General features: G+C 73.5%; 208 protein-coding genes and 1 pseudogene (1 of these 209 only partly in view). 121 read left to right on the top strand and 88 right to left on the bottom strand.

Annotation, left to right across the window (positions count from 1 at the left end):
- Together ACFZCF_RS09615 and coaA are read right to left on the bottom strand one after the other, a co-directional pair.
- Window positions 1–872 carry the 5' portion of a DUF389 domain-containing protein gene (locus ACFZCF_RS09615; protein ID WP_388437650.1) on the bottom strand. It extends 79 nt beyond the left edge of the window, so 872 of the gene's 951 nt are visible here — the first part of the coding sequence; it begins with the start codon at window positions 870–872; its stop codon lies beyond the left edge, outside the window.
- Between the two features lie 19 nt (window positions 873–891).
- On the bottom strand, window positions 892–1,902 hold the full coding sequence (gene coaA, locus ACFZCF_RS09610; RefSeq protein WP_388437647.1) for a type I pantothenate kinase: 1,011 nt from the start codon (window positions 1,900–1,902) through the stop codon (window positions 892–894).
- Between the two features lie 130 nt (window positions 1,903–2,032).
- Here coaA and glmS point away from each other — a divergent pair, with 130 nt between their 5' ends.
- The 8 genes from glmS to ACFZCF_RS09570 all read left to right on the top strand — a co-directional run bounded on the left by glmS (window position 2,033) and on the right by ACFZCF_RS09570 (window position 10,197).
- Window positions 2,033–3,880: a glutamine--fructose-6-phosphate transaminase (isomerizing) gene (gene glmS / locus ACFZCF_RS09605; RefSeq protein WP_391285728.1), complete on the top strand. Its 1,848-nt coding sequence runs from the start codon at window positions 2,033–2,035 to the stop codon at window positions 3,878–3,880.
- 9 nt (window positions 3,881–3,889) lie between these two features.
- The gene (locus ACFZCF_RS09600; RefSeq protein WP_388437641.1) at window positions 3,890–4,258 is read left to right on the top strand and encodes a holo-ACP synthase; all 369 of its coding nucleotides are present in this window, start codon (window positions 3,890–3,892) and stop codon (window positions 4,256–4,258) included.
- A 224-nt stretch (window positions 4,259–4,482) separates the two neighbouring features.
- Window positions 4,483–5,934 (top strand): NAD(P)H-hydrate dehydratase, encoded by a 1,452-nt coding sequence (locus ACFZCF_RS09595; protein WP_391285725.1) that lies wholly within the window; start codon window positions 4,483–4,485, stop codon window positions 5,932–5,934.
- A gap of 241 nt (window positions 5,935–6,175) precedes the next feature.
- Entirely contained in the window at window positions 6,176–7,042 is an 867-nt protein-coding gene (locus tag ACFZCF_RS09590; protein WP_391285724.1) for a L,D-transpeptidase family protein, read from the top strand.
- 21 nt (window positions 7,043–7,063) lie between these two features.
- Window positions 7,064–8,215: an alanine racemase gene (gene alr / locus ACFZCF_RS09585; protein ID WP_388437632.1), complete on the top strand. Its 1,152-nt coding sequence runs from the start codon at window positions 7,064–7,066 to the stop codon at window positions 8,213–8,215.
- 6 nt (window positions 8,216–8,221) lie between these two features.
- A complete protein-coding gene (locus ACFZCF_RS09580) occupies window positions 8,222–9,382 on the top strand; it encodes an alpha/beta fold hydrolase (protein WP_391285721.1) in 1,161 nt (386 codons plus the stop codon).
- Between the two features lie 10 nt (window positions 9,383–9,392).
- Entirely contained in the window at window positions 9,393–9,893 is a 501-nt protein-coding gene (gene tsaE / locus ACFZCF_RS09575) for a tRNA (adenosine(37)-N6)-threonylcarbamoyltransferase complex ATPase subunit type 1 TsaE (protein WP_388437626.1), read from the top strand.
- Window positions 9,894–10,026: 133 nt separating this feature from the next.
- Entirely contained in the window at window positions 10,027–10,197 is a 171-nt protein-coding gene (locus tag ACFZCF_RS09570; protein WP_388437622.1) for a hypothetical protein, read from the top strand.
- Between the two features lie 44 nt (window positions 10,198–10,241).
- Here the strand turns inward: ACFZCF_RS09570 and ACFZCF_RS09565 are convergent, their stop codons facing one another.
- Window positions 10,242–10,784 carry a hypothetical protein gene (locus tag ACFZCF_RS09565; protein ID WP_388438910.1) on the bottom strand — a complete coding sequence of 181 codons (543 nt, stop codon included), beginning with the start codon at window positions 10,782–10,784 and terminating at the stop codon, window positions 10,242–10,244.
- A 145-nt stretch (window positions 10,785–10,929) separates the two neighbouring features.
- Here ACFZCF_RS09565 and tsaB point away from each other — a divergent pair, with 145 nt between their 5' ends.
- The 8 genes from tsaB to ACFZCF_RS09525 all read left to right on the top strand — a co-directional run bounded on the left by tsaB (window position 10,930) and on the right by ACFZCF_RS09525 (window position 16,744).
- Window positions 10,930–11,589 (top strand): tRNA (adenosine(37)-N6)-threonylcarbamoyltransferase complex dimerization subunit type 1 TsaB, encoded by a 660-nt coding sequence (gene tsaB / locus ACFZCF_RS09560; RefSeq protein ID WP_388437619.1) that lies wholly within the window; start codon window positions 10,930–10,932, stop codon window positions 11,587–11,589.
- A gap of 38 nt (window positions 11,590–11,627) precedes the next feature.
- The gene (rimI, locus tag ACFZCF_RS09555) at window positions 11,628–12,089 is read left to right on the top strand and encodes a ribosomal protein S18-alanine N-acetyltransferase (protein ID WP_388438907.1); all 462 of its coding nucleotides are present in this window, start codon (window positions 11,628–11,630) and stop codon (window positions 12,087–12,089) included.
- A complete protein-coding gene (gene tsaD / locus ACFZCF_RS09550) occupies window positions 12,089–13,189 on the top strand; it encodes a tRNA (adenosine(37)-N6)-threonylcarbamoyltransferase complex transferase subunit TsaD (RefSeq protein ID WP_391285718.1) in 1,101 nt (366 codons plus the stop codon). The genes rimI and tsaD overlap by 1 nt, the downstream gene beginning before the upstream one ends.
- The gene (locus ACFZCF_RS09545; RefSeq protein WP_388437613.1) at window positions 13,186–13,440 is read left to right on the top strand and encodes a hypothetical protein; all 255 of its coding nucleotides are present in this window, start codon (window positions 13,186–13,188) and stop codon (window positions 13,438–13,440) included. Before tsaD ends, ACFZCF_RS09545 begins: the two co-directional genes overlap by 4 nt.
- A 55-nt stretch (window positions 13,441–13,495) precedes the next feature.
- The gene (locus ACFZCF_RS09540; protein ID WP_391285716.1) at window positions 13,496–14,344 is read left to right on the top strand and encodes a polysaccharide deacetylase family protein; all 849 of its coding nucleotides are present in this window, start codon (window positions 13,496–13,498) and stop codon (window positions 14,342–14,344) included.
- 97 nt (window positions 14,345–14,441) lie between these two features.
- Window positions 14,442–14,807: a YciI family protein gene (locus tag ACFZCF_RS09535; protein WP_388437607.1), complete on the top strand. Its 366-nt coding sequence runs from the start codon at window positions 14,442–14,444 to the stop codon at window positions 14,805–14,807.
- A 31-nt stretch (window positions 14,808–14,838) separates the two neighbouring features.
- Window positions 14,839–16,077 carry a sigma-70 family RNA polymerase sigma factor gene (locus ACFZCF_RS09530; protein WP_391285714.1) on the top strand — a complete coding sequence of 413 codons (1,239 nt, stop codon included), beginning with the start codon at window positions 14,839–14,841 and terminating at the stop codon, window positions 16,075–16,077.
- A 10-nt stretch (window positions 16,078–16,087) separates the two neighbouring features.
- Window positions 16,088–16,744, top strand: a complete 657-nt coding sequence (locus ACFZCF_RS09525; RefSeq protein WP_388437604.1) for a hypothetical protein — start codon at window positions 16,088–16,090, stop codon at window positions 16,742–16,744.
- On the opposite strand, the gene ACFZCF_RS09520 is transcribed toward ACFZCF_RS09525, so the two are convergent.
- Window positions 16,689–17,864: a methyltransferase domain-containing protein gene (locus tag ACFZCF_RS09520; protein ID WP_388437601.1), complete on the bottom strand. Its 1,176-nt coding sequence runs from the start codon at window positions 17,862–17,864 to the stop codon at window positions 16,689–16,691. The genes ACFZCF_RS09525 and ACFZCF_RS09520 overlap by 56 nt on opposite strands.
- Window positions 17,865–17,990: 126 nt before the next feature.
- Here ACFZCF_RS09520 and ACFZCF_RS09515 point away from each other — a divergent pair, with 126 nt between their 5' ends.
- The 4 genes from ACFZCF_RS09515 (at window position 17,991) to groL (ending at window position 21,328) form a co-directional block, all read left to right on the top strand.
- Window positions 17,991–18,929, top strand: coding sequence for a polysaccharide deacetylase family protein (locus tag ACFZCF_RS09515; protein WP_388437598.1), 939 nt, complete (start codon window positions 17,991–17,993; stop codon window positions 18,927–18,929).
- Complete coding sequence (locus ACFZCF_RS09510) at window positions 18,926–19,105, top strand: hypothetical protein (RefSeq protein ID WP_388437595.1); 180 nt, start codon at window positions 18,926–18,928, stop codon at window positions 19,103–19,105. Before ACFZCF_RS09515 ends, ACFZCF_RS09510 begins: the two co-directional genes overlap by 4 nt.
- Before the next feature lie 178 nt (window positions 19,106–19,283).
- The gene (groES, locus tag ACFZCF_RS09505) at window positions 19,284–19,592 is read left to right on the top strand and encodes a co-chaperone GroES (protein WP_004955293.1); all 309 of its coding nucleotides are present in this window, start codon (window positions 19,284–19,286) and stop codon (window positions 19,590–19,592) included.
- A gap of 107 nt (window positions 19,593–19,699) precedes the next feature.
- Entirely contained in the window at window positions 19,700–21,328 is a 1,629-nt protein-coding gene (gene groL, locus ACFZCF_RS09500) for a chaperonin GroEL (protein ID WP_388437591.1), read from the top strand.
- A 63-nt stretch (window positions 21,329–21,391) separates the two neighbouring features.
- Here groL and ACFZCF_RS09495 read toward each other — a convergent pair whose 3' ends face one another.
- The 4 genes from ACFZCF_RS09495 to ACFZCF_RS09480 form a co-directional block, all read right to left on the bottom strand.
- Window positions 21,392–22,090, bottom strand: a complete 699-nt coding sequence (locus ACFZCF_RS09495) for an ester cyclase (RefSeq protein ID WP_388437588.1) — start codon at window positions 22,088–22,090, stop codon at window positions 21,392–21,394.
- A gap of 196 nt (window positions 22,091–22,286) precedes the next feature.
- The gene (locus tag ACFZCF_RS09490) at window positions 22,287–22,715 is read right to left on the bottom strand and encodes a hypothetical protein (RefSeq protein ID WP_391285709.1); all 429 of its coding nucleotides are present in this window, start codon (window positions 22,713–22,715) and stop codon (window positions 22,287–22,289) included.
- An 89-nt stretch (window positions 22,716–22,804) separates the two neighbouring features.
- On the bottom strand, window positions 22,805–23,578 hold the full coding sequence (locus tag ACFZCF_RS09485; protein ID WP_388437582.1) for an SDR family NAD(P)-dependent oxidoreductase: 774 nt from the start codon (window positions 23,576–23,578) through the stop codon (window positions 22,805–22,807).
- A gap of 52 nt (window positions 23,579–23,630) precedes the next feature.
- Complete coding sequence (locus tag ACFZCF_RS09480; RefSeq protein WP_388437578.1) at window positions 23,631–24,317, bottom strand: MOSC domain-containing protein; 687 nt, start codon at window positions 24,315–24,317, stop codon at window positions 23,631–23,633.
- A gap of 90 nt (window positions 24,318–24,407) precedes the next feature.
- On the opposite strand from ACFZCF_RS09480, the gene ACFZCF_RS09475 reads away from it, so the two are divergent.
- Window positions 24,408–25,307, top strand: a complete 900-nt coding sequence (locus tag ACFZCF_RS09475; protein ID WP_388437575.1) for a LysR family transcriptional regulator — start codon at window positions 24,408–24,410, stop codon at window positions 25,305–25,307.
- Window positions 25,308–25,411: 104 nt separating this feature from the next.
- Here the strand turns inward: ACFZCF_RS09475 and ACFZCF_RS09470 are convergent, their stop codons facing one another.
- Entirely contained in the window at window positions 25,412–25,750 is a 339-nt protein-coding gene (locus tag ACFZCF_RS09470) for a WhiB family transcriptional regulator (protein WP_189948154.1), read from the bottom strand.
- Window positions 25,751–26,185: 435 nt separating this feature from the next.
- On the opposite strand from ACFZCF_RS09470, the gene ACFZCF_RS09465 reads away from it, so the two are divergent.
- The 4 genes from ACFZCF_RS09465 (at window position 26,186) to ACFZCF_RS09450 (ending at window position 30,515) form a co-directional block, all read left to right on the top strand.
- A complete protein-coding gene (locus tag ACFZCF_RS09465) occupies window positions 26,186–26,797 on the top strand; it encodes a response regulator transcription factor (RefSeq protein ID WP_003948568.1) in 612 nt (203 codons plus the stop codon).
- Between the two features lie 242 nt (window positions 26,798–27,039).
- Window positions 27,040–27,642, top strand: a complete 603-nt coding sequence (locus ACFZCF_RS09460; RefSeq protein ID WP_030750140.1) for a sigma-70 family RNA polymerase sigma factor — start codon at window positions 27,040–27,042, stop codon at window positions 27,640–27,642.
- Window positions 27,643–27,782: 140 nt separating this feature from the next.
- On the top strand, window positions 27,783–29,285 hold the full coding sequence (gene guaB, locus ACFZCF_RS09455; protein ID WP_391285704.1) for an IMP dehydrogenase: 1,503 nt from the start codon (window positions 27,783–27,785) through the stop codon (window positions 29,283–29,285).
- A gap of 105 nt (window positions 29,286–29,390) precedes the next feature.
- Window positions 29,391–30,515, top strand: coding sequence for a GuaB3 family IMP dehydrogenase-related protein (locus ACFZCF_RS09450; protein ID WP_150230835.1), 1,125 nt, complete (start codon window positions 29,391–29,393; stop codon window positions 30,513–30,515).
- Between the two features lie 69 nt (window positions 30,516–30,584).
- On the opposite strand, the gene ACFZCF_RS09445 is transcribed toward ACFZCF_RS09450, so the two are convergent.
- The gene (locus ACFZCF_RS09445; RefSeq protein WP_391285701.1) at window positions 30,585–31,181 is read right to left on the bottom strand and encodes a hypothetical protein; all 597 of its coding nucleotides are present in this window, start codon (window positions 31,179–31,181) and stop codon (window positions 30,585–30,587) included.
- 98 nt (window positions 31,182–31,279) lie between these two features.
- A complete protein-coding gene (locus tag ACFZCF_RS09440; RefSeq protein ID WP_391285699.1) occupies window positions 31,280–32,533 on the bottom strand; it encodes a nucleotide sugar dehydrogenase in 1,254 nt (417 codons plus the stop codon).
- 481 nt (window positions 32,534–33,014) lie between these two features.
- Between ACFZCF_RS09440 and ACFZCF_RS09435 the strand changes: the two genes are divergently transcribed.
- From ACFZCF_RS09435 to ACFZCF_RS09410, 6 genes are all read left to right on the top strand, one after another.
- On the top strand, window positions 33,015–34,721 hold the full coding sequence (locus ACFZCF_RS09435; protein ID WP_388437559.1) for a glycerol-3-phosphate dehydrogenase/oxidase: 1,707 nt from the start codon (window positions 33,015–33,017) through the stop codon (window positions 34,719–34,721).
- Window positions 34,722–34,918: 197 nt separating this feature from the next.
- Entirely contained in the window at window positions 34,919–37,234 is a 2,316-nt protein-coding gene (locus ACFZCF_RS09430; RefSeq protein WP_391285697.1) for a protein kinase, read from the top strand.
- Window positions 37,235–37,288: 54 nt separating this feature from the next.
- Window positions 37,289–40,861: a protein kinase gene (locus tag ACFZCF_RS09425; protein WP_391285695.1), complete on the top strand. Its 3,573-nt coding sequence runs from the start codon at window positions 37,289–37,291 to the stop codon at window positions 40,859–40,861.
- Window positions 40,862–41,103: 242 nt separating this feature from the next.
- A complete protein-coding gene (locus tag ACFZCF_RS09420; protein WP_391285692.1) occupies window positions 41,104–42,882 on the top strand; it encodes a protein kinase in 1,779 nt (592 codons plus the stop codon).
- A 151-nt stretch (window positions 42,883–43,033) separates the two neighbouring features.
- Window positions 43,034–44,698, top strand: a complete 1,665-nt coding sequence (locus tag ACFZCF_RS09415) for a succinic semialdehyde dehydrogenase (protein WP_391285690.1) — start codon at window positions 43,034–43,036, stop codon at window positions 44,696–44,698.
- 109 nt (window positions 44,699–44,807) lie between these two features.
- Entirely contained in the window at window positions 44,808–46,643 is a 1,836-nt protein-coding gene (locus ACFZCF_RS09410; protein WP_391285688.1) for a GMC oxidoreductase, read from the top strand.
- 948 nt (window positions 46,644–47,591) lie between these two features.
- Here the strand turns inward: ACFZCF_RS09410 and ACFZCF_RS09405 are convergent.
- On the bottom strand, window positions 47,592–47,897 hold the full coding sequence (locus ACFZCF_RS09405; protein ID WP_391285686.1) for a chorismate mutase: 306 nt from the start codon (window positions 47,895–47,897) through the stop codon (window positions 47,592–47,594).
- A gap of 370 nt (window positions 47,898–48,267) precedes the next feature.
- On the opposite strand from ACFZCF_RS09405, the gene guaA reads away from it, so the two are divergent.
- The 4 genes and pseudogenes from guaA (at window position 48,268) to ACFZCF_RS09385 (ending at window position 52,266) form a co-directional block, all read left to right on the top strand.
- On the top strand, window positions 48,268–49,860 hold the full coding sequence (guaA, locus tag ACFZCF_RS09400; RefSeq protein ID WP_388437537.1) for a glutamine-hydrolyzing GMP synthase: 1,593 nt from the start codon (window positions 48,268–48,270) through the stop codon (window positions 49,858–49,860).
- A 222-nt stretch (window positions 49,861–50,082) separates the two neighbouring features.
- A pseudogene (locus tag ACFZCF_RS09395) lies at window positions 50,083–50,238 on the top strand (class II aldolase/adducin family protein); the annotation flags it as partial.
- A gap of 158 nt (window positions 50,239–50,396) precedes the next feature.
- Complete coding sequence (locus ACFZCF_RS09390; RefSeq protein WP_391285684.1) at window positions 50,397–51,653, top strand: hypothetical protein; 1,257 nt, start codon at window positions 50,397–50,399, stop codon at window positions 51,651–51,653.
- A 145-nt stretch (window positions 51,654–51,798) separates the two neighbouring features.
- Window positions 51,799–52,266 carry a DoxX family membrane protein gene (locus tag ACFZCF_RS09385; protein ID WP_391286012.1) on the top strand — a complete coding sequence of 156 codons (468 nt, stop codon included), beginning with the start codon at window positions 51,799–51,801 and terminating at the stop codon, window positions 52,264–52,266.
- 156 nt (window positions 52,267–52,422) lie between these two features.
- Here ACFZCF_RS09385 and ACFZCF_RS09380 read toward each other — a convergent pair whose 3' ends face one another.
- Window positions 52,423–53,787 (bottom strand): PspC domain-containing protein, encoded by a 1,365-nt coding sequence (locus tag ACFZCF_RS09380; RefSeq protein WP_391285682.1) that lies wholly within the window; start codon window positions 53,785–53,787, stop codon window positions 52,423–52,425.
- 157 nt (window positions 53,788–53,944) lie between these two features.
- Between ACFZCF_RS09380 and ACFZCF_RS09375 the strand changes: the two genes are divergently transcribed.
- Entirely contained in the window at window positions 53,945–55,213 is a 1,269-nt protein-coding gene (locus ACFZCF_RS09375; protein ID WP_391285680.1) for a PspC domain-containing protein, read from the top strand.
- Entirely contained in the window at window positions 55,210–55,950 is a 741-nt protein-coding gene (locus ACFZCF_RS09370; protein ID WP_391285678.1) for a LuxR C-terminal-related transcriptional regulator, read from the top strand. Before ACFZCF_RS09375 ends, ACFZCF_RS09370 begins: the two co-directional genes overlap by 4 nt.
- Before the next feature lie 6 nt (window positions 55,951–55,956).
- Here ACFZCF_RS09370 and ACFZCF_RS09365 read toward each other — a convergent pair whose 3' ends face one another.
- The gene (locus ACFZCF_RS09365; RefSeq protein ID WP_388437521.1) at window positions 55,957–57,105 is read right to left on the bottom strand and encodes an NlpC/P60 family protein; all 1,149 of its coding nucleotides are present in this window, start codon (window positions 57,103–57,105) and stop codon (window positions 55,957–55,959) included.
- A gap of 343 nt (window positions 57,106–57,448) precedes the next feature.
- On the opposite strand from ACFZCF_RS09365, the gene ACFZCF_RS09360 reads away from it, so the two are divergent.
- The gene (locus ACFZCF_RS09360; RefSeq protein ID WP_169088611.1) at window positions 57,449–57,802 is read left to right on the top strand and encodes a hypothetical protein; all 354 of its coding nucleotides are present in this window, start codon (window positions 57,449–57,451) and stop codon (window positions 57,800–57,802) included.
- A gap of 90 nt (window positions 57,803–57,892) precedes the next feature.
- Window positions 57,893–60,358, top strand: a complete 2,466-nt coding sequence (pcrA, locus tag ACFZCF_RS09355) for a DNA helicase PcrA (RefSeq protein WP_388437516.1) — start codon at window positions 57,893–57,895, stop codon at window positions 60,356–60,358.
- A 62-nt stretch (window positions 60,359–60,420) separates the two neighbouring features.
- On the opposite strand, the gene ACFZCF_RS09350 is transcribed toward pcrA, so the two are convergent.
- The gene (locus ACFZCF_RS09350; protein ID WP_391285674.1) at window positions 60,421–61,962 is read right to left on the bottom strand and encodes a peptidoglycan DD-metalloendopeptidase family protein; all 1,542 of its coding nucleotides are present in this window, start codon (window positions 61,960–61,962) and stop codon (window positions 60,421–60,423) included.
- A 242-nt stretch (window positions 61,963–62,204) separates the two neighbouring features.
- Complete coding sequence (locus ACFZCF_RS09345) at window positions 62,205–63,035, bottom strand: alpha/beta fold hydrolase (RefSeq protein WP_391285671.1); 831 nt, start codon at window positions 63,033–63,035, stop codon at window positions 62,205–62,207.
- 299 nt (window positions 63,036–63,334) lie between these two features.
- On the opposite strand from ACFZCF_RS09345, the gene ACFZCF_RS09340 reads away from it, so the two are divergent.
- A complete protein-coding gene (locus ACFZCF_RS09340) occupies window positions 63,335–63,742 on the top strand; it encodes a cobalamin B12-binding domain-containing protein (protein WP_169088618.1) in 408 nt (135 codons plus the stop codon).
- 238 nt (window positions 63,743–63,980) lie between these two features.
- Here the strand turns inward: ACFZCF_RS09340 and ACFZCF_RS09335 are convergent, their stop codons facing one another.
- Window positions 63,981–65,582: a DUF5691 domain-containing protein gene (locus ACFZCF_RS09335; protein WP_391285669.1), complete on the bottom strand. Its 1,602-nt coding sequence runs from the start codon at window positions 65,580–65,582 to the stop codon at window positions 63,981–63,983.
- A gap of 107 nt (window positions 65,583–65,689) precedes the next feature.
- A complete protein-coding gene (locus tag ACFZCF_RS09330; RefSeq protein ID WP_391285667.1) occupies window positions 65,690–66,988 on the bottom strand; it encodes an SWIM zinc finger family protein in 1,299 nt (432 codons plus the stop codon).
- Window positions 66,989–67,157: 169 nt separating this feature from the next.
- Here ACFZCF_RS09330 and ACFZCF_RS09325 point away from each other — a divergent pair, with 169 nt between their 5' ends.
- The 6 genes from ACFZCF_RS09325 (at window position 67,158) to sucD (ending at window position 74,798) form a co-directional block, all read left to right on the top strand.
- Entirely contained in the window at window positions 67,158–67,571 is a 414-nt protein-coding gene (locus ACFZCF_RS09325; RefSeq protein ID WP_388437500.1) for an MmpS family transport accessory protein, read from the top strand.
- Between the two features lie 117 nt (window positions 67,572–67,688).
- On the top strand, window positions 67,689–68,846 hold the full coding sequence (locus tag ACFZCF_RS09320; protein WP_388437497.1) for an AAA family ATPase: 1,158 nt from the start codon (window positions 67,689–67,691) through the stop codon (window positions 68,844–68,846).
- Window positions 68,843–71,158, top strand: coding sequence for a DUF5682 family protein (locus tag ACFZCF_RS09315; protein ID WP_391285664.1), 2,316 nt, complete (start codon window positions 68,843–68,845; stop codon window positions 71,156–71,158). Before ACFZCF_RS09320 ends, ACFZCF_RS09315 begins: the two co-directional genes overlap by 4 nt.
- A complete protein-coding gene (locus ACFZCF_RS09310) occupies window positions 71,155–72,315 on the top strand; it encodes a VWA domain-containing protein (protein WP_391285662.1) in 1,161 nt (386 codons plus the stop codon). Before ACFZCF_RS09315 ends, ACFZCF_RS09310 begins: the two co-directional genes overlap by 4 nt.
- Before the next feature lie 399 nt (window positions 72,316–72,714).
- The gene (gene sucC, locus ACFZCF_RS09305; RefSeq protein WP_030750058.1) at window positions 72,715–73,893 is read left to right on the top strand and encodes an ADP-forming succinate--CoA ligase subunit beta; all 1,179 of its coding nucleotides are present in this window, start codon (window positions 72,715–72,717) and stop codon (window positions 73,891–73,893) included.
- A 20-nt stretch (window positions 73,894–73,913) separates the two neighbouring features.
- The gene (gene sucD, locus ACFZCF_RS09300) at window positions 73,914–74,798 is read left to right on the top strand and encodes a succinate--CoA ligase subunit alpha (protein WP_391285659.1); all 885 of its coding nucleotides are present in this window, start codon (window positions 73,914–73,916) and stop codon (window positions 74,796–74,798) included.
- A 91-nt stretch (window positions 74,799–74,889) separates the two neighbouring features.
- Here sucD and ACFZCF_RS09295 read toward each other — a convergent pair whose 3' ends face one another.
- The gene (locus ACFZCF_RS09295) at window positions 74,890–76,182 is read right to left on the bottom strand and encodes a helix-turn-helix domain-containing protein (RefSeq protein WP_391285657.1); all 1,293 of its coding nucleotides are present in this window, start codon (window positions 76,180–76,182) and stop codon (window positions 74,890–74,892) included.
- A 120-nt stretch (window positions 76,183–76,302) separates the two neighbouring features.
- On the opposite strand from ACFZCF_RS09295, the gene ACFZCF_RS09290 reads away from it, so the two are divergent.
- Complete coding sequence (locus ACFZCF_RS09290; RefSeq protein WP_391285655.1) at window positions 76,303–77,805, top strand: DUF6350 family protein; 1,503 nt, start codon at window positions 76,303–76,305, stop codon at window positions 77,803–77,805.
- A gap of 53 nt (window positions 77,806–77,858) precedes the next feature.
- Here the strand turns inward: ACFZCF_RS09290 and ACFZCF_RS09285 are convergent, their stop codons facing one another.
- The gene (locus ACFZCF_RS09285) at window positions 77,859–78,635 is read right to left on the bottom strand and encodes a hypothetical protein (protein ID WP_391285653.1); all 777 of its coding nucleotides are present in this window, start codon (window positions 78,633–78,635) and stop codon (window positions 77,859–77,861) included.
- A 218-nt stretch (window positions 78,636–78,853) separates the two neighbouring features.
- Between ACFZCF_RS09285 and purN the strand changes: the two genes are divergently transcribed.
- The 3 genes from purN to ACFZCF_RS09270 all read left to right on the top strand — a co-directional run bounded on the left by purN (window position 78,854) and on the right by ACFZCF_RS09270 (window position 82,561).
- Window positions 78,854–79,483, top strand: coding sequence for a phosphoribosylglycinamide formyltransferase (purN, locus tag ACFZCF_RS09280; protein WP_388437476.1), 630 nt, complete (start codon window positions 78,854–78,856; stop codon window positions 79,481–79,483).
- A complete protein-coding gene (purH, locus tag ACFZCF_RS09275) occupies window positions 79,464–81,023 on the top strand; it encodes a bifunctional phosphoribosylaminoimidazolecarboxamide formyltransferase/IMP cyclohydrolase (protein WP_391285650.1) in 1,560 nt (519 codons plus the stop codon). The genes purN and purH overlap by 20 nt, the downstream gene beginning before the upstream one ends.
- 98 nt (window positions 81,024–81,121) lie before the next feature.
- Window positions 81,122–82,561: a DUF2079 domain-containing protein gene (locus tag ACFZCF_RS09270; protein WP_391285648.1), complete on the top strand. Its 1,440-nt coding sequence runs from the start codon at window positions 81,122–81,124 to the stop codon at window positions 82,559–82,561.
- Window positions 82,562–82,620: 59 nt separating this feature from the next.
- Here ACFZCF_RS09270 and ACFZCF_RS09265 read toward each other — a convergent pair whose 3' ends face one another.
- Window positions 82,621–83,253, bottom strand: coding sequence for a hypothetical protein (locus tag ACFZCF_RS09265; RefSeq protein ID WP_388437467.1), 633 nt, complete (start codon window positions 83,251–83,253; stop codon window positions 82,621–82,623).
- Window positions 83,254–83,526: 273 nt separating this feature from the next.
- Between ACFZCF_RS09265 and ACFZCF_RS09260 the strand changes: the two genes are divergently transcribed.
- The 4 genes from ACFZCF_RS09260 (at window position 83,527) to ACFZCF_RS09245 (ending at window position 87,496) form a co-directional block, all read left to right on the top strand.
- Entirely contained in the window at window positions 83,527–84,387 is an 861-nt protein-coding gene (locus ACFZCF_RS09260) for a bifunctional methylenetetrahydrofolate dehydrogenase/methenyltetrahydrofolate cyclohydrolase (RefSeq protein WP_391285646.1), read from the top strand.
- A gap of 1 nt (window position 84,388) precedes the next feature.
- Window positions 84,389–84,874 carry a DUF3017 domain-containing protein gene (locus ACFZCF_RS09255; protein WP_382811761.1) on the top strand — a complete coding sequence of 162 codons (486 nt, stop codon included), beginning with the start codon at window positions 84,389–84,391 and terminating at the stop codon, window positions 84,872–84,874.
- A gap of 240 nt (window positions 84,875–85,114) precedes the next feature.
- Window positions 85,115–86,335, top strand: coding sequence for a DUF2690 domain-containing protein (locus tag ACFZCF_RS09250; protein ID WP_391285643.1), 1,221 nt, complete (start codon window positions 85,115–85,117; stop codon window positions 86,333–86,335).
- Window positions 86,336–86,506: 171 nt separating this feature from the next.
- Window positions 86,507–87,496 (top strand): malate dehydrogenase, encoded by a 990-nt coding sequence (locus tag ACFZCF_RS09245; protein ID WP_388437458.1) that lies wholly within the window; start codon window positions 86,507–86,509, stop codon window positions 87,494–87,496.
- 81 nt (window positions 87,497–87,577) lie between these two features.
- On the opposite strand, the gene ACFZCF_RS09240 is transcribed toward ACFZCF_RS09245, so the two are convergent.
- On the bottom strand, window positions 87,578–88,084 hold the full coding sequence (locus ACFZCF_RS09240; RefSeq protein WP_391285641.1) for a carboxymuconolactone decarboxylase family protein: 507 nt from the start codon (window positions 88,082–88,084) through the stop codon (window positions 87,578–87,580).
- A gap of 46 nt (window positions 88,085–88,130) precedes the next feature.
- Between ACFZCF_RS09240 and ACFZCF_RS09235 the strand changes: the two genes are divergently transcribed.
- A complete protein-coding gene (locus ACFZCF_RS09235) occupies window positions 88,131–89,690 on the top strand; it encodes an aminotransferase class I/II-fold pyridoxal phosphate-dependent enzyme (RefSeq protein WP_391285639.1) in 1,560 nt (519 codons plus the stop codon).
- A gap of 303 nt (window positions 89,691–89,993) precedes the next feature.
- Window positions 89,994–90,971, top strand: a complete 978-nt coding sequence (sigJ, locus tag ACFZCF_RS09230) for an RNA polymerase sigma factor SigJ (protein WP_391285637.1) — start codon at window positions 89,994–89,996, stop codon at window positions 90,969–90,971.
- 3 nt (window positions 90,972–90,974) lie between these two features.
- On the opposite strand, the gene ACFZCF_RS09225 is transcribed toward sigJ, so the two are convergent.
- Window positions 90,975–91,817, bottom strand: a complete 843-nt coding sequence (locus ACFZCF_RS09225; RefSeq protein WP_391286010.1) for a hypothetical protein — start codon at window positions 91,815–91,817, stop codon at window positions 90,975–90,977.
- A 147-nt stretch (window positions 91,818–91,964) separates the two neighbouring features.
- Between ACFZCF_RS09225 and ACFZCF_RS09220 the strand changes: the two genes are divergently transcribed.
- Both ACFZCF_RS09220 and ACFZCF_RS09215 read left to right on the top strand, forming a co-directional pair.
- Complete coding sequence (locus ACFZCF_RS09220; RefSeq protein ID WP_189948062.1) at window positions 91,965–92,270, top strand: hypothetical protein; 306 nt, start codon at window positions 91,965–91,967, stop codon at window positions 92,268–92,270.
- A gap of 29 nt (window positions 92,271–92,299) precedes the next feature.
- The gene (locus ACFZCF_RS09215) at window positions 92,300–93,481 is read left to right on the top strand and encodes a glutathionylspermidine synthase family protein (protein ID WP_388437439.1); all 1,182 of its coding nucleotides are present in this window, start codon (window positions 92,300–92,302) and stop codon (window positions 93,479–93,481) included.
- A gap of 319 nt (window positions 93,482–93,800) precedes the next feature.
- Here ACFZCF_RS09215 and rocD read toward each other — a convergent pair whose 3' ends face one another.
- Window positions 93,801–95,006 carry an ornithine--oxo-acid transaminase gene (gene rocD, locus ACFZCF_RS09210; RefSeq protein ID WP_391285634.1) on the bottom strand — a complete coding sequence of 402 codons (1,206 nt, stop codon included), beginning with the start codon at window positions 95,004–95,006 and terminating at the stop codon, window positions 93,801–93,803.
- A gap of 542 nt (window positions 95,007–95,548) precedes the next feature.
- Here rocD and trpS point away from each other — a divergent pair.
- Both trpS and ACFZCF_RS09200 read left to right on the top strand, forming a co-directional pair.
- On the top strand, window positions 95,549–96,565 hold the full coding sequence (gene trpS, locus ACFZCF_RS09205; protein ID WP_388437433.1) for a tryptophan--tRNA ligase: 1,017 nt from the start codon (window positions 95,549–95,551) through the stop codon (window positions 96,563–96,565).
- A 140-nt stretch (window positions 96,566–96,705) separates the two neighbouring features.
- Window positions 96,706–97,284, top strand: a complete 579-nt coding sequence (locus ACFZCF_RS09200; RefSeq protein WP_388437430.1) for a 2'-5' RNA ligase family protein — start codon at window positions 96,706–96,708, stop codon at window positions 97,282–97,284.
- Window positions 97,285–97,324: 40 nt separating this feature from the next.
- On the opposite strand, the gene ACFZCF_RS09195 is transcribed toward ACFZCF_RS09200, so the two are convergent.
- Together ACFZCF_RS09195 and ACFZCF_RS09190 are read right to left on the bottom strand one after the other, a co-directional pair.
- Window positions 97,325–98,089, bottom strand: a complete 765-nt coding sequence (locus tag ACFZCF_RS09195) for a decaprenylphospho-beta-D-erythro-pentofuranosid-2-ulose 2-reductase (RefSeq protein ID WP_391285631.1) — start codon at window positions 98,087–98,089, stop codon at window positions 97,325–97,327.
- A 21-nt stretch (window positions 98,090–98,110) separates the two neighbouring features.
- Window positions 98,111–99,352 carry an FAD-binding protein gene (locus tag ACFZCF_RS09190; RefSeq protein WP_391285629.1) on the bottom strand — a complete coding sequence of 414 codons (1,242 nt, stop codon included), beginning with the start codon at window positions 99,350–99,352 and terminating at the stop codon, window positions 98,111–98,113.
- 104 nt (window positions 99,353–99,456) lie between these two features.
- On the opposite strand from ACFZCF_RS09190, the gene ACFZCF_RS09185 reads away from it, so the two are divergent.
- Complete coding sequence (locus ACFZCF_RS09185) at window positions 99,457–100,398, top strand: YhjD/YihY/BrkB family envelope integrity protein (RefSeq protein ID WP_391285627.1); 942 nt, start codon at window positions 99,457–99,459, stop codon at window positions 100,396–100,398.
- On the opposite strand, the gene ACFZCF_RS09180 is transcribed toward ACFZCF_RS09185, so the two are convergent.
- On the bottom strand, window positions 100,301–101,659 hold the full coding sequence (locus ACFZCF_RS09180) for a D-alanyl-D-alanine carboxypeptidase family protein (RefSeq protein ID WP_391285625.1): 1,359 nt from the start codon (window positions 101,657–101,659) through the stop codon (window positions 100,301–100,303). The genes ACFZCF_RS09185 and ACFZCF_RS09180 overlap by 98 nt on opposite strands.
- Window positions 101,660–101,768: 109 nt before the next feature.
- Here ACFZCF_RS09180 and ACFZCF_RS09175 point away from each other — a divergent pair, with 109 nt between their 5' ends.
- From ACFZCF_RS09175 to ACFZCF_RS09165, 3 genes are all read left to right on the top strand, one after another.
- Entirely contained in the window at window positions 101,769–102,014 is a 246-nt protein-coding gene (locus tag ACFZCF_RS09175; protein WP_388437414.1) for an SCO4848 family membrane protein, read from the top strand.
- 19 nt (window positions 102,015–102,033) lie between these two features.
- Complete coding sequence (locus ACFZCF_RS09170) at window positions 102,034–103,377, top strand: metallophosphoesterase (RefSeq protein WP_391285622.1); 1,344 nt, start codon at window positions 102,034–102,036, stop codon at window positions 103,375–103,377.
- 195 nt (window positions 103,378–103,572) lie between these two features.
- A complete protein-coding gene (locus ACFZCF_RS09165; RefSeq protein WP_388437406.1) occupies window positions 103,573–105,126 on the top strand; it encodes an ABC transporter substrate-binding protein in 1,554 nt (517 codons plus the stop codon).
- Window positions 105,127–105,157: 31 nt separating this feature from the next.
- Here ACFZCF_RS09165 and ACFZCF_RS09160 read toward each other — a convergent pair whose 3' ends face one another.
- The 3 genes from ACFZCF_RS09160 to ACFZCF_RS09150 are packed head-to-tail and all read right to left on the bottom strand — an operon-like array spanning window position 105,158 to window position 106,869.
- Window positions 105,158–105,934, bottom strand: a complete 777-nt coding sequence (locus ACFZCF_RS09160; protein WP_388437403.1) for a TetR/AcrR family transcriptional regulator — start codon at window positions 105,932–105,934, stop codon at window positions 105,158–105,160.
- Window positions 105,935–105,944: 10 nt separating this feature from the next.
- Window positions 105,945–106,421 (bottom strand): DCC1-like thiol-disulfide oxidoreductase family protein, encoded by a 477-nt coding sequence (locus tag ACFZCF_RS09155; RefSeq protein WP_391285619.1) that lies wholly within the window; start codon window positions 106,419–106,421, stop codon window positions 105,945–105,947.
- A gap of 13 nt (window positions 106,422–106,434) precedes the next feature.
- Complete coding sequence (locus ACFZCF_RS09150; protein ID WP_391285617.1) at window positions 106,435–106,869, bottom strand: hypothetical protein; 435 nt, start codon at window positions 106,867–106,869, stop codon at window positions 106,435–106,437.
- Between the two features lie 124 nt (window positions 106,870–106,993).
- Here ACFZCF_RS09150 and ACFZCF_RS09145 point away from each other — a divergent pair, with 124 nt between their 5' ends.
- Window positions 106,994–107,782 (top strand): alpha/beta fold hydrolase, encoded by a 789-nt coding sequence (locus tag ACFZCF_RS09145; protein WP_391285615.1) that lies wholly within the window; start codon window positions 106,994–106,996, stop codon window positions 107,780–107,782.
- Between the two features lie 94 nt (window positions 107,783–107,876).
- Here ACFZCF_RS09145 and ACFZCF_RS09140 read toward each other — a convergent pair whose 3' ends face one another.
- Complete coding sequence (locus tag ACFZCF_RS09140) at window positions 107,877–109,091, bottom strand: MFS transporter (RefSeq protein WP_391285613.1); 1,215 nt, start codon at window positions 109,089–109,091, stop codon at window positions 107,877–107,879.
- Between the two features lie 86 nt (window positions 109,092–109,177).
- Here ACFZCF_RS09140 and ACFZCF_RS09135 point away from each other — a divergent pair, with 86 nt between their 5' ends.
- A complete protein-coding gene (locus ACFZCF_RS09135) occupies window positions 109,178–109,717 on the top strand; it encodes a MarR family winged helix-turn-helix transcriptional regulator (protein WP_388437386.1) in 540 nt (179 codons plus the stop codon).
- A gap of 106 nt (window positions 109,718–109,823) precedes the next feature.
- Here the strand turns inward: ACFZCF_RS09135 and ACFZCF_RS09130 are convergent, their stop codons facing one another.
- The 5 genes from ACFZCF_RS09130 to ACFZCF_RS09110 all read right to left on the bottom strand — a co-directional run bounded on the left by ACFZCF_RS09130 (window position 109,824) and on the right by ACFZCF_RS09110 (window position 114,032).
- Window positions 109,824–110,582 carry a succinate dehydrogenase iron-sulfur subunit gene (locus tag ACFZCF_RS09130; RefSeq protein WP_382799620.1) on the bottom strand — a complete coding sequence of 253 codons (759 nt, stop codon included), beginning with the start codon at window positions 110,580–110,582 and terminating at the stop codon, window positions 109,824–109,826.
- Entirely contained in the window at window positions 110,582–112,336 is a 1,755-nt protein-coding gene (gene sdhA, locus ACFZCF_RS09125) for a succinate dehydrogenase flavoprotein subunit (protein ID WP_391285610.1), read from the bottom strand. Before sdhA ends, ACFZCF_RS09130 begins: the two co-directional genes overlap by 1 nt.
- Window positions 112,337–112,361: 25 nt before the next feature.
- Window positions 112,362–112,835 (bottom strand): succinate dehydrogenase hydrophobic membrane anchor subunit, encoded by a 474-nt coding sequence (locus tag ACFZCF_RS09120; protein ID WP_388437378.1) that lies wholly within the window; start codon window positions 112,833–112,835, stop codon window positions 112,362–112,364.
- An 8-nt stretch (window positions 112,836–112,843) separates the two neighbouring features.
- Entirely contained in the window at window positions 112,844–113,224 is a 381-nt protein-coding gene (gene sdhC, locus ACFZCF_RS09115) for a succinate dehydrogenase, cytochrome b556 subunit (protein WP_078623754.1), read from the bottom strand.
- 193 nt (window positions 113,225–113,417) lie between these two features.
- Complete coding sequence (locus ACFZCF_RS09110; protein ID WP_391285607.1) at window positions 113,418–114,032, bottom strand: 2-oxo-4-hydroxy-4-carboxy-5-ureidoimidazoline decarboxylase; 615 nt, start codon at window positions 114,030–114,032, stop codon at window positions 113,418–113,420.
- A gap of 160 nt (window positions 114,033–114,192) precedes the next feature.
- Here ACFZCF_RS09110 and ACFZCF_RS09105 point away from each other — a divergent pair, with 160 nt between their 5' ends.
- Both ACFZCF_RS09105 and ACFZCF_RS09100 read left to right on the top strand, forming a co-directional pair.
- The gene (locus tag ACFZCF_RS09105; RefSeq protein WP_391285605.1) at window positions 114,193–115,821 is read left to right on the top strand and encodes a family 20 glycosylhydrolase; all 1,629 of its coding nucleotides are present in this window, start codon (window positions 114,193–114,195) and stop codon (window positions 115,819–115,821) included.
- 230 nt (window positions 115,822–116,051) lie between these two features.
- Window positions 116,052–116,582 (top strand): hypothetical protein, encoded by a 531-nt coding sequence (locus tag ACFZCF_RS09100; RefSeq protein WP_388437370.1) that lies wholly within the window; start codon window positions 116,052–116,054, stop codon window positions 116,580–116,582.
- Between the two features lie 3 nt (window positions 116,583–116,585).
- Here the strand turns inward: ACFZCF_RS09100 and ACFZCF_RS09095 are convergent, their stop codons facing one another.
- Complete coding sequence (locus tag ACFZCF_RS09095; RefSeq protein ID WP_388437367.1) at window positions 116,586–117,326, bottom strand: Clp protease N-terminal domain-containing protein; 741 nt, start codon at window positions 117,324–117,326, stop codon at window positions 116,586–116,588.
- A gap of 440 nt (window positions 117,327–117,766) precedes the next feature.
- Between ACFZCF_RS09095 and ACFZCF_RS09090 the strand changes: the two genes are divergently transcribed.
- Window positions 117,767–118,465: an RNA polymerase sigma factor gene (locus ACFZCF_RS09090; protein ID WP_388437364.1), complete on the top strand. Its 699-nt coding sequence runs from the start codon at window positions 117,767–117,769 to the stop codon at window positions 118,463–118,465.
- Window positions 118,465–119,556 (top strand): hypothetical protein, encoded by a 1,092-nt coding sequence (locus ACFZCF_RS09085; RefSeq protein WP_391285602.1) that lies wholly within the window; start codon window positions 118,465–118,467, stop codon window positions 119,554–119,556. Before ACFZCF_RS09090 ends, ACFZCF_RS09085 begins: the two co-directional genes overlap by 1 nt.
- Before the next feature lie 156 nt (window positions 119,557–119,712).
- Here the strand turns inward: ACFZCF_RS09085 and ACFZCF_RS09080 are convergent, their stop codons facing one another.
- Window positions 119,713–120,618, bottom strand: coding sequence for a L,D-transpeptidase family protein (locus ACFZCF_RS09080; protein WP_391285600.1), 906 nt, complete (start codon window positions 120,616–120,618; stop codon window positions 119,713–119,715).
- 201 nt (window positions 120,619–120,819) lie between these two features.
- Between ACFZCF_RS09080 and ACFZCF_RS09075 the strand changes: the two genes are divergently transcribed.
- From ACFZCF_RS09075 to ACFZCF_RS09065, 3 genes are all read left to right on the top strand, one after another.
- Window positions 120,820–122,400, top strand: a complete 1,581-nt coding sequence (locus ACFZCF_RS09075) for a methylmalonyl-CoA mutase (protein ID WP_388437355.1) — start codon at window positions 120,820–120,822, stop codon at window positions 122,398–122,400.
- 72 nt (window positions 122,401–122,472) lie between these two features.
- Window positions 122,473–123,129, top strand: coding sequence for a leucine efflux protein LeuE (leuE, locus tag ACFZCF_RS09070; RefSeq protein ID WP_391285598.1), 657 nt, complete (start codon window positions 122,473–122,475; stop codon window positions 123,127–123,129).
- A 47-nt stretch (window positions 123,130–123,176) separates the two neighbouring features.
- On the top strand, window positions 123,177–123,995 hold the full coding sequence (locus ACFZCF_RS09065; RefSeq protein ID WP_391285596.1) for a GyrI-like domain-containing protein: 819 nt from the start codon (window positions 123,177–123,179) through the stop codon (window positions 123,993–123,995).
- 51 nt (window positions 123,996–124,046) lie between these two features.
- On the opposite strand, the gene ACFZCF_RS09060 is transcribed toward ACFZCF_RS09065, so the two are convergent.
- Together ACFZCF_RS09060 and ACFZCF_RS09055 are read right to left on the bottom strand one after the other, a co-directional pair.
- A complete protein-coding gene (locus ACFZCF_RS09060; protein WP_391285594.1) occupies window positions 124,047–125,372 on the bottom strand; it encodes a polysialyltransferase family glycosyltransferase in 1,326 nt (441 codons plus the stop codon).
- The gene (locus ACFZCF_RS09055; RefSeq protein ID WP_391285592.1) at window positions 125,369–126,400 is read right to left on the bottom strand and encodes a glycosyltransferase; all 1,032 of its coding nucleotides are present in this window, start codon (window positions 126,398–126,400) and stop codon (window positions 125,369–125,371) included. The genes ACFZCF_RS09060 and ACFZCF_RS09055 overlap by 4 nt, the downstream gene beginning before the upstream one ends.
- A 219-nt stretch (window positions 126,401–126,619) precedes the next feature.
- Here ACFZCF_RS09055 and ACFZCF_RS09050 point away from each other — a divergent pair, with 219 nt between their 5' ends.
- The 11 genes from ACFZCF_RS09050 to ACFZCF_RS09000 all read left to right on the top strand — a co-directional run bounded on the left by ACFZCF_RS09050 (window position 126,620) and on the right by ACFZCF_RS09000 (window position 139,804).
- Window positions 126,620–127,909, top strand: a complete 1,290-nt coding sequence (locus ACFZCF_RS09050; protein WP_391285590.1) for a DUF6716 putative glycosyltransferase — start codon at window positions 126,620–126,622, stop codon at window positions 127,907–127,909.
- On the top strand, window positions 127,909–129,114 hold the full coding sequence (locus ACFZCF_RS09045) for a cytidylyltransferase domain-containing protein (protein ID WP_391285588.1): 1,206 nt from the start codon (window positions 127,909–127,911) through the stop codon (window positions 129,112–129,114). Before ACFZCF_RS09050 ends, ACFZCF_RS09045 begins: the two co-directional genes overlap by 1 nt.
- A gap of 13 nt (window positions 129,115–129,127) precedes the next feature.
- A complete protein-coding gene (locus ACFZCF_RS09040) occupies window positions 129,128–130,021 on the top strand; it encodes an N-acetylneuraminate synthase family protein (protein WP_388437333.1) in 894 nt (297 codons plus the stop codon).
- The gene (locus tag ACFZCF_RS09035) at window positions 130,018–131,181 is read left to right on the top strand and encodes a hypothetical protein (protein ID WP_391285585.1); all 1,164 of its coding nucleotides are present in this window, start codon (window positions 130,018–130,020) and stop codon (window positions 131,179–131,181) included. Before ACFZCF_RS09040 ends, ACFZCF_RS09035 begins: the two co-directional genes overlap by 4 nt.
- A 116-nt stretch (window positions 131,182–131,297) precedes the next feature.
- Window positions 131,298–132,518 (top strand): amidohydrolase, encoded by a 1,221-nt coding sequence (locus ACFZCF_RS09030; protein WP_391285583.1) that lies wholly within the window; start codon window positions 131,298–131,300, stop codon window positions 132,516–132,518.
- Between the two features lie 241 nt (window positions 132,519–132,759).
- Window positions 132,760–133,821 carry a BMP family protein gene (locus ACFZCF_RS09025; protein WP_388438899.1) on the top strand — a complete coding sequence of 354 codons (1,062 nt, stop codon included), beginning with the start codon at window positions 132,760–132,762 and terminating at the stop codon, window positions 133,819–133,821.
- Between the two features lie 217 nt (window positions 133,822–134,038).
- A complete protein-coding gene (locus tag ACFZCF_RS09020) occupies window positions 134,039–135,667 on the top strand; it encodes an ATP-binding cassette domain-containing protein (RefSeq protein WP_391285581.1) in 1,629 nt (542 codons plus the stop codon).
- Window positions 135,664–136,782, top strand: coding sequence for an ABC transporter permease (locus tag ACFZCF_RS09015; RefSeq protein ID WP_391285579.1), 1,119 nt, complete (start codon window positions 135,664–135,666; stop codon window positions 136,780–136,782). Before ACFZCF_RS09020 ends, ACFZCF_RS09015 begins: the two co-directional genes overlap by 4 nt.
- On the top strand, window positions 136,779–138,041 hold the full coding sequence (locus ACFZCF_RS09010; protein WP_391285577.1) for an ABC transporter permease: 1,263 nt from the start codon (window positions 136,779–136,781) through the stop codon (window positions 138,039–138,041). Before ACFZCF_RS09015 ends, ACFZCF_RS09010 begins: the two co-directional genes overlap by 4 nt.
- A complete protein-coding gene (locus ACFZCF_RS09005; protein ID WP_388437315.1) occupies window positions 138,038–138,442 on the top strand; it encodes a cytidine deaminase in 405 nt (134 codons plus the stop codon). The genes ACFZCF_RS09010 and ACFZCF_RS09005 overlap by 4 nt, the downstream gene beginning before the upstream one ends.
- Before the next feature lie 84 nt (window positions 138,443–138,526).
- The gene (locus ACFZCF_RS09000) at window positions 138,527–139,804 is read left to right on the top strand and encodes a thymidine phosphorylase (RefSeq protein WP_388437311.1); all 1,278 of its coding nucleotides are present in this window, start codon (window positions 138,527–138,529) and stop codon (window positions 139,802–139,804) included.
- Window positions 139,805–139,866: 62 nt separating this feature from the next.
- On the opposite strand, the gene ACFZCF_RS08995 is transcribed toward ACFZCF_RS09000, so the two are convergent.
- On the bottom strand, window positions 139,867–140,517 hold the full coding sequence (locus ACFZCF_RS08995) for an HAD-IA family hydrolase (RefSeq protein WP_391285574.1): 651 nt from the start codon (window positions 140,515–140,517) through the stop codon (window positions 139,867–139,869).
- 18 nt (window positions 140,518–140,535) lie between these two features.
- Here ACFZCF_RS08995 and ACFZCF_RS08990 point away from each other — a divergent pair, with 18 nt between their 5' ends.
- Window positions 140,536–140,835, top strand: a complete 300-nt coding sequence (locus tag ACFZCF_RS08990) for an STAS domain-containing protein (RefSeq protein WP_388437305.1) — start codon at window positions 140,536–140,538, stop codon at window positions 140,833–140,835.
- Window positions 140,836–140,847: 12 nt separating this feature from the next.
- On the opposite strand, the gene ACFZCF_RS08985 is transcribed toward ACFZCF_RS08990, so the two are convergent.
- The 3 genes from ACFZCF_RS08985 to ACFZCF_RS08975 form a co-directional block, all read right to left on the bottom strand.
- On the bottom strand, window positions 140,848–141,819 hold the full coding sequence (locus ACFZCF_RS08985; RefSeq protein WP_391285572.1) for an RNA polymerase subunit sigma-70: 972 nt from the start codon (window positions 141,817–141,819) through the stop codon (window positions 140,848–140,850).
- A gap of 81 nt (window positions 141,820–141,900) precedes the next feature.
- Window positions 141,901–142,608, bottom strand: a complete 708-nt coding sequence (locus ACFZCF_RS08980) for a L,D-transpeptidase family protein (RefSeq protein ID WP_388437299.1) — start codon at window positions 142,606–142,608, stop codon at window positions 141,901–141,903.
- A gap of 101 nt (window positions 142,609–142,709) precedes the next feature.
- Window positions 142,710–143,984 carry an MFS transporter gene (locus ACFZCF_RS08975; RefSeq protein ID WP_388437296.1) on the bottom strand — a complete coding sequence of 425 codons (1,275 nt, stop codon included), beginning with the start codon at window positions 143,982–143,984 and terminating at the stop codon, window positions 142,710–142,712.
- Window positions 143,985–144,046: 62 nt separating this feature from the next.
- Here ACFZCF_RS08975 and ACFZCF_RS08970 point away from each other — a divergent pair, with 62 nt between their 5' ends.
- Window positions 144,047–145,036: a LysR family transcriptional regulator gene (locus tag ACFZCF_RS08970; RefSeq protein ID WP_382838707.1), complete on the top strand. Its 990-nt coding sequence runs from the start codon at window positions 144,047–144,049 to the stop codon at window positions 145,034–145,036.
- Here the strand turns inward: ACFZCF_RS08970 and ACFZCF_RS08965 are convergent.
- Window positions 145,022–145,801 (bottom strand): alpha/beta hydrolase, encoded by a 780-nt coding sequence (locus ACFZCF_RS08965; protein WP_391285569.1) that lies wholly within the window; start codon window positions 145,799–145,801, stop codon window positions 145,022–145,024. The genes ACFZCF_RS08970 and ACFZCF_RS08965 overlap by 15 nt on opposite strands.
- An 88-nt stretch (window positions 145,802–145,889) precedes the next feature.
- Window positions 145,890–146,687 (bottom strand): GNAT family N-acetyltransferase, encoded by a 798-nt coding sequence (locus tag ACFZCF_RS08960; RefSeq protein WP_391285567.1) that lies wholly within the window; start codon window positions 146,685–146,687, stop codon window positions 145,890–145,892.
- Between the two features lie 105 nt (window positions 146,688–146,792).
- On the opposite strand from ACFZCF_RS08960, the gene ACFZCF_RS08955 reads away from it, so the two are divergent.
- Window positions 146,793–147,947 carry an adenosine deaminase gene (locus ACFZCF_RS08955; protein ID WP_388437284.1) on the top strand — a complete coding sequence of 385 codons (1,155 nt, stop codon included), beginning with the start codon at window positions 146,793–146,795 and terminating at the stop codon, window positions 147,945–147,947.
- Between the two features lie 184 nt (window positions 147,948–148,131).
- Window positions 148,132–148,506 carry a hypothetical protein gene (locus ACFZCF_RS08950; RefSeq protein WP_388437281.1) on the top strand — a complete coding sequence of 125 codons (375 nt, stop codon included), beginning with the start codon at window positions 148,132–148,134 and terminating at the stop codon, window positions 148,504–148,506.
- 71 nt (window positions 148,507–148,577) lie between these two features.
- Here the strand turns inward: ACFZCF_RS08950 and ACFZCF_RS08945 are convergent, their stop codons facing one another.
- From ACFZCF_RS08945 to afsQ1, 5 genes are all read right to left on the bottom strand, one after another.
- Window positions 148,578–148,781, bottom strand: a complete 204-nt coding sequence (locus tag ACFZCF_RS08945; RefSeq protein ID WP_388437278.1) for a PspC domain-containing protein — start codon at window positions 148,779–148,781, stop codon at window positions 148,578–148,580.
- Between the two features lie 90 nt (window positions 148,782–148,871).
- The gene (locus ACFZCF_RS08940; protein ID WP_391285564.1) at window positions 148,872–149,432 is read right to left on the bottom strand and encodes a VanZ family protein; all 561 of its coding nucleotides are present in this window, start codon (window positions 149,430–149,432) and stop codon (window positions 148,872–148,874) included.
- Window positions 149,433–149,471: 39 nt separating this feature from the next.
- Complete coding sequence (locus ACFZCF_RS08935) at window positions 149,472–150,071, bottom strand: hypothetical protein (RefSeq protein WP_388437273.1); 600 nt, start codon at window positions 150,069–150,071, stop codon at window positions 149,472–149,474.
- A complete protein-coding gene (locus tag ACFZCF_RS08930) occupies window positions 150,068–151,621 on the bottom strand; it encodes an ATP-binding protein (protein ID WP_388437270.1) in 1,554 nt (517 codons plus the stop codon). Before ACFZCF_RS08930 ends, ACFZCF_RS08935 begins: the two co-directional genes overlap by 4 nt.
- Window positions 151,618–152,295 carry a two-component system response regulator AfsQ1 gene (gene afsQ1 / locus ACFZCF_RS08925; RefSeq protein ID WP_388437267.1) on the bottom strand — a complete coding sequence of 226 codons (678 nt, stop codon included), beginning with the start codon at window positions 152,293–152,295 and terminating at the stop codon, window positions 151,618–151,620. Before afsQ1 ends, ACFZCF_RS08930 begins: the two co-directional genes overlap by 4 nt.
- Window positions 152,296–152,467: 172 nt before the next feature.
- Here afsQ1 and ACFZCF_RS08920 point away from each other — a divergent pair, with 172 nt between their 5' ends.
- Window positions 152,468–153,187 carry a SigE family RNA polymerase sigma factor gene (locus ACFZCF_RS08920; RefSeq protein ID WP_391285561.1) on the top strand — a complete coding sequence of 240 codons (720 nt, stop codon included), beginning with the start codon at window positions 152,468–152,470 and terminating at the stop codon, window positions 153,185–153,187.
- Window positions 153,188–153,304: 117 nt separating this feature from the next.
- Here ACFZCF_RS08920 and ACFZCF_RS08915 read toward each other — a convergent pair whose 3' ends face one another.
- Window positions 153,305–154,006 carry an ATP-binding protein gene (locus ACFZCF_RS08915; protein ID WP_388437261.1) on the bottom strand — a complete coding sequence of 234 codons (702 nt, stop codon included), beginning with the start codon at window positions 154,004–154,006 and terminating at the stop codon, window positions 153,305–153,307.
- Window positions 154,007–154,058: 52 nt separating this feature from the next.
- Between ACFZCF_RS08915 and ACFZCF_RS08910 the strand changes: the two genes are divergently transcribed.
- Window positions 154,059–154,463 carry a hypothetical protein gene (locus ACFZCF_RS08910; protein ID WP_388437258.1) on the top strand — a complete coding sequence of 135 codons (405 nt, stop codon included), beginning with the start codon at window positions 154,059–154,061 and terminating at the stop codon, window positions 154,461–154,463.
- Between the two features lie 226 nt (window positions 154,464–154,689).
- Here ACFZCF_RS08910 and ACFZCF_RS08905 read toward each other — a convergent pair whose 3' ends face one another.
- The 3 genes from ACFZCF_RS08905 to deoC are packed head-to-tail and all read right to left on the bottom strand — an operon-like array spanning window position 154,690 to window position 158,001.
- Window positions 154,690–155,607 carry an aldehyde dehydrogenase family protein gene (locus ACFZCF_RS08905; RefSeq protein ID WP_391285558.1) on the bottom strand — a complete coding sequence of 306 codons (918 nt, stop codon included), beginning with the start codon at window positions 155,605–155,607 and terminating at the stop codon, window positions 154,690–154,692.
- Window positions 155,597–157,036 carry an aldehyde dehydrogenase family protein gene (locus ACFZCF_RS08900; protein ID WP_388437252.1) on the bottom strand — a complete coding sequence of 480 codons (1,440 nt, stop codon included), beginning with the start codon at window positions 157,034–157,036 and terminating at the stop codon, window positions 155,597–155,599. The genes ACFZCF_RS08905 and ACFZCF_RS08900 overlap by 11 nt, the downstream gene beginning before the upstream one ends.
- A 5-nt stretch (window positions 157,037–157,041) precedes the next feature.
- A complete protein-coding gene (gene deoC, locus ACFZCF_RS08895; protein WP_391285556.1) occupies window positions 157,042–158,001 on the bottom strand; it encodes a deoxyribose-phosphate aldolase in 960 nt (319 codons plus the stop codon).
- A gap of 336 nt (window positions 158,002–158,337) precedes the next feature.
- On the opposite strand from deoC, the gene ACFZCF_RS08890 reads away from it, so the two are divergent.
- From ACFZCF_RS08890 to ACFZCF_RS08880, 3 genes are all read left to right on the top strand, one after another.
- A complete protein-coding gene (locus ACFZCF_RS08890) occupies window positions 158,338–159,894 on the top strand; it encodes a hypothetical protein (protein WP_391285554.1) in 1,557 nt (518 codons plus the stop codon).
- A gap of 148 nt (window positions 159,895–160,042) precedes the next feature.
- Window positions 160,043–160,660: a class F sortase gene (locus ACFZCF_RS08885; protein WP_391285552.1), complete on the top strand. Its 618-nt coding sequence runs from the start codon at window positions 160,043–160,045 to the stop codon at window positions 160,658–160,660.
- A 128-nt stretch (window positions 160,661–160,788) separates the two neighbouring features.
- A complete protein-coding gene (locus ACFZCF_RS08880) occupies window positions 160,789–161,445 on the top strand; it encodes a PH domain-containing protein (protein WP_388437238.1) in 657 nt (218 codons plus the stop codon).
- A 282-nt stretch (window positions 161,446–161,727) separates the two neighbouring features.
- On the opposite strand, the gene ACFZCF_RS08875 is transcribed toward ACFZCF_RS08880, so the two are convergent.
- From ACFZCF_RS08875 to ACFZCF_RS08865, 3 genes are all read right to left on the bottom strand, one after another.
- A complete protein-coding gene (locus ACFZCF_RS08875) occupies window positions 161,728–163,380 on the bottom strand; it encodes a phospho-sugar mutase (RefSeq protein ID WP_391285549.1) in 1,653 nt (550 codons plus the stop codon).
- 1,348 nt (window positions 163,381–164,728) lie between these two features.
- Entirely contained in the window at window positions 164,729–165,532 is an 804-nt protein-coding gene (locus ACFZCF_RS08870) for a purine-nucleoside phosphorylase (protein ID WP_388437231.1), read from the bottom strand.
- Between the two features lie 163 nt (window positions 165,533–165,695).
- On the bottom strand, window positions 165,696–166,133 hold the full coding sequence (locus ACFZCF_RS08865) for a gamma-glutamylcyclotransferase (protein ID WP_388437228.1): 438 nt from the start codon (window positions 166,131–166,133) through the stop codon (window positions 165,696–165,698).
- A gap of 251 nt (window positions 166,134–166,384) precedes the next feature.
- On the opposite strand from ACFZCF_RS08865, the gene ACFZCF_RS08860 reads away from it, so the two are divergent.
- Both ACFZCF_RS08860 and ACFZCF_RS08855 read left to right on the top strand, forming a co-directional pair.
- Window positions 166,385–167,824 (top strand): NAD(P)H-quinone dehydrogenase, encoded by a 1,440-nt coding sequence (locus ACFZCF_RS08860; protein WP_391285547.1) that lies wholly within the window; start codon window positions 166,385–166,387, stop codon window positions 167,822–167,824.
- A 225-nt stretch (window positions 167,825–168,049) separates the two neighbouring features.
- Window positions 168,050–168,979: a DeoR/GlpR family DNA-binding transcription regulator gene (locus tag ACFZCF_RS08855; protein ID WP_388437222.1), complete on the top strand. Its 930-nt coding sequence runs from the start codon at window positions 168,050–168,052 to the stop codon at window positions 168,977–168,979.
- 910 nt (window positions 168,980–169,889) lie between these two features.
- Here ACFZCF_RS08855 and ACFZCF_RS08850 read toward each other — a convergent pair.
- On the bottom strand, window positions 169,890–171,644 hold the full coding sequence (locus ACFZCF_RS08850; RefSeq protein WP_388437219.1) for an acetyl/propionyl/methylcrotonyl-CoA carboxylase subunit alpha: 1,755 nt from the start codon (window positions 171,642–171,644) through the stop codon (window positions 169,890–169,892).
- Between the two features lie 364 nt (window positions 171,645–172,008).
- Between ACFZCF_RS08850 and ACFZCF_RS08845 the strand changes: the two genes are divergently transcribed.
- Window positions 172,009–172,455, top strand: a complete 447-nt coding sequence (locus ACFZCF_RS08845) for a hypothetical protein (RefSeq protein WP_391285544.1) — start codon at window positions 172,009–172,011, stop codon at window positions 172,453–172,455.
- Between the two features lie 82 nt (window positions 172,456–172,537).
- Here ACFZCF_RS08845 and ACFZCF_RS08840 read toward each other — a convergent pair whose 3' ends face one another.
- The 4 genes from ACFZCF_RS08840 to ACFZCF_RS08825 form a co-directional block, all read right to left on the bottom strand.
- Entirely contained in the window at window positions 172,538–173,161 is a 624-nt protein-coding gene (locus ACFZCF_RS08840; protein ID WP_388437212.1) for a nucleoside triphosphate pyrophosphatase, read from the bottom strand.
- Between the two features lie 13 nt (window positions 173,162–173,174).
- A complete protein-coding gene (gene mmpB, locus ACFZCF_RS08835) occupies window positions 173,175–173,303 on the bottom strand; it encodes a morphogenic membrane protein MmpB (protein ID WP_268256536.1) in 129 nt (42 codons plus the stop codon).
- A gap of 187 nt (window positions 173,304–173,490) precedes the next feature.
- Window positions 173,491–173,703, bottom strand: coding sequence for an acyl-CoA carboxylase epsilon subunit (locus tag ACFZCF_RS08830; protein ID WP_381861190.1), 213 nt, complete (start codon window positions 173,701–173,703; stop codon window positions 173,491–173,493).
- A gap of 22 nt (window positions 173,704–173,725) precedes the next feature.
- Entirely contained in the window at window positions 173,726–175,330 is a 1,605-nt protein-coding gene (locus ACFZCF_RS08825) for a carboxyl transferase domain-containing protein (RefSeq protein WP_391285543.1), read from the bottom strand.
- Between the two features lie 134 nt (window positions 175,331–175,464).
- Between ACFZCF_RS08825 and ACFZCF_RS08820 the strand changes: the two genes are divergently transcribed.
- From ACFZCF_RS08820 to hutH, 5 genes are all read left to right on the top strand, one after another.
- Window positions 175,465–176,316 (top strand): biotin--[acetyl-CoA-carboxylase] ligase, encoded by an 852-nt coding sequence (locus ACFZCF_RS08820; protein WP_388437204.1) that lies wholly within the window; start codon window positions 175,465–175,467, stop codon window positions 176,314–176,316.
- Between the two features lie 122 nt (window positions 176,317–176,438).
- Complete coding sequence (locus ACFZCF_RS08815; protein WP_388437201.1) at window positions 176,439–177,734, top strand: adenylate/guanylate cyclase domain-containing protein; 1,296 nt, start codon at window positions 176,439–176,441, stop codon at window positions 177,732–177,734.
- 52 nt (window positions 177,735–177,786) lie between these two features.
- Window positions 177,787–178,575, top strand: coding sequence for an enoyl-CoA hydratase-related protein (locus ACFZCF_RS08810; protein ID WP_391285542.1), 789 nt, complete (start codon window positions 177,787–177,789; stop codon window positions 178,573–178,575).
- A 102-nt stretch (window positions 178,576–178,677) separates the two neighbouring features.
- Window positions 178,678–179,811, top strand: a complete 1,134-nt coding sequence (locus ACFZCF_RS08805) for a diguanylate cyclase domain-containing protein (RefSeq protein WP_388437194.1) — start codon at window positions 178,678–178,680, stop codon at window positions 179,809–179,811.
- Between the two features lie 79 nt (window positions 179,812–179,890).
- Window positions 179,891–181,432 carry a histidine ammonia-lyase gene (gene hutH / locus ACFZCF_RS08800; protein ID WP_391286008.1) on the top strand — a complete coding sequence of 514 codons (1,542 nt, stop codon included), beginning with the start codon at window positions 179,891–179,893 and terminating at the stop codon, window positions 181,430–181,432.
- A 117-nt stretch (window positions 181,433–181,549) separates the two neighbouring features.
- Here the strand turns inward: hutH and ACFZCF_RS08795 are convergent, their stop codons facing one another.
- Window positions 181,550–181,816, bottom strand: coding sequence for a hypothetical protein (locus ACFZCF_RS08795; RefSeq protein ID WP_388437191.1), 267 nt, complete (start codon window positions 181,814–181,816; stop codon window positions 181,550–181,552).
- 114 nt (window positions 181,817–181,930) lie between these two features.
- On the opposite strand from ACFZCF_RS08795, the gene ACFZCF_RS08790 reads away from it, so the two are divergent.
- Both ACFZCF_RS08790 and ACFZCF_RS08785 read left to right on the top strand, forming a co-directional pair.
- On the top strand, window positions 181,931–182,299 hold the full coding sequence (locus ACFZCF_RS08790; RefSeq protein ID WP_391285539.1) for a hypothetical protein: 369 nt from the start codon (window positions 181,931–181,933) through the stop codon (window positions 182,297–182,299).
- A gap of 208 nt (window positions 182,300–182,507) precedes the next feature.
- On the top strand, window positions 182,508–183,779 hold the full coding sequence (locus ACFZCF_RS08785; protein WP_388437184.1) for an Ig-like domain-containing protein: 1,272 nt from the start codon (window positions 182,508–182,510) through the stop codon (window positions 183,777–183,779).
- 64 nt (window positions 183,780–183,843) lie between these two features.
- Here the strand turns inward: ACFZCF_RS08785 and ACFZCF_RS08780 are convergent, their stop codons facing one another.
- The 3 genes from ACFZCF_RS08780 to ilvA all read right to left on the bottom strand — a co-directional run bounded on the left by ACFZCF_RS08780 (window position 183,844) and on the right by ilvA (window position 187,004).
- Complete coding sequence (locus ACFZCF_RS08780) at window positions 183,844–184,704, bottom strand: ABC transporter permease (protein ID WP_388437181.1); 861 nt, start codon at window positions 184,702–184,704, stop codon at window positions 183,844–183,846.
- Window positions 184,701–185,711, bottom strand: a complete 1,011-nt coding sequence (locus ACFZCF_RS08775; protein ID WP_391285537.1) for an ATP-binding cassette domain-containing protein — start codon at window positions 185,709–185,711, stop codon at window positions 184,701–184,703. The genes ACFZCF_RS08780 and ACFZCF_RS08775 overlap by 4 nt, the downstream gene beginning before the upstream one ends.
- A 63-nt stretch (window positions 185,712–185,774) precedes the next feature.
- Window positions 185,775–187,004 (bottom strand): threonine ammonia-lyase, encoded by a 1,230-nt coding sequence (ilvA, locus tag ACFZCF_RS08770; RefSeq protein WP_391285536.1) that lies wholly within the window; start codon window positions 187,002–187,004, stop codon window positions 185,775–185,777.
- Window positions 187,005–187,150: 146 nt separating this feature from the next.
- Between ilvA and ACFZCF_RS08765 the strand changes: the two genes are divergently transcribed.
- Genes ACFZCF_RS08765 through ACFZCF_RS08750 form a run of 4 tightly spaced genes read left to right on the top strand, consistent with a single transcriptional unit; the run spans window position 187,151 to window position 188,636 of the window.
- Window positions 187,151–187,663, top strand: a complete 513-nt coding sequence (locus ACFZCF_RS08765; RefSeq protein WP_388437171.1) for a MarR family winged helix-turn-helix transcriptional regulator — start codon at window positions 187,151–187,153, stop codon at window positions 187,661–187,663.
- A 33-nt stretch (window positions 187,664–187,696) separates the two neighbouring features.
- Window positions 187,697–188,143, top strand: a complete 447-nt coding sequence (locus ACFZCF_RS08760; protein WP_388437168.1) for a sigma factor-like helix-turn-helix DNA-binding protein — start codon at window positions 187,697–187,699, stop codon at window positions 188,141–188,143.
- On the top strand, window positions 188,140–188,388 hold the full coding sequence (locus ACFZCF_RS08755) for a hypothetical protein (protein WP_388437165.1): 249 nt from the start codon (window positions 188,140–188,142) through the stop codon (window positions 188,386–188,388). Before ACFZCF_RS08760 ends, ACFZCF_RS08755 begins: the two co-directional genes overlap by 4 nt.
- 56 nt (window positions 188,389–188,444) lie before the next feature.
- Window positions 188,445–188,636 (top strand): DUF1059 domain-containing protein, encoded by a 192-nt coding sequence (locus tag ACFZCF_RS08750; RefSeq protein ID WP_382805296.1) that lies wholly within the window; start codon window positions 188,445–188,447, stop codon window positions 188,634–188,636.
- Between the two features lie 71 nt (window positions 188,637–188,707).
- On the opposite strand, the gene ACFZCF_RS08745 is transcribed toward ACFZCF_RS08750, so the two are convergent.
- Complete coding sequence (locus tag ACFZCF_RS08745) at window positions 188,708–189,862, bottom strand: cystathionine gamma-synthase (protein WP_388437162.1); 1,155 nt, start codon at window positions 189,860–189,862, stop codon at window positions 188,708–188,710.
- 140 nt (window positions 189,863–190,002) lie between these two features.
- On the opposite strand from ACFZCF_RS08745, the gene ACFZCF_RS08740 reads away from it, so the two are divergent.
- Complete coding sequence (locus ACFZCF_RS08740; protein WP_388437159.1) at window positions 190,003–191,109, top strand: hypothetical protein; 1,107 nt, start codon at window positions 190,003–190,005, stop codon at window positions 191,107–191,109.
- A 268-nt stretch (window positions 191,110–191,377) separates the two neighbouring features.
- On the top strand, window positions 191,378–192,037 hold the full coding sequence (gene msrA / locus ACFZCF_RS08735) for a peptide-methionine (S)-S-oxide reductase MsrA (RefSeq protein WP_391285532.1): 660 nt from the start codon (window positions 191,378–191,380) through the stop codon (window positions 192,035–192,037).
- A gap of 85 nt (window positions 192,038–192,122) precedes the next feature.
- On the opposite strand, the gene greA is transcribed toward msrA, so the two are convergent.
- Window positions 192,123–192,620, bottom strand: coding sequence for a transcription elongation factor GreA (gene greA, locus ACFZCF_RS08730; protein WP_030497204.1), 498 nt, complete (start codon window positions 192,618–192,620; stop codon window positions 192,123–192,125).
- 189 nt (window positions 192,621–192,809) lie between these two features.
- A complete protein-coding gene (locus ACFZCF_RS08725; protein ID WP_388437152.1) occupies window positions 192,810–193,211 on the bottom strand; it encodes a DUF4307 domain-containing protein in 402 nt (133 codons plus the stop codon).
- 98 nt (window positions 193,212–193,309) lie between these two features.
- On the opposite strand from ACFZCF_RS08725, the gene mca reads away from it, so the two are divergent.
- The 4 genes from mca to ACFZCF_RS08705 all read left to right on the top strand — a co-directional run bounded on the left by mca (window position 193,310) and on the right by ACFZCF_RS08705 (window position 196,225).
- On the top strand, window positions 193,310–194,191 hold the full coding sequence (gene mca / locus ACFZCF_RS08720; RefSeq protein ID WP_388437149.1) for a mycothiol conjugate amidase Mca: 882 nt from the start codon (window positions 193,310–193,312) through the stop codon (window positions 194,189–194,191).
- A gap of 1 nt (window position 194,192) precedes the next feature.
- Window positions 194,193–194,426: a hypothetical protein gene (locus ACFZCF_RS08715; RefSeq protein WP_189946431.1), complete on the top strand. Its 234-nt coding sequence runs from the start codon at window positions 194,193–194,195 to the stop codon at window positions 194,424–194,426.
- Between the two features lie 237 nt (window positions 194,427–194,663).
- Window positions 194,664–195,542: a metallophosphoesterase gene (locus ACFZCF_RS08710; RefSeq protein WP_391285528.1), complete on the top strand. Its 879-nt coding sequence runs from the start codon at window positions 194,664–194,666 to the stop codon at window positions 195,540–195,542.
- Entirely contained in the window at window positions 195,539–196,225 is a 687-nt protein-coding gene (locus ACFZCF_RS08705; protein WP_391285526.1) for a 4'-phosphopantetheinyl transferase superfamily protein, read from the top strand. Before ACFZCF_RS08710 ends, ACFZCF_RS08705 begins: the two co-directional genes overlap by 4 nt.
- Before the next feature lie 377 nt (window positions 196,226–196,602).
- On the opposite strand, the gene ACFZCF_RS08700 is transcribed toward ACFZCF_RS08705, so the two are convergent.
- The 5 genes from ACFZCF_RS08700 to ACFZCF_RS08680 form a co-directional block, all read right to left on the bottom strand.
- Window positions 196,603–197,136: a hypothetical protein gene (locus ACFZCF_RS08700; RefSeq protein WP_391285524.1), complete on the bottom strand. Its 534-nt coding sequence runs from the start codon at window positions 197,134–197,136 to the stop codon at window positions 196,603–196,605.
- A 26-nt stretch (window positions 197,137–197,162) separates the two neighbouring features.
- On the bottom strand, window positions 197,163–199,145 hold the full coding sequence (locus tag ACFZCF_RS08695) for a hypothetical protein (protein WP_391285522.1): 1,983 nt from the start codon (window positions 199,143–199,145) through the stop codon (window positions 197,163–197,165).
- A complete protein-coding gene (locus tag ACFZCF_RS08690; RefSeq protein ID WP_391285520.1) occupies window positions 199,142–200,302 on the bottom strand; it encodes a purine phosphorylase in 1,161 nt (386 codons plus the stop codon). Before ACFZCF_RS08690 ends, ACFZCF_RS08695 begins: the two co-directional genes overlap by 4 nt.
- A complete protein-coding gene (locus tag ACFZCF_RS08685) occupies window positions 200,303–201,046 on the bottom strand; it encodes an NUDIX domain-containing protein (RefSeq protein ID WP_391285518.1) in 744 nt (247 codons plus the stop codon).
- Window positions 201,047–201,512: 466 nt separating this feature from the next.
- Window positions 201,513–202,079: a Uma2 family endonuclease gene (locus ACFZCF_RS08680; protein ID WP_391285517.1), complete on the bottom strand. Its 567-nt coding sequence runs from the start codon at window positions 202,077–202,079 to the stop codon at window positions 201,513–201,515.
- A 197-nt stretch (window positions 202,080–202,276) separates the two neighbouring features.
- Here ACFZCF_RS08680 and ACFZCF_RS08675 point away from each other — a divergent pair, with 197 nt between their 5' ends.
- Window positions 202,277–204,298, top strand: a complete 2,022-nt coding sequence (locus ACFZCF_RS08675) for a DUF255 domain-containing protein (RefSeq protein WP_391285515.1) — start codon at window positions 202,277–202,279, stop codon at window positions 204,296–204,298.
- A gap of 76 nt (window positions 204,299–204,374) precedes the next feature.
- Here ACFZCF_RS08675 and ACFZCF_RS08670 read toward each other — a convergent pair whose 3' ends face one another.
- Complete coding sequence (locus ACFZCF_RS08670; protein WP_388437137.1) at window positions 204,375–204,773, bottom strand: rodlin; 399 nt, start codon at window positions 204,771–204,773, stop codon at window positions 204,375–204,377.
- A gap of 96 nt (window positions 204,774–204,869) precedes the next feature.
- Complete coding sequence (locus ACFZCF_RS08665; RefSeq protein WP_391285512.1) at window positions 204,870–205,904, bottom strand: LCP family protein; 1,035 nt, start codon at window positions 205,902–205,904, stop codon at window positions 204,870–204,872.
- A gap of 187 nt (window positions 205,905–206,091) precedes the next feature.
- Between ACFZCF_RS08665 and ACFZCF_RS08660 the strand changes: the two genes are divergently transcribed.
- Complete coding sequence (locus ACFZCF_RS08660) at window positions 206,092–206,250, top strand: hypothetical protein (protein WP_388437131.1); 159 nt, start codon at window positions 206,092–206,094, stop codon at window positions 206,248–206,250.
- A 57-nt stretch (window positions 206,251–206,307) separates the two neighbouring features.
- Here the strand turns inward: ACFZCF_RS08660 and ACFZCF_RS08655 are convergent, their stop codons facing one another.
- Entirely contained in the window at window positions 206,308–206,718 is a 411-nt protein-coding gene (locus ACFZCF_RS08655) for a rodlin (RefSeq protein ID WP_388437128.1), read from the bottom strand.
- Between the two features lie 223 nt (window positions 206,719–206,941).
- Here ACFZCF_RS08655 and ACFZCF_RS08650 point away from each other — a divergent pair, with 223 nt between their 5' ends.
- Window positions 206,942–207,352: a rodlin gene (locus ACFZCF_RS08650; RefSeq protein ID WP_391286006.1), complete on the top strand. Its 411-nt coding sequence runs from the start codon at window positions 206,942–206,944 to the stop codon at window positions 207,350–207,352.
- A gap of 180 nt (window positions 207,353–207,532) precedes the next feature.
- Window positions 207,533–207,766, top strand: coding sequence for a chaplin (locus tag ACFZCF_RS08645; RefSeq protein ID WP_388437125.1), 234 nt, complete (start codon window positions 207,533–207,535; stop codon window positions 207,764–207,766).
- A 96-nt stretch (window positions 207,767–207,862) separates the two neighbouring features.
- Here ACFZCF_RS08645 and ACFZCF_RS08640 read toward each other — a convergent pair whose 3' ends face one another.
- Window positions 207,863–209,176, bottom strand: coding sequence for an ATP-grasp domain-containing protein (locus ACFZCF_RS08640; protein WP_391285509.1), 1,314 nt, complete (start codon window positions 209,174–209,176; stop codon window positions 207,863–207,865).
- Between the two features lie 158 nt (window positions 209,177–209,334).
- On the opposite strand from ACFZCF_RS08640, the gene ACFZCF_RS08635 reads away from it, so the two are divergent.
- Window positions 209,335–210,924, top strand: coding sequence for a glycosyl hydrolase (locus ACFZCF_RS08635; RefSeq protein WP_391285508.1), 1,590 nt, complete (start codon window positions 209,335–209,337; stop codon window positions 210,922–210,924).
- 3 nt (window positions 210,925–210,927) lie between these two features.
- Here ACFZCF_RS08635 and ACFZCF_RS08630 read toward each other — a convergent pair whose 3' ends face one another.
- The 9 genes from ACFZCF_RS08630 to ACFZCF_RS08590 all read right to left on the bottom strand — a co-directional run bounded on the left by ACFZCF_RS08630 (window position 210,928) and on the right by ACFZCF_RS08590 (window position 221,010).
- Window positions 210,928–212,070, bottom strand: coding sequence for a GNAT family N-acetyltransferase (locus tag ACFZCF_RS08630; RefSeq protein WP_391286004.1), 1,143 nt, complete (start codon window positions 212,068–212,070; stop codon window positions 210,928–210,930).
- Between the two features lie 2 nt (window positions 212,071–212,072).
- Entirely contained in the window at window positions 212,073–212,741 is a 669-nt protein-coding gene (locus ACFZCF_RS08625) for a lipopolysaccharide biosynthesis protein (protein WP_391285507.1), read from the bottom strand.
- 58 nt (window positions 212,742–212,799) lie between these two features.
- Complete coding sequence (locus ACFZCF_RS08620) at window positions 212,800–213,936, bottom strand: glycosyltransferase (protein WP_391286002.1); 1,137 nt, start codon at window positions 213,934–213,936, stop codon at window positions 212,800–212,802.
- 23 nt (window positions 213,937–213,959) lie between these two features.
- Complete coding sequence (locus ACFZCF_RS08615; protein ID WP_388437113.1) at window positions 213,960–214,757, bottom strand: polysaccharide deacetylase family protein; 798 nt, start codon at window positions 214,755–214,757, stop codon at window positions 213,960–213,962.
- On the bottom strand, window positions 214,654–216,426 hold the full coding sequence (gene murJ / locus ACFZCF_RS08610) for a murein biosynthesis integral membrane protein MurJ (RefSeq protein WP_388438885.1): 1,773 nt from the start codon (window positions 216,424–216,426) through the stop codon (window positions 214,654–214,656). Before murJ ends, ACFZCF_RS08615 begins: the two co-directional genes overlap by 104 nt.
- A gap of 262 nt (window positions 216,427–216,688) precedes the next feature.
- Window positions 216,689–218,023, bottom strand: a complete 1,335-nt coding sequence (locus ACFZCF_RS08605) for an O-antigen ligase family protein (RefSeq protein WP_391285504.1) — start codon at window positions 218,021–218,023, stop codon at window positions 216,689–216,691.
- 2 nt (window positions 218,024–218,025) lie between these two features.
- Complete coding sequence (locus tag ACFZCF_RS08600; protein WP_388437109.1) at window positions 218,026–219,492, bottom strand: exopolysaccharide biosynthesis polyprenyl glycosylphosphotransferase; 1,467 nt, start codon at window positions 219,490–219,492, stop codon at window positions 218,026–218,028.
- Window positions 219,489–220,625: a glycosyltransferase gene (locus ACFZCF_RS08595; RefSeq protein ID WP_388437106.1), complete on the bottom strand. Its 1,137-nt coding sequence runs from the start codon at window positions 220,623–220,625 to the stop codon at window positions 219,489–219,491. Before ACFZCF_RS08595 ends, ACFZCF_RS08600 begins: the two co-directional genes overlap by 4 nt.
- 1 nt (window position 220,626) lies before the next feature.
- On the bottom strand, window positions 220,627–221,010 hold the full coding sequence (locus ACFZCF_RS08590; RefSeq protein WP_391285501.1) for a hypothetical protein: 384 nt from the start codon (window positions 221,008–221,010) through the stop codon (window positions 220,627–220,629).
- A gap of 403 nt (window positions 221,011–221,413) precedes the next feature.
- Here ACFZCF_RS08590 and ACFZCF_RS08585 point away from each other — a divergent pair, with 403 nt between their 5' ends.
- The 3 genes from ACFZCF_RS08585 (at window position 221,414) to ACFZCF_RS08575 (ending at window position 222,998) form a co-directional block, all read left to right on the top strand.
- Window positions 221,414–221,653: a chaplin gene (locus tag ACFZCF_RS08585; protein WP_388437100.1), complete on the top strand. Its 240-nt coding sequence runs from the start codon at window positions 221,414–221,416 to the stop codon at window positions 221,651–221,653.
- Between the two features lie 275 nt (window positions 221,654–221,928).
- Window positions 221,929–222,483: a hypothetical protein gene (locus tag ACFZCF_RS08580; RefSeq protein WP_391285500.1), complete on the top strand. Its 555-nt coding sequence runs from the start codon at window positions 221,929–221,931 to the stop codon at window positions 222,481–222,483.
- A gap of 242 nt (window positions 222,484–222,725) precedes the next feature.
- Window positions 222,726–222,998 (top strand): hypothetical protein, encoded by a 273-nt coding sequence (locus tag ACFZCF_RS08575; RefSeq protein WP_388437095.1) that lies wholly within the window; start codon window positions 222,726–222,728, stop codon window positions 222,996–222,998.
- The last annotated feature ends 575 nt before the right edge of the window (window positions 222,999–223,573 follow it).

The following is a 223,573-nucleotide window of genomic DNA, read 5'->3' as shown; positions in this document are numbered from 1 at the left end:
CCCGCCAGCATGATCCCCAGCAGGTTCAGCAGCAGCTGCTCGACCGACCCCCAGGTCTGGCCGACCTCGCCGTAGCTGAGCGCCACCGCCGCGTTCGCCGCCGCCGGAACGGTCGTCACCGAGATCGCCACGCCCACCAGCGCGCCCGCCTTCGACGAGGTCAGCGACAGGGTGCCGGCCGCGCCCGCGAGGAGCGCCACCACGAAGGAGAACGGGTCCGGCTGCCAGATGAAGGAGGTCTGCGGCCGCTCGGCGTCCAGCCGCTCGACACTGAACAGGCCCAGCCGGTCCATCAGCAGGCTGAACAGCGTCGTCACGAGGATCGCCGCCAGGAAGCCGACGAGCAGCGCGATCAGCGAGCGGACCGCGAGCCGCGGGGCCCGCTTCACGATCGCCGTGCACACCCCCGCGAGCGGCCCGAACTCCGGGCCGACCGCCATCGCGCCCACGATCAGGATCGCGTTGTCCAGGACGACGCCGCAGGCCGCGATCATCGTCGCGAGCAGCATGAAGGCGAGATAGGTGAAGGAGAGCGTCGACTCCTCGTGCGTGGAGGTCGCCAGCTGCTCCCAGAGCACCGCGTCGGCGCCCTCGCCGGGGGCGTCCCGCTCGGCCGCGTCGGCCCGCTCCGACATCGACAGGTCGATGTCCTCGACGGCGATCGACCCGTCCTGATCGAGCTTCAGCCCGCGCAGCCCGTGCAGGAGTTCGTCGCCCGCCTCGCGGGCCACGTCGCACATCACGACGTCCCCGGCCGGGTCCCGGGCCGCCCCCGGCAGCACCACCAGATGGGTGGTGCCGACCGTCGACCGGATCAGCCCGACCGCGTCCTCGGTGCGGTCGGAGGGAACGATCATCCGCAGATGCAGCATGCTCCGAGCTTACGGAGACTCAGAGCTTCCGCAGGCTCAACCGCTGCACCTTGTGGTCCGGGCCCTTGCGGACGACGAGCGTCGCCCGGCCGCGCGTCGGCGCCACGTTCTCCAGCAGGTTCACCTTGTTGACGGTCCGCCACATCGTGCGCGCGTAGTCCAGGGCCTCCTCCTCGGAGACCTGCGTCCAGCGGCGGAAGTACGAGGACGGGTCCTGGAACGCGGTCTCGCGCAGCTTCCGGAAGCGGTTGAGGTACCAGCCCTCGATGTCCTCCGCGCGGGCGTCCACGTACACGGAGAAGTCGAAGTAGTCGGCGAGGCCGACCCGGGTCCGGCCGTCCTTGCCGGGCAGCGCCGGCTGGAGGACGTTCAGCCCCTCGACGATCAGGATGTCGGGCCGGCGCACGACGAGCTGCTCGCCGGGCACCCGGTCGTAGATGAGGTGCGAGTAGACCGGTGCCGTGACCTCGTCCTTCCCGGCCTTCACGTCGGCGACGAACTTGGTCAGCGCCCGCCGGTCGTACGACTCGGGGAAGCCCTTGCGCGACATCAGCCCGCGGGCCTTCAGCTCCTCCATCGGATAGAGGAACCCGTCGGTGGTGATCCGCTCCACCCGGGGGTGCTCCGGCCATCGGGCGAGCAGCGCCTCCAAGAGCCGGGCCACGGTCGACTTCCCGACCGCGACCGACCCGGCGACCCCTATGACGAACGGCGTCCCGCGCTGCTCCGCCTTCTCCCCGAGGAAGGTGTTCAGCGCCCCGCGCAGCCCGCTGGTGGCCTGCACGTACAGGTTGAGCAGCCGCGACAGCGGCAGGTACACGTCCCGCACCTCGTCGAGGTCGATGACGTCACCGAGCCCCTGCAGCCGCTCGACCTCGTCGGCGGTCAGCGGCAGCGGCGTCTTGTCGCGCAGGGCGCTCCACTCGGCGCGGGTGAGGTCGACGTACGGCGTCGGCTCGGGAGACCTGCGGGAGGTCCCACCGTTCCCGGCCCCGTTGCCGTTGGCGCTTCGTGGCGGCGAAGTGATCACCCACCCATTGTCCCGGGTCGACGGGGGGCGTGGGGGGTGGGGTGGGTCACGTGGCGCGCCGCCGGATGCGGCGGCTCCGACTCCGTGCGGGCTCCCGGCCGGGGACGGGATCCGGCCGTAGGCTGCCGTCATGTGCGGAATCGTGGGATACGTCGGTGGGCAGTCGGCGCTCGATGTCGTCGTCGCGGGGCTGAAGAGGCTGGAGTACCGGGGGTACGACTCGGCCGGGGTCGCCGTCCTGGCGGACGGGGGGCTGGCCGCGGCCAAGAAGGCCGGGAAGCTCGTCAACCTGGAGAAGGAGCTGGTCGAGCGGCCGCTGGCGGGCGGCTCCGTCGGCATCGGGCACACCCGGTGGGCGACGCACGGCGGGCCGACGGACGCCAACGCGCACCCGCACCTCGACAACGCGGGGCGGGTCGCCGTCGTGCACAACGGGATCATCGAGAACTTCGCGGCGCTGCGCGAGGAGCTGGCCGAGCGGGGGCACGAGCTGCTCTCCGAGACCGACACCGAGGTCGTCGCCCATCTGCTGGCCGAGGAGTTCTCCTCCGTCGGTGACCTGGCCGAGGCGATGCGGCTGGTCTGCCGGCGGCTCGACGGGGCCTTCACGCTGGTCGCCGTCCACGCCGACCAGCCCGACGTGGTCGTCGGCGCGCGCCGGAACTCGCCGCTGGTCGTCGGCGTGGGGGAGGGCGAGAACTTCCTCGCCTCCGACGTCTCCGCCTTCATCGCGCACACCCGGTCCGCCATCGAGCTCGGGCAGGACCAGGTCGTCGAACTGACCCGGGAGGGCGTCGTCGTCACCGACTTCGAAGGGGCGCCGGCCGACGTCCGGGCCTTCCACGTCGACTGGGGCGCCTCCGCCGCCGAGAAGGGCGGCTACGACCACTTCATGCTCAAGGAGATCGCCGAGCAGCCGAAGGCCGTCGCCGACACCCTCCTCGGGCGGATCGACGCGAGCGGGCGGCTGACCCTCGACGAGGTGCGGATCCCCGACGCGGTGCTCCGCGAGGCCGACAAGGTCGTCATCGTCGCCTGCGGCACCGCCTTCCACGCCGGGCTGATCGCCAAGTACGCCATCGAGCACTGGACCCGGATCCCCTGCGAGGTCGAGCTCGCCAGCGAGTTCCGCTACCGCGACCCGATCCTCGGGCAGCGGACCCTCGTCATCGCCATCTCGCAGTCCGGCGAGACCATGGACACCCTGATGGCGCTCCGGCACGCCCGCGAGCAGGGTGCCAAGGTCCTGGCCGTCTGCAACACCAACGGTTCGACCATCCCCCGCGAGTCCGACGCCGTGCTCTACACGCACGCCGGGCCCGAGGTCGCCGTGGCGTCCACGAAGGCCTTCCTCACCCAGCTCATCGCCTGCTACCTGCTCGCCCTCTACCTGGGGCAGGTGCGCGGCACCAAGTGGGGAGACGAGATCCGGGCCGTGGTCCGCGAGCTCGCGCGGATCGGCGAGGAGGTCGAGCGGGTCCTGGAGACCATGGAGCCCGTACGGGCCCTCGCCCGCTCCCTCGCCCACAAGGACACGATCCTCTTCCTCGGCCGGCACGTCGGCTACCCGGTGGCACTCGAAGGCGCGCTGAAGCTGAAGGAGCTGGCGTACATGCACGCCGAGGGCTTCGCGGCGGGCGAGCTGAAGCACGGGCCGATCGCCCTCATCGAGGAGGACCTGCCGGTCGTCGTCGTGGTGCCCTCGCCCAAGGGGCGCTCGGTCCTCCACGACAAGATCGTCTCCAACATCCAGGAGATCCGGGCCCGCGGTGCCCGGACGATCGTGATCGCGGAGGAGGGCGACGACGCCGTCGTGCCCTTCGCCGACCACCTCGTCCGCGTCCCCGCCACGCCCACGCTGCTCCAGCCGCTCGTCTCCACGGTGCCGCTCCAGGTCTTCGCCTGCGAGCTGGCCACCGCCCGGGGCAACGAGGTGGACCAGCCGCGCAACCTGGCCAAGTCCGTGACGGTGGAGTAGGGGAGAGAAATGATCATCGGGGTGGGGATCGACGTGGCGGAGATCGACCGCTTCGCCGCGTCGCTGGAACGGACGCCGGCGCTGCTGGAGCGGCTCTTCGTCCGCGAAGAACTGGTGCTGCCCAGCGGGGAGCGCCGGGGCCCGGCCTCCCTGGCGGCCCGCTTCGCCGCGAAGGAGGCCCTGGCCAAGGCGCTCGGCGCGCCCGGCGACCTCCACTGGACGGACGCCGAGGTGTACGCCGAGTCCACCGGCCAGCCCCGGCTGCGGGTGCGCGGCACGGTGGCGGCGCGCGCGGCCGAGCTGGGCGTGAAGCAGTGGCACATCTCGCTGAGCCACGACGCCGGGGTCGCCTCGGCGGTGGTGATCGCGGAGGGCTGAGCCGTAGGGGTACGGGGGCGATCACGGCGGGCTGAGACGTACGGGTACGGGGTGATCGCGGCGAGCTGAGTCATACGGGTACGGGGGTGATCGGCGCGCGCTGAGTCGTACGCGTACGGGGCGGGTCCTGCGGGGGTGTCGACCCGGGAGGGTCCGGCCCCGCTCGACGCTTTCCCGATCGTTCCTCCGGGCGGGCGCCCCGCACCTGGGGCAGACTGCTCCCCATGCGTACCGCTCACCACGTGGAGACCGTCCGGGCCGCCGAGGCCGCGCTGATGGCGCGGCTGCCGGAGGGCGCCCTGATGCAGCGGGCCGCCGCCGGACTCGCCGCGGCCTGCTGCTCGTTGCTCGGCAAGGGCCGGGTGTACGGGTCCCGGGTCGTCCTCCTCGTCGGCAGCGGCGACAACGGCGGCGACGCCCTCTACGCCGGCGCCCGGCTCGCCCGGCGCGGTGCGGGGGTCACCGCGGTGCTGCTCGGCGCCCGCGCCCACGGCGCCGGACTGGCCGCGCTGCGGGCCGCCGGCGGACGCGTCACCGAGGACCCGTACGAGGCGCTGGCCGCCGCCGACCTCGTCCTCGACGGCATCACCGGCATCGGCGGGCGCGGCGGACTGCGCCCCGAGGCCGTGCCGGTCGCCCGTGCCGCGCGCGGCTCCGACGCGGTCGTCGTCGCCGTCGACCTGCCCAGCGGCGTCGACGCCGACACCGGCGAGGTCGCGGGCGAGGCCCTGCGCGCCGACGTGACCGTCACCTTCGGCACGTACAAGCCGGGGCTGCTCGTCGACCCGGCGCGGGAGTACGCGGGCGCGCTGCGGCTCGTGGACATCGGGCTCGCCGCCACCCTCCCCTCCGTGCCCGACGCCGAGGCGCTCCAGCACCAGGACGTGGCCCGGCTGCTGCCCGCGCCCGGGGCGGAGAGCGACAAGTACCGGCGGGGCGTCCTCGGCGTCGTCGCCGGCTCCGCCCGCTACCCGGGCGCCGCCGTCCTCGCCGTCGCGGGCGCGCTGCGCGGCGGCGCCGGGGCCGTGCGGTACGTGGGCCCCGCCCGGGAGGCGGTGATCGCCGCCCACCCGGAGACCCTGGTGCACGCGGGGCCGCCGGAGAAGGCCGGCCGCGTCCAGGCGTGGGTCGTCGGCCCCGGCCTCGGCGACGGGCCCGGCGCGGAGGTCGCCGTCGCCGAGGTCCTCGCCTCCGCGGTGCCCGTCCTCGTCGACGCCGACGGGCTGCGCGCCCTCGACCCCGACGCCGTGCGGGAGCGGTCCGCGCCCACCCTGCTGACCCCGCACGCCGGCGAGGCGGCCGCCCTGCTCGGCACCGACCGGGCGGACGTGGAGGCCCGGCGGCTCTCCGCCGTCCGCGCGCTCGCCGAGCGGTACGGCGCCACCGTTCTCCTCAAGGGGTCCACGACCCTGATCGCCGGGCCCGGCGGCACCGGCCCCGTGCGGGTCAACCCGACCGGCACCCCGTGGCTCGCCACGGCCGGTTCCGGCGACATCCTCTCCGGCCTGGCCGGCTCCCTCCTCGCCGCCGGACTCCACCCCGTGGACGCCGCCTCCTGCGCCGCCTACCTGCACGGACTCGCCGCCCGGCGCGCCTCGGGCAAGGGCGGACCGATCACCGCCACCGAGGTGGCCGGCGCCCTCTCCGGCGCCTGGCAGGACGTGCGCGAACTGTAGGACCCACGGCGGTCCGTAGGAACCACGGCGGTCCGTAGGGCCCACGGCGGTCCGGCGGCGGGGAGGGCCTTCGGTCCCCGGCCCCCGGCCTCCGGCCTCCGGCCCCGTCCGGTCCTGGGACGCGCCGCCGGTTCCCGGTGCCCCGTCCGGTCGTGGGGCGCGCCGCCGGTCGGCCCAACGGCGTTGCTCCGGGCGGGGGTCAGCGCGTGCCGGGGCCGGTGCGGGCGGTTCGGATGGACGCGTGACCAGATGGAGAAGCCGCATCCTGCCGCCGTTGCTCGCCGCCGCCCTGCTGACCGGCGCCGCCCCCGCGCACGGGGACGGGCCCGCGCGCGGGGAGGAGCCCGGGCCGGCCGACGTCCTCGTCCCCGGCATCGCCGGCGCCGGACGACCCGAGTACCCCATGGACACCCCCGACCAGGTCCTCCCGCCGACCGCCCCGGACGGCGAGATCCCCGTCCCCGTCCCGGAGGAGGAGGTCGACGAACTCGTCGAGTACCTCCCCCGCGACGCCACCAAGGCCGCCTGCACCGCCAAGACCGGGATGTACCAGCGGCAGGTCGAACGGCTCCTGAAGCTCAAGGTCGACGGGAAGCAGTCCGCCGCCGACTGCCGGGCCATCCGCGCCTTCCAGACCCGGCAGAAGATCAAGCCCGCCAACGGCTACGCCGGTCCCGTCACCTGGGCCCGCGCCGAACTCCTCGCCGCCCGGAAGAACCCCAACGCCGCCAAGAAGTGCCCCGTCCGCTCCTACCCGGTCGCCTGCGTCGACCTGAACCGCGAGCTGATGTGGGTGCAGAAGGGCAAGAAGATCACCTACGCCGTGGTCAACATCCGCAGCGGCCGGGCCGGCTACCGCACCCGCACCGGCTGGCACTCGATCTACTGGCGTCACAAGGACCACTGGTCGACCATCTACGACACGCCGATGCCGTTCTCCCAGTTCTTCGACGGCGGCCAGGCCTTCCACGGCGTCTACGGGGCCGTCGCCACCCCCACCGGAAGCCGCGGCTGCGTGAACCTGACGTACAAGAACGCGGAGAAGCTGTGGTCGGTCCTCCGCAAGGGTGACCGGGTCTACATCTGGGGCAAGCGGCCGGGCCTGTGACCACCTGAGAGACTGGGCGCGATGACTGAGACAGCACCGCCGCCCCGCCGAGCCCGCGCCGAGATCGACCTCGGGGCGCTGCGCGCCAACGTCCGCGCGCTGCGCGCCCGGGTGGCCCCCCACGTCCGGCTCATGGCCGTGGTCAAGGCCGACGCGTACGGTCACGGCGCCGTCCGCTGCGCCCGCGCCGCCCTCGACGCGGGCGCCGCGTGGCTCGGCACGGCCACCCCGCAGGAGGCGCTCGCGCTGCGCGCCGCCGGGATCACCGACGTCCCGGTCCTGTGCTGGCTGTGGACGCCCGGTGACCCCTGGGACGCCGGCATCGAGGCCGGGCTCGACATGGCGGTGAGCGGCCGCTGGGCCCTCGACGAGGTCACCGCCGCCGCCCGCCGCACCGGCGGCACCGCCCGCATCCAGCTCAAGGCCGACACCGGCCTCGGCCGCAACGGCTGCCAGCCCGCCGACTGGCCGGCGCTCGTCGCCGAGGCCCTGCGGGCCGAGAAGGAGGGGCTGGTCAAGGTCACCGGCCTCTGGTCCCACTTCGCCTGCGCGGACGAGCCGGGGCACCCGTCGATCGCCGCCCAGCTCGACGTCTTCCGCTCGATGCTCGACCACGCGGAGAAGGCCGGCATCGAGCCCGAGGTCCGGCACATCGCCAACTCGCCGGCCACCCTCACCCTCCCCGAGACCCACTTCGACCTGGTCCGCCCCGGCATCGCGATGTACGGCGTCTCGCCCGCGCCCGAGCTGGGCACCTCCGCCGAGCTCGGCCTGCGCCCGGTGATGTCGCTGAAGGCGAGCGTCGCCCTGGTGAAGGAGGTGCCGCCCGGCCACGGCGTCTCCTACGGGCACCACTACGTCACCGGCGACGAGACCACCCTCGGCCTGGTCCCGGTCGGGTACGCCGACGGCGTCCCCCGGCACGCCTCCGGCCGCGGCCCGGTCCTCGTCGCCGGCAAGGTCAGGACGGTCGCCGGCCGGGTCGCCATGGACCAGTTCGTGGTCGACCTCGGCGGCGACCGGCCCGCGCCCGGCACCGAGGCCGTCCTCTTCGGCTCCGGCGAGCACGGCGAACCGACGGCCCAGGACTGGGCGGAGGCCGCCGACACCATCGCGTACGAGATCGTCACCCGGATCGGCGCGCGCGTGCCGCGCGTCTACGTGGGGGAGTAGACGGCCATGGGGGAGCCGGGCGGGAGCGGCGGCTGGCGGCGCGCCGGGATAGCGGGCGCGGCGATAGGCGTGCTGGCGGCCGGCGCGGCGGCGGGCGTCGCCGTCGAGCGGCTGACCGTGAGCCGCTCGGTCCGCCGCAAGGCCCGGCTCGCCCTCGACGCCACCGGCCCGTACGGCACCCTGCGCGGCACCCCCGGGCGGGCGCTCGCCGACGACGGCACGATCCTCGCCTACGAGACGGACGAGCCGGGGGAGCTGAACGGGGCGTACGAGCCGGCGGGGACGGACGAGCCGGACGGGGCCGATGGCGCCTCCACGACGGGCGGTCCCGCTCCGCTCACCGTCGTCTTCTCGCACGGCTTCTGCCTCGATCAGGACTCCTGGCACTACCAGCGGGCCGCGCTGCGCGGCCGGGTCAGGACGGTCTTCTGGGACCAGCGGGGCCACGGCCGCTCGGAGCGCGGTGAAGCGAAACCGGTCGGCATCGAACTGCTCGGCCGCGACCTCAAGGCCGTCGTCGACGCCGCCGCGCCCGAGGGGCCGCTCGTGCTCGTCGGCCACTCCATGGGCGGCATGACGGTGATGGCGCTCGCCGAGCAGTATCCCGAGCTGGTCCGCGACCGGGTCGTCGGCGTCGCCTTCGTCGGGACCTCCCCGGGCCGCCTGGAGGAGGTCTCGTACGGGCTCCCGCTGGCCGGCGTCAACGCGGTCCGCCGGTTCCTGCCGGGGATGCTGCGGGCCCTCGGCTCCCAGGCCGAACTGGTCGAGAAGGGCCGCCGCGCCACCGCCGACCTCTTCGCCGGGCTCGTGAAGAAGTACTCCTTCGCCTCGAAGGACGTGGACCCGGCCGTCGTCCGCTTCGCCGAGCGCATGATCGAATCCGTCCCGGTCGACGTGGTGGCGGAGTTCTACCCGGCCTTCGGCGCGCACGACAAGCTCGCCGCCCTCGCCGCCTTCCGCGGCCTGCCCGCGCTGGCCCTCGTCGGCGACCAGGACCTCGTCACCCCCGCCGCGCACACCGAGGCCATCGCCGAGGCGCTGCCGGGCGCGGAGCGGATCGTCGTCCCCGACGCGGGCCACCTGGTGATGCTGGAGCGGCCCGAGGTCGTCACCGAGGCGCTCGCCGCCCTGCTGGCCAGGATCGGGGAGGGTCCGGGCAACGGATAGGTTGGCGGGTATGGAAGCAGCGCACCCGCCCGTCTCCGGCGCCACCGTCTCCGTCGACTCCCCCGAGCGCATGCAGGAGCTCGGCCGCCGGCTCGCGAAACTCCTCCGGCCCGGCGACCTCGTCATGCTCACCGGCGAGCTGGGCGCCGGGAAGACCACCCTGACCCGCGGTCTCGGCGAGGGCCTGGGCGTCCGCGGCGCGGTCACCTCGCCGACCTTCGTCATCGCCCGCGTCCACCCCTCGCTGACCGGCGGTCCGGCCCTCGTCCACGTGGACGCGTACCGGCTCGGCGGCGGGCTCGACGAGATGGAGGACCTGGACCTCGACGTCTCGCTGCCCGAGTCCGTGGTGGTCGTGGAGTGGGGCGACGGCAAGGTCGAGGAGCTGACCGACGACCGGCTACACGTCCTCATCCACCGCGTCACCGGCGACACCGACGACGACCGGCGCACGGTCGAGCTGCGCGGGATCGGCGGCCGGTGGGCCGACGAGGACCTGTCCGCGCTGTGAACGGCGGCCGTCGGCGTCCGTCGGCGTCCGTAGGTTCCGACAGCATGTCGGGAAAATGTTGCGCCGCCGCTCCGTGCCGTGGTGACATGGATGCACGAGCTGGTTAGGTGAACCTAACCTACGGGAGGCATGCATGGCGACGCAGATGCCGGAGCGCGAGGACCGCCCCGCCGAGGAGCGCGTCTCGATGAGCGAGCTGCTGGCCTCCTGTGCCGCGGCCACCGCCGTCTCCACCCCGCCGGGGCGCGACCTCGCGCCCCCGCGGGAGCAGGCGGAACCGGACCTCAGGGACGAGGCCGCGTAACCCTTTCGGGCGTACCTCCGAAGGCCCGCGGGCCGCGGCGGGCCTCAGGAGACGACGACGACCCGCGCGCCGATCGACGCGAAGGTCCACATCGCGTCGCCGTCCGGCCGCGTCATGCGGATGCCGCCGGTCTTGCGGGCCGGGTCGGGCACGGGCGTCGAGCCGTCGACCGCGGCGCTGAAGCCGATCGTCACGCCCTCGACGCTCGCGAAGCGGACCACGTGCTCGATCTGCACGCCGTCGGAGCCGCGCACCGAGTTGGACCGGGAGGTCACCGCGTACGCACCCGGCGCCGGGCTCACCGAGCTCGGCGTCACCGTGAACGTGCGGACGGCCTTGTTCTTGTCGTCGACCAGCCACACCCGGCGATCCCCGAGCGCGTACACCACGCGCTCGCCCCTGCCGGAGGCCGCCGGCACCGCCAGCGGGTTCGCCGCGGGCTTCTTCGTCCCGGTCGTGGCCGAGGCCGACGGGGCGACCGCGCCCGGCGTCCGGGACGACTCCGCGAGGTCCGCCGGCACGCTCGCCGACGCCTGGTAGGCGAGGAAGGCGACCGCGGCGAGGGCCGCCGCGGTGAGCCCGGCCACGAATCCCGAGCTGCTCCTTGCCACCGTCTCCACCTCTTCGTACGCACGTGCCGACCCTGACGAGCTGTCGCGCCTGACGGTAGCAGCCGGGCCCCCCGAGGGCCGCGCGCCGCATCGCCCGCCCGCGGCGCCGTAGGCTGTTCGCGTGCTGTTGCTCGCCATGGATACCGCCACCCCCGCCGTCACCGTCGCCGTCCACGACGGCACGGCCGTCGTCGCCGAGTCGACCCGCGTCGACGCCCGCCGCCACGGGGAGCTGCTGCTCCCCGCCGTCGACCGGGTCCTCAAGGAGGCCGGGACCGCGCTCGACGCGGTGACCGGGATCGTGGTCGGGGTCGGCCCCGGCCCCTACACCGGCCTCCGGGTGGGGCTCGTCACGGCCGCCGCCTTCTCCTCCGCGCTCGGCGGGGTGCCGGTGCACGGCCTGTGCACCCTCGACGGCCTGGCGTACGCCTCCGGCGTCGAGGGCCCCTTCGCGGTGGCGACCGACGCCCGCCGCAAGGAGGTCTACTGGGCGCGGTACGACGACGCCCGCACCCGCGTCGGCGACGCCTCCGTCGACCGGCCCGCCGACATCGCCGAACGGCTCGCCGGGCTGCCGGTGGTCGGCGCGGGCGCCCTGCTCTACCCGGACGCCTTCCCCGACGCCCGCGGCCCCGAGCACCAGTCCGCCGGCGCGCTCGCCGCGCTCGCCGCGGAGAAGCTGGCGGCCGGCGGCGAGGGCTTCCTCGACCCGCTGCCGATGTACCTGCGGCGGCCCGACGCGCAGGTGCCGAAGAACTACAAGGTGGTCACCCCCCAGTGAGCGGGGACGTGGCGGGCGGAGAGGCCGTGCTGCGCGAGATGCGCTGGTGGGACCTGCCGCAGGTGCTGGAGCTGGAGGCCGAGCTCTTCCCCGAGGACGCCTGGTCGGAGGGGATGTTCTGGTCCGAGCTGGCGCACGCGCGCGGGCCCCGGGCCACCCGGCGGTACGTCGTCGCCGAGGACGCCTCCGGGCGGCTGGCCGGATACGCGGGGCTGGCGGCGGCCGGCGGGCTCGGGGACGTGCAGACCATCGCCGTCGCCCGCCCGCAGTGGGGCACCGGGCTCGGCGCCCGGCTCCTCACCGACCTGCTCCAGCACGCCACCGCCTTCGAGTGCGACGAGGTCCTGCTCGAAGTGCGGGTGGACAACACCCGGGCGCAGAAGCTGTACGAGCGCTTCGGATTCGAGCCCATCGGCTTCCGGCGCGGCTACTACCAGCCGGGCAACGTCGACGCGCTCGTGATGCGACTGACTGTTCAAGGAACTGGGACCGAAATCTGATGGCTGCTGACGAACCCCTCGTGCTCGGCATCGAGACCTCCTGCGACGAGACCGGCGTCGGCATCGTGCACGGCACCACCCTCCTCGCCGACGCCGTGGCCTCCAGCGTCGACACCCACGCCCGCTTCGGCGGCGTCGTGCCCGAGATCGCCTCCCGGGCCCACCTGGAGGCGATGGTCCCGACGATCGAGCGGGCCCTGAAGACCGCCGGCGTCTCCGCGAAGGACCTCGACGGCATCGCGGTCACCGCGGGCCCCGGCCTCGCGGGCGCCCTGCTCGTCGGCGTCTCCGCCGCCAAGGCGTACGCCTACGCGCTCGGCAAGCCGCTGTACGGCGTCAACCACCTGGCCTCGCACATCTGCGTCGACCAGCTGGAGCACGGCAGGCTGCCGGAGCCGACGATGGCGCTGCTCGTCTCCGGCGGGCACTCCTCGCTGCTGCTCTCCGCCGACATCACCGCCGACGTGCGGCCGCTGGGCGCCACCATCGACGACGCGGCGGGCGAGGCCTTCGACAAGATCGCCCGCGTCCTCGACCTGGGCTTCCCCGGCGGCCCGGTCATCGACCGGCTCGCCAAGGAGGGCGACCCGGCCGCCATCGCGTTCCCGCGCGGCCTGTCGGGTGCCAAGGACCCCGCGTACGACTTCTCCTTCTCCGGGCTCAAGACCGCCGTGGCCCGCTGGATCGAGGCGAAGCGGGCGGCCGGCGAGGAGGTGCCGGTGCGGGACGTGGCCGCCTCCTTCCAGGAGGCCGTCGTCGACGTCCTCACCCGCAAGGCCGTCCGGGCCTGCAAGGACGAGGGCGTCGACCACCTGATGATCGGCGGCGGCGTCGCCGCGAACTCGCGGCTCAGGGCGCTCGCCGAGGAGCGCTGCGAGCGGGCCGGGATCCGGCTCCGGGTGCCCCGGCCGGGCCTGTGCACCGACAACGGCGCGATGGTCGCCGCGCTCGGCTCGGAGATGGTCGCCCGGGGCAGGGCCGCCTCCGACCTGGAGCTCTCGGCGGACTCGTCCCTCCCGGTGACCGACCCGCACGTCCCCGGACACGCCCACGACCACGACCACGTGCACGAGATCAGCAAGGAGAACCTGTACTCGTGAGGGTCGCGCTGATGTGGGAGGCCCGGGCCGTGCAGGGCCGGGGCGCCGAGCTCCTGGAGTGGGCGCGCGCCCGAGTCCTGGCCCGTGAGCCGCTCCGCCGGGAGGTCATGCGCGCCCCCCAGGACCGGGTCCTGGTCCTCACCTGGTGGGAGGCGGACGCCCTCGACGCGGAGCTGCCCGAGCTGCCGGAGCCGGACGCGGAACTGATCACCCGTCCGGTGCACCGCTGGCGTTTCGAATCGGTCGAATAGGCGAACAGTCCGACGATCGGGCAACCTTTCGATCGGATCGGGCATCCCACAGCCCGTGAAGAAGAAGATCGCGGTGTGGGCGGCGCTGACCGCAGTGACGCTCCTGATGACGGGATGCACGACCGAGACCCCGGCGGCCCCGGTGGCGGCCCCCGCCCCGGCGACGCCCTCGAAGCCCGCTGCCGCCGCCCCGGAACCGGCGCCGGCCCCGGAGGCGGCCCGGGCGGCCGCGTACCGCAAGTGGGGGATCGAACCCCTGGCCGCGCCGCCCGCCCCGCCCGCCGTCAAGCCGGTGCGGCGGAAGCGGGGCGGGCCGGTCCCGGTGATCAGCGACGTCCCGACCACCGACAAGGTCGTCTTCCTCACCATCGACGACGGGGCCGAGAAGGACCCCGCGTTCGTGCGGATGATGGACGAGCTCGACGTCCCCTTCACGATGTTCCTCACCGACTCGGTGATCAGCGGCGACTACGGCTACTTCGAGCCGCTCGTCGCCCAGGGCCACGGCGTCGCCAACCACACCCTCACCCACCCGAACCTGCGCACCCTCTCCCCGGAGGCCCAGCGCCGCGAGATCTGCGGCCAGCAGGAGAGGCTGCGCGAGCGCTACGGCACCGCCCCGCGCCTCTTCCGCCCGCCGTTCGGCAACTGGAACGAGGCGACCCGCGCCGCCGCCGGCACCTGCGGCGTCGACGCGATCGTCCTCTGGCGCGAGTCCATGCAGATCAAGAACATGCAGTACCAGCGCGGCGACCGGAAGCTCCACCCCGGCGACATCGTCCTCGCCCACTTCCGCGGCCCCGGCGAGCTCAAGGGCCGCACGATGACCGAGATGACGGCGACGATGCTGCGCAAGATCCAGGAACAGGGCTTCACGGTGGCCCGCCTGGAGGACTACGTCTGAGAAAAAGGTCCGGCGCGGTGTCGATGCGCGCCGGGCCCGTTCGACGTATCTGTGGAAGGCGGGGAACGGCCCCGCCACCGCACCCCCAGGAGTCACCATGCCCCGCTTCCTCTCCCTCGTCCGCATCGAGGAGAACGCCATCGACATGGAGAGCGCCGACCCCGGCTTCGAGGAGCGGATGGGCGCCCTCTTCGAGGAGATCACCAAGGCCGGCGCCATGGTGGACACCGCGGGCCTGAAGCCGACCGCCGAGGCCACCCGGATCACCTGGTCGGACGGGAAGCTGTCCTTCACCGACGGCCCCTTCACCGAGACCAAGGAGGTCGTCGGCGGCTACGCGATGCTCCAGTGCAAGGACATGGCCGAGGCCGTCGAGTGGGGGAAGCGGTTCCTCGCCGTCCACCCGCCGCACTGGAAGGTCGGCCTGGAGGTCCGCGAGGTCGAGGAGATGCCGGAGGGCTGACCCCCGTTGTGCTGTCATGTGAGGCGTGACGGTGGAGAGCACGCTTGAGACGGTCTTCCGGATGGAGTCGGCGCGGATCATCGCCACGGTGACGCGGATCGTCCGGGACGTCGGCATCGCTGAGGAGATCGCCCAGGACGCCCTCGTCGCCGCGCTGGAGCAGTGGCGGCGCGACGGCGTCCCGGACCGGCCCGGAGCCTGGCTGACGGCCACCGCCAAGCACCGGGCCGTCGACCTCGTGCGGCGCCGCGAGACGTACGCGCGCAAGCTCGCCGAGGTCGGCCGGAGCCTGCCGGAGGAGGCGTACGACCCCGAGCCCTCCGGCCCCGGCGACATCGACGACGACGTGCTGCGGCTCGTCTTCACCACCTGCCACCCGGTGCTCCCCGCCGAGGCCCGGGCGGCGCTCACCCTGCGGCTCGTCGGCGGGCTGCGGACGGACGAGATCGCCCGCGCCTTCCTCGTCCCGGAGGCCACCGTCGCCGCCCGGATCACCCGTGCCAAGCGGGCGCTCGCGAAGGCGGGGGTGGCCTTCGAGGTGCCGTACGGGCAGGACCGGGCCGCCCGGCTCGGCTCCGTCCTGGAGGTCGTCTACCTGGTCTTCAACGAGGGGTACGCGGCCACCGCCGGCGACGACCTGCTGCGGCCCGGGCTCTGCGAGGACGCGCTCCGGCTCGCCCGCGGGCTCGCCGCCCTCATGCCCGGCGAGAGCGAGGTGCACGGCCTCGCCGCCCTCCTCGAACTCCAGGCCTCCCGCGTCCCCGCCCGCACCGGCCCCGACGGTCGCCCGGTGCTCCTCGCCGAGCAGGACCGGCGGCGCTGGAACCGGCTCCTGGTCCGCCGCGGTTACGCCGCCCTCGCCCGGGCCGGCGACGGCCGGGGCTACGGCCCGTACGCCCTCCAGGCGGCGATCGCCGCCTGCCACGCGCGGGCGGCCTCGTACGAGGAGACCGACTGGGCGACCATCGCCGGGCTCTACGGCCGGCTGATGGAGCTGGCCCCGTCGCCGGTGGTCGAGCTGAACCGGGCGGTCGCCGTCTCGATGGCCGAGGGCCCGGCCGCCGCGCTCCCCCTGGTCGACGCCCTCACCGCCGAACCCGCCCTGCGGCGCTACCACTTGCTGCCCAGCGTCCGCGGCGATCTGCTCGCCCGGCTGGGCCGGGCCGCGGAGGCGCGCGCCGAGTTCGCGCGGGCGGCGGAACTGACCCGCAACGAGCGGGAGCGGACGCTGCTGCGGGGCCGGGAAAGGGAGTTGGGGGAGACGCCCTAGGGTGCTGGGTATGTCACCGCGCATACCCCTGCCTCCGCCGCCCCCGCCCGTCGAGCTCCGCAGCTGGCCGGACCGGGAGGCGCTGCTCGCGGACCGGGCGCTGGCGGTGGGGGAGTTGACCCGGCGGCTGCTCGGCGGGGGGAGGTTCGCGCTGTTCGCCGGGGCGGTGCTGGTGCTCCAGCTCGGCTGGGGCATGGTCGGCGTGCTGCTCGTCGACCTTGGCCAGGGGGCGATCCTCGACCCGATCACCTTCCTCGTCGGGCTGATCGTCGCCGCCCTCGGCGTCGGGGTGATGGTCCCGGGCGTCTGGCTCGCGGTGCGCGGGGTGCGCCGGGACCGGGTGGTGCGGGTACGGCTGCTCGGCTGGGCCGCCCTGGACCGGCACGGGCCGACGGACGCGCGGCTGCGGGCTCCCGTGGCGAGCGCCTGCTGGATGGCGGTCTCCGCCGTCCTGTGCGGTCTGGGACTGTGGGTCGGCTTCGCCGTGCCCGCCGGGGCCGACCCGGCGGACGGCTACGGCCTGGTCGCGTACGGCATGGGCGTCGCGCTCATCTTCTGGATCAACGGTCTGATCGGGCTCTTCAAGGCCGTCGGGCACTACCGGACGGCGGTCAGGCTCGTGCCGGCCGGCCGATCAGCATCGTCGGGGCCCCCGCGACACGTGTGAGCAGGACCGTCGCCGCGTTCGGGCCCTTGGGCCGCACCTTGCGGCGGATCTCCTCGGGCTCGACGGCCGAGCCGCGCTTCTTCACCGTCAGGGTGCCGACCTCGCGCTCGCGCAGCAGGGCCTTCAGCTTCTTGAGGTTGAAGGGCAGTTCGTCGGTGATCTCGTAGGCGGAGGCGTACGGGGTGGGGCGCAGCTCGTCCGCGGTGACGTACGCGATCGTCGCGTCGATCAGGCCCCCGTCCAGCTCCTCGGCGACCTCGGCGACCAGGTGGGCGCGGATGACGGCGCCGTCGGGCTCGTACAGGTACCGGCCGACGGGGCGGACCGCCGGGTCGGGCAGGCCCCGGCCGGTGAGGCTCGCGCCGGAGGGCAGCAGGGTGGCGCGGCGCGCGCCCGGCTCGGTGCCGAACCAGAGGACCGCCTCCTTCACGTCCCCGCCGTCCGAGATCCACTCGGCCTCCGCCTCGTCGGGGACGGTCTCGTGCGGAATGCCGGGGGCGATCTTCAGCGCCGCCCGCGGGGCCTTGCGGGCGGCCTCCATCGCCCAGGACAGCGGCGGCGAGTACGCCTCCGGGTCGAAGATCCGGCCCCGGCCGCCGCGGCGCGCCGGGTCGACGAAGACGGCGTCGTACGGCGCCGTGTCGATCTCGGTGACGTCGGCGCAGCGCACCTCGATCAGGCCGTCGAGGCCCAGCGCGGCGGCGTTGGCGCGGGCCACCTCGGCGGTGAGCGGGTCGCGGTCGACGGCGAGGACGGAGATGCCGGCGCGGGCGAGCGCGAGGGCGTCGCCGCCGATGCCGGAGCAGAGGTCGGCGACCGAGCCGACGCCGAGGGCCTTGAGGCGGGCCGCCCGGTGGGCGCCGACGGTCGCGCGGGTGGACTGCTCGACGCCGTTCGGCGTGAAGTACATGCGGTACGCGTCCTCGGCGCCGAACTTCGCCACCGCGCGCTGCCGCAGCCGGGCCTGGCCGAGGGCGGCCGAGACCAGTTCGGCGGGGTGGTCGCGGCGCAGCCGGGAGGCGACCGCCAGCTCCCGGGCGGGGTCGTAGTCGCGCAGGGCGGCGAGGAGCGTCTGGCCCTCGGGGGCGAGCAGGGCGGCGAAGGCGGCGAGGTCGGTCACCGTCCCATTCTCCCTGTGGGCCGGGCGGGGGACGGTGGGGCCGCCTCGGCGGTGTCGCGGCCGGAGCGGCGGGCCGCGCTGACAGGATGCGGCGCCATACCGGTCGTACGACAAAAGGAAGAAATGATGACAAAGGGTGGCTCGCGCCGTGTCCTGGGGGCCGCGCTCCTCGTCGCCGCGCTCACCTCCACCGCCGCCTGCTCCGGCGGCTCCGGCACCGACGCCGCGCCGGGCGCCGCGGGCGCCCCCGCGCCCGCCGCCGGCCGGCAGGCCCCGGCGAAGACGGCCGCCCAGCTCGCCGCCGAACGCGCCGCCGCGGAGAAGGCCGCGCTGGCGAAGCGACGGGCCGCGCGGGCCGCCGCCGCGAAGAAGTGGGGCCTGAGGCTGACCCCCCTCGAAGCCCCCGCCCCGCCGAGGACGAAGCCGACGATCACCACCCGCAAGGGCTTCGAGACCGACGGCGAGGGACTGCCGCCCGTCTTCACCACCGTCCCCACCAAGGAGAAGATCGTCTTCCTGACGATCGACGACGGCGCCGAGAAGGACCCCGCCCTCATCCGGATGATGGCCGACCTCGACATCCCCTACAGCGCCTTCCTCAGCGACTACGTGGTCAACGACGACTACGGCTACTTCGCGAAGATGCGGAAGTCCCAGCCGCGCGGGGTCGCCCTCCACAACCACACGCTGAACCACAAGTACCTGCCCGGACTCTCCTACGCCCGCCAGAAGCGCGAGATCTGCGGCATGCAGGACGTCATCGAGAAGAAGTACGGCGAACGCCCCGAGCTCTTCCGGCCGCCGTACGGCAACTACAACGAGGACACCCTGCGCGCCGCCAAGGCCTGCGGCGTCAAGGCCGTCCCGCTGTGGGCCTCCGAGGCCTTCCCCGACCACATGGAGTGGCGCGAGTGGGACCGCGACCTCCACCCCGGCGACATCGTCCTCACCCACTTCCGCGGCGAGGAGGAATGGAAGGGCAGCATGCCGGACATGATCCGGCGGGTGATGAACGTGATCACCTCGAAGGGGTACGCCGTCGCCAAGCTGGAGGACTACGTATGACCCGGCCCGCCACGAGCCGGCTCCGGCCGCTCGTGATCGCCGCCCTCCTCCTCGGCCTCACCGGCTGCGCCTCCGCCGTCGACCCGCTGGAACGCCTCGGCCGCAAGGCCGTCGAGCGGGTCGCGGACCGTCCCCCGGCCGACGGCGCCGTCCGCGCGGAGGGCGCCACGGAGTGAGGAATTGGCACTCCGCTTGACCGAGTGCTAATCGCGGTCATAGTCTCGGCTCTGGCACTCCCCGCAGGAGAGTGCCAGGAAAGCGACGGGCAGGTCCGGCACCCGCGACGACGGATCCCAGCTAATCGCGACCCCAGACAGTTAACCCCGCGAGATCTCCGAAGGGGGAGGTCGGATCGTGACGACCGCCAGCTCCAAGGTTGCCATCAAGCCGCTTGAGGACCGCATCGTGGTCCAGCCGCTCGACGCCGAGCAGACCACGGCCTCCGGCCTGGTCATCCCGGACACCGCGAAGGAGAAGCCCCAGGAGGGCGCCGTCCTCGCCGTGGGCCCGGGCCGCTTCGAGAACGGCGAGCGCCTGCCGCTCGACGTCAAGGTCGGCGACGTCGTGCTCTACAGCAAGTACGGCGGCACCGAGGTGAAGTACAACGGCGACGAGTACCTCGTCCTCTCGGCCCGCGACGTGCTCGCGATCATCGAGAAGTAAGACGCCGTACCTGCTTTGACACCGCGCCCCTGACCCCCTGATTCCACGGGCGTCCAGGGGCGCGGTTCGTTTTCCCACACGATTTCCGAGAGGGCTGAATCGCTCCCATGGCGAAGATCCTGAAGTTCGACGAGGACGCCCGTCGCGCCCTTGAGCGCGGCGTCAACAAGCTTGCCGACACGGTGAAGGTGACGATCGGCCCCAAGGGCCGCAACGTCGTCATCGACAAGAAGTTCGGCGCCCCCACCATCACCAACGACGGTGTCACGATCGCCCGCGAGGTCGAGATCGAGGACCCGTACGAGAACCTCGGCGCCCAGCTCGTCAAGGAGGTGGCGACCAAGACCAACGACATCGCGGGTGACGGCACCACCACCGCCACCGTGCTCGCCCAGGCGCTCGTCCGCGAGGGTCTGCGCAACGTCGCCGCCGGCGCCTCCCCGGCCTCCCTGAAGAAGGGCATCGACGCCGCCGTCAAGGCCGTCTCCGACGAGCTGCTCGCCACCGCGCGCCCGATCGACGACAAGTCGGACATCGCCGCCGTCGCCGCGCTCTCCGCCCAGGACCAGCAGGTCGGCGAGCTCATCGCCGAGGCCATGGACAAGGTCGGCAAGGACGGTGTCATCACCGTCGAGGAGTCCAACACCTTCGGCCTGGAGCTCGACTTCACCGAGGGCATGGCCTTCGACAAGGGCTACCTGTCCCCGTACATGGTGACCGACCAGGAGCGCATGGAGGCCGTCCTCGACGACCCGTACATCCTGATCCACCAGGGCAAGATCTCCTCCATCCAGGACCTGCTGCCCCTCCTGGAGAAGGTCATCCAGTCCGGCGGCTCCAAGCCGCTGCTGATCATCGCCGAGGACGTCGAGGGCGAGGCCCTCTCCACCCTCGTCGTCAACAAGATCCGCGGCACCTTCAACGCCGTCGCCGTCAAGGCCCCCGGCTTCGGCGACCGCCGCAAGGCGATGCTCGGCGACATGGCCACCCTCACCGGTGCCACCGTCATCGCCGAGGAGGTCGGCCTCAAGCTCGACCAGGCCGGTCTCGACGTGCTGGGCACCGCCCGCCGCGTCACCGTCACCAAGGACGACACCACCATCGTCGACGGCGGCGGCGACTCCGCCGACGTCGCGGGCCGCGTCGCCCAGATCAAGGCCGAGATCGAGTCCACGGACTCCGACTGGGACCGCGAGAAGCTCCAGGAGCGCCTCGCGAAGCTGGCCGGCGGCGTGTGCGTGATCAAGGTCGGCGCCGCCACCGAGGTGGAGCTCAAGGAGAAGAAGCACCGTCTGGAGGACGCCATCTCCGCGACCCGCGCCGCGGTCGAGGAGGGCATCGTCTCCGGTGGTGGCTCCGCGCTCGTCCACGCCGTCAAGGTCCTGGAGGGCAACCTCGGCAAGGAGGGCGACGAGGCCACCGGTGTCGCCGTCGTCCGCCGCGCCGCCGTCGAGCCGCTGCGCTGGATCGCCGAGAACGCCGGCCTGGAGGGCTACGTCATCACCTCCAAGGTCGCCGAGCTCGACAAGGGCCAGGGCTTCAACGCCGCCACCGGCGAGTACGGCGACCTGGTCAAGGCCGGCGTCATCGACCCGGTGAAGGTCACGCGCTCCGCCCTGGAGAACGCCGCGTCGATCGCCTCCCTGCTTCTCACCACCGAGACCCTCGTGGTGGAGAAGAAGGAGGAGGAGTCGGCGGACGCGGGTCACGGCCACGGTCACGGCCACTCCCACTGACGTCTCCACGTCGCACGAGGCCCGGTGCCCCCGTCGCGGGGGCACCGGGCCTCGCCCGTTCGCTCAGGCCTCGACCGCGCCGAGCCGGCCCATCAGCCCGAGCAGGTCGTACTGCCACCAGCCCTCGACGATCTTCCCGTCGTCGCGGAAGCGGTGGACGGTGGTCCCGGTCATGGCGACCTCCATGCCCGAAGGCTGCAGGCCCATGAAGTCCCCGACGTGGACCCCCTTCCAGGTCCACCGGGTGCACACCCGGTCGCCCTCCGCGATCTGGTCCTCGACCGTGAACGCGAAGTCGAAGCCCGCGCGCCACTCCTCCACCTCGCGCCGGACCGCGTCCATCCCGAGGACGTCCTGCGGGTTGGTCGGATCGTGGTCGTGATAGCCCTCGGCGAGGACGCCGTCGAGCAGCGCCAGGTCGGTGCCGTCCGCGAACATCTCGAACATCTGCCGCGCGTTCGCCTTGTTCAGCGCCTCGTCCCGGACCACGTCCAGGTCGGTGAAGGTCGGCATCTCGTCGCAGAGGGCGACCATCTCCCGGAAGATCCGGTCGGTCTCCGGCAGCTGGGAGTTGCGCATCGCCACGTCGTACGAGGGGAACTCCACGATCTCCACGACGTGCTGGGCGTCGGACCGGTCGGTCCCGACGACGGCGTGGGTGGCGGTCCTCTTCCCCCGGGTCTGCTCGACCCAGCGGTCCATGAGCCGGTTGAGCTCCTCGACCTGGCTCGTCCTGCAATCGATGATCTGCACGAAGGTCATGGCCGCCTCCGACCGGGCGAAGCCGCGGGTGGACCTCTCCAGTCTAGGCCGGTCCGGGCCGAGTGCGTCAGGTCGGCGGCCCTGACCGCGTCCCCCTCGTCCTGGGTGCCCCGGAGGGGACCCCGTACGGCAGACCGGCTGCGCTCGGCCGCCACCCTCGCGGACGTCCGGGTCCTCGGCGGCACCGAGTCGCGCGTCAGCCGGCGGGACGGTGCGTCCACGCGCCTCGACGCGGCGCCTGCCGGCCGGACCAGGAGCCGACCAGCGCCTGGACCAGCAGGGTCGCGGCGAGGCAGCCGCCCGCGACCATGACCGTGCCGACCAGGTAGAGACCGCTCGCGTCGTCGGACCAGTCGAGGAACGCGGCGAGCGCGAGCCCGGCCGAGGTGCCGAGCGCGCCGTCCCGGCCGTGCCCCCGCACCGCCGCCCAGACCACCGGCACCAGCAGCGTCAGCGCGAGCCCGACGACCTGCCAGGTCTCGTACGGCCCCGTCTCCGAGCCGTCCGGGTGCACGTCCCGCCGCTGGTCCCAGCCCAGCCAGGCGGCCCAGGAAGCCATCGCGAGGAGGGCCGTCACCACACCGGCCGGGGAGAAGGAGCGCGTGCGCCGAAGGATTTCGTTCATGTGTCCGAGATTCGCGCATGCGGCCGGGCCCGCGCAGGCGGGAACGTACTCAACCGCCTCTGAGTACCCGTCACGCGCGACGAACGCGCCTACTGGGGCCCGTACTTCCGCCCGGCCTTCGACGACACCCCGCCCAGCAGCGAGCGCGGCGCCAGCTTCACCACGCCCATGAGGGCCTTGTAGCGCGGGTCCGGGATCGACAGGGTCCTGCCCCGGGCCAGGTCCGCCAGCGCCGCCGACACCAGCTTGTCCGCGTCGAGCCACATCCAGCCCGGGATGTTGTCCGTGCCCATCCCGGCCCGCTCGTGGAACTCGGTGCGCACGAAGCCGGGGCAGAGCGCCATCAGCCGCACCCCGCTGCCCGCGAGGTCCTTGGCCGCGCCCTGGGTGAACTGCACGACCCACGCCTTCGAGGCGCCGTAGGTGCCGCGCGGCACGAAGGCGGCCACCGAGGCCACGTTCACCACCCCGCCGCGCCGGCGCTCCCGCATCGCGGCGGCCGCCGCCGACGTCAGCCGGAGCACCGCCTCGCAGTGCACGGTCAGCATCTTCAGCTCGTCGGCCATCGACACGTCGAGGAAGCGGCCCTTGTTGCCGAAGCCCGCGTTGTTCACCAGCAGGTCGACCGGGCGGCGCGGGTCGGAGAGCCGGGCCTCGACCGCGGCGATCCCCTCCTCGGTGGAGAGGTCCGCGGCGAGCACCTCGGCCTCCACCCCGTGCCGGTCGTGCAGCTCGGTGGCCTGTTCCCGAAGGCGCGTCAGGTCCCGTGCCACCAGGACGACGTCGTGCCCGTCGGCCGCCAGCCTGCGCGCGAAGGCGGCTCCGATGCCGGCGGTGGCTCCCGTGATCAGTGCAGTGGTCATACCGGAACCGTAGTGCCCGGAAGCGTGCCGCCCGCCCTCGTACGGCCCGGCGTCAGCCGCTGTACTTCTCCGCGTACGCGCGGGCGAGGTCGAGCAGTCCGGACTCCATCCACTCGGCGGCCACCAGCGTCTCGGGCAGCCGGTGCCGCTCGGTGGTCGCCGCGCGGTGCAGGAGGGCGACGGTGACCGCGTGGTCCGGCCGGTGCACCACCGTGACCGGGTCGCCGGCCCGCACCTCGCCGGGCTCGATCACCCGCAGCAGCGCGCCGGGGCCGGCCTCCGCCCGGGTGAACCGCTTCACCCATCCCCGGGAGTCGACCCCCTGCTCCTCCAGGTGGCCCTGGAAGGTGCGGCACGGGATCCGGCCGCCGGTCACCTCGACGACCACGTCGTCGCCGATCCGCCAGCGCTCGCCGATCAGCGCCCCGTTGACGTCCACGCCGCTCGTCGTCAGGTTCTCGCCGAAGGAGCCGTTCGCCAGCGTCCGGCCGAGCTCCCGCTCCCAGCGGTCCAGGTCCTCGCGCGCGAAGGCGTACACGGCCCGGTCGGCGCCCCCGTGGAAGCGCAGGTCGCACACGTCGTCCCCGGCGACCCCGCTCGCCCCGACGCCGGTGGCCCCCGGCGACTGGATCCGTACCGGCCCCTCGACGGGCCGCTTGTCGATGCCCGTCCTCCCGGTGGGGGAGTCGGTGTAGCCGACGCTCTTCGCGCGGCCCGCGTTCACGCTCAACAAGGTCATACGGGCAGCCTAGGACGGCCTTCCCCGCCCCACCTCAAAGTTTTGATCGAAAATTCGCCGCCGAACCCAAGCGTCGCTTATGCTCGACCCATGATCGAGGCACGCCACCTCCGCGTCCTGCGCGCCGTCGCCGCCACCGGCTCCTTCTCCGCCGCCGCACGCGAACTGGGCTGCACCCAGCCCGCCGTCAGCCAGCAGATGAAGGCCCTGGAGAGCTCGGCGGGCACCCCGCTGCTCATCCGCACGGGCCGTGAGATGCGCCTCACCCAGGCCGGCGAGGTCCTGGTCCGGCACGCGGCCGGCATCCTCGCCGGACTCACCGCGGCCGAGGAGGAGGTCGCCGCCATCGCGGGCCTCCGGGCCGGCCGGGTCCGCCTGGTCTCCTTCCCCAGCGGGAGTTCCACCCTCGTCCCCACCGCCCTCGCCGCCCTGCGCGCCGCCCACCCCGGGACCCGGGTCTCCCTGGTCGAGGCCGAACCGCCGCGCTCCGTCGAGATGCTCCGCGAGGGCGACTGCGACATCGCGCTCGCCTTCCGGTACGGGTCCTCCCACGCGCCCGGCGAGTGGGACGACCTGGTCGTCCGCCCGCTCCTCACCGACCGGCTCGTCGGCCTGGTCCCGGAGGCCCACCCGCTCGCGGACGCGGGCTCCGTCTCCATCGCCGAGCTGGCCGGGGACTCCTGGATCGCGGGCTGCCCGCGCTGCCGCCGTCAGCTGGTCGACGTCTGCGAGGAGGCCGGCTTCGCCCCGCGCATCGACTTCGCCACCGACGACTACCCGGCGGTGGTGGGCCTGGTCGGCGCGGGGCTCGGCGTGGCCGTGCTGCCGGAGCTGGCCATCGAGTCCGTACGGCCCAAGGGGGCGCGCGCGGTCGCCGTCGAGCCCGCGGTGGAGCGGGAGATCGTGGCACTGACGCTGCCGGACCTGGCCCAGGTCCCGGCGGTCGCGGCCACCCTCGACGAGCTGACCCGCGCCGCCGCGCGCGCGTAGCCCGCTTCCCCCGGGCCTCCGGGGGCCTCTCGGGAGTTCAGCCCGGCCCTGCGCCCCGGCCTATGCCGGGCGCGGGCCCCCGGCCGCTGAGAGGAAACGTTCCTTCATGCATGTCCCATGATCGATCGGCCGGCGGACGCCGCCGGAGCCGCCGTGATCAGGCGGTTGCGCGCTCGGCCCATGAGTTCTTCGCGTTCGTCCTCGGTGAGGCCGCCCCATACGCCATAGGGCTCCCGCACGGCGAGTGCGTGTGCCGCGCACTCCGCGCGGACCGGGCACCGCATGCAGACCTCTTTCGCCGAGTTCTCACGCGCACTCCGTGCCGCGCCGCGCTCTCCCTCGGGGTGGAAGAACAGGGAGCTGTCGACTCCGCGGCAGGCCGCGAGCAGTTGCCAGTCCCACAGATCGGCGTTGGGTCCGGGAAGGCGGGAGAAATCTGCCATTGCGCTAGTCCCCTTGAAACCGTGTCGAGACGGGTTGGTGGGTGGGCGGGAAGTGGCTGTAGGCCCGGGGTTCCTCGTGCCCCGTTCGGTCCGGAGTATCCGACTACTGTCGAAGTAGATGTAAATATGACTCATTGCGAATCTAGCCACAGACACCGCGAAAAGGGAAGAAAACCCGCTAAATGGGGCATAGCTTCTGATGGTGGACGCAACGACCTGCGATGCTCTTCTCCGTGCACGGCCCCTCACAAGGAGTGCCGAAGGTCTCGTCCGACCCGTAACTCTTTCGAGTGACCATCGTTGAGAGTGCGAGGCGGTTGAGTGAACAAGCGATCGGGCAGGTGTCCGGGAGCGTCAACCGCACAGGTGACGATACGTACAGCCCTGGAGGCTCAAGGTGACGCGCATCAGCTGCGAGAGCCGCGGAGGTCGCTCATGACGTCCGTTCTCGTCTGCGACGACTCCCCGCTTGCCCGAGAGGCGCTTCGCCGCGCGGTCGCGACCGTGCCCGGCGTGGAGCGCGTGACCACCGCGGCCAACGGCGAGGAAGTCCTCCGCCGCTGGGGCGCGGACCGCTCCGACCTCATCCTGATGGACGTGCGCATGCCCGGCCTCGGCGGGGTGGAAACCGTCCGCCGACTGCTCTCCGCCGACCCCGGCGCCCGGATCATCATGCTCACCGTCGCCGAGGACCTCGACGGCGTGGCGCTCGCGGTCGCCGCCGGCGCCCGCGGCTACCTGCACAAGGACGCCTCGCGCGCCGAGCTGCGGGCCACCGTCACCCAGGCGCTCGCCGACCCGACCTGGCGACTCGCCCCGCGCCGGCTCCGCTCGGCCGAGATGGGCGCCGCGCCCACCCTCACCGCGCGCGAGATCCAGGTCCTCGAAGGCATGAGCCACGGCCGGTCCAACGCGGAGATCGGACGCGAGCTCTTCCTCTCCGAGGACACCGTGAAGACCCACGCCCGACGCCTCTTCAAGAAGCTCGGCGCCTCGGACCGCGCGCACGCCGTCGCGCTCGGATTCCGGTGGGGCCTGGTCCGCTGAGCCCTCGCGCACCGGCCGTCTCCCCGTCCGTACCCCGTCCACCGAGGGGCGGACGGGGCGGGCCTGTGTCACTTCCCCGCCCGATGCCGCATCCTTGAGATGTGGAGTTCCTCGGGGACGAGTCGATCGAGCGGAAGGGGAGGGCGCCACAGATGAATCCCGGCGCACCTGCTCATAACGCTTCGGTGCACAACAACGGACACGGTGCCACGGACGCCCAGGCGTCAAGGCACCATGGAGCGATGCGCGACGACGAGACCATGGGTTCGCCCATGCCTGCCGGGCAGGGAGAGATCGGTGCGCTCGTCCACCGTGCCGTCGAAGGGGACGCGCAGGCCACCCATGACCTGCTGGCGCGCGTCCATCCCCTCGCGCTGCGGTACTGCCGCACCCGGCTCAACCGCCTGCCCGGCGACGCGCGTCACTTCGTCGAGGACCTCGCGCAGGAGGTCTGCGTCGCCGTCCTGATGGCCCTGCCCCGCTACAAGGACACCGGCCGCCCCTTCGAGGCCTTCGTCTTCGCCATCGCCGGACACAAGGTCGCCGACCTGCAGCGGGCCGCCATGCGCCACCCCGGCTCCACCGCCGTGCCCTCGGACGAGATGCCCGAGCGGCCCGACGACTCCCTCGGCCCCGAGGAGCGCGCCCTCCTCAGCGACGACGCCGAATGGGCCAAGAAGCTCCTCGCCAACCTCCCGGAGAACCAGCGCGAGCTCCTCGTCCTCAGGGTCGCCGTCGGCCTGACGGCCGAGGAGACCGGCCAGATGCTCGGCATGTCCCCGGGAGCCGTCCGGGTCGCCCAGCACCGCGCCCTCAGCCGGCTCCGCGCGCTGGCCGAGCAGTAAGCCTCACCCCGTCCGCCCATCCCTTTCGTACACGTACGAAGGTCCAAAGCTTTCCGCTGATCTTGATCGTGGAATGAGACACCGCTCCGGCCCGTTAGCATGGACATCCCGCACCGATCAAGGCCATTTGGGAAGGTGTCATGACTGCCAACGTCGACGGAGTGCCCGGTAAATTCGCGACACTCGGGCTGACCTACGACGACGTGCTGCTGCTGCCCGGCGCGTCCGACATGGCGCCCGACCAGATCGACACCGCCTCGTACATCTCGAAGAACGTGCGGGTGAACATCCCGCTCCTCTCCGCCGCGATGGACAAGGTCACCGAGTCGCGCATGGCGATCGCCATGGCCCGGCAGGGTGGTGTCGGTGTTCTGCACCGCAATCTCTCCATCGCCGACCAGGCGAACCAGGTCGACCTGGTGAAGCGCTCCGAGTCGGGCATGGTGACCGACCCGATCACCGTCCACCCGGACGCGACGCTCGCCGAGGCCGACGCGATCTGCGCCAAGTTCCGCATCAGCGGCGTCCCGGTGACCGACCCGGCCGGCAAGCTCCTCGGCATCGTCACCAACCGCGACATGGCCTTCGAGTTGGACCGCACGCGCCAGGTGCGCGAGGTCATGACCCCCATGCCGCTCGTCACCGGCCACGTCGGCATCTCCGGCGTGGACGCCATGGACCTGCTGCGCCGCCACAAGATCGAGAAGCTTCCGCTGGTCGACGACACGGGCATCCTCAAGGGCCTCATCACGGTCAAGGACTTCGTGAAGGCCGAGAAGTACCCGAACGCCGCCAAGGACAAGGAGGGCCGCCTGCTCGTCGGCGCGGCCGTCGGCGTCGCCGGCGACGCCTTCGAGCGCGCCCAGGCCCTCATCGAGGCCGGTGTCGACTTCATCGTCGTCGACACCGCGCACGGCCACTCCCGGCTCGTCGGCGACATGATCGCCAAGATCAAGTCGAACTCCTCGGTGGACGTCATCGGCGGCAACGTCGCCACCCGCGACGGCGCCCAGGCCCTCGTCGACGCCGGTGCCGACGGCATCAAGGTCGGCGTCGGCCCCGGCTCCATCTGCACCACCCGCGTGGTCGCCGGCGTCGGCGTCCCGCAGGTCACCGCCATCTACGAGGCCTCCCTGGCCGCGCGGGCGGCGGGCGTGCCGGTCATCGGCGACGGCGGCCTGCAGTACTCCGGCGACATCGCCAAGGCGCTCGTCGCGGGCGCCGACACGGTGATGCTCGGCTCGCTGCTCGCGGGCTGCGAGGAGTCCCCGGGCGAGCTGCTCTTCATCAACGGCAAGCAGTTCAAGTCGTACCGCGGCATGGGCTCGCTGGGCGCCATGCAGACCCGCGGCGAGCGCAAGTCCTTCTCCAAGGACCGCTACTTCCAGGAGGGCGTCGCCTCCGACGAGCAGCTGATCCCCGAGGGCATCGAGGGCCAGGTGCCGTACCGCGGCCCGCTCGCCTCCGTGGTGCACCAGCTGGTCGGCGGTCTGCGCCAGTCGATGTTCTACGTCGGCGGCCGGACGGTCCCGGAGCTCCAGGAGAACGGCCGCTTCGTCCGGATCACCTCCGCGGGCCTCAAGGAGAGCCACCCGCACGACATCCAGATGACCGTCGAGGCGCCGAACTACAGCAGGCAGTAACACCGCGTGACCCAGGGGGCGGTTCCGGCATGTGGCCGGAGCCGCCCCCCGCGCGTGTGTCGGGGATACTGGTAGGCGCAGACATAGAGGGAAAGGCCACACATCGTGACTGAGATCGAGATCGGGCGCGGCAAGCGCGGCCGCAGGGCGTACGCGTTCGACGACATCGCCGTCGTACCGAGCCGGCGCACCCGGGACCCGAAGGAGGTCTCGATCGCCTGGCAGATCGACGCCTACCGCTTCGAGCTGCCCTTCCTGGCCGCCCCGATGGACTCGGTCGTCTCGCCGCAGACCGCCATCCGCATCGGCGAGCTGGGCGGCCTGGGCGTGCTGAACCTGGAAGGCCTGTGGACCCGGTACGAGGACCCGCAGCCGCTGCTCGACGAGATCGCCGAGCTGGACGAGGCCACCGCCACCCGCCGTCTGCAGGAGATCTACGCCGCTCCGATCAAGGAGGAGCTGATCGGGCAGCGCATCAAGGAGGTGCGCGACTCCGGCGTCGTCACCGCCGCCGCGCTCTCCCCGCAGCGCACCGCGCAGTTCTCCAAGGCCGTCGTCGACGCGGGCGTGGACATCTTCGTCATCCGCGGCACCACGGTCTCCGCCGAGCACGTCTCCGGCGCCGCCGAGCCGCTGAACCTGAAGCAGTTCATCTACGAGCTGGACGTCCCGGTCATCGTCGGCGGCTGCGCCACGTACACCGCCGCCCTGCACCTGATGCGCACCGGCGCCGCGGGCGTCCTGGTCGGCTTCGGCGGCGGCGCCGCCCACACCACCCGCAACGTCCTGGGCATCCAGGTCCCGATGGCGACCGCCGTCGCCGACGTGGCCGCGGCCCGCCGCGACTACATGGACGAGTCCGGCGGCCGGTACGTGCACGTGATCGCCGACGGCGGCGTCGGCTGGTCCGGCGACCTCCCGAAGGCCATCGCCTGCGGCGCGGACGCCGTGATGATCGGCTCCCCGCTGGCGCGCGGCACCGACGCGCCGGGCAAGGGCCACCACTGGGGCATGGAGGCCGTCCACGAGGACGTGCCGCGCGGCAAGCTGGTCGACCTGGGCATCGTCGGCACCACCGAGGAGATCCTCACCGGTCCTTCGCACACCCCGGACGGCTCGATGAACTTCTTCGGCGCCCTGCGCCGCGCGATGGCCACCACGGGCTACAGCGAGCTCAAGGAGTTCCAGCGCGTCGAGGTCACCGTCGCGGACTCGCAGCACCGCCGCTGACGCGTCCCCGGACACGGACGAGGGGCCCCGCACCGACCGGTGCGGGGCCCCTCGCGCGTCTCGTACGGATCAGTGGCCGGCCTTCTTGGCGCCGGAGAAGGCGGCGGCCGCGCCGAGCGCGAGGAAGAGGAAGGTCATGACGTCCTTGCCCTCGCTCCACGCCGCCGTCAGCCCGCCGAAGTCGTCGAGGAAGATGTCGGTGAAGGAGACGTGGAACTCCTTGGAGGCGTAGACCGCGATGCCGACGAGCTGGCCGAGGTAGACGGCGCCGAGCGAGAGGAGCGCGGAGACCACCGGCAGCACCGGGTTGCCGCCGCCGACCTTGCCGGCGGCGAAGCCGACCGCGAAGCCCACGCCGACGGCGGCCCAGCCGATCTCCGCCTCGATGCCGCCGAGGATGGCGCCGTAGATGCCGGCGGTGACCAGCGCGGTGACGACGGCGGCGACGATGCCCAGGCCGATGTTGGTCCGGCGCGGCGCGGGCGCCGGCGGGTAGGCGCCGAACGGGTTCTGGCCGGCGGGCTGCTGCGGCGCGCCCTGGGCGAACGGGTTCTGGCCGGCGGGCTGCTGGGCCGGGGCGCCCTGGGCGTACGGGTTCTGACCGGCGGCCGGGTCGGGCGTGCCCTGGGCGTACGGGTTGCCGGGCGGCGGAACGGGCTGGCTCATGGTGGTGGTCCCCCAAGACGGATGCCGCACGGGCGTGCGATCAACGGGGCCGGACACTAGCAGTCCGTTCCGACAGTGGCCCACCCGTTACCCGAGCCTCAGAGGCGGTGCGCGGTGCCGGCGGGGGTGGCGCCGCGGGTGTCGAGGAGGAGCTGCGCCTTCACGGCGAGGCCCTGGAGGTCGTAGACGCGGTGGTGCTGGAGCAGGACGGTCAGGTCGGCGTGGGCGGCGGCCTCGTAGAGCGAGTCGGCGCGGGGGACGGGCAGGTCCCGCACCCGCCAGTCGGGGACGTGCGGGTCGTGGAAGCTGACCGCCGCGCCCAGGTCCATGAGCCGGCGGGCGATCTCGTCGGCGGGGGAGCCCTCGCGGTCGGCGAGGTCGGGCTTGTACGTGATGCCGAGGAGCAGGACCCGGGCGCCGCGGGCGGACTTGCCGTGCTCGTTGAGGAGGGCGGCGGCCCGCTGGACGACGTACCGGGGCATCCGCTGGTTGACCTGGCCGGCGAGTTCGACGAGGCGGAGCGGGCCGTGGGAGCCGAGGTGCTCGACGGGGACGCCGTGGCCGCCGACCCCGGGGCCCGGGCGGAAGGCCTGGAAGCCGAAGGGCTTGGTCTCGGCGCAGCGGATGACGTCCCAGAGGTCGACGCCGAGTTCGTGGCAGAGGACCGCCATCTCGTTGACGAGGGCGATGTTGACGTGCCGGAAGTTGGTCTCCAGGAGCTTGACCGTCTCCGCTTCGCGGGGGCCACGCGCGCGTACCACCTTGTCGGTGAAGCGGCCGTAGAAGGCGGCGGCGGACTCGGTGCACGCGGGCGTGAGGCCGCCGATGACCTTCGGGACGGCGGCGGGGCCGGGTCGGGTGCCGGGGTCGACGCGGCCGGGGTCGAGGCGGCTGGGGGAGTAGGCGAGGTGGAAGTCGCGGCCCGCCCGCAGGCCGGAGCCGTCCTCCAGGAGCTCGCGGAGGGGGCCCTCGGTGGTGCCGGGCGGGACGGGGGACTCCAGGACGACGGTGGTGTGCGGCCGGAGCCGGGCGGCGAGCGCGCGGGCGGCGTCGGTGACGGCGGCGAGGTCGAGGGCGCCGTCGGGGCCGAGGGGGGTGGGGGCGCAGAGGACGGCGGTGCGGACCCGGCCGAGCTCGACCGGGCTGGTGGTGGCCCGGAAACCGCCGGAGAGCATGCGCCGGATGTCGGAGGCGGTGAGGGAGCCGTCGACCGGGGGGCGGCCGGCGGCGAGCTCGGCGATCGGGCGGGGGTCGGTGTCGAAGCCGACGGTGGCGATGCCCGCGGCGGTCGCGGCCTGGGCGAGGGGGAGTCCGTGGTGGCCGAGGCCGATGACGGCGAGGTCTGCGGGCATGGGGGGTGGGCCGTCCTTCCCGGTAGCCGTTGTCCGCTGCGTGCGCAACAGGTAACCAATGTCAGACTAGGAGTAAATATGACCGATATGCGGCATTGCATGATCGAAGGTCGCCGAGTGTTATCCACAGGTCCGCCCGCGGGCGGTGGCCGAAGCCGCCGGACCGGTCCAGAATCGGGACGGGGAGCCGGGCCGCGGACGGCCCGGCCCCGCACCGCGACGACCAGGACACCGGGAGGCCGAGGAACGGACGGCGAGGAGACCGGGAGGAAGGCCCGGGGCGGCGAGGGACGCCGGAGCGGATACGGGACGAGGAGGACCCGCGGCGACGAGGGCCCGCGACGGTGAGGGACGCCGGGGCGAGGCCCCGGGACGACTAGGGCCCGCGACGGTGAGGGACGCCGGGACGAGGCCCCGGGACGACGAGGCACCCGGACGGCGAGGGACACCGGACGGCACACGACGACGGGAGGCGGCAGCCGTGAGGACAGCGACACTGGGACCGGCCGAGCGCGCCGCGGCGCTGGCGGCCATGGCCGAGCGCGAGCTGGACGTGCTGGTGGTCGGCGGCGGCGTCGTCGGCGCCGGCACCGCACTCGACGCGGTCACGCGCGGACTCTCCACCGGCATCGTCGAGGCTCGCGACTGGGCCTCCGGCACCTCCAGCCGCTCCAGCAAGCTCATCCACGGCGGACTGCGCTACCTGGAGATGCTCGACTTCGCCCTGGTCCGCGAGGCCCTCAAGGAGCGCGGTCTGCTCCTGGAGCGGCTCGCCCCCCACCTGGTGAAACCGGTGCCGTTCCTCTACCCCCTCCAGCACCAGGGCTGGGAGCGGCTCTACGCGGGTTCCGGCGTCGCCCTGTACGACGCCATGTCCGTCTCCTCCGGCCACGGCCGCGGCCTGCCCGTCCACCGCCACCTCAGCCGCAAGGGCGCCCTCCGCGTCGCCCCCTGCCTGCGCAAGGACGCCCTCACCGGCGCCCTCCAGTACTACGACGCCCAGATGGACGACGCCCGCTTCGTCCTCACCCTCGTCCGCACCGCCGCCTCCTACGGCGCCCTGGCCGCCGCCCGGGCGCGGGTCACCGGCTTCCTCCGCGAGGGCGAGCGGGTCGTCGGCGCCCGCGTCCAGGACGTCGAGACCGGCGGCGAGTACGTCATCCGGGCCAAGCAGGTCGTCAACGCCACCGGGGTGTGGACCGACGACACCCAGGCCCTCATCGGCGAACGCGGCCAGTTCCACGTCCGCGCCTCCAAGGGCATCCACCTCGTCGTCCCCAAGGACCGGATCCACTCCACCACCGGCCTCATCCTGCGCACCGAGAAGTCCGTCCTCTTCGTCATCCCCTGGGGACGGCACTGGATCATCGGCACCACCGACACCGACTGGGACCTCGACAAGGCGCACCCCGCCGCCTCCAGCGCCGACATCGACTACCTCCTGAAGCACGTCAACACCGTGCTCGCCACCCCCCTCTCCCGCGACGACGTCCAGGGGGTCTACGCGGGCCTGCGCCCGCTGCTCGCCGGCGAGTCCGACGCCACCAGCAAGCTCTCCCGCGAGCACACCGTCGCCCACCCGGCCCCCGGCCTCGTCGTCGTCGCGGGCGGCAAGTACACGACCTACCGGGTGATGGCGAAGGACGCCGTCGACGAGGCCGTGCACGGCCTCGACCAGCGGGTGGCCCCCTGCGTCACCGAGGACACGCCGCTGCTCGGCGCCGAGGGCTACCGGGCGCTGTGGAACGCGCGGGCGAGGATCGCCGCCCGCACCGGCCTCCACGTCGTCCGCGTCGAACACCTCCTCAACCGCTACGGCTCCCTCGCCGAGGAGGTCCTCGCGCTCGTCTCCGAGGACCCCTCGCTCGGCGAACCGCTCGCCGCCGCCGACGACTACCTGCGCGCCGAGATCGTGTACGCCGCCTCCCACGAGGGCGCCCGCCACCTCGACGACGTCCTCACCCGCCGCACCCGCGTCTCCATCGAGACCTTCGACCGCGGCACCCGCAGCGCGCGCGAGGCCGCCGGACTCATGGCACCGGTCCTCGGCTGGGACGAGGGCCAGATCGAGAGGGAGGTCGAACACTACGAGAAGCGGGTCGAGGCCGAGCGCGAGTCCCAGCGGCAGCCCGACGACCTCACGGCCGACGCCGCACGGCTCGGTGCGCCCGACATCGTCCCGATCTGACGGGGGCTCCGCCTGACGGAGCGTCCGTGACGAGGGGGAACCCGGAGGCGCCTGTGGCGCGTCGTCATACCGGAGTACGGACCCGGGGGCGCCACCCGTCCCGAGGTGAGGGACAATGGCCTCTCTTCCAGGGCGGGTTGCCGCAGCGTGTGGAGTGCGGCGGGCGCGGCGGAGATCAGGGAACGCAGAGGGGACGCATGTCGGAGTCGGAGCAGTCGCGGGACACGGCGCAGCCCGAGGACGGGAAGCCTCAGGACACCAGGCCCCAGGACGCGAAGCCCCAGGGGGCGAAGCTCCAGGACACCGCGCCGGGGGACACCGGACCGAGAGGCGCCGGACAGGGTGACGCGGCGCCTCGGGACGCGAAGTCCCCGGACGCGCGGGACCGGGACACCGAACCCCGGGACCCGCGGCCCCAGGACGCGAAGTCCCCGGGCGGCACGTCCGCCGACCCCCGTACGGGGCGGGCCCCGGCCGCGCCCCGGGACCGGGTGCCGGGGACCGAGCCGTCCACCGGACGGGCCGGGTTCGGCGCCGGCGACGGCGACGGGCAGCGGCCCCCGGCCGACCGGCTCCGCAAGGGCGCCGGCTCCTCCACCACCGAGACCGAGGGACGGCTGCTCGCCGGCCGCTACCGGCTCGGCGCCCTCCTCGGCCGCGGCGGCATGGGCACCGTCTGGCGAGCCGTCGACGAGACCCTCGGCCGCACCGTCGCCGTCAAGGAACTCCGCTTCCCCAGCAGCATCGACGAGGACGAGAAGCGCCGCCTGATCACCCGGACCCTGCGCGAGGCCAAGGCCATCGCCAAGATCCGCAACAACGGCGCCGTGACCGTCTACGACGTCGTCGACGAGGACGACCGCCCCTGGATCGTCATGGAGCTCATCGAGGGCAAGTCGCTCGCGGACGCCGTGCGCGAGGACGGCGTCCTCACTCCGCGCCGCGCCGCCGAGGTCGGCCTCGCCATCCTCGACGTGCTGCGCTCCGCCCACCGCGAGGGCATCCTGCACCGCGACGTGAAGCCGTCCAACGTCCTCATCTCCGACGACGGCCGCGTCGTGCTCACCGACTTCGGCATCGCCCAGGTGGAGGGCGACCCGTCCATCACCTCCACCGGCATGCTCGTCGGCGCCCCCTCCTACATCTCGCCCGAGCGCGCCCGCGGCCACAAGCCCGGCCCCGCCGCCGACCTGTGGTCGCTCGGCGGTCTGCTCTACGCGGCCGTCGAGGGCTCCCCGCCGTACGACAAGGGCTCCGCGATCGCGACCCTCACCGCCGTCATGACCGAGCCCGTCGATCCGCCGAAGAACGCGGGCCCCGAGCTGGAGCAGGTCATCTACGGGCTGCTCGCCAAGGATCCGGCGCAGCGGCTCGACGACGCCGGCGCCCGGGTGCTGCTGCGCGCCGTGCTCGACGCCCCCGAGGCGGCGCCGGAGCCCTCGCCCGAGGTGACCAGGATCGTCCCGCTGCCGACCCGGCCCGAGCGCGGCCCGGAGGTCACGGCCGTCGCCCAGGAGAAGGCCCCCGAGCCCGCCGCCGAGCGGGTGCGGGGCGCCCTCGCCTCCGTACGGAACGCGGCCGCGGCCGCCAAGGCCGAGTCGAAGGCCAAGGACCGCACCAAGGAGAAGTCCCGCGAGCAGGGCCGGCAGCGGCCCGTGCCCGCGGGCGGCTCCCGGCCGGCCCCGGCCCGCGCCCCGCTCACCGACGTCGTCCCCCGGCGCACGCTGGTGATCATCGCCGCGGTCGCCGTGCTCGCCCTCCTCGGCACCATCCTCGCCGTCTCCCTGAGCGGCGACGACAAGGGCTCCGAGGGCAAGGGCGGCGAGACCACCGCCTCGGCCGGCACCAGCGCCGGCGGCGACGGCGGCTCCGGCACCGACGGCGGCAAGGGCGGCGCGTCGGGCGACCCCACCGAGCAGGGCGGCTCCCGCCCCGGCGAGACCGGCACCTCGGACAACGGCGGGGCGAACGGCGCGAACGGCGCCACGGGCGGGTCCACCGGCCAGACCGGCACCACGCCCTCCGCCAAGCCCAGCGGCGGCACCGGCGCCGCGCTCCCGGCCGGCTACTCCCTGGTCACCAACGACCGCTTCAAGTTCTCGATGGCGATGCCCGCCTCCTTCTCCATGCGTCCCATCGACGGCTACAGCGGGGGCGCCATATGGAGCGAGAGCGGCGGCTTCCCGCGCGTCCAGGTCGACTTCAATGCCAGCCCCAAGGACGACGCGCGGGCCGCCTGGCTGGCGGCCGTCGGCGCGGTGCGGGCCACCAGCACCGGCTACAAGCACATCCGCGTCGACTCCGTCCCGTACAGGGGCTACCCGACCGTCGCCGACTGGGAGTTCGAGCGGACCCAGAAGGGCGTGCGCGTCCACGTCCTCAACCGGGGCTTCAAGGTGGACGCGAAGCACGGCTACTCGATCATGGTCAGCTGCAAGGCCGAGGAGTGGAACGGCACGGAGTGCCGGACGCTGCGCGAGACGGCGTTCGCCACGTTCAGCCCCAAGGACTGACCGCGGCCCGTATCGTGAGGTGCGGGGCACGACCAATGCGCAGGGGGAGGCGCCGTGGACGAGTACGCGGGACGGGTGCTCGCGGAGCGCTACCGCCTTCCGTTGCCGCCCGCCGGCTCCGCGGGCCTCGTCGACCTCGCCGAGACCCGCGCGTTCGACACGTACAGCGGGCAGGAGGTGCGGGTCCGTCAGGTCCCGCTGCCCGAGGTCGTCGACGCGGAGGTCCTCGGCGAAGGGCCCGCGCCCGGAGGGGCGTACGGCGCGGCGGGCGGCGCCACCCGCAGACCGGCCGAGCCGGGCGTCCGCCGGGCGATCGAGGCCGCCCAGGCCGCCGCCCAGATCCCCGACCATCCGTTACTGGACCAGGTCTTCGACGTCTTCGCGGAGGCCGGCTCGCTGTGGATAGTCAGCGAGTACGTGGCCGCGCGCCCGCTCTCCGCCCTCCTCGACGAGGGCCCGCTCAACCCGTTCCGCGCCGCCGAGATCGCCGCGGACGTCCTCACCGCCCTGCGCGCCCTCCACGCCCACGGCTGGGTCCACCGCAACATCACCGCCCGCACGGTCCTCGTCTGCGACGACGGCCGCGTCCTCCTCACCGGCCTCGCCGCCGGCGCCGCCGAGGAGGCCCTCTGCGGCTACGCCCCCGTCCCCGACCCCGACGACCCGGCCTTCCGCCCCCCGGAGGACGCGTACGAGGAGCGGGGGGAGTACGAGGGGGAGGAGGAGTACGAGGAGTACGAGGCGGAGGCCTACGACGCACCCGCCGAGGAGACGTACGAGTCGGAAACGTACGAGCCGGCGGCGTACGAGAACGGCGTGTACGAGCCCGGGGCGTACGAGAACGAGGCGGACGGCACCGAGGCGGACGGGACGCGGCCGTACGGGCCTGAGGCGCACGAGCCCGAGGGACCCGGCGCGTACGGGGCTCGGGCGTACGAGTCCGAGGCGTACGAGGTGGGGGCCTATGAGCCCGACCGGTACGGGGACGGATACGGGACCGGGGAGGAGGCGGCGCCGGAGGGCGAGGCCCCTGGCGGACCGCCGCCCGCCGCCGAGCCCGTGCCGTACGGGGTCGACCCCTACGGGACCGCGGCCCCCGCACCGCGCCCCGCGAGCCCGCCGGAGGCACCGGCGGTGCCGCCCAGCGCCGATCTGCGGGCGGCCCGGGCGGGGGCCATCGCCGCCTACCGCGCGGCCACCCGTGCCGCCGCCGCGCGCATCGGCGACACCGGCCCGCTCCCGGTCCAGCGCACCCCCCGGCCCCAGCTCGAACCGGAGCCCGCGCCCCGACCCCGGCAGGAGCCTCAGCCCGAGCCCTGGCCCGGATCCCGGGCAGAGATCGAACCCGCGCCCGAGTCCCGGGCGGAGACGGGGCCCGCGCCCCAGCCCCGGAACGAGCCTCAGCCCGAACCCCGGCCCGAACCTTGGCCCGAGTCCCGGCCCGAATCCTGGCCCGAACGCCGGCCCGAGTTCCAGGCCGCGAAGGAGCCCGCGTCCGAACCCCGGACCGAACCCCGGTCCGAGTTCCGGACCGAGCCCGGGCACTGGCCCGAGCCCCGGAACGAGCCTCAGCCCGGGCCCTGGCCCGAAGCCCGGAATGAGCCTCAGCCCGAGCCCTGGCCCGAGTCCCGGGCAGAGACGGAACCCGCGCCCGAGTCCCGGTCCGAGCCGGGGCCCGCCTCCGAATCCCGGGGCGAAGCGGTCCTTCCGGGGGCCTCCCGGCCCGGGCCCGCGCCGCTGTGGTGGGCGCGGGCGACGGATGCCGAGGACGACGGCGACGACGACGGCGACGGCGAAGACGCCGACGAGGGTGGTGACGCGGACGGCCGGCGGCCGTACGGCGGCGGCCCGCACCCGCCCCGCCTGATGCTCAAGGGCAGCTGGACCGACGGCCCGCACGCCTCCCGGGACGGCTCGCCGCGAGTTCCGGCCGGCGGGAGCCCGGTGCTGCCCGGCTCCGGCCGGCCCGCGCTGCCCGCCGGGTACACGGCCGCCGCCCCGGAGCCCGCCCGCGCCGCCCCGGCGGACGCGGCGGCCGCCGTACCCGCGCAACAGGGTCCGGTGGGCGAGCGGTACCGGGGCCCGGCCACCCGGCTCGCCGCCGAGCGGGCCCGCCAGACCCGGATCGCCGTCGTCGGCGCCGTCACCGAGCGCTGGGCGCCCGAACAGGCCGGACCCGTCCACGAGAACTGGCGGCTCGCCCCGCCGATCGGCCCGGCCACCGACCTGTGGGCGCTCGGCGCGCTGCTCTACCGGGCCGTCCAGGGCCACGCCCCCTACCCCGAGGACAGCGCCGCCGAGCTCGTCCAGCTGGTCTGCGCCGAACCGCCCGCCTACGCCGAGGAGTGCGGCCCCCTGCGCCCGGTGGTGGAGTCGCTCCTGCGCCAGGACCCCACGGAACGGCCGGACTTCGAGGAGCTGCGCGGCTGGCTGCGGTCGCTGGTCCGGTCCGCGCCGGAGCCGGAGGCGGAGTTCGCGGCCGCGCCCCCGTCACCCTTCAACGCGAAGCGGCTGCCGATCCTGCGCCGCAGGGGCGAGTTGGTGCGCCGCCGCCGCGCCGCCGGTGCGGGCCGCATCCGCCACCGCCACCGCCGCGGCAAGGACGCCCGGGGCGGCGGGCCACCCGCGCCCGCGCCGGTCTCCGCGCCCGCGCCCACCCCCGTACCCGAGGAACCCTTCGAGGCCCGCGAACCCCTCGACCCCCAGGCTCTTTTCGAACCCCGGGGCCGCGAACCCCGCCAGGAGCACGAGCCCCATGAGGAGTTCGAGTTCCACCGGGCGTACGAGTCCCATGAGGAGTTCGAGTCCCACCGGGCGTACGAGCCTCGCCACGGGTACGAGCCCCGCCAGGAGTACGCGTACGGCTACGAGGACGCGGAGCCCGAGCCGCCGCGCCCCCGGACCGGCCCCCGCTCCCGCGGCCGGCGCGTGCTGCTCGTCGGGCTCCTCCTGCTCGGCGCCGCCCTCGCGTACATAGCCGTCGCCCTGCCCCGCGGCGGCGAGAAGCCCGCCGGCGCACGCCCGCCGGCGACCACGGCCCCGCCGGCCGCGAAGCCCACGGAGCCCACGGAGTCCACCGGGACCCCCACGCCCACCGCCCCGGCGCCCACCACCCCGCCCCGCCCGACCTCGGCTCCCGCCTCCCCGCCCGCGTCCGCCTCCGGCCCCGCCCTGGCCTCCGGATACGTGCTGCGCGAGGACCCGGAGGGTTTCCGGATCGGGGTGCCGCGCGACTGGCGGCGCAGCCCCGTCAACGCGGCGGGTCAAGTGCGGTACACGGGCGGAGACTTCACCCTGATCGTCGTACCGGGCCGGGACAGCGTCCGGGACAACGGCTCCGATCCGCTGGAGTACCAGAACACCAAGGAGCGGGAGCTGGAGCCCTACCGGCAGTCCAGCTGGTCCGAGTTGGTGCGGTCGCGGCGGGTGGACATCGGCCGCACGCCCACCGCCGAGGGCCAGTACACCTGGTACGACGGCGCGGGCCGCAAGGTCTTCGTCCACAACCTCGCCCTCATCGAGGGCGGGAGGTACCACGTCGTCCAGGTGATCGGTCCCGACAGCGACCGGGACAGGGTCGCGGAGATCTACGGCGAGGCGGTCAAGGGCTTCCGCCCGGGCCGCTGAGCCCGCCACCGGGCCGGAAGCACACCGTCGAGCCCCGCCACCGGGCCGGAAGCACACCGTCGAGCCCCGCCACCGGCCCGGAAGCGCGCCGCCGAGCCGCGCCACCGGCCCGGGAAGCGGGTCCGACCATCCGGTCGGTACCGGCGCCGGCGGTCACAGTGCGGTTCCTTTGCGGGCCCCGCGGTTCCGTCCGCCGTCCCCTCCTCCGTAACCTGGCACCGGAAGCTACGGGGCGGGGGCAAGTGGAACATTCTCAGGGCACAGGCGCGGGGCTGCTGCTCGCCGGGCGGTACCGGCTCGTCGAGTCCATCGGACGCGGCGGCATGGGCAGGGTCTGGCGCGCGCACGACGAGGTGCTGCACCGTGTGGTGGCGGTGAAGGAACTGACGGCGGGCCGGTTCGTCGCCGAGGCCGACCGGCTGGTGCTGCACGCCCGCACCCAGAAGGAGGCGCGGGCCGCCGCCCGGATCACCCACCCCGGCGTGGTGACCGTCCACGACGTCCTCGAACACGACGCCCGTCCCTGGATCGTCATGCAGTTCGTCGACGGCCCGTCGCTCGCCGACGCCGTCAAGGAGGCCGGGACGATCGAGCCCCGCGAGGCGGCCCGGGTCGGCCTCCACGTCGTCGGCGCGCTGCGCGCCGCGCACGCGGCCGGCGTGCTGCACCGGGACGTGAAGCCCGGGAACGTCCTGCTCGCCCGCGACGGGCGGGTCCTCATCACCGACTTCGGCATCGCGGCGATCGAGGGCGACTCCACCATCACCCGGACCGGCGAACTCGTCGGCTCCATCGACTATCTGGCGCCCGAGCGGGTGCGCGGAGGGGACCCCGGCCCGGCCTCCGACCTCTGGTCGCTCGGCGCCACCCTGTACACGGCCGTCGAGGGCACCTCGCCGTTCCGCCGCACCTCCCCGATCAGCACCATGCAGGCGGTCGTCGGCGAGGAGCCGCCGCCCCCGGCGCACGCGGGGCCGCTCGCCGCCGTCATCGTGGCGCTGCTCCGCAAGGACCCGGAGCAGCGTCCGCGCGCGGACGAGGCCGAGCGGATGCTGCTCGACGCGATGGAGGGGCGCAGCCCGCAGACCGCCCAGGCGTACGTGCCGACGCAGCGGATGGACCTGGAGCCGGCCGTCACGACCACCGGCACGCCCTCCGGCCCCGCCACCGGTACGCCCTCCCGCCCGGCCACCGGTACGCCTTCCGGCCCCGCCGCCGGTACACCCTCCGGTACGGCCACCGGCCCGGGGCCCGTACCGACCGCGGGATCGCCCCTGACCCCGCGTACCGTCGAGTGGCCCGACCCGGCGGGGAGCGGGACGGAGGGCTTCACGCCGCCGCCCGCGTTCCCCGCGCCGGGGCCGCGTCCCGCCGCGTCCGCGGGGAAGGGGCGCTGGCGCTCCGCCGTCCTCACCGCGGTGCTCGCCGCCGCCGTCGCGGGCGGCGCCGTCTTCGCCGTGATGCAGTACGGCGGCGGGGGAGGCGGGGGCGAGCCGGGTCCGGTGGCGAGCAGCGGTGCCACCCCCGGTCCCACGGCCGACGGCCGCAAGGGCGTCGCGGCGGACGAGGTCCCGGCCGGCTGGAAGCGGGTCGACGACCCCGCGGGCTTCTCGCTGATCGTCCCGGAGGGCTGGAAGCGCCAGGTGGAGGACGACAACATCGACTACACCCCGGACCGCGGCAACCACCGCCTCCGGATCAGCATCGACCCGAGCCCCGACTTCGACACCCCGTACGCCCACCTCCTGGACCTGGAGAAGACGCTCAAGAAGCGGATGGACTACCAGCGGGTGTGGCTGAACCAGAGCACCTACCGGGACCACGTCAAGTCCGCGCTCTGGGAGTTCACCTGGACGGAGAAGCAGAACTTCCCGGGTCCCCGGCACGCGATCGACCGGCTGTACTACGCCGACGACGGCACCGAGTACGCCATCTACATGACCTCGCCGGAGTCGAGCTGGGACACCACGCGCGAGCAGTTCGACCTCGTCCTCCAGCACTGGCGGGCACCCGGAACCTGACCCCGGAAAAATCTTCACCAAAGGCCCGTGGCGGCCGTGAGCCGCTGATCAGGGCTTATATGCCAGTGATCACTGGCGCGATGTGCGCGCGGGGTGAAAACGCGTTACCGGCGGGTACCCAAAGGCGGGAACGAGGCCTACCCTCGGCCTCATGACGGACTCGCAGGCCCCCGCCGCCCTCACGATCGCCGCCGACCCCGCCCCGGCGGCCCGCCCCGCAGCGCCGGCCGGCGCGACCAACCCGGTCGCCCCCGCACCGGCCGGAGCCCGGACCGCCGCCGACGTCGTGACGCCCGATCTGGTCGCCCGGCTCACCCGGGGGGTCGTCGGCTCCGGCCGCACCGCCAACCACACGCCCTTCACCGGGGCGAAGCTGGCGGACCTGCCGGAGGCCACGCCCGAGGACGTCGCCGAGGCGTTCGCGCGCGCCCGCGCCGCGCAGGCCGCCTGGGCCGCCACCCCCGTCCGGGCCCGCGCCGCCGTCCTGCTGCGCTTCCACGACCTGGTCCTCGCCCGCCAGTCCGAGGTCCTCGACCTCATCCAGCTGGAGACCGGCAAGGCCCGGCTGCACGCCCACGAGGAGGTCCTCGCGGTCGCCGTCGCCGCCCGCCACTACGGCCGCAAGGCGTCCTCGTACCTCCGTCCCAAGCGGCACACCGGTGTCGTCCCGGCCCTCACCAAGGTCACCGAGCTGCGCCAGCCGCGCGGGGTCGTCGGCCAGATCGCCCCCTGGAACTACCCCTTCGAGCTCTCCGTGGGCGACGCCCTGCCCGCCTTCGTGGCGGGCAACGCGCTCGTCATGAAGCCCGACACCGAGACCGCGCTCACCGCCCTCTGGGCCCGTGAACTGCTGATCGAGGCCGGCCTGCCCGCCGAGGTCTTCCAGGTCGTGCTCGGCGAGGGCCCGGTCGTCGGCCCCGAGGTCGTCCGCCACGCCGACTACGTCTCCTTCACCGGCTCCACCCGCACCGGCATCGAGGTCGCCCGCGGCGCCGCCGCCCGGCTCGTCGGCGTCTCCCTCGAACTCGGCGGCAAGAACGCCATGCTGGTCCTGGAGGACGCCGACGTCGAGAAGGCCGCCGCCGGCGCCGTCCGCGCCTGCTTCTCCTCCGCCGGCCAGCTCTGCATCTCCATCGAGCGCCTGTACGTCCACGAGTCGATCGCCGACGCCTTCCTGGAGCGCTTCGCCGCCCGCACCAAGGCCATGCGCCTCGGCAACTCCCTCGCGTACGGCGCCGACATGGGCTCCCTCGTCGGCGAGCGCCAGCTGGAGGCCGTCACCCGGCACGTCGACGAGGCCGTCGCCAAGGGCGCCACGCTCGTCGCCGGCGGCGTCGCCCGCCCCGACATCGGCCCGCTCTTCTACGAGCCGACCATCCTCGACGGCGTCGAGGCCCCGATGGCCGTCTGCGCCGAGGAGACCTTCGGCCCGGTCGTCTCGATCTACCGCTTCACCGACGAGGACGAGGTGATCGAGCGCGCCAACGCCACCCCCTACGGCCTCAACTCCTCCGTCTGGACCACCGACGCGCGCCGCGGCCACGCCGTCGCCGCCCGGCTGCGCACCGGCACGGTCAACATCAACGAGGGGTACGCGCCCGCGTACGGCAGCGTCCGCGCGCCGATGGGCGGCATGAAGGACTCCGGCCTCGGCCGCCGCCACGGCTCCGAGGGCATCCTCAAGTACACCGAGGCCCAGACCGTCGCCCAGCAGCGGCTGATGCCGCTGGCGCCGTCCTTCGGAATGGACGACGCGAGGTACGCGGCGGTGATGAGCCTCTCCCTGAAGGCGCTGAAGGCCCTGCGCCTGAGCTGACTCCGCGCCGGCGCCCGCCGCGTCCGTCCGGCCGCGTCCCCGACGTTTCCCACGCTTGCGACGTTTCTCACGTTTCTCACGTTTCCCACGAGGTTCTGCGAGGAGAGCCATGACCGCGGTACCCCCTGCCCGCATCCAGGACGAGGCAGCCCCGGCCGAGGACGCGTACGACTACGACGTGCTCGTCGTCGGCTCCGGCTTCGGAGGTTCGGTCACCGCCCTCCGGCTCACCGAGAAGGGCTACCGGGTCGGCGTCCTGGAGGCCGGCCGCCGCTTCACCCGGGAGACCCTGCCGAAGAACTCCTGGGACCTGAAGAACTTCCTGTGGGCGCCGACGCTCGGCCTGTACGGCCTCCAGCGCATCCACCTGCTCGGCAACGTGATGGTCCTCGCCGGCGCCGGCGTCGGCGGCGGCTCCCTCAACTACGCGAACACGCTGTACGAGCCGCTGGCGCCGTTCTTCGACGACCCGCAGTGGAAGGACATCACCGACTGGCGCGCCGAACTCGCCCCGTACTACGACCAGGCGAAGCGGATGCTGGGCGTCCGGCTCAACCCGACGATGACGCCCTCGGACGTGCACCTGAAGGCCGCCGCCCAGGCCATGGGGATCGGCGACACCTTCCACATGGCGCCCGTGGGCGTCTTCTTCGGGGACGGCAAGGACGCCGTCGGCGGGGACGGGGTCGGCACCGCGAAGGCGAAGCCCGGCGAGGAGGTGGCCGACCCCTTCTTCGGCGGCGTGGGCCCCTCCCGCAGGGCGTGCACCGAGTGCGGCGAGTGCATGACCGGCTGCCGCCACGGCGCCAAGAACACCCTCAACGAGAACTACCTGTACCTGGCCGAGAAGGCGGGCGCGGTCGTCCACCCGATGACCTCGGTCGTCGCCGTCACCGAGGACTCGCGCGGCGGCTTCGCCGTGAAGACCCTCCCCACCGACAACCGGAAGAAGGGAAGGGGCCGCACCTTCACCGCCCGCAAGGTGGTCATCGCGGCCGGCACGTACGGCACCCAGACCCTGCTGCACCGGATGAAGGACAGCGGCCTGCTGCCCCGGATCTCCGGCCGGCTCGGCGAGCTGACCCGCACCAACTCGGAGGGGCTGGTCGGCGCTCAGACCACCGACCGCCGCTACCGGCGCAAGCACGGCGCGCGGAAGGCCGACTTCACCCGGGGCGTCGCCATCACCTCCTCCGTCCACCCGGACGAGAACACCCACATCGAGCCGGTCCGCTACGGCAAGGGCTCCAACTCGATGGGCGGCCTCACCGTCCTCCAGGTCCCCTACGGCGCCCACCGGGTGCGCAACTGGGCCCTCCACATGGCCCGGCACCCGCTGCTCGCGCTGCGGTCGCTCTCCAACCGGCGCTGGTCCGAGCGGACCATCATCGGACTCGTCATGCAGTCCCTCGACAACTCGCTGACGACCTACCGCAAGCCCGGCGGCCTCGGAAAGGGCCTGCTCACCGCCCGCCAGGGCCACGGGGCGCCGAACCCGACGCAGATCGAGGCGGCGACCCGGGCCGCGACCCTCCTCTCCGAGGAGATCAACGGCTTCGCCGGATCGAACATCGGCGAGCTGATGGGCACCCCGCTGACCGCGCACTTCCTCGGCGGCTGCCCCATCGGCGCGGACCCGGAGTCCGGCGTCATCGACCCGTACCACCGGCTCTACGGCCACCCGGGGATCTCGGTCGTGGACGGCGCGGCGGTCTCGGCCAACCTGGGCGTGAACCCGTCGCTGACGATCACCGCGCAGGCGGAGCGCGCCATGTCCTTCTGGCCGAACAAGGGCGAGGAGGACCCGCGGCCGCGGCAGGGCGAGGCGTACGTGCGCGTGGCGGCGGTCGAGCCGAAGTCCCCGGCGGTCCCGGCCGAGGCCTTCGGCGCGCTGCGGCTGCCCTTCCTCGGCATCCCGGCGGTGCCGCCGAAGAAGACGCTCTGAGGGACGGCGGGCGGCCGGGCGGCGGGTGGCCCGACGGCGGGCGGCCGGCCGGGCGGATAGCGGCAGGGCGGCCGGGCCGGCGGAGAGGCCGTCCGGCCCCGGACAGACAGAAAGGGCGCTGCACCCCCCTCCGAGTGCAGCGCCCTTCCGGCTTTTCGGTGTTGCTGCATAGATGACCTCCGGACCCCGCCTTTGGTTGTAGGCGTTGCACGAGATCTTTATGTGATGCGCGTCACGTAGTGGTGGCGGAGCGTGAAGAGGGCCCGTGCCGCGATTCCGGTCGCGGCACGGGCCCTGGGCCGGCACCGGTGTCAGGGCAGCGGCGGTGCCGGGGGAGCGGCGCCGGGGGGTGCGCCGCTTCGGGGAGAAGGTTCGGGGTGGGACGGTCCTGGGGACGGGGAGGGAGCGGTGGGGAAGGGTGAGCCGGGTGCGGTCGGTCCCGGGCGTCCCCGGGACCGACCGCCCTTTCTGGGTGACCGGGCTGCTGTCCCCTGCCGTCCGGTCACGCGCGCTGGGGCGAGGTCCCACGACGTGCGAGAAGCACGTCACACGCCCCAGCGAAGCCACGCGTGGTTTCCTGCGGGCCCGCCCCTGGCTGGCACGGACACCCCGCTCAACGAAGCCCGCCGGGGGCCGGTCACGCGCCGTACGGGTGAGTCCGGCACCGAACGGGGGTGCGGAGCCCCACCCGCCTGGTGCGCGGCCCGGGTGCGGGTCCCGGGGCGGGTCCGCGAGGCCGGGAACGGGTCTCGCGGCGGGGGTGCGGTCCCGGGGGCGGGTCCGCGGGTCCGTTAGGCGGGTTCGCGGGTCCGGGGCGCGGTCCGGGGGGTGGGTCCGGCCTGGGCCGGGGCGCGGGGCGCGGCGGGTGCGAGGGACAGCGGCGGGCGCGGGCCCGGGCACGCGCACAGCGTGGGGCGCGGAGCTGGCGCGGGCAGGTGCGGGGGGGCCTCAGACGCGTCCCCGGCACAGCTCCAGCATCGTCATCGCCAACGCCGTGCCCGGCTTGCCCAGCGCGTCCCGGTAGTGGGCGAGGACGTCCATCTCGCGGGCCAGGTTCACCCGCCGGCCGCCGGAGGAGATCCGGGCCTCCTGGATCACCGCCGAGATCGCCATCCGCTCCTGGATGAGGCCGATGATCCGGTCGTCGAGGGCGTCGATCCGCTCGCGGGCGTCGCCGATCAGGGAGGCCGCCTCGTCGGTGCGGGCGCCGGTCTGCTCGGTGAGGGTCTTCGGGGCGGCGGTCTTCGTGGTCATGCGGGGCTCCTGGGTGGTGTGGGGGCCCCGGATCGGCACGGCCCGGGAAACGACAGACGCCCCGGGCCTTGTCGGCCCGGGGCGCCTGGGAAGTCGCTTGTCAGTTGCTCAAGCAGCACGACCATGGCAGCCGGTGGGCCGGTTGCCATAGGTAAACACGAAGGTCGAGTGCGTGCGCATGGCGCTCAGTATGGCCCCCACCCGCCGTAACGGGGCAAGCCGGGACCGAATGGTGAGACGAAGGCCACCCGGGTTCGGATGGTGAGACGAAAAGCCTCACGCGCGCGCCGGTAGAATCGACAAATAGCCCCCTCCCTCGGGAAACCTCCCACCGCCGGGGGAGCCCTCCTACCGCCGGAAGGCCGCCGTAGTGTCATCAGCGTCCCCCGCTGCCGCGCCCGACGTCACCAACCCGGACGTAGTCCTCGTTGTCGACTTCGGCGCCCAGTACGCCCAGCTCATCGCCCGTCGCGTCCGCGAGGCGCGGGTCTACAGCGAGATCGTCCCGTCCACCATGCCGGTGGCCGAGATGCTGGCCAAGAACCCCAAGGCGATCATCCTCTCCGGCGGTCCGTCCTCCGTGTACGCCGAGGGCGCCCCGCGCCTCGACCGTTCGCTGTTCGAGGCCGGCGTCCCCGTCTTCGGCATGTGCTACGGCTTCCAGCTGATGGCGACCACCCTCGGTGGCACCGTCGACAACACCGGAGCCCGCGAGTACGGCCGCACCCCGCTGCACGTCTCCAAGGCAGGCTCCACCCTCTTCGAGGGCACCCCGGTCGAGCAGTCCGTGTGGATGTCGCACGGCGACGCCTGCTCCGCCGCCCCCGAGGGCTTCACCGTCACCGCCTCCACCGACGTGGTCCCGGTCGCCGCCTTCGAGAACGACGAGAAGAAGCTCTACGGCGTCCAGTACCACCCCGAGGTGCTGCACTCCACGCACGGCCAGCAGATCCTGGAGCACTTCCTCTACCGCGGCGCCGGCATCGAGCCCTCCTGGACGACCGGCAACGTCATCGAGGAGCAGGTCGCGGCCATCCGCGCCCAGGTCGGCGACAAGCGCGCCATCTGCGGCCTCTCCGGCGGCGTCGACTCCGCCGTGGCCGCGGCCCTCGTCCAGAAGGCCATCGGCGACCAGCTCACCTGCGTCTACGTCGACCACGGCCTGATGCGCAAGGGCGAGACCCAGCAGGTCGAGAAGGACTTCGTCGCCGCGACCGGCGCCCGCCTCGTCGTCGTCGACGCGGAGAAGCGCTTCCTCGACGCCCTCGCCGGCGTCTCCGACCCGGAGACAAAGCGGAAGATCATCGGCCGCGAGTTCATCCGCGTCTTCGAGCAGGCCCAGCTGGAGATCCTCCAGGAGGAGGGCCCCGAGGTCGCCTTCCTGGTCCAGGGCACCCTCTACCCGGACATCGTCGAGTCCGGCGGCGGCACCGGCACCGCCAACATCAAGTCGCACCACAACGTGGGCGGCCTCCCCGACGACATCGAGTTCGAGCTCGTCGAGCCGCTGCGGCAGCTCTTCAAGGACGAGGTCCGGATGGTCGGCCAGGAGCTCGGCCTTCCCGAGGAGATCGTCCAGCGCCAGCCCTTCCCGGGCCCCGGCCTCGGCATCCGCATCGTCGGCGAGGTCACCAAGGAGCGTCTGGACCTGCTCCGCGAGGCCGACGCCATCGCCCGCGAGGAGCTGACCGCCGCCGGTCTCGACCGCGAGATCTGGCAGTGCCCGGTCGTGCTGCTCGCCGACGTCCGCTCCGTCGGCGTCCAGGGCGACGGCCGCACCTACGGCCACCCGATCGTCCTGCGCCCGGTCTCCTCCGAGGACGCGATGACGGCCGACTGGTCGCGCCTGCCGTACGACGTCCTCGCCAAGATCTCCACCCGGATCACCAACGAGGTCGCCGACGTCAACCGTGTCGTCCTCGACGTCACCAGCAAGCCGCCGGGCACCATCGAGTGGGAGTGACCCCTCCCGCACGCGCACGAGGCCGCCGTCCCCGCACCCCGCGGGCGGCGGCCTCGCCGCTTCCCGGCCCACCCGCCCGGACCCGTCCCGTCCGGCCTCTGGTGACTTGACCGGCCGGGCGTCACCTTCCGGCGCATGACCGAGACACCGGCCCCCGTCCCCGTCGACCGGCTCCCCCCCGCCGCGCGGTGGTTCATCGCCGTGGACCGCTGCGCCCGCATCCAGCTCGCCGCCCGTGCCGCCGGAAGACCCGTCCTCATCGACCACAAGGACGCCGTCGCCACCCGTGAACAGCTCGGCAGCGACCTCGTCGCCTGGATCAACTACCAGCCGCTCTGGCGCAGGATCAGCCGAGCGGAGCCCGAACTCCTGTCGTAACACCATCGCTTCACCTTTCTGTACGTCAATGAGATGGCTCGGCAATCACTCTCAGGAGGGGCGCGCGCGGCCCGCGCGAACACCCTCGGTGCGGCACAATTCCGAGGAACCAGCGGCAGGTTGAGGTCGAAACCTCGAACTCGGGAAGTGACAGCACCGTGGCGGTCCAAGAGGCGAGACACTACGGCGGGCGCCACGGCGCCGACGCCCACCCGACGGCCTGCGCCGGCTGCGCCCACTGCGGCGAGACCGGCCACCGACGGGCCGTCGCCGCCTTCCTCGCCCGCCGGGAGGAACTCGCCGCCGGCCACGGCGTCCCCGTCGCCGTCGCCCACTCCCCGGTCGCCGCCCGCCAGTGGGTCTCCGACGAACTCGCCCAGTCCGCCCGCGCCGTCACCGCCCACGGCCGGGAGGCCGGACTCGCCTGGCTCGCCCGCGTCCGCACCGGCAGCCTCGCCGCGATCGGGGCCGCCGTCCTCGCCCTCCTCCTCGGCCAGGCCCTCACCGCCCTCGGCACCGGTTGGACCGCCACCCGCACCGCCGGCCTCTGCACCGCCCTCCTCCTCGCCGCCCCGCTCACCGCCGCGGCCCACGCCCACAGCGCCCGCGGCGGACTCCTCGCCCCCCTCACCGGCGAGGACAACCGGCTCTCCACCACCCGCGCGGTGGCCGCCGCCTGGCTCCTCTTCCTCTGCTACGCCCTCCTCTTCCTCACCTCCCGCGCGCTCACCGCCGCCCCCGCCGCCTTCGGCCTCGCCCGCGCCGCCGGTCTCGTCACCGTCGTCGCCCTGGTCTCCGCCGTCGCCGTCACCGCCCGGCTCGTGGTCTCCACCCGCATCGCCGGCCGCCGGCTCCAGAAGGTCCGCGCGGACCGGCCGCGCGCCGCCGACCTCCTCTGCGACGACAACGGCCGCGCCGACCTCGCCGACGTCCAGTACGTCCTCGTCTCCGGCGCCGTCCTCGCCTTCGCCGCCGTCCGGCTCGCCGCCGACCCGGCCCGCCTCCCCGAACTGCCCTGGTCCCTCGCCCTCCTCCTCGGTGTCTCCGCCGCCTGGCACCTCGCCGCCAAGTGCACCGAAGGCGGCCCGCCCGTCGTCCACGCCGTGGTCCGCGCCCGCGAGGCCGGCGACCTCGACGCCCCCATCCGCACCGGCGACGACATCGAGATCCGCGGCCACGGCTTCGTCCCGCCCGGCGCCGCGGCCCCGGACCCGCTCACCCGGCTCGTGGTCCGCATCGGCCCCGTGCACGCGCACGTGCCCCTGGTCCCGGTCCCCGGCGGCTTCGCCAACCCCACCGACACCGTCCTCACCGTCCCCCTCCCCGCCGACGTCGAGCCCGGCCGGGTCGAGGTCTCCGTCGTCACCGCCGCCGGGTTCGAGACCAACCGGGTGACGATCGACGTCGCCGACTGAGCATCCGGTCCCTCTCGGTGTCCCCTTCACAGGCCGAGCGGAGACAATCGGTCCGCGAACAGTCGTACGGGCTGTGGAGAGGTGACCGATCATGAGCGAGTACACACACCACCCCCGAGGCGCCGCGCCCGGCCTCAAGGGCCGCATGGACGCCTGGCGGGCCACCGCCTCCCGCCACGCCCTCCTCCCGCTCCGGATCTTCCTCGGCGTCACCTTCGTCTACGCCGGCCTCGACAAGCTCACCGACCCGGCCTTCCTCGCCGACACCGGCACCGGCTCCATCGGCGAGACCATGCGCGGCGTCCGTGACTCCTCGGCCCTCCCCGGCCTCGTCGACCTCGCCCTCCACGACCCCAGCGGCTTCGGCCACGCCCTCGCCCTCGGCGAGCTCGCCGTCGGCCTCGGCACCCTCCTGGGCATCTTCGCCCGGGTCGCCGCCCTCGGCGGCGCGCTGATCTCCCTGAGCCTCTGGCTCACCGTCAGCTGGCAGGTCGAGCCCTACTACCTCGGCAACGACCTCGCCTATCTCATGGCCTGGTTGCCGCTGCTGCTCGCCGGGGCGCCGGTGCTCTCCGCCGACCGGCTCCTCGCCGAACGCCGCCGGACGCCGTAGGCCACCCACGTCGCCAGCCCGGCCACCCACAGCGCACACCACATCACCGGGGCCGCCAGCCACCACGGGGCCGACCAGAAGCCGGCCAGCTCCCCGCCGTAGGCCCCGGCCAGGCCGAGGGCGGCCACGCCGACGACCAGTCGGCCCGGACGGAACTCATGAAGCAGCACGGGTGACCTCCACCTGTCCAAGACCGACCTCCAGCGAGAGGTCCAGCGTCCCCGCCGGGTCCGTCCCGGCGGGCGGGTTCAGCGTCCGCGTCTCGTCGCGGTCCGGGGCGACGTCGATGTCGTCCGGCGCCTGCCCCGGCAGCTGCAGATCACCGAGTCCCACCTGCGCGTGGAGGTTCACCACCACGTCCCGCGGCACGATCACCTCCACCTTCCCCGCGCCCACGTCCACCGCCGTCGCCACCGTCCCCCCCTCGGGCACCGCGAGCCGGGACAGGTCCAGCGTCCCCACCCCCGCGCCCACCTCGTACCGCGGCTGGACGGCGGCCACCGTGGCCGGCGACCACGTCTCGCGCGTCCAGTCCGTGGTGATCCTGTCCGGGAGGGCGACCGCCCCGGCGAGGAGCGCCGCCGTCACCACCGTCTGCACGATCGTCCCGAAGCCGGTGCGCCCCAGGAAACTGCTGACGACCAGCCCCAGGCCCAGCACCGCGAGCGCCGCCGCGAGGCCCGTCGCCAGACTGGTGCCCAACGGCTGCGTCTCCCACGTCAGGGCCGTGCCCGTGATCGCGGCGGCGATCGAGAGCAGATCGACGAGCCCGGCGATCGAGTACGGACTGCGCCGCACCGACGGCGCCGGCCGCTCGGGATCGGCGGGCGGGCCCCACTGGCTGCCCGGCTTGGGCACCTCGCCGCCCACCCGGCCCTGCTCGTCGACGATGCCGTGCGGGCCCCACAGGTAGCCGATGGCCACCTTGCCCGTCGACCCGTCCTTCACGATCGGGTCCCGCCACCACGAGCTCATCTCCCGCTCGATGAACGTCAGCGGCGGGGCCTTCGTCTCCGGCGGCACCGGGACCCGGACGTGCGGGGCCGCCGGCTTCACCGCCTGATCGCCCTCCACCTCCCCGTCGACCCGGCGCCGCTGCGACCAGTAGGCGGCACCGGCCGTCACCAGCGTCAGCGTCACCGCGAAGCCCAGCAGCGAGCCCGTCCGCAGCATCGACAGGAAGATGCCGCAGCCCACCAGCGCCATGAGTATCGCCGCGAGCGAGGCGCCCGACACCCGGCCGGTCAGCAGCCGCCGGCCCTCGCTCTCCTCCTCGCCCGCGAGCGGGATCACCAGCCACGCGAAGCCGTAGAAGACCAGTCCTATGCCGCCGGCCACCGCCAGCACCGCCAGCACGATCCGGAAGATCACCGGATCCATGTCGAAGTGCCGGCCGAGACCGCCGCAGACCCCGCCGACCACGCGGCTCGTGTGCGAGCGGCGCAGGGGCGCGGCCGGCGCGGCGCCGGCGACCGGCGGGGCCTCGGGCTGCGTGTGCTGCGAAGGCGTCGAACTCGTCATGCGTCCATGGTGACGGGCCGTGACCCCGGGACGGCACCGGGAACGACCCTGGCACGACCCTGATATTCGACGGCCGGGCGACCCCGAGGCGAACCCGGGGTCGATCTCAGGGCGGACCCTGATGCCCCGGGCGCGCCGGGCGTGTGACGATCGGTGCATGTCCGCAACCGCTCGTGTCACCGACCTCGACGAACCGCCCGTGCGCAGGCTCTACCGGAGCGCCGACGGGCGGTGGCTCGGCGGTGTCGCCCGCGGTCTCGCCGGGCACCTCGGTCTGCCCGTCGCGTGGGTGCGGGCCGTCTTCGCGGTGCTCGTCCTCACCGAGGGCCTCGGGCTGCTGCTGTACGCGGTGTTCTGGATCGTCGTCCCGCTCGGCGTCGGCGGCAAGGCCGAGTCCCGTCCCCTCTTCGAGGTCGCCGAGGACGGCAGACGCCGGCTCCGCAAACCCGACCGGGGCCAGATCCTCGCCCTCGTCGCCCTGGCGATGGGCGCGTCCGTCTTCATCGCGAACCTGCGGATCGACGGCGAGACCGGACGGTACGTGTGGCCGACGCTCCTCATCGGCGTCGGTGTCGTCCTGGTCTGGCGCCAGGCGGACAACGCCCGCGCCGAGGTCTGGACCGGCCGGGGCGCCACCCGGGGGCGGCGCGGCTTCCACCTCGTGCGGGGGCTCGTCGGCGTGGCCCTGGTCGGCACCGGTCTCGCCGTCTTCGTCGTCGTGCGTGGCTCCATCGCCCAGATCGGCACCGCGCTGACCGCCTCCGTCGCCGTCCTCACCGGCATAGCGCTGCTCGCCGGCCCCTGGCTGATACGGATGTCGCAGGACCTCACCGCGGAACGGACCCTGCGCATCCGCGCCCAGGAGCGGGCGGAGGTCGCCGCCCACGTCCACGACTCCGTCCTCCACACCCTCACCCTGATCCAGCGCAACGCCGACGACGCCGGCGAGGTCCGCCGGCTCGCCCGCGCCCAGGAGCGGGAGTTGCGGAACTGGCTCTACAAGCCCGAGGGCACCGGCAAGGACGAGGAGCCCGAGACCCTCGCCGAGGCGGTGAAGCGGGCCGCGGCCGAGGTCGAGGACAAGCACGGCGTGCCCCTGGAGGTGGTCGTCGTCGGCGACTGCCCGCTCGACGAGAAGCTGACCGCGCAGATGCAGGCCGCGCGCGAGGCGATGGTCAACGCCGCGAAGTACGGTGGCGAGGGCGGAGCGGTGCAGGTGTACGCCGAGGTGGAGGGGCGCACGGTCTTCGTGTCGGTGCGCGACCGCGGCCCCGGGTTCGACCTGGAGCAGGTCCCCGAGGACAGAATGGGCGTACGGGAATCGATCATCGGTCGGATGCAGCGCAACGGCGGCACGGCTCGGCTGCGGGCCGTGCCGGGCGGGGGCACCGAGATCGAGCTGGAGATGGAGAGGGTGGACGGATGAGCGACGAGGCCGGGACGACGGCCGGAGCCGGCGGGGAGACGGGCGCGGGCACGGCGGGTGTCGGGGGCGGTGCCGGGCGCCGGGTGCGGGTCGTCCTCGTCGACGACCACCGGATGTTCCGCACCGGCGTGCAGGCCGAGATCGGGCGGACGGACGTCACCGGCGTCGAGGTCGTGGGCGAGGCCGCCGACGTCGACCAGGCCGTCGGCGTGATCACCGCGACCAGGCCGGAGGTCGTCCTCCTCGACGTCCACCTGCCGGGCGGCGGCGGGGTCGAGGTGCTGCGCCGCTGCGCCGGGCTGATGGCCGCTGCCGAGGACCCGGTCCGCTTCCTCGCGCTCTCCGTCTCGGACGCGGCGGAGGACGTGATCGGCGTGATCCGGGGCGGCGCCCGGGGTTATGTGACCAAGACGATCACGGGTACCGACCTGGTGGACTCGATCTTCCGGGTGCAGGAGGGGGACGCCGTCTTCTCCCCGCGCCTCGCCGGCTTCGTGCTGGACGCCTTCGCGTCCACCGACGCGCCACCGGTGGACGAGGACCTGGACCGGCTGACCCAGCGGGAGCGGGAGGTGCTCCGGCTGATCGCCCGCGGGTACGCGTACAAGGAGGTCGCCAAGCAGCTGTACATCTCGGTGAAGACCGTCGAGTCGCACGTCTCCGCGGTGCTCCGCAAGCTCCAGCTCTCCAACCGGCACGAGCTGACCCGCTGGGCCACCGCCCGCCGTCTCATCTGAGACGGCTCAGGCGACGCGGGTGGCGCCCGCGAAGGGCATCTCGTCGATCGGCGCGACCCGGACGGGGGCGCCGGGCCGGGGCGCGTGGATCATCTGGCCGCCGCCGATGTAGAGGCCCACGTGGCTGATCCCCGAGTAGAAGAAGACCAGGTCGCCCGGGGCCAGCTCGGAGCGGGAGACCCGGCGTCCGGCGTTGATCTGGGTGTACGTGGTGCGCGGCAGGGAGATTCCGGCGGCGCGCCAGGCGGCCTGGGTGAGCCCCGAGCAGTCGTAGGCGGAGGGGCCGGTGGCGCCCCAGACGTACGGCTTGCCGAGCTGGGCGCGAGCGAAGGCGATGGCGGCCGAGGCACGGCCCGTGGCGGGAGCGGAGGCGGCGGCCGGGGTGGCTCCGGGCCCGGTGACCGTGCTCCGGTCGCCGGAGGAGCGGTCCGCACGGACCGTGGCACCGCCCCCGGCGGCGGTGCCGGAGGCGCCGGAGCTCCCGGCGTTCGCGGGGGCGGTGCGGGCGGCGACGGCGGCCTCGTACCGGGCCCGTTCCTCCGCGGTGAGCCGGGCGAGGAGCCGGCGGGCGGCGGCGAGCTTGTCGAGGACGGCGGCCTTCTGGCGGCGCAGTTCGGCCTCGTGGCCGCGCAGGGTGGTGAGTCGGTCGGTGGACTCGGCGCGCAGCTGGGCGAGTCCGGCGATCTCCCGGCGTACGGCGGTGACGGCGGCGGCCTGGCGGTCGCCGGCCTTCTGGGCGAGGGCGGCCCGCTCCAGGTAGTCCTCGGGGTCCGAGGTGAGGGCGAGCTGGACGGCCGGGTCGAGGCCGCCGGAGCGGTACTGGGCCGCGGCGACGGCCCCGAGGCTCTGGCGGGCGGTGTTCAGCCGCTCGGTGCGGCGGGCGGCCTCGTCGCGCAGCCGGTCGTAGGAGACGCGGGCGGCGTCGGCCCGTTCCTTCGCGCCGTTGTACCGCTCGGTGGCGACCTCGGCCTCCTGGTAGAGGCGGTCGACCTCGGTCCTGACCTGGGCGGGGGTGCGGCCGGGGCCTGCCGGGTCGGCGTGCCCGGAGCCCTCGAAGAGGGTCGCGGTGGCCGCGGAGGCGAGGGCGAGCGTGGCGGCCGTGCGGGCCGCGGGGCGGCCGAGCGGGGACGGCCGGGGTTTTCGGTGCGCTGCCACGAGGGCGGGTCACATCCTCTCCCTGTGGGGGACGGTGCCGGCCGGGGCCGGCGGCGGACCGCACAGGGGAGACGGGCCGCCGCCGGGGTTCTCCGGCGGGGGGCCGGCACCGCCGGGTGGACCGGCGGGGTGGGGCGCCGACCACCTGGGGCAGGACGCTAGACCCGGGCGTCACGCCCCGGCCTGGGTTTGATCGCTATTGGCGTCGGATGAGCTCCGGAGACCGTTCTCTTTCGCCGGGGCGGGCGGTCGGCGAAGGTTTCCTTGGGGCGGGCGACCGAAGCGGGGGAGTGGGTGGACCCGGCCGGAGAGCGGTGCTAGGGGCACGGTTAGGCTCCGCCCCATGGACGTCCTCATCAATGTCTTCGTCGCCCTGCACATCATCGGCATCGCCTCCCTCCTGGGCGGTTTCCTCACCCAGATGAAGGCGATCGGGGCCGGTACGGCCCGCTTCACGCCCGCGATGCTGCACGGCGCGCTGACCATGCTGGTCACCGGTGTCGCGCTCGTCGGCCTCAACCAGGCGGACGACCAGACGGTGAACAACCTCAAGATCGGCATCAAGCTGGCGATCCTCGTGGTGATCCTCGGCATCGTCTACGTGAAGCGCGACGACGAGACCGCCGACAAGGGCCTCTTCGCCGCCGTCGGCGGCCTGACCACGGCGAACATCTTCATCGCGACCCTCTGGGTCTGAACCGCGCGCCCCGGGGGTGGGGGCCGTCACGTCCGCGACCTGACGAAGGCGGGACCGGATGTCGGTGCGGCGTCCTAGACTCGTGAGGCGATGAGCAGCCTCTTTGACGACAGCTTCCTGGCCGGCCTCCAGTCCCACTCCCCGGAGGACGCCCCGCCCCCGCCCGAGGACGACGAGCACGGCGCCCCGGCGGAGGAGGTCCCGCACGACCTGTTCGGGGAGCACTTCGACGCGCCCCCGCCCCGCGACGCGTACTACCGGGACGGCGCCCACCGTCCGGCCGTGGACCCGGCCTCCCTCCTGGACGGGCTCAACGAGCAGCAGCGGGCCGCCGTCGTCCACACGGGCTCCCCGCTGCTCATCGTGGCCGGCGCCGGCTCCGGCAAGACCCGGGTCCTCACCCACCGCATCGCCCATCTCCTGGGCACGCGGCACGTGCACCCCGGCCAGATACTGGCGATCACCTTCACCAACAAGGCCGCCGGCGAGATGAAGGAGCGCGTCGAGCAGCTCGTCGGCCCGCGGGCCAACGCGATGTGGGTGATGACCTTCCACAGCGCCTGCGTCCGCATCCTGCGCCGGGAGAGCAAGCGGCTCGGCTTCACCTCCTCCTTCTCGATCTACGACGCCGCGGACTCCAAGCGCCTCATGGCGCTGGTCTGCCGCGACCTGGACCTCGACCCGAAGAAGTTCCCGCCGAAGTCCTTCAGCGCCAAGATCTCCAACCTGAAGAACGAGCTGATCGACGAGGAGACCTTCGCCGACCAGGCCGCCGACGGCTTCGAGAAGACGCTGGCCGAGGCGTACCGGATGTACCAGGCGCGCCTGCGCGAGGCGAACGCGCTGGACTTCGACGACATCATCATGACGACGGTCCACCTGCTCCAGGCGTTCCCGGACGTCGCCGAGCACTACCGCCGCCGCTTCCGCCACGTCCTCGTCGACGAGTACCAGGACACCAACCACGCCCAGTACACCCTCGTGCGCGAGCTGGTCGGCACCGGCTACGAGGACCTCGGCCCGGCCGAGCTGTGCGTCGTCGGCGACGCCGACCAGTCGATCTACGCCTTCCGCGGCGCGACGATCCGCAACATCCTCCAGTTCGAGGAGGACTACCCGGACGCGACGACGATCCTCCTGGAGCAGAACTACCGCTCCACCCAGACGATCCTCTCGGCCGCCAACGCGGTCATCGAGCGGAACGAGTCCCGCCGCCCCAAGAACCTGTGGACCAACGCGGGCGCGGGCGCCCAGATCACCGGCTACGTCGCGGACACCGAGCACGACGAGGCCCAGTTCGTCGCCGACGAGATCGACCGGCTCACGGACAAGGGCGAGGCGAAGGCCGGAGACGTCGCCGTCTTCTACCGGACCAACGCCCAGTCCCGCGTCTTCGAGGAGATCTTCATCCGCGTCGGCCTGCCGTACAAGGTCGTCGGCGGCGTGCGCTTCTACGAGCGCAAGGAGGTCAGGGACGTCCTCGCCTACCTGCGCGTGCTAGCCAACCCCGAGGACAACGTCCCGCTGCGCCGGATCCTGAACGTCCCCAAGCGGGGCATCGGCGAGCGCGCCGAGGCGATGATCGACGCCCTCTCGCTCCGCGAGAAGATCACCTTCCCGCAGGCCCTCAAGCGGGTCGACGAGGCCTACGGCATGGCCGCCCGCTCGGCCAACGCCGTGAAGCGGTTCAACATCCTCATGGACGAGCTGCGCACCATCGCCGAGTCCGGCGCGGGCCCCGCCGTGGTCCTGGAGGCCGTCCTGGAGCGGACCGGCTACCTCGCCGAGCTCCAGGCCTCCACCGATCCGCAGGACGAGACCCGGATCGAGAACCTCCAGGAGCTCGCCGCGGTTGCCCTGGAGTTCGAGCAGGAGCGCGGGGAGGAGGAAGGCGCGGGCACGCTCGCCGAGTTCCTGGAGAAGGTCGCGCTGGTCGCCGACTCCGACCAGATCCCCGACGAGGACGAGGAGGGCTCCGGCGTCATCACGCTGATGACCCTGCACACCGCGAAGGGCCTGGAGTTCCCCGTGGTGTTCCTCACCGGCATGGAGGACGGCGTCTTCCCGCACATGCGCGCCCTCGGCCAGGCGAAGGAGCTGGAGGAGGAGCGGCGGCTGGCGTACGTGGGCATCACCCGCGCCCGCGAGCGGCTCTACCTCACCCGCTCGTCGATGCGCAGCGCCTGGGGCCAGCCCTCGTACAACCCGGCCTCCCGCTTCCTGGAGGAGATCCCGCCGGCGTACCTGGAGTGGAAGCGGACGGGGCCGATGGCGAAGCCCGCGGGTCCGACCTCGGGGATCGCCTCCTCGCTGACGAACTCGCTCTCCTCCTCCCGTGCCCGCTCCGGCCCGTCCGGTTTCGCGACGCGCCGCGCGGGCTCGGACAAGCCGGTGGTCTCGCTGACGGTGGGGGACCGGGTCACCCACGACCAGTTCGGTCTGGGCACGGTCCTGGCGGTGTCGGGCGAGGGCGACAAGGCCCAGGCGACGATCGACTTCGGCGACGAGAAGCCGAAGCGGCTGGTCCTGCGGTACGCCCCGGTCGAGAAGCTCTAGTCACCCGTACGGGGGAGGGCCCGGTCCAGTGGACCGGGCCCTCCCCCGTACGGACGGGTTTCTCAGCTGGTGGGGTCGAGGCCCTTGCTGCGCAGCCAGGTCAGCGGGTCGATCGCGGAGCCGCCGCCGGGCCGGACCTCGAAGTGGAGGTGCGGGCCGGTGGAGTTGCCGGAGTTTCCGGAGTAGGCGATGACGTCGCCGGCCTTGACCTGACCCCAGCGGATCTTGGTGCTGCTGAGGTGGCAGTACCAGGTCTCGGTGCCGTCGGCGGCGGTCACGATCGCCATGTTGCCGTAGGCGGGGTTCCACTGGGTGCGGACGGTGCCGTCGGTCGCGGCCATGACGGGGGTGCCGTACTGCACCGGGAAGTCGATGCCGGTGTGGACGGACATCCAGTTGACGCCGGACTGGCCGAAGCGGGCGCTGAGCTGGTGCAGCTTCACCGGAAGCATGAACTTGGGGCGCATGGCCTCCTTGCGGGCCGCCTCCTCCTCGCGCTTCTTCTTCTCGGCGGCCTGGCGGGCCTTCAGGTCGATGCGCTCCTGGGTGCGGCTGGCGCGGTCGCCGAAATCGCGGACGTCGGCGTCGAGGGCGCTGAGCTGGGTGTCGAGCGCGGTGTTGGCCGCCATCTGCTTCACGGCGGCCGGGTCGGCGGCGGCGAGCGCGGTGGTGTCCTTCTGCTTCGGGCTCTCGGTGCCGCCGGTGAGCCCGCCGACGGAGGCGGCCGCGATGCCGGCGACGCCCATGACGCAGGCGGAGGGGACGGCGACGGTCAGCAGCGCGGAGCGCTTCGCGGGGGTACGGCGCCGGGCGCGGCTGCCGCCGGGGGAGCGGCGTACGGGGCGGGCGCCCGCGGCGGTGTCGGTACGGAGCTCGGCGGCGGGTTCGGGGGCCTCGGCGGGCGCTTCCTCATGGCCCGGCTCGGTCCCGTACGCCGTCCCGGTCCCGGTCCCGGTCTCGGCCTCGTAGCCGGGCTCCGGCGCGTACGCCGCCTCGGTCTCGTACCGCGCCTCGGTCTCGTACGCCGGCTCGGGCTCCGCGGCCGGTTCGTAAGAGAACTCGAACTCAGCGGTGTGGCCGCTCTGTTCGGCGGGAACGTACTGCTGGGGGACGACCGGCTCGACCGGGTCGGCGGTCTGGTTCCAGGCGGTGGCGTCGTACGCGCCGGTGTCGGTCGTGAAGGCGGGGGCGGCCCACTGGCCGGTGGTGTCGTACGCCTCGTGGCCGTACGCGCCCTGCGCCGCGTAGGCGCCGGAGTGCAGGTTCTCGTACGGGCCGGTGTGCTGCGCCTCGGTCCAGGCGGTGGCGTCCCACTGGCCGGTGGTGTCGTACTGCGGGTGCTGCTCGGGCGGGCCGGCCGTCACGGCGGTCGCGTAGCCGTCCGTGGCGACGGCGGTGCTCCACTGGCCGGTGGTGTCCCACTGCCCGGTGGTGTCCCACTGGCCGGTCGTGTCGTACGCGCCGGAGGCGGCGTACTGACCGAGGTCCCACTGGCCGCTGTGGCCGGCGTCGTCCCAGGCTCCGAAGAGCGGGTCGGCCGCGAAGCCGCCGGTGAGGTGGGCGCCGTCTCCGGCGTACCCGGCGTGGGGGTGCTGGTCGTTCACCAACGTCTCTCTCGCCTCGGCAGCAGGACCAGTCCGGGGCGGGCCCGACAGGGGGTGTCCCGGGGGGAAGCAGTGGCGCGACTGTACCCGGCGGTACACGGGACCGACAATCTTCGGAGGGGTCGGACGGCGCAGGAAACGGGCAATCGGCAGTGTTTCGCCAGCTCGCGCACAGACCTTTGGCCTTGTGTTCGAGAAACGTTCGAAAAACAGCCCGGGGGTGTCGCCGTCGACTGGCGAATTCAAGCCACCGAGGAAGCCCCTTCGGCCGTTCCTTCGCTCAGCCCCCCATCAGCCCCTCCCGCACCATCGGCCTCGGCCCCGTCCGCGTCCAGGGCCGTGAGGATGCCGGTCGCCACCGTGGGGTGCACCGGCAGCGCCAGATGGCCGATGCCGCTCACCCGCACGTTGTGCACCAGCAGGTCGGGATGGTCGAGACGGGCCGTCTCCACCGGCACCATGATCCGGTCCAGGTCGCTCCAGAAGCTCACGAACCGCGTCCGGCAGCCCGGCGCCGGCGCGGCCAGCTCCCGCAGCACCTCCGACCCCGGACGCATCTGCCGCACCAGCGGATGCGCGTCGGCCAGCGGCGCCGCCACCGACGTGCCCGCGTGCGGGGTGCCGAGGGTGACCAGGGTCCGCACCCGTGCGTCGCCGCCGAGGCACTGCACGTGATAGCGGGCGATGAGCCCGCCCAGGCTGTGCCCCACCAGATCCACCTCGGCCCGGCCGGTGCGCGCCAGGACGGCCTCGATCCGTGGCCCCAGCGCCTCGGCGGCGGTCCGCAGGTCGCAGGTGAGCGGCGAGTAGTCGAGGGACACGACGGAGTGACGGCCGTGCCGGGCGAGCGCGCGGCGCAGCAGCAGGAAGACGGATCGGTTGTCGACGAAACCGTGCAGCAGCACCACCGGACGCCCGCCGTCGCCCGCGAGGGACACGGGCCCGTCCTCGGTAGGGGCGGGGGCGAGGCGCTCCGGGACGATCCCGGACGGGTAGAGGGCGAGGCGGCCGGTGAGCACGGCGGCCTCGAGGGTGGTGGCCTTCAGCAGGGCGGTGACCTTGGCGAACTCCATCGCCGACCTCCCGTGCGGCGCCGGGGGCGCGGTACGCCGGGGCGCCGGGGTCCCGCGCCGCACGGACGACGGCGCGGGACCCCGGCGACCGGCGTCGCGGCTCCTTTCGCGGCCGGCCCCGCGGGCGGCTGGAGGGCCCAGGAGGAGGGCCCGGAGCGGGGTAGGTCGCGGAACGAACGTGTCCCACGTGTGATTTCCCCCTCGCCGGGCTCCGCGAAACGGCCCGTTGCGGGATGCTGTCGATAACGTTCGTTCACCTCCCCGGCACAGACGCGCGGGGGTCGCATGTGGAGGCAGTGATGGGTGTGACCGGTCCGATCCGCGTGGTCGTCGCCAAGCCGGGTCTCGACGGCCACGATCGTGGGGCCAAGGTCATCGCGCGGGCCCTGCGCGACGCCGGCATGGAGGTGATCTACACCGGGCTGCACCAGACGCCCGAGCAGATCGTCGACACCGCGATCCAGGAGGACGCCGACGCGATCGGCCTCTCGATCCTCTCGGGTGCGCACAACACGCTCTTCGTGAAGGTCATCGAGCTCCTCAAGGAGCGCGACGCGGAGGACATCAAGGTCTTCGGCGGCGGCATCATCCCCGACGCGGACATCCCGCCGCTGAAGGAGAAGGGCGTCGCGGAGATCTTCACCCCGGGCGCGACGACCGCGTCGATCGTCGACTGGGTCAACGCCAACGTGCGCGTGGCCGCCTGACGGTCGCACGCAGGGCACGCGGGTACGCAGGGCACGCGGGCACGCACGGCAGGCACGGTACGCGCCGTGCGCCCCGGACGGCCGGGAACCCTCTCCGACGGGCTCCCGGCCGTCCGCCTTTCCGCCTGTCTTCCGCCTGCCTTCCCGTGGGTCTTCGCGTCCGCCTTCCCGTGGGTCTACCCGTCCGCGTTCCGGTGGGTCTTCCCGTGCGCGCTCCCGTCCGCCTTCCCGTCGGTCGTCACCCGGTGGGCAGGGCTGTCGCACCGGCCGGTGGGCCGTCCAGTTCCGCGTGCATGCGGGCGCGCAGGTCCAGCGTGGCCACCAGGCGCTGGAACGCCTCCGACCAGTAGGCGCCCGCGCCGGGCGAGGCGTCCTCCGCCTCCGGGGCCGCCGCCGCCAGCGACGCCAGGGGGCGGGCCGCGGTGGGGGAGAGGCAGCGCTCCGCGAGCCCCATCACCCCGCTGAAGCTCCACGGGTAGCTGCCCGCGTCCCGGGCGATGTCCAGGGCGTCGATCACCGCCTCGCCCAGCGGCTCCGCCCACGGCACCGCGCACACCCCGAGCAGCTGGAAGGCCTCGGACAGGCCGTGCGCCGCCACGAACGCCGCCACCCAGCCGGCCCGTTCCGCCGGGTCGAGCTGCGACAGCAGCTGCGCCCGCTCGGCCAGCGACGAGGTCCCGGGACCCGTCGCGGGCGGTGTCGAAGGGGCGCCGAGCAGCGCCCGTGACCAGGCGGCGTCGCGCTGGCGCACCGCCGCCCGGCACCAGGCCGCGTGCAGCTCCGGCTGCCAGTCGTCGGCGACCGGCAGCGCCACGATCTCCTCCGGGGTCCGCCCGCCGAACCTGCCCGGCCAGCAGGCCAGCGGGGCGGCCTCCACCAGCTGGCCCAGCCACCAGGACCGCTCGCCCCGGCCCGCCGGGGGCACCGCGGCCACGCCGTCCCGCCGCATGTCCTCGTCGCACTCGTGCGGAGCCTCCACCACGACCGTCGGCACGGACGCCGTACGGTCCAGGCCCACGCAGGTGAGCGCCCGGGCCGCCATGCGGCCCGCGAACGCGGAGCCCGGCAGGGCGGAGAGCAGTTCGGCGGCGGTCGCGCGGACGTTGCGACTGCGGTCGGCGAGGGCGGCCTCCAGGAACTCCTCGTCCGCCGCCGACAGGCCGGCGCGCAGCGAGTCCAGGAACATCAGCCGGTCCTCGGCCCGCTCGCCGGACCAGGTCGTGGCCAGCAGGGCCCGTGCCGCGGCCGGATCCTTCGCCCGTACGGCACCGAGAAGGGCGACCCGCTCGGCGAACAGACCCTCCTCCCACAGCTTCCGCACCGCCTCCTCGTCCCCGGGGTCCGGCAGGGAGCCGCCGGCGCCGCCGCGCAGCGCGAACCGCCACTCCGGGTTGAGCCGGGCCAGCCACACCCCGCGCGGCCCGGCGAACGCCAGGGCCTGCGGGCGCAGGTCGGTGCGCGCCCTGGCCGCGTCGAGGAGGGCGGGCAGGGCGGCCGGCGGCGCCTTGTAGCCGCGCTCGCCGGCCAGCACCAGCCACTGCGGGAGCAGTTCGGCGAGGTCCGGCGCGGTGCCGCGTCGGCCGGCGGCGGGGGCGGCGCCCCTCCCCGCCAGCAGGCCGTCGAGGCGGCGACGGGCCGCCTCGGGCAGCGCGGGGCGCGGGTCGTGCGGTGCCGGTTCTGGGGGTGCGGCGGCGGGGCCGGGGCGGAGGCCCGCGCGGCGGCGGAGAGTGTGGCGGGCGGCGGCGTCGAGGAGCTCCCCGGCAGTCGCGCGCGGGCGGCGGTCGGTTCCCAGCAGCGCGGTCGTGACCAGCGCGTCCCAGTCGGTTTCGGTCGTCGTCACGGGGTGCGCCTCTCGGTGGTCGGGGCCGGATCCGGCAGCTGTACGGCGGCGCCCGGGCGGCCTCCCGTCGCCCGGGTGGAACGCCCGCCGCTCCGGGCGCGGCGGGTTCACAGGAGGGGGACCGGCTCCCCGGGGGCCTCCGGGGACCAGGCCGTCAGGGGGGTGAGGCCCCGGGGGCCGCATTCGCCGAAGACCGTGACGGGGGCGCCGCCGGACAGGGCGAGGAGGCGCCAGAGGGCGGGGCGGTCCTGGGTCGTCAGGGGGAGGGCCTCCCGGCCGTCGGCGTCGGCGAGCTGCCAGCCGTACTCCGCGCGCGCGGGGACGACCCGGGCGAGCGTCACCGGCCAGGACTCCAGCCAGGGGTCGTCGCGCAGGGCGAGGCCGTACGCGTCGAGGGCCGCGCCGACCGGTCCGCCCGGCGGCGGGGCGGCCGGGCCGGGCGCCGGGACCAGCTCGCCGGGGTCCGCGCGGAGCTGTCCGGAGCCCGCGTGCGGGGTCAGCTCGCCGTCGAGGAGGGCGCCGACCGGCAGGGCGAGGGCGGGCGCGCGGCCCGCCGCGCCGTACGAGAGCACCAGGGCCGTACGCCCGCCGGCCGTGCCGTACAACCAGATGCGACGGGTCGTCAGCCGGCCGTCCCCGGCGTCGTTCTGGGAGAGGACCAGCCAGCGGTCCCGGACCGCCGGGCCGGCCGCGACGGACGGCAGGCCGACCCGGGTCCGTACCGTCGCGGCGAGACCGTCGGGCAGCCGGTCGGCGGCCAGCCACGCCCGGTCCAGGAGGTGGGCGAGCGCGCACTCCTCCAGGAGCCGCACCGGCCAGCCCGGGCCCGAGCCCGGTATCGCGCCGAGCTCGCGGGCCCGGGCCGCGAGCCCGGGCGCCTGCGCGTCGACCATGCGGGCCGCGGTCTCCTCCCACAGGCCGTACCCCTGGCGGCCCGCCGCCGCGAGCCCGCCGCTCACCAGGTCCGCGAGGCGCCGCTCCAGCTCCTCGGCGCCCGCCGTCACCCGGGCGGCCCGGCGCTCGGCCCGGCGGCGGGCCGCCTCGGGGTCGGCCGACCCGGCCGCCGGGCGTGGCGCGGGCCTCCGGGAGGCCCAGGCGGGCGGTTCGGCCCCGTCCGGCACGGCCGGGTCGCCCGCGGCCCAGAGCAGCAGCAGGCCGAGCGCGTGCTTGCAGGGGCTCTTGCGGCTCGGGCAGGTGCACGCGCACACGGGTCCCGCCGTGTCCACGACCGTGCGGTACGGCGTGCGGCCACTGCCCGCGCACAGCCCCCAGACGACCCCGTCGCGGCCGCCCGCGCCGCTCCACGGCCCGGCGGTGGCGAGTCCGTCGCCCGCTCTGCGCGACGCCTCGTCAGGAGCCAGTGCCCGTACCTGCTCAGCCGTCCGGCGCGTCCCCGTCGCATTCATGCACCTGACGGTATTCTCCGCCACTGACAACGCAGTTGACCTGGGGATTCCCCGCCGAAGGAGGACCCCGGCGACACCGTTGTTTTACTGGTCCTTTACGGTGCTGTGCGAGCTCGCGTGAACCAGCGTGAGCCCTTCGACCGCACCACCGTGCAGGGGGAGTACCACCATGAACCGCACCGTCCGCACCGCCGTCTCGGCCCTCGCCGTCGTCGGCCTCGCGTTCGGGCTCGGGGCCTGTTCCGAGGCGGCCGACAAGGCCGCCGACCAGGTCGACAAGGCCGTCACCGAAAGCTACGAGGTGACCTACGAGGTCACCGGCACGGCCGTGGAGTCGATCGAGTACCACGCCGGCGACGGCACCGCGATGCAGCCGCAGGTCGAGAGCGACAAGAAGCCCACCGTGCCGTGGACCAGGACCGTGAAGCTGCACGGCATCATGCCGCCCGCCGTCATGCCCGTCTCCACCAAGCCCGCCGACCTCACCTGCAAGGTCGTCTACCAGGGCAAGGTCATCAAGGAGGCCAAGGGCGAGCAGGCCATGTCCGGCGGCTGCGTCGCCGTCTCGCCGGTCTTCAACTGACCGTCCCCGCCCCGCGACACCCCTCGATCGCGCCGCCGACCCGCGGCGCGGGTCGATTGTCAGTGGCGTGGTGCACCGTGGATCGCACAGCAGGTCGAACGATCTGGAGGGGGATCCATGACCGTGCCCGCAACCACCGACGAGCGGCCCGGCGCCGGTGCCGTGACGGACACCGGCCCGGGCCGCCCGGGCCCCGCCGAGGCCCTGCGGCCCCACGCCGAACACGCCTTCGCCCACGAGCTCGCCGCGCTCGCCGCCGCCGACGACCGCCCCCGGCCCGCCCGCTGGCGCCTCTCGCCCTGGGCCGTCGCCACCTACCTCCTCGGCGGCACGCTCCCCGACGGCACCGTGATCACACCCAAGTACGTCGGCCCCCGGCGCATCGTCGAGGTCGCCGTCACCACGCTCGCCACCGACCGCGCGCTGCTCCTCCTCGGCGTCCCCGGCACCGCCAAGACCTGGGTCTCCGAGCACCTCGCCGCCGCCGTCAGCGGCGACTCCACCCTCCTCGTGCAGGGCACCGCCGGCACCCCCGAGGAGTCCATCCGGTACGGGTGGAACTACGCCCGGCTGCTCGCCGAGGGCCCCAGCCGCGCCGCGCTCGTCCCCAGCCCCGTCATGCGCGCCATGGAGCGCGGGGCGACCGTCCGCGTCGAGGAGCTGACCCGCGTCCCCGCCGACGTGCAGGACACGCTCATCACCATCCTGTCCGAGAAGACCTTGCCCGTCCCCGAGCTCGGCGAGGAGGTCCAGGCCGTCCCCGGCTTCAACCTCGTCGCCACCGCCAACGACCGCGACCGGGGCGTCAACGACCTGTCCAGCGCGCTCCGGCGCCGCTTCAACACCGTCGTGCTGCCGCTGCCCGCCACCCCCGAGGACGAGGTCGACATCGTCGCCCGCCGGGTCGAGCAGCTGGGCCGCTCCCTCGAACTGCCCGCCCCGCCCGAGGGCGTCGAGGAGATCCGGCGGGTCGTCACCGTCTTCCGCGAGCTGCGCGACGGCGTCACCGCCGACGGCCGCACCAAGCTCAAGTCCCCCTCCGGGACCCTCTCCACGGCTGAGGCCATCTCCGTCGTCACCGGCGGCCTCGCCCTCGCCGCCCACTTCGGGGACGGCGTGCTGCGCCCCGCGGACGTCGCCGCCGGCATCCTCGGCGCCGTCGTCCGCGACCCGGCGGCCGACCGGGTCGTCTGGCAGGAGTACCTGGAGACGGTGGTGAGAGAGCGCGACGGCTGGAAGGACTTCTACCGCGCCTGCCGCGAGGTGAGCGCATGACCGCCCTCGCCACGGCACCCACGGAGCCCCTGGCCCGGCGGGCCGACGGCCCGCTGCTGCTCGGGGTCCGGCACCACGGGCCCGGCTCCGCGCGCGGAGTGGCCGCCGCCCTGGACGCGGCCCGGCCCGACGCGGTCCTCATCGAGGGCCCCGCCGAGGCCGACGCGCTGGCCTCGCTCGCCGCCGACCCGGAGATGCGGCCGCCCGTCGCCCTCCTCGCCCACGCCGTCGACGACCCCGGCCGGGCCGCCTTCTGGCCCTTCGCGGCCTTCTCGCCCGAGTGGACCGCGCTGCGCTGGGCCCTCGCCCGGGGCGTCCCCGTCCGTTTCGTCGACCTGCCCGCCGCCCACACCCTCGCCGCCGCGGACCCCACCTGGGGCGACGGCGAGGACGAGGCCGACGGCTGCGCCCCGGTCGATCCCCTCGCCGCCCTCGCCGGGGCCGCCGGGCGGGAGGACCCGGAGGAGTGGTGGGAGGACGTCGTCGAACACCGCGGCGACAGCGACCCCCTCGCCCCCTTCGAGGCCCTCGCGGAGGCCATGACCGCCCTGCGCGAGCGGTACGGACACGGCGGCCGGCCGCGCGACCTGGTCCGCGAGGCCCACATGCGGCTGAAACTGCGCGCCGCCCGCAAGGAGTTCGGGGACGCCGTCGCCGTGGTCTGCGGGGCCTGGCACGTCCCCGCCCTCGCCCGCCGCACCACCGCCACCGCCGACCGCGCCCTCCTCAAGGGCCTGCCCAAGGTGAGGGCCCAGCTGACCTGGGTCCCCTGGACCCACCGCCGGCTCGCCCGCCGCTCCGGATACGGCGCCGGGATCGAGTCCCCCGGCTGGTACGGCCACCTCTTCGCCGCCCCCGACCGGCCCGTCGAGCGCTGGATGACCAAGGTCGCGGGCCTCCTCCGGGAGGCCGACCACCCCGTCTCCTCCGCCCACGTCATCGAGGCCGTCCGCCTCGCCGGGGCCCTCGCCGCCCTGCGCGGCCGGCCCCGCCCCGGCCTCGCCGAGACCACCGACGCCGTCCGGGCCGTCCTCTGCGAGGGCTCCGACGTGCCGCTCGCCCTCGTCAGGGACCGGCTCGTCGTCGGCGACGACCTCGGCGAGGTCCCGGCCGCCGCGCCCGCCGTCCCGCTCCAGCGCGACCTCGACCGGCTCCGCCGGAGCCTCCGGCTCACCCCCGCGGCGGAGGAGCGCGAGCTCGACCTCGACCTGCGCGGCGACACCGACGCCGCCCGCAGCCGCCTCCTCCACCGGCTCCGCCTCCTCGGCGTCGACTGGGGCCTGCCCGCCGTAGGCCGCACCGGCACCGGCACCTTCCGGGAGTCCTGGCGGCTGCGCTGGCAGCCCGAACTGCACGTCAGGGTCGCCGAGGCCGGCGTCTGGGGCACCACCGTCGAGGCCGCCGCCACCGCCAGGGCCGAGTCCCTCGCCCTCACCGCCGCCGGGCTCGGCGAGATCACCGGCCTCGCCGAGCGCTGCCTCCTCGGCGGCCTCACCGACGCCCTCCCCGCCGTCCTCGGCGCCCTCGCCGACCGGGCCGCGCTCGACACCGACGTCGCCCACCTCGCCGACGCCCTTCCGGCCCTCGCCCGCGCCCTGCGCTACGGCGACGTGCGCGGCACCGACACCGCCGCCCTCGCCGACGTCGCCACCGGCCTGGCCGAGCGGATCCGCGTCGGCCTCCCGCCCGCCTGCGCCGGGCTCGACGCGGACGCCGCCGACCGGATGCGCGAGCGCCTGGACGCCGTGCACACCGCGATCGCCCTCCTCCCCGACCCCGCGCCGGCCGACGACCCCGCCGCCCTCGCCTCCCGCTGGGCCGACGCCCTGCGCCGGCTCGCCGGAGCGGAGCGCGTGCCCGGTGTCGTCCGGGGCCGGGCCGTGCGCATCCTCCTCGACGAGGGACGGCTCACCGACGACGAGACGGCGCGGCTCCTGGGCCTCGCCCTCTCGCCCGGCGCGCCGCCCGCCCACGCCGCCGCCTGGATCGACGGCTTCGTCGGCGGCCCCGGCGGCGGGCTCCTGCTCGTCCACGACGAGCGCCTCCTCGCCCTCCTCGACGGCTGGCTCACCGGCGTACCGGACGAGGCGTTCACCGACGTGCTGCCGCTGCTGCGGCGCACCTTCGGGGCGTACGAGCCCGGCGTGCGGCGGAGCCTCGGCGAACTCGTCGCCCGGGGGCCGAAGGCGGCCGGGCCCGGGTCCGCCGCCCGTGTCCCCGGCTTCGCCGCCACCCTCGACGAGGAGCGGGCCGACGGCGTCCTCCCCCTCCTCGCGCTCGTCCTCGGCCCGGACCCGGAGGTACCCGCATGAGCACCCCCACCACCGCGGACGAGCGGCTGCGCCGCTGGCGGCTCGTCCTGGGCGGCGGCCCCGCCGACGGGACGGGCCGCACCCTGACCGGCGCCGACGCCGGCATGGACGCCGCCCTCGGCGCCCTCTACGACACCCCGGAGGGCGGGGACCGCAAGGACGGCGGGCGCGGGGGCGGCCTCGGCGGCTCCGCGCCCTCCGTCGCCCGCTGGCTCGGCGACATCCGCGGCTACTTCCCCGCCTCCGTCGTGCGGGTCATGCAGCGCGACGCCATCGACCGGCTCGGCCTCGCCACGCTCCTCCTGGAGCCGGAGACGCTGGAGGCCGTCGAGCCCGACGTGCACCTCGTCGGCACCCTGCTCTCCCTGAACAAGGCGCTGCCGGAGACCACCAGGGAGACCGCCAGGGCCGTCGTGCGCAAGGTCGTCGACGACCTGGAGGCCCGGCTCTCGGCGCGCACCCGGGCGACCGTCACCGGGGCCCTCGACCGCTCGGCCCGGATCAGCCGCCCCCGCCACCGGGACATCGACTGGGACCGCACCCTGCGGGCCAACCTGCGGCACTACCTCCCCGAGCACCGCACGGTCGTCCCCGAGCGGCTCGTCGGCCACGGCCGCACCTCCCGCGCGGTGCGCAAGGAGATCGTGCTCTGCGTCGACCAGTCCGGCTCGATGGCCGCCTCCGTCGTGTACGCCTCCGTCTTCGGCGCCGTCCTCGCCTCGCTCCGCGCCGTCGCCACCCGGCTCGTCGTCTTCGACACCTCCGTGGTGGACCTCACCGACGCCCTCGACGACCCCGTGGACGTCCTCTTCGGCACCCGGCTCGGCGGCGGCACCGACATCAACCGCGCGCTCGCCTACTGCCAGTCGCGGATCACCCGCCCCGCCGACACCGTCGTCGTCCTCGTCAGCGACCTGTACGAGGGTGGCATCCGCGACGAGATGCTGAAGCGGGTCGCGGCGATGCAGGCGTCCGGGGTGCGGTTCGTCGCCCTGCTCGCCCTCTCCGACGAGGGCGCCCCCGCCTACGACCGGGAGCACGCCGCCGCGCTCGCCGCCCTGGGCGTCCCCGCCTTCGCCTGCACCCCGGACCACTTCCCGGAGGTGATGGCCGCCGCCCTGGAGAAGCGGCCGCTGCCGATACCCGGCACCGCCTGAGCCCGCTCCCGTGCGGATTCCGTCGCCGGGCCGCCACCCGGACGGGCGCGCCCGGAGCCACTGAGGCCCATATCACACCCGCGCCCAGGTGGCCCTCACCCGGCGGACCGGCGTGGCGTGAGGGGGGCAAACCCCGCCCCCCGCCTGCCCGATGGCGTCCGGCCGGGGGTGGCGGGACGCCCACGGACAGCCCCTTCGTCCCTACGTTCTGTGACCCGTATCACCGCCGGGTTGTGATCTGCGATTTAGGGTCCCACGGCCCACGGGGATAACCTGCGGGACGGACATGCCGCGTCCACGGTCACCGTGTACGCCTCCCTAGTGACAGCGCAGTCACGTTGCCCTCCGCGGCACGCCCACGCAGACAACGAACCGCGATCATCTAGAAAAGGGACGCGCGTGGACCTGTTCGAGTACCAGGCGAGGGACCTCTTCGCCAAGCACGGTGTACCGGTGCTGGCCGGTGAAGTCATCGACACGCCTGAGGCGGCGCGCGAGGCCACCGAGCGTCTTGGCGGCAAGTCGGTCGTCAAGGCCCAGGTGAAGGTCGGCGGCCGCGGCAAGGCCGGCGGCGTCAAGCTGGCCGCCACCCCGGACGAGGCCGTCGCCCGCGCGACGGACATCCTGGGCATGGACATCAAGGGCCACACGGTCCACAAGGTGATGATCGCCGAGCTGTCCCCGGAGATCGAGGCCGAGTACTACGTCTCGTACCTCCTCGACCGCACCAACCGCACCTTCCTGGCCATGGCCTCGGTGCAGGGCGGCATGGACATCGAGGAGGTCGCGGAGAAGACCCCCGAGGCCCTCGCGAAGGTCCCGGTCAACGCCAACGACGGCGTCACCCTGGAGAAGGCCCGCGAGATCGTCGCCCAGGCGAAGTTCCCGGCCGAGGTCGCCGAGGGCGTCGCCGAGGTCCTGGTCACGCTGTGGGACACCTTCGTCGCCGAGGACGCCCTCCTCGTCGAGGTCAACCCGCTGGTCAAGACCAAGGACGGCCGCATCCTGGCCCTCGACGGCAAGGTCTCGCTCGACGAGAACGCCGACTTCCGCCAGCCGGAGCACGAGGCCCTGGAGGACAAGGCCGCGGCCAACCCGCTGGAGGCCGCCGCCAAGGCCAAGGGCCTCAACTACGTCAAGCTGGACGGCGAGGTCGGCATCATCGGCAACGGCGCCGGCCTGGTCATGTCGACCCTGGACGTCGTCGCGTACGCCGGTGAGAACCACGGCGGCGTGAAGCCGGCCAACTTCCTCGACATCGGCGGCGGCGCCTCCGCCGAGGTCATGGCGAACGGCCTGGAGATCATCCTCGGCGACGCGGACGTCAAGTCCGTGTTCGTCAACGTCTTCGGCGGCATCACCGCCTGTGACGAGGTCGCCAACGGCATCGTGCAGGCCCTGGAGCTCCTCGCCTCGAAGGGCGAAGAGGTCACCAAGCCGCTCGTGGTCCGTCTCGACGGCAACAACGCGGAGCTGGGTCGCAAGATCCTGTCGGACGCCAACCACCCGCTCGTGCAGCGCGTGGACACCATGGACGGCGCGGCCGACAAGGCCGCCGAGCTCGCGGCTGCGAAGTAAGGAAGAGGGACAGAACAGCCATGGCTATCTTCCTCAACAAGGACAGCAAGGTCATCGTCCAGGGCATGACCGGTGCCACGGGCATGAAGCACACCAAGCTCATGCTGGGTGACGGCACCAACATCGTCGGCGGCGTGAACCCGCGCAAGGCCGGCACCAAGGTCGACTTCGACGGCACCGAGGTCCCCGTCTTCGGGACCGTCGCCGAGGCCATGAAGGAGACCGGCGCCAACGTCTCGGTCCTCTTCGTGCCGCCGGCCTTCGCCAAGGCCGCCGTCGTCGAGGCGATCGACGCCCAGATCCCCCTCGCCGTCGTCATCACCGAGGGCATCGCCGTCCACGACTCCGCCGCGTTCTACGCGTACGCCGTGGAGAAGGGCAACAAGACCCGCCTCATCGGCCCGAACTGCCCCGGTCTCATCACCCCGGGCCAGTCCAACGCCGGCATCATCCCGGGCGACATCACGAAGCCGGGCCGCATCGGCCTGGTCTCGAAGTCCGGCACGCTGACGTACCAGATGATGTACGAGCTCCGTGACATCGGCTTCTCGTCCGCCGTCGGCATCGGTGGCGACCCGGTCATCGGCACCACGCACATCGACGCCCTCGCGGCCTTCGAGGCGGACCCCGACACCGACCTGATCGTCATGATCGGCGAGATCGGCGGCGACGCCGAGGAGCGTGCGGCCGACTTCATCAAGGCCAACGTCACCAAGCCGGTCGTCGGCTACGTCGCGGGCTTCACCGCCCCCGAGGGCAAGACCATGGGCCACGCCGGCGCCATCGTCTCCGGCTCCTCCGGCACCGCCGCGGCGAAGAAGGAGGCCCTGGAGGCCGCCGGTGTGAAGGTCGGCAAGACCCCCACCGAGACCGCCAAGCTGGCGCGCGCCATCCTCGCGGGCTGAGGAACGGCACCGCACAGGCCGTAAGCGCGTGGGCCCCGCCCCTCCGGGAGACCGGAGGGACGGGGCCCACGCGCGTACCGTCCGCCGGCGGCTACTCGGCGGTCGGGATCAGCCGCTCGGGACCCGGGTTCGGCTGCGAGCGCAGCCGGTCGCGCAGCTCCACGTCCTCCTCGCCGAGTTGCTGCGGCCCACCGCGCACCGGCACGCCGTTGACGGTCTGGCCGGGCGCGATCTCCGGGATGTAGCGGGTCGGCGCCGTCACCGCGGTCAGGGCCGTGAGGCACGCGAGCACCGCCGTCGCCCCGACCACCGCGCGGGTCATCCGCCGGACCCGCCGCTCGCTGCCGCCGCGGACCGCGCGGGCCCCCGGCAGCGTCGCCGTCGGCGCCTCCGCGACCAGCGCGGCGAGCCGCCGCCGGAGCGCCTCGGGCTCGGCCAGCTCCGGCAGCTTCCGGCCGATCTCCGCGTGCGCGTACAGCAGCCGGTTGGCGGCGGCCGGGGTGCTGGCCTCCGTCTCCGCGGCCGTATCGGGCAGATCGAGCCCGAGGCCGTCATAGAGCAGGACCGTGCGGCGGTACGGCGCGGGCAGATCGAGCAGCGCGCCGAGCAGCGCCCGCCGCGCGGCCTCGGTCGGCGGGGCGTCGGGGTGCCGGTGGGCGCGGCGCAGCCGGTGCCAGGGCGAGAGGGCGTACTCGTACGCCACCGCCCGCACCCAGCCGACGGGGTCGGCGTCGGTGGCCACCTCGGGCCAGTGCTCCCAGGCGTGCCGGAAGGCGTGCTCGACGGCTTCCCGGGAGAGCTGCCGTCGCCCGGTCAGCAGATACGCCTGGTGGACGAGGCCGGGGGCCGCGTACCCGTACAGGGCGTCGAACGCCTGCTCGGGGGTGAGTCCGGGCTCCGGCGCGGGCCCGGACGCGGCTCCCGCCACGGACTCCGGCTCCGGCTCCGGCTCCCGCTCCGGCGCGGGTGCGGGTGCGCCTTCCGGTTCCGGGCCCGGTTTCTTGCGCTGCTCGGGGCGGGAGGGCGCCTTCGGGGGCTTGGCGGCCCGCTTGACGGCGGCCTTGGGCCGTACGTTGGCGGGCGTGGGGGCGAGCGCGGGCGCGGGGGACGGCTTGCCGGCCGCGGCGGCGCCCCGGGGCTCCTCGGAGATGTCCTCCGGCGCGCCGGAGAGCAGCTTCGCGTACGCCTCGCGCTTGCGGCCCCGCGGGGCCGAGCGTCCGGTCTCCCAGGCCTTGACGGTGGCCTTCGTGACGCCCATCGCCTCGGCGACCTGTTCCTCGCTCAGGGAGAGCGCCTCACGCAGCCGGCGCCGCTCCTTCGGTGTCGGCAGCGCGGTGGCGGCGGAGGGGGGCGCGGTGTCGCCGCCCCGGCTCGTCTGGCTCATCGGTGTCGACCTCCCGCAGAGCACCTCTGGGCGGAAAAGTACATAAAACGTATATTGAGCGACACAACGGATGTTTGCCTGTTACGGCGCGAAAGCGCGTGTCGTTGGCAGCATGGCCCCGTGACCCACCTGACCGAGCACACCCTGGTCCAGGGCGGACGTTCCGCCGCGTTCGCCACCGCCTGCGTCCGCGGCGGGGTCGCCGCCGGACTCGGCGTCGGCGCGCTCGCGGTCCTGGTGATCGTGGCCTGGATCAGCTCGCCGTACCCCGACAGCGGCGCCGGCGGCGCCCTCCACCTCGCCGCCGGGCTGTGGCTGCTCGCCCACGGCGTGGACCTGATCCGCACCGACACCCTCGGCGGCCTCCCCGCGCCGCTGGGGATGGTGCCGCTGCTGACGTCCGTGCTGCCGGTCTGGCTGCTCCACCGGACCGCCCGCTCCACCCTCGACCCCGCCGACGAGAACCGTCCCAGGCCCTCCCCGGCCGGCGCGCTCGGCGCGGTCGCCGGGGGATACCTGCTGGTCGCGGCAGTGATCGTGGTCTACAGCGAGACCGGTCCGCTGCCCGCCGACCTCGTCACCGCCGGGCTGTGGCTGCCCGGCGTGGTCCTCGGCGCGACCGGCGCGGGCGTCTGGGCGGCGCTGGGGCGGCCCCTGCCGGGCCGGGAGGAGGCCGCCGCGGCGCTGCGCGGGGCGGGCACCGGCCTCGTGACGCTCCTCGCGGGCGGCGCGGTCCTCGCCGGGACGGCGCTGGTCTGGCGCGCGGGCGCGGCGCGGGCCTCGTACGAGGGAATCGCGGGGGAGTGGTCCGGACGGGTGGCGCTGGCGCTGCTCGTCCTCGCGCTGCTGCCGAACGCCGCCGTGTGGGCGGCCGCGTACGGCCTCGGTCCCGGCTTCGCCGTCGGCACGGGCGCGGTGGCGACCCCGCTCGGCCTCGTCGGCGACCCCGCCGTGCCGCTCTTCCCGCTCCTGGCGGCGCTGCCGCCGGAGGGGCGCGGCGGCTGGCCGCAGTGGGCGGCGGCGGCCGTGCCGCTGCTCGCGGCGGCGGCACTCGGCCGTTCGGTCGGCCGCTCCACCGGCACCGGCCGGGCCCGGGAGACGGCGCTCGCGGCGCTGGGCGCGGCGTGGGCGTGCGGGGCGGCGGTCGCGGTCCTCGCGGGCGCGGCCGGCGGTCCGCTGGGCACGGGCCGGCTCCTCGCCTTCGGCCCGGTGTGGTGGCAGGCCGGCGCGGCGGCGGTCCTGTGGGGCGTCGCCGTCGGCCTGCCGACGGCGCTGGCGGTACGGGCCTGGGGCCGTCGGGTCCCCCGCGAGAAGCGGCCGAAGGATCCGAAGCCGCCGAAGCCGCCGAAGGTCTTCGGGAGGGCCGGGGCGGCCGCGCCGCCCGAACCGGCCCTGGCGGCCACCGCCGCGACCTCCGCCACGCCGTCGCCGCCCGGATCCGGCTTTGCGCCGGACGGCCGGAACGAGGACGGGGACGAGGACGAGGGCTACGTGCCGTACGACTACTTCCCGGCGTCCTGGGAATCGCCCTCGTACCCCGACCTGCCCCCGCACCCTCCGCGCACGGAACCGCCCCGGCCCACGGAACCGCCCCGGCCGTCGGAGACGACCGGGGCGGAGTGACCGGCGGGAACGGCACCGGCGGCGTCCATGGACGCCGCCGGTGCCGCAGGCGTCTAGTCGCGCACCCCGAAGCCGTCCCGGAGCGGCTTCGGCAGCAGGTCGTTGCAGGCGACCGCGCCCGCGTTGGTGAGGGCGTCGTCCCGGCAGTCGTAGAAGTCCTTGTAGACCAGCTGCATCGTGAAGCCGAGGCCCACGATCAGCAGCGCCACGGACGAGGCCACCAGGCCGCTGATGGCCGCAGTCCGCATCGAGCGGGCCGGGCTCGGGGTGCCGGGCGCGGCCGACTGTCCCGAGGGCTGGGACGCCCCCTGTGATTCCGGCGACACCCCCGCCGGGGTCTCCGCCGCCGCCTTCGGCTTGGCGCGCAGCGAGCTGACCGCCCAGTACAGCGAGAGCGCGCCGAGGAGCAGGGCCAGCTCCGGGATGTCGAAGATCGCGAAGAAGAAGGCCCACATGCCGCCGAGGACCGCGTACCGAGCGCGCCGCTGGGCCGGGTCCGTGGGGTCCCAGCGCAGCCCGGGCCGCTCGGGTCCCGAGCCGCCCTGACCGCCCTGGCGGTCGGCGCCGCGCTCCGGGCCGCGCCCGAAACCGGCCGAGGAACGGCCCGGCTGACGCGGGCTCCAGCGCCCGTCGGCACCGCCCCGCACGGGCGACGACGAGCCGTCCTCGTCGCCGTCCGAGCCGCCGGAGCCGCCCGAAGCGCCCGATCCGTCCGCGCCGCCGGAGCCTGCGGAACCGTCCGGCCGGCGCGGCTGCCACGGCTGGTCGGGGGTGCCCTCGGGCGGCGGGGCGAACGGGTTGTTGTCGTTCGTGGACTGGCGATCCGGCATCTGCTGGACGTCTTCCCTCTGTCGTCGTGACCGCTTCGCACCGGCGGCGTGACCGGCGTCGGACCCTGACGCTACCCCCCTGCTGCGCCCCCGTCCCGTGGGGGCCGTCCCGTGTGCCGGTATCGTTGCTGACGGTCGAGCCATTCGTAGGGTTCCCCGTATGGACGGGCACGATTCGTTCGTAGGACCGCACAATAACCACGGAAAGAGTGACCCCAGTGGCTGCCGCCCGCCTTGTCGTTCTGGTCTCCGGGTCGGGTACCAACCTCCAGGCCCTCCTCGACGGCATCGCCGCCGACCCCGAGGGCTACGGCGCGGAGATCGTCGCGGTCGGCGCCGACCGCGATTCCATCGCCGGCCTGGAGCGCGCCGAGCGGGCCGGGATCCCCACGTTCGTGTGCCGGGTGAAGGACCACGCGAGCCGCGACGAGTGGGACCGCGCGCTGGCCGAGGCCACCGCCGCCCACGAGCCGGACCTCGTCGTCTCGGCCGGGTTCATGAAGATCCTCGGCAAGGAGTTCCTCGCCCGCTTCGGCGGCCGGGTCGTCAACACCCACCCGGCGCTCCTCCCCAGTTTTCCCGGTGCCCACGGGGTGCGTGACGCGCTCGCCCACGGCGTAAAGGTCACCGGGTGCACCGTCCACTTCGTCGACGACGGCGTCGACACCGGCCCGATCATCGCCCAGGGCGTGGTCGAGGTACGGGAGTCGGACGATGAATCCGCTCTGCACGAGCGCATCAAGGAAGTCGAGCGCTCGCTGCTCGTCGACGTCGTGGGGCGTCTCGCCCGGCACGGCTACCGCATTGAGGGACGAAAGGTTCAGATCGGTGAACACGGACACCGTTAAGCCCATCCGCCGCGCGCTGGTCAGCGTCTACGACAAGACCGGTCTGGAGGAGCTGGCCCGCGGTCTGCACGAGGCCGGTGTCGAGCTCGTCTCCACCGGCTCCACCGCCGGGAAGATCGCCGCCGCCGGCGTCCCGGTCACCAAGGTCGAGGAGCTCACCGGCTTCCCCGAGTGCCTGGACGGCCGCGTCAAGACCCTGCACCCGCGCGTGCACGCCGGCATCCTCGCCGACCTGCGCCTGGAGTCGCACCGCGAGCAGCTCGCCGAGCTCGGCGTGGAGCCCTTCGACCTGGTCGTCGTGAACCTCTACCCGTTCCGCGAGACCGTCGCCTCCGGCGCCACCCCGGACGAGTGCGTCGAGCAGATCGACATCGGCGGCCCGTCGATGGTCCGCGCCGCCGCCAAGAACCACCCGTCGGTCGCCATCGTCACCAGCCCCGAGCGGTACGCCGACGTGCTCGCCGCCGTGCAGGCCGGCGGCTTCGACCTGACCGCCCGCAAGCGGCTCGCCGCCGAGGCCTTCCAGCACACCGCCGCGTACGACGTGGCCGTCGCCTCCTGGTTCGCCGAGGACTACGCCGCCGCCGACGACTCGGGCTTCCCCGACTTCCTCGGCGCCACCTACGCGCGCAAGAACGTCCTGCGCTACGGCGAGAACCCGCACCAGGGCGCCGCGCTCTACGTCGACGGCACGGGCGGCCTCGCCGAGGCGGAGCAGCTGCACGGCAAGGAGATGTCGTACAACAACTACACGGACACCGACGCCGCGCGCCGGGCCGCGTACGACCACGCCGAGCCCTGCGTCGCGATCATCAAGCACGCCAACCCGTGCGGCATCGCGATCGGCGCCGACGTCGCCGAGGCCCACCGCAAGGCCCACGCCTGCGACCCGCTGTCCGCCTTCGGCGGCGTCATCGCCGTCAACCGCCCGGTCTCCGTCGAGATGGCCGAGCAGGTCGCCGAGATCTTCACCGAGGTCATCGTCGCCCCCGCGTACGAGGACGGCGCCGTCGAGGTGCTCGCCAAGAAGAAGAACATCCGCGTGCTGCGCGCCGAGGGCGCCCCCAGCAACCCGGTCGAGGTCAAGCCCGTCGACGGCGGCGCCCTCCTCCAGGTCACCGACCGCCTCCAGGCCGAGGGCGACGACCCGGCGCACTGGACCCTCGCCACCGGCGAGGCCCTCTCCGCCGAGGAGCTCGCCGAGCTCGCCTTCGCCTGGAAGGCCTGCCGCGCGGTCAAGTCCAACGCGATCCTCCTCGCCAAGGACGGCGCCTCCGTCGGCGTCGGCATGGGCCAGGTCAACCGCGTCGACTCCGCCAAGCTCGCCGTCGAGCGGGCCGGCGAGGAGCGCGCCCGCGGCTCGTACGCGGCCTCCGACGCCTTCTTCCCCTTCCCCGACGGCCTGGAGATCCTCACCGCGGCCGGCGTGAAGGCGGTCGTCCAGCCCGGCGGCTCGATGCGCGACGAGCTCGTCGTCGAGGCCGCGAAGAAGGCCGGCGTGACGATGTACTTCACCGGCACCCGCCACTTCTTCCACTGACGGCACGCCGCTACAGGGCCTTCCTCTTCAGGAGGGCCCTGTACCCGTCTCTGGTCTAATGGTCAGGCCCCGGGCCGGCCGGCAGTAGTGGAGACGTGGTGTTGGACGTACTGAGAAAGCCCGCTGCGGACCCCGCCGACGAGCGACCCGGCGACGGCCGGGACCAGGCCCCCGTCCCGTACCTCCCGTACGTTCTGATCGCCGCCGTCCTCACCGGCCTGTACTTCCTCTACTCCTGGGTGCAGTACGACCACTTCCGCACCCCCTCCTGGGACCTCGGCATCTTCGGGCAGGCCGTCCGCTCCTACGCCGAGTTCCGGGTCCCCGTCGCCGACATCAAGGGGCCCGGCTTCCCCATACTCGGTGACCACTTCAGCCCCGTGACGGCGCTCCTCGCCCCGCTCTACCTGCTCTGGCCCTCGCCGGTCTCGCTGCTCTTCGCGCAGGCCGCGCTCTTCGCCGGCTCCGCCGTGATCGTCGGCCGCACCGCCCAGCGGATCCTCGGCAGCCGCGCCACCGGCATCGCCCTCACCGTCGCCTACGGCCTCTCCTGGGGCCTCCAGGAGGCGGTGAAGTCCGACTTCCACGAGATCGCCTTCGCCGTCCCGCTGCTCGCCCTCACCTGCCGGGCGCTGCTCCTCGGCCGCTGGACCGCGGCCGCCGCCTGGTCGGCGCCGCTCGTCCTGGTCAAGGAGGACATGGGGCTGACGGTCGCCATGGTCGGCGTCGTCCTCGCCCTCAAGGGGCAGAGGAAGCTCGGCGCGGCCCTCGCCGCCTTCGGCGCCGCCTTCTTCGCGCTGACCGTCCTCGTGCTCATCCCGGCCGCCAGCAAGCTCGGCCAGTACGACTACTGGGCCAAGATCGAGAAGACCGGCGGGGGCGCCGAGACCTCCCTCGTCCAGATCGTCACCGACGCGCTGACCTCCGGCGAGCGCTGGGAGATGGTCCTCCACCTCCTGGCGATCACCGGCTTCCTCGCGCTGCGCTCCCCGCTGGCGCTCCTTGCGCTGCCCACCCTCGGCTGGCGGTTCGTCTCCCAGGACCCCAACCACTGGGGCCTGCACTGGCACTACAGCGCCGTCCTCATGCCGATCGTGTTCCTGGCGCTGGTCGACGCGGTCCGCGCGGTGCGCACCTCGCCGCGCCCCTGGCTCGCCTCCTACGGCAAGGTCGCCGTCGCCGCCGCCACGGCCGTCGCGCTCACCCTGGCCGCGAACCTGCCGCTGCGGGAGCTGCTGAAGCCGCAGACGTACGCCGCCGACCTCCGCGCCGAGCAGGCCCGCGCGGCCGTCGCCGCGGTCCCCGAGGGGGCCTCCGTCGAGGCGGACGTCCCGCTCCTCGCGCACCTCACCGCCGACCACGAGGTCTACTGGGTGGGCACCGCGAAGGGCGCCACCCCCGACTACCTGGCCCTGGACCTGCGGGGCTGGTCGGGCCAGGCCTCGGACCCGGCCGTGACGGCTTCGCAACTGCACCCGGAGGCGTCGTACGAGATCGTCCACCGCTCGGACGGCTTCGCGGTGCTGAAGAAGAAGTAGCGGGTACGCCGAAGGGCCCGGCTCCTCCTGGAGCCGGGCCCTTCGGCGTGCCGTGCGGATCAGTAGCGCGGGCGGGAGAACCAGGCGGTGCCGCTGGGGACCACCGGCGCGAGCGTGATGATCACGCCGAAGGTGACCCAGATCAGCGGGAAGATCACGGCCGTGGCCAGGCCCGAGTCGAGGCCGATGAAGAGGCCGATGGCGCCCACGATGGTGCCGAGCGCGCCGTAGATCACCGTGGTGATCCGCACGCCCTGGCCGCCGCTGCCGAACTTGACCGCGAGCGTGATCGAGAGGGCGGCGAGTCCCAGGAAGATCAGGGCGAGGACGATGGCGGCGCCGGCCGCGAAGTCGCCGAGGTCCTCGAACGGGTTGTCGCTGCCGTAGTCGGACGCGAGGTCCGAGGCGTCGCTGGCGATGCTGGCCGCGTAGACGTAGAGGATGCCGGCGAGGATCTGCACCGCGGAGATCAGGTACAGGAACACCCGCGCCGTCGTCAGCAGCCCCGGCATCGACTGCGGCACCATGCCCGGGCCGCCCGGGTACGCGCCGTACGGCGAGACGGGCGGGGCGGCCGGGTAACCGTAGTTGCCCTGCTGCGGGACGCCCTGGGGGGCCTGCGGGTAGCCGTAGCCCGGCTGTTGGCCCTGCGGCGGCTGGCCGTAGGGGTTGTTCGGGTCGCCGAAGCTCATCGGGGCTTTCCTCCGTGAATGTTCTCGTGCGGGGACGACGCGGCCCGCGCGGAGGAACTTTCACGGCACGTGAGCGGACTCCCCCCGGCACTTCCCGCGGCACTGCGCTGGTCATCGTCTCCGTAGCTCCGACGTGTTGTCCAGTCGATACGCACCGGAGTTGTGCACCTGCAACCCTTCGCTCCGGCCCGCGCGGCCGCCCGGGGAACCCCCGGTCGGAGCCGCGCGGGACCGAATTGGAACTCGGCGGGGGTCATCCGGGAGGATGTCCCCATGAGCGCCCAGATTCTCGATGGCAAGGCCACCGCGGCCGCGATCAAGTCCGAACTCGCCGTCCGCGTGGCGGCCCTCAAGGAGAAGGGCGTCACGCCCGGTCTCGGCACCGTCCTGGTCGGCGACGACCCGGCCAGCCAGAAGTACGTGGCCGGCAAGCACCGCGACTGCGCGCAGGTCGGCATCGCCTCCATCCAGCGCGAGCTCCCCGCGTCCGCCACGCAGGAGGAGATCGAGGCGGTCGTCCGGGAGCTCAACGAGGACCCGGCGTGCACCGGCTACATCGTCCAGCTGCCGCTGCCCAAGGGCATCGACGAGAACCGCATCCTGGAGCTGATGGACCCGGCGAAGGACGCCGACGGCCTGCACCCGACCAACCTCGGCCGGCTGGTGCTCAACGAGCCCGCCCCGCTGCCCTGCACCCCGAACGGCATCGTCACGCTGCTCCGCGCCCACGGCGTCGAGATCGCCGGCGCCGAGGTCGTGGTCGTCGGCCGCGGCGTCACCATCGGCCGCCCCATGCCGCTCATCCTGACCCGCCGCTCCGAGAACGCCACCGTGACCCAGTGCCACACCGGCACCCGCGACCTCTCGGCGCACCTGCGGAACGCCGACATCATCGTGGCCGCCGCCGGCGTGCCGCACCTGATCAAGCCGGAGGACGTGAAGCCCGGCGCGGCCGTCCTCGACGTCGGCGTCTCGCGCAACGCCGAGGGCAAGATCATGGGCGATGTCCACCCGGACGTCGCCGAGGTGGCCGGCTGGATCTCCCCGAACCCCGGCGGTGTGGGCCCGATGACCCGCGCGCAGCTGCTCGTGAACGTCGTCGAGGCCGCGGAGCGCGCGGCCGCGGCGCTCTGAGATGACCTCGGGGAGCCCGGCCGCCCCCGGGAGCCCTGACGGTCCGCGGGAACTGCCGCGCGGCCGGGTGTCGAAGGTCCGCCGGGTGCGGGGCTCGCGCCGCCCGCCGACCGTCACCACGGACACGGCCCGCCCCGAGGGCGGCGGCCGGGCGGCGGGCGGCGACGCCCCCGCCCCGGCCCGGCAGTGGCCGCTGCTCCTCGTCCTGGGGACGGCGGCCCTCGGCCTGCTCGTCGTCGGGACGGATCCCTTCTGGCAGTCGTTCCGCGTCGGGACGATGCTGGTGGGGGCCGCGCTGCTGCTGGGCGCGGTGCTCCGCCGCCTGCTGCCCTCGGTGGGCATGCTCGCGGTCCGCTCGCGCTTCACGGACATGGTCACCTACGGGGTGATGGGCTCGCTGATCGTGCTGCTCGCGCTCATGGTGCAGCCGAAGCCCTGGCTCCGGATCCCGTTCCTGGAGGACGTCCTCCATCTGACGGTGACCTGACCCGTATCCGGTCGTAGGACGACGGCGCCCGCCCTCTCCCCCGTGGGAGGGCGGGCGCCGTCCTGTGATCAAGGGTCATGTACGCGCCAACGAAGGGCAAGTTCGCGCCGTCCGCTGTGGCACGGAGGTGACCATTCCGGTACATCCGCGCTCTCCGGTCGGGGTCCCGCGCACCGCCCGGAGCTGCCATCCTTCGAGGAACCCAGCGGGCCCAGAGGAACTTCGACGAGGGGGCGGCACATGTCGGCGTGGAAGGCGCTGTCCGGCGAACTCGATCCGGACGTGCGGACGTTCGCGGAACGGCTGCGGAGGGTCATCGACCGCAGCGGACTCGGCCTCGCCGCCGTCGCCGAACGCACCGGACACGAGCGGGCCGACTGGGACGCGTACGCGAACGCCACCAGGCCCGTGCCGAGGAGCGCCGTCGTCGCGCTCTCCGACGTCACCGGCGCCGACCTCGGCCCCCTCACCGCCCACTGGGAGCACGCCGACCGCGCCTGGAAACGCCTGCTGCGGGAGCGGGCGGTGGCGGAGCCGGGGACCGTGCCGGGGCCTGCGCCTGCGCCGGTGCCGGGGGCGGCGGGCGTACGGGAGCGGGGGCCGGTCCCGGAGGACGTACCAGCCGCCTGGGCGGGCCCGAGCGCCTCGGGCGATCCGACCGCCTCGGCCGATCCGACCGCCTCGGCCGTCCCGCCAGCCTGGGCCGCCCCGGCCGCCCCGGCAGACCGGGTTCTTCCCGCCACCCCTGCCGTCCCCGCCGCCCCGGCCCCACCGGCCGCCCCGGCCGACCCGGCCCCACCGGCCGACCCGGTCGACGCCGCCGACCGCACCATGCGCATCAGGCCCGTGCCGCCCGCGCCCGAGCCCGGCGGGGCTCCGGCCGCGCGGGTGCCGGAGTCCGGGGGGCCCGCCGCCGTACGGCCGTCGCGCCCCGGGCCGACGGCCGCGCGGCGGCCCCGGCGGGCCTCGCCGCTGCTCTACGTCGCCGGAGTCCTCGGAGCCGCGCTCGTCGTCACCGCCGCCGTGCTCCTCGTCGACCTCGGCGGGACCGGGAAGGAGCCGGCGGCCGCCCCGCCGCCGCCCGCCACCACCACCGCCCCCACACCGGGCCCCAGCCTCCCCGAGGGCGTCCGCTGCACCGGCGCGGACTGCGGCGGGCTCGACCCGGAGGACATGGGGTGCGGCGGGCCGCTCGCCACCACCGTCGCCCGCACCCGCATCGGCGCCGCCCTCGTCGAGGTCCGGCACAGCGAGGTCTGCGCCGCGGCCTGGGCGCGGATCAGCGGCGGCGCCCCCGGGGACGAGGTCAGCGTCCAGTCGGGCACGGCCGTCCGCGTCGCGAACATCCGCCCCGACGGCGACGGCGGCGCGTACACCGCGATGATCCCGGTCGCCTCCGCGGGCGCCGCGCGCGCCTGCGCGACCCTCTCCGGCGGCGAGGACGGCTGCACGGGAGGGTGAAACGGGGCCGGAGGTGAGCCGCACCACAAGGGGGTGGGGGTGCGGAGGGGCCCGCTTCCGATAGCCTGACCGCCGGATATCTCTTCACATCGAGACATCGATCGATCAGGAAGCGGTATCCAGTCTCAGGGGCAGGGAAACCCCACCGCCAGCTGTCTTACGGAGATCGCCATGACCCGCACTCCCGTGAATGTCACCGTGACCGGCGCGGCCGGCCAGATCGGCTACGCGCTGCTCTTCCGCATCGCCTCCGGCCACCTGCTCGGCGCGGACGTGCCGGTCAAGCTGCGCCTCCTCGAGATCCCGCAGGGCGTGAAGGCCGCCGAGGGCACCGCCATGGAGCTCGACGACTGCGCGTTCCCGCTGCTCAAGGGCATCGACATCTTCGACGACCCGAACAAGGGCTTCGAGGGCGCGAACATCGGCCTGCTCGTCGGCGCCCGCCCGCGCGGCCCGGGCATGGAGCGCGGCGACCTGCTCGCCGCCAACGGCGGCATCTTCAAGCCGCAGGGCGAGGCCATCGCCGCCCACGCCGCGGACGACATCAAGGTCCTCGTCGTCGGCAACCCGGCCAACACCAACGCCCTCATCGCCCAGGCCAACGCCAAGGGCGTCCCGGCCGAGCGCTTCACCGCGATGACCCGCCTGGACCACAACCGCGCGCTGACGCAGCTGGCCCAGAAGACCGGCTCCTCGGTCACCGACATCAAGCGCCTCACCATCTGGGGCAACCACTCCGCGACCCAGTACCCGGACATCTTCCACGCGGAGATCGCCGGCAAGAACGCCGCGGACGTCGTCGACGACGAGGCGTGGCTGGCCGACACCTTCATCCCGACCGTCGCCAAGCGCGGCGCCGCGATCATCGACGCCCGTGGCGCCTCCTCCGCCGCCTCGGCCGCCAACGCCGCCATCGACCACGTCCACACCTGGGTCAACGGCACCGCCGAGGGCGACTGGACCTCCATGGGCGTCCCGTCGGACGGCTCCTACGGCGTCCCGGAGGGCCTGATCTCCTCCTTCCCCGTCACCTGCAAGGACGGCAAGTACGAGATCGTCCAGGGCCTGGAGATCAACGACTTCTCCCGCGCCCGCATCGACGCCTCCGTCAAGGAGCTCTCCGAGGAGCGCGACGCGGTCCGCGAGCTCGGCCTCATCTGAGCCCTCCCGCCCGACGCGTGACGGAGCCCCCGGTCGGAAGACCGGGGGCTCCGCCCGTTCCCGTGGAAGCCGCGGGAGGGGTCAGTGGGCGCGCGGGGTGTAGTGGCCCGGCACCATGCGGGTCGTGACGGCGATCCGGTTCCAGGAGTTGATGACGACGATCGCGGCGATCACCTTGGCGAGCTCCTCCTCGTCGAAGTGCGCGGCGGCCGCGGCGTACACCTCGTCGGGGACGAAGCCGTCGGTGAGGACGGTGACGGCCTCGGTGAGGGCGAGCGCGGCCAGTTCGCGCTCCGTGTAGAAGTGCCGCGACTCCTGCCAGGCGGACAGCTGGACCACGCGCTCGACCGACTCGCCCTCGGTGAGGGCGTCCTTGGTGTGCATGTCGAGACAGAACGCGCAGTGGTTGAGCTGCGAGGCGCGGATCTTGATCAGGTGGTAGAGGGTCGGGTCCACGCCCTTGGCGGCCTCCTGCTCGAGGCGGAGCATCGCGCGGTAGAAGTCCGGGACCCGCTCCGCGAAGGGCATGCGGGCGGGGTGCTCGTGGGCGAGGGCCTGGGCGGGGGAGTGCACGGTGGTGGTGGTCATGGAGCCACCGTACGCAGCGGATGGCATGCGGGTATGGTCCATTCTCATGCGGGATGACTGGGCCACTTTTGGCGCCGACCTCCATCTGGACCTGCGCGGCACCCGGCTCAGGGCCGGTCTCATGGACGCCCTGCGCGAGGCGGTGCGGAGCGGACGCCTCGCACCGGGCACCCGGCTGCCGTCCTCGCGCCAGCTCGCGGCGGACCTCGGGGTGGCCCGGAACACCGTCGCCGACGCGTATGCCGAACTGGTGGCCGAGGGGTGGCTCACCGCACGCCAGGGTTCCGGCACCCGGGTGGCCCGCCGCGCGGACCCCCGGCCGGTCGCCGGACCGGCGGGCGCGGAGCGGGAGGGGGCAGGTGCCGAGCGGGAGCGGGCCGGCGCCGACGGAAGCGCCGCGCTCCCGCTCACACCCCCCGCCGGGTCCCCGCCCGTCGGGCCCACGCCCGGCGGCTCCGCGTGGCGGGTGTCGCGGCGGCGGACGGGCCCCCCGGCGTACGACCTCCGCAGCGGCACCCCGGACCTCGCCTCCTTCCCGCGCGCCGCGTGGCTGAAGGCGTACCGGCGGGCGCTCACCGCCGCGCCCAACGAGGCCTTCGGGTACGGGGATCCGCACGGCCGGGAGGAGCTGCGGACGGTCCTCGCCGAGTACCTCGCCCGCGCCAGGGGCGTCCACGCGCGACCCGAACGGATCGTGGTCTGCGCCGGGTTCGCGCACGGCCTGATGCTGATCGGCCGGGTCCTGCGCGGGCGCGGGGCCCGGACCGTCGGGGTGGAGTCGTACGGGCTCGGCCCGCACGCCGCGCTGCTCCGGGACGCCGGGCTCACCACCCCGCCGCTGCCCTTCGACGAACGCGGCACCCGCGTCGAGGAGTTGCCGTCGCTCGCCCCGGACGCGGTGCTGCTGACCGCCGCCCACCAGTTCCCGCTCGGCGGGGCGCTGCCGCCGGACCGGCGGACGGCGGTGGTCGACTGGGCGCGGGCGACCGGCGGTTACGTCCTGGAGGACGACTACGACGGGGAGTTCCGGTACGACCGGCAGCCCGTCGGCGCGCTCCAGGGTCTCGACCCGGAGCGGGTCGTCTACCTCGGCACCGCGAGCAAGTCCCTCGCGCCCGGACTCCGGCTCGCCTGGATGGTGCTGCCCGAGAGCCTGGTGGACGAGGTCGTCGCCGCGAAGGGGGCGGTGGTCGACTGGATGTGCGGCACCCCCGACCAGCTCGCCTTCGCGGACTTCCTGGCCACCGGCGCGCACGACCGGCACGTCCGCGCCATGCGGCTGCGCTACCGGCACCGCCGCGACCAGCTCGTCGCCGCGCTCGCCGAGCGCGCGCCCGGGATCCGCGTCGGCGGCATCGCGGCGGGCCTCCACGCGGTCCTCTCCCTCCCGCCCGGCACCGAGGCCGCCGCCCTCCGCTCCGCCGCCTGGCACGGCCTCGCGGTCCAGGGCCTGGGACGCTTCCGCCACCCGCAGGCCGAACGCTCCCTGGAGGGCCTGGTCGTCGGCTACGGCACCCCGCCCGACAGCGCCTGGCAGGGCGCCCTCCAGGCCCTGTGCCGCGTCCTGGAGGGCGTCGACGAGGACCGCGACCCGCAGGACACCTGAGGGACCGGGCCGGTCCGGGGTCCGGGTGGCGGTCGGAGCGGGCCGGGGCGGAGTGGCGGGGGCGGGGTCCGGGCGGGCCGGGCGACCGGGGGCCGGCCGATGGCCGTGGCGGGACGGCCCGGCCCGGTGGTTCGGCGTCCGTGCCGGGGCGGGTCGGCCCGTGGTGCCGGTGGCCGGTCGCGGCCTGCCTGGGTGTCGGTGGCCGCGGGTGCCCCCCCCGGCCGGGGTGACCGGTGATCGGTGGCCGGTCGGCGGGTGGGTGGCGGGGAGGCCGCGGGGGGCGTCTGGCAGGGTGGGGGCGTGATGTCGTACTCCGCCCCGGACGGGCGGCCGCCGGGTGACGGGGAGGCCGCCGCGCGGGAGTTCACCGCGTACCGGCCGCGGCTCTTCGGGCTCGCCTACCGCATGCTCGGGTCCGCCGAGGAGGCCGAGGACACCGTCCAGGACGCCTATCTCCGGTGGGCCGGCGCCGACCGGGCCGTCATCGTCCAGCCGGTCGCCTGGCTCACCCGGGTCGTCACCAACCTCTGCCTCACCCGGCTCACCTCCGCCCGCGCGACCCGCGAGCGGTACACCGGGACCTGGCTGCCGGAGCCGGTGTTCACCGACGTCCGGGGACCGCTCGGCGCGCTGGGCGCGGGGCCGCTGGAGGCCGTCGAGCGCGGCGACGACGTCTCGACGGCGCTGCTGCTGCTCCTGGAGCGGCTCACCCCGGCCGAGCGGGCCGTCTACGTGCTCCGCGAGGCCTTCGGCTACCCGCACCGGGAGATCGCCGGCCTGCTCGGCCTCGGGGAGGCCCACTGCCGCCAGCTGTACGTCAGGGCCGCCCGGCGGGTGGCCGCGCCGGGCGACGACGGGGCCTCCGCCCGTGCCGGGGCGCCCGCGCCCGAGCGGCACCGGGAGTTCGTCGAGTCCTTCGTCGCCGCCTCCCGCGAGGGCGACCTCGCGGGCCTGGAGAAGGTCCTCGCCGAGGACGTCGTCTGGTGGAGCGACGGCGGCGGCAAGGTCAGGTCCGCGCTCCGTCCCGTCCGCGGCCGCGACCACGTCCTCCGCTTCCTCGCCGGCGTCGCCGCCAAGCGGGAGGAGGGCTCCGTGCTCACCGTCGCCGAGGTCAACGGCGCGCCCGGCGTCGTTCTGCACGTCGGCGCCCGGCTCATCGGCGTCGCCACGGTGGAGACGCGCGCCGACGGCCGCATCACCGATGTGCGGATGGTGATGAACCCGGACAAGCTCGTCTTCGCGGGCCGGCAGTTCGCCGCCCGTCCGGAGGCCGTGGACTGAGCGTCAGTCCGCGGCGCGCTCCCGCGCGGGGGCGGGCGCGGCGACCGGCGGTTCGCCGAAGCGCGCGAGGGCCAGGGAGGCCGCGACGGCCATGACGAAGCCGGCGAGGGCGAGCCCGCCGAGGCCCTCGCGGGTCTCGTCGCCCAGCCAGAGGAGTCCGGCCGCCGCCGGGCCCAGCGTCTCGCCCAGGACCATGCCGGCCGTCGCCGTCGTCACCGCGCCCCGCTGGAAGGCCGAGGTGAGGAGCAGGAACGCCGCGCCGCCGCCGAGCAGCAGCGCCCACAGGGCCGGGTCCGCGAGGTCGACGCCGTCGAGGAGCCGCACCGCCACCTCCACCACGCCGAAGCCCAGCCCGGAGCCGAGACCGAGGAGCAGCGCCCGGGGCCGGTCGGGGAGGTGCCCGGCCGCCGCGCCGAGCAGCAGTACTGCGGCGGCGACGCCCAGCAGCACCCACGGCAGCGCCTCGGGGCCCTCCCGGTGGCCCTCCGGCCCGGCGGCGAGCGCCAGCAGGGCGAGTCCGGCGCAGACCGCGGCCACCGCGGCCCACTCGGCCCGGCCGAGCCGCACCGCGAGCATCCGGGAGGCGAGGGCGGCGGTGACGGCGAGGCTCGCGGCGAGCGCGGCGCCGACCGCGTACAGGGGGAGCGTCCGCAGCGCCACGACCTCCAGGGCGAAGCCGAGTCCGTCGAGCGCGAGCCCGACCGCGTACCGCCACTGCCGCACCGCCCGCCAGAGCAGCCCGACGTCCACCCCGCTGCCCGTCCCGGGCGCGGCCGCGCGGGCGGCGACGGCCTGGAAGACGGTCGCCGCACCGAAACAGAGCGCCGACCCGAGCGCGCAAACCATCCCCAAGAGCACATAGCGACTCTAGGTGTCGGGGGCGGAATACGGCGGCTTACACTGTGCGGTCGCGAGGCGCGCGGTCATACGTATGGCCGGGCGGGCGCGGCGCGCACAGGGGTGCGCGGTCAGGCGAAGGGGAGGGCCAGGGACATGCGGAGGCTCAGGTCGAGCACGGTGGTGCTCGGCGGTATGGGCGTGCTCGCGGCGACGATCACCGCCTGCGGCGCCGAACCCGACCGCAGGTGCGCGGACCCGGTCACGCTGGAGGAGCTGCCGAGCTACCGCTGCGACACCGGCTCCTCCGACGACGACGATGACGACGGCACCACGGCCCGCGGCGCCTACTACTACGGCGGCTCCGTCCGCGAATCGCGCGTGACCGGCGGCAGCTTCGACCGGAAGGCCGTCGAGACCGGTGGCTTCGGCTGCTCGTCCTCCGGGTCGAGCGGCGGCTGAGACGCAGGACCGACGGACGGACCGGCACCATGGAACGGCACACCATCGAACCCCGCCCGGGCTGGCAGGAGATCGTCGAGGAGCAGGGGCTCGTCTATCCGCTGACCCGCTACCCGGACGGTTCGCTGCGTCCGTACTGGGACGAGAGCGCGTACTACTCCTTCACGCTCCCCGAGGTCGAGGCGCTGGAGGAGGTCGTCGAGGAGCTGCACGCCATGTGCCTGGCGGCGGCCGCGCACATCGTCGAGCAGGACCGTTTCGCCGACCTCGGGATCACCGACCCCAAGGTCGCCGAACGGGTCGCCGAGTCCTGGCGCCGCCGCTCCGAACTCCCCTCCCTCTACGCCCGCTTCGACCTCGTCTACGACGGCACCGGCCCGGCGAAGATGCTGGAGTACAACGCGGACACCCCGACCTCCCTGGTGGAGGCGGCGAGCCCCCAGTGGTTCTGGATGGAGGACCGCTTCCCCGGCGCCGACCAGTGGAACTCCCTCCACGAGCGGCTCGTCGACGCCTGGAAGCGCCAGGCGCCGCTGCTGCCGGCCGGCCCCGTCCACTTCGCCCACTCCGAGACCGACGAGCTCGGCGAGGACCTGATGACGGTCGCGTACCTCCGCGAGACCGCCGAGCAGGCCGGGCTCGCCACCGAGGCGCTCTCGGTGGAGCGGATCGGCTGGGACCGGCTCTCCCGCCGCTTCGTCGACGAGAAACTCCGCTTCATCCGCAGTTGCTTCAAGCTCTACCCGTGGGAGTGGCTGGTCACCGACCCCTTCGGGAAGCACGTCCTGTCCACCCTGGACAACGGCGGCTCCACCGGCACCACCTGCTGGATCGAGCCCGCCTGGAAGATGCTGCTCTCCAACAAGGCGCTCCTCGCCGTCCTCTGGGAGCTCTACCCGGGCCACCCCAACCTGCTGCCCGCCTACCTCGACGGGCCGCGCGAGCTGGCCACGACCACCGGCTGGGCGGCCAAGCCGCTGCTCGGCCGGGAGGGCGCGGGCGTCACCCTGCACGAGCCCGGCACCGAGGCCGTCGTCCGCGACGAGCCCTGCTGCTACCAGGGGCTCGCCCCGCTCCCCGACTTCGACGGCAACCGCACCCTGCTCGGCGCGTGGGTCGTCGAGGACGAGGCCGCGGGCCTCGGCATCCGCGAGTCCGCGGGCCCCGTCACCGACGAGTACGCCCGCTTCCTCCCGCACGTCATCCTCTAGGCCCGCTTCCTCCCGCACGTCAGCCTCCAGCCCCCGCTCCGGCACGTGCTCCCGCGGCGGCGACGGTGAGGGACTCGACCGGGTCCGGCGTCTCGACGCGGGACACGACGGGCGCGGCCACGTCTCCGCGGACGCCCGCGCGGAGCCGGGAGCGGCGCCGAGGAGGGCGAGGGGGAGGGACCGGCGAGCGCGCCACGCACGGCGGGGCGCAGACGGGGTCGCGACATGGCCGCGTCATCGGCCCGGCGCGACTCCGGTTTCCAAGGCCGGAGTTGTGCCGGGGCGGCGGCGCTCACCGCCGCCCCGGAAGCGGAGCCGGTCAGTCCGAGAGGACCGTCCGCAGCTGCTCCAGACCCCAGTCGAGATCCTCCTTAGAGATCACCAGCGGCGGCGCGATCCGGATCGTCGAACCGTGCGTGTCCTTCACCAGGACGCCCCGGCCCATCAGGCGCTCCGAGATCTCCCGGCCCGTGCCGCGCGGCGGCGCGATGTCGACGCCCGCCCACAGCCCGCGGCCCCGCACCGCCTCCACCGCGCCACCGCCCACCAGGAGCCCCAGCTCCGCGTGCAGGTGCTCGCCGAGCTCCGCCGCCCGCTGCTGGTACTCCCCGGTCCGCAGCATCGCGACGACCTCCAGCGCGACCGCGCACGCCAGCGGGTTCCCGCCGAACGTCGAACCGTGCTCGCCGGGGCGGAAGACGCCGAGGACGTCCGCGTCCGCGACGACCGCCGACACCGGCACCACACCGCCGCCGAGCGCCTTGCCCAGGATGTACACGTCGGGGACGACGTCCTCGTGCTCGCAGGCGAACGTCCGGCCCGTCCGGCCGAGCCCCGACTGGATCTCGTCGGCCATGAACAGCACGTTCCGCCGGGCCGTCAGCTCCCGCACCCCGCGCAGGTAGCCGGCCGGCGGGACGAGGACGCCCGCCTCGCCCTGGATCGGCTCCAGCAGCACCGCCACCGTGTTCTCGGTGACCGCCGCCTCCAGGGCCGTCAGATCGCCGTACGGCACGATCTCGAAGCCCGGCGTGTACGGGCCGAAGTGGTCCCGGGCCTCGTGGTCGGTCGAGAACGACACGATCGTCGTCGTCCGGCCGTGGAAGTTGTTCCCCGCCACCACGATCTTCGCGTGCCCGTCCGGCACGCCCTTGACCTCGTACCCCCACTTCCGGGCCGTCTTCACGGCCGTCTCGACCGCCTCCGCCCCGGTGTTCATCGGCAGCACCGTCTCCTTGCCGCACAGCTCCGCGAGCCCCGCGCAGAACTCGGCGAACCGGTCGTGGTGGAAGGCCCGCGAGGTGAGCGTCACCCGCTCCAGCTGGGCCTTCGCCGCGTCGATCAGCCGGCGGTTGCCGTGCCCGAAGTTCAGCGCCGAATAGCCGGCGAGCATGTCCAGGTACCGGCGTCCCTCGACGTCGGTCATCCAGGCCCCCTCGGCGGAGGCGACGACGACGGGCAGCGGATGGTAGTTGTGGGCGCTGTGCGCGTCCGAGGCTGCGATCTCGTCTTGCGTTCTCGACACGGGATCTCCGATCGTCCTGCGGCCGGGGGAGTCTTGTGGCCCCTTTCCTATCGTCGCTCGCCCACCGGGCGAAGAAACCTCCGACGACGGCGCGCCCGCCGGGCTGTGCGCACGCGCGGCGACCGGCGTACGGGGAACCGACCCCGGGGGAGCCGCGCGCTCCACCCCACGAGGTGCCGCTCGCCTGTGACCCCGGCCGGCCGGTCGGTCCCCGGCAGGCCGTCCGGTCCGTCCCCGGCCGGCCCGGCCCGGCCCCGGCCGTTCGACTGGCCGACCGTTCGCCGGTCCGTACGGCGGGGTGCCCGCCTGCCCGGTCGGCCGACGGTCCGGCCGTTCGACTGTTCGGTCGGCCGACGGTCCGGTCGGCCGACGATCCGGCCGGTCGGACGGGCGCCGACCCAGGCCCGCCGTGAGCGGAACGGCACCCTCCGGCCCGCCCCCGCCGCCTCCGGTGTGTTCCTCGTCTCAGCACACCGCCGACCGCCCGCTCCGGGCGCACAGGCAGTCCGGGACCGGTTCCCGCACCTGAGAGAATGATGTGCATGGCCTCTGATGTCCGTCCCCGCGCGCTCTCCGGAATCCAGCCCACCGCGGGCTCGTTCCACCTCGGCAACTACCTCGGTGCGATCAGGCAGTACGTCGCGCTGCAGGAGTCCCACGACGCCTTCTACATGGTCGTCGACCTGCACGCCATCACGGTCCCGCAGGACCCGGCCGAGCTGCGCGCCAACACCCGGTTCGCCGCCGCGCAGCTCCTCGCCGCCGGCCTGGACCCGGAGCGCTGCACCCTCTTCGTCCAGAGCCACGTCCCCGAGCACGCGCAGCTCGGCTGGGTCATGAACTGCCTCACCGGCTTCGGCGAGGCCTCCCGCATGACCCAGTTCAAGGACAAGTCCGCCAAGCAGGGCGCCGACCGCGCCACGGTCGGCCTCTTCACCTACCCGATCCTCCAGGTCGCGGACATCCTCCTGTACCAGGCCACGCACGTGCCGGTCGGCGAGGACCAGCGCCAGCACATCGAGCTCACCCGCGACCTCGCGGAGCGCTTCAACGGCCGCTTCGGCGACACCTTCACCGTCCCGGCGCCGTACATCGTCAAGGAGACCGGGAAGATCTACGACCTCCAGGACCCGACGATCAAGATGAGCAAGTCGGCGTCCACGCCGAAGGGCCTCATCAACCTCCTGGACGACCCGAAGGTCACCGCCAAGAAGGTCAAGAGCGCCGTCACCGACACCGACACGGTGATCCGCTTCGACCCGGAGAACAAGCCCGGCGTCTCCAACCTCCTCGTGATCATGTCCACCCTCACGGGCACCGGCATCGAGGAGCTGGAGAAGAGCTACGAGGGCAAGATGTACGGCGCCCTCAAGACCGACCTCGCCGAGGTCATGGTGGACTTCGTCACCCCCTTCCGGGCCCGCACCCAGGAATACCTGGACGACCCGGAGACGCTGGACTCGGTCCTGGCCAAGGGCGCGGAGAAGGCCCGCGCGGTCGCCGCCGAGACCCTGGCGCAGACCTACGAGAAGATCGGCTTCCTGCCCGCGAAGCACTGAGCCGGACAGCCGGACCGCACCAGGTCCGAGGACCGGACCGCACCAGGTCCGAGGACCCTGGCCATGAGGGTGGTGCAGGCCGCACACTGGCGGCTGCACCACCACACACCGACCCGACCCGGACGACGGAGGAGAACGACGTGGGGACCGTAACGCTCGGCGTTTCGATCGCGGTCCCGGAGCCTCACGGCAGCCTGCTCCAGGAGCGGCGCGCGGGCTTCGGGGACCCCGCCGCGCACGCCATCCCCACCCACGTCACCCTCGTCCCGCCCACCGAGGTCGACCAGGACCGGCTGCCGGAGATCGAGGCCCACCTCGCCGGCGTCGCCGCCGACTCGCTGCCCTTCGCGATCCGGCTGAGCGGCACCGGCACCTTCCGCCCGCTCTCCCCCGTGGTCTTCGTCACCCTCGCCGAGGGCACGGCCGGCTGCGACCGGCTCCAGGCCCGCCTCCGCGACGAGGCCGGACCGCTCGTCCGCGAGCTCCAGTTCCCGTACCACCCGCACGTCACCGTCGCCCACGGCATCGCCGAGGAGGCCATGGACCGGGCGTACGAGGAACTGGCCGCCTACGAGGCCGCCTGGACCTGCTCCTCCTTCGCCCTGTACGAGCAGGGCGCCGACGGCGTCTGGCGCAAGCTGTACGACTACGAGTTCGGCAGCGGCCGCCCCGTCGCCGCCGTCCCCAGCCAGGGCGGCAGCCCGGTCCGCACCCCCTGAGGGGCCACCGGGGCCGGCGGCGGCGGCCCGGTCCGCACCCCTAGGGAGTCACCGGCAGCCGCCGGTGCAGCGGGCGCGGCACGTGCCGCAGCGCCGAGGCCACCAGGCGGAGCGGAGCCGGTACCCACACCGTCTCCGAGCGGCGCCGCAGCCCCAGCTCGATCGCGCCCGCCACCGCCTCCGGGGTCGTCGACAGCGGCGCCTGCTCCCGGCCGCCCCCCGGCCGCGCCGGGCGCACCACGCCGGGCCGCACCACCATCACGTGCACCCCCGTCCCGTGCAGCGCGTCCCCCAGACCCTGCGCGAAGACGTCGAGCCCCGCCTTCGACGAGCCGTAGATGAAGTCCGAGCGCCGCCCCCGCTCGCCCGCCACCGACGACAGCACCACCAGCGAACCGTGCCCCTGCGCCTGGAGCGCGCCCGCGCACACCAGGGCCGCCGAGACCGCGCCCGTGTAATTGGTCTGCGCGACCCGCACGGCCGCCGCCGGATCGGACTCGTCGCGCGCCTGGTCGCCGAGGACCCCGAAGGCCAGCAGCACCAGATCGACGTCGCCCTCCGCGAAGACCCGCCCCAGCCGCTCCGCGTGGACGTCCGTGTCCAGCGCGTCGAAGGGCACCACACGCACCTCCGCGCCCAGGGCGCGCAGCGAGCCGGCCGCCTCGGCCAGCTCGGGGGAGGGCCGGCCGGCCAGCCAGACCGTGCGGGTCCGGCGGGCGATCAGCCGGCGCACGGTGGCGAGCCCGATCGCGGACGTGCCGCCGAGCAGCAGCAGGGACTGGGGGGCACCGAAGGCGTCCTTCACGACGCATCACTCCTGAACGGTTCAGAGGCCGAGACGGCGGGAGAGGTCCGAGCGGAACACGGACCGGGGATCGAGGGCGGCACGCAGCGCGCGGAAGGCGTCGAGCCGCGGATACATCACGGGAAGCAGCGCGGGCCGCAGCCGGCCGTCCTCGGCGAGGCAGACCCGGCCGCCGGCCGCCGCCACCCGCTCGTCGAGCACGTCCAGGAACCGGCCGAGTCCGCGCGCCCCCGCCGGCACGTCGACGCTCAGGCACCAGCCGCGCACCGGGAACGCCAGCGGGCCCGCCCCGTCCGCGTACACCCGCTCCACGCGCGCGTGCCGAGCGCCCCGGGCGGGGGACCGCCGGTCGGCGAGCAGCGCCAGGAGCCCGCGCAGCACCTCCTCCCGCCCCTCCGGCACGGCGCACCGGTACCGCACGAAGCCCGACCGGGGGCCGCGGCCGTACGCCGGGACCGCACGAGCGCGTGCCAGGCCCGGCAGCGGCCGCAGCCCGCCCGCCCACGGCCCGGGGAAGGACGGCGGGGCCAGCGGGGCACGGCGGGCCCGGTGGCCCCGGGGCAGCCCGGCGTACGGGACCGGCGCGGCGGTCGTCAGGACGGCGCGGCCCCGCCCGCCCGGCTCGACCCGGGCCCGCGCGTACGGCTCCGGGACGGCACCGGGCGCGGTCCAGTGCGCGAGCAGCGCGTCGACGCCACGGAAACGGACGGTCCGCTCCCGCAGGTACGCCGTCTCGACGGGCCGCACCGCCAGCGTCACCGCGAGGACCACACCGGTCAGGCCGAGCCCGCCGACGGTCGCGTCGAAGAGCGGCTCGCCGCGCCGGACGGTCCTGGACCGCCCGTCGGCGCCGAGGAGTTCGAACGCCTCGACCCCGTTCCCGTACCCCGAGGCCACCGTCCCGCCGACCGTCCAGCCGCCCCCGCCGGCCCGCGGGTGGAGCCCGTACGGCAGCAAGGCCCGGGCGAGCGTGCCCAGTTCCGCGCCGGCCTCGCAGACGACGAGGCCCGCCGCCGCGTCCAGGCCGCGGATCCGGTCGAGCGCGGTCAGGTCCAGGACGGTCCCGCCCGCGTTCTGCGCCGCGTCGCCGCAGGACCGGCCGCGGCCGCGGGCGACGGTGCCGCGCGGCCCCCTGGCCAGGACCGCCTCGGCGGCCTCGGCGGCCGTGCGGGGCCGGGCGAGCAGCGCGAGCGAGGGTGCGGTGCGCCCGGCGCCCGTGAGGGGCACGAAGTCGTCGTCCAGGACGAGGGGTTCGACAGCCATGAGGGCGACGGTATCGCCGTGTCCGTCTCTTATGTCGGTATTGCCGTCGCGGCGGTCCGGTGTCGGTCCCCGCACCCCGCCCGCGACCGGGGGATGCTCGGGTCATGGACTGGCTGACCAAGCTCCCCGTCATCGGCCCCTGGCTCGCCCGGCTGATGAGGACGCACGCCTGGCGCTCCTACGAGCGGCTCGACGAGGTGCACTGGACCCGGCTCGCGGCCGCCATCACCTTCCTCTCCTTCCTCGCCCTCTTCCCGCTGATCACCGTCGCCGCCGCCATCGGCGCCGCGCTGCTCACCGACGACCAGCTCGCACGGATCGAGGACAAGCTCTCCGACCAGGTCCCCGGCATCTCCGACCAGCTCGACATCGGCGCCCTCGTCGCCAACGCCGGCACCGTCGGCCTCGTCGCCGGCGCCGTCCTGCTCTTCACCGGCATCAGCTGGATCGGCTCGATGCGCGACTGCCTGCGCGCGGTCTGGCGGCTCGACGACACCGACGAGGGCAACCCGGTGGTCCGCAAGGGCAAGGACGCGATCGTCCTCTGCGGCCTCGGCGGCGTCGCCCTCTGCTCGCTCGCCGCCTCCTGGCTCGGCTCCACGGCCGTCGGCTGGAGCGCCGACCGGATCGGCCTCTCCGGCGGCGGCGCGGGCGGCGTCGTCCTCCAGGCCGCCGCCGTCCTCGTGGCGATGGCCGCCGACTTCCTGATCCTGCTCTACGTCCTCAAGCCGCTGCCCGGCGTCGAACCGCCCCGCCGCCGGCTCGTGGTGGCCGCCCTCATCGGCGCGGCCGGCTTCGAACTCCTCAAGCTCCTGCTCGGCGGCTACATGCGCGAAGTCGCGGCGAAGTCGATGTACGGGGCCTTCGGCGTGCCGGTCGCCCTGCTCCTGTGGATCAACTTCACCGCGAAGCTCCTGCTGTTCTGCTCGGCCTGGACGGCCGTGGACGCTAAGGAGCCGCCCCGGGATCAGGAGCCGGAGCCGCGTCGGACCCGGCCGCCGACGGACGAGGACGAGGCCGTCCCACCGCCGGCCAGCGCCGGTTGACCAGGAACACCGCGCCCGCGAGCAGCACCAGCACCCCGCCCGCGACCGCCAGCGCGATGCCGACGCCGCCCGACCCCCCGTGGGCACCCGCCGCGACGGCAGGCGCGGCCGACTGCGGACGCTCCGGCGCCGCCGCCGCCCCCGACTCCGTACCGCCCGAGGGTCGCGCCACCGGCACCACGTTGCGCGGCGCCACCAGCTCGCCCACCGGCGTCACCTTCCCGGCCGCCGCGAAGCCCCAGTCGAGCAGCCGCGCCGCCTCCTTGTAGACCGCGTGCTGCTCCTTCGACGAGGGGTTCATCACCGTCACCAGCAGCACCCGCCCGTTCCGCTCGGCGACCCCCGTGAAGGTGGCGCCCGCGTGCGTGGTGTTGCCGTTCTTCACCCCGGCGATGCCCTGGTACGGGGCGAGGCCGAAGTCACCGGTCAGCAGCCGGTTGGTGTTCTGGATCTCGAAGGTCTCGCGCTTCTTGCCCGGCTTCGCCTCGCCGGGGAAGGCGGCGCGCGGGGTCGCCGCGTACTCCCGGAACGCCGGCTTCTGCATGCCGCTGCGGGCGATCAGCGTCAGGTCGTACGCGGACGAGACCTGCCCCGGCGCGTCGTAGCCGTCCGGCGACTTCACCTGCGTGTCGAGCGCCTGGAGCTCCGCCGCGTGCGCGTTCATCTCGGCGACGGTCTTCGCGAGTCCCTGGTTCATCTGCGTCAGCACGTGCACGGCGTCGTTGCCCGACCGCAGGAAGACGCCCAGCCACAGGTCCCGGACCGTGTAGCTCTGCTTCTCCTTTATCCCCACGAGGCTCGACCCCGCGCCGATCCCCGCCAGATCCTGGGCGGTCACCAGGTGCGCCCGCCCCGGGTCCGTGAACTTCGGCAGCAGCGTGTCCGCGAAGAGCATCTTCAGCGTGGAGGCGGGCGCAAGGCGCCAGTGCGCGTTGTGCGAGGCGAGCACCGCGCCGCTCTCCGCGTCCGCGACGATCCACGACCGCGCCGACAGCTCCTTCGGCAGCACCGGCGCCCCGGCCCCCAGCTTCACCTGCGTCCCCGGCAGCCCGAGGAGCGCCCCGCCCACCGACGACATGTTCGCCGGCGGCCGGGGCTGCGGCGAGGCGGTCGGCGTGGCGGAGGCCGAGACGGTCGCCGTGGCGGTGGGCGTGCCCCCCGGCTTCACGGGCTCGTCGGCATGGGCGGGCCCGACACCGATCGCGAACGGAAGCAACACAGCGGCGGCGACCGCACCAGCGGTCCTGTTCGAAACAGACACGACCGAGAACGTACATGCCCGCACCGCCGATCCGAACCCCGCGCCCCCTCCCGCGCCCACCGGTCCACCCGGACGCGGGGTCGGTGGGGCGGCCGGTGATACTGGGCCCATGAAGCTCAGCCGTCGCGTCTCCTGGTTCCTGCTCGCGTTCGGAGTCTGGAGCTGGGTCATCTGGGTCACTTTCATCAAAAACCTATGGAACGACGGCAGCGGTCTCGCGTTCGACGACGCGGGGGACCCGACGGCCTACTTCTGGGTCCATCTGCTGCTCGCCGTGACGTCCTTTGTTCTGGGGACGGTGATCGGCGTGATCGGGTTGCGCGGGGTGCGTGCCTCCCGCCGCTCCGCCGACTGACACAAGTGAGGTTCCGGGCGTGATCGCCTTCTTCCTGGTCGTGGTTCTCGGGCTGCTCGCCCTCGTGCACTGGTACGTGTGGCGCCGGATGGTCCGGGACGTGACCGCGCCCGGCGGGCTCGCGCGGCGGATCGGCACGGGGGCGGTGATCGCGCTGCCCGTGCTGTCGGTCGCGGCGCTCGTCTCGGGGCGGGCGGGGGTGCCGTTCGCGGTGCAGCAGGCAGTGGCCTGGCCCGGTTTCCTGTGGCTCGCGACGCTGCTGTACCTGGTGCTCGCGCTCGTGGTGGGGGAGGCCGTGCGGCCGCTCCTGACGCGGTGGCTCGCGCGGCGGGCGGCGGGCGCCGGGGCCGCGGTCCCGGCGGCGGCCGAGAGCCCGGCCCGGACCGGGGCGGCCGCGCCCGTACCGGCGCCCGCGCCCGTTCCCGTACCGGAGAGGCTGCCGGAGCCCGCACCCGCACCCGCCCCCGAGCCCGCCCCCGAGCCCGCACCCACCCCCGCACCCGCCCCCGAGCCGCAGTCCGCCCCCGTCGGGGGCGTGTCGCGGCGGCTCTTCGTCTCGCGGGTGGTCGGCGGGGCCGCCGCCGCCGTCGCCGCGGGGACCGTGGCGAACGGGGCGTACGGGGTGCTGCGCGGGCCCCGGGTCAAGCGGGTGACCGTGCCGCTGGCGAAGCTGCCGCGGGCCGCGCACGGGTACCGGATCGCGGTCGTCTCCGACATCCACCTCGGGCCGACCCTCGGCCGGGCGCACGCGCAGCGGATCGTCGACGCGATCAACGCCACGCAGCCCGATCTGATCGCCGTCGTCGGCGACCTCGTCGACGGCACCGTGGAGAACCTCGGGCCGGCCGCCGAGCCGCTCGCCGGGCTGCGCGCCCGGCACGGCTCCTTCTTCGTCACCGGCAACCACGAGTACTTCTCCGGCGCCGACGCCTGGGTCGACCACGTCCGCGAGCTCGGCATGCGGCCGCTGCGCAACGAGCGCCTGGAGATCGCCGCGGGCTTCGACCTCGCGGGCGTCGACGACGTGGCCGGCGAGTCCGAGGGGCAGGGCCCCGACTTCGTCCGGGCGCTCGGGGACCGCGACCGCTCGCGCGCGGCCGTCCTCCTCGCCCACCAGCCGGTCGTCATCGACGACGCCGTCGCGCACGGCGTCGACCTCCAGCTCTCCGGTCACACCCACGGCGGCCAGCTCTGGCCCGGCAACCTCCTGGCGGGGCTCGCCAACCCGACCGTGGCCGGTTTGGAGCGGTACGGCGACACCCAGCTGTACGTCTCCCGGGGGGCGGGCGCCTGGGGGCCTCCGGTCCGGGTCGGTGCGCCGTCCGACATCACCCTCGTCCAACTCGCCTCGAAACAGGCGTAATCGGCGATTGTCACTCCGTGCTCCGGGGTCGATACGTGCTGCTCATCGACTTAAATTCGCATTTCCCGGACATATGCATGTCGTGTGAAGATTTCCTCTTCCCCCTGTGAAAGCCGTGTGATTGGGTGGCGCAAACGCGACGATTCGGGGGCCGTCGCTCTTTGGGGCGTTTGCACGAAAAAAGGAAGCACGGCAATGCGGTCGACGGTCCGTCTCCGGATCCTCATCACTTGTGGAGTACTGGTGGCCGCGGGGGTGGGGGGCTGGCAACTCCTGCCCTCCGACGAGGGGCGCACCGACCCCATCCCCGTGGGTACGACCGACGAGGTCACCTCGCTGGACCCGGCCGGAGCGTACGACGCCGGCTCCTGGGCGCTCTACGGCAACGTCTACCAGTCGCTGCTGACCTTCAAGCCGGGCTTCACCACCCCGACCCCGGACGCCGCCGAGAGCTGCAGGTTCGTGGGCGACAAGCTGACCACGTACCAGTGCACGCTCCGCGACGACCTCAGCTTCTCCAGCGGGCGCAAGGTGACCGCCGAGGACGTCAAGTACTCCTTCGACCGGATGCTGAAGATCAAGGCGGAGGTCGGTCCCGCCCCGCTCTTCCCCACCCTGAAGAGCGTGGTGGCCGACGGCCGCACCGTCACCTTCCGCCTCGGGGCCCGTGACGCCACCTTCCCGCTGAAGCTGGCCACCGGCGCCGGGTCGATCGTCGACCGCGACCGCTACGAGGCCGACACCCTGCGCCAGGACCACGCCGTCGACGGCACCGGCCCGTACCTCCTCAAGGAGTACAAGCCCGGCCGGAGCGCCCTGTTGGAGCCCAACCCGAAGTACCGGGGCGCGCTGGCGGCGACGGGCCGCCCGGTCCTCGTGAAGTACTTCAAGCAGTCCGAGGACCTGGCGGAGGCGTGGAGGTCCGGCGACGTCCAGGTGACGCACCGCCAGCTCCCGCCGTCCTTCGTGGAGGGCCTCGACACCCACGGCGGCACCCGGCTCACCCAGGCGGAGAGTGCCGAGATCCGCAACATCAACTTCAACACCCGGCCCGGCTCGGTGATGGCGGAGAAGGCGGTGCGCCAGGCGGTCGCGGCCGTCCTCGACCGCCCGGCCATCACCACCGGCACCTACAAGGGCACGGTCGAGCCGCTGTACTCCCTGATCCCGCAGGGCTTCGTCGGCCACAGCACGGCCTTCTACGACCGCTACCCGGCGCCGGACCAGGCGAAGGCGGCGAAGCTCCTGGCGGACGCCGGGGTGGCGACGCCGGTCCGTTTCACCTTCGGCTACCGCCAGGACGCCGCGTACGAGGCGGAGACCGCCGAGATCAAGAAGCAGCTGGAGAAGACCGGCCTCTTCGAGGTGAAGGTGGTGGAGGCCGACTGGCAGGCGTTCCAGAAGGGCTACACCAGTGGCGCCTACGACGCCTACACCGTCGGCTGGCTCCCCGACTTCCCCGACTCGGACAGCTTCACCGCCCCGCTCGTCGGCACCGGGAACGCCCTCTCCAGCGGCTACTCCAGCAGGACCGTCGACCGGCTGATCGCCGAGACCCAGCAGTACGGCGACCGGGCCCGCGCCACCCGCGACTTCAAGACGATCCAGGACGTGGTCGCCCAGGACGTGCCGCTGGTCCCGCTCTGGCAGAAGAACGACTACGTCCTCGCCACCGAGGCCGTCGGCGGTTCGCAGAACCTCTCCGACGGCACCGGCATCTGGCGGCTGTGGGAGCTCTTCTGGATCTGAGCCGTGCTCCCGGCGTCGGTCGGGGCCGCGCTCAGTCCTTCTTCGGGGCGGTCCTGCGGGGCCGTCCCGACGCTGCCATCCCGGCCGCCGTCGGCATGAAGTCGGCGAGCAGTTCGTGGGTCTCCTTGACCAGCGGGCGCAGGATCCGGAAGCGGGAGAGCGAGATCGCCCGCGCGGTCACCGGGGCCAGGCGCTCCACCAGGCGACGGCTGTTGGCGGCGCCCTCGGAGCGGTCGTAGACCCAGAAGAGGACGAGCCCCATCTGCTGGAGCCACAGCAGCTGGGGCAGGGCCTCGGACAGTTCGGGGTCGACCTTGACCGAGGCGCCGGAGATGACCCTGCGGTGCACCTCGATCGCCGCCTCGCGCGGTCCCTCCGACTCGGGGGAGAAGGGCGAGAGCGGGCTGTCCGGGTCGGCGGCGTTCTTGAAGAACTGCGCCGCGAACTCGTGGTACGGCTCCGCGATGTCGAGCCAGGCGAGCAGCACGCCCCTGATGCGGGCGACGAGTTCCTTCTCGCCGCCCTCCAGGACCGGCTTGACGGCCGCCTGGTGTTCCTCGGCGATCCGGTCGTAGAAGCCCTGGACCAGGTGCTCCTTGGACGCGAAGTAGTAGTAGGCGTTCCCGACCGAGACCCCTGCCTCCTGGGCGATGGCCCGCATGGTGGTCTTGTCGTAGCCCCGCTCCCGGAAGAGCCGCAGCGCGGTCTCCAGGATGAGCGTCCGGGTCTGCTCGCTCTTCGGGGCCTTCGCGGCCTTCGGGGTGTCCGGGGCCTGCGCGGTGTCCGGGGCCTTCTTCTCTTCCGTCACGTGGTCGAGCCTAACCGGGCGGACCGGGCGCCTCGCAGTGCCCGTCGGAGCAGTCACCGCCCCCGCCGCCGGGGCCCTTGAGCGCCTCCCGCCACCTGGAGGCGGCGAGGACGGCGGCGCGGGCCAGGGGCTGTCCGGCGGGGGTGGCGAGCCAGTGGGCGCGGGGCCGGTGGTCGGCCAGGGCCCAGAGGCAGACGATCCAGGCGGCCGAGGCGGTGTAGACCTGGCCCCGGTCCCCGATCACGGTGATCTCCCGCAGGGTGGCGGCGTGGTCGAGGTCGGGGAAGAGGTCCCGGGCCCGCTGCGAGCCGGCGGGGACGAGGTCCAGCGGCACGAGCTGCCGCTGGCGCAGCAGCCAGTGCCTGAGGTGGACGCAGAGCGGGCACTCGGCGTCGTACAGGACGGTGAGGCGGCGGACGGGGGTGCCCCGGCGGGTTTCCCCGGAGGCCTCCGGGGGGTCTTCCCGGCGGGCGGTGGTGGTGGTCATGGCCGGGCCCGGTTCAGGCCTGCGGGGCGGGCGGGGCCCAGGGGCCGGGCTTGGGGCCGCCGGTCCAGCCCTGCGGGGCGACCGGCGGGACCTGCTCGCGCTCCATGGCGCCGCGCCGGCGGATCCGGTTGAGGACGTAGACGTTGCCGAGGTGCATCACGCCGAGGACGAGCAGGACGACGCCGAGCTTGACGGACAGGGCCTCGAAGAGCTCCCGGGCGTCGGCGACGGTCTGGTCCTGGCGCAGGTAGAGGGCGACGAAGCCGAAGTTGACGAGGTAGAAGCCGACCACCAGGAGGTGGTTGACGGCGTCCGCGAGCTTCTCGTTCCCGTGCAGCACGTCGGCGAGGAAGATCCTTCCGTTGCGGCTGAGGGTGCGGGCGACCCAGATGGTGAGGGCCACGCTGATCAGCAGGTAGGCGATGTACGCGACGACAGTGAGGTCCATGCCCCACGCTCCCTTGAACGCGTTCAAATGCTGGCAGGCATGACTGTAGACCTCCTCTTGAACGTGTTCAAGTCGCGGGAGAAAGTCATGGCCGGGGGAGTCAGGAGCGTCTACAGTCACGCGGGTGACGCTCTCTCATGACACGGCCGGCACCGGCCCCCAGACCGTCGTCCTGCTGCACTCCGGGGTCTGCGACCGCCGGATGTGGGACGGCCAGTTCCAGGCCCTCGCCGACGCCGGGCACCGGGTCGTCCGCTGCGACCTCCGCGGCTTCGGCGAGACCCCCGTCGACGCGCCCCACGTCCACGCGGACGACGTCCGCGACCTCCTCGACGCCCTCGGCGTCGACCGGGCCGTCCTCGTCGGCTCCTCCTTCGGCGGCGAGGTCGCCCTCGACGTCGCCGTCCGCCACCCCGGCCGCACGGCCGCGCTCGCCCTGCTCTGCGCCGCCGCCCCGGTCGAGCACGAGCCGGGCCCCGAGCTCCGTGCCTTCTTCACGCGCGAGGGAGCCCTCCTGGAGGCCGGTGACGTGGACGCCGCGACCGCCCTCAACGTCGACCTGTGGTGCGGCCCCGACGCCGGCCCGGAGGCCCGCGCCCTCGTCCACGCCATGCAGCGCCGGGCCTTCGAGCTCCAGCTCCCCGTCCCCGAGGAGCACGAGGCCCAACCCTCCGGCGTCACCGAGGACGACCTCCGGGGGGTCACCGTGCCCGCCCTCGTCGTCACCGGCGCCCACGACGTCCCCGACTTCCGCGCGATCGGCGACCGGCTCGCGGAGCTCCTCCCCGACGCCCGCCCCGTCGAGCTCGCCTGGGCCGGCCACCTCCCCGCCCTGGAGCGCCCCGAGGAGACCCTGGCCCTGCTGACCGGCTTCCTGGCCGGAGTAGGCACCCCCGCCGCGGCCGCGGGGTGACCGCCGGCCCGGCCTGCTCGGTGTCGGTGGCCCGCGAGGACGCCGTCGGGACGGTCACCCGCTCCTCGCCCCGTTCCCGCCGTCCCCGACCTCCTCAGCGCACCCCCCGCACCCCCGGGACGAGCGCCGTCGCCAGGCAGCAGCCGCCGACCAGGACCGCCGCCACGGCCAGCGGGACGCCCGGGCCCCACGCGTCGGCGGCGAGCGGCGCGAGCGCGTACCCGACCGGCATCGCGGCGAAGGAGAGGAGCGAGTCGTACGAGACCACCCGGGCCAGCACCTGCTCGGGGATCGTCCGCTGGACGACCGTGTCCCAGACGGGGCCGAGGAAGCCGAGGCCCGCCTGTGCGAGCCCGTACGCGCCGATGACGGCCCAGGCGGGCGCCCCGGCGGCGAGCAGCAGCAGCGGCAGGGCGTAGCTCGCCAGGGCCAGGTTGGCGGCGAGGACGGGCCGCGCGGGGCTGAGCCGGTCGGCGAGCAGGGAGCCGGCGAGCAGCCCCACCGCGCCGACCTGGAGCAGCAGCACCCAGGCGCCCGCCCCGCCGAGCCGGTCGAGGGCGATCGCGGGGCCGAGGGTCATGAGGACGGCGGCGGCGCCGTTCCAGGCGCTGTGCGCGACGAGGCTGGTCCAGTACCAGTCGCGGGACCTGACCTCCCGCCAGCCTTGGCGTAGATCGGTCAGGAAGGGCCGGTGGGGGACCGGCACCCGGTCGATCCGCAGGACGGCGAGGAGCGCGGCGCCGACCGCGAAGGAGGCGGCGTCGAGGACGAAGGCCCAGCCGGGTCCGACGGTGAGGACGAGCGCGCCGGCGAGCGCGGGCCCGCCGACGCGGGTCGCGCTGGACGCGATCCCCATGGCGGCGTTGGCCCGGTGCAGTGCGGCCTCGGCCACCGTCCCGCGCACCAGCGGGGAGGAGGTCGGCATGGCGAAGGCGCCGGCCGCCCCGCCGACGGCCGAGGCGGTCGCGATCAGCCACAGGGTGGGGCTGCCGCCGAGGAGCTGGAGGCCGACGAGGAGCTGGGCGGCGCACCGGACGAGGTCCATGGCGAGCGCGATGGAGCGGGCGTCGAAGCGGTCGGCGAGCACCCCGCCGACGGGCAGCAGGAGCAGCTTGGGGACCATCGCGCAGGTGAGGACCAGGGCGAGCGCGCCGGTGGAGCCGGTGGCCTCCAGGACGGCGAGGGCGAGCGCGGCGGGGATCACGGCGTCGCCGGTGAGGGAGAGGACCCGTCCGGTGAAGAGCAGTCGGAAGGGGCGGGTGCGCAGCGGGTGGAGGACGGGAGGCGGGGCGGTGACGGGAGCGGCCATGGGCGCAGGATATTTCGGTGTCGAATAATTCGGCAACGAAATATCTCTACGGGAGGCGGCCGGGCCCCCGCACGTACGATCGCCCCATGAACCAGCCGGACCCCGCAGCGCCCCAGGCACAGGACTGGACCGACGGCCACGTCGCCCGCTGGCAGCCCGTCCTGCCCGAGCTCGACCCCGTCGTCGAAGGCGCGGTCACCCGGATGAAGAAGCTCTCCGTCCACCTCCGCCGGGTCCGCGAGCAGTCCCTCCTCGACTTCGACCTCGAACGCCACGAGTTCGACACCCTGCACAAGCTGGCCGGCCGCGGCGGCTCCGCCGCCCCCTCCGAGCTGGCCCAGGACCTCGACCTGGCCCCCGCCTCGGTCACCGGCCGGCTCGACGCCCTGGAGAAGCGCGGTCTGGTCCGCCGCACCCCTTCCACCACCGACCGCCGCCGGGTCGTCGTCGAGCTCACGGAGGAGGGCCGGACCGTCTGGGTCGGCGCCATGGACGTCCTCGGCCACGAGGAGGAGCGCCTCCTGGGCGTCCTCGACCCCGCCGAGCGCGCCACCCTGAACGACCTCCTGCGCCGCGTCATGCTCGCCGCCGAGGCCGACCCGGACCTCCCCCACTGGCCGCGCTGAACCCGCTGCCGGTGTGCCCGGTCCGCCCCTCGGCGCCGGGCCTCCGGACGCGGGAAGGCCCCGCCTCCCAGGGGGAGACGGGGCCTTCCGCGGCACTGCGACGGGATCAGAAGCGACGCGTGATGAGCGCGCGCTTCACCTCCTGGATCGCCTTCGTGATCTCGATGCCACGCGGGCAGGCGTCCGTGCAGTTGAACGTGGTGCGGCAGCGCCACACGCCGTCCTTGTCGTTCAGGATCTCCAGGCGCTGCTCGCCGCCCTCGTCGCGCGAGTCGAAGATGAAGCGGTGCGCGTTGACGATCGCGGCCGGACCGAAGTACTGGCCGTCGTTCCAGAAGACCGGGCAGGACGACGTGCACGCGGCGCACAGGATGCACTTGGTGGTGTCGTCGAAGCGCTCGCGGTCCTCGGGGGACTGCCGGCGCTCGCGGGTCGGCTCGTTCCCCTTGGTGATGAGGAAGGGCATGACGTCGCGGTACGCCTGGAAGAAGGGCTCCATGTCGACCACGAGGTCCTTCAGCACCGTGAGGCCCTTGATGGGCTCGACGGTGATCGGCTTCTCGGGGTTGAGGTCCTTGATCAGCGTCTTGCAGGCGAGCCTGTTCTTGCCGTTGATCCGCATGGCGTCGGAACCGCAGATGCCGTGCGCGCAGGAGCGACGGAAGGTCAGCGTGCCGTCGAGGTCCCACTTGATCTTGTGGAGACCGTCGAGCACGCGCTCCTTCGGGTCGATCTCGACCTGGAAGTCCTCCCAGACCACCGCGTCCGAGATCTCGGGGTTGAAGCGGCGGATCCGGAAGGTGACCGTGATGTACGGGGAGGCGGCGGACTCCGCCTCGACCTTGTCCAGAACGGGGGTGGCCATCAGTACTTACGCTCCATCGGCTGGTAGCGGGTCGTCACGACCGGCTTGTAGTCGAGACGCACGGTCTCGGAGCCGTCCTCGCCGACCTCGCGGTACGCCATCGTGTGGCGCATGAAGTTGACGTCGTCGCGGTTCGGGTAGTCCTCGCGGTAGTGACCGCCGCGGGACTCCTTGCGCGCCAGGGCCGAGACGGCCATGACCTCGGCCAGTTCGAGCAGGTTGCCCAGCTCGATGGCCTCCAGGAGGTCGGTGTTGAAGCGCTTGCCCTTGTCCTGGATGGACACGTTCTTGTAGCGCTCGCGCAGCTCGGCGATCTTCTCGACGGCCGTCTTGATGGTCTGCTCCGTGCGGAACACCATCACGTTGGCGTCCATCGTCTCCTGGAGCTCGCGGCGCAGGTCGGCGACCCGCTCGCTGCCCGTGGAGTTGCGCAGGTTCTCGATCTGCGCGACGACCAGGGACTCCGGGTTCTCCGGCAGCTCGACGTAGTCGTGCGTGTGGGAGTACTCGGCGGCGGCGATGCCCGCGCGGCGCCCGAAGACGTTGATGTCGAGCAGCGAGTTGGTGCCGAGGCGGTTGGCGCCGTGCACCGACACGCAGGCGACCTCGCCGGCCGCGTACAGGCCCGGCACGACGGTGGTGTTGTCCGCCAGGACCTCACCCTCGACGTTGGTCGGGATGCCGCCCATGGCGTAGTGCGCGGTGGGCTGGATCGGGATCGGGTCCGTGTACGGCTCGATGCCGAGGTACGTACGGGCGAACTCGGTGATGTCCGGGAGCTTGGCGTCGAGCTGCTCCGGCGGGAGGTGCGTCAGGTCCAGGTAGACGTGGTCGCCCTCGGGACCGCAGCCGCGGCCCTCGCGGATCTCCGTGTAGATGGAGCGGGAGACGACGTCACGGGACGCGAGGTCCTTCATGACCGGCGCGTACTTCTCCATGAAGCGCTCGCCGTCCTTGTTGCGGAGGATGCCGCCCTCACCGCGGGCGCCCTCCGTGAGCAGGATGCCCATGCGCCAGATGCCCGTCGGGTGGAACTGGAAGAACTCCATGTCCTCCAGGGGCAGGCCGCGGCGGTAGCAGGCGGCCTGGCCGTCACCGGTCAGGGTGTGGGCGTTCGACGTCACCTTGAAGAACTTGCCGGTGCCGCCGGAGGCGTAGATGACCGCCTTCGCCTGGAAGACGTGGATCTCGCCGGTGGCCAGCTCGTACGCGACGACGCCCGCCGACTTCTTGACGCCGTCCTCCTCCACGATGAGCTGATCGAGGACGTAGAACTCGTTGAAGAACTCCACACCCTCCTTGATGCAGTTCTGGTAGAGGGTCTGGAGGATCATGTGGCCGGTGCGGTCGCCCGAGTAGCAGGACCGGCGGACCGGGGCCTCGCCGTGGTTGCGGGAGTGACCGCCGAAACGGCGCTGGTCGATCTGGCCCTCGGGCGTGCGGCCGAACGGCAGGCCCATCTTCTCCAGGTCGAGGACGGCGTCGATGGCCTCCTTCGCCAGGATCTCGGCGGCGTCCTGGTCGACCAGGTAGTCACCGCCCTTGACCGTGTCGAAGGTGTGCCACTCCCAGTTGTCCTCCTCCACGTTGGCCAGCGCGGCGGCCATGCCGCCCTGCGCGGCGCCCGTGTGGGAGCGGGTGGGGTAGAGCTTCGTCAGCACGGCGGTGCGGCTGCGCTTCGTCGCCTCGATGGCGGCGCGCATGCCGGCGCCGCCGGCGCCGACGATGACGGTGTCGTACTTGTGGATCTTCATGACGTGGATTACCTCAGCCCCGTGGCTAGCGGATGTTCGGGTCGAAGGTGAAGATCACCAGCGTGCCCAGAAGGATGGTGAACACCGTGGCGGTGTACAGCAGGCCCTTGAGCCACAGGCGCGTGTTGGCGCGCTCCGCGTAGTCGTTGATGACCGTGCGGAGGCCGTTGGCGCCGTGCAGCATGGCCAGCCACAGCATCAGCAGGTCCCAGACCTGCCAGAACGGGGACGCCCAGCGGCCGGCCACGAAGGCGAAGCCGATCTTGGAGACGCCGCCGTCCAGGAAGAGCTGGATCAGCAGGTGGCCGAGGACGAGGACCACGAGGACCACGCCCGAGAGGCGCATGAAGAGCCACGCGGCCATCTCGAAGTTGCCGCGGGTCGCGCGCGGGGTCTTGCCCGTGCGCTTGCGGGGGGCCTCGATGTACGGGGCCGGGTTGTCCACGTCGAAGGACGTGTCCTTGACGGGACCGATCGAGGAGGTGGTGTCAGCGGACATGAGGCGCGTCAGCTCCCGAACAGTTCACGTGCGGCGTGCCCGAGGATCGGGTACAGCGAGAAGGCCATCAGCACGACCCAGATGCCCACGACGGTCCAGAGCATCTGCTTCTGGTAGCGGGGGCCCTTGGACCAGAAGTCCACGGCGATGACCCGGAGGCCGTTCAGCGCGTGGAAGAGGATGGCGGCGACCAGGCCGTACTCCAGAAGAGCGACGATCGGCGTCTTGTAGGTCGCGACGACCTCGTCGTACGCCTCGGGCGAGACGCGGACGAGAGCGGTGTCCAGCACGTGTACGAACAGGAAGAAGAAGATGAGGACGCCGGTGACTCGATGAGCCACCCAGGACCACATTCCTTCCCGGCCGCGGTACAGCGTTCCAGCCGGCACGGAAAAACCCTCCGGGAGCGGGGATCGGGGCCCGGCCGGCTTCTCTGTCGGTCTGGCCCGGCCGGGTACGGTCCACCGGCCCCGGTCATCGTAGCGACGACTTGTCGGTTCGTTCGCGCGGGGTCCTTCAGTGTGATCAAACAGGCACGGACGGGCTATCGTCCGAGGCCGTTTCGGGCGATTCCGGGGAGAATCACGGGTTCCGCCAGGCCGGGGTGAGCTCCCGGGCGAGCGCGAAGGCGAGCCGGGAGCGGGCCAGCCGGCGCAGTTCGTCGGCCGCGACGACCCGCTCCTCCTCCGGTTCGTTGCCGAGACGTGACCGGATTCCGGCCAGGACCACGTCAAGTCGCTCGCCCGGCCGCACCCCGTCCAGGCTGATGACGAACGCATGGCCGAAGCGGCTCTCGTACGCGGCGTGGGCGGCGCGCAGCGCGGTCCGGGCGGCCGGCGGCGCGTCCGGGTGGGGCAGCGCGGAGGACTCGGCGGCCAGCGCCTCGTCGAGGTCGGCGCCCGTCAGGTCGTACCCGGCCTCCTCGGCGGCGGCCAGCAGGGCGTCCACCGTGGGGTACGGCCGGTGGGCGGCGATCCGCTCGGCCCAGCGGCGGCTGTGGCAGCAGGAGAGCAGCCGTTCCACGGCCTCGGCCGGGGCGGCGGCGTTCAGCGACAGCAGGCCGTGCGGGGCGCCGGAGGACTTCTGGGCGGGTATGGCAGGGGCGTCCGCCGGACCCGGCTTGCGGCAGGGGGCATGGGTGTCGCTGGTCAGCGTGGGCTCCGGGACGGCGGGACGAATGGGGTGGGCGTGACACAACGTTATCGACGGGACGGGGGAAGTGTCCGACGAGTGCGCGAATTTCACCCGGAAGGGAGAGTTTAGGAACGTGTGATGGACGTGAAGATTCCGTTCCTGCCGGTGGGGAAGCGCGCCCCGCGATTGGCCGGGTCGGCCCGGGTGGGGGAGGATGCGTGGGATGCGGCACTCCCCAAGGGGCCCCCTGCGCGGCCCGGCTCTCCTGGCGGCCGCGGTGGCCCTGACCACCGTGGCGGCCTGCTCGGGCGGCTCCCCCTCCGGCGCGGACGCCCCGTCACCCTCCGGTACGGCCCCGGCGGCGACCACCTCGGCCGCCAAGCCCACCGCCGCGCCGACCCCGAGCCCCACGCCCACCCGGACCTACCCGCTCTCCCGGACCCCCCGCACCGTCCCCGCCGTCCGCTCCCACGAGCCGGCCCGCGGGCCCGGCTGGAAGCCCGCCGCGCGGGCCGGGGTCGTCCTCGGCGCCGGCAGCGCGGGCCTCGCCGACGAGGGCCGGCTGCTCGCCCAGGAACTGGGGCTGCGCTACCGCGGCGAGGCCGCGGCGGGACCGGGCGACGTCGAGCTGGCGCTCGGCGGCGAGGGCGCCGCCGAGTCGTACACGCTCACCGTGAAGGACGGCCGGGTCCGGATCACCGGGCCCGACGAGGCCGGCGTCTTCTACGGCACCCGCACCCTCAAGCAGTCGGTGAAGGGCAGCGGCGCGATGCCCGAGGGCACGGTCGCGGACCGCCCGGCGAAACCGCAGCGCGGGCTCAACGTCGACATCGCCCGCAAGCACTTCACCGCCGCCTGGCTGGAGGACCGGATCCGGGAGATGGGCGACCTCAAGCTCAACCAGCTCGGGCTGCACTTCTCCGACGACCAGGGCTTCCGGATCGAGTCCGACTCGCACCCCGAGGTCGTGTCGAAGCAGCACCTCACCAAGGCGGAGGTCCGCCGGATCCTCGCCCTCGCCGCGAGCCGGCACGTCACCGTCGTCCCCGAGATCGACTCGCCCGGGCACCTCGGCGCGGTCATCGCCGCCCACCCGGACCTCCAGCTGGTCAGCGTCAGCGGCCGCACCCCGCGCGGCGCCGTCGACATCTCCGACCCGGACGCGGCCAGGATCGTCGACGACCTGCTGCGCGAGTACACCGCGCTCTTCCCCGGCGCCTACTGGCACCTCGGCGCCGACGAATACGTGGCGCTGATGGCGAAGAACCCCGAGGCGACCTACCCGGGGCTCGCCCGCGCGGCCCGGGAGGCGTACGGCCCCTCCGGCCGCGTCCAGGACCTGGCGACCGACTGGCTCAACGACCGCGCCGCCACCGTCCGGCCCACCGGCAAGACCCTCAAGGCCTGGAACGACGGCTTCTTCGCCGGCGGCGTGGTGAGCGCGGCGAAGGACATCGAGGTCGAGTACTGGACGGGCAAGGAGTACGGCGCCCGGCCGCCGCTCGCGTACCTCCAGGCGGGCCGCAGGCTGGTCAACCTCAACGACGAGTACCTCTACTACGTGCTCGGCGAGCCCAACGCCTTCACGTACCCGACCGGCCGCCGCATCTACGAGCAGTGGACCCCGCTGGTCGTCCGCGGCACCACGCCCGTCCCGGCCCGCTACGACGCGCAGATCCGGGGCGCCCGGTTCGCCGTCTGGTGCGACCTGTCCGGCGCCCAGACCCAGGACCAGGTGGCCGCCGGCATCCGCCTCCCGCTCGCGGCCCTCTCCCAGAAGGTGTGGGACCCCCGCACACCCACGCGCCCCTGGTCCGAATTCCGCGCCCTGGCGACGAAGGTACGCGGCTGAGCTGCGGCCACTCCCTGGACGGAACGCCTCCGCCTGGCATACGTTCCGGCGGCTTCGGACACGTCTCCACCCGCACCGCCGGCGTCCTCGCGATTCTGTTCGTACGCCGTCTGACCTCTATGCAGCACACCAAGGCCACTGGCATGCTTTCGGCCGCCAAGTGACGAGAAAGCGCCCTTCGGCGCAGAAGTGGACGTAGAGAGTCCGCATCGGGTGGCGAGGAGGCGTCCATGACGTCGAGTACGGGCCGGAGTCTGGTGGAGCTGATCGACGGGACCGACGGGCGCGGCCTCGCCGCCGCCGGGCTCGCCTGTCTGGACCGGTGCCTGCCGCTGCTCGCGCCCGACCGGGCCGAGGTGCTGCGGCCGGTGTGGGCGGCGGTCGCGCGCGCGGACGGCGCCGCCTGGGCCGAGGCCGTCGGCAAGGCGCGGGTCGGGCTGGACGGCGCGGGCGGCGGGGCCGCCGACGAGGGCGGGGTCGTCACCCTGGTGCGCGCGATGGCCGACGGGATGCCCGACGCGTGGGCCGAGGCGCCCCTGCGTACCTGGGCCGAGCGGTGCTCGGCCGTGGCGCTCGCCGTGCACCGCCTGTACGACGTGGGCGAGGACGGCCCGCTGCAGGCCGGTGAGCTCCGCCGGCAGCTGGCCGTGCTCGACGCGGTCGCCCACGGCCCGACGGGACTGCGCCGGGCGCGTGAGCTCTCCGTCGAGGGCGGCCGGGTGCTGCGCGCGGTGGTCTCCCGCCGGGCCCGTACCGCCTGAGGCTCAGCCCTCGGTGGGCACCTCGACCGTCGCGGAGGCGATGAGTTCGGAGATCTGCCGCTCGGCCGTGGTCTTCTCCAGGCCGAGGCCGCTCAGCACGCCCGCCCCGTCCTCGTGCTCCAGGAGCGCGAGGAGGATGTGCTCGGTGCCGACGTAGTTGTGCCCGAGCCGCAGCGCCTCGCGGAAGGTCAGTTCGAGCACCTTCTTCGCCGCCGCGTCGTACGGGAGGAGCGACGGCACCTCCTCGACGGCGGGCGGCAGCGTGGGCGTGACCGCCTCGCGCAGCTGCTCGGGGGTGACGCCCTGCGAGGTGATCCACAGGACGGCGAGCCCCTCGGGCTCGGCGAGCAGGCCGAGGGCGAGGTGGCCGGGCACGGTCTCCGCGTTCCGCGCGGCGATCGCCTCGTTCTGCGCGGCGACGACGACCGAGCGGGCGCGCGGGGTGAAGCGGGCGAACCCGGCGTTCGGGTCCATCTTCTCGGTGTCGGGGTCCTTGGGGACGAAGCGCTTCTGGGCGGCCTGGCGGGTGACGCCCATGCTGCGGCCGATGTCGGTCCAGGAGGCGCCGGAGCGGCGGGCCTGGTCGACGAAGTGGCCGATGAGGTGGTCGGCGACCTCGCCGAGGTAGTCCGCCGCGATGACCGCTCCGGAGAGCTGGTCCAGCGTGTCGGGGTGGACCTTCTTGATCGCTTCGATGAGTTCGTCGAGACGGATGCTGATCTGAGGAACCACGGGCTGCGTCATGAGGCAACCTTAGGTTGACAGTGCCTGCACTGTCAACGAGTGGTTGACACTCTGGGGGGAGACTTCTTTCGGGTGGTGTGTCCTATGGCGTGAAAGTGGGATGAAACGCCCATCGGGGTAAGGGTCCGCCCTGGAACACCCCCGGAAAAGGGAGACGACCGGGGCCGCCACCCCCCACAGGAGAGGCCCCGGTCGTCATCCACGGAGCCGCAGCACGGCTCCGTACTCCATACAGCGCCGGGCGTGCGGTTTCTGTCACACCGCCCGCACCGGAGCGAAGGTTGCAAGTTGCACAAGGTGCCCGCCCCGCGTGGACGCGACACCGGGAAGCGACGTAGCGTGCTGGAGCGCGAAGCGGACCCGGCGGCGATGACCAGCCCCGATTCCGCCGGCGACGTGCTGACGCGCGCGCGGACGCGACGACGAACAGGGTTTGGGGAGTGCTGGGGGACGACGCGGAGCTGACGGCCGCGGTGCTCGCTGCGCAGAACGGGGACGAAGACGCCTTCCGTACTGTGTACCGCGCCGTGCACCCCCGTCTGCTGGGCTACATGCGCACGCTGGTCGGGGACGCCGACGCCGAGGACGTCACCTCGGAGGCCTGGCTCCAGATCGCCCGCGACCTCGACCGCTTCGGCGGCGACGCGGACCGCTTCCGCGGCTGGGCGGCCCGGATCGCCCGCAACCGCGCCCTGGACCACCTCCGGATGCGCGGCCGCCGCCCCGCCTCCGGCGGCGACGAGACCGAACTGACCGACAAGCCCGCCGACTCCGACACCGCAGGCGAAGCCCTGGAGGCGCTCTCCACCGACGACACCCTGCGACTCATCGCCCGCCTCCCGCAGGACCAGGCCGAGGCCGTCGTCCTGCGCGTCGTCGTCGGCCTCGACGCCAAGTCCGCCGCCGAGGCCCTCGGCAAGCGCCCCGGCGCCGTCCGCACCGCCGCGCACCGCGGCCTGAAGAAGCTCGCCGAACTCCTCGGCGTCGACGCGGCCGCCGCCGGAGCGGACCCCGGCGACGAAGCCGGCGACGGGGCGCCGGGCCTCGGCGGAGTGCCCCCGCAGCGCGGCCGGAATCCCGGGTTCATAGCCCCCGGCGGTGTGACGCATTGGCGTCCGCGTACGCAGAAGGACATGTGATGGCCGACGAGCGGTACCAGTGGCTCGATCCCGACGCCGCGGAGCGGCTGCTCCGGGGTGAGCCCGTCGACCCCGCGGACCCGGCGGGCCGCGCCGGCGCCGCCGCCCTCGCCGACGCCCTCGCCACCGTCCGGGTCCCCTCTGCCCCCGCCGCCGGCGAACCGCTCGCCGGGGAGGAGGCCGCCCTCGCCGCCTTCCGCACCGCCGCCACCGCCCGCGCCGCGTCCGCCGCCCGCACGGCGGCGCCCGGCGCCGCCCGCCGCTGGGGTCGCTCCCTGCGGTACGGGCTCGCCGCCGCGCTCGCCGCCGTCACCGTCGGCGGCGTCGCCGTGGCCGCCGGCACCGGAGTCCTCCCGCTGGTCGACCGGGAACCGTCCCGTACGGCCACCGCCGCCGACCCCGCGGTCCCGACCGGCGGACCGGGCGAACCCACCGCCGGGATCCGCCGCCTCCCCGACCCGACGCGGAGCGCCGCCCCGGACCCGTCCACCCCCGGCACCACCCCCACGCCCGAACCGCGGGACGGCACCCCCGCGACCACCCGCCCCGGCACCACCCCCTCCGCCGAGCCCACCGGCCGCGACGGGGACGACGACACCGGCGGCCGGGACGGCGACACCCGCGAGGCCAGGGCCGAGGCCTGCGGCGACTACCGCTCCGGCCGCCTCGACGAGGCCGGCCGCCGGCGGCTCACCGCCGCCCTGCGCACCGGCCAGTCCCTGCGCGCCTACTGCGACGCCCTCCTCGGCCCCGCCGCCGACAGGCCCGGCGGGAAGGGCGGGGGCGACGACGAGGGCGCCGACGGCGACGGCCCGGGCACGGGCGGGGACGAGGGGAACCGGGACACCGGCACCGACATCGGCCGCGGCACCGTCCCGACGCCCACCGACCCCGGCCGCAAGCGCGGCCGGAGCGGCGGTGGCGCCGACCGGTCCGACCCGAAGGACCGGCCGAAAGCCAAGCCCCGGGCGAAGTCGCCGGAGCGGCAGAAGTCGCAGGAGCAGACGAAGACGCAGGTCACGGCGGGTGCGAAGCCCCTCGCGCTCGCCCCGGCCGGCGCCGCCGGGGGAGCCCCGGCGACGCGGGTGTGACACTTTCGGGCCCGTCGGCGCAGTACTGAGTGAGCCGACTGGTCATCGGCCGCGCAGAGAGCCGGGGTTCCCCCCGTACCTACGGCTCCGCGCACCCGGCGCGGGTGGGGCACGTTCCCCCGGCCCCACCCGCGCCCCTTCTTCCCGCCCCGTCCGCTACCAGTGGACGACGACCTTGTCGCCGACCTTCACCTGGTCGAAGAGGGCCGCGAGCTTCGCCCGGTCCCGGACGTTCACACAGCCGTGCGAGGCCCCGTTGTAGCCGCGGGCCGCGAAGTCCGACGAGTAGTGCACCGCCTGGCCGCCGCTGAAGAACATCGCGTACGGCATGGGCGTGTGGTAGATCGTCGACGTCCAGTCCTTCGCCTTCCAGCCCACCGCGAAGGTGCCCTCGCGGGTGGGCGTGTTCTCCGAGCCGAAGCGCACGTCCATCGACGACACCACCCGGCCGTCGATCATCCAGGCCAGCGTCCGGCTCTCCTTGCTGATGCAGAGCACCCGGCCCTTCATGCAGGCCGCGGCCGGCGCGTCCAGCTCGTTGGTCGTCGACGGCTCCAGCTCGTCCGCCGTCGGCTTCCGCGACAGGCCGACGAGCCGCTGCCAGGTCGCCTCGTCCACCGAGCCCGTCGCGGGCAGCCCCCGCTTCTTCTGGAAGGCCGAGACCGCCTTCCCCGTGATCGAACCGTAGAAGCCGGTGGGCGCCCGGTCGAAGTGGTCGAGCTGCCGCAGCCGCGCCTGGAGCTCGCGCACCTGCTCGTTCTCGTCGCCGTCCGCCATGAGGACCTTCGCCGCGGGCGCGGGCGCGGGCGACGACGGCTTGGCGTCGGACCCGCCGGGCGCGGACCCGCCGGACGCGGAACCACCGGGCGTCGGCGCGGACGAGGCCGACGCGGCCGGCGGGGTGGAGCCGCCGCCCGCCGGAGCGGGCGCGCTCGCCGTCGGAGCCCCGGAGGCCCGCGCCCCGCCGCCGGGCCCGGCCGCCTGGGCCGTACAGCCCGTGGCGACGAGCGCGACGGCGGCGGTCGCGAGCACGGCTCTGCGTATGACGGACGAACGCTTCATGGTGGCCCCCCGGGAACTCGACTGTGCCCATAGGGATGCTTCCCGTTCGCCCGCGGTTGCGCCTCCGGCCGGGCGAACCGCCGATGTTGTGAGCAAGGTCCCAGCCTGCTGACCTCCACCGGACCGCGCACCCGCCGCTACAGTCCGTCGCGAGGGTCGGTAGCAGGAGCGCGGCAGCACATCACACGGGAGGCACAGCACATGGCACGCGAGTCGGAGTCGGGACTGCCCATCGAGCCGGTCTACGGCCCGGACGCCCTGGAGGGCTGGGACCCGGCGGAGAAGCTGGGCGAACCGGGTGCGTACCCCTTCACGCGAGGCGTCTACCCGTCGATGTACACCGGACGGCCGTGGACGATGCGGCAGTACGCCGGCTTCGGCACCGCCGTGGAGTCCAACGCCCGGTACAAGCAGCTGATCGACAACGGCACGATGGGCCTGTCGGTCGCCTTCGACCTGCCCACCCAGATGGGCCACGACTCCGACGCGGCGATCGCCAGCGGCGAGGTCGGCAAGGTCGGCGTGGCCATCGACTCCGTCGACGACATGCGGGTCCTCTTCGACGGCATCCCGCTCGACAAGGTCTCCACGTCGATGACGATCAACGCCCCCGCCGCCCTCCTCCTGCTGATGTACCAGCTGGTCGGCGAGGAGCAGGGCGTGCCCGCCGAGAAGCTCACCGGCACGATCCAGAACGACGTGCTGAAGGAGTACATCGCCCGCGGCACGTACATCTTCCCGCCCAAGCCCTCGCTGCGGCTGATCGCGGACATCTTCAAGTACTGCAAGGCCGAGATCCCGAAGTGGAACACGATCTCGATCTCCGGCTACCACATGGCCGAGGCCGGCGCCTCGCCCGCGCAGGAGATCGCGTTCACCCTCGCCGACGGCATCGAGTACGTCCGCACCGCCGTCGCGGCCGGCATGGACGTCGACGACTTCGCCCCCCGGCTCTCCTTCTTCTTCGTGGCCCGCACGACGATCCTGGAGGAGGTCGCGAAGTTCCGCGCCGCCCGCCGGATCTGGGCGCGGGTGATGAAGGAGGAGTTCGGCGCGAAGAACCCCAAGTCGCTGATGCTCCGCTTCCACACCCAGACCGCCGGCGTGCAGCTGACGGCCCAGCAGCCCGAGGTCAACCTCGTGCGCGTCGCCGTCCAGGGCCTGGCGGCCGTGCTCGGCGGCACGCAGTCGCTGCACACCAACTCCTTCGACGAGGCCATCGCGCTCCCCACGGACAAGTCCGCCCGCCTGGCGCTGCGCACCCAGCAGGTCCTCGCGTACGAGACCGACGTGACCGCCACCGTCGACCCCTTCGCCGGCTCGTACGTGGTCGAGAAGATGACCGACGACGTCGAGGCCGCCACCCTCGAACTCATGGCGAAGGTCGAGGAGCTGGGCGGCGCGGTCAACGCCATCGAGCGCGGCTTCCAGAAGAACGAGATCGAGCGCTCGGCGTACCGGATCGCGCAGGACACCGACTCCGGCGAGCGGGTCGTCGTCGGCGTCAACCGCTACACGATCGACGTCGAGGAGCCCTACGAGCCGCTGCGCGTCGACCCGGCCATCGAGGCCCAGCAGGCCGAGCGCCTCGCCAAGCTGCGCGCCGAGCGCGACCAGCCGGCCGTCGACGCCGCCCTCGCCGCCCTGAAGAAGGCGGCCGAGGGCACCGACAACGTCCTCTACCCGATGAAGGACGCCCTCAAGGCCCGCGCCACCGTCGGCGAGGTCTGCAACGCCCTCCGCGAGGTCTGGGGCACCTACACGCCCAGCGACGTCTTCTGACCGAACGCCCGTTTCGTCCGACGGTTGAAACGTGAAAGCGGAGTGTCGTACCGGTGTGCGACACTCCGCTCCATGCTGGGTGTCACCGATCTGCCGACCTATCTCGCCGGGCTCGTCCTCATCATCCTCCTGCCGGGGCCGAACTCGCTGTACGTGCTGTCCGTCGCCGCCCGCAAGGGCACCCGGACCGGATACAAGGCCGCCGCCGGCGTCTTCACCGGCGACACGATCCTGATGACGCTGGCCGCCCTCGGCGCGGCCTCCCTGCTCCAGACCACCCCGCTGCTCTTCACCGTCGTCAAGTACGCGGGCGCCGGCTACCTGGCCTGGATGGCGTACGGCATGCTCCGCGCCGCCCTCGCCACGTGGCGCTCCCGCCGCGAGCCCGCCGAGGCCGCGGCCGAGGCGGCGGAGACCGGCCCCGCCGAGCGCCCCTACCGCCGGGCGCTCGTCATCAGCCTCTTCAACCCGAAGGCGATCCTCTTCCTGATCTCCTTCTTCGTGCAGTTCGTGGACCCCTCCTACGCCTACCCGGCGCTCTCCTTCCTGGTCCTCGGCACCCTGCTCCAGCTCGGCAGCTTCCTCTACCTGACGACGCTGATCTTCAGCGGCACCCGCCTCGCCGCCGCCTTCCGCCGCCGCAAGCGCCTCTCCGCCGGCGCCACCTCCGCCGCCGGCGCCCTCTTCCTCGGCTTCGCCGTGAAGCTCTCCCTGAGCAGCGCCGCCTGACGCCGCTTGACCCTCACACCGTGTGAGGCCGTTCCGTAGGGGGCGTCATGTTCACCATCGGAGACTTCGCCCGACACGGGCGGGTGTCGGTCCGGATGCTGCGTCACTACGACGCGATCGGACTGCTGCGCCCGGCCCACGTCGACCCGCACAGCGGTTACCGCTTCTACACGGCCGGCCAGCTCGCGCGGCTCAACCGCGTCATCGCGCTCAAGGACCTCGGCTTCACGCTGGAACAGGTGGGGGCCATCCTCGACGACGAGATCGGCGCGGACGAGCTGCGGGGGATGCTGCGGCTGCGCCAGGCCGAGCTGGAAGCGGCCCTGGAGGCGGCGCGGGCCCGGCTCGCCCAGGTCGGCGCGCGGCTCCGAGCCATCGAGAGCGAGGGACGCATGTCCACGCAGGACGTCGTCGTCAAGAAGATCCCGGCCGTCCGGATCGCCGAACTGAGCGCGTCGGCCACCGGCTTCGAACCGGAGGCGATCGCGCCCGTCATCGGGCCGCTGTACGAGGAGCTGTGCGGCCGGCTGGAGGCCGCCGGGGTCACCGGGTTCGGGCCGGGTATCGCCTTCTACGAGGACGCCGGGAAGGGCGACGGCTCGGTCGTCGTGCACGCCGGCATGACCGTGCCGGAGGGCACGGAGGCGGAGGGCGTGCTCGTGCACGTGCTGGAGGGCTTCGAGGCCGCGACCGTGGTGCACCGCGGTTCCATGGACGACGTCCTGCCGACCGCGCAGGCCCTCGCCGCCTGGATCGACACCAACGGGTACGCCTCCGCCGGCCACGCCCGCGAGCTGTACCTGGAGTGCCCCGAGGACCCGGCCGGCTGGGTCACCGAGATCCAGGAGCCGATCCGCCGCCCCTGACGGCGGCGGGGCCCGGGACCTCCGCACAGGTCCCGGGCCGGTCTCGCGCGGCTACTTCCTGAGCGCCTTCCGCAGCCGCAACGCCCGGCGGGCCAGCCGGCGGACCCCCGGGTGGCGGGGGACCGGCAGGCCGCCCGGCAGGTCCAGGACGGTGAGCCGGCGGCGGGTGAAGTGGTGCCGGGTGCGCTCGGCGTACGGCCCGGACAGGTGGCGGACCGCCGCCTCCCGCAGGTCGGCCCGTATGTTCGGCTGCATCGCGAACCCGACGGCGGCGACCAGGTCGTCGAGGCGCGCGGCGTCCGTCACCGGCTCCTCGTCCTCCGGGCCCGGCACCAGCGGCGGCAGGACCGCGTCGACGACCGTCAGCGGGATGCGGTTGCTGTTCTGGAACGGGGTGAGCCGCCGGAGCAGCTCCCGGGTGCCGACCCGGGCGACCGGCAGGCCGTAGAAGGTGCGGGCGGTCATCAGCGCCGTGGAGAAGCAGCCGACGACCAGCGCCGGCCGCAGCTCGCGGTAGAGCACCTCGGCGAGCACCGGGCGGGTCTCGACGGTCAGCGCGGCGCCGAGCCGGGCCGCCTCCTCCGTGAGCGAGGCCGTCCAGGAGTCGGGGGCGTTGGGGTGCGGCTTGAAGACGAGGCGCCGGTGGCCGCGGGCGACCGCGCCGCGCACCATGCTCAGGTGCAGCTCCTCCTCCTCGGCGGCCGTCATCAGGTTGATCGCCGCGAGGTACTGGCCGAGGAGGAGGGCGGGGCCCTCGCCGCCGCCTGCGGGCGCGTCGGAGCCCGCGAGCTCCTCCACGACCTTGGTGAAGGCCTCCACCGGTACGGTCTCCGGCACCGCGCCGAACTCGCCGAGCAGCAGCGGCCGCAGGCCCGGCACCAGGTCGAGATGGAGGAGGCGGGCGGCGCGGCCGCCGATCAGCGGGTCGATCTTGTTGCGGGTGGGTCCGTAGCTCATCAGGCCGTCGGCGTAGACGGTGATCGCCGCCTCCGGGAGGAGCGTGGCGACGGCGAGCGCCGGGGTGACCTGGATGGACTCCAGGACGAGCTCGATCCGGTCGTCGCCGAGCCGCCACAGCTTGTGGAGGTGGCGCTGGAGCATCGGCACGTCCTGGCCGCGCGGGGTCCAGCCGCCGGGGTGGAGCGGGGAGATGGTCTCGTTCCAGGAGATCACCTCGTCGAAGCGGCCGCGGATCCGGTCGAAGCCCTCGGCCTCGACGAAGGCGGGGGTGGTCTCCGGGATGGGCGCGTTGTGGGTGACCAGGAGGAGCCGCCGGGCGGCGGTGCCGAAGCAGCCGCTGTCCATGGCGGCGGCCAGGGTGACCGCCCCGTACAGGGTGGACGCGGCGAAGATCTGGGTCGTGCGGGCCGGGCTCACGCGGCCACCTCCGAGGGGGTCGGGCCGGACGCGGGACCCCGGCCGCCCGGCGGGGCCGGCGGCGGAGGTGCGGGGCGTCGCCGGCGCAGCTTGCGCAGCACGGCGGCCCGGTCGCCGCCCATCGAGGTCAGCGCCGCGTCGAGGACGTCCTGCGGCATGCGGCGCAGCGCGCCGGCGCTCATCGCCTTCAGCTGACGGGCCACGTCGGGCTCGAACTTCTCGATGGAGCCGATGTGGTGGGCGATGACCGCGCAATAGGTGCGGACGGCTTTCGGGAGAAAGCGTTCCGCCTCCCTGTCCTGGGCGGTCTCCTCGACGACCTGGTCGAAGGCGCGGATGAAATCCAATTGCCGGACGTCGCCGATCTGCGTGAGGGACGTGCTGACTCCGCGTCGGTAGAAGACGCCGAGTTCGCCGATGGCGGCGAAGGATTCCGCCTCGCGGTGCAGTCGCCAGATCCAGGGCCGGTCCTCGGCGGTGCGCAGGCCGTGCGGGAAGTGCAGCAGGCCCCGGTCGAGGAGCCGGCGGTGGTAGATGCCGGCCCAGGCGAAGGGGTAGTCGACGGAGGTGGTGCGGTGGGCGGGGAGGATCGCCTCGCGCGGGTCGAGGACCTCGCCCCGGCGCGGCACGGGGACCCGGCGGACCGAGCGGGCGCGGCCGGTGACGGAGGTGTGGTCGGTGCGCAGGAAGTCGCAGCCGAGGCCCTCGGCGGCGGCGAGCAGCCGGCCGTAGTAGCCGGGGGAGAGCCAGTCGTCACCGTCGAGGAAGGTGAGGTACTCGCCCCGGGCCGCGTCCAGGCCGGTGTTGCGGGCGGTCGCCAGGCCCTCGTTCCGCTCGTGCCGGATCAGGACGGCGCCGGGCAGGGTGCGGGCAGCCCGTTCGAGGATGTCGGGGGTGTCGTCGGACGAGCAGTCGTCGACGAGGAGGAACTCGACGTCCTCGCGGGCGTTGGCGCGCAGACCGGCGAGGGTGTCGGGGGCGTATGTCTGCACGTTGAAGAACGGCACGACGACGGAGAGCTTGACCACGCGGCCGACGCTAGGCGCCGCCCCGGCCGCCCCGCCGACCGGCCGGGGGATTTTCGGTGAACACGAAGCGGCGGACTGATTAACCGCCTTTACCCGAGGGGATTTCGGGCCGTCCAGGGGCTGAATCCCGGGCTGCTTCAGTTCACGGAGAGATGCTGTTCACCGTTTGTTGTGGCTCAGTTGGGCCGCCGACCGGAATGGACTTCTAGCGTCCTCGACGTGCCAGCAAGTTCCAGTGAAGCGGTACGGATCGCCGTACTCGCGGATTCCGACACCCGGTGGAAATGGGGTGCGCTCACCGCGCGCCGCATCACCGCGGCGGACACCGAGCCCCACGGGTTCGTGCTCCGCGGCCGGGCCACCCCCACCGCCCGCCAGCTCGCCGAGACGGGCGCCTCCGCGGCCGCCCCGCGCGAGGTGACCGGGGCGGAGTTCCTGCGCGAGGTGCGGGACGGGGAGGTGCGCGGCGAGCGGTACGACGTCGTGGTCCTCGCGCTGGTCGGCGGCACCGTCCGGGCCGTCCTCCAGGGCCTCGCCGACCTCGGTCTCGACCGCCGGCCGGTGATCGTCACCGGCTATGTCGGGGTCGTCTACGAGAAGCTGGCCGACGGGCTGCTGCTGCGCCACGGGGCCGACGTGGTCCTCGCCAACTCCCGCCACGACGCGGAGCGTTTCCGTGCCGTGTACGAAGGGGTCGGCGCGGACGCCGGGTCGGTCGTCGAGGCCGCCCTGCCGTTCCTCGGCGGTGCCCCGCACCGCCGCGAGGAGGGCCGCGACACCCTGGTGTTCGCCGCCCAGCCGTCCGTCCCGGTCACCCGGAACGAGCGGGCGTACCTCCTGGAGCGCCTGGTCCGGCACGCCCGGCTGCACCCGCGGCGCGAGGTCCTCCTCAAGCTGCGCTCCAAGCCCGGCGAGCACACCACGCACCTGGAGGAGCACCCATACCAGAGGCTGGTGCGCGACCTGGACCCGCCCGCCAACTTCCGTCTGGTGTACGGGCACATGGGCGAGGTCCTGGACCGCACCGACCTGCTGGTCACCGTCTCCTCCACGGCCGCCCTGGAGGCACTGCACCGCCGGATCCCGACGGCGATCCTGACCGACTGCGGGGTCCGCGAGGTGAACGGCAACCACCACTTCATCGGTTCCGGCCTCCTCACCTCCTTCGACCGGCTCGACCGGGGCGAGGTGCCCCAGCCCGACGAGGAGTGGCTGTCCCGGCAGGGCGTGGCGGCCGGAGGCTCGTACGCCTCCGCCTTCGACGCCGCCAGGACCCGGGTCGCGGAACTCCTCGCGCGGCCCGAACCGCCCCCGATCAGCCCCTACTACACCGCGGAGACGGCCCCCGGCTACCTGCCCGGGATCCTCGCCCGCCACCGCCTGGACGTCACCGCCCCGCCGGCCCGCGACAGCGGTCTGCGCCGGATCGTCCGCGAGGCGGCGCGCGGCGCCTACCGCCACGGCGTGCAGCGCGTGGCCCCCGTCGTCCGACGCCTGGGAGAACTGTGATGCCCACGAAGAAGCCGAACCCCACCGTGCTCGCCGTCATCCCCGCACGGGGCGGCTCCAAGGGCGTCCCCGCCAAGAACCTCGCCCCGGTCGCCGGGATCCCGCTGGTCGGCCGGGCCGTCCGGGCCTGTCTCGGCGCGGTCGGCGTCACCGACGTCGTCGTCTCCACCGACGACCACGCCATCGCCGCCGCCGCCCGCTCCTTCGGCGCCGAGGCGGTCCAGCGCCCCGCCGCGCTCGCCGGCGACACCGCCACCAGCGAGTCCGCCGTCCTGCACGCCCTCGACGCCTTCGAGGCCACCGCGGGCCGCACCGCCGACGTGGTCCTCCTCGTCCAGTGCACCAGCCCCTTCCTGACCTCCGCCGAGGTCGCCGAGGCCGTCGCCCGGATCGTCGGCGGAGAGGCCGACACCGCCTTCACCGCCGCCCCCTCGCACGGCTTCCTGTGGCGCGAGACGGCGGACGGCGCCACCGGCGTCAACCACGACAAGGCGCACCGCCCGCGCCGCCAGGACCGGGAGGCCGAGTACCTGGAGACCGGCGCCGTCTACGCGATGGACGCGGCCGGGTTCCGTACCCACGGGCACCGCTTCTTCGGCCGCACCGCGCTCGTCGTCACCGACCCGGCCCGCGTCCTGGAGATCGACGACCCGCACGACCTGGCCCGCGCCAAGGCCGTGGCCCCGCTCCTCGACGATCCGGCCACCCCGTCCTTCGCCGACGTCGACGCGGTCGTCCTCGACTTCGACGGCACCCAGACCGACGACCGGGTCCACCTCGACGCGGAGGGCCGGGAGTTCGTCTCCGCCCACCGCGGCGACGGCCTCGGCATCGCGGCCCTGCGCCGCGCCGGACTGCCCGTCCTCATCCTCTCCACCGAGCAGAACGCCGTCGTCGCCGCCCGCGCCCGGAAGCTGAGGATCCCCGTCCTGCACGGGATCGACCGCAAGGACCTCGCCCTCAAGGAGTGGTGCGAGGCCGAGGGCATCGACCCCGCGCGCGTCCTCTACGCCGGCAACGACGTCAACGACCTGCCCTGCTTCCACCTCGTCGGCTGGCCCGTCGCGGTGAGCAGCGCCCACGACTCCGTCCGGGCGGCCGCCCGCGCGGTCACCGCCACCCCGGGCGGCTTCGGAGCGATCCGCGAGATCGCCGCCTGGCTCCTCGGACCCGAGCTGAACACCCCCACCCCTCTCCCGAACTGAAGGAAGCACCACCATGAGCACCCGCCTGCGCACCCTCGGCCCGAAGACCGCCGGTCCGGGTCAGCCCGTCTACATCTGCGGCGAGATCGGCATCAACCACAACGGCGACCTCGACAACGCCTTCAAGCTGATCGACGTGGCCGCCGAGGCCGGCTGTGACGCCGTCAAGTTCCAGAAGCGCACCCCGGAGATCTGCACCCCGCGCGACCAGTGGGACATCGAGCGCGACACCCCCTGGGGCCGGATGACGTACATCGACTACCGCCACCGCGTGGAGTTCGGCGAGGACGAGTACCGCCAGATCGACGAGCACTGCAAGAAGCGCGGCATCGACTGGTTCGCCTCCCCGTGGGACACCGAGGCCGTCGCCTTCCTGGAGAAGTTCGACGTCCCCGCCCACAAGGTGGCCTCCGCCTCCCTCACCGACGACGAGCTGCTGCGCGAGCTGCGCGCCACCGGCCGCACCGTCATCCTCTCCACCGGCATGTCGACGCCGAAGCAGATCCGCCACGCGGTCGAGGTCCTCGGCAGCGACAACATCCTGCTCTGCCACGCCACCTCCACCTACCCGGCCAAGGCCGAGGAGCTGAACCTGCGCGTCATCCAGACGCTCCAGGAGGAGTACCCGAACGTCCCGATCGGCTACTCCGGCCACGAGACCGGCCTCCAGACGACCCTCGCGGCCGTCGCCCTCGGCGCCGCCTTCGTCGAGCGCCACATCACCCTCGACCGCGCCATGTGGGGCTCGGACCAGGCCGCCTCCGTCGAGCCCCAGGGCCTGGAGCGCCTCGTCCGCGACATCCGCACCATCGAGACCGCGCTCGGCGACGGCGTGAAGAAGGTGTACGAGTCGGAGCTCGGCCCGATGAAGAAGCTCCGCCGCGTCATGGAGCCCGTCTCCGCATGACCGGCCGCCTGGCGTTCGTCGAGAGCCCCGTCCAGCTCCTGAACGTCCTGGAGTGGGCGCACGCGCGCGGCCGGGGTCCCGCCCCGGCCGCCGCCCCCGCGCCCGCTCCCGCCCCCGGGCTCCCGGCCTCGCCGGAGCAGGGGGGACCGCCGCGGGCGCCCGCGCCGCACCCCGGCGCCGCCGACGGCCTGCGGATCGTCGTCCTGTCGCCGGCGGACCCCATGTCGCGCGGCCAGCTGCGCCGGATGGCCCAGCTGGCCCGGGACGAGGGCTTCGAGGTGCACTGGCAGGAGGCGCGGGCCGGCCGCGGCGCGCTGGTCCGCACCCTGCGGGAGCTGGGCGGGCCGCTGCGCGCGGCGGAGCGGGTGATCGTCGGCGATCCCTTCTCCCGTTACGTCCAGCTGCTGCTGACGCTCTTCGGGCCCCGGCACGTGACGGTCGTCGACGACGGCACCGCGACCATGGAGTTCGCCGCGCAGCTCGCGGACGGGGAGCGGCTGGTCCGCTGGCACCGCAAGGGCGACCTGGGGCCGCGCGAGCTGCTGCTCGCCCCGGTCACCTCGCTGGCCCGGCGCCGGCTCGCCCCGGGCCCGGGCAGGACCGTCGAGATCTTCACCTCGCTCCCGGTGCAGGCGCCGCCCGGCACCGAGGTCACCGAGAACGCGTACGCGTGGACGCGGGAGCGTTTCGGCCCGCCGTCGCTCACCGGCGGCGCCGACCTCGTGGGCACCTCGCTCGTCGAGACCGGGGTGGTGGACGCGGACCACTACCTGAGGGTCGTCGGGGAGCTCGCCCGCGCCCACGGCGCCACCCGCTACTTCGCGCACCGCCGCGAGACCCCGGAGAAGCTGCACCGGATCGCGGTGGAGGCCGGGCTCCAGGTGGTCCGTCCCGAGCTGCCGCTCGAACTGATCGCCCGGCGCGGCCCGATCGGCGCCACCGTCGTCAGCTTCCCGTCCACCGTGGTGCACACCCTGCCGCTCGCCCTGGCGGGCACCGGGGTGAAGGTGGCGGTCTGCGAGATCGCGCCCGAGTGGCTGCGGGCCACCGCCTCGCCGCGGGCACAGGGCTTCCTCGCGGGCGTCGCCGGCACGGCGTCGGGGGTGGACCGTCTCACTCCGCGGAACGCTTCCGCGGTCGACCGGCTCGAATTCGGGTGACCATACCCATACGGAGTGTGTCCCATGCGCAGTAAACCGAGATTCTTTACCCTAACGGGCTGAAGTTTTCGTGATCAACGGGCAGTTGATCACTGGATGGGCCTACGCTTCAAAGGGTGAACCAGTTGAAGTCCCGTGAGCCCGGATCCGTGACCCTGCCCGGAACGCTGTCCTCCTCCCTGCGCGGCGAACTGATCGCCTTCCGCAGGGATTTGCACATGCACCCGGAGCTCGGCAACCAGGAGTTCCGTACCACCGCCGCGCTCAAGGCCCGCCTGGAGGCGGCCGGCCTGGTGCCGCGCGTCCTCCCGGGCGGCACGGGACTCACCTGTGACATCGGCACCTGGGACGGCGGGCGCCCCATGCTCGCCGTCCGCGCCGACCTCGACGCCCTGCCGATCCCGGACGTCAAGACCGTCGCGTACCGCTCCACCGTCCCCAACCGGGCCCACGCCTGCGGCCACGACGTGCACACCACCACCGTCCTCGGCGCCGGACTCGTCCTCGCCGAGCTGGCGCGCGAGGGACGGCTGCCGCGCCCGGTGCGGCTGATCTTCCAGCCCGCCGAGGAGGTGCTGCCCGGCGGCGCGGCCGACGCGGTCGCGGCCGGCGTCCTCGACGGCGTCGGCCGCATCATCGCCGTCCACTGCGACCCCAAGGTCGACGCCGGGAAGATCGGCATCCGCACCGGTCCCATCACCTCCGCCTGCGACCGCCTGGAGATCACCCTCGACGGCCCCGGCGGCCACACCGCCCGCCCCCACCTCACCACCGACCTGGTGACCGCCGCCGCCCGGATCGCCATCGACGTGCCCGCCGTCCTCGCCCGCCGGGTCGACGCCCGCTCCGGACTCTCGGTCACCTGGGGCCGGATCGAGTCCGGCCACGCGCCCAACGTCATCCCGCAGCACGCCGAGCTCTCCGGCACCGTCCGCTGCCTCGACCTGCCCGCCTGGCACGACGCGCCCGACCTGGTGCACGCCGCCGTCGACGAGGTCGCCACCCTGCACCGGGCCAAGTCCACCGTGAACTACGTCCGCGGCGTCCCCCCGGTCGTCAACGACCCGGTCGTCGTGGAGCTGCTCCGGGACGCCATGACCGCCCGCCGCGGCCACGACTCCGTGGAGGACACCGAGCAGAGCCTCGGCGGCGAGGACTTCTCCTGGTACCTGGAGCACGTGCCCGGCGCGATGGCCCGGCTCGGCGTCCGCACCCCCGGCGACCCCCGCGTCCGCGACCTCCACGCGGGCGACTTCGACGTGGACGAGCGGTCCATCCAGACCGCCGTGGAGCTCTTCACCGCCGCCGCCCTGATCGACGCCGACGGCGCGCGCTGACACCGGCCGGACCCCGCCGCCGCCCCTCCCGCCAGGGGGAGGGGCGGCGCCCCCGTCCCGGCTGATGACACGGGGTTGCGCCTTGATCGCGAAGCGTGTACGGGTACTGTGGCCCGTGGGTTCGCGTCGATACGGTAACGACTCATGAACGGGTCTTTAACTGACATCTACGCGCGTTACGATCGCCGCAATGCCAGCGCCGGAAGAGGCGCTTTCGGTCAGTCTTGAAGGGACCCTCCTCTTGCGCCGGATCACCAGGATCACCACCGTGGGCATCGCCTCCGCGGCGCTCGCGCTTTCCGCCACCGCCTGTGGCAAGTCCTCCTCGGAGGGCGGCTCCGGTACCTCGACCTCCGACTCGAAGGCGACCAAGGCCGCCATCGCGTACGACATCGGCGGCCGCGGCGACCAGTCCTTCAACGACGCCGCCTACGCGGGTCTGAAGAAGGCCGAGGACGACCTGGGCGTCAAGGGTGCCGAGGCCGAGCCGTCGTCCGGCGAGAGCGACGCCGACAAGGTGCAGCGCCTCACCTCGCTGGCCCGCGCCGGCAACAACCCGGTCATCGGCGTCGGCTTCGCCTACGCCCCGGCCATCAAGAAGGTCGCCGCGCAGTTCCCCAAGACGACCTTCGGCATCATCGACGACACCTCGGTGACCGGTGAGAACGTCGCCAACCTCGTCTTCAACGAGGAGCAGGGCTCCTACCTGGCCGGCGTCGCCGCCGCCAAGGCGTCCAAGTCCGGCACGGTCGGCTTCATCGGCGGTGTCGAGGTCCCGCTGATCAAGAAGTTCGAGGCGGGCTACGTCCAGGGCGTCAAGGACACCAACCCCAAGGCGAAGGTGCTCACCCAGTACCTGACCCAGCCGCCGAACTTCGACGGCTTCGCCAAACCCGACCTCGGCAAGGCCGCCGCCCAGGGCCAGCTCGACAAGGGCGCCGACGTGATCTACGCCGCCGCCGGTCTCGCCGGCTCCGGTGCGATCGAGGCCGCCTCCAAGGCCGGCAAGTGGTCCATCGGCGTCGACTCCGACCAGTACAACCAGGCCGGACTCGCCGCGTACAAGGACTCGATCCTGACCTCGGTCACCAAGGACGTCTCCGACTCCGTCTACAACCTGATCAAGTCGGTCAAGGACGGCAAGCCGCAGACCGGTGAGGTCCGCTACGGCCTCGCCGCCGACGGTGTCGGCCTCGCCGACTCGAACCCGAAGTACAAGTCGATGACCGACCTGATCGCCGCGGTGGACAAGGCGAAGAAGGACATCGTCGACGGCAAGATCACGGTCAAGACCGCCCCGTAAGGCGCGCGGCTCCACGACCAGTCGTCCGCGGGCCCGGCCCCGGTGGGACTCCCACCAGGACCGGGCCCCGGGCCCATTCCCGTACGGGTTTTCACTTTCCGGCAGCGCTACGCGTGTAGATGTCGCACCGGCACGATAGCTTCGCCCCGCCCTGCCCTCCGCTCCCACTCCTTTCGGCCAAGGAGAGTGCGTCATCAACGCGTCCAGCCCCCCCGCCGTGGAACTCCACGGCATCACCAAGCGCTTCCCCGGCGTCGTCGCCAACAAGGACATCGCGATCACCGTCCGCAAGGGCACGGTCCATGCTCTGATCGGCGAGAACGGCGCCGGCAAGTCGACCCTCATGAAGATCCTCTACGGCATGCAGAAGCCGGACGAGGGCACCATCGCCATCGACGGGGAGCAGGTCAGCTTCTCCAGCCCCGGTGACGCCATCGCGCGCGGCATCGGCATGGTGCACCAGCACTTCATGCTGGCCGACAACCTCACCGTCCTGGAGAACGTCGTCCTCGGCGGCGAGAAGCTGTACGGCATCGGCGCCAAGGCCCGCCGGAAGATCCAGGAGATCTCCGACGCGTACGGCCTCGGTGTCCGCCCCGACGCCCTCGTCGAGGACCTCGGCGTCGCCGACCGGCAGCGCGTCGAGATCCTCAAGGTGCTGTACCGCGGCGCCCGGATCCTCATCCTCGACGAGCCGACCGCCGTGCTCGTCCCGCAGGAGGTCGACGCGCTCTTCGACAACCTGCGCGAGCTCAAGGCGGAGGGCCTCACCGTCATCTTCATCTCGCACAAGCTGGGCGAGGTCCTGAAGGTCGCCGACGACATCACCGTCATCCGGCGCGGCACCACCGTCGGCACCGCCGACCCGAAGACCGCCACCACCAAGCAGCTCGCCGAGCTGATGGTCGGCAGCGAGCTGCCCTCCCCGGAGACCCGCGAGTCGACGGTGACGGACGTGCCGATGCTGGAGGTCAAGGGGCTGACCCTCCTGGAGGGCGCCTCCGCCGGCGTCCCGCTGACCACCGCCGCCCCCGCCGACCCGGCGAGCACCACGGTCGTCGCGGAGGTCGCGGCCGGCCGCAAGCTCCTCGACGACGTCTCGCTCACCATCCACAAGGGCGAGATCCTCGGCATCGCGGGCGTGGAGGGCAACGGCCAGACCGAGCTCATCGAGACGCTCATGGGCATGAGCACCCCCGACGCCGGCGTCGTCATCCTCGACGGCGAGGACATCTCCTCCCTCCCCGTGCGCAAGCGCCGCGAGGGCGGCATCGGCTACATCCCCGAGGACCGCCACCGCCACGGCCTGCTCCTGGAGGCCCCGCTCTGGGAGAACCGGATCCTCGGCCACGTCACCGAGGCGCCCAACTCCAAGCGCGGCATCCTCGACCCGAAGGCCGCCCGCCAGGACACCGAGCGGATCGTCCGCGAGTACGACGTCCGCACCCCGGGCATCGACGTGACCGCGGCCTCCCTCTCCGGCGGCAACCAGCAGAAGCTGATCGTCGGCCGCGAGATGAGCCACAACCCCAAGTTCCTGATCGCCGCCCACCCCACCCGCGGTGTGGACGTCGGCGCGCAGGCGCAGATCTGGGACGCGATCCGGGACGCCCGCCGCGAGGGCCTGGCCGTCCTGCTGATCTCGGCCGACCTCGACGAGCTGATCGGCCTGTCCGACACCCTCCGGGTCATGTACCGCGGCAAGCTCGTCGCGGACGCGGACCCCGCCACCATCACGCCCGAGCAGCTGGGCTCCGCCATGACCGGCGCGGCCACCGGCCACCTCGAAGGCGGCGAAGAGCAGCCCGAGCAGTCCGAGCAGTCCGAAGACGGTGACGCCCGATGATGAAGATCGACAAGGACAAGCTGATCATCGGGGCCGCCGGCCCGGTGCTCGCGCTCGTCTCCTCGTTCGTGCTCACCATGCTGGTGCTGCTCGCGACGGGCCTCGACCCGATCGAGCCGATCCAGCTGATGATCGAGAACGCCGGGTACTCGGACATCCAGGTCCTGATCGTCAACCAGACGGGCATCTACTACCTGGCAGCCCTGGCCGTCGCCATCGGCTTCCGGATGAACCTCTTCAACATCGGCGTCGACGGCCAGTACCGCCTGGCCGCGATGATCTCGGCCGTGGTCGGCGCCGCGGTCGAGCTCCCCGGCCCGCTGCACATCCTGCTGATCGTGGTCGTCGCGATGCTGACCGGTGCCTTCTGGGCCGGCATCGCCGGCATCCTCAAGACCACCCGCGGCGTCTCCGAGGTCGTCTCGACGATCATGCTGAACGCCATCGCGACCTCCCTGATCGCCTGGCTGATCCTGCCCGCCAACTTCGGCGTCCAGCCGGAGGGCTCCAACGACCTCACCACCGGTGAGATCGCCGAGTCCGGCTGGTTCCCCGGCATCGACATGGGCCAGGGCAACGGCGTGATCTACGGCTTCACCTTCGTCGCGCTCGCCCTCGGCGTCGTCTACTGGTTCGTCCTCAACCGCACCCGCTTCGGCTTCGACCTGCGCGCCACCGGCGAGAGCGAGTCGGCGGCCCAGGCCAGCGGCGTCGACGCCAAGCGGATGGTCCTCACCTCGATGCTCATCTCGGGCGCGCTGGCCGGTCTCTCCGGCATGCCGACGCTGCTCGGCGACACCCACACGTACAGCCTCTCCTTCCCGGTGGGCGTCGGCTTCACCGCGATCACGATCGCGCTGCTCGGCCGCAACCACCCGGTCGGCATCCTCTTCGCGGCCCTGCTCTTCGCGTTCCTCGACAAGGCGTCCTCGAACCTGGACGTCTCGGGCTACCCGAAGGAGATCACGCAGATCATGCAGGGCATCATCGTGATCGCCGTGGTCGTCTCCTACGAACTCGTCCGCCGTTACGGCACCCGCCGCCAGCAGCAGAAGGTCGGCGAGGAGCTCGCCGCCGGTGGTGCCCTCAAGACCGACAAGGAGGTCTCGGCATGAGCACCGCCACCGTCGCCAAGCCGAGCGCCGCGCCGAAGAAGACCGGGCGCCGCAAGCTGACCTGGCCGTGGATCCTGCTGATCGTCGCGGCCGGCCTCGTCCTCTTCTCCCTCGTCCGGGTCGTCTCCGGCGCCGACGACCTCACCTCCGTCGGCCAGATCTCCGGCGCGCTCCGCCTCGCCGTCCCGATCGGCCTCGCCGGCCTCGGCGGCCTGTGGGCCGAGCGCGCGGGCGTCGTCAACATCGGTCTCGAAGGCATGCTGATCCTGGGCACCTGGTTCGGTGCCTGGGCCGGCTACCAGTGGGGCCCCTGGGTGGGCGTCCTCTTCGGCCTCCTCGGCGGCGCGCTCGGCGGCCTGCTGCACGCGATCATCACGGTCACGTTCAACGTGAACCACATCGTCTCCGGCGTGGCGATCAACATCCTCGCGGCGGGCTTCACGATGTACCTGTCGAACTTCACGTTCGGCGAGGCGGAGGGCGGCTCCTCCAAGCAGTCCCCGCGCATCGACCCGATCCAGGACATCACCGTCCCAGGACTCGCGGACGGGCTGGCGGACCTCCAGCAGAAGCACTGGTTCCTGATCTCGGACCTCGCCGGCATCCTCGGCGGCCTGGTCACCGACCTGTCGCTGCTGACCATCGTCGCGATCCTGCTGATCCCGGCCACCTGGTGGGTGCTGTGGCGCACGGCCTTCGGCCTGCGGCTCCGCTCCTGCGGCGAGAACCCGGTCGCCGCCGAGTCCCTCGGCGTCAACGTCTACAAGTACAAGTACATCGCGGTCGTCGTCTCCGGCGCCCTCGCCGGTCTCGGCGGCGCGTTCCTGGCGATCGTCTCCACCGGCATCTACCAGGAGGGCCAGACCGGCGGCCGCGGTTACATCGGTCTCGCCGCGATGATCTTCGGCAACTGGATGCCCGGCGGCATGGCGCTCGGCGCCGGCCTCTTCGGCTTCACCGACAGCCTCAAGATCCGCGGCGGCGCCGAGAACGTCCACGCGCTGCTGCTGCTCGTCGCGATCCTCCTGGTGCTCGCCGCCGCCTGGCAGCTGTACAAGAAGAAGTACGTGCCCGCCGTGATCTCCGCGGTCTTCGCGGTCGGCTTCTTCCTCTGGTACGCGCTCACCGACGAGGTCCCGAGCCAGTTCGTCGACGCCGCCCCGTACGTCACCACCCTGCTCGTGCTGGCCCTGTCGGCGCAGCGGCTGCGGATGCCGAAGGCGGACGGCCTGCCCTACCGGAAGGGCCAGGGCAAGTGACGACGCCCGCCGCGGAGCCCGACTGGGAGGCCCTGCGGGTCGCGGCGCGCGAGGCGATGGCCCGCGCGTACGCCCCGTACTCGGGTTACCCGGTCGGCGCGGCCGCCCTCGTCGACGACGGCCGGACGGTCTCCGGCTGCAACGTCGAGAACGCCTCCTTCGGTCTCGGCCTGTGCGCCGAGTGCGGCCTGGTCTCGCAGCTCCAGGCCACCGGTGGCGGCCGGCTCACCCACTTCGTGTGCGTGGACGGCCGCGGCGAGCCGCTGGTCCCCTGCGGCCGCTGCCGGCAGCTCCTGTACGAGTTCGGCGGTCCCGAGCTCATTCTGGAGACGCCCGCCGGCCTGCTCACCCTGGCGGAGATGCTGCCGCAGGCGTTCGGTCCCGACCACCTCGCCAAGTAGCACACCGGAGCGGCCCTTCCGGCACGATGGAAGGGCCGCTCCTCCCGTTCCCCCCTCTATGCGCGTAGAAAGAGGCACCACGACATGGACGTCATCTCCGTCATCCGCACCAAGCGGGACAAGGGCGAGCTGAGCCCCGAGCAGATCGACTGGGTCATCGACGCCTACACCCGAGGCGCGGTCGCCGACGAGCAGATGTCCGCCCTGGCGATGGCCATCCTGCTCAACGGCATGAACCGCGACGAGATCGCCCGCTGGACGGCGGCCATGATCGCCTCCGGCGAGCGCATGAACTTCGACGCGCTCTCCCGCCCGACCGCCGACAAGCACTCCACCGGCGGCGTCGGCGACAAGATCACCCTCCCGCTCGCCCCGCTCGTCGCCGCCTGCGGCGCGGCCGTCCCGCAGCTCTCCGGCCGCGGCCTCGGCCACACCGGCGGCACCCTCGACAAGCTGGAGTCCATCCCCGGCTGGCGCGCGCTGCTGTCCAACGAGGAGATGCTCCACGTCCTCGACACCACCGGCGCGGTCATCTGCGCGGCCGGCGACGGCCTGGCCCCCGCGGACAAGAAGCTGTACGCGCTCCGCGACGTCACCGGCACGGTCGAGGCGATCCCGCTCATCGCCTCCTCGATCATGTCCAAGAAGATCGCCGAGGGCACCGGCTCCCTCGTCCTCGACGTCAAGGTCGGCACCGGCGCCTTCATGAAGACCATCGAGGACGCCCGCGAGCTGGCCTCCACCATGGTCGCGCTCGGCACCGACAGCGGCGTGAAGACGGTCGCGCTCCTCACCGACATGTCGACCCCGCTCGGCCTCACCGCCGGCAACGCCCTGGAGGTCCGCGAGTCCGTCGAGGTCCTCGCGGGCGGCGGCCCGAAGGACGTCGTCGACCTGACCGTCGCCCTCGCCGCCGAGATGCTCGCCGCGGCCGGCATCAAGGACGCCGACCCGGCGAAGGCCCTCAAGGACGGCTCCGCGATGGACGTCTGGCGCCGGATGATCGCGGCCCAGGGCGGCGACCCGGACGCGGCCCTCCCGGTCGCCCGCGAGCAGCACGTCGTCACGGCCCCCGCCTCCGGCGTCCTCACCCGCCTCGACGCGTACGACATCGGCATCGCCGCCTGGCGCCTCGGCGCCGGCCGCGCCCGCAAGGAGGACCCGGTGCAGGCCGGCGCCGGCGTCGAGCTGCACGCCAAGCCGGGCGACACGGTGACGGCGGGCCAGCCCCTCCTCACCCTCCACACGGACACCCCGGAGAAGTTCGACTACGCCCTGAAGTCCCTGGACGCCGCCTGGGACATCGCCCCCGAGGGCACCGGCTTCACCCCCACCCCGATCGTCCTGGACCGCATCGCGTAACGGCCGACCGCACCCGTACGGGCCCGGCGCACCCGCGCCGGGCCCGTACGCGTTCCCCGTCCTCAGTCGGCCAGCAGCCCCGTCAGCTCCCGCATGTCCGTGAAGACCACCGTGCCGGGCCCCTCCAGGCGGTGGGCCGGGGTCAGCCCGCCCGTGTAGCCGTACGCGCGCATGCCGGCCGCCCGGGCGGCGCGGACGCCGTACGGGCTGTCCTCCACCACCGCGCACCGCTCCGGCGGGACGCCCATCGCGGCGGCGGCGTGCAGGAAGAGGTCCGGCGCGGGCTTGCCCCGGGCGACGTCCCGGGCGCTGAACATCCGGCCCTCGAAGCGGCCGAGCAGGCCGGTGCGGGTGAGGTTGCGGCGGATCTCGGCGTGGCTGCCGTTGGAGGCCAGGCAGTACGGCACCGCCAGCGCGTCGAGCACGTCCGTGACCCCCTCGACCGCGGTCAGCTCCGCGTCGAGCACCGACTCGTACCGCACCTCGTACGGTTCCTGCCAGCCCGGCTCCAGCGGACGGCCCCGGCGCTCCTCGACCAGGGCGGTCCAGATCTCCCGGGGCGAGCCGACGAAGTGCTCCACCAGCTCCGCCTCGGAGAACTCGGCCCCCAGCTCCGCGAAGACCTCCCGGTCCACCCGGCAGTAGAGCCGCTCGCTGTCCACCAGAACGCCGTCACAGTCGAAGATCACCAGTTCGACGGGGTGAGAAGTCATGATCACGAGACTAACGCGATGAGTTCCGGGCCCCCGGCGGGTCACCACCGCGTGGACACCAGTCAGCCCCTCGTCGTGACCCTCCCCGCCGCCCCCACTCGCGAGGAGGTCGCCCGGCTCTGCGCCGGGCTCGCCGCCGCACCCCCCGGGGAGGTGCGCTGCGAGCTGGTCCCGGGCGCCCACGGCCTCGCGGTCGTCGACGCCCTGGCCCGGATCGCCCTGGAGGCACGCCGCCGGGGCCACCGGCTGCGCTTCGACGGAGCGGGACCCGAACTCACCGCCCTGCTCCGCCTCACCGGCCTCGACGAACTCCTCTGACCGGGACGCGCCCTACGCCTCCAGCCGCTCCGGCAGGTCGAAGAGGGGGAACCAGCGCGGGGTGTCCAGGAAGAAGTCCATCCCGGCCACCTTGCCGTCCCGCAGCTCCAGGACGATCAGCGCCCACGGGCTGTAACCGCCCTCCGGGTCCGGGTGGTAGTGCGCGAAGGCCGGCGACCCGTTGGCGACCGTGGGGACCAGCTTCGAGCCGCGGCACACGTCGCCGACGCCGAGCATCCAGCCGACGATGTCCTCGTGGCCCCGCAGCCAGAGGTCGAACGGCGGCATGGTCATGGTCGCGTCCTCGTGGAGGAGCGCGGTCAGGGCCTGCATGTCGTAGCCCTCGAACGCCGCCACGTACCGCTCCAGGAGCGCCTGCTGCTCCTCGTCGAGCGGGTTCGCCGCGTCGGACTCGGCGGGCGCCTGCTCGGCGATGGTCGCCCGGGCCCGCTGGAGCGCGCTGTTCACCGAGGCGACCGTGGTGTCGAGCAGTTCGGCGACCTCGGCGGCCTTCCACGCGAGGACCTCGCGCAGGATCAGCACGGCCCGCTGCTTGGGCGCCAGGTGCTGGAGCGCGGCGACGAAGGCGAGCCGCACGGTCTCCCGGTGCAGCGCCGCCTCGGCCGGGTCCCCGGCGGTCGGCAGGACCCGCCCGTCCGGGATCGGCTCCAGCCAGGTGATCTCCGGCTGCTTCACGAGCTGCGCCTGGGCGACCGGCGTCGGCCCGGAGAGGTCCATGGGCCTGGCCCGCCTGTTCCCCGCGTTCAGCGCGTCGAGGCAGACGTTGGTGGCGATCCGGTAGAGCCAGGACCGCAGGGACGAACGCCCCTCGAAGGAGTCGAGCGCCTTCCAGGCCCGCACCATCGTGTCCTGCACCGCGTCCTCCGCCTCGAAGGAGGAACCCAGCATCCGGTAGCAGTAACCGGTCAGCTCGCGCCGGTACTTGTCGAGTTCATCGGTCGTCACCACGGCGGTCTCGCCCATCGCGTCCCCACTCACCCCTCACCGGCGCCGGGGTTCGGCACCGGTGGGAGCGAAGCTACCGCAGCGCACCGACAGCCGGGGTCAGGTTCCCGGCTTGCGTCCGTAGACGAAGACGTCGTCGCCGTTGCGCAGCAGGTTCCAGTACGCCTTGGCGTCGGCCGAGCGCATGTTGACGCAGCCACCCGAACCGGGCGGGTTCCACATGGACTTGGTCGTCGAGTGGAAGGCCTGCCCGCCGTCGAAGAACTGGGAGTACGGCATGGAGACGTGGTAGAGCGTCGACCAGTGGTTGATGTTCCGCCAGTAGATCTTCTTCAGGCCGGTACGGGTCTCGGTGCCGTCCTTGCCGGTGCGCACCGGCACCGGGCCGTACGTGAGGCGCGAGCCGTCCTGGATCCAGCTGAGCTGCCGGGTGAGGTCCACGCAGGCGATCCGGCCCTTGTTCGTCGGACACTTGCGGTCCTTGTTCGGGTTGGTGCCGGCCGCCTTCTGCTGGAGCATCGTGTTCATGGTGCGCCAGGTCAGCGGGCCGGCGTACCCCACGGTCGGGGTGATGCCGTGCTTGCGCTGGAAGTCCTGGATCGCCTTGCAGTCGGCGGCCGACTGGCGCCCGTCGACGGTGCGGCCGAGGAACTTCTCGACCTGCTTCTGGTACGGCCCCGTCGTCACGTTGCACGACGCGGCCTGGGCCGGCGCGGCGCCCAGCACGAGGGCCGCCGGTACGAGCAGCGAGGTGAGCCCGGCGGCTATGCCGGTTCTCCTCCCCGCCAGGTGCGCGAATCGGTTCATGATCGTCAACTCCCCCTAGAGTCCTGACATGGGGGACGATCGGGGGAGTCCGACGGTTGCACCGGGACCCGACCCGTGACCGTACGGTCACCCGGACGTGCTCAGGCCGTCACCGGACGGATCCGGCGGGCCTCCACGCGCGCGCTGTGCGACCCGTACAGGGTGATCGAGACGACGCCGAGCACCGCCACCAGGCCGATGCCGACGGTCCCGGCCCAGCCGCCCGCGTGGAAGGCGACCGCACCGAGCGTGCCGCCCGCGCTGGAGCCCAGGTAGTACGCGGACTGGTACAGCGCCGAGGCCTGCGCACGGCCCGTCCGCGCGGTCCGGCTCACCGCGGAGGAGGCCACCGCGTGCCCCGCGAAGAAGCCGGCCGTGATGAGGACCAGGCCCGCGAGGACCGCCGCGAGGGAGCCGGAGAGCGAGAGCAGCAGCCCCGCGGCGGTCGTGGAGACCGCCAGGTACAGCGCCCCGCGCCGGCCGAGCCTGCCGACCAGCTTCCCGGCCGCCGCCGAGGACACGGTGCCCACCAGGTAGACCAGGAAGATCGAGCCGATCACGCCCTGCGGCAGCGAGAACGGCGCCTCCGCGAGCCGGTAGCCGATCACCGTGTACACCGCGCCGAAGACCGTCATGAACAACGCGCCGATCCCGTACAGGCGCATCAGCAGCGGATCCGCGAGGTGCCCCTTCACCGTGGCCGCGAGCGCCTTCGGGTTCAGCGTGCCCGGGGTGAAGTGGCGGGCCTTCGGCAGCAGCGCCCGGAAGGCGAGCGCGCACAGCAGCGAGGTCAGGCCCACCGCGGCGAGCCCGGCCCGCCAGCCCCACAGCTGGGCGATCCAGCCGGTGACGATCCGGCCGCTCATGCCCCCGATCGAGTTGCCCGCGACGAAGAGGCCGATGGCGCCGATCAGCGCCCGGGGCCGCACCTCCTCGGCCAGGTACGCCATCGCCGAGGCCGGCAGGCCGGCCAGCGCCGCGCCCTGCAGCGCCCGCAGCGCGATCAGCGCCTCCAGGCTCGGCGCGAACGGCACCAGGAGCGCCACGCCCACCGCGACCGCCAGGGAGGCCGTCATCATCGTGCGCCGGCCGAAGCGCTCCGACAGCGCGCTGAGCGGCAGCACGCACAGGGCGAGCGCGCCGGTCGCGGCGGAGACGGTCCAGGAGGCGGCCGAGGCGGTCGCGCCGAACTCGGCCGAGATCGCCGGGAGGAGGGCCTGGGTGGAGTAGAGGAGCGCGAAGGCGGCGAGTCCGGCGGCGAAGAGCGCGAGGCTCATCCGGCGGTGGCCGGGGGTGCCGGGGGCGAGGCGGGTGTCGGCTGCGGTGTCGGCGGACGCGGGGGTGGCGGCGTCCGCCTTGGTACTGGCGGAAGGCATGCCTCGAACCTAGGACGCCCCGTTTCATGCGTCCAATGCATGGATCTGCTGTAATCGTTCCCGTGGCGCATGAATACAGGTCACAGCCGTGGCTGTCACCGAACAGTAACGAAGAAGACATGGGGCCGGTACTGGCTCCGCGGCTCGCGTACTTCGCCGCGGTCGCCCGGCACGAGCACGTGACCCGGGCCGCGGCCGAGCTGGGCGTGCCGCAGTCGACGCTGTCGCGGGCGATGGTCCGGCTCGAAGCGGACCTGGGCGTCGCCCTGTTCGCCCGGCGCGGCAGGACCGTGGCGCTCACCCCCGCGGGCCGCCGCTTCCTCACCGCCGCCGAGCGGGCACTCGCCGAGGTCGAGCGCGCCGCCGACACCGTGCGCGCCGACGCCGACCCGACCGCGGGCCGGGTCGCCTTCGGCTTCCTGCACACGATGGGCTCGGAGACCGTCCCGGCGCTGATCCGGGCCTTCCGGGTGGACCACCCCAAGGTCCGCTTCACCCTGGTCCAGAACTACGGCGAGGCGATGATCGAACGGCTCCGCGCCGGCGAGCTCGACCTCTGTCTGACCTCGCCGGTGCCGGACGCCCCCGACCTGGTCGGCCGCCGGCTCGACGAACAGCGGCTGCGGCTCGTCGTGCCCGACGACCACCGGCTCGCCGGCCGCCGCCGGATCCGGCTCGCCGAGGCCGCCGAGGAGACCTTCGTGACCCTCGAACCCGGCTACGGGCTCCGCCGCATCACCGACGACCTGTGCGCGGAGGCCGGCTTCACGCCCCGGGTCGCCTTCGAGGGCGAGGAGGCCGAGACCCTGCGCGGGCTGGTCGCCGCCGGGCTCGGGGTGGCGCTCCTGCCGCCGCCGGCCGTGGCCCGCCCCGGGGTCGTCGAACTCACCGTGACGGCCCCGCGCGCGGTCCGCGAGATCGGCGTGGCCTGGCTGGACGGCCACCCGGACACGCCCCCGGTGGCCGCCTTCAAGAAGTTCCTCCTGAGCCGCCGGGGCCACCTCCTCCCGAAGGGGTCCCAGCCGCCGCCGGAGGAGTCAGCGCCGGCGTGAACCGGCGCCGAAGCCGGCCGCCAGCGGCATCCGGAGCCCGATCGGCGGCGGGGCCGCCATCGCGTCCGTGAGCGGCCGGGCGACCGGGCGGGCGAAGAGCGCGCCGAGGACGAAGTCGGCGGCCAGCGCCCGCACCTCCTCGGCGTACTGGCGCAGCCGGTGCCCGTCCGTGTGCACCTCGAAACGGCAGGTCTCGCGGTTCGCCTTCTTGGCGCGGACCGCGAACCGGAAGGAGAGTTCGGGGTCGGTGCGGGCGTCGTCGGTGCCGTGCACGATGAGCACCCGCCGCCCCACCAGCTGCCGTACGGGCTCGGGTTCGGCGGCCACGTCGTCCTCGGGCAGCCAGGGCGCGAGCGCCAGGACCGCGGCGACCGCCGGGTGGCCGGCCGCCCGGAGCGCCGCCCGGGCGCCCATGCCGTGGCCGATCAGGCAGACGGGCACGTCGCCGTAGCGGCGCACCGCCTCGGCGACCGCCCAGGAGGCGTCCGCCGCGAGCTCCGCGTCGGCGCCGTTCCAGCCCCGCCCCCGGTAGCGCACCACCTGCGGGACGAGCCCCTCCGACCGTCCCGCGCGGGCGAGTTCGCGCCCCAGCGGCAGCACGGCCGTGTGCGCCCGGGCCGAGGCCCGGCGGTCCGACACCGGCTCGCCGTCGGGGAGGAGCAGCACCACGCCCCCCACCGCCGTCGCGGACCGTGAAACCCCGACAGGCCGACCGAGCCGGGGTCTCCGGCCGTCGGCGGTCCCCACGAGTGCGTACTGCGCCATGGCAGAACAGTCTCAGAAGCCGAGGTGTACGGCAGTCGTACGCGCGGTCTCTGTTACGTATCGCCTCCGGGGCGAACTTCCCTCCGGTCTATGCCCGTTCGAAGCAGTCCACGGAGCCGATCGGGACGAAGCCGCGCCGCTCGTACCAGTGGCGCGGCCAGTCGTCCGCGAGCGCGGTGAGGAAGACGGTGGTGCAGCCCGCGCCGGCGGCGGTGCGCAGCGCCGTGTCGAGGACCACCCCGGCATGGCCCTGCCGCAGGTGGGAGGCGGCCGTCACCAGGTCCTCGATCTGGGCCACGCCCGAGGCCGGGTCCAGGTAGAGGTCGCCCCAGGCGGCCACCTCGCCCCACTCGTCGTGGGAGGCGAGGAAGCGGACGTCGGGCGCGCCCCCGAGGCGGGCCGCCCGGCGGTCGACCAGGTCCCGGATCACCTCGTCCGCCGCCTCCGGCAGGAAGCGGCGCCAGCTCTCGGCGACCGGCCCCCTGAGGGCCGGGAGGTCCACCTCGCGCGCCCCGCCGAGTTCGGGCACCGGTCCTTCGTGGCGCATGAGGAGGACGGTCGCGCGGGTGTACCCGACGCGGGTCAGCGGCTCCGCGCAGGCGGCGGCGGTGGGTGCGTCGAGCACGTACACCGTCCGGTGCGGCAGGTGGGCGAGGAGTTCCTCGGCGCGGCCGGGCAGGGCCTCGGGTTCGGTGGGGCCGGTCACGAGGAGGTGGTTGTTGCCGTGGGACAGGGGGTAGGCGTCGTCGAGCGCGGCGAACCCGCCGGGGAAGTCGACGGTCCTGGCGGCCTGCCGGCGGGTGAAGGCGGACACGAAGTCGTGGACGCGCCGGAGTTCGGCGGGGTCGGCGGCGAAGGTCGCGGCGGGGTCGGACGCGGTGCTCATGGGAGCAGCGTAGGCGGCCGGAGCCCGGCCGCGCACCCGAGAAAACCGTGTCATCTCCGGCGCCGACAAGGGGCGTTCTACGCGCGTAGGCGCTAGAGTGCGGCAATGACGAGCCAGACATCCCACGTCCCCACCGCGGACCAGATCCGCCGTGCCCCGAAGGTGCTGCTCCACGACCACCTCGACGGTGGACTGCGCCCCGGCACGATCATCGAACTCGCCCGGGAACAGGGCTACTCGAAGCTGCCCGAGACGGAACCCGACAAGCTCGGCATCTGGTTCCGCGAGGCCGCCGACTCCGGCTCCCTGGAGCGGTACCTGGAGACCTTCGCGCACACCTGCGCCGTCATGCAGACCCGCGAGGCGCTGTTCCGCGTCGCCGCCGAATGCGCCGTCGACCTCGCCGAGGACGGCGTCGTCTACGCCGAGGTCCGCTACGCCCCCGAGCAGCACCTGGAGGCCGGCCTGACCCTGGAGGAGGTCGTCGAGGCGGTCAACGAGGGCTTCCGCGAGGGCGAGCGGCGGGCCCGCGAGGCCGGGCACCGGATCCGGGTCGGCGCCCTGCTGACCGCGATGCGGCACGCGGCCCGCGCCCTGGAGATCGCCGAACTCGCCAACCGCTACCGGGACGACGGCGTCGTCGGCTTCGACATCGCGGGCGCCGAGGCCGGCTATCCCCCCACCCGCCACCTCGACGCCTTCGAGTACCTCAAGCGGGAGAACAACCACTTCACCATCCACGCGGGCGAGGCCTTCGGCCTGCCCTCGATCTGGCAGGCGCTCCAGTGGTGCGGCGCCGACCGGCTCGGCCACGGCGTGCGGATCATCGACGACATCGAGGTGGGCGAGGACGGCTCGGTGCGGCTCGGCCGGCTCGCCGCGTACGTCCGGGACAAGCGGATCCCGCTGGAGATGTGCCCCACCTCCAACCTCCAGACCGGCGCCGCCGCCTCGTACGCCGAGCACCCCATCGGGCTGCTCCGGGGACTCCACTTCCGCGCGACGGTGAACACCGACAACCGGCTGATGAGCGGCACCAGCATGAGCCGGGAATTCGAGCTCCTGGTCGAGACATTCGACTACACGCTCGACGACATCCAGTGGTTCACGGTCAATGCGATGAAATCAGCGTTCATTCCTTTCGATGAACGACTGGCCATGATCAACGACGTGATCAAGCCCGGATTTGCCGAACTGAAATCCGAGTGGCTTTTCCGGCAGACCGCCGCGACCAGCGGTTCTTCCGGCCAGGAGGGCTGAGGGAGGCGCGGTCGAGGGGCCGGAGCCGCCGGGGCGCACGACACCCGGCGGCTTTTCGGTGTTTGCGGAGCGGAGGCGGGGCGGTTAGTTTGCGGAGCTGCTCTGCATGTCCGGATTCCCCTGTTCCGGATTTGTTCTCCTGACGGCCCGAAGCTCAGCCCTCCAAGCCAAGGATGATTTTCAGATGAAGCAGTCTGCCGCCAAGAAGCTCGGTGTCGCCGCCCTCGGCGCCGCTTTCGCCGCTGCCGCCGCCGGCACGGCCTCCGCGGCCCCGCTGGACGGCGTGGACGCCCTGTCCACCGTGGGCCAGGTCGCCCCGCTGGGCGAGGGCCTCACCCAGCTCCCCGACGGCGCCGGAGAGTCCCTCACCGCCGGTCAGGGCGCCCTCGGCCAGGGCCTCGACCAGGGCGTGAAGACCCTCCCCGGGGCGGCCGGCCAGGTCACCCAGAACCTGCCGACCGACGCCGCCACCGGCGCCCTCGGCGCCACCCCGCTCGGCCAGGTCACCGGCCTGCTCGGCGGCCTCCCGCTCGGCGCCGGCGGCCTGCCGATCGGCTGACCCGCACCACCCCATGCCGAAGGGGCGCGCACCCGGTCCGTCCGGGTCCGCGCCCCTTCGGCGTGCGGCGGCTACCAGGCCGTCGCCTTCGTCCGCGACGCGCTCGGCAGCAGCAGCCAGAGCGCCAGGTAGAGCAGGAACTGCGGGCCGGGCAGCAGGCACGAGGCCAGGAAGACGACCCGCATCGTCAGGGCGGAGGTGCCGAAGCGCCGGGCGAGCGCCGCGCACACCCCGCCGATCATCCGGCCTTCACGGGGGCGGACAAGTGCGGCCATGGTGGGCTCCTTCGTCTGATACGGGCGGCCGCTCCTTCGGGCCTCCCGATATCTCCATGGTGCCGCCCGCGCCCGCCCTTCGACGTCGGCCTACCGGGCGATCGGAACCCTGGGAATCCTCGGGGTGCGACCCCGAGCCCTCTCGTTCCCGGCCACGACACGACCCTGGGGACGCACCTCCCGGGACGCCCGCCGGCGCCGCATCCGGCTCCGCGCCACCGGCACCACCAGCAGGTGCGCGAGCGCCACCCCCAGGGTGTTCAGGAACACCGAGTCCACGTCCACGACCTGCCCCGGCACCGCCGTCTGCAACAGCTCCAGGGCCAGCGACACCAGCGCCCCCGCCGCCGTCGTCCGGATCAGCGAACCCCACCCCGAGACGTCGAGCCGCCCCTCGCACATCGGGAGCAGCACCCCCAGCGGGGCGAGCAGCAGCAGACCCTCGGCGATCAGCCGGGCCGCCTCGGCCGGTCCGAGGGCCAGATCGGCCCGGAGCCCGGCCAGCGGCACCGTGTTCGGGGCGGTCACCCAGGCCACGTCCCGTGGGAGCAGACCGCCCCAGGCGACGAGCAGCAGATGCGCGACCAGGAACACGGACCCGATCACGCGGACGACCACGGCGGCGTTCCCGCCCGAACCTTCACGCTGCACGCCCCCCAAGACGCCGCCCGCGCCGCGAACGGTTCCGCCTCAGCCCGCCGGCGTCGGCGCGGGCGCCGTCGGCGGGGCCGACTCCGGCCGCTCCCGCAGCTCCGTCGTGCAGCGGTAGCGCTTCGGCGGGTACGCCCCCGGGCCCGCGAGGAGCACCGTGTGCCCGCCCGCGCCCGCCGAGCTCTCCGCGAAGGTGCACACCAGCTGCGACAGCGCCGCCGGCGCCAGGTCCTCCGGCTGCCGGCTCAGCCGCAGCGTCCCCTCCGGGTCGCCCGCCCGGCCGCCCGCCACCGACAGCGGAGCCCGTACCGCCGTGGTGAATCCGGCCTGCCGCTCGGCGTCCGAGGGCTCCGCGAGGAGCTGCGCGAGCAGCGCCGACGCCGTCCGCACCGGATCGCCGCTCGCCTTGTCCTCCGGCAGCGGTGACCTGCGGTCCACCGGCTCCAGCTGCGAACCGCACACCAGGAACGCCCGCACCGGTACCCCCGTGGCGGGGGCCGCCGCCTCCGCCACGTTGCACGGCACCCGGGACGGGGCCGCGCCCGCGTCCACCGGCACCGAGGTCGTCCGGATCCCGCATCCCGTGACCGGCACCGCCAGCGCCAGGAGCGCCGCCACCGCCACCGTCCGCAGCCTCACGCGTCCACCCCTCCGCCCTGCCGGGTGCCGGTGCCCAGGTCGCGGGCGACCGCCGACGCGTCCCGGGGCAGGCGCAGCACGAACACCGCGCCGTCCACCGCGCCGTCCCCGTCCGTCGAGTTGGCGGCGGAGATCGTCCCGCCGTGGATCAGCGCGTTCTCCATGGCGATCGACAGGCCGAGGCCGGAGCCGTCCGAGCGGGGCCGCTGCGCGCTCGCCTTGTAGAAGCGGTCGAAGACGTGCGGCAGCACCTCCTCGGGGATGCCGGGGCCGTGGTCGCGCACCGCGATGACCAGGTCCTCCTCGTCCTCGCCCGCGGGCTCGGTGCGGACCGAGACCCGTACCGGGGAGCCGCCGTGCTTCAGCGCGTTCCCGATCAGGTTCGCCAGGATCACGTCGAGCCGGCGCGGGTCCAGCCGGCAGACCACGCCGCGGTCCGCGTCCAGGTCCACCGCGTCCAGCCAGGCCCGCGCGTCGATGCACGCGGTGATCTGGTCGGCGATGTCCACGTCGTCCAGGACCAGCCGGGCGGTGCCCGCGTCGAAGCGGGTCACCTCCATCAGGTTCTCCACCAGGTCGTTGAGCCGCCGGGTCTCGGACACCACGAGGGCGACCGCAGGGGCGATCATCGGGTCGAGGGAGTCCTGCTCGTCCTCCAGGACCTCCGTCACCGCCGTCAGCGCGGTCAACGGGGTCCGCAGCTCGTGCGACATGTCGGCGACGAACCGCCGGGAGGACTCCTCCCGGGCGCTCATGTCCGCCACCTTCTTCTGCAGGTTCTCCGCCGCGCTGTTGAACGTGCGGGACAGATCGGACAGTTCGTCCGCGCCCGAGACCCGCAGCCGGGTGTCCAGCTTGCCCTCGCCGAGCTGCCGGGCCGCCTCGCCGAGCCTGCGCACCGGCCGCAGCACGGTCGTCGCCGCCACCTGCGCGAGCAGCACCGAACCGATCACCGCGAGGCCGGTCGCGATCCCCAGCGACCACGCAAGCGAGTCGAGGTCCGCCTTCTCCGCCGCCAGCGACTTGAACATGTAACCGGCGGGACCGCCGCCGTCGATCCGCGTCCCGCCCACCAGGTACGGCGTCCCGCCCCGCTCGACCCGCTGCCAGAACAGGTGGTACGGGTACGGGTTCGCGTCCGTCACCGGCCGCCGGGTGTCCACCGCCTCCCGCAGCGGCACCGGCACGTCGGCCAGCGTGAACGCGTCCGGGTCCGAGGCGGCCACGATCGGCTTGCCCGCGGCCCGCTCGCCGAGCAGCAGCACCTGGTAGCCGGCGCTGCCCGCCGTCATCTCCTCGGCGGTGCGCCGCAGATCCTCCTGGTTCGGCCGCAGCGGCAGCGTCGCCACCCGGTTCTGCATCTCCTGCCGGAAGTCGTTCAGCGCGCTGTCCTGGGTGCGCCCGAGTACCGCCTCCCGGTTCAGCCAGTACGCGATCCCCGAAGCCGACACGGCCGCCGTCAGCGCCACGAGCGCGAACACCACGACGAGCCGGAGGCGCAGGCTGGACAGCCGCAGCCGTGCGAAGACCCCCTTGTTCCCCCGGGTCACGCAGGGACGTCCAGCCGGTAGCCGACGCCCCGCACGGTACGGATGAGGGTCGGGGAGGACGGCACGTCCTCCACCTTCGCCCGCAGCCGCTGCACGCACGCGTCCACCAGGCGCGAGTCGCCCAGGTAGTCGTGCTCCCACACCAGCCGCAGCAACTGCTGCCGGGACAGCGCCTGTCCGGGCCGCCGGCTCAGTTCGAGCAGCAGCCGCAGCTCGGTCGGGGTCAGCTGCAGGTCCTGGCCGTTCTTCGTCACCGTCATCGCGGCCCGGTCGATCACCAGCGACCCGAAGCTCGCCGAATCCGTCGACTCCCGCTCGCCGCGCCGCAGCACGGCCCGGATCCGGGCGTCGAGGACGCGCCCCTGCACCGGCTTCACGACGTAGTCGTCGGCGCCGGACTCCAGGCCCACGACCACGTCGATGTCATCGCTGCGCGCGGTGAGCAGGATGATCGGCAGCTGGTCGGTGCGGCGGATCCTCCGGCACACCTCGAAGCCGTCGATGCCGGGCAGCATGACGTCGAGCACGACCAGGTCGGGCCGCTGCTCCTTGAGCAGCAGCAGACCGTCCTCGCCCGACGCGGCGGTGGCCACCCGGTGGCCCTGCCGGGACAGGGAGAGTTCGAGGGCCGTGCGGATGGCGTCGTCGTCCTCGATCAGCAGCAGAAAAGGCACGGACGTCATTCTGGCTCATGAGCGGTCCGAGTTCGACCGCCCGGAGGCGCGCTTCCGCGACCGCCCCTGTGACACGTCTGTGACAGTCGGCGGACAACGCCATGAAGTCCGCCGGGCAAGCTTCTTGGCACACGGACCGAAACACAGACTCCGACCGACAGGGGGGCGCGAGATGAACGCACTGCACAGCACCACATCCAGCGCAGTCGTCACGCGGCTCCACGACGTCGTGCGGAACACCGAGAAGTCCGGGGGTGTGAACGGACGGGGGTGCGTTCGTACCGTCGGGCGTCAGCGCAAGGCGCCGTACATGGTCGCCGTCGCTGACGGGGGAGCGGCGTACGGGGAGGCCACGGGGGAGCGCGCCGGGTCGGAGGCCGAGTTCACGGCCTACGTCCAGGAGCGCCGGGCCTCCCTGTACGCCACCGCCTACCACCTGACCGGTGACCGTTTCGAGGCCGAGGACCTGCTCCAGAGCGCGCTGTTCTCCACGTACCGCGCCTGGGACCGGATCAGCGACAAGGCCGCCGTCGGCGGGTACCTGCGCCGCACGATGACGAACCTGCACATCAGCGCCTGGCGTCGGCGCAAGGTCAACGAGTACCCGACCGAGGAGCTGCCGGAGACGGTCGGCGAGACGGACGCGATGCGCGGCACCGAGCTGCGCGCGGTGCTGTGGCAGGCGCTGGCCCGGCTGCCCGAGCTCCAGCGGACCATGCTGGTGCTCCGTTACTACGAGGGCCGGACCGATCCGGAGATCGCGGAGATCCTGGACATCAGTGTCGGCACGGTGAAGTCGAGCATCTGGCGGTCGCTGCGGCGGCTGCGCGAGGACGAGGTGCTGAGCTTCGGCCGTGACCAGGAGGAGTCCTTCGGCGAGCTGGTCGCCTGAGGGCCGGGGGGACACGGGGGAAACACGGGGGAGGCCCCACGGGGGAGACAGGGGCCTGAGGAAGAGCGAAGCGGGTCGTACGAGTCCGGGGGGTCTCGTACGGCCCGCTTCGTCGTGTCACGTGGCGCTGCCCGCCGGGGTCCGGTGACGGCCCGCCGCGGCGGCGGCGAGGCGGCCGAGCGCCTCCGGCTTGGCGCACGGGTGGGCGCCGAGCGCGGTCTGGCGGGCGACGATGGCCCGCTCGGCGCGCATCAGGCGCCAGCCGCGGCGCAGCAGCGTCGGGACCGACTTCCGGCCCTCCCGCAGGTCGCGCAGGAGGCGGCGGCGGAAGGTGGTGGAGGGGCGGCCGCGCAGGCAGAGCGCGTCGGCGAGCACGTCGAGCTCCCGGCAGCGGGTGACGATCTCGGCGGCGAAGATGCCCTCCGCGACGAACAGCGGGGTCCGTCCGATGTCGAGGCGGTCGCCGCCGGTGCGGGAGCTGCTGGCGATGTCGTACACCGGGACGTCGGTGCGGCCGGTGCGGCACAGCTCGACGATCGCGGCGACGGCGGCGTCCGCGTCCCAGGAGCGCGGGGAGTCCCAGTCGACGTCACCGCTTCCCTCGACGAGCGGGAGCGACGGATCGCCGGCTTCCTTGTAGAAGTCGTCGAGGCGCAGGACCGGGAGGCCGGTGACGGCGGCGAGGGACGACTTGCCGGAGCCGGAGGGGCCCGCGAGCAGGACGACCCGGGTCGGGATCGGTTGGGAACTCACGGAACACCAGTGTGAGGCATTCCCCCGTCCAGGGGACCACCGAAGAGGGCCGTTGGTATCGAGCATCACATCTCCACTACTGTCGGTGGCCGCCCGCTCACCCCTTGGAAGGAACCCCATGGCGCGTCACGCAGAGCCGAAGGACCCCCGTCGCGGCCTCCTGTTCAGGGCAGGCCTCGGCGTCACCGCGGCCGGCGCCGCCGTCCTCGGGGCGGCCGCCGCCGCCCAGGCCGTGCCGGGCACCGCGGTGCCGCTGCCCGTGGACTCGCTGAGCCGCACGGACGCCGCCGCGGCCGGCGCGGGCGCGCTGACCGGCGTGACCCACGGGATCGGCCCGCTGACCCGGCTCCAGCTCGACCCGCTGGCCAACACCGGCGTCGACCCGCTCGCCAACGGCATCGGCACCCAGGTCGCCGACTTCAAGCCGGTCGGCACGAACCTGGTCACCGACCACGTCACGAAGGGCGGGGCCGTGGCCGACCTGCCGGTCGCGGGTCCGCTGACGCAGAAGCTGCTTCCGTAGCCGGGCGTTTCGGCCCTCGCCCGTCGCGGCGGGCTCCGTGCCCCGCGCGGCGCGGTGCGGCTCCGCCGGACCGCCGGTCTCCCGGACGCCGCTGTGCGGACGCACGCCCTGGGGGACGCAGGTGGGTTCCCCCCGGCCGAGCCCCCCGGTGCGACCGGATCCCGTGGAGGATCGCGGAGACGCGCGGGGCCCCCGGGTGCGCACCCGGGGGCCCCGCGGAGCGGAACTAGTACGAGGAGCCGCTCGCGCCCAGGGAGCCCGTGGGGTGCCAGACGGTCTTCGTCTCCAGGAAGGCGGTCATGCGGTCCGTGCCGGGGGACTCGGCGAAGTCCTCGGCGCGGGGGCGCAGGACCCGCTTCAGGTTCTCCGCCGCCGCGATCTCCAGGTCGCGGGCCAGGTCGGCGTCCGCGCCCGTCAGGTCGATCGCGTTGACGTCCAGGTGGGCCGCGAGGTGCGGGCCCATCTCGGAGGCCTTGCCGGAGAGGATGTTGACCACGCCGCCCGGAAGGTCGGAGGTGGCCAGGACCTCGCCCAGGGACAGGGCGGGGAGCGGGGCCTTCTCCGAGGCGACGACGACGGCCGTGTTGCCCGTCGCGATGACCGGGGCGATCACCGAGATCAGGCCCAGGAAGGACGACTCCTGCGGGGCGATCACGGTGACGACGCCGGTCGGCTCCGGGGTGGAGAGGTTGAAGAAGGGGCCGGCCACCGGGTTGGCGCCGCCGACGACCTGCGCGATCTTGTCGGTCCAGCCCGCGTACCAGACCCAGCGGTCGACGGCCGCGTCCACCTGGGCCGCCGCCTTCGACTTCGACAGGCCCTCGGCGTCGGCGACCTCGCGGACGAACTGGTCCCGGCGGCCCTCCAGCATCTCGGCGACGCGGTAGAGGATCTGGCCGCGCAGGTAGGCGGTCGCGCCGGCCCAGCCGGCCTGCGCCTTGCGGGCGGCGACGACCGCGTCCCGCGCGTCCTTGCGGGAGGAGAGCGGGGCGTTCGCCAGCCAGTTGCCCTTGGAGTCGGTCACCTCGTACACCCGGCCGCTCTCGGAACGGGGGAACTTGCCCCCGACGTACAGCTTGTAGGTCTTGAAGACGCTCAGACGGTTCTGCTCGGACGGACGGTTCTGCTCGGACTTATCGGACATCGAGGTACGCCTCCAGGCCATGGCGGCCGCCCTCGCGGCCGAAGCCCGACTCCTTGTAGCCGCCGAAGGGCGAGGTCGGGTCGAACTTGTTGAACGTGTTGGCCCAGACGACGCCGGCGCGGAGCTTGTTCGCGACCGCGAGGATGCGGGAGCCCTTCTCCGTCCAGATGCCGGCGGAGAGGCCGTACTGGCTGTTGTTGGCCTTGGCGACGGCCTCGTCCGGGGTGCGGAAGGTCAGGACCGACAGGACCGGGCCGAAGACCTCGTCGCGGGCGATGGTGTGCGCCTGGGTGACGCCCGTGAAGAGCGTCGGGGCGAACCAGTAGCCGGCCTCCGGGAGGTCGCAGGCGGCGGTCCAGCGCTCGGCGCCCTCCGCCTCGCCCTGCTCCACGAGGGAGGTGATCCGGGCCAGCTGCTCCTCGGAGTTGATGGCGCCGATGTCGGTGTTCTTGTCGAGCGGGTCGCCGAGGCGGAGCGTCGACAGGCGGCGCTTGAGCGCGTCGAGCAGCTCGTCCTGGATCGACTCCTGGACCAGCAGGCGGGAGCCCGCGCAGCAGACCTGGCCCTGGTTGAAGAAGATGCCGTTGACGATGCCCTCGACGGCCTGGTCGATGGGGGCGTCGTCGAAGACGATGTTGGCGCCCTTGCCGCCCAGCTCCAGGGTGACCTTCTTGTCGGTGCCGGCGACCGTGCGGGCGATCCGCTTGCCGACGGCGGTCGAGCCGGTGAAGGCGACCTTGTTCACGTCCGGGTGCGCGACCAGGGCGGCGCCGGTGTCGCCGTACCCGGGGAGGATGTTGACGACGCCCCGGGGCAGGCCCGCCTGGCGGCAGACGTCCGCGAAGAACAGGGCGGAGAGCGGGGTCGTCTCGGCGGGCTTCAGGACGACCGTGTTGCCGGTCGCGAGCGCCGGGGCGATCTTCCACGCCAGCATGAGCAGCGGGAAGTTCCACGGGATGACCTGGCCGGCCACGCCCAGCGGGCGCGGGTTCGCGCCGTAGCCGGCGTGGTCGAGCTTGTCGGCCCAGCCCGCGTAGTAGAAGAAGTGCGCGGCGACCAGGGGGAGGTCCGCGTCGCGGGTCTCCTTGATCGGCTTGCCGTTGTCCAGGGTCTCCAGGACGGCCAGCTCGCGGCTGCGCTCCTGGATGATCCGGGCGATCCGGAAGAGGTACTTGGCGCGCTCGGAACCGGGCAGCGCGGACCACTTCTCGAAGGCCCGGCGGGCGGCCTTCACCGCGCGGTCCACGTCCGCCTCGCCCGCCTGGGCGACCTCGGAGAGGACCTCCTCGGTGGAGGGGGAGACGGTCTTGAAGACCTTGCCGTCGGCCGCGTCGGTGAACTCGCCGTCGATGAACAGGCCGTAGCTCGGGGCGATGTCGACGACCGCGCGCGACTCGGGCGCGGGGGCGTACTCGAAGGGGGAGGTCATGTCGATCAGTCCACCGTCACGTAATCGGGGCCGGAGTAGTGGCCGGTGGCCATCTTCTGGCGCTGCATCAGCAGGTCGTTGAGCAGGCTGGACGCGCCGAAGCGGAACCAGTGGTTGTCCAGCCAGTCCGCGCCCGCGGTCTCGTTGACCAGCACCAGGAACTTGATGGCCTCCTTGGTGTTGCGGATGCCGCCGGCCGGCTTCACGCCGATCTGCACGCCGGTCTGCGCGCGGAAGTCGCGCACCGCCTCCAGCATGAGGAGGGTGTTCGCCGGGGTGGCGTTGACCGCGACCTTGCCGGTCGAGGTCTTGATGAAGTCGGCGCCGGCCATCATGCCGAGCCAGGAGGCGCGGCGGATGTTGTCGTACGTGGACAGCTCGCCGGTCTCGAAGATCACCTTGAGCCGGGCGCGGTCGCCGCACTCGGCCTTGACGGCGGCGATCTGCTCGAAGACCTCCAGGTAGCGGCCGGCCAGGAAGGCGCCGCGGTCGATGACCATGTCGATCTCGTCCGCGCCCGCGGCGATCGCGTCGGCGGTGTCGGCCAGCTTCACGGGGAGGGCGGCGCGGCCCGCAGGGAAGGCGGTGGCGACCGAGGCGACCTTGACGTCCGAGCCCGCGAGGGCGGCCTTGGCGGTGGCCACCATGTCGGGGTAGACGCAGACGGCGGCGGTCGTCGGGGTCGTGCGGTCGGTCGGATCGGGGTGGACGGCCTTGGCGGCGAGGGCCCGGACCTTGCCCGGGGTGTCCGCGCCTTCGAGCGTCGTCAGGTCGATCATGGAGATGGCCAGGTCGATGGCGTACGCCTTGGACGTGGTCTTGATCGAACGGGTGCCGAGGGACGCGGCGCGCGCCTCCAGGCCCACGGCGTCGACGCCGGGCAGCCCGTGGAGGAAGCGGCGCAGCGTGCTCTCGGACGCGGTCACGTCGGCGAAAGCTGCTGCTGCGGATGCAGTGGTGGGCATGGTCACCAGTCGAGCATATCTACGCGCGTAGCGACCTGTACAGGGGAGGCCCTCCGGGGACGGGTGTCGTGCGTCTCGTGACGGTCGTGGGCCGCGAAAGGTCCGTGGGGGTCCTGGCGGGTGTCGTGCGTGTCGTGACGGTCGTGGGCCGCGAAAGGTCCCTGGGGGTTGTGACGGCTGTCACGAGGCCGTGACATGGAGCGAACCGATCCCCCATACAAGATCATTAAATTCTTTCTCAGCAGCCAGCGAGAACTCACCGGCCCTCCCCGATCGAGACATCAGCCAGGCATGCGGCTCTTCTTCATCCGCCACCGAAACTTCTCGGGAGTCGTTATGCGCACCGCCCTTCGCACCGCCCTCGCCACCGCGCTCGTCGCCGGCGTCGCCGCCACCCCGGTCCTCACCGCCGGCAGCGCCTTCGCCGCCGGTACGGCCCCGGCGCCGGCGGCCGCCGCGAGCGCTCCCGCGAAGGCAGCGGCGCCCGCCCCCGCGAAGACGGCGGCGCCGGCTCCCGCGAAGACCGCGGCCCCGGCCCCCGCGAAGGGCGCCGCGTCGGCCGGCGCCGCCGCCCCGGCGACCACGGCCCCGGCCACCGAGGCCCCCGCCCCGGCCGCCGAGACCGCCGAGACCGCTCCCGACGCCGACGCCCTGGTCCGCACGGTGGAGCTCGACGGGGGCCTCACGGCCAAGGTCTACGACAAGGGCACCCAGCACCGGTACTTCACCGCGACCGTCCTGCGCGGCACCAACGTCCTCGGCGAGCTCAAGGCGGGCGGCGGATACGGCGCCTCGGACACCGGGATCTTCTCCGGGTACGCCGTGACCCTGGACGCCGAGGGCAAGGTCACCGCCGTCGAGGCGGGCCCCGAGCACGCCACGCTGGTCCGCACCGAGAAGCTGATCGGCGGCCGGACCGCCAAGATCTACAAGCTCAAGGACCTCGACCACTTCGCGGAGCTCTTCCTCGGAGGCCGCAAGGTCGGCGAGCTCCACTCGGCCGGCCGTCCCGTCGCCGACTGGGACCCCAGCACCGAGTACTTCGTCCTCAACCCGGACGGCACCACCCACAACTGGACCGGCACCACCGCCGACCTCAAGGCCGGCTTCTACCGGCTCGTCGACGGCACGATCCTGGAGGCACGCTTCAACGGCACCGCCATCGGCCTCCAGACCGTCGACCCCGCCACGGGCAAGGGCAGCGGCTTCACCTACCCCTACACCGGCGGCCGCAAGATCCTCTTCTACGGCAAGGCCGTCGTCGTCCTGGAGTCCACCGGACACTTCGCCGCCTACGTCCCCGGCGCGGCCCGGCAGTCCGCCCCGCAGCCCTACGACATGGAGACCGGGAAGGTCGACAACTGCCTGCCGCAGAGGATCGACCTCGCCGTCGGCGCGGGGACCGTGGCCGAGCTGACCATGACCACCAAGGGCCCGAAGGCGAAGCTCGTCACCGCCGGCGACGACAAGGTCATCGCCGTCCTCGACCGCGCGCACCCCTCGCTGCCCGCGAACGCCGGCATCGTCGCCCGGATCGACGGCGCCTACACCGCCACCCCGACGCTGTACGCCAAGCTGGAGGGCGGCGAGGCCAAGGGCGGCACCTACGCCTTCCCGTCGCTCCCGAAGGGTTGCTCCGTGGAGGGCCTGGCCTCGGCCGGGCAGGCGCAGAACACCGGCACCGGCAACGGCAACGGCACCTCGAACGGTGCCCAGGCCCAGGGCGGGCAGACCTCCGTCGTCCCGCGGGGCGGTGTCGCCGCCGGCGTCGAGCCGGCCGCCGAGGAGGACTCCGGCATGCTCGTCGCCGCCGGCGCCGGTGCCGCCGCGCTGACCGCCGCCGGCCTCGGCTTCCTGGCGATGCGCCGCCGCACCGCCACCGTCCGCGGCTGACCCCGCGCGGGCCCGCCGCCCGCCGCCGGCCCGTACCCCCGTCGTCCCCCGCCCCTTGACCCGAGCCCGGAGCGTTCCACCCCACCCCCGGCCGGTCGCCGCCTCCCACGCGGCGGCCGGCCGCACCCCGTCCTCCCGGGAGCCCCGCATGCGCCGCCGCACCGCCACCGTCACCGCCGCCGTCCTGCTCATGGCCGCCCTCGCCGGCTGTTCGGCCGGCGGCGCGCCCGACGCCGTCACCCCGCCCGCCCGGATCGTGGAGTCGGCCGCGCCGGCGCCGGCCGCCGCGGCCGTGAAGCCGCTCGCCCGCTCGCTGCCCGTACGGGTCGAAGTGCCGACGGCCGGCGTGGACGCGCGGGGCGTCCTGGAGCTCGGCCTGAACGCCGACGGGACCGTCGAGGTGCCGTCGGTCGCCCAGGCCGAGCGGATCGGCTGGTACGGCAAGGGCGTCACGCCCGGCGAGGCCGGCCCTGCCGTCCTCATCGGGCACTTCGACACCGAGCGCGGGCCCGCCGTCCTGAAGGACGTCGCGAAGGTCCGGGTCGGCGACACGATCTCCGTGACCCGCGCCGACGACAGCGTCGCCGTCTTCCGGGTCCGCGAGCTGGAGCAGGTCGACAAGGACGCCTTCCCGACGGAGAAGGTCTACGGCGACACCCGCCGGCCCGAGCTGCGCCTGATCACCTGCGGCGGCGAGCTCGTCGACGGCCACCGGCCGGACAACATCATCCTGTACGCGGACCTGGCCGAGGTCCGGCGGGGCTGAGCCCCAGGGGGCGGTGGGCGCGCGCGGGGCGCGGGCGTGAGGGGGCGGGGCGGGGGCGCGGCCGTGCGGGGCGGGAGGCGTGCGGGGCGCCCGAGCCCCGTGGGGGGTCCTGAGGCAGAATCGGCGGCATGACGAGCCCCGCGCCCTCCGAACCGAACTCCGGGTCGAACCCCGAGCCGACCTCCCCCGATCGCGTCTACCGTTCCAACTTCGGGATCGCGGGAGGCGTCTTCCTGCTCGCCCTGGCGCTCGTCTTCGCCGGCGACGCCCTGGTGCGCGGCGAGGGCCGGACGCCCTGGCTGGCGCTGGCCGGCCTGCTGCTCGCCGTGCCGCTGATCACCGCCTTCACGCTCCGGCCCGCCGTCCGGGCCAACGAGGACCGGCTCCGGATCCGCAACCCGTTCCGCTCGATCCTGCTGCCCTGGGCCGCCGTCGCCGACGTCCGGGCCGGCTACTCCAGCGAGGTCTTCACGCACGAGGGCGCCAAGTACCAGCTGTGGGCCATGCCCGTCTCGCTGCGCCAGCGGAAGAAGGCGGCGCGCCAGGCCGCCCGCGCCTCCCAGGACGACCCCCACGGCCGCACCTCGGTGACCGCCGACGTCCGGGACTCCGCGGCGCGCATCGCGGCCGGCGACCAGAACGTCGCCGACCTGCGGGAGATGGCCGAGCGCTACCAGGGCCGGGCCGGGGCGCAGGGCGCGCCGGCGGTCCGCTGGGCGTACGAGATCATCGCCCCGGCCGTCGTCGGCCTGGTCCTCCTCGTGGTGCTCGGCGCGACGGGCTGAGGCCCGGCCCGGCCCGGCCGGGACGAGGCGGGGCGAGGCCGGACGGGGCGGGGCGGGGCGAGGAACCCTCGGCCCACCCGTGAGCCGTTCCGCGCGTCGAGTGCCGCGGGCCAGGTCGACGGCGGTTCCGACCGGCCCGATCGGTCTGGCTGCTCCATCCGCTCTGGCCTCTCCGGCCTCTTCGGCTCCTGCGGCCAGGGTGGTCGGAGTGGGCGGTGATCGGCGGTCGGGACACGACGGAGGGCCGGTACGGGAACCCCGTACCGGCCCTCCGCCGTCCGGCTACAGCCCCGCGGCCGCCGCCAGGTCCTTCTTCAGCGCACCCAGGACCTCGGCGCCGGTGGCGCGGGCCGCCGCGAGCCCGCTCGCGTCGGCGACCGGGACCACGACCTCCAGGTAGCACTTCAGCTTGGGCTCCGTGCCCGACGGGCGGACGATCACCCGGGCCTTGTAGTCGCCCTCCAGGTGGTAGCGCAGGCCGTCCGTCGGCGGCAGCGACTCCGTGCCCTTGGTCAGGTCCTCCGCGGAGACGACCGTGAGCCCCGCCAGCCGCACCGGCGGCCGCTCGCGCAGCGCCGCCATCGCGTTCGCGATGACGCCCAGGTCCTCCACGCGCACCGACAGCTGGTCCGTCGCGTGCAGCCCGTGCGCGACCGCCAGGTCGTCGAGCAGGTCGGTCAGCGTCCGGTCCCGCTCCTTCAGCTCCGAGGCCAGCTCGGCGACGAGCAGCGCCGCCGTGATGCCGTCCTTGTCGCGGACGCCCTCCGGGTCCACGCAGTAGCCGAGCGCCTCCTCGTACCCGTACCGCAGGCCGTCGACGCGGGCGATCCACTTGAAGCCCGTCAGGGTCTCCTCGTACCCGACCCCGGCGGTCTCGGCGATCCGCCCGAGCAGCGAGGACGACACGATCGACTCCGCGAAGACGCCCCGGGCGCCCTTGTGCACGAGGTGCGCGGCGAGCAGCGCGCCGACCTCGTCGCCGCGGAGCATCCGCCAGCCGCCCTCGACGGAGGCGTCCGGCACGGCGACGGCGCAGCGGTCCGCGTCCGGGTCGTTGGCGATGACGATGTCGGGGTCCACGGCCCGCGCCGCCTCGAAGGCCAGGTCCATGGCCCCCGGCTCCTCCGGGTTCGGGAAGGCCACGGTCGGGAAGGCCGGGTCGGGCTCGGCCTGCGCGGCGACGAGCGCGGGCGGCGGGAAGCCGTGCCGGGCGAAGGCGGCGGTGAGCACGTCCTTCCCGACGCCGTGCATGGCCGTGTACACGGTCCGCACGCTCCTCGGCGACCCGGGCGTCAGGACGGCGTCGGTCCGGGCCAGGTAGGCCTCCAGGACCTCCTCCCCGAGCACCTCCCACCCGTCCTCGGGGCGCGGCACGTCGGCCAGGGCCCGTACGGCGGCGATCTCGGCCGCGATCTCGGCGTCGGCCGGCGGCACGATCTGCGAGCCGTCGCCGAGGTACACCTTGTAGCCGTTGTCGCGGGGCGGGTTGTGACTCGCGGTCACCTCGACGCCCGCGACGGCGCCCAGGTGCCTTATGGCGAACGCGAGGACGGGCGTCGGCAGCGGGCGCGGCAGCAGCGCGGCGCGCAGTCCGGCGCCGGTCATGACGGCGGCGGTGTCCCGGGCGAAGTCCTCGGACTTGTAGCGGGCGTCGTACCCGATGACGACCAGCCCGCCGGCCTGCCCCTTCGCCTTCAGGTACGCGGCGAGCCCGGCGGCGGCGCGGATCACCACGGACCGGTTCATCCGCATGGGCCCGGCGCCCAGCTCACCGCGGAGCCCCGCGGTGCCGAACTGCAGCGTCCCGGCGAACCGGACCGCCAGCTCGTCGGTGTCCCCCCGGTCGAGGAGCGCACCGAGCTCCTCACGGGTCTCGGAATCGGGGTCCTCGGCGAGCCACGCCTGGGCCCGGGCGAGGAGGTCGTCCTGCGTCACGGTGATGCGCCTTTCGGAGAGCGGGTGGGGGAGGGAAGTGGGGGTGGGTGGAGTGGGAGGTGGTGGTCTGGGGTGGGCGGTCGGCGGTGGGCGAGCACGGCTACGGGCGTCCGGCTGCGGGCCTGATACGTCCGGCCGGTGCCGGTGCCGGTGCCGGTGCCGGTGTCAGTGTGTGGGTGTGGGTGCCGGTGTCGGTGGGGGCGCTGGCGTGTCGGTGGGGTAGGCGGGCGAGTGCGGGGTGCGGCTTGGCGAGCGGGCGGGGGTGGGGCTTGGCGAGCGGGTGAGGGTGAGGGTGCGGGGTTGTGGTGGGGCGGGGGTGGCCGCTGCGCGGAGCCTTCCCCACCCCGCCCCTTCCCGTAACCGGGGCTCCGCCCCGGACCCCGACGCGCCTCACACGCCGACGGGCCTGGATTCCCGGAGCTGCGCCCCGGCCCCGCACCGCCTTCGGCCGGGTCCTCACGCGCCGGAAGGGCTGGAATCCGGCCCGCAGCCCGATCCCAGCCCCGTCGGCGCACGGGGCGAGGGCCCAGGACGGAGCCCCTGGCTCCGGGAAGGAGCGGGGTGAGGCCTCGCCCAGCGGCCGTGGCCCCGCACTCGAAGGCCTGCACCCGACACGCCTGCCCCAGGCACGCGACCCGACGGCAATAGGCCGACCCCCGGCCGTACGCTCCGGCCCGCAGCCCGCAGCCCGGGACTTCGGCCCGCGGCCCGCAGCCCGCAGCCCGACGCTTCGGCCGGCAGCCCGACGCTTCCGCCCGCGGCCCGACGCTTCCGCCCGTGGCCCGTGGCCTGGGGCTGCCGGCTCGTGGCCGGACGCCGCACCCGCGGGGGTCGCCCCGGCGCCGCGCTCCAGCGGCCGACCGCCGAGCCCGCCGCAGCACCCCGAGGTCCGTCTAGCCCCGAAGCCGGTGCGACTCCAAGCCCGTCCGGCCCGGAGCGCGGGCCCGAAGTCCGGCCGGGCTCCAAGGCTGCCCGGCCCGGGAGCCCGGCCGCGAAGCCCGACCGGCTCCAAGCCCGCCCGGCCCGGGAGCCCGGCCGCGAAACCTGACCGGCTCCAAGCCTGACCGGCTCCAAGCCCGCCCGGCTCGGAAGCCCGACCGGCTCCAAGCCCGTCCCGCCCCGGAGCCTGGCCCCGAAGCCGATGCCGCTCCAAGCCCGTCCCGCCCCGAAGCCCCGCACGGTGCGCGGCCTCAAGCCCCTGCGGGCCCAAAGCCCGCGCGGCTCAAGGTCCGCGCGGCTCAAGGTCCGCGCGGCCCAAAGCCCGCCCGGCCCGAAGGCCCGCAGGGCCCCAAACCCCGCCCCGCGTGCCTGCGTGCCCACGTGCCCGCCTGCCCCGCGCCGCGAGGGATCAGATCCGGTCGAGGACCCGCGTCAGCAGTTCGCCCATCCGTGCCGCCGAGTCGCGGCCCGCCTGGAGGACCTCCTCGTGGTTCAGCGGCTCGCCGGAGAGCCCCGCCGCGAGGTTGGTGACCAGGGAGATGCCGAGGACCTCCGCGCCGGCCTCGCGGGCGGCGATGGCCTCCAGGACGGTGGACATGCCGACGAGGTCGCCGCCCATGACGCGGACCATATTGATCTCGGCGGGGGTCTCGTAGTGGGGGCCGGGGAACTGGACGTACACGCCCTCCTCCAGCGTCTCGTCGACCTCCTTGCACAGCGCCCGCAGCCGCGGCGAGTACAGGTCCGTCAGGTCGACGAAGTTCGCGCCGACGATCGGCGACGCGGCCGTCAGGTTGATGTGGTCGGAGATGAGGACCGGCTGGCCGGGGCGCATGCCCTCGCGCAGGCCGCCGCAGCCGTTCGTCAGCACGACGGTCTTCACGCCGGCGGCGACGGCCGTGCGGACGCCGTGGGCGACGGAGGCGACGCCGCGGCCCTCGTAGAAGTGGGTGCGGCCGAGGAAGACCAGGGCGCGCTTCTCGCCGATCTTGTACGAGCGGACCTTGCCGCCGTGGCCCTCGACGGCCGGCGGCGGGAAGCCCGGGAGCTCGGTCACGGGGAACTCGGCCTCGGGGGCGCCGAGGGCGTCCGCGGCGGGCGCCCAGCCGGAGCCCATGACCAGGGCGACGTCGTGGTTCTCGACTCCGGTCAGCTCACGCAGTCGCGCGGCTGCGGCCTCGGCGGCCTCGTACGGGGTGGCAGTAGCGTTCACTGGCTCTCTCGCCTCGGGGAGGGGGTCCGAGGGCGGTCACCCCGGACGGAATTCATTCGCCAGGAAGCCTAGCCGGAGAATTCCTACGCGCGTAGATGACGGCGCGGACGGACATGCGATCGTTGTCTTGTCGTTTCCGACGAAGGGGCGCCCGGGCGGTGCCTCAGCAGGGGCGCTTGCGGAGCTCCATCACATAGTCGTGCGGCGCGCCCGCCGACTCCGCCGCGTCGGCCACCTCGCCGAGGTAGCGCGCGGACGGCAGCCCGCCCTCGTAGGCGTTGAGCACGTACACCCAGGCCGGCTCCTCGCCGTCGAGGGTGTGCACCCGGACCCGCATCCGCCGGTAGATGTCGAGGCCCACGCCCTCCCAGCGGTCCATCGAGTCCTCGTCCATGGGGGCGACGTCGTACAGCGCCACGAAGACCTGCTGGCGGGGGGCCTCCACGAGGGTGGCGAGCGCCCCCTCCCAGCCCATCTGCTCCCCGCCGAAGGTGAGCCGCCAGCCGTTCAGCCAGCCGGTGCCGCGCAGCGGTGAGTGCGGGGCGCGGCGGCTCATCAGCCGCGGATCGAGGTTGCCGGCGTACGCGGCGTAGAGCGACATGGGACCGAGGGTACGGGAGGGACGGCGGTGGACGACGAAACCCGAGGTAGCGGCCGTACGGGGGCCGGGTGGGGGCCGTACGGGTGCTCCCGCGACGCCCGGAACGGCTGTTTCCGGCCCCGGCGCGAGGGACCGGGCGGCGTACGGGACAATGGAGTACGCACTTGAAGCGTGCGGGACAATGGCGTACGCACTGCACCCCACGGGGGCCGCACACCCCCGGCAGAACGAGACGCGAGGCGTAGATCCCAGTGACCCGGATCGTGATCATCGGCGGCGGACCCGGCGGATACGAGGCGGCCCTGGTGGGCGCCCAACTCGGCGCGGAGGTGACCGTCGTCGACTGCGACGGCCTCGGCGGCGCGTCCGTCCTGACCGACTGCGTCCCCTCCAAGACCCTGATCGCCACGGCCGAGGTGATGACCACCTTCGACTCCTCCTACGAGGAGCTGGGCATCATCGTCGCGGACGACACCCCGCACCTGGAGCAGGCCGCCCGCGTCGTCGGCGTCGACCTCGGCAAGGTCAATCGACGGGTGAAGCGGCTCGCGCTCGCCCAGTCGCACGACATCACCGCCTCGGTCACCCGGGCGGGCGCCCGGGTGCTGCGCGGCCGCGGCCGGCTCTCCGGCCGGCAGGCCATGGACGGCTCCCGCCAGGTGGTCGTCACCGCGGCCGACGGCACCGAGGAGACGCTGACCGCCGACGCGGTGCTGATCGCCACCGGCGGCCACCCGCGCGAGGTGCCCGACGCCAAGCCGGACGGCGAGCGGATCCTGAACTGGACGCAGGTCTACGACCTCAAGGAGCTCCCTGAGGAGCTCATCGTGGTCGGTTCCGGTGTGACCGGTGCCGAGTTCGCCGGCGCCTACCAGGCCCTCGGCTCCCGCGTCACCCTCGTCTCCTCCCGCGACCGGGTGCTCCCGGGCGAGGACCCGGACGCGGCCGCCGTCCTGGAGGACGTCTTCCGCCGCCGCGGCATGAACGTCATGGCCCGCTCCCGCGCCGAGTCCGCCAAGCGGGTCGGCGACCGGGTCGAGGTCACCCTCTCGGACGGCCGGGTCATCTCCGGCACTCACTGCCTGATGGCCGTCGGCGCGATCCCGAACTCCGCCGGCATGGGCCTGGAGGAGGCCGGGGTGAAGCTGAAGGACTCCGGGCACATCTGGACCGACAAGGTCTCCCGGACCACCGCTCCCGGTGTGTACGCGGCGGGCGACGTCACCGGTGTCTTCGCGCTCGCCTCGGTCGCCGCCATGCAGGGCCGGATCGCGATGTACCACTTCCTCGGCGACGCGGTGGCCCCGCTGAACCTGAAGACGGTCTCCTCGAACGTCTTCACCGACCCTGAGATCGCCACCGTCGGCTACACCCAGGCCGACGTGGACGCGGGCAAGATCGACGCCAAGGTCGTCAAGCTGCCGCTGCTGCGCAACCCCCGCGCCAAGATGCAGGGCATCCGGGACGGCTTCGTCAAGATCTTCTGCCGCCCCGGCACCGGCATCGTGGTCGGCGGCTGTGTCGTCGCCCCCAAGGCGAGCGAGCTCATCCACCCGATCTCGATCGCGGTCGACAACAATCTGACGGTCGAACAGATCGCAAATGCTTTCACCGTGTACCCCTCGCTGTCGGGCTCGATCGCCGAAGTGGCACGGCAGTTGCACACCCGAAAGACCTCGGCCGAGGCGTAGGTCAGGCGGCGATCACGCTCCCCGCCTGCGGGAACGGTTCGCCGACTCGGACAACCCCCGGCAAGACGGGGCATAGGTCGAGCAAAGGCGGGGCTCTCCATACCACTTGAGAGCCCCGCCTGTGCGTATATTCCGCAATCCGGCGCATAGTGCTGAAAACCCACGGCCGTGCGCGTTACTGTCAGTTTCGTGTTCGCTGCAGAACGTCGCCAGTTGATCCTCGAAATGGTGCGAGCCAATGGGGCCGTGTCGCTCCGCGAGCTCGCCCGCGTCGTCCAGACCTCCGAAGTGACCGTGCGCCGTGACGTACGGGCGCTGGAGGCAGAAGGACTCCTCGACCGCCGGCACGGCGGTGCGGTGTTGCCGGGCGGATTCACGCGAGAATCCGGCTTCCCGCAGAAATCCCATCTCGCGACCGCGGAGAAGACGGCCATCGCCGACGTCGCCGCGAGCCTGGTCGAAGAGGGCGAGGCCATCGTCGTCGGCGCCGGGACCACCACCCAGGAGCTGGCCCGCCGGCTCGCCCGGGTCCCCGGCCTGACCGTGGTCACCAACTCGCTGCTCGTCGCCCAGGCGCTGGCGCACGCCAACCGCGTCGAGGTCGTCATGACCGGCGGCACCCTGCGCGGCTCCAACTACGCCCTCGTGGGCAGCGGCGCCGAGCAGTCGCTCCAGGGGCTGCGGGTCTCCCGCGCCTTCCTCTCCGGCAGCGGCCTCACCGCCGAGCGCGGCCTCTCCACCTCCAACATGCTCTCCGCGAGCGTGGACCGGGCGCTGGTGCAGGCGGCCGCGGAGGTCGTGGTCCTCGCCGACCACACCAAGCTCGGCACCGACACCATGTTCCAGACGGTGCCGACGGACGTGATCACCCGCCTGGTCACCGACGAGCCGCCGCCCCACGACGAGCGCGCCGCCTCCGAACTCCAGGCCCTCGCCGACCAGGGCGTGCAGATCGCCGTGGCCGGCACCGGCCAGAGCGCCGCCCCCGCCGCCGAGCAACTGCCGCCGGGCGTCCGGGGCCGCCGCGAGATGCCGCTGCCGGTGCAGCGGGGCGGCAGGATGCCCACGGGACAGTTCCGTGGCCCCGGCCCCGGCGCCCTCGGCGCCGAACCCCTGGAGCGCACGGCCCGCGTCGCGGACCTCCGCCGCCGCTGACCCCGAACCCGCCCCCGCAGGCCACCGGACCGGCGCCAGCAGGGCCTTGGGCACGCGCCCGCTCGATGCCGGGCACGCACCCGTAGGGTCTTGGGCTTGCGCCCGCATGACCGGGGCCCGCGCCGGCGCGTTCTCGGGCTCGCGCCCGCACGACCCCGCGCCCGCGCCCGCAGGGCCCCGCCCCGCGCCCGCATGGTCCCGGGCCCGCGCCCGTTCGACGCTGGGCCTGCGCCCGCATTGCCGTGGGTTTGCGCCCGCTCGATGCCGGGCCGGCGCCCGCTTGACTGGGGGCCGCGCCGGTGTGATCTCGGGCCGCCGCCCGTACGGCCCCGGGCCCGCCCCGCACGACGCCAGGCTGGCGCCCGCAGGGTCTTGGGCTGGCGCCCGCACGCCGTAGGCCCGCGCCCGCTCGAAGCCGGGCACGCGGCCGCACTGCCGGGGCCTGCGCCCGTACGACGCCGGATCCCCGCCCGTACGCCCCCGGGCCCCTGCCCGTACGCCCCCGGGCCCCCGCCCGTACGGCCCCAGGGCCTCGGGCCAGGCCCGTACGGCCCCGGGCACGCGCCCAAACGCTCCCCGGGTCGGCGCCCCCGCGACCTGGGGCGCGGGCCCGCGCGATCCGGGCACGCGCCCATGCGCGGTGAGGCGTCCCGCCCCTCCTGCCGCGCGGGCCGGAGCAGCGAACCGCCGCCGCGCACAGCGACCGCTACGGAAGGCCGCAGTCGTTAACGGCGCCGCACGCAGCGGTCGCCCGCGAAGGCGCCGCCACCGACGGCCGCCGTCGGGAACGGCGCCGCGCACAGCGACCGCCGCGGAAGACCGCCGCCGTCACCACCGCCCGTCGCCGTCGGGAACGGCGAAGGGCCCGCAGGTGGGTGCCTGCGGGCCCTCCTCCGTCTGCTTCGGGCCGTCAGGCCTTGATGTCGCAGATGCCGGCGCCGGAGGTGACGGACGCGCCGACCTCGGCGTTGAGTCCGGTCACGGTGCCGGACTTGTGGGCGTTGAGGGGCTGTTCCATCTTCATGGCCTCCAGGACGACGATCAGATCGCCTTCCTTGACCTCCTGGCCCTCCTCGACCGCGACCTTCACGATCGTGCCCTGCATCGGCGAGGCGAGGGTGTCGCCCGACGCGGTCGGACCCGACTTCTTCGCCGCGCGCCGCTTCGGCTTGGCGCCCGCCGCCAGGCCCGTGCGGGCCAGCGTCATGCCCAGCGACGACGGAAGGGAGACCTCCAGGCGCTTGCCGCCGACCTCGACCACGATCGTCTCGCGGCCCGCCTCGTCCTCGTCCGCGTCCGCACCGGCCGGGGCGAAGGGCTTGATCTCGTTGACGAACTCCGTCTCGATCCACCGCGTGTGGACCCGGAACGGGTCGGCGGTGAACGCCGGGTCGACCACGACGGCCTGGTGGAACGGGATGGCGGTCGCCATGCCCTCGACCTTGAACTCCGCCAGCGCGCGGGCGGCGCGCTGGAGCGCCTGCTCACGGGTGGCGCCGGTGACGACCAGCTTGGCCAGCAGTGAGTCCCAGGCCGGGCCGATCACACTGCCCGACTCCACGCCCGCGTCCAGGCGGACGCCCGGGCCGGTCGGCGGCTGGAAGAGGGTGACGGTGCCGGGCGCCGGGAGGAAGTTGCGGCCCGGGTCCTCGCCGTTGATGCGGAACTCGAAGGAGTGACCCCGGATCTCCGGGTCCCCGTAACCGAGCTCCTCGCCGTCCGCGATCCGGAACATCTCCCGCACCAGGTCGATGCCCGTGACCTCCTCGGTCACCGGATGCTCCACCTGCAGACGGGTGTTGACCTCCAGGAACGAGATCGTTCCGTCCAGACCCACCAGGAACTCGACGGTGCCGGCGCCGACGTAGCCGGCCTCCTTCAGGATCGCCTTCGACGCCGCGTACAGCTGCTTGTTCTGATCCTCGCTCAGGAACGGCGCCGGGGCCTCCTCGACCAGCTTCTGGTGCCGGCGCTGGAGCGAGCAGTCACGCGTGGACACGACGACCACGTTGCCGTGCTGGTCGGCGAGGCACTGGGTCTCCACGTGGCGCGGCTTGTCCAGGTAGCGCTCGACGAAGCACTCGCCGCGGCCGAAGGCGGCGACCGCCTCGCGGACGGCGGAGTCGTACAGCTCCGGGACCTCTTCGAGCGTGCGGGCGACCTTCAGACCACGGCCACCGCCACCGAACGCGGCCTTGATCGCGATCGGCAGTCCGTGCTCCTTCGCGAACGCCACGACCTCGTCCGCACCCGACACCGGGTCCGGCGTGCCGGCGACCAGCGGCGCGCCCGCGCGCTGCGCGATGTGACGGGCCGCCACCTTGTCGCCGAGGTCGCGGATCGCCTGCGGCGGCGGACCGATCCACGTCAGACCCGCGTCCAGCACCGCCTGCGCGAACTCCGCGTTCTCGGACAGGAACCCGTACCCCGGGTGGACCGCGTCCGCGCCCGAGTCCTTCGCGGCCTGCAGCACCTTGGCCATGTCCAGATAGCTGGTGGCCGGGGTGTCACCGCCCAGGGCGAACGCCTCGTCGGCCGCGCGGACGTGCAGAGCGTCCCGGTCCGGGTCGGCGTAGACGGCTACGCTCGCGATCCCGGCATCCCGGCAGGCACGGGCGACACGAACAGCGATTTCGCCACGGTTGGCGATGAGCACCTTGCGCACGATGGCTCCCTCCTTGAAACAAGCTGAGTTTAGGGACTACCGACACGGCCCCTCGACCCGTGTCCCGTGGTGAGCTTGCCCACATAGAGGGCGGCTCGAGTTTTCCGCGAGTCGTGAAATCCCTTGTCGCACCACGGTACGCAGGGTTCCTTTACGGCACAGTAGCTCCGAGGTGTGGCGCAGGTCTCTGTTCAAGGGGCCAGTCGCCATTCGGGTTTCTTTGTGGGGTCCCTACGAATGGCGCAATCATTCTTTGCCGGAACGTCGGCCTTCGGCCATGCGCCGCACGCTCTTGTCCCGACCTTTACCGGCCAGTAGCCTTCGCGCTGTCGACCGTACTGTCGGTAACAGGCGAATCCAGGGGGTGGCCGAGGTGGCCCGCAGACCGATCGCGCTCGTCACGGCCGCCGTGCTCCTCGTGGAGGCACCGGCCATCGTCGGCCTCAACGCGGTCATGGCCCGTTTCGTGGAGGCGCAGTCGATGTCCCTCGACGGGCTCGACCCCGACCACATGGTGACCGGCACCTGGGCCCTCGGCATCGGCTCCGGCGTCGCCCTCGCGCTCTGCTCCCTCGTCTCCCTGGTCGCGGGGATCCGCGACCGCCGCCCCGGCCGCCTCGGACGGGGACTCCTCATCGGCTGCGCGATCGTCCACGGCGTCCTCGGCGCGGTCGCCGTCGGCCTGATCGGCTGGCACGCCTTCGCCTTCCTCATGACCGTCGTCGGGCTCATCGTGCTCACCCTGGTCATGTACGGGAAGGAGGGCGCGGCCCCCGAGCCGACCAAGGCGCTGGGACCGGCCGAGGCCTGACGAGGGCTCAGGCACCCGGGTCGGATCGGGGCTGCCCGGCGGGCTCAGGCGCCCGGGACGGGGCGGGGCCGCGCGGCGGGGCTCAGGCGCTCCAGAGGTCGGTGATGCCCACGTCCAGCTTGGCGAGGAGCCGGCGCAGCAGCGGCAGCGACAGGCCGATCACATTGCCCGGGTCGCCGTCGATGCCGTCGATGAACGGCGCCGAGCGGCCGTCCAGCGTGAACGCGCCCGCCACGTGCAGGGGTTCGCCGCTCGCCACGTACGCCGCCACCTCCGCGTCCGTCGGCTCGCCGAACCGCACCACCGTCGAGGCCGTCGCCGACTCGTACCGCTTGGCCTGGGTGTCGTACACGCAGTGGCCGGTCTGGAGGATGCCGACCCGGCCCCGCATGTCCTTCCACCGCGCGACGGCCTCGGCGGCGTCGGCGGGCTTGCCCAGCGCCCGGCCGTCGAGTTCCAGCACCGAGTCGCAGCCGATCACCAGGGCGCCGCTCACCTCGGGGCGGGCCGCCACGTGCGCCGCCTTGGCCTCCGCGAGGGACAGCGCCAGTTCGGCCGGGGTGGGGGCGTGGACCTTGGACTCGTCGACCCCGCTGACGATCACCTCGGGCGCGAGGCCGGCCTGCCGGAGCAGTCCGAGCCGGGCGGGCGAGGCGGAGGCGAGGACGAGCCGGCGGGGCGTGCCGCCCTGGTGATCAGCAGTCATGGGGGCAGCGTACTCAGCGCGCGCCCACGGCGAGCATCAGGACGACCATGGCCAGCGCCAGGATCACACCGGACCTGCGCATCATGGCCTGTGCCTCGCGCAGGAACTTCGGCGGCTTGTTCTCCGGGTCGGACCACAGCATGCCCCCGATCCTGCTGCCGGGCCGTCCGGAACGCCTGAGTACGGATACTCAACCGGACCGGTGACCGTACGGGAGCGGGTGCGCGGGAGGCCGGCCTCCCGTACGGGGGAGCGGGTGCGCGGGAGGCCGGACCCCCCGCACAAGGGGCCCGGCCTCCGCTCGCGTCACGCCGCTCGCGTCATGTCCCTCAGGCCGGCCAGTAGGACCGGGCCCAGGCCCGCGGACCCGGGCCGGGCCGGGCCGAGCGGGCGATGCGGGACGGGTCCGACCAGCCTTCCGGTACCGCCGGGCCGAGACCCGAGGCGGCAGCCGCCGCCGTGGCCGCGGCCCGGGCCTGGACCACCGCCAGTGCGGCGGCCAGCTCCTCGGGCGTCGGGTTGCCTCGTACGACCTTGATCATCGTGCTGTCCCTCCCGAGGGGGCTAGAGCGGGATGTTGCCGTGCTTCTTCGGGGGCAGGGATTCCCGCTTCGTCCGCAGCTGACGCAGACCCTTCACGATCTGCGGCCGGGTCTCGGACGGCAGGATCACCCCGTCGATGTAACCGCGCTCGGCGGCGATGTACGGGTTGAGCAGGGTGTCCTCGTACTCCTGGATCAGCCGCGCCCGCACCGACTCGACGTCCTCGCCGTTCGCCTCCGCCTCGGCGATCGTGCGGCGGTGCAGGATGTTGACGGCGCCCTGCGCGCCCATGACGGCGATCTGCGCCGTCGGCCACGCCAGGTTCAGGTCGGCGCCCAGGTGCTTGGAGCCCATGACGTCGTACGCGCCGCCGAAGGCCTTGCGGGTGATGACCGTGATGAGCGGGACGGTCGCCTCGGCGTACGCGTAGATCAGCTTCGCGCCGCGCCGGATGATGCCGCCGTACTCCTGGTCCACGCCCGGCAGGAAGCCGGGCACGTCCACGAAGGTGAGGACCGGGATGTTGAAGGCGTCGCAGGTCCGCACGAACCGCGCGGCCTTCTCGGAGGCGTCGATGTCCAGGCAGCCGGCGAACTGCATCGGCTGGTTGGCGACGATGCCGACCGGGAAGCCCTCCACCCGGCCGAAGCCGGTCAGGATGTTCGGCGCGAAGAGCGCCTGCGTCTCCAGGAACTCGCCGTCGTCCACGACGTGCTCGATGATCCGGTGCATGTCGTAAGGCTGGTTCGCCGAGTCCGGGATCAGCGTGTCGAGCTCCAGGTCCTCGGCCGACACCTCGGTCTCCGCCGTCTCCGGGAAGGCCGGCGGCTCGGAGAGGTTGTTCGACGGCAGGTACGAGAGCAGCTGCTTCACGTACTCGACGGCGTCCTTCTCGTCGCCCGCCATGTGGTGCGCCACGCCCGAGGTCGCGTTGTGCGTCCGGGCGCCGCCCAGCTCCTCGAAGCCCACGTCCTCGCCGGTCACCGTCTTGATGACGTCGGGACCCGTGATGAACATGTGCGAGGTCTGGTCCACCATCACCGTGAAGTCGGTGATCGCCGGGGAGTAGACGGCGCCGCCCGCGCAGGGGCCCACGACCAGGGAGATCTGCGGGATCACGCCGGAGGCGTGGGTGTTGCGGCGGAAGATCTCGCCGTACATCCCGAGCGCGCTCACGCCCTCCTGGATGCGGGCGCCGCCGGAGTCGTTGATGCCGACGACCGGGCAGCCGGTCTTCAGCGCGAAGTCCATCACCTTGATGATCTTCTGGCCGTACGTCTCGCCGAGCGCCCCGCCGAAGACCGTGAAGTCCTGCGAGAACACGGCCACCGGACGCCCGTCCACGGTGCCGTACCCGGTGACGACGCCGTCGCCGTACGGCCGGTTCTTCTCCAGGCCGAAGTTGGTGGACCGGTGCCGGGCCAGCTCGTCCAGCTCCACGAAGGACCCCTCGTCGAGCAGCAGGGCGATCCGCTCGCGCGCGGTCAGCTTCCCCTTCGCGTGCTGCTTCTCCACGGCCCGCTCCGAACCGGCGTGCGTGGCCTCGTCGATGCGGCGCCTGAGGTCCGCGATCTTGCCCGCGGTCGTGTGAATGTCGATCTCGTACTGCTCTGCCGGCTCGGACATCGGGATGCGGCTCCCTGCCTGGTCACGGGGGGTTCGTTGACTGCGAATGGGCTACTGAAGGCCTACTGATCCGTAGGGTATCGACGGCGATACGGTTCGGCACTGCGGTCTTTGCCACACCTAGTCTGGCTTGCATGACGTCCTCCCACGCCTCCGGCGGTCGCTGGTCCGACCTCGACCGGCCCCCGCTCAACACCTCCGTCCTGCGCCGGGCCCTCCTCCTTCCGGACGGGCTGTGGAGCTCGTTCGACGTGGTCGCGAGCACCGGGTCGACCAACTCCGACCTGGCCGCGCGGGCGGGCGAACTGCCCGAAGGGGCCGTGCTCGTCGCCGAGGAGCAGACCTCCGGACGGGGCCGGCTCGACCGCACCTGGAGCGCGCCCGCGCGGTCCGGGCTCTTCGTCTCCGCGCTGCTCAAGCCGGACGTGCCCGCCCACCGGCTCGGCTGGCTCCCGCTGCTCACCGGCGTGGCCGCCGCCACCGGCCTCGTCAAGGCGGCCGGCGTCGACCTCTCCCTCAAGTGGCCCAACGACCTCCTCGTCACCGTCGGGGGCGAGGAGCGGAAGGCCGGCGGGATCCTCGCCGAGCGGGCCGGGGACGACGGGGTCGTCGTCGGACTGGGCATCAACGTCTCGCTGCGCGCGGACGAGCTGCCCGTCCCCACGGCCGGTTCCCTGCTGCTCGCCGACGCCGTCTCCACCGACCGCGACACCCTGCTGCGGGCCGTCCTGCGGTCCCTCGCCGACTGGTACGGCGCCTGGGTGCGGGCCGACGGAGACCCCGAGGCGTCCGGGATCCTGGCGGCGTACACGGCCGGCTGCGCGACCCTCGGCCGGCGGATCCGCGCCGACCTGCCGGGCGAGCGGATGCTGGAGGGCGAGGCGGTCGCGCTGGACGGCGACGGACGCCTGGTGGTCGCCACCGAGGGGGGCGGCACGGAGGCGGTCGGGGCGGGCGACATCGTCCACCTGCGGGCGACCGGCTGAACCCCCGGACCGTTCAGGCGTGAGCCAGCCCACACCTGTCGTATCGTGGAGCGCGATCCAGGCGAACAGATCGGCAGGACTGTGGGAAGCGGCAGCGGCAGGGAACGGGCAGGAGGCGGCCGGTGACCGTCGACGACGCGAACGCGGGCGACGGCCGCTCCGAGTCGCACGCGCCGCGTGAGCCGCGGGGCTCACGCGAGCCCGAGGGTCCACCGGGGCCCGAGGGCGCCCCCGAGGGCCCGGAGGAGCCGGACGGCGCGCCCGAGCCGTCCGGGTCGGCCCCGTCCGCCCGGGCGGACGGCGCCCCCGGCGCCGAGGGGTCGGCCTATCCCACGCCGCACCACGCCGTCGACCACACCGTCGAACCGACCGACGACCCGCTCGCCATCCGCCTCGAACAGCTCATCCTCGGCGCCGACCGCCGCTACACCCCCTTCCAGGCGGCCCGCACCGCGGGCGTCTCCATGGAGCTGGCCTCCCGCTTCTGGCGGGCCATGGGCTTCGCCGACATCGGGCAGGCCAAGGCGCTCACCGAGGCCGACGTCCTGGCCCTGCGGCGGCTCGCCGGTCTCGTCGAGGCGGGGCTGCTGAGCGAGCCGATGGCGGTGCAGGTCGCCCGCTCCACCGGGCAGACCACCGCCCGGCTGGCCGAATGGCAGATCGACTCCTTCCTGGAGGGCCTCACCGAACCGCCCGAGCCCGGCATGACCCGCGCCGAGGTCACGTACCCGCTGGTCGAACTGCTCCTGCCGGAGCTGGAGGAGTTCCTGATCTACGTGTGGCGGCGGCAGCTCGCCGCCGCCACCGGTCGCGTCGCCCAGGCCGCCGACGATGAGGAGATGGTCGACCGGCGGCTCGCCGTCGCCTTCGCCGACCTCGTCGGCTTCACCCGCCTCACCCGCCGCCTGGAGGAGGAGGAGCTGGGCGAGCTGGTCGAGGCCTTCGAGACCACCTGCGCCGACCTGGTCGCCGCGCACGGCGGCCGGCTCATCAAGACCCTCGGCGACGAGGTGCTGTACGCGGCGGACGACGCCGGCATCGCCGCCGAGATCGCGCTCCGGCTGATCGAGACGCTCAGCCAGGACGAGACCATGCCGGCGCTGCGGGTCGGCATCGCCTTCGGCACCGTCACGACCCGGATGGGCGACGTCTTCGGCACCACCGTCAACCTCGCCAGCCGGCTCACCTCGATAGCGCCGAAGGACGCCGTGCTGGTCGACAGCGCCTTCGCCGAGGAGCTCACCCGCACCGGCGAGGTGCCCGTCTCGGAGGCCAAGGCGGCGGAGGAGGCCGCCCTCGCGGAGAAGGAGGGCCGGGCCCCGGAGACGTACCGCTTCGCGCTCCAGCCGATGTGGCAGCGGTCGGTGCGCGGCCTCGGCGTCGTGGAGCCCTGGCTCCTGAACCGTCGTCCGACCTAAGATCCCTCCCGGTGAACCATGTGAACCGTCGTTAACCGGGAGGGCGCAGGAGATGTCCGAGCAGCGTTTTGGTGAGTTCGTGCTGGTCCGCAAGGAGGGGCACGTCGCCGAGTTCGTCCTCGACCGGCCCAAGGCGATGAACGCGGTCTCCTCCGAGATGGCCCGCTCCATCGGCGAGGCCTGCGCGGCGCTCGCAGCCGACCGGGACGTCCGGGTCACCGTCCTGAGCTCCTCGAACGACCGGGCGTTCTGCGTCGGCGCCGACCTGAAGGAGCGCAACTCCTTCACCGACGCCGAGCTGGTCCGCCAGCGGCCCACCGCCCGCGCGGCGTACACCGGCGTCCTGGAGCTGCCGATGCCGACCGTGGCGGCGGTGCACGGCTACGCCCTCGGCGGCGGGTACGAGCTGGCGCTCTCCTGCGACCTGATCGTCGCCGACGCCACCACCGTCGTCGGCCTGCCCGAGGTCTCCGTCGGCGTCATCCCCGGTGGGGGCGGTACGCAGCTGCTGCCGCGCCGGGTGGGCGCCGCGCGCGCCGCCGAGCTGGTCTTCACGGCCCGCCGGGTGGAGGCCGCCGAGGCCGCGGAGCTGGGCCTGGTGGACGTGCTGGCGGAGGACGCCAGGACCGCGGCCCTGGAGCTGGCGGGGCGGATCGCCGCGAACTCGCCGGTCGGGCTGCGCGCCGCGAAGAGGGCGATGCGGCTGGGGCAGGGCCTGGACCTGCGGGCCGGCCTGGAGGTCGAGGACGGCGCCTGGCGCTCGGTGGCCTTCTCGGGCGACCGCGCGGAGGGCGTGGCGGCCTTCAACGAGAAGCGGAAGCCGGAGTGGCCCGGCGAGTGAGGTCTTCGTCCCGTATGGGCAATTGATCCGTCTTTGTATCAAATGTCACTTTCCGTGACGTCTCGAAAGGGAAAACGGGTCAAACCTCCCTAAGCTGGTGGAATGGGAGAGGACGTGCGGTTGCGGGCCGTGGTGGCGCTGGCGCAGGGGATGGCGGCGGCGCACACTCCGCGCGAGTTCTGGCGGGCCGCCGCGCTCGGGGCGTGCGCCGGACTCGACGGGAGCTTCGGCGCCCTGTCGGTCTGGGAACGGGACCACGGGCGGCTGCGGGTCCTGGTGAACGCGGGGGAGCGGGCCCCCGGCGAGGAGGAGTTCCCGGACGCGGAGACGTATCCGGTGCACCAGTTCCCCGAGATCACCGAGTTCCTGCACGAGCGCTGGGCGGTCGGCGCCGGTCCGCACGCCTGGATCGAGACGGCCGGCGCCGAGCGGGTCACCGGGCGGGTGGAGGGGCTGCGGCGGCGCGGCCGGGGTGCCTGCGTGGTCGCCCCGATCGTGCTGCACGGCCGCGCGTGGGGTGAGCTGTACGTGGCCAGGCGGCCCGAGGCGAAACCTTTCACCAGTGAGGACGCCGACTTCGCCAACGTGCTCGCGGCGGTCGTCGCGGCCGGCATCGCGCAGGCCCAGCGCCTGGAGGAGGTCCGCAAGCTCGCCTTCACCGATCCGCTCACCGGGCTCGCCAACCGCCGGGCGGTCGACGCCCGCCTCGACGAGGCCATCGAGCGCTACCGGCGCGACGGCTCCGTCGTCAGCCTCGTCGTCTGCGACCTCAACGGCCTCAAGCGCGTCAACGACACCCATGGCCACGCGGTGGGGGACCGCCTCCTCGAACGCTTCGGCTCGGTCCTCTCCCGCTGCGGCGCCCGGCTCCGCGGGGCCCTCGCCGCCCGTCTCGGCGGCGACGAGTTCTGTCTGCTGGCCGTCGGCCCGAGCGCGGACGAGGTGGTGGCCGTCGCGGAGGAGCTCTGCGTCCGCGCCGCGGAGCTGGAGCTCGGCGAGGGCGTCGCCTGCGGTGTGGCCTCGACCGGCGACCCGATCGGGCCCCTGAAGTCCGCCCGCCGGCTCTTCCGGCTCGCGGACGCGGCGCAGTACCAGGCCAAGGCCGCCCGCTCCACCAAGCCCGTCGTGGCGGGCCGGGACGGCACCGTCATCCGCCTCGCCGACGCCCCGCCCGGCGCCCGCGACCGCCGCCGCTTCCGCGACGCGCCCACGGTGGAGCCGCCGCCCGAACGGTAAGGGGCCGCCCCGGTGGGGGACAGTGACGGATTGCCTAGTGACAGGCAGCTCTTCAATCCGTAGGGTGCTGAATATGGATATGCAGACAGTCGTTCTCGGCACGTCCGGCACGACCCCGCAGGACGTCATCGCCGTCGCCCGCCACGGCGCCCGTGTCGAGCTGTCGGAGGAGGCCGTCCAGGCGCTCGCCGCGTCCCGCGCCGTCGTCGACGCGCTCGCCGCCAAGCCCGAGCCCGTCTACGGCGTCTCCACCGGCTTCGGCGCCCTCGCCACCCGGCACATCGACCAGGAGCTGCGCACCCAGCTCCAGCGGAACATCGTCCGCTCGCACGCCGCCGGCATGGGCCCGCGCGTCGAGCGCGAAGTCGTCCGCGCCCTGATGTTCCTGCGGCTCAAGACCGTCGCCTCCGGCCACACCGGAGTCCGCCCCGAGGTCGCGCGGACCATGGCCGACGTCCTCAACGCCGGCATCACCCCGGTCGTCCACGAGTACGGCTCGCTCGGCTGCTCCGGCGACCTCGCCCCGCTCTCCCACTGCGCCCTCGCGCTCATGGGCGAGGGCGACGCCGAGGGCCCCGACGGCACCGTGAAGCCCGCCGGCGAGCTGCTCGCCGCCGCCGGCATCGAGCCCGTCGTCCTCAAGGAGAAGGAGGGCCTCGCCCTCCTCAACGGCACCGACGGCATGCTCGGCATGCTGATCATGGCCCTCGCCGACCTCGACACCCTCTACAAGTCGGCCGACGTCACCGCCGCCCTCTCCCTCGAAGCCCTCCTCGGCACCGAGAAGGTCCTCGAACCCGAGCTGCACGCCATCCGCCCCCACCCCGGCCAGGCCGCCTCCGCCGCCAACATGCTGGCCGTCCTCAAGGGCTCCGGCCTCACCGGCCACTTCCAGGCGGGCGAGGCCCCCCGCGTCCAGGACGCCTACTCGATCCGGTGCGCCCCGCAGGTCGCCGGCGCCGGCCGGGACACCCTGGCCCACGCCCTCCTCGTCGTCGAGCGCGAGCTCGCCGCCGCCGTCGACAACCCGGTCGTCCTGGGCAACGGCGAGGTCCGCTCCAACGGCAACTTCCACGGCGCCCCCGTCGCGTACGTCCTCGACTTCCTCGCCATCGCCGCCGCCGACCTCGGCTCCATCGCCGAGCGCCGCACCGACCGGCTCCTGGACAAGAACCGCAGCCACGGCCTGCCGCCCTTCCTCGCCGACGACGCCGGCGTCGACTCGGGCCTCATGATCGCCCAGTACACGCAGGCCGCCCTGGTCAGCGAGATGAAGCGGCTCGCCGTCCCGGCCTCCGCCGACTCGATCCCGTCCTCGGCGATGCAGGAGGACCACGTCTCCATGGGCTGGTCCGCCGCCCGCAAGCTGCGCACCGCCGTCGGCAACCTCGCCCGGATCATCGCCGTCGAGCTGTACGCCGCCACCCGCGGCATCGAGCTGCGCGAGGGCCTCACCCCGGCGCCCGCCTCGCGGGCCGTCATCGACGCCCTGCGCGCCGCCGGTGTGGAGGGTCCGGGGCCGGACCGCTTCCTCGCCCCCGACCTGGCCGCCGCCGACGCCTTCGTCCGCGAGGGCGGTGTGATCGCCGCGGTGGAGCCGGTCACCGGCCCGCTGGCCTGACCCGCGGCCGTACACCCACGGGGCCGTCCTCCTCATCGGGGGGCGGCCCTCCGCCGTTCCGGGACGCGCGCCGGTGCCCGGAGCGCGCCCGGTACGAGGGGCGGGGGCGCGCCCGTGCTAGGAGGCGCGCCCGTGCCGGCGCATCGCCAGTGCCACGAAGCCGGCGCCGACCCCGAGGAAGCCCGTCCCGCCGAGCACGTACGCGGTGGTGTCCGGGCCGCCGGTCTCGGCGAGCCGGCCGGTCGCGGGGTCGGCGCTCCCGCTCCGTACGGCCGCCGCCCCGGGGGCCGCGTCGGAGGCGTTGGCCGAGGGGACGAACCACAGGGCGCACAGCAGGGTCCCCGCCGCGGTGGCGGTCAGCAGCGGGCGTCGGGCGGCGGACACGCGGATCTCGTTCTCCTCACGGAAAGCCCCGCGGGAGGCCCGCGGTGCGCCGATGCTAGTGAACCCAGCGGGTCGCGGGAAAGCCGAGGCCGGGCAGACCCTACGCTCCCAGCCATGAGCACCTCCGAAACCCCCGCCACCGCCACCCGCCACGTCCGCCTCCGCGTCGACATCGTCCTGGAGATCGACGGCCCCGCCGAGCTGACCACCGCCGCCGAAGGCCGGATCGACGCCGACGAGTTCATGCCGGCCGAGGAGCGCGAGCACGCCCGGGCCGCCGTGCGGGAGGACCCCTCCGAGGCCCTCGCCTACCTCGTGGAGCCCTTCGACCTGGTCCGGGACCTGCCGGGCGTCGAGCTCGTCCAGGCCGCCTGGAGCAGCGAGGAGATCGAGTACGACCCCGACGCGATGGAGTGGGAGCTCGACGAGGATGATGAGGACGATGAGGACGCGGAAGACGGGGTAGACGACCAGCGGCCGTAGACGACGCGGGCGCAGGGCGGTGCGACCGCCCTCCGCGGGCGGGCCCCGGGGCGGCGTCCCGGGGCCTTTTCGCGCCGTCGTGCGGCGGGCGGGGAACCGGAAGTCCCCGCTGCTCGTGTAGTTCAGTGGTGTTGCCCACAAACCCCCCGCTTCCGGAACCGGAGGGGTCTGATGGGTGTTCTGATGGATTGACAGGGAATCGGCGACGATGGAGAAGCGTGTGATGACGGTCGGCAAGCGCCGCAGGAGCCTGTCCGCGGCGGCGGCGGTGCTCAGCGGCGTACTGGTGCTCTCGGCCTGCAACGACGACGAGGCGTCCGGCCCGGCCGCGTCCGGTTCGGCCTCCGCCACGTCACAGGCCCAGGTCGACGAGGCCGCCGAGCAGCGGACCTCCAAGGCGCAGATCACCATCTCGCCGGAGAACGGCTCGCAGAACGCCTCCATCAACAACGACGCCAAGGTCGCCGTCACCGAGGGCAAGCTCACCGAGGTCACCATGACCTCCTCCGAGGGCACCGCGGTCAAGGGCGAGATAGCGGCCGACGGCCTCTCCTGGAAGCCGACCGGCCAGCTGGAGCGCGCCACGGTCTACAAGATCGCCGCGACCGCCGTCGACGCGGAGGGCATGGAGGCGCACGAGAACTCCTCCTTCACCACCGTGTCGAAGGAGAACAGCTTCATCGGCAACTTCACCCCCGAGGACGGCTCGACCGTCGGCGTGGGCATGCCGGTCTCGATCAACTTCAACAAGGCGATCACCGACAAGAAGGCCGTCCAGAGCGGCATCAAGGTCTCCTCCAGCTCCGGCCAGGAGGTCGTCGGCCACTGGTTCAACTCGACGCGGATCGACTTCCGTCCGGACGACTACTGGAAGGCCGGCTCGACGGTCACCCTCAAGCTCGACCTGGACGGCGTCGAGGGCGCGAAGGGCGTCTTCGGCGTCCAGCAGAAGACGGTCACCTTCAAGGTCGGCCGCAGCCAGGTCTCGACCGTCGACGTCGCCACGAAGACGATGACCGTCAAGCGCGACGGCAAGGTGATCCGCACGATCCCGATCTCCGCCGGATCGCCGGACAACACCACGTACAACGGCCAGATGGTGATCTCCGAGAAGTTCAAGGAGACCCGGATGAACGGCGCCACCGTCGGCTTCACCGACTCCGACGGCAAGGGCGAGTACGACATCAAGGACGTGCCGCACGCCATGCGCCTGTCCACCTCCGGCACCTTCATCCACGGCAACTACTGGGGCGCCCGCTCCATCTTCGGCTCCGTGAACACCAGCCACGGCTGCGTCGGCCTCGCCGACGTCAAGGGCGCCGGCGACCCCAAGCAGATGGCCGCCTGGTTCTACGACCAGTCGATGATCGGCGACGTCGTGATCGTCAAGAACTCCAAGGACAAGACGATCGCCCCCGACAACGGCCTCAACGGCTGGAACATGAACTGGTCCGCCTGGAAGGCCGGCTCGGCCCTCTGAGCCGCCCCGCCCGCCCGTGAGAAGGCCCCCCTCCGCTTTCGGAGGGGGGCCTTCACGCGTCTCGTCAGCCCTCGGCGCGGCGGTACTTGCGGACGGAGAGGGTGCGGAAGACGGCGACGATGAGGACCGAGTAGATCAGCGAGGCCCACACCGGGTACTGCATCGGCCAGGCGTCGGAGGGGGACAGCCCGGGGTCGCCGAAGAGTTTCCGGCAGGCCTGGACGGTGGCGCTGAACGGGTTCCACTCCGCGACCGGCTGGAGCCAGCCGGGGAGTTTGCTGGAGTCCACGAAGGCGTTCGAGATGAACGTGACGGGGAAGAGCCAGATCAGGCCGCCGGAGGTGGCCGCCTCCGGGGTGCGGACGGAGAGGCCGATGAGGGCGCCGATCCAGGTGAAGGCGTAGCCGAGGAGGAGCAGCAGGCCGAAGCCGAGCATGATCTTCCCGAAGTTCGTCGGCGCCGCGTAGCCGGGCCGCCAGCCGATGAGCAGGGCGACGATCGCGAGGACCAGCAGGGTCAGCGCGGTCTGCACGAGGTCGGCCATGGTGCGGCCGGTCAGCACCGCGCCGCGCGCCATCGGCAGGGAGCGGAAGCGGTCGATGAGGCCCTTGTGCATGTCGTCGGCGATGCCGGCGCCCGCGCCGGCGGTCGCGAAGGTGACCGTCTGGGCGAAGATGCCCGCCATCAGGAAGTTCTTGTAGACGTCCGGATCGGTGCTGTTCCCGATCTGCATCGAGCCGCCGAAGACGTACGTGAACAGGATGACGAACATGACGGGCTGAATCAGCCCAAAAAGGATCATTTCGGGAATCCTGGACATGCGGATCAGGTTCCGCTTCGTGATGACCAGGGAGTCCGAGAGGGACTGCGCGATGCCGCCCCGGGGCGCGGGGACCTCCGGGGCGGTGTCGGTGAGGCTGCTCATGCGGCCGGCTCCTTCCGCTGCGTGCCGCCGCCGTTCTCGTCCTCCTGGGCCCGCTCGGCGGCGTGGCCGGTGAGGGAGATGAAGACGTCGTCGAGGGTGGGGCGGCGCAGTCCGATGTCGTCGATCTCCACGCCGAGGGCGTCGAGGTCCCGGATCACCTCGGCGAGCAGCTTGGCGCCGCCGGTGACGGGGACGGTGAGCTTGCGGGTGTGCTCCTCGACGGAGACGTCGTCGAGGCCGAGGGCGCCGGGGCCGTAGCGGGCGAGGACGGTGCGGGCGGGGGCGATGGCGGCGCGTTCGTGGACGACGACCTCGACGCGCTCGCCGCCGGTCCGCGCCTTGAGCTGGTCGGAGGTGCCGCGGGCGATGACCTTGCCCTGGTCGACGACGGCGATGTCGTGGGCGAGGTGGTCGGCCTCCTCCAGGTACTGGGTGGTGAGGAGGAGGGTGGTGCCGCCGGAGACGAGTTCCTTGATGACGTCCCACAGCGCCTGCCGGTTGCGGGGGTCGAGGCCGGTGGTCGGCTCGTCCATGAACATCACGGGCGGGGAGACGACCAGGGCGGCGGCGAGGTCGAGGCGGCGGCGCATGCCGCCGGAGTACGTCTTGGCGGGGCGGTCGGCGGCGTCGGCGAGGTGGAAGCGCTCCAGGAGCTCGCCGGCCCGTTCCTTCGCCGCCTTCGCCCTCATCTGGTAGAGCCGGCCGACCATCTGGAGGTTCTCGCGGCCGGTGAGGTACTCGTCGACGGCGGCGAACTGCCCGGAGAGGCCGATGGAGCGGCGGACCTCCTCGGGGTGCGCCAGGACGTCGATGCCGGCGACGGAGGCGCTGCCGCTGTCGGGTCGGAGCAGGGTCGTCAGGACCCGTACGGTGGTCGTCTTCCCCGCGCCGTTGGGGCCGAGCAGACCGAGGACGGTGCCTTCGGGCACGTCGAGGTCCACTCCGTCCAGTGCGGTGACGTCGCCGAAGGTCTTCACCAGTCCCTCGGCGTGGATCGCGCCTGGCATGTCCACACTCCCGGATCATTTCGGGCATTTCTGCCGATCCTAGGGCAGTGGGCAGGGCCGTGCTCAGACCAGGACCGTGTAGCCCGCCTCCCGCAGCGCCCCCTCCACCTCGCGGCAGTGCTCCGGGCCCTTCGTCTCCAGGTGCAGCTCCACCTCCACCTCCGTGAGGCCCAGCCGCGGGTCGGTCCGGACGTGACTGACGTCGAGCACGTTCGCGTCCACCACCGTCAGCACCGCGAGCAGCGTCGCCAGCGCCCCCGGCCGGTCCGCCACCCGCAGCCGCAGGCTCAGATAGCGGCCCGCCGCCGCCATGCCGTGCCGCAGGATCCGCTGGAGCAGCAGCGGGTCGACGTTGCCGCCCGACAGGACCGCGACCACCGGGCCCCGGAACGACGCCGGATCGCTCAGCAGCGCCGCGACCGGGCTCGCCCCGGCCGGCTCCACCACCAGCTTCGCGCGCTCCAGACAGAGCAGCAGCGCCGAGGACAGCGCGTCCTCCGAGACGGTGCGGACCTCGTCCACGTACTCCCGCACCAGGCCGAAGGGCACGTCGCCGGGCCGCCCGACCTTGATGCCGTCCGCCATCGTCACCGGCGCGTCGACCACCACGGGATGCCCGGCGGCCAGCGATGGCGGATACGCCGCCGCGCCCTCCGCCTGCACACCGACGATCCGCACGTCCGGCCGCACCGACTTCACCGCGAGCCCGATCCCCGCCGCGAGCCCGCCGCCGCCGACCCCGACGATGATCGTGCGGACCTCCGGGCACTGCTCCAGGATCTCCAGGCCGACCGTGCCCTGGCCGACGATGACGTCGGGGTGGTCGAAGGGGTGGATGAAGACCGCCCCGGTCTCCCGCGCGTACTCCTGCGCGGCCGCCAGCGTCTCGTCCACCACGTGCCCGTGCAGCCGCACGTCCGCCCCGTACTCACGGGTCGCCGCGACCTTCGGCAGCGGGGCGCCGACCGGCATGAAGACGGTCGCCCGCACCCCGAGGAGCTGTGAGGCGAGCGCCACACCCTGCGCGTGGTTCCCGGCCGACGCGGCGACCACCCCCGCCGCCCGCTCCTCCGGCCGGAGCCCCGCGATCCGCACGTACGCGCCGCGCAGCTTGAACGATCCGGTCCGCTGGAGGTTCTCGCACTTCAGCAGCACCGGCGCTCCGACCAGCGACGACAGGTGGCGGCTGCCCTCCAGGGCGGTCATCCGGGCCACCCCCGCCAGCATCTTCTGCGCCCCGCGCACATCGTCGAGCATCAGCCGGTGCAAGGGGTATGGCGTACCGAAGGTCATGACCCCAAGTCTCGCAGCTCACCGGGCCCCCGGCCGCGCGGGCGGCGGGCCCGTCGCGGGTTTGCGCACGGCCGGTACGGAGCCCGGCCCGTCCGCGTACTCTGTCCCCCACACCGACCACCCCCGCACGAGAGAGCCCCCCAGCCATGCCCACATCTCAGGACATGACGACCGAGCTCGACCCCGGCCTCCTCGATGCCCTCCAGCACCAGGTGGCCGTCTTCGCCCGCCGGGCCGAGCAGACCCGCCTCGGCGGCACCGGACAGCTCCGCAACTCCATGGACCGGGCCGCCTACCTCCTCCTCAACCGCCTCGACCAGGAAGGTCCGATGGGCGTCAAGGCCCTCGCGGCCGGCATGGGCATCGACTCCTCGACCGTGACCCGCCAGGTCGCCCCGCTCGTCGACTCCGGGCTCGTCAAGCGCGCCTCGCACCCCGAGGACGGCCGCGCGGTCGTCCTCCAGCTCTCCCCGCGCGGCCTGGAGCGCCTGGAGGAGGTCCGCTCCTCGCGCCGCACGCTCATGGCCGAGGTCACCGACGGCTGGACGGAGGACGAGCGCGAGTCCTTCTGCTCCCTGCTCACCCGCTTCAACGCGGCGCTCTCCGCCCGCCAGTCGGGACACCCCGCCGGGACCGGGAGTTCGACGCACGGGGGTTGACCCCGCTTCCCTCCCCACCCCATACATGACCGGGTGGGGAAGCAGCGCACCCGATCGGAACACGCGGCCCGCGCCCGGGAGTTCGACGCCTTCGTGGCGGGAGCGGCGGGGCGGCTGCTGCACGTCGCGACGCTGCTCACCGCCGAGACCCGGGCCCGGAACCCGTACGCCCGCGCGCTCCTCGCCGCCGCCCTCGCCCACACGTACGCGGTCCGCGACCGCGGCCACGACGAGGACCCGTACGCCCTGACCCGGGACGGACTCGCCCTCCGCTTCGCCAGGACCGCCCGGCGGCACCGCGCCGGCCGCGGCGGCGTCCTCGGCCTCCTCACCCCCCGGGAGCGGCTCGTCCTCGTGCTGCGCCTGTACGAGGGCGTGCCCGAGGAGCAGACCGCCGCGCTGCTCGGCCTCCCGGAGGCCCGGGTCCGCGCGGTGTACGCCCGCGCGGTGGCACGCGTCAGGAAGGGGGCCGCCGGATGAGGCACGGCGGCAAGGAGGCGGCCGTCCTGCGGCTGCTCGACACCCCCCATCCACCCGTCCCCGGCGATCTCGCGGCGCGGGCGGCGGCCCGCGGCGACCGGGCCCGGCGGCGGCAGCGGGCACTGCGCCGGACCGGCGCCGCGCTCGCCGGGATCGCCGCGCTCGCCTTCTCCCTCTGGGCGGCCGAGGCCCGCCCCTGGGAGCCGCCGCCGGCCGCGACGACCCCGCCGTTCGCCGGGCCCTGAGGACGGCTCTAGCCTGGAGGAAGGGGTCGGTCCGAACAGTGACGCAGGAGGCCGACATGACCAGGAAAGCCGCCGACTGCCGGGACACCCCGAGTGTGTCGGGCTGCTCGCTCTACATCTCGGGCGAGGAGGAGGAAGTGGTCCGCGCGGCCACCGAGCACGCCGTCTCCGTCCACGAGCACACGGACTCGCCGGAGCTGCGGGACGAGGTCCGGGCGAGCCTGAAGGACCCGCTGCCGGGGACCTGAACGGCCCGGTGGGCCCGGGCACGGGCTCGCTCGCCGTACCCGGGCCCACCGCGCGGACCGGTGTCCGCGGATCAGCCGAGCGCCTCGCGCAGGTCGGCGATCAGGTCGTCGACGTTCTCGATGCCGACCGAGAGGCGGACCAGATCGGCCGGGACCTCCAGGGCCGAACCGGCGACGCTGGCGTGCGTCATCCGGCCCGGGTGCTCGATCAACGACTCGACGCCGCCGAGGGACTCGCCGAGGGTGAAGAGCTTCGCGCGGTCGCAGACGCCGACCGCCGCCTCCTCGCCGCCCTCGACGCGGAAGGAGATCATGCCGCCGAAGGACCGCATCTGCTTGGCCGCGATCTCGTGGCCCGGGTGCTCGGGCAGCCCCGGGTAGAGGACCTGCGTGACCTTCGGGTGCCGGGTCAGGAAGTCGGCGACCTTCGTCGCGTTCTCACCGTGGCGGTCCATGCGGACGGCGAGGGTCTTGATGCCCCGCAGCACGATCCACGAGTCGAACGGGCCGGCCACCGCGCCCATCGCGTTCTGGTGGTACGCCAGCTCCTCGCCGAGCTCCGCGTCGGCCGCGACGAGGGCGCCGCCGACGACGTCCGAGTGGCCGCCCATGTACTTGGTGAGGGAGTGCACGACGACGTCCGCGCCGAGCGCCAGCGGCTGCTGGAGGTAGGGCGAGGCGAAGGTGTTGTCGACGACCAGCTTCACCCCGGCCTGCCGGGCCACGCCCGCGACCGCCTCGATGTCCGTGATGCCGAGCAGCGGGTTCGACGGCGTCTCGACCCAGATCAGCTTCGTGCGGTCGTTCACCGCGGCGCGCACCGAGGCGATGTCCGAGGTGTTCGCCACGGAGAAGTCGACGCCCCAACGCTCCACGACCTTGGCGAAGAGCCGGAAGGTGCCGCCGTACGCGTCGTTCGGGATGACCACGTGGTCGCCGGGGGAGAGGAGGGCGCGCAGCAGGCAGTCCTCGGCGGCCAGGCCGGAGGCGAAGGCGAGGCCGCGCCGGCCGCCCTCCAGGGCCGCGAGGTTCTCCTCCAGGGCGGTACGCGTCGGATTGGCGCTGCGGCTGTACTCGTAGCCGCCGCGCAGCCCGCCCACCCCGTCCTGCTTGTAGGTGGACACCTGGTAGATGGGCGGGACGACCGCGCCGGTCAGCGGGTCGGCGGTGTTGCCCGCGTGGATGGCGCGGGTCTCGAAGTTCTGGTGGTTGTGCTGGTCGCTCATGGTCAGGAGCGTAGTGCCGGGGTCCGGTTCCCGCCGCTCTTCGTCCACAGGGGCGGCGTGGCCGGGCCGTTGCCGGGGGAGTTGTCCACAGGTCGGTCCCGGCCGGGTTCCGCCCCACCGGTGTCCTGGACAATGGACGCATGGAGATTCTCTGGTTCCTGATCGCCCTGGGCCTGCTCTTCGGCGTCCTCGGCCCCTATCTGCTGCGCCGCCGCGGCGGCGGCATCCGGCAGGTCGCGCCCGGCACGCCCGACGCGGCCGACCCGGAGGCGTACGGCTTCGTCCGCCAGGAGGAGCTGGACGTGCGGCTCCCGGGGCCCGACCACGATCTCCTCGACGTCCTCCGGGTCGTCCAGGCCACCCAGGACTGGCGGGCCGCGGCCCAGCTCCTCGCCGGGACGCCGAAGGAGGGCGAGGTCCGCTGGCAGCGCGTCCAGGCCTTCGCCGGCGCGGCCTCCCTGGAGCTCGCGGAGAAGCCGGGCGCCGGCGGCGCCTGGCTGCGCGCCTGGCGTTCGGACGCGCCGAAGGACGCGGGCGCGGCGGCGGTGCACGCCGAGTTCCTGGTGCAGCAGGCGTGGCGCTCCTCGGCGGCGGGCAGCGACGACTTCCGGATCATCCTGGAGGAGGCCCGGAAGGTCGCGGAGGAGGCGGCGCTGCTGGCCCCCGGCGACCCGGTCCCGTACATCACGCAGCTGGCCGTGGCCCGCGGACTCGGCTACACCCACGAGCAGTTCGACCAGGTGTGGGCGAAGGTCATCGACCGGGCGCCGCAGCACATGGGCGCGCATCTGGCGGCGCTGCACTACTGGTGCGAGAAGTGGCACGGCTCGCGCGAGGAGGCCGACCACTTCGCGACGACGGCCGCCGCCCGCGCCCCGCAGGGCTCGCTGCTCGCCGCGCTGCCGCTCTTCGCGGTCTTCGAGCACGTGCCGGACGTGGTCCTCGTCCAGGACTTCTACCGTACGGCCGTGGTGAGCAGGGCGATGGAGGGCGCGCTGTACGCGGTGCACTCGGCCCGCGCGGACGACCCGATGCTGTCGCACGTGCGCCATCTGCTCGTGTACTTCCTGGTGCGCGGCGAGCGCTGGGCGGAGGCGATGCGCCAGCTGGTCCACGTCGACGGCCACGTCGGCGCGGTCCCGTGGACGCTGAGCGGCGACCCGGCGGCCGAGTACACCCTCTACCGGAACCTCGCGGTGGCGGGCTACGAGTCGAACGGCGGCAGCCCGGCGACCCTGCGCCACTGACGCCCACCGGCCCCGCGCCCACCGGCCCCGCGCCCGCCGACCCCGCGCCCGCCGACCCCGCGCCCGCCGACCCCGCGCCCGGCGCCCCTGCGCCCGGCGCCCCTGCGCCTGACGCCCACCGGCCCCGCCCCGGCGTCCCTGCGCCTGACGCCCGCCGACCCCGCGCCCGCCCGCACGCCCGGTGGCCCGGGGCGCCCGGCTCCGGGGAACAGCGCCGTCCCCGGCGGCGTTGTGTCCACTGCCGACCCGCGTCGAGGAGAGATGCCGCATGTTCCTGTCCCGCACCCCCGTCCTGCCCACCCCGGAGCAGGCACTGCGCGGCCGCCCGGAGCCGGAGTTCTCCGTCCCCGAGCGCCACACGGTGCTCGGCAACCCGCTGCTCGGCCCGTACCCGGAGGGCCTGGAGGTCGCCGACTTCGGCCTCGGCTGCTTCTGGGGCGCCGAGCGGAAGTTCTGGCAGACCGACGGCGTCTGGACCACGCTCGTCGGCTACCAGGGCGGCTACACGCCGAACCCGACGTACGAGGAGGTCTGCTCGGGCCTCACCGGGCACACCGAGGTCGTCCGGGTCGTCTTCGACCCGGCGAAGGTGTCGTACGAGACGCTGCTCAAGGTCTTCTGGGAGTCCCACGACCCGACCCAGGGCTTCCGCCAGGGCAACGACGTCGGCACCCAGTACCGCTCCGCCGTCTACACCCACTCGCCCGCCCAGGCCGAGACGGCCGAGGCGTCCCGGGCCGCCTACCAGAAGGTCCTGACGGCCTCCGGCTACGGTGAGGTCACCACCACGGTCCTGCCCGCCGACGACCGCGTCTTCTACGCGGCCGAGGCCTACCACCAGCAGTACCTCGACAAGAACCCGGCCGGTTACTGCGGCATCGGCGGCACCGGTGTCTCCTGCCCGATCGGGGTCGCCAAGGCCGAGTAGCCGGCGCCGCGCGCCGGAGTCGGCGACGCCGAAGGGCCGGTCCCCCGGGGAGGGGGGCCGGCCCTTCGGTCGTGGAGAGGGGGCCTCAGCCGGTGTAGGGCTTGGCGCTGAGGATCTTGACCATGGCCTTCTTGCCGTTCGGGAGCTCGTACTCGGCGTCGTCCCCGGCCTTCTTGCCGTTGACGCCGATGCCGAGCGGCGACTGCGGCGAGTAGGTGTCGATCTTGTCGCTCGCGTACTCGCGGGAGGCGAGCAGGAAGGTCATCGTGTCGGACTCGTCGCCGTCGAAGGCGATCGTCACGACCATGCCGGGCTCCACGACGCCGTCGTCCGCCGGGGCCTCGCCGACCTTCGCGTTCTGGAGCAGCTGGGTGAGCTGGCGGACCCGGAGCTCCTGCTTGCCCTGCTCCTCCTTGGCCGCGTGGTACCCGCCGTTCTCGCGCAGGTCGCCCTCCTCGCGCGCGGCGGCGATCTTCGCGGCGATCTCGGTACGCGCGGGACCAGACAGGTACTCAAGCTCGTCCTTGAGCTTGTTGTACGCCTCCTGGGTGAGCCAGGTGACGTTGTCGCTGGTCTGGGTCACAGGTGCTCCTCGTAGGTACTGGGAATACAAAGCATCGCCCTACGCGGAAAGCGGGCGCCTTCCGGGTGGGCGAAAGCACGAGCCTAACAATGTGTGGCGGAAAGCGGGAGGACATAAACCATCGGAATGGCGTCGGTCCAGGTCACCGCGGTGGCCCGCCGGGGCCCGTCCCCGTGTCCCTACCCACCGCTACCGCGGCGTACACCCCAGGAGCTCGGCACTGGTGGCGCGGGCGGTGGTGCGGAGCGAGTAGACGCGGTCGACCCGGCCGGCCGGCTCGTCGACCACGACGTCCTTGCGGGCCACCTCGGCGCCGTCCTCCGAACGGGAGCGGAGCGTGCACACGCCCTCGACGCCCTCGTCCTTGCGGATCTCCAGGTGCACCTGGACCTCGGAGTCGCTCACCACGTCGAACTTGATCATCTCGGCGCTGATCCTGCTGCCGCCGACGTGATGCCAGCCGAACCAGACGATCATGGCGAGGAAGAGGGTGCCGAGGACCGCCCCGGCGATCCGCAGCTTCCGGTCGGCCCGCTCGTCCGCGGAGCGCCCGTAACGCCCCTCGGGCGGCTGCTCTCGCACGGCGCTCATGGTTCGGTCCTCTCGGGTCGGGGGCGGCGGAATTTTCGTCCCCCCGATTCCGTCACTATAGAGACCACCCTCCGCGTCGAATCACTGAGGATCGAGTCTTGACTGAGCAGCTGCGACTGATGGCCGTTCACGCCCACCCCGACGACGAGTCGAGCAAGGGCGCGGCGACCATGGCCAAGTACGTGTCCGAGGGGGTGGACGTCCTGGTGGTGACGTGCACGGGCGGCGAGCGGGGTTCGGTCCTGAACCCCAAGCTCCAGGGCGACCCCTCCATCGAGGAGAACATCCACGAGGTCCGCCGCAAGGAGATGGACGAGGCCCGGGAGATCCTGGGCGTGCGGCAGGAATGGCTCGGCTTCGTCGACTCGGGGCTGCCCGAGGGCGACCCGCTGCCCCCGCTCCCCGAGGGCTGCTTCGCCCTGGAGGACGTGGACCACGCGGCCGGCGAGCTGGTGCGCAAGATCCGCTCCTTCCGTCCGCAGGTCATCACGACCTACGACGAGAACGGCGGGTATCCGCACCCCGACCACATCATGACCCACAAGATCACGATGGTGGCCTTCGACGGCGCGGCCGACGCCGAGAAGTTCCCCGAGGCCGAGTACGGCCCGGTCTTCACGCCGCAGAAGCTCTACTACAACCAGGGCTTCAACCGCCCGCGCACCGAGGCCCTGCACAAGGCGCTCCTCGACCGCGGCCTGGAGTCCCCGTACGGCGACTGGCTGGCGCGGTGGAGCGAGTTCGAGCGCAAGGAGCGGACGCTCACCACCTTCGTCCCGTGCGCCGACTTCTTCGAGATCCGCGACCGGGCGCTGATCGCCCACGCCACCCAGATCGACCCCGAGGGCGGCTGGTTCCGCGTCCCGATGGAGATCCAGAAGGAGGTCTGGCCGACGGAGGAGTACGAGCTCAGCAAGTCGCTGGTGCCGACCTCCCTCCCCGAGGAAGATCTCTTCGCGGGCATCCGGGACAATGCCTAGCATGAGCGCACACCTCGCACTGACGCAGCTGGTCCCCTTCGCCGCCGAGGAGCTGGACAAGAACAAGGTGACCCCCGGCGTCCTCGGGTTCGTCGTCTTCGCCGTCCTGGCCCTCGCCGTCTGGGCGCTGATGAAGTCGATGAACCGCCACATGCACAAGATCGACTTCGAGGAGGCCCCGGAGACCGCCGAGGCCGCCCCGGGCGGCGGCAAGGCCGCGCCCGCCGCCAAGTAGCGCGGCACCCGCTCCCACAGCCGCACCTCCGTATCCGCACCGCGCCCCGTCGCGGTGCGGATACGCGTGCTTCCGGCCCGACGGCCCGACGGGCGTCCTCGGGTTTCCGGCGCCACCGGTCACCGAGAGCGACGTGACAGGGTGTGGCGGCATACGTGCGCGTCACGTGCCCCGTGACGCAGACTTCCTCAGGACCGCCGCAGGACCCGCGCCGACACGTGAGGGTGGACAGAACTGATGCCGGAAGACACCGCCACCGCCGACCCGGGACGGTCCGCCGGCCGCCTGCTGGCCGTCTCCGACCTGCACATCGCCTACCGCGAGAACCGCGCCATCCTGGAGGAGCGGGTCCTCCCCACCTCCCCCGAGGACTGGCTGCTGGTCGCCGGCGACGTCGGCGAGACCGTCTCCGACATCGAAGGCGCCCTCAAGCTGCTCCGCGACCGCTTCGCCCGGGTGATCTGGGTGCCCGGCAACCACGAGCTGTGGACCCCGGGGGACGACCCCGTCCAGCTGCGCGGCGAGGAGCGCTACCGCCACCTCGTGGAGATCTGCCGGGGACTCGGCGTGCTGACCCCCGAGGACCCGTACCCCGTGTGGACCGGAGCCGGCGGCCCCGTGGTCGTGGCGCCCCTGTTCCTCCTCTACGACTACTCGTTCCGCGCCGAGGGCCTCACCCAGGAGCAGGCGCTGGCCGCCGCGTACGAGTCGGGCGTGGTCTGCTCGGACGAGTTCCTGCTCCACCCCGAGCCGTACCCCTCCCGCGACGCCTGGTGCCGCGCGCGGGTCGCCGAGACCAGGGCCCGGCTCGACGCCGTCGACCCGTCCCTCCCCACCGTGCTCGTCAACCACTTCCCGCTCGTACGGGAGGACACTGCGCTGCTCCACTACCAGGAGTTCGCCCAGTGGTGCGGCACCACGCTCACCGCCGACTGGCACACCCGCTACCGCGCCGCCGCCGTCGTCTACGGACACCTGCACATCCCGCGCACCACCTTCCACGACGGCGTCCGCTTCGAGGAGGTCTCCATCGGCTATCCGAGGGAGCACCGCAAGCGCGGACTGCCCCGGGGAGTGCTGCGGGACGTCCTGCGCGTGCGCGGGGAGGAGCGGTGATCGGGGCCGTCCTGCCGCCGGAGGCGTCCTGGGCGACGCTCGACCACGACCCGGGGCCCGACGTGCTGTTCCCCGCGGAGGCGGCGCTCGTCGCCGACTCCGTCGCGTCCCGCCGGGCGGAGTTCGCCGCCGGCCGGCACTGCGCCCGGCTGGCCCTGGCGCGCCTCGGCGTCCCCCCGATCGCGATACCGGCCGGGCCGCGCGGCGAACCGCGCTGGCCGGACGGGATCGTCGGCAGCCTCACCCACTGCGCCGGACTCCGGGCCGCCGCCGTCGCCCGCCGCACCGACCTCCGCTCCGTCGGCATCGACGCCGAACCCCACGCCCCGCTCCCGGAGGGCGTACGCGACGCCATCGCGCTCCCCGAGGAGGCCGCCCACCTCCGGGACCTGCGGCGCGAGCGGCCCGACGTCCACTGGGACCGCCTGCTGTTCAGCGCCAAGGAGTCCGTCTACAAGGCGTGGTTCCCGCTGGCCGGCCGCATGCTCGGCTTCGAGGAGGCCAGGCTCGCCTTCACCCCGGACGGCCGCTTCACCGCCCGCCTCCTCGTCCCGGGCCCGCACGTCGACGGCCGCACCCTGACCGACTTCACCGGCCGCTGGACGGTCACCCCCCACCACCTCGCCACCTCGGTCCACGTCCCGGCACCCCCACGGGACGCCACGGCCGAATCCCACCCCTGAACCCCACGATCCCGCCCGGCTCGGCCGCCCCTGCGCAACTCAACGCGACGCCCGGAAGCGCCCGTGACAGCCATCGGGCGCCCGGTTGCGCAAGGATGGGGGCATGCCCAACCGACTCGCTCAGGCCACGTCTCAGCGTCGGTTACAGCTCGTGCCACTGGCGCCGGTGAACTCGCACAAGGCGGTAGCCCGGAGCCTGAGCACGGCCACCCGGGTTGAAGATCAATAGGCCGATTCGATCGAGTGGGTACCCGACCGGTACGTCGATATTTGGCCAGAGCCCTGGTCAGCCCACTGGGAGTGTCCGATAGCGGGTTGCGCTTCCCTCACCCTGCGGCGGGGAGGCGTCGTACGCGTACCTGGCTGGGGGCCTGGTGCTACCGCTCCGTACGACGCAGGAACTGCCAGCCCAGTACGGCCAAGGCGAGCGTCTGCCCGAGAGAAGCGAGTACGAGCACGGGCTGAACGACGGGAGAGCACCAGAACGCGGTCGTGCAGACCATGGGCAGGACCAGGAACGTGAACAGGTCCACCGCGGTCTGAAGCCGCTTGCGCACGGTGCGGCCCGCAACGTTGCGGTGGTAGATCTCCCAGCCGAACACTGCGCCGTCGGCGGAGGTAAGTTCCCCCAGGCGCGGCCCGAGCCGGTCGCGGACGTAGCAGCCGATCGCCGAAATCTTTTCGTCGTTGACCAGGTAGGTCCAGCCCAGAATCAAACAGATCGCGGGGACGGATAGCAGCAGTCGGGACTGACCGCTCTGGGCGGTGATCGCCACGACCGCAGTGGCTGCGGCGAGCGTGAAGTAGAGCAGGTTGTCGCGGAACCCTATGCGGGTCTTCTGTTCCTCCTTGAGGCGGTCGTATTCGGCCAGCAGGATCTTGCTCTCGGTGACGTCATCGGTGGAGGTCACAGGCACCCCTATGCTTGAGTTCAGGATCAGCCGGCGATCTGGAAGGGAGCCAGGCTGTCGGGGCCGTGCCGATCGATCCAGCTCTTCCCGTCCGCCGCTATCCCCTCCAAAAGGCGGAAGGTGTGGGTGGAGCCGGCCGCGCTGAGGTTGATCTCGGAGATTTCCTGGGAATTCTCGGTCGGAGCCAGTTGATGGGCGTCGGCGTCCTTGACGCGGATCTTCCTGGCCGGTCCGTTGGCGAGGACGAGCTCCAGGTCGTAGCCGATGTCGGCGTTCTCCGTAACCTGTACGGAGGTCAGCGCGTCGAACCGGTAGTTGCTCCGTTGCTCGTTCTTGCGCGTTCCGTCGAAGAAGTCGAACTCGGAGCTGATCTCGCGGATACCGTCCTGGGTGAATAGGAACAGCCGGAACACATAGCGCGAGTACCGCCATGGGCCGCCTCGGACCCGGCCACGTTTGTAGGAAGGGCCCGGGGCCACCAGGATGGTGTGGGTGATCAGGTCGCGCCAGGTGAGCCGGTGGTGCCGGAGCGCCTCATCGACGAACGAGGTCTTGTCGCAGGCGAGCCAGGTCTCCATCTCCAGTTCGCTGGGGCGCGTAGCGTCCAGGAACGACTTCCAACGGTGGTAGGCAATCTGTCGTTCGGTCAAATGTGCGCTGTATTCCTGAGTCTCCCGGTTCAGCCGGTATTCTTCACGCCGGACCTCCAGCCATCGGGAAGCGCTCGCGTGCCCGGACCAAGCCGCACCGAGCATGGCCAGGAACGCCCACAGAGGCCGAGGTTGGGCGGCACCGATGGCCGCTGTGCCGAATCCGGCCAGAGCCGCGACACCGAGAACGGCGAGGGACACCACGGTCAAGGCCTTCGTCCTGCCCGACGCCCGGTCCTGGCGGTACCGATCGGACAGGATGCCGTTGTTGTAGCGATCTCGGGCGTCCTCGGCGAGGTATCGGATCAGCCAGTCGACTCGCTCCACACCGACTCGGCTCTCCCGGTAGAGGCCCGCGATCTCGGCGGCGAGGCAGCTGCGGATCTGAACCGTGTGACCGAGCCAGGCATCAGCGGTGAAGCCGTGGGGCCTTCGAATGCTGAAGTAGTGATCGCACGAATGGCGGACCCGCTTGGTGAACCGGTCCTCGGTGATCGGGGGATCGCGCGGATCCGGGGCGTGAACCTCGGCCGCGAAGCCAGGCCTGGGCTCCTGGCCCCACCACCGAAGGCCGAAGCGCGCCGCGGTCAGGCCCGCGCCGAGTGCCACCGCTAACTCGACGATCGCCTGGGCCGGATTCGCGATCAGAGCCAGGGCCCCAAGGAGAGCACTGCTGATGGCGAACAGGACCGCCCGGACAGGGAGGGCCGCCTTGGCGGCGGCAGCGGTGCTCGGGCGGGGCGGAACGGCCCTCGCCCCGATGGGGTCGGGTGCGAAGTAGGCCCAGACCCGCTGGGTCCGGCCGTTGCCGAAGCGCTCTGCCCTGGCCCGCCCGAGGGTCTCCGCCCACAGGTCGTCCTTCAGCCCTCCGGTGAGTATCACGTCGAGGTGGCGGAGGATCGCGTCGTGCTGGCGGAACGGGAGGTCCTGCAGTTGCTTCAGCACGGGGCCGGTCTCGCTGCCGGGGGTGCTGAGTACCGCCAACAGGTCGAACGTGACGCGCAGGGCTTCTTTCCACTGGTCTTCGGCGAAGCCCCGCACGAGCCCGTAGGCGTAGCGTAGCTGCCCGACCTCTTCGGCGGTCAGGTCGTGGTGGGTGCGTGCGCTGAGCATGGCGAGCACCCAGTGGAAACGCACCTCCGTACCGTCGTACCCGTGGGCGATCGCATCGGTGATCATTTCGCGGGCCCGACTCGGAACGCCGTCTTCCAGGAGCTGTACGCCGACCCGGTACTTCTCCTGCGGTGAGGCGTCCGGGTGGACGAAGTAGACGTTGGAATTGTGTACGGTCTCGGCCTGGATCCCGACGGTCGAGCCGTACGCCGCCGAGCTGTATGGGGCACTGTCGTCGTGGTTCATGCCAGGTCACCGGCCGCGGCAACCAGCGGAGCCAACGTGGCCACCAGCGCGGGGCACTCCGCGACCAGCCCGCGCAGCCTCTTGAGTGCCATGACCGTCCGCTTCGACGACTCAGGGGTGCGCTCCCCTGCCGACCGGAGGGCGGAGTCCAGATCGGTCAGGGCTTCCCGGTAGCTTTCCTCGTCGAGGGCACCCTCGTCGCGGTGCCACCCCAGCTGATCGCGGAAACCGTTCAGTTCCGTGATCAGGTCCGTCGGGCCGGGTGCCTTTGAGACCGTGCTCATGTGGACACTGCTGCCCGTGACAGAGCCCGCCAGGATGCCGACGGTGCTGTTGTGGACGGTGTTACTGACGGGGCCGAACCGGTGGGCCGCACGGGCCCTGTCGTCCTGGAGCACGAGGGTTTCCTCCTGCTCGCCCACCAGTTCCACTGCCAACCGGATGGCGAACGCCGCCGCGTTCGCCGCGGCCCGCGGCTGCCAGTTGCGGTCCTCCGAACTGTTCTTCGTGCCGTCCGCCCGGTCGCTGATCCCCCGGACAATGGCCACCGGCGCTCCGCTGAGATGGCCGGCCTGTGCGACACCGGCCGCCTCCATCTCGATGGCGAGCGCGTCGTTGTAGTGCTGTCGGATCCACTTCGCCTCGGCCGAGATTCTTGAGTTCTGGACAACCTCGCCGGCGGCGATCGCCCCGAAACGCACCTGCGGGCCGTCCTCGTGACCGGGTGTGAGGTCCGCCCAGTCGTTCACACGGGCCAGGTGCGAGGCGAGTTGGCTGATGCCGTGCGGCGCTTCCCATACCCGGGGGCGGGCTTTGAGCCCGTCGTCCTCGCTGGTCCCGCCGTGATAGGCGTACACGTGTGACGCCATCACCACGTCACCCAGCCTAGTGGCGTCCCACAGGGCGCCGGCGACCCCGACGAACAGCACGGCCATCGGCGAGAACTCCTGGATCGCACGTTCGGCGATCACCGCGGCGGCATGGTTCCCCTTGTTCGTCAGGCCGAGCGCGACGCGGCACGATGTGCCGCGTACGCTTCCGACCTCGAACCGGGTACCGCGCTCATGGCGATGTAACTGAAGATCGGCCAGCCTCTGTCGCACGGACTGGTATTCAAGATTGAGGGCGGTGAGAATCACCACTGGGCTCTTCGGCATCTACTCCTCTTCCCCTCTCGTGTTCTCTTCCGTTGTGGATGGCGCGGGTCGGATCAGCGGTGGGAACAGCACGGTTCTCGGGCCGGCCCGGTACAGCCGCGCGGGCCGTCCTCCCGTGCTTCTGCGGTCCGTGCCGACGGGGACGATGAATCCCTTCGCGGCCTGAACCTTCCGGTAGAAATTGCGGGTGTCGAGTGTGGTGCCCCAGACGGCCTCGTACACCTGCTGCAGCTCTGCGATGGTGAAGCTCTCCCCGCAGAACGCGGTGGCCAGTGCCGAGAATTCGATCTTGGTGCGCGCGCGTTCGATCCCGTCCGCGACGATTCGATGGTGGTCGAACGCGAGGGCCGCCTCGCCGGACAGGACGGCTTCTGCGGGAATCCACGCGGCGTCGGTGGCATCCGTACCCGCGACAGGGTCGGGCAGCCCCGGTGCGATCGCCAGGTGAGCTACGGAGACGACTCGGCCCCGCGGGTCGCGGCCCGATCTTCCGTACACGGCGAGCTGTTCAAGGTGCACCCAGCCGGAGGTCAGGGCCGTCTCCTCGCTCAGTTCGCGGTGAGCGGCGTCCAAGATCTCCTCGCCATCGTGGCTCAGGAATCCTCCGGGCAGCGCGAGCATGCCTCGGAAGGGATCTTCGCCCCGCTCCACCAGGAGGACGTGCAGGCGACTGTCCCGCAGCGTCAGGATTACGAGATCGACCGTCAGCAGGACAGCAGGTGGTGACCATGCGTCATCTGGCATGCACTGCACGGTACTTCAGTTACTGTCACTTGCACAAGAAGGGGCTGTTGGGGTCGCCCCACCGCTCGACCTCATGGCCGTGGCGCGCATGGATGCTCAGCTGGTGGTCGAACATGTCAGCTCGTAGCTGCCAGTAGTGGCACGGCTTCCACTCTGCGACTGGCGCGCTGGTGGCGTCGTTGTGAACGCGAGACAGTCGCGGCCCGTTCGCTTCGATGAACCGCAAACCGGATGCCGGGACCTGGGTCAGTTTCGTAGGTAGCTGCTGCCCCGGTCGGTGCGCTCTTCCGGCAACGTGACCTTGATCAGTTTTTGATCGGGCACGGCTAAGCGATCACTTACGAGCTGGCATGGCATGCGCAGGTGGTGCATCCGGCCCGGAGGTGGGGAATGTTCCGGTCGGCCCATGAAGAATCGCGATGCGGACGCTACCGGTCAGCTGTCGAAAGCGGGGAGACCTCGGTCCTTACATGACCCCAAGATCGACCGTGACGGAGAAAGGCGCGGTCGCCTTCACCGTGCCGGTGAACATCTCGCCGTCCCTGTAAGCCTTGGTGGCGGGGTCGAGGACGTAGGTGTACACGATCGGGACGCCGGTGGCGGCCTGCTCGACCCGCCAGTAGAAGGGGATGCCGGCCTTGGCGTACTGGTCGACCTTCACGATCCGGTCGGTGGTCTCCGAGCCGGGCGACACGACCTCGACGACCAGGAGCACGTGCTCGGGGCGGGTGGGCGTGAGGTCGATGGTCTCCGCCCGGTAGACGATGACGTCCGGACGGCGATTGGTGAGCGGCACGTCCTGCAGGCGGACGTCGAAGTCCGTGTCGGCGTTCCAGTCCGGACCCGCGGCTGCGTCCAGGGAATTGGCCAGGATCCGCGCCAGCCGGTTGTGCCGCTTGGAGGCGCTCGGGCTCACGACGACCATCCCGTCCACGATCTCGATGCCGGCGCACTGCTCCTCGGACCAGGAGTCGTACTGCTCCGCGCTGATCTGCGTATGCATCCACGCGGGCGCCACCATCTCGGCGGACATGGTGTACCTCCTTCGAGGAGCCTCGACAGGTCCAGTTCTGCTGCGCCCAGCCTACTGTTCCGAGGCGCCGGGTCGCCCGACACTGAAGGAGGTGGAGCCGCCCACCACGTGATGACTCGCAGGTGCAATTCGGCCCAGCGAGGCGGGCGCGTGAAGGTTACGCCGGTCGCGTCAGACGCTGTGAGAGGCTGGGACGTATGAACCGGTTGGCTGGTACGACCTCGCCTTATCTGCTTCAGCATGCCGACAACCCGGTCGACTGGTGGCCGTGGAGTCCCGAGGCGTTCGAGGAAGCGAAACGGCGCGATGTGCCCGTTCTGCTGTCGGTCGGTTACAGCTCGTGCCACTGGTGTCACGTCATGGCGCACGAGTCGTTCGAGGACGAGGCCGTCGCCGCGCTGCTCAACGAGCACTTCGTGGCCGTCAAGGTGGACCGCGAGGAGCGGCCCGACATCGACGCGGTCTACATGGAGGCCGTCCAGGCCGCCACCGGTCAGGGCGGCTGGCCGATGACCGTCTTCCTCACCCCCGACGCCGCCCCCTTCTACTTCGGCACCTACTTCCCGCCGGAGCCCCGCCACGGCATGCCGTCCTTCCCCGAGGTCCTCGAAGGCGTCCACACCGCCTGGGCCGAGCGCCGCGGCGAGGTCGACGAGGTCGCCGAGCGGATCGTGAAGGACCTCGCCGGGCGCTCGCTCGCCGTCGTCGGCGACGGCCTGCCCGGCGAGGAGGAGCTCGCCGCCGCCCTCCTCGGCCTCACCCGCGACTACGACGCCGCCCGCGGCGGCTTCGGCGGCGCACCCAAGTTCCCGCCGTCGATGGTCCTGGAGTTCCTGCTCCGCCACCACGCCCGCACCGGTGCCGAGGGCGCCCTCCAGATGGCCGCCGACACCTGCGAGGCGATGGCCCGCGGCGGCATCTACGACCAGCTCGGCGGCGGCTTCGCCCGCTACGCCGTGGACCGCGCATGGGTCGTCCCGCACTTCGAGAAGATGCTGTACGACAACGCCCTGCTGTGCCGCGTCTACGCCCACCTGTGGAAGGCCACCGGCAGCGACCTCGCCCGCCGGGTCGCCCTGGAGACCGCCGACTTCATGGTCCGCGAACTCCGCACTCCGGAAGGCGGCTTCGCCTCCGCGCTCGACGCCGACAGCGACGACGGCACCGGCAGGCACGTCGAGGGCGCCTACTACGCCTGGACCCCCGCCCAGCTGGAGGAGGCGCTCGGCACCGAGGACGCCGCCCTCGCCGCGTCCCACTACGGCGTCACCGAGGAGGGCACCTTCGAGCACGGCGCCTCCGTCCTCCAGCTCCCCCAGGAGGCGGGCCCCGCCGACGCCGGCCGGATCGCCTCCATCCGCACCCGGCTCCACGCGGCCCGCGAGCGGCGCGAGCGCCCCGGGCGCGACGACAAGATCGTCGCCGCCTGGAACGGCCTCGCGATCGCCGCCCTCGCCGAGACCGGCGCCCTCTTCGACCGCCCCGACCTCGTGGAGCGCGCCACCGAGGCCGCCGACCTGCTGGTCCGCCTCCACCTCGACGACGGCGGCCGGCTCGCCCGCACCTCGAAGGACGGGCGGGCCGGCGAGCACGCGGGCGTCCTGGAGGACTACGCCGACGTCGCCGAGGGCTTCCTCGCCCTCGCCGCCGTCACCGGCGAGGGCGCCTGGCTCGACTTCGCCGGCCTCCTCCTGGACCACGTCCTCGACCGCTTCACCGGCGAGGGCGGCGCGCTGTACGACACGGCCGACGACGCCGAGGCCCTCATCCGGCGCCCCCAGGACCCCACCGACAACGCCACCCCGTCCGGCTGGACCGCCGCCGCCGGAGCACTGCTCTCGTACGCGGCCCACACCGGCTCGGAGGCCCACCGGACCGCCGCCGAGGAAGCCCTCGGCGTGGTCAAGGCGCTCGGCCCGCGCGCCCCCCGCTTCATCGGCTGGGGCCTCGCCGTCGCCGAGGCCCTGCTCGACGGCCCCCGCGAGATCGCCGTCGTCGGCAGCGCCGCCGACCCCGTCTACCAGGAGCTGCGCCGTACGGCCCTGAGGGCGGCCACCCCCGGAGCGGTCCTCGCCGCCGGGGCGCCCGACAGCGAGGAGTTCCCGCTCCTGCGCGACCGCCCCCTGGTCGCCGGTTCGGCCGCCGCGTACGTCTGCCGTCACTTCACCTGCGACGCACCGGTCACCGACCCGGACGCCCTGGCCCGGACGCTGCGCTGAGCCCCTGACACGGGCACGGCCCCGCCGCCCCTCCGGAGAGGGACGACGGGGCCGTGCCGTGGCCGAGCGCCGTTGCTCAGCTGTTGCCGGCGCCGTTGCCGGACAGCACGGGGATGTCGCTGAGGATGTGCGAGAGCGGCTCGTCACCCTTGGCCTGGGTGGAGTTCTCGACGCACTGCTGGTTCTGCGGGGAGGACAGGACGTTGATGTCCTGGACCGCGATCGGGATGAGGCCGACCAGCGAACCGGCGTTGACCTTGGCCGGGAGACCCACGCACGGCTTGTTCAGGGAGCCCTGGACGAGCGCGAACTGCGGGCTCATGTCGCCGTGGGTGGCGGAGTTGCCGAACTCCTGGTGCGCTCCGTTGCCGGAGAGCGAGGTGGTGCCACCGTCGTCGGCGATCGCGAGCGCCTGCCCGGCCGTCGCGCCGACGACCGAAACAGCCACCGCAGCGGTCGCGAGGAGCTTCTTCATTTTCTGGCCTTTCGGATGACTGGCCCAGGCTGAGTGCCGAGCCGCACTGATCAACTGGTCGGAGGGGCCGAGGTTCCGGTATGTCCACCGGACGGCCTACGGGCAGATGAGCGAAGACCCCCGGGCGGGCTCGTAGTCGGCGACGGAGAGCTTGCTGGGCGCGATGACGTCGCCGGGCGGCAGCGGCCGGTCCGCGCGCAGGCGCGCGAAGACCTCCGCGGCCCCCTCCTCGTCCCAGCCCACGGTGGATCCGACCCCGTCGATCGACGGGTTGAAGCCGCGGACCGGCACCGTCGCCAACTCCGTACGGGACGGGCCGAGGTCCCTCAACCTGGAAGCCAGCGTGAGCAGTTCGGACACCGAGATGCCCCGCTCGGCGGCGGCCGTGCCGCGCAGCGTCGAGGCGAGTGCCCGGAGCTTCGCCGGGTCCGCGAGGATCCCGCCGGAGCGCACCCGCTCCAGCATGTTGACGAGGAACCTCTGCTGCTTGCGGATGCGGCCGAAGTCCATCTCCCCGTCGGCCTTCCGGGAGCGGACGTACTGCAACCCCTCGCCGCCGCCCACGTTCCGGGTGCCGACCGGGAGGTCCAGGCCGGTCGCCGGGTCCTTCAGCGGCTTCTGCGTGCAGATGGGCACCCCGTCGTCGACCCGGTCGACGCTGTCCATGAAGCGGCGGAAGTCGACTTCGAGGTAGCGGTGCACGGAGAGTCCCGTCACCGCCTCCACGGTCTCGATCGCGAGGCCCGGACCGCCTTCCGCGCGGGCCGCGTTGATCTTCGCGAGATGGGCGTCGTGAATGGTGCCGGTCCTGAGGTCGGTGTGGGGGCCGGCGAGTTCGACGAGCGAGTCGCGCGGCAGCGAGACCACGCTCACCCGGTCGTTCCCGGCCGAGACGTGGACGAGCATGATCGCGTCCGCGCAGTCGCAGTCCGCGCCGCCGAGCCGGAAGCGCTCCTTCTCCTCGGCGGTGACCCCCGCCCGGGAGTCGGTGCCGACGAGGAGCAGATTGAGTCCCTCGGAGGGGGAGGGGAGTTGGGCCGGTCCGCCGAGGGCGGAGGCGAGGGCTCCGGGGGCGAGCGCGAGAAGCGCCGCCGGTGCGAGCAGGAGCCGCCACGGGCGCGGGAATCTCATGTCCGCACGCTATTTCGACCCCACTCGCACACAGGTGCGCGACGCGGTATCGGGCGTGTGAATCACTCCGTTGCGAGGCTTGTGTAATGATGCGGGAATAGCAGCGGAAGGAGCGAGAATGGCGCCGCCGGTTCCCGGTAATCCCGGGAAATGGGAACGGATGGCCTTCATTCCGAAGAGCCGGTACGTGAGCGAACCGCCGACCGTCGACCGGGCCCCGTCCACCCGGCAATTCCCCGTCTATTCCGCCCTGGTGACCCAGTGGGTGCAGGCGGGGCGGGCGGTGCCGGGCATGCCGGACCGGGAGTGGGAGCGGCTGATGTCCACGCCCGTCTGGCCGCGTTAGCGGGCCGGGTACGCACGAGGGGCCGCCCCGGCGGGGCGGCCCCTCGACGCGCGACCGTCAGCTGTTGCCGACGCCGTTGCCCGAGAGGATCGGGATGTCCTCCAGGATGTGCGACAGCGGCTCGTCGCCCTTCGCCTGCGTCGAGTTCTCGACGCACTGCTGGTTCTGCGGGGAGGACAGGACGTTGACGTCCTGGACCGCGATCGGGATCGCGCCGACCAGCGAACCGGCGTTGAGCTTCGCCGGCAGCCCGATGCACGGCTTGTTCAGGGAGCCCTGGACCAGCGCGAACTGCGGGCTCATGTTCCCGTAGGTGTAGGAGTTGCCGTACTCCTGGTGGGCGAAGTTGCCGCTCTTGGAGGTGGTGCCGCCGTCGTCGGCGATGGCGAGGGCGGGGGTGGCCGCGGCGGCGGAGGCGCCGACGATCGAGGCGGCGGCGGCCGCGGTGGCCATGACCTTCTTGATCACGGGAGTTCCCTTCTAGAACCGGCTCCGTGCAGGGAGCCCCCTGATCAACTCGCCTCGGAGCGACGGGTTCCGCCCTGTCACCCCGTTGGCGGAGCGCGCGCGGCAGCGCTCGTCGGGGTCCCCAGTCGATCGGGTGAAGGGCCGGAACCTCCGCCCCCGTCCGGAGTTGATCCCGTCGCATCAATCACGTCGATTGGTGGGAAGAGAGAACGGATTCACCGTGATCAAGAAGATGATGGCGGCCGCGGCCGTCACCGCTTCGGCCGTCGGCGTCGCCGCCGCGGCCGCCGCTCCCGCGATGGCCATCGCCAACGACGGCGGCACGACCTCCCTCTCCGGGAACGGCGCCCACCAGTCGTTCGGCAACTCGACGACCAAGGGCGACATGAGCCCGCAGTTCTCGGCGGTGCAGGGGTCCCTGAACAAGCTGTGCCTCGGCGCCCCGGTCAAGGGCAACGTCGGCTCGCTCGTCGGCATCCTCGTCCCGGTCGCGGTCCAGGACGTCAACGTCCTGTCCTCCCCGCAGAACCAGCAGTGCGCCGAGAACTCGACGCAGGCCAAGGGCGACGAGCCGCTGTCGCACCTCGTGGAGGACATCCCGGTCCTCTCCGGAAACGGAATCGGCAACAGCTGATCCTGGGACAAGCGCACCGCAGGGCCGGAGGAATTCCTTCCTCCGGCCCTGTGTCGTGCGCGCCAACGGAGTGAATACCGGCCCGGGGAACGCGCGATCCGGTTTCCTTCGCGAGAGGTTGTCGTTGTCCGTGTGAGCGACGGAAGCCGATCTTCCGCCGCGGAAAAGGAGCCAGACGAAATGAAGTGCAAGAAGGCTGCCGCCGTCATCGCCGGAGTCATCATGGCCATGGGTGCGGCCACCCCCGCCTTCGCGGACGCCGAGGCGGCCGGCGCGGCCATCGGTTCGCCGGGTGTCCTCTCGGGCAACGTCGTCCAGATCCCGATCCACGTGCCGATCAACGTCTGCGGCAACAGCATCAACGTCATCGGTGCGCTGAACCCCGCCTTCGGCAACGTCTGCGTCAACGACTGATCCAGACCGTCGCGGCAGAGCCCACGGCAACCACCGGCCCCGGGAGGCGCACCGCCTCCCGGGGCCGGCCCCTTTGCCGGACGCGGCCCTCCGGCTTCATCGCCGGGTGGGCCGGGGGAGCGGGGTGGGGGAGGGAGCGGGGGTCGCGGGGCCGGGGACGGTCGCCGGGTGCGGGGGGCGGCGGACCGCGAGCCGTCGGCGGACCGCCGCCAGGGCCCGGCGCAGCAGGTGGGCGCACCAGGCGCGGCCCATGGCGAGCGCGGGCGCCGGGTCGTCGGCGGCGCACCAGGCGCGCTCGGCGGGCTGCCGGGCGGTGCCCGGCTCGGGGGCGTACCGGCGGCGCGGGGAGGCGAGCAGCGAGAGCGCCGCGTAGTTCTCGACGACGAACCGGCGGCCGTACGCGGGGGAGAGCGGCGGTACGGGCCGGTCGGTGAGGTCCAGGTGCAGGGCCCGCACCACGTCGAGGCCCTGGTGGTCGGAGAAGAGCCGGAACTGGGCGCCGGGGCGGGGGTTGAAGTCCAGCAGGTGATAGGCGCCGGTGTCCCGGTCGAGCCGGAAGTCGAGGTCGCAGACGCCCCGGTGGCCGAGCGCTTCGAGCAGCCCGCGGGCGAGCCGGTCCACCTCGGGGTTGGGCGCCCAGCGGCCCACGGCGGTGAGCCCGGCCCCGTCCGGCCATGACCGTTCCTTGCGGCCGGTGGCCCCGACGACGCAGCGGCCGGCGGAGTCCGCGTACCCGTGGAAGAACCAGTCGAGGCCCGGGCCCGGCGGAAGCAGCTCCTGGAGCAGCAGCCGGCTGCCGGCCTGCGGGGTGCGGCGGTACAGCTCCCGCACCTCGGCCAGCGAGCGGAGGATCGTCGTACTGCGCAGTCCCGAACCGGCGGGCAGCAGCCAGGGGCGGCTCCACTTGGCGACCACCGGCAGGCCGAGCGACCAGGCCATGGCGGCGGCCTCGTCGGCGCCGGCGGGGAGTTCGGTACGCGGGTGGGGCAGGCCCAGCTCGGCGCAGACCCCGGCCAGCCGGGCCTTGTCGGCGACCCTCAGCAGCTGCTCCTCGGTCCGCTCGGGCAGCAGGATCCTGCCCGCGAGCTCGCTCCTGTGGCGGGCGAGCGCGAGCGCGCTGACGTCGTCCAGCGGCACGGCGAGCACCGGAGCCGATGGCGCGCCGGTGATCTCGCCGGCGAGCCGGAGCAGCAGTGCGGCCAGCTCGGTGGAGGCCGTGGAGTCGGGCCGGACGTGCACCGAGCGGACGTACCGCGAGCGGGCGGCCGGGCTGTCGCGCGACTCGACGACCGCGTGCACGGGGATCCCGGCCCGGCCCAGGGAGCGGGCCGCCCCGAGCGTTCCGTGGTGGAAGGGGTTCCGGTCGAGCCGCACGAGGAGTGCGGGAACGCGGGTGTCGAAAGGCGGCACGGCATGGCCCCTTCATCTCGGGTGCCCCAACTGGGCGATGAAATCCTCTAATGGACTACGGAGTGAAAGAAAGCCGCGTTCACGGTCGGCTCATTAGGAATACTTTCAGAACATCAGATTGACTGTGCGTCAAACGGCGTGCGCCTGAAGGAGCGGCCATGGAACCTGTCGGAGGAACACCGAGAAGAACAAGAACCTGGCTGGGGGTGATCACCGCCGGCCTCCTCGTCTCGGGTTCGGTCGTCCTGTCGGCACCCGCCCGGGCCGCCGCGCCCCCGGCGGCGGAGAGCCCCGGTCCGGTTCTCCCCGCCACCTCGGCCATGGGCGCCTTCCTCGATTCCGGTTCCCGGGGCGTCAGGCGGATCGCCGAGCTGGAGCGCTGGCTCGGCGGACGCGAGCTCCGCGTCGGCCACACCTACCTGCCCGGCGACCTCTGGTCCAACATCGAGGGCCCGCCCGGCTTCCTCGACGCCTGGGCCGACTGGCGCAACACCAAACGGGACCGGATCCTCGTCCTCAACGTCCCCATGCTGGAACGCAACGAGGCACGCGTCTCCGACCAGGAGGTACGCCGCCAGCTCCAGCTCGGCGCGGCCGGCTACTACGACCACCACTTCCGCACCCTCGCGCGGCGGCTCGTCAAGGCGGGGGCGCTGGACCCGGTCCTCGTCCTCGGCTGGGAGATGAACGGCACCACCTACACCCACCGCTGCGGACCCGACCCGACGGCCTGGAAGAAGTACTGGAACCGGATCGTCACGACCATGCGGTCCGTGCCCGGCCAGCGGTTCCGCTTCGACTTCAACCCCAGCCGCGGCCGGGACGCGGTGCCGTGGACCGAGTGCTATCCCGGTGACGACGTCGTCGACATCATCGGCATGGACTCGTACGACCAGCCACCCGGCTCGGATTTCGACCGGCACGTGAACGAGCCGTACGGGCTCCAGAAACAGGTCGATTTCGCGGCCGAGCACGGAAAGCAGATCTCCTATCCCGAATGGGGGCTCTTCCGGAACGGCGACAACCCGACGTACATGCGGCGCATGCTGGAATGGATCCGGCAGCACAAGCCGCTCTACCACACCATCACGGACTATTGCCCGCACGGCGTCTGGCAGTGCGACGACAATCCGGAGTCGTCACGCGTGTTCCGGGAGATGCTGTACGGGGCGGAGCCTTCGGTGCCGGTGGATCCGGTGGACCCCGTGGATCCGGTGGATCCGACGATTCCCGAGCCGAAGCCGGAGCCGAAGCCTGAGCCCAAACCTGAGCCAAAGCCTGAGCCCAAGCCTGAGCCGAAGCCGGAACCCAAGCCGGAACCCAAACCCGAGCCGAAGCCGGAGCCGAAGCCGGAGCCGAAGCCGGAGCCGAAGCCGGAACCCAAGCCCGAGCCGAAGCCTGAGCCGAAGCCGGAACCCAAGCCGGAACCCAAGCCTGAGCCGAAGCCCGAGCCGAAGCCCGAACCCAAGCCTGAGCCGAAGCCCGAGCCGAAGCCCGAACCCAAGCCTGAGCCGAAGCCCGAGCCCAAGCCTGAGCCCAAGCCCGAGCCCAAGCCGGAACCCAAGCCCGAGCCCAAGCCTGAGCCCCAGTGTTGGGCCGTCGGGCTCGGGGACTGGGTGGAGAGCTGGATCGGCGGGCCGGTGTGCGTGTCCAAGGAGACCGGGTGGAAGGACGAGCCGAAGCTCGACCTCGGCCTGAACCTGGACCTCGACTGGAAGGGGGCCCTCGACGGCGTCTGGCCGTTCTGACGGTCAGCCGCCCGGTACGGACGCGGGCGCGCGGCCGGCGAGGCGGGCGAGGAGCCGGCCGACCCAGGCCCGCTCCCGCGCCTGCCGGGCCGCCCAGCGTCGCGCGTCCGCCGCGCCCGCGTGGAGCCAGAGGAGCGGGGCCGTACCGCGGCCGGCGAGCAGCAGCCGCCGGTTGCGGACCGGCTCCGGCCGCCAGTGCTGCTTGTACGGTTCGCTGCCCCGCAGCATGCTCAGCGTGGCCCGGCCGCCCGCGCTCGTCTCGCGGGCCCCGTGGCGCAGCAGCATCGCGGCGATGTCGACCTTCCACTCCCGCAGCACCGGGTCGGCGCCGTACAGGTAGCCGCCGGCGAGACGCGGGGACATCAGGGTCAGGTCGGCGGCGACGACGTCCCCGCCGAGCCGGAACTCGGTGACCATCGCGTCGCCGCGCTCCACCATGGGGCGGACCGCCCGCGCCAGGTGCTGGGCGAACCGCTCGCTGGTGTGCTCGGCGGTCACGCCGCGGCCCCGCCACTGGAGTCGGTGGAGGGTGAGCAGCCGGTCGAGCGCGGCCGGCACGTCGGGGCCTGTCACCACGTGCGCGTCGATGCCGAGCGCGTCGAGCCTGCGCAGCTTGGCGCGGACCCGCTGGGCCTTCCCGGACGGGATCCGTTCGAGCAGGCCCTCCATGGGGACGGCCGGCAGCTCCAGGCACAGCGAGTCGGGGAGCCGGCGGCGCGGCCCGCGCCAGTGCGCGAAGACCCGTTCGGCGGCGGCGCCGGGCCGCACCTCCCGCAGGTCGACGACCGCGCCCCGGGCCGTCCGGGCGACGGCGGCGGCCAGCGCGGCGGCCGCCTCGGGACGCTCGTCGTCGAGGAGGACGTCGGTGAAGTCGGTGATGGCGCCGCCGAGCTGGGTGAGGACGGGCAGCGGCCCGCGCGCCCGCATCAGGGGTGCCGCCGCGACCAGCGCGCCGGAACCGTCCCGTACGAGCACCACCCGCAGCGCGCCGGGACGGCCGTACGACACCCACCAGGAGTGCAGCCAGGAGTGGGACTGGAAGGGGGTCGCCGAGGAGCAGCGCCCGTACAGCGCCGTCCACTCGGCCGCCAGCCGCCCGAAGGCCTCCGTGTCACGGCAGAGCTCCGTCCGCAGGGTTCTCCCCAAGGTCACACCGCCTCCGTCTGGTGGGTGGCGGGCGCGGGCACCGCGGCGCCCGTGGCCACGGCCGGGCGGGAGTGGCGGCCCTCGGCTCGCCCGGCGGCCCGCCTCGGGCGGACGAGCAGCGCGAGCCCGCCGAGCAGGCCGCCGGCGCAGGCGCCGACGAGGGCGGAGAGCGGCGCGGACGGCGACACGGGAGCGGTCGGCTTGGTCGCGCGGGAGAACTGGACGACCTTGACGCCGGTGCTGCCCGCGACGTGCGAGGAGTTGAGGACGAGCGAGCGGGCCACGCCGTCGGCGATCGACACCGCCTTCGACGGCTGCGACGCGCGGGCGGTGATGGAGATCATCGGCGCGTCCGGGGAGGTCTCGGCCTGGACGCTCTCGCGGAGGGTGGCGGCGGTGACGCCGGCCCACACCTGGGCGTCGCCGGTCACCGCGATGTCGGTGGCGACCCGGCCGTACGCCTGGGCGAAGCCGAGCGCCGCCGCCGGGTCGGACTTCTCACCGGGCACGACGATGACGTAGCTCGTGGCGGCGTACTCGGGGGTCTTCAGGGCCCCGTAGCCGCCGCCGAGCGCGGCCCCGGCGACGACGGCGGCGGGCAGCACCGCCCAGCGGCCGGGGGAGCGCAGGGGGGCGGGCACGCGCGCGGCGCGGGGTGGGGTGGTGGTCATGACGGGCTCTCTCGCTGGGACGGTCGGGGGGTTCCGAAAAGGCGTTTGAGGGGGGTGCTCACGGTGCGGGGCGGCCGTGGACGGCCTGGTCGTAGAGGGTCATCAGCCGGTCGGCGCTGTGCGCGATGTCGTAGCGGCGGGCGGCGGCCGGGGCGGGCAGGCGTACGGGCCGGGGGCCGTGCGCGGCCCGCAGCTCGTGCAGCGCGCCGATCAGCTCCGGCATCGACTCGCCGATCCGCCGGGCACCGGGCGCCGCGTCGGCCGGCAGGTCCTCGATCGCCGGGCACGCCACGTACAGCACGGGCAGCCCGGCGGCGAGCGCCTCGACGACGGCGAGCCCGAAGGTCTCGTCGGGCGAGGTGGAGACGAAGACGTCCATGGCGGCGAGGAGTTCGGGGAGCATCGGCCCGGCGGGAGCGTCCAGCGGCGGGTCCTCGCAGGCGCCGAAGAACAGCACCCGTCCGGCGGCGCCGCACTCACGGGCCACCGCCCGCAGCTCCTCGCGGCGCTCGCCGTCGCCGACGAGGAGAAGTCGGGCCTCCGGCACCGCGGCCACGGCCCGGATCAGCCGGTCGAACCGCTTGCCGGGCGCGAGCCTGCCCACTCCGCCGACCACGAAGGCGTCCTCGGGGATGCCGAGGACGCCCCGGGTGAGCCGGCGGGCGCGCGGCGCGAAGGCGAAGCGGTCGGTCTCGATGCCGTTCGGCACCACCTGGACCCGGTCCGGCGGCACCCCCCAGTCGGCGAGCCGGCGGGCCACGCTCGCCGAGACCGCGACCGTGGAGGTGCCGAGCCGCTCCGAGGCCAGATAGAGCGCGCGGGTGCCCGCCGACAGCGGGCGGCCCTCGATCTGCGACTCCCCGAGCGAGTGCTCGGTCGCGATGACCCGGCGGACGCCGCCGAGCCGGGCGGCCAGCCGGCCGTAGACGCAGGCCCGGTACAGATGGGTGTGCACGAGGTCGTAGCCGCCCTCGCGGACCATCCGGGCGAGCCGGGGCAGCGCGCCCACGTCCCGGTTCCCGGTCATGCCGAGGTGGCTGACCGGGGTGCCGTCGGCCTCGATGCCGGCCGCGACCGGGCCCGGGTTGGTGAGCGTCACCACCCGGCCCCGGACAGGGAGGTGGCGCAGCAGCAGGCGGAGCTGCTGCTCGGCGCCGCCGATGCCGAGGCCGGTGATGACGTGCAGGACCTTCAGGGGTCCGCTCTTCCCGGGGCGGCTCATGCCGGCACCGCCGCGGCCGGGCCCGCGGGGGCCGGTTCGGCGGGGTGGCGGCGGCGCAGCGGGTGCAGGACCCGCTTCGCGGTGAGCCGCCACGCGGTGTCGTTCTCGCCGATGTGGACGCGGGGCAGGGCGTGGATGCCGGTCAGCGGGCCGGGGTCGATGGCGCAGGCGTGGCCGTACCCGGCCTCGCGCACGGCGCGGACCACCCGCGGGTCGACGGCCCCGTAGGGGTAGCAGAAGCCGTCCACCGGGCCGCCGGTGATCTCCTCCAACAGGGCCCGGGAGCGGCGGGTCTCGTCGGCGAGGGTGGCGTCGTCGGCCTCCGTGAGGCGGCGGTGCGTCAGGCCGTGCGAGCCGATCTCCATGCCGGCGGCGGCGATCCGCTCGATGCCCTCCGCGGTGAGCAGCGGCTTGCGGGGGCCCCCGGCGTCCCAGTCGTTGACGGCGCCGAGCCGGCCCGGCAGGACATAGACCGTGGCCGTGAAGCCGTGCCGGCGCAGCAGCGGCAGCGCCGAGTCGAGGAAGTCGGCGTATCCGTCGTCGAAGGTGAGGCCGACGAGGCCCCTGGCCCGTCCGGCGGCGGTCGCGGCGAGCAGCTCCCGCACCGACACCCCGCGCAGGCCGCGGTCGCCGAGCCAGTGGAGCTGGCGGGCGAACCGCACGGGGGAGACCGTCACCCGGTACGGATCGTCAGCGGTGTCCGTGATCGAGTGGTACATCGCCACCCACAGGGGCGGCTTCGCCCACAGGGGCGGCTTCGGCAGCAGACGGCGCGGCGCGGTGGGGGCGGGCATGGTCTGTCCTTCGGCGTCGGGTGGTGGCGTGCGGGACGGGAGGGATCTCCGGCGCCTTGGCGGCGCGGGTGAGGAAGACGAGGAAGACGGCCGTGACGACGAGGGCCGCGACGGCGAGGGAGACCAGCGGGGGCTCGATCGCCACCGAGGCGAGCCAGCCCGCGCCGGTCGCCCAGGCGCCGGCCGCGGCGAGCCGCAGCAGTCCGTCGCCGAGCCGGTCGGACCGGACGGGGACGGTCTGCCGGTGGGCGCCGCGCAGCAGCAGGACGGCGGTGAGCGTGATGCCGAGGGCGTTGGCGGCGGCGAGGCCGACGGAGCCCCAGGCGGCGGCGCCGGGCACTCCGGCGGCGGCGGTGGCGGCGAGCCCGGCGGCCATCGCGGCGGCCGGGTACCAGAGGGGGCGGGCCGCGGAGAAGTAGCAGCGGGCGAGGGCGCCGACCATGGTCTGACCGAGCAGCCCGAGCGCGTAGACCCGCATGACGGACGCGGTGGCGACCGTGTCCGAACGATCGAACTCACCCCGCTGGAAGAGCAGTTCGACGATCTTCGGGGCGGCGGCGATCACCACGGAGGCGCCCACCAGGACCACCACGGCGGCCAGCAGCAGATCCCGCTCGACCCGCCGCCGCGCCCCCTCGGGATCGCCCGCGGCCAGCGCCCGCGCGATCACCGGGAAGCTGACCGTGCACAGCATCAGCGACAGGATCATCGGCATCTGCGCGATCTTCTGCGCGTAGTTCAGGTGCGAGATCGCGCCCGAGGGCAGCGGCGCGGCGAGGAACCGCTCGATCAGCGTCTGCGACTGCCGGATCAGCGAGAAGGCGACCACCGGCGCGATCAGCCCGAGCACCACGAGCCGCCCGTCCCCGGCGAGGCCCGGCGCGGGCGCCTCCGGCTCCCGCGACGGCACCGGCCGCGCCCGCAGCGCCCGTACCAGCGCCGGCGCCTGCACCAGCACCATGAACACCCCGCCGACCGCCACCCCGGCGGCGGCCGACCGCACCCCCCACGGATCGCGCAGCAGCACCATCGTGCCGATGATGCCGACGTTGTACGCCACGTAGATCGCGGCCGGCGGCAGGAACACGTGGTGCGCCCGCAGCGCCGCCGAGCAGTAGCCGACCAGCGCGAAGGTCAGCACACAGGTCGCGGTGAGCCGGGTGCAGTCCACCGCGAGCCCCGGGTCGGAGAGCCCGGGCGCGAGCAGCCGCACGACCGCCGGCGCGGCCGCGACCAGGACGGCGGCGACGGCGGCGACGGAGAGGGTGAGCCGCGGCAGCGTCCCCCGCACCAGCTCCCGTACGGGATCCCCGGACGGCGACCCCGAACGGCGGGCGAGGGCCCGGGAGAAGGCCGGCACCAGGATCAGCGCCATCGCGTCCTCGATGAGCAGCGTCGACGCGAACTCCGGCACCGTCCACGCCACCAGGAAGGCGTCCGTCTCCGCGCCCGCGCCGAAGTACCCGGCGAGGATCTGGTCCCGTACGAGCCCCAGCACCGCCCCGAGGGCCGTCAGCACCGCCGTCACGGCCGCCGCCTTCGCGAGGAAGCCGCGCCCCTGCCCGCCCCCCGCCGACCGCGTCCTGGTCCGCGCGTGCGCCCGCCTCCCCTTCGGCGCGGCGGGCGCCGGGGAGGGAGCGGGCGCCGGGGCGGCGGCCGGCGCCCACACGTCGACGGCGGCGGTGTGCCCCACCGGGCGGAGCACCGGGATCCGCCGCGCCCCGCTCAGCCCGGCCGGCGGCGCCACGGCCCCGCCCCCCGGCAGCACGACGGCCCCCGGGGCGCACGGGGAGTCCGTGGCGCCCGGAGGCAGGGGGGACCAGGGGTCGGTCAGGGGTTCGCCGCGCTGCGGACACGGCGGGACGGCGGGGCCGCCGGGCCCCGGAGGCGCGACGTACGCGTCCGTGGGATCCGGCGGACCGGCCCACGGGTCACGCACCGCGCACCTCCGGCGGGCCCTCCGGCCCCGGGGCGAGGGCCCACCAGGCGGCGAGGCCGAAGACCACCGACATCAGCACCGTCGACGGGCCGCCGATGTCCGCGTAGAAGAAGTCGATCAGCTGCCAGGCCAGCAGCCCGCCGGCCACGAGGGCGCACTCCGCCCCCGTCCGGCGCCGCCGCAGCGCGCCCACGAGCAGCGCCAGCCAGCTCCCGGCGAGCGCGAGCAGCCCGATGAGCCCCTGCTCGCTGAGGACCAGCAGGTACATGTTGTGCGGGGAGAGCAGCGGCTGCTTCCGGTACCCCGCGCCCGCGCCCGCCGTGTCGCTGCCCGCGGAGAGCGCCACCGAGGCGTGCGAGTCCCGGTAGTGGGGGAAGCCCTTCAGGCCGACGCCGGTCAGCGGCTCGGAGCGCCACATCCGCCCGGCCGCCGCCCACATCGTGTACCGGTCCGTCACCGACTGGTCAGGCGCCGCCGTCACCCGCGTGATGCTGGTGACCCGCTCCTCCACCATCTCCGAGCCCACACCGAAGCCGCCGACGAGGACCACCGCGAGCGCGCCCACCGCCAGCGTCACCCGCGCCGCCCGCCGCACCCCGCCGAGCAGCAGCTGGATCCCGCAGGCCAGCACGGTCGCGATCCACGCGCCCCGGCTGAAGGAGAGCAGCAGCGGCACCACCAGCAGCCCGGCGCAGACCAGTGCGGCGGTCCGCGCCCGCCCGGCCGACGAGCCGAGCGCGATGCCCGTGGCGATCACCAGGCCGTACGCGACCACCGTCGCCATGCCCATCACGTCGGTCGCCCCGAAGGTGCCGACCGCCCGGATGTCCTCGCCCTGGTACGAGGCGCCCGTCCCCGTCAGGAACTGCCCGACGCCCACCGCGCCCTGGACCAGCGCCAGGGCCACCAGACCCCAGGCCACCACGGCGAAGTCCCGCCGGTCCCGGATCGTCAGCAGCACCGCCGCCGGGACGAGCACGAAGACCTGCACGTAGCGGGCGACGCCCGGCAGGCTCGACGCCGGGTCGTTCGAGGTGATCGCCGCCAGGCAGATCCCGAACACCGGCAGCCCGAGCACCACCGCCGCCGTCCGGGTCAGCGGACGCGCCCCGCCCCGCAGGAGCCGCACCAGGCAGTACAGGACGAGCAGCCCCGAGGCGGCGTCGGCGACGGTGCCGCCGGTCCCGCCCTCGGCCCCGCCGCCGCCCGGTACCAGCAGCAGCGCGACCACCGCGAGCACCGGGGAGAGCGCCCCCACTCTGCGGACCAGGTCCCCCGGCCCGGGCACCCCCGCGAGGGCCGGAACCGTCGTCACGGCCGTCGCCATCCTCAGCTCCCCGTCGGTCGCACGAGCCCGGCCGCCGTGCGGACGAGGATGCAGACGTCCTGCCAGAGCGACCAGTGGTCGATGTAGTGGTTGTCGAACCGGCAGCGGTCCTCGATCGACGTGTCGCCGCGCAGCCCGTGGACCTGCGCCAGACCGGTCAGCCCGACCGGCATCCGGTGGCGGGCCGCGTACCCCGCGTGGATCTTGCTGAACTGGGCGACGAAGTACGGCCGTTCGGGTCGCGGCCCGACCAGGCTCATGTCACCGCGCAGCACGTTCCACAGCTGCGGCAGCTCGTCGAGGGACGACTTCCGCAGGAAGCTGCCGGCCGCGCTCATCCGCCGGTCCCCGGCCACGTTCCACCGGGTCGCCGACTCGGTCTCGTCCGACGGCCGCAGCGTCCGGAACTTCAGCAGCGTGAAGTGCCGCCCGTGCTGGCCCACCCGCTCCTGCCGGAACAGCACCCCCGGCCCGTCCGACAGCCGCACCGCGAGCGCGCACACCGCGAGCACCGGCAGCGCCAGCGCCAGCGCCGGACCGGCGAGCGCGATGTCCAGGGCCCGCTTGGCCACCGCCCCGCGCCGCTCGGTCGCCGGCACCAGGCGGCGCCGCGCGTACCCCCACACGTGCTCGCCCATCGGCCCGTCCTGCCGCTCGCCGCCGACCCGCCAGGTCGTACAGCCGTAGTGCTGGAAGAGCGTCACCAGCTCCGGCTCGTGGGACAGGAACACCGCCTCGCGGACCGTGTTCTGGATGACCGCCCGGCGGATCTCCTCCGCCGTCGTCAGCAGCGGAAGCCCCGGCTCCAGCGGCCGCTGCTCACCGACCGTCGCGTCCGGCAGCCCCACGATCCCGACCGGCCGCATCCCGTACTCGGGGTGCTGCGCCGCCGCCGCCGCGAACCGGCGGGCCGCCGCGGGCGGGCCCACCACCAGCGCGGACCGCGGCCGCTCCCGGGCGATCCGCCGCCCGCGCGCCAGCAGCACCGCCCGCAGCACGGCCGCCACGCCGACGTGCGCGGCGTACGCCCCGCACAGCCGCAGCGGCCCGATCGCGAGCAGCGGCGACCAGGCCGCCGCACCGGCCGCGGCCACGCACCACACCACCCCGGCCCGCGAGGCGAGCGCCGGCAGCTCGTCGAGCAGCCGCGCGTGCATCGGCGGACGGTAGAGCCCACCGCGCCCGTCGAGCAGGAGCAGCAGCGCCGCGACCGGCAGCAGCAGCCGCGGGTCCTGGTGCGCCGGGGCGAGCAGCGCCGCCCCGGCGAGCACCGCCAGGCAGTCGACGCCCCGCAGCGCCGGAGCACCGGGACCCGGCCGCCCGGCCGCCCGGCGGCGCGCCGGCGCGAGCCGGCCGTGGAGCCGGCCGGAGAGCCGCCGACGGGGGACGAACGAGGCCGGCCCGAAGGCCGGACCCGCCACCGGCCACGGGCCGGGCGAGGAGGGAACGCTGGTACTTTCCGTGGTCACTGCGCAATCGGCTCTCTGTGCTCCGTGCCCCGCACTCCGGCCAGCTCGCGGTAGATCTCCGCGACGGCCGCGCCGGTGCGCCGCACATCGAAACTGCTGAGGACGTGCTCGTGGGCCTCCCGGCCCAGGCGGTGCCGCAGCTCCGGCCGGCCCAGGAGGCGGCCGAGAGCAGTGGCGAGGGCGGCCGGATCCTCCGACGGGACCAGACACAGGGCTTCATGGCCGGGCGGCAGGCTCTCGCGGGCCCCGTCGACCTCGGTGACGACCACCGGCCGGCCCGCCGCCATCGCCTCCAGGGGCGCCAGCGCCATGCCCTCCCAGCGGGACGGCAGCACGACGACGTCCGCCGCCCGGTACCAGGGCGCGGTGTCGCCGACCGCGCCGGCGAACCGCACCGAGGGACCGGCGGCGGCCCGCAGCCGCTCCCCGTCCGGACCGTCGCCGACGAGCACGAGCCGCGCGCCCGGCACCTCGGCGAGGACCGCCGGCCAGGCGGCCAGCAACACGTCCTGGCCCTTCTGCCGGCACAGCCGACCCACGCACACCACGGTCGGCGCCGGGTTCCCGGCGGGACCGCCGGTCGCGAACCGCGCCACGTCCACGCCGTTGTGCACCACCGACCAGGCCGCCGTCACCCCGGCCTCCTCGCCGGTACGCCGCTCCGCCTCGCTCACGCACAGGATCCGGTCGGCCCAGCGGGCGCCGAACCGCTCCCAGCGGCGTGCCAGTTCGGCGGTGGTGCCGGTCACGGCCTCGAAGGACCAGGCGTGCGGCTGGTACACGGTCGGGATCCGCCCACGCACGGCCAGCCGGGCGCACAGTCCCGCCTTCGCCGAGTGGGCGTGGACGAGCGCGGGCCGCACGGCCCGGACCACCCGGGCCAGCCCGCGGGTCTCCCGCGGCAACGCGGGACCGGGGTCGCGCCCCGCCCGCCAGTCGTGGACCTCGGCGCCCTCGGCGCGCAGCTCCGCGGCGAGGGCGGTGCCGGGCGGGCAGGCGGTGACGGGCCGCAGCCCGGCGGCGCGCTGGGCGCGCACCAGGTCGACGACGACCCTGGCCACCCCGCCGTCACCCGGCTGGACCGCGTGCAGGACGGTGACGGACCCCGGGTCCGCCTCGATGGGGGCCCGCACGTCAGCGCCGTACGTCCGCCCGCGGGAAGAGCGCGCCGAGCCAGACGGTGTCCTCGCGGCCGCAGAGCCGGACGTGGACACGGTCGGCCCCGTTGCGCGGCGCCCCCCGCGGACCGAAGACGTCGGAGTCGTACCCCAGGGTGTTCCCGGCGGCCGGGAAGCGTGCCGTCCCGGCCTTGCGGAATTCGGCGACGCCGGAGTTCGGCCGGTCGTCCGCGGAATGGGTGGAATCGCTGATCGCGGTCGGCTTCTGACGGCCCGTCCACGGGTTGGGGCAATCCCCGGGAACCAGGGCGTCCTCCCGGGGCGCGGGCGGCGCGGCGGAGGCGAGTGGCGCGGCGCACAGAACCGCGCGCGACCGGGCGTACCACGCGCCGCGACGCACAGCAAGAACCGCTGAATTCCGCATACAGGTTCTCCGCTTTGATGAGAGAAGGAAGGGAAGACCCGTGAAGACCGGGGGAGGGGGAGGTGTTGTCCGCACGAAATGGGTGAACGCGCGGCGGGCCCGGAAGCAACGCTCCGGAACGTTATAACCCCGGCGCGGGGCGATAGTAAGCATTAGATGCTCGGAAACGCTAACTCCCGTATCCGACCGGCAGGTTCGTCGTTGAGCGTGTTGCGCCTTTCTCGGGTCCGTCGCCCGAATGGCCCTCCCGCAGGCCAAAGATCGGTTGAACGTCACCCGTTCGGGAGAGCAACCGATGAAAAACCGGCGCGTTGTTGTGGGAGCCGGGCCGAACAGTCCGCGCAGTCCGAGTTGGAAATCGATCGAGGAGAACTTCTCCATGTCCCGTATCGCCAAGGCCGTCGTTCTGACCGTGGGTGCCGCCGCCGCGGTCGCCGGTGCCGCCGGTGCCGCCGCCGCCGACTCCATCGCCGAGGGCGCTGCCGTGAAGTCCCCCGGTGTCGGCTCCGGCAACGTCGTGCAGGTCCCGGTCCACGTGCCGGTCAACGTCTGCGGCAACACCGTGAACGTCATCGGCGCCCTGAACCCGGCCTTCGGCAACGTCTGCGCCAACGTCTGACCTCGCACGTCGGATCGGTCCTTCCGAAGCCGGTGCGCCCGCCCCCGAGGGGCGGGCGCACCGGCTTTCTCCTTGCGGCCACTGGGCCGGCACCCGTTCGGGCGCATCCGCGTGCGCCGCCCGGTGCAACGGCGCACGCCCCTCCGAGGGGCAGTCCGGGAGGAGGATTCACTCGAACGGGGGCGTGGCGCTCAGTAGTTCTGCGATTGCGGAGCGCTATAGCCGCAGGCACGGTGGGAGAGCAGTTGTCCGACGCATAAGGAAAAGGAACACATATGCGTCCCCTGGCCATACGCCGTCTCACCGTCCTGGCGCTGTCCGCCGCCCTCACCCTCGGCGCGGCGGGAACCGCCTTCGCCGACGAGCGCCCTCCCTCCCGCGCGGCCGAACGGGCCGCCCGAGCCCCGCTCCCCGACCCCGCCGCCCCGCCGGCCGCGGCCGCGTCGGCCCCGACCGACGTCGACGCCCTGAAGGCGGAGATCCAGGCCGCCGTCGCCCAGGCCCAGGGGGTCGCTCCCGCCCCGCCGTCGGCGGCCCCGTCCACGGCGGAGCCGCCGGCCACCCCGGCCCTCGCGGACGTGCTCGGCAGCGTCGAGAAGGTCGTCGCCGGGTTGCTCGCCGCCGTCGGCTCCGGGGGTCTCGCCGGAGTCGCCCCGCAGGTCACCACCACGCTGACCTCCGTGGTCGACCTCGCCGTCACCACCCTGCTCGGCGGGCTGCCCGCCGCGGACGGCCTCCCCGACCTGCCGGTCGAGGCGCCCGTATCGCCCGTCGACGCGCCGGTGCCGCCCGTCGATGCGCCGGTGAAGCCTTCGCTGCCGGTCCGCTGACCCGCGCCCACCCCCCGCCCGTACCGGTTCGGCCTCCCGTCGAGCCGGTACGGGCGCGTCCGCGTCCGGTCATCCGGAAATAACACCGACCCCCTTCGATCGGGTGCAGTGTCGAGAAAACCTTCCTTCCGGAGTTTCCGGGGGGCGAACCTCTCGTTACAGAAGACGGAAGCGACGCGCGGGAATTTGCCAAGAAGCCCGTGTGGAACGCGAGTTGAAAGAACAGAGGAAGGATTCTCCCCATGAAGCCCAGCAAGGTCGCCGCGGTCGTCGCCGGTTCCCTCGTGGCCCTCGGCGCCGCCGCCCCCGCCATGGCCCAGCAGGCGCACATGCCCACCAGTCTGAACGGCGGCCTGGAGGCCATCGCCGCCAACGGACTGAAGTCGGACGTGCTCAGCAGCACCACCGAGGGCTCCCCGGTCAAGGCGGTCACCGACACCGCGACCCAGCTGAACCAGACCGGCAAGGGCCTCCCGCTGATCGGCGGCCTCCCGGTCAACCCGCTCGGCGGCTGATCGAATGATTTTCTGACCAATCGCCGTGTGGCCTCGACTTCACACGGTGTGCCGCTCCCTAATCTCGGGACCGTCCCACGCGAACGTCAGCGCGGGACGCGGCCGGACGGAGCGAGGGGGGATCCTCGCCGGTCTCTCCCTTTCTCCCGAGGAAGAGCGGTATGCGGTCCATCATCAGCAGGAAAGTTCTCACCGCGACGGCAGCGACCGGCTTGCTGTCGCTGACCGGCGGTCTCGCGCTGGCCGCGAACGCGCACCCCGGCACGGGCGGCACCCCAGGACCCGGCGGCGGGCAGGCTCACGCCTCCCACGCGCCGGTGCACTGCGGTCCCGGCATGGACCTGGGCGCATACGTGGCGTCGGCCGTCGGAGACCTCTGCGCCCACGCGACGGAGGACCCCGACGGCGGCTACGGCGAAGAGCCGACGCACCCGCCCACGACTCCGCCGACGAAGCCTCCGACCACTCCGCCGACGAAGCCGCCCACGACTCCGCCGACGAAGCCTCCGACCACTCCGCCGACGAAGCCGCCCACGACTCCGCCGACGAAGCCTCCGACCACTCCGCCGACGAAG

This window comes from Streptomyces sp. NPDC007945 (genome assembly GCF_042958885.1).
In the GTDB taxonomy this organism is placed as follows: domain Bacteria; phylum Actinomycetota; class Actinomycetes; order Streptomycetales; family Streptomycetaceae; genus Streptomyces.
This window is presented reverse-complemented; position numbering and strand designations above follow the sequence as displayed.

Bases quoted from the DNA above. Each gene is read 5' to 3' on its own strand.
- glmS (WP_391285728.1), top strand. From the start codon at position 2,033: ATGTGCGGAATCGTGGGATACGTCGGTGGGCAGTCGGCGCTCGATGTC.
- ACFZCF_RS09600 (WP_388437641.1), top strand. From the start codon at position 3,890: ATGATCATCGGGGTGGGGATCGACGTGGCGGAGATCGACCGCTTCGCC.
- ACFZCF_RS09595 (WP_391285725.1), top strand. From the start codon at position 4,483: ATGCGTACCGCTCACCACGTGGAGACCGTCCGGGCCGCCGAGGCCGCG.
- alr (WP_388437632.1), top strand. From the start codon at position 7,064: ATGACTGAGACAGCACCGCCGCCCCGCCGAGCCCGCGCCGAGATCGAC.
- ACFZCF_RS09580 (WP_391285721.1), top strand. From the start codon at position 8,222: ATGGGGGAGCCGGGCGGGAGCGGCGGCTGGCGGCGCGCCGGGATAGCG.
- tsaE (WP_388437626.1), top strand. From the start codon at position 9,393: ATGGAAGCAGCGCACCCGCCCGTCTCCGGCGCCACCGTCTCCGTCGAC.
- ACFZCF_RS09570 (WP_388437622.1), top strand. From the start codon at position 10,027: ATGGCGACGCAGATGCCGGAGCGCGAGGACCGCCCCGCCGAGGAGCGC.
- rimI (WP_388438907.1), top strand. From the start codon at position 11,628: ATGCGCTGGTGGGACCTGCCGCAGGTGCTGGAGCTGGAGGCCGAGCTC.
- tsaD (WP_391285718.1), top strand. From the start codon at position 12,089: ATGGCTGCTGACGAACCCCTCGTGCTCGGCATCGAGACCTCCTGCGAC.
- ACFZCF_RS09535 (WP_388437607.1), top strand. From the start codon at position 14,442: ATGCCCCGCTTCCTCTCCCTCGTCCGCATCGAGGAGAACGCCATCGAC.
- ACFZCF_RS09525 (WP_388437604.1), top strand. From the start codon at position 16,088: ATGTCACCGCGCATACCCCTGCCTCCGCCGCCCCCGCCCGTCGAGCTC.
- ACFZCF_RS09515 (WP_388437598.1), top strand. From the start codon at position 17,991: ATGACAAAGGGTGGCTCGCGCCGTGTCCTGGGGGCCGCGCTCCTCGTC.
- ACFZCF_RS09510 (WP_388437595.1), top strand. From the start codon at position 18,926: ATGACCCGGCCCGCCACGAGCCGGCTCCGGCCGCTCGTGATCGCCGCC.
- groL (WP_388437591.1), top strand. From the start codon at position 19,700: ATGGCGAAGATCCTGAAGTTCGACGAGGACGCCCGTCGCGCCCTTGAG.
- ACFZCF_RS09495 (WP_388437588.1), bottom strand. From the start codon at position 22,090: ATGACCTTCGTGCAGATCATCGATTGCAGGACGAGCCAGGTCGAGGAG.
- ACFZCF_RS09490 (WP_391285709.1), bottom strand. From the start codon at position 22,715: ATGAACGAAATCCTTCGGCGCACGCGCTCCTTCTCCCCGGCCGGTGTG.
- ACFZCF_RS09485 (WP_388437582.1), bottom strand. From the start codon at position 23,578: ATGACCACTGCACTGATCACGGGAGCCACCGCCGGCATCGGAGCCGCC.
- ACFZCF_RS09480 (WP_388437578.1), bottom strand. From the start codon at position 24,317: ATGACCTTGTTGAGCGTGAACGCGGGCCGCGCGAAGAGCGTCGGCTAC.
- ACFZCF_RS09475 (WP_388437575.1), top strand. From the start codon at position 24,408: ATGATCGAGGCACGCCACCTCCGCGTCCTGCGCGCCGTCGCCGCCACC.
- ACFZCF_RS09470 (WP_189948154.1), bottom strand. From the start codon at position 25,750: ATGGCAGATTTCTCCCGCCTTCCCGGACCCAACGCCGATCTGTGGGAC.
- ACFZCF_RS09465 (WP_003948568.1), top strand. From the start codon at position 26,186: ATGACGTCCGTTCTCGTCTGCGACGACTCCCCGCTTGCCCGAGAGGCG.
- ACFZCF_RS09460 (WP_030750140.1), top strand. From the start codon at position 27,040: ATGCGCGACGACGAGACCATGGGTTCGCCCATGCCTGCCGGGCAGGGA.
- guaB (WP_391285704.1), top strand. From the start codon at position 27,783: ATGACTGCCAACGTCGACGGAGTGCCCGGTAAATTCGCGACACTCGGG.
- ACFZCF_RS09445 (WP_391285701.1), bottom strand. From the start codon at position 31,181: ATGAGCCAGCCCGTTCCGCCGCCCGGCAACCCGTACGCCCAGGGCACG.
- ACFZCF_RS09440 (WP_391285699.1), bottom strand. From the start codon at position 32,533: ATGCCCGCAGACCTCGCCGTCATCGGCCTCGGCCACCACGGACTCCCC.
- ACFZCF_RS09430 (WP_391285697.1), top strand. From the start codon at position 34,919: ATGTCGGAGTCGGAGCAGTCGCGGGACACGGCGCAGCCCGAGGACGGG.
- ACFZCF_RS09415 (WP_391285690.1), top strand. From the start codon at position 43,034: ATGACGGACTCGCAGGCCCCCGCCGCCCTCACGATCGCCGCCGACCCC.
- ACFZCF_RS09410 (WP_391285688.1), top strand. From the start codon at position 44,808: ATGACCGCGGTACCCCCTGCCCGCATCCAGGACGAGGCAGCCCCGGCC.
- ACFZCF_RS09405 (WP_391285686.1), bottom strand. From the start codon at position 47,897: ATGACCACGAAGACCGCCGCCCCGAAGACCCTCACCGAGCAGACCGGC.
- ACFZCF_RS09385 (WP_391286012.1), top strand. From the start codon at position 51,799: ATGGACGCCTGGCGGGCCACCGCCTCCCGCCACGCCCTCCTCCCGCTC.
- ACFZCF_RS09380 (WP_391285682.1), bottom strand. From the start codon at position 53,787: ATGACGAGTTCGACGCCTTCGCAGCACACGCAGCCCGAGGCCCCGCCG.
- ACFZCF_RS09375 (WP_391285680.1), top strand. From the start codon at position 53,945: ATGTCCGCAACCGCTCGTGTCACCGACCTCGACGAACCGCCCGTGCGC.
- ACFZCF_RS09370 (WP_391285678.1), top strand. From the start codon at position 55,210: ATGAGCGACGAGGCCGGGACGACGGCCGGAGCCGGCGGGGAGACGGGC.
- ACFZCF_RS09360 (WP_169088611.1), top strand. From the start codon at position 57,449: ATGGACGTCCTCATCAATGTCTTCGTCGCCCTGCACATCATCGGCATC.
- pcrA (WP_388437516.1), top strand. From the start codon at position 57,893: ATGAGCAGCCTCTTTGACGACAGCTTCCTGGCCGGCCTCCAGTCCCAC.
- ACFZCF_RS09345 (WP_391285671.1), bottom strand. From the start codon at position 63,035: ATGGAGTTCGCCAAGGTCACCGCCCTGCTGAAGGCCACCACCCTCGAG.
- ACFZCF_RS09340 (WP_169088618.1), top strand. From the start codon at position 63,335: ATGGGTGTGACCGGTCCGATCCGCGTGGTCGTCGCCAAGCCGGGTCTC.
- ACFZCF_RS09330 (WP_391285667.1), bottom strand. From the start codon at position 66,988: ATGAATGCGACGGGGACGCGCCGGACGGCTGAGCAGGTACGGGCACTG.
- ACFZCF_RS09325 (WP_388437500.1), top strand. From the start codon at position 67,158: ATGAACCGCACCGTCCGCACCGCCGTCTCGGCCCTCGCCGTCGTCGGC.
- ACFZCF_RS09320 (WP_388437497.1), top strand. From the start codon at position 67,689: ATGACCGTGCCCGCAACCACCGACGAGCGGCCCGGCGCCGGTGCCGTG.
- ACFZCF_RS09315 (WP_391285664.1), top strand. From the start codon at position 68,843: ATGACCGCCCTCGCCACGGCACCCACGGAGCCCCTGGCCCGGCGGGCC.
- ACFZCF_RS09310 (WP_391285662.1), top strand. From the start codon at position 71,155: ATGAGCACCCCCACCACCGCGGACGAGCGGCTGCGCCGCTGGCGGCTC.
- sucD (WP_391285659.1), top strand. From the start codon at position 73,914: ATGGCTATCTTCCTCAACAAGGACAGCAAGGTCATCGTCCAGGGCATG.
- ACFZCF_RS09295 (WP_391285657.1), bottom strand. From the start codon at position 76,182: ATGAGCCAGACGAGCCGGGGCGGCGACACCGCGCCCCCCTCCGCCGCC.
- ACFZCF_RS09285 (WP_391285653.1), bottom strand. From the start codon at position 78,635: ATGCCGGATCGCCAGTCCACGAACGACAACAACCCGTTCGCCCCGCCG.
- ACFZCF_RS09265 (WP_388437467.1), bottom strand. From the start codon at position 83,253: ATGAGCTTCGGCGACCCGAACAACCCCTACGGCCAGCCGCCGCAGGGC.
- ACFZCF_RS09260 (WP_391285646.1), top strand. From the start codon at position 83,527: ATGAGCGCCCAGATTCTCGATGGCAAGGCCACCGCGGCCGCGATCAAG.
- ACFZCF_RS09255 (WP_382811761.1), top strand. From the start codon at position 84,389: ATGACCTCGGGGAGCCCGGCCGCCCCCGGGAGCCCTGACGGTCCGCGG.
- ACFZCF_RS09250 (WP_391285643.1), top strand. From the start codon at position 85,115: ATGTCGGCGTGGAAGGCGCTGTCCGGCGAACTCGATCCGGACGTGCGG.
- ACFZCF_RS09245 (WP_388437458.1), top strand. From the start codon at position 86,507: ATGACCCGCACTCCCGTGAATGTCACCGTGACCGGCGCGGCCGGCCAG.
- ACFZCF_RS09240 (WP_391285641.1), bottom strand. From the start codon at position 88,084: ATGACCACCACCACCGTGCACTCCCCCGCCCAGGCCCTCGCCCACGAG.
- ACFZCF_RS09235 (WP_391285639.1), top strand. From the start codon at position 88,131: ATGCGGGATGACTGGGCCACTTTTGGCGCCGACCTCCATCTGGACCTG.
- sigJ (WP_391285637.1), top strand. From the start codon at position 89,994: ATGTCGTACTCCGCCCCGGACGGGCGGCCGCCGGGTGACGGGGAGGCC.
- ACFZCF_RS09225 (WP_391286010.1), bottom strand. From the start codon at position 91,817: ATGGTTTGCGCGCTCGGGTCGGCGCTCTGTTTCGGTGCGGCGACCGTC.
- ACFZCF_RS09220 (WP_189948062.1), top strand. From the start codon at position 91,965: ATGCGGAGGCTCAGGTCGAGCACGGTGGTGCTCGGCGGTATGGGCGTG.
- ACFZCF_RS09215 (WP_388437439.1), top strand. From the start codon at position 92,300: ATGGAACGGCACACCATCGAACCCCGCCCGGGCTGGCAGGAGATCGTC.
- trpS (WP_388437433.1), top strand. From the start codon at position 95,549: ATGGCCTCTGATGTCCGTCCCCGCGCGCTCTCCGGAATCCAGCCCACC.
- ACFZCF_RS09190 (WP_391285629.1), bottom strand. From the start codon at position 99,352: ATGGCTGTCGAACCCCTCGTCCTGGACGACGACTTCGTGCCCCTCACG.
- ACFZCF_RS09185 (WP_391285627.1), top strand. From the start codon at position 99,457: ATGGACTGGCTGACCAAGCTCCCCGTCATCGGCCCCTGGCTCGCCCGG.
- ACFZCF_RS09175 (WP_388437414.1), top strand. From the start codon at position 101,769: ATGAAGCTCAGCCGTCGCGTCTCCTGGTTCCTGCTCGCGTTCGGAGTC.
- ACFZCF_RS09165 (WP_388437406.1), top strand. From the start codon at position 103,573: ATGCGGTCGACGGTCCGTCTCCGGATCCTCATCACTTGTGGAGTACTG.
- ACFZCF_RS09155 (WP_391285619.1), bottom strand. From the start codon at position 106,421: ATGACCACCACCACCGCCCGCCGGGAAGACCCCCCGGAGGCCTCCGGG.
- ACFZCF_RS09150 (WP_391285617.1), bottom strand. From the start codon at position 106,869: ATGGACCTCACTGTCGTCGCGTACATCGCCTACCTGCTGATCAGCGTG.
- ACFZCF_RS09140 (WP_391285613.1), bottom strand. From the start codon at position 109,091: ATGGCCGCTCCCGTCACCGCCCCGCCTCCCGTCCTCCACCCGCTGCGC.
- ACFZCF_RS09135 (WP_388437386.1), top strand. From the start codon at position 109,178: ATGAACCAGCCGGACCCCGCAGCGCCCCAGGCACAGGACTGGACCGAC.
- ACFZCF_RS09130 (WP_382799620.1), bottom strand. From the start codon at position 110,582: ATGGCCACCCCCGTTCTGGACAAGGTCGAGGCGGAGTCCGCCGCCTCC.
- sdhA (WP_391285610.1), bottom strand. From the start codon at position 112,336: ATGAAGATCCACAAGTACGACACCGTCATCGTCGGCGCCGGCGGCGCC.
- ACFZCF_RS09120 (WP_388437378.1), bottom strand. From the start codon at position 112,835: ATGTCCGCTGACACCACCTCCTCGATCGGTCCCGTCAAGGACACGTCC.
- ACFZCF_RS09105 (WP_391285605.1), top strand. From the start codon at position 114,193: ATGCGGCACTCCCCAAGGGGCCCCCTGCGCGGCCCGGCTCTCCTGGCG.
- ACFZCF_RS09100 (WP_388437370.1), top strand. From the start codon at position 116,052: ATGACGTCGAGTACGGGCCGGAGTCTGGTGGAGCTGATCGACGGGACC.
- ACFZCF_RS09095 (WP_388437367.1), bottom strand. From the start codon at position 117,326: ATGACGCAGCCCGTGGTTCCTCAGATCAGCATCCGTCTCGACGAACTC.
- ACFZCF_RS09085 (WP_391285602.1), top strand. From the start codon at position 118,465: ATGGCCGACGAGCGGTACCAGTGGCTCGATCCCGACGCCGCGGAGCGG.
- ACFZCF_RS09080 (WP_391285600.1), bottom strand. From the start codon at position 120,618: ATGAAGCGTTCGTCCGTCATACGCAGAGCCGTGCTCGCGACCGCCGCC.
- ACFZCF_RS09075 (WP_388437355.1), top strand. From the start codon at position 120,820: ATGGCACGCGAGTCGGAGTCGGGACTGCCCATCGAGCCGGTCTACGGC.
- leuE (WP_391285598.1), top strand. From the start codon at position 122,473: ATGCTGGGTGTCACCGATCTGCCGACCTATCTCGCCGGGCTCGTCCTC.
- ACFZCF_RS09065 (WP_391285596.1), top strand. From the start codon at position 123,177: ATGTTCACCATCGGAGACTTCGCCCGACACGGGCGGGTGTCGGTCCGG.
- ACFZCF_RS09045 (WP_391285588.1), top strand. From the start codon at position 127,909: ATGCCCACGAAGAAGCCGAACCCCACCGTGCTCGCCGTCATCCCCGCA.
- ACFZCF_RS09040 (WP_388437333.1), top strand. From the start codon at position 129,128: ATGAGCACCCGCCTGCGCACCCTCGGCCCGAAGACCGCCGGTCCGGGT.
- ACFZCF_RS09035 (WP_391285585.1), top strand. From the start codon at position 130,018: ATGACCGGCCGCCTGGCGTTCGTCGAGAGCCCCGTCCAGCTCCTGAAC.
- ACFZCF_RS09015 (WP_391285579.1), top strand. From the start codon at position 135,664: ATGATGAAGATCGACAAGGACAAGCTGATCATCGGGGCCGCCGGCCCG.
- ACFZCF_RS09010 (WP_391285577.1), top strand. From the start codon at position 136,779: ATGAGCACCGCCACCGTCGCCAAGCCGAGCGCCGCGCCGAAGAAGACC.
- ACFZCF_RS09000 (WP_388437311.1), top strand. From the start codon at position 138,527: ATGGACGTCATCTCCGTCATCCGCACCAAGCGGGACAAGGGCGAGCTG.
- ACFZCF_RS08995 (WP_391285574.1), bottom strand. From the start codon at position 140,517: ATGACTTCTCACCCCGTCGAACTGGTGATCTTCGACTGTGACGGCGTT.
- ACFZCF_RS08990 (WP_388437305.1), top strand. From the start codon at position 140,536: ATGAGTTCCGGGCCCCCGGCGGGTCACCACCGCGTGGACACCAGTCAG.
- ACFZCF_RS08985 (WP_391285572.1), bottom strand. From the start codon at position 141,819: ATGGGCGAGACCGCCGTGGTGACGACCGATGAACTCGACAAGTACCGG.
- ACFZCF_RS08980 (WP_388437299.1), bottom strand. From the start codon at position 142,608: ATGAACCGATTCGCGCACCTGGCGGGGAGGAGAACCGGCATAGCCGCC.
- ACFZCF_RS08975 (WP_388437296.1), bottom strand. From the start codon at position 143,984: ATGCCTTCCGCCAGTACCAAGGCGGACGCCGCCACCCCCGCGTCCGCC.
- ACFZCF_RS08965 (WP_391285569.1), bottom strand. From the start codon at position 145,801: ATGGCGCAGTACGCACTCGTGGGGACCGCCGACGGCCGGAGACCCCGG.
- ACFZCF_RS08960 (WP_391285567.1), bottom strand. From the start codon at position 146,687: ATGAGCACCGCGTCCGACCCCGCCGCGACCTTCGCCGCCGACCCCGCC.
- ACFZCF_RS08955 (WP_388437284.1), top strand. From the start codon at position 146,793: ATGACGAGCCAGACATCCCACGTCCCCACCGCGGACCAGATCCGCCGT.
- ACFZCF_RS08950 (WP_388437281.1), top strand. From the start codon at position 148,132: ATGAAGCAGTCTGCCGCCAAGAAGCTCGGTGTCGCCGCCCTCGGCGCC.
- ACFZCF_RS08945 (WP_388437278.1), bottom strand. From the start codon at position 148,781: ATGGCCGCACTTGTCCGCCCCCGTGAAGGCCGGATGATCGGCGGGGTG.
- ACFZCF_RS08920 (WP_391285561.1), top strand. From the start codon at position 152,468: ATGAACGCACTGCACAGCACCACATCCAGCGCAGTCGTCACGCGGCTC.
- ACFZCF_RS08915 (WP_388437261.1), bottom strand. From the start codon at position 154,006: ATGCTCGATACCAACGGCCCTCTTCGGTGGTCCCCTGGACGGGGGAAT.
- ACFZCF_RS08910 (WP_388437258.1), top strand. From the start codon at position 154,059: ATGGCGCGTCACGCAGAGCCGAAGGACCCCCGTCGCGGCCTCCTGTTC.
- ACFZCF_RS08905 (WP_391285558.1), bottom strand. From the start codon at position 155,607: ATGTCCGATAAGTCCGAGCAGAACCGTCCGTCCGAGCAGAACCGTCTG.
- ACFZCF_RS08900 (WP_388437252.1), bottom strand. From the start codon at position 157,036: ATGACCTCCCCCTTCGAGTACGCCCCCGCGCCCGAGTCGCGCGCGGTC.
- deoC (WP_391285556.1), bottom strand. From the start codon at position 158,001: ATGCCCACCACTGCATCCGCAGCAGCAGCTTTCGCCGACGTGACCGCG.
- ACFZCF_RS08890 (WP_391285554.1), top strand. From the start codon at position 158,338: ATGCGCACCGCCCTTCGCACCGCCCTCGCCACCGCGCTCGTCGCCGGC.
- ACFZCF_RS08885 (WP_391285552.1), top strand. From the start codon at position 160,043: ATGCGCCGCCGCACCGCCACCGTCACCGCCGCCGTCCTGCTCATGGCC.
- ACFZCF_RS08880 (WP_388437238.1), top strand. From the start codon at position 160,789: ATGACGAGCCCCGCGCCCTCCGAACCGAACTCCGGGTCGAACCCCGAG.
- ACFZCF_RS08865 (WP_388437228.1), bottom strand. From the start codon at position 166,133: ATGTCGCTCTACGCCGCGTACGCCGGCAACCTCGATCCGCGGCTGATG.
- ACFZCF_RS08855 (WP_388437222.1), top strand. From the start codon at position 168,050: ATGGTGCGAGCCAATGGGGCCGTGTCGCTCCGCGAGCTCGCCCGCGTC.
- ACFZCF_RS08840 (WP_388437212.1), bottom strand. From the start codon at position 173,161: ATGACTGCTGATCACCAGGGCGGCACGCCCCGCCGGCTCGTCCTCGCC.
- mmpB (WP_268256536.1), bottom strand. From the start codon at position 173,303: ATGCTGTGGTCCGACCCGGAGAACAAGCCGCCGAAGTTCCTGCGCGAG.
- ACFZCF_RS08830 (WP_381861190.1), bottom strand. From the start codon at position 173,703: ATGATCAAGGTCGTACGAGGCAACCCGACGCCCGAGGAGCTGGCCGCC.
- ACFZCF_RS08825 (WP_391285543.1), bottom strand. From the start codon at position 175,330: ATGTCCGAGCCGGCAGAGCAGTACGAGATCGACATTCACACGACCGCG.
- ACFZCF_RS08820 (WP_388437204.1), top strand. From the start codon at position 175,465: ATGACGTCCTCCCACGCCTCCGGCGGTCGCTGGTCCGACCTCGACCGG.
- ACFZCF_RS08810 (WP_391285542.1), top strand. From the start codon at position 177,787: ATGTCCGAGCAGCGTTTTGGTGAGTTCGTGCTGGTCCGCAAGGAGGGG.
- ACFZCF_RS08805 (WP_388437194.1), top strand. From the start codon at position 178,678: ATGGGAGAGGACGTGCGGTTGCGGGCCGTGGTGGCGCTGGCGCAGGGG.
- hutH (WP_391286008.1), top strand. From the start codon at position 179,891: ATGCAGACAGTCGTTCTCGGCACGTCCGGCACGACCCCGCAGGACGTC.
- ACFZCF_RS08790 (WP_391285539.1), top strand. From the start codon at position 181,931: ATGAGCACCTCCGAAACCCCCGCCACCGCCACCCGCCACGTCCGCCTC.
- ACFZCF_RS08785 (WP_388437184.1), top strand. From the start codon at position 182,508: ATGGAGAAGCGTGTGATGACGGTCGGCAAGCGCCGCAGGAGCCTGTCC.
- ACFZCF_RS08780 (WP_388437181.1), bottom strand. From the start codon at position 184,704: ATGAGCAGCCTCACCGACACCGCCCCGGAGGTCCCCGCGCCCCGGGGC.
- ACFZCF_RS08775 (WP_391285537.1), bottom strand. From the start codon at position 185,711: ATGCCAGGCGCGATCCACGCCGAGGGACTGGTGAAGACCTTCGGCGAC.
- ilvA (WP_391285536.1), bottom strand. From the start codon at position 187,004: ATGACCTTCGGTACGCCATACCCCTTGCACCGGCTGATGCTCGACGAT.
- ACFZCF_RS08765 (WP_388437171.1), top strand. From the start codon at position 187,151: ATGCCCACATCTCAGGACATGACGACCGAGCTCGACCCCGGCCTCCTC.
- ACFZCF_RS08755 (WP_388437165.1), top strand. From the start codon at position 188,140: ATGAGGCACGGCGGCAAGGAGGCGGCCGTCCTGCGGCTGCTCGACACC.
- ACFZCF_RS08750 (WP_382805296.1), top strand. From the start codon at position 188,445: ATGACCAGGAAAGCCGCCGACTGCCGGGACACCCCGAGTGTGTCGGGC.
- ACFZCF_RS08745 (WP_388437162.1), bottom strand. From the start codon at position 189,862: ATGAGCGACCAGCACAACCACCAGAACTTCGAGACCCGCGCCATCCAC.
- ACFZCF_RS08740 (WP_388437159.1), top strand. From the start codon at position 190,003: ATGGAGATTCTCTGGTTCCTGATCGCCCTGGGCCTGCTCTTCGGCGTC.
- msrA (WP_391285532.1), top strand. From the start codon at position 191,378: ATGTTCCTGTCCCGCACCCCCGTCCTGCCCACCCCGGAGCAGGCACTG.
- ACFZCF_RS08725 (WP_388437152.1), bottom strand. From the start codon at position 193,211: ATGAGCGCCGTGCGAGAGCAGCCGCCCGAGGGGCGTTACGGGCGCTCC.
- ACFZCF_RS08715 (WP_189946431.1), top strand. From the start codon at position 194,193: ATGAGCGCACACCTCGCACTGACGCAGCTGGTCCCCTTCGCCGCCGAG.
- ACFZCF_RS08710 (WP_391285528.1), top strand. From the start codon at position 194,664: ATGCCGGAAGACACCGCCACCGCCGACCCGGGACGGTCCGCCGGCCGC.
- ACFZCF_RS08695 (WP_391285522.1), bottom strand. From the start codon at position 199,145: ATGAACCACGACGACAGTGCCCCATACAGCTCGGCGGCGTACGGCTCG.
- ACFZCF_RS08690 (WP_391285520.1), bottom strand. From the start codon at position 200,302: ATGCCGAAGAGCCCAGTGGTGATTCTCACCGCCCTCAATCTTGAATAC.
- ACFZCF_RS08685 (WP_391285518.1), bottom strand. From the start codon at position 201,046: ATGCCAGATGACGCATGGTCACCACCTGCTGTCCTGCTGACGGTCGAT.
- ACFZCF_RS08680 (WP_391285517.1), bottom strand. From the start codon at position 202,079: ATGTCCGCCGAGATGGTGGCGCCCGCGTGGATGCATACGCAGATCAGC.
- ACFZCF_RS08675 (WP_391285515.1), top strand. From the start codon at position 202,277: ATGAACCGGTTGGCTGGTACGACCTCGCCTTATCTGCTTCAGCATGCC.
- ACFZCF_RS08670 (WP_388437137.1), bottom strand. From the start codon at position 204,773: ATGAAGAAGCTCCTCGCGACCGCTGCGGTGGCTGTTTCGGTCGTCGGC.
- ACFZCF_RS08665 (WP_391285512.1), bottom strand. From the start codon at position 205,904: ATGAGATTCCCGCGCCCGTGGCGGCTCCTGCTCGCACCGGCGGCGCTT.
- ACFZCF_RS08645 (WP_388437125.1), top strand. From the start codon at position 207,533: ATGAAGTGCAAGAAGGCTGCCGCCGTCATCGCCGGAGTCATCATGGCC.
- ACFZCF_RS08635 (WP_391285508.1), top strand. From the start codon at position 209,335: ATGGAACCTGTCGGAGGAACACCGAGAAGAACAAGAACCTGGCTGGGG.
- ACFZCF_RS08625 (WP_391285507.1), bottom strand. From the start codon at position 212,741: ATGACCACCACCCCACCCCGCGCCGCGCGCGTGCCCGCCCCCCTGCGC.
- ACFZCF_RS08615 (WP_388437113.1), bottom strand. From the start codon at position 214,757: ATGCCCGCCCCCACCGCGCCGCGCCGTCTGCTGCCGAAGCCGCCCCTG.
- ACFZCF_RS08605 (WP_391285504.1), bottom strand. From the start codon at position 218,023: ATGGCGACGGCCGTGACGACGGTTCCGGCCCTCGCGGGGGTGCCCGGG.
- ACFZCF_RS08585 (WP_388437100.1), top strand. From the start codon at position 221,414: ATGTCCCGTATCGCCAAGGCCGTCGTTCTGACCGTGGGTGCCGCCGCC.
- ACFZCF_RS08580 (WP_391285500.1), top strand. From the start codon at position 221,929: ATGCGTCCCCTGGCCATACGCCGTCTCACCGTCCTGGCGCTGTCCGCC.
- ACFZCF_RS08575 (WP_388437095.1), top strand. From the start codon at position 222,726: ATGAAGCCCAGCAAGGTCGCCGCGGTCGTCGCCGGTTCCCTCGTGGCC.